Annotated in this window: 205 protein-coding genes and 1 tRNA gene; 91 read left to right on the top strand and 115 right to left on the bottom strand. The window is 68.3% G+C overall.

The window, feature by feature from the left end:
* Positions 1 to 21: 21 nt before the first annotated feature.
* The 4 genes from infB to rimP all read right to left on the bottom strand — a co-directional run bounded on the left by infB (position 22) and on the right by rimP (position 6,056).
* Entirely contained in the window at positions 22 to 2,922 is a 2,901-nt protein-coding gene (gene infB, locus ACI8U3_RS03495; RefSeq protein WP_415013473.1) for a translation initiation factor IF-2, read from the bottom strand.
* A gap of 78 nt (positions 2,923 to 3,000) precedes the next feature.
* A complete protein-coding gene (locus ACI8U3_RS03490) occupies positions 3,001 to 3,696 on the bottom strand; it encodes an RNA-binding protein (protein ID WP_415013472.1) in 696 nt (231 codons plus the stop codon).
* An 18-nt stretch (positions 3,697 to 3,714) separates the two neighbouring features.
* On the bottom strand, positions 3,715 to 5,490 hold the full coding sequence (gene nusA / locus ACI8U3_RS03485; protein WP_415013471.1) for a transcription termination factor NusA: 1,776 nt from the start codon (positions 5,488 to 5,490) through the stop codon (positions 3,715 to 3,717).
* On the bottom strand, positions 5,490 to 6,056 hold the full coding sequence (gene rimP / locus ACI8U3_RS03480) for a ribosome maturation factor RimP (RefSeq protein WP_415013470.1): 567 nt from the start codon (positions 6,054 to 6,056) through the stop codon (positions 5,490 to 5,492). The genes nusA and rimP overlap by 1 nt, the downstream gene beginning before the upstream one ends.
* 215 nt (positions 6,057 to 6,271) lie before the next feature.
* On the opposite strand from rimP, the gene ACI8U3_RS03475 reads away from it, so the two are divergent.
* Positions 6,272 to 7,027 (top strand): TonB family protein, encoded by a 756-nt coding sequence (locus tag ACI8U3_RS03475; protein ID WP_415013469.1) that lies wholly within the window; start codon positions 6,272 to 6,274, stop codon positions 7,025 to 7,027.
* 54 nt (positions 7,028 to 7,081) lie between these two features.
* Positions 7,082 to 7,166: transfer RNA gene (locus ACI8U3_RS03470), tRNA-Leu, on the top strand.
* Positions 7,167 to 7,176: 10 nt separating this feature from the next.
* Here ACI8U3_RS03470 and ACI8U3_RS03465 read toward each other — a convergent pair.
* The gene (locus ACI8U3_RS03465; RefSeq protein WP_415013468.1) at positions 7,177 to 8,073 is read right to left on the bottom strand and encodes a methyltransferase domain-containing protein; all 897 of its coding nucleotides are present in this window, start codon (positions 8,071 to 8,073) and stop codon (positions 7,177 to 7,179) included.
* On the opposite strand from ACI8U3_RS03465, the gene ACI8U3_RS03460 reads away from it, so the two are divergent.
* From ACI8U3_RS03460 to ACI8U3_RS03440, 5 genes are read left to right on the top strand one after another with little or no spacing between them, the layout of a single operon-like run.
* Positions 8,072 to 8,890 (top strand): ComF family protein, encoded by an 819-nt coding sequence (locus ACI8U3_RS03460; protein ID WP_415013467.1) that lies wholly within the window; start codon positions 8,072 to 8,074, stop codon positions 8,888 to 8,890. The two genes, ACI8U3_RS03465 and ACI8U3_RS03460, sit on opposite strands and share 2 nt — an antisense overlap.
* A gap of 60 nt (positions 8,891 to 8,950) precedes the next feature.
* A complete protein-coding gene (gene grxC / locus ACI8U3_RS03455) occupies positions 8,951 to 9,208 on the top strand; it encodes a glutaredoxin 3 (protein WP_415013466.1) in 258 nt (85 codons plus the stop codon).
* Positions 9,208 to 10,050, top strand: coding sequence for a carbon-nitrogen hydrolase family protein (locus ACI8U3_RS03450; RefSeq protein WP_415013465.1), 843 nt, complete (start codon positions 9,208 to 9,210; stop codon positions 10,048 to 10,050). The genes grxC and ACI8U3_RS03450 overlap by 1 nt, the downstream gene beginning before the upstream one ends.
* Positions 10,047 to 10,481, top strand: a complete 435-nt coding sequence (locus tag ACI8U3_RS03445) for a DUF1178 family protein (protein ID WP_415013464.1) — start codon at positions 10,047 to 10,049, stop codon at positions 10,479 to 10,481. Before ACI8U3_RS03450 ends, ACI8U3_RS03445 begins: the two co-directional genes overlap by 4 nt.
* Positions 10,433 to 10,981 carry a GNAT family N-acetyltransferase gene (locus ACI8U3_RS03440; RefSeq protein ID WP_415013463.1) on the top strand — a complete coding sequence of 183 codons (549 nt, stop codon included), beginning with the start codon at positions 10,433 to 10,435 and terminating at the stop codon, positions 10,979 to 10,981. The genes ACI8U3_RS03445 and ACI8U3_RS03440 overlap by 49 nt, the downstream gene beginning before the upstream one ends.
* 3 nt (positions 10,982 to 10,984) lie before the next feature.
* Here the strand turns inward: ACI8U3_RS03440 and ACI8U3_RS03435 are convergent, their stop codons facing one another.
* Entirely contained in the window at positions 10,985 to 11,323 is a 339-nt protein-coding gene (locus tag ACI8U3_RS03435) for a hypothetical protein (protein ID WP_415013462.1), read from the bottom strand.
* A gap of 50 nt (positions 11,324 to 11,373) precedes the next feature.
* Positions 11,374 to 12,180: a bifunctional 2-polyprenyl-6-hydroxyphenol methylase/3-demethylubiquinol 3-O-methyltransferase UbiG gene (ubiG, locus tag ACI8U3_RS03430; protein ID WP_415013461.1), complete on the bottom strand. Its 807-nt coding sequence runs from the start codon at positions 12,178 to 12,180 to the stop codon at positions 11,374 to 11,376.
* Between the two features lie 54 nt (positions 12,181 to 12,234).
* On the opposite strand from ubiG, the gene ACI8U3_RS03425 reads away from it, so the two are divergent.
* Complete coding sequence (locus ACI8U3_RS03425; protein ID WP_415013460.1) at positions 12,235 to 13,494, top strand: aspartate kinase; 1,260 nt, start codon at positions 12,235 to 12,237, stop codon at positions 13,492 to 13,494.
* A gap of 78 nt (positions 13,495 to 13,572) precedes the next feature.
* Complete coding sequence (gene thrS / locus ACI8U3_RS03420; protein WP_415013459.1) at positions 13,573 to 15,504, top strand: threonine--tRNA ligase; 1,932 nt, start codon at positions 13,573 to 13,575, stop codon at positions 15,502 to 15,504.
* 74 nt (positions 15,505 to 15,578) lie between these two features.
* Here the strand turns inward: thrS and ACI8U3_RS03415 are convergent, their stop codons facing one another.
* Positions 15,579 to 15,965, bottom strand: coding sequence for a hypothetical protein (locus tag ACI8U3_RS03415; protein ID WP_415013458.1), 387 nt, complete (start codon positions 15,963 to 15,965; stop codon positions 15,579 to 15,581).
* A gap of 255 nt (positions 15,966 to 16,220) precedes the next feature.
* Here ACI8U3_RS03415 and ACI8U3_RS03410 point away from each other — a divergent pair, with 255 nt between their 5' ends.
* Positions 16,221 to 17,156, top strand: coding sequence for a formylglycine-generating enzyme family protein (locus ACI8U3_RS03410; protein ID WP_415013457.1), 936 nt, complete (start codon positions 16,221 to 16,223; stop codon positions 17,154 to 17,156).
* A 72-nt stretch (positions 17,157 to 17,228) separates the two neighbouring features.
* On the opposite strand, the gene ACI8U3_RS03405 is transcribed toward ACI8U3_RS03410, so the two are convergent.
* Both ACI8U3_RS03405 and ACI8U3_RS03400 read right to left on the bottom strand, forming a co-directional pair.
* Positions 17,229 to 18,143 carry a hydroxymethylglutaryl-CoA lyase gene (locus ACI8U3_RS03405; protein ID WP_415013456.1) on the bottom strand — a complete coding sequence of 305 codons (915 nt, stop codon included), beginning with the start codon at positions 18,141 to 18,143 and terminating at the stop codon, positions 17,229 to 17,231.
* Positions 18,140 to 20,035: a glycosyltransferase family 39 protein gene (locus ACI8U3_RS03400; protein ID WP_415013455.1), complete on the bottom strand. Its 1,896-nt coding sequence runs from the start codon at positions 20,033 to 20,035 to the stop codon at positions 18,140 to 18,142. The genes ACI8U3_RS03405 and ACI8U3_RS03400 overlap by 4 nt, the downstream gene beginning before the upstream one ends.
* Positions 20,036 to 20,178: 143 nt before the next feature.
* On the opposite strand from ACI8U3_RS03400, the gene ACI8U3_RS03395 reads away from it, so the two are divergent.
* On the top strand, positions 20,179 to 20,610 hold the full coding sequence (locus ACI8U3_RS03395) for a hypothetical protein (protein ID WP_415013454.1): 432 nt from the start codon (positions 20,179 to 20,181) through the stop codon (positions 20,608 to 20,610).
* Between the two features lie 131 nt (positions 20,611 to 20,741).
* On the opposite strand, the gene ACI8U3_RS03390 is transcribed toward ACI8U3_RS03395, so the two are convergent.
* From ACI8U3_RS03390 to trhA, 3 genes are all read right to left on the bottom strand, one after another.
* Positions 20,742 to 21,113 (bottom strand): hypothetical protein, encoded by a 372-nt coding sequence (locus tag ACI8U3_RS03390; RefSeq protein ID WP_415013453.1) that lies wholly within the window; start codon positions 21,111 to 21,113, stop codon positions 20,742 to 20,744.
* Entirely contained in the window at positions 21,110 to 21,760 is a 651-nt protein-coding gene (gene phaR / locus ACI8U3_RS03385; RefSeq protein ID WP_415013452.1) for a polyhydroxyalkanoate synthesis repressor PhaR, read from the bottom strand. Before phaR ends, ACI8U3_RS03390 begins: the two co-directional genes overlap by 4 nt.
* 78 nt (positions 21,761 to 21,838) lie before the next feature.
* Entirely contained in the window at positions 21,839 to 22,543 is a 705-nt protein-coding gene (gene trhA / locus ACI8U3_RS03380) for a PAQR family membrane homeostasis protein TrhA (protein ID WP_415013451.1), read from the bottom strand.
* A gap of 149 nt (positions 22,544 to 22,692) precedes the next feature.
* On the opposite strand from trhA, the gene ACI8U3_RS03375 reads away from it, so the two are divergent.
* The gene (locus ACI8U3_RS03375) at positions 22,693 to 23,868 is read left to right on the top strand and encodes an acetyl-CoA C-acetyltransferase (RefSeq protein WP_415013450.1); all 1,176 of its coding nucleotides are present in this window, start codon (positions 22,693 to 22,695) and stop codon (positions 23,866 to 23,868) included.
* A gap of 133 nt (positions 23,869 to 24,001) precedes the next feature.
* Here the strand turns inward: ACI8U3_RS03375 and ACI8U3_RS03370 are convergent, their stop codons facing one another.
* Both ACI8U3_RS03370 and ACI8U3_RS03365 read right to left on the bottom strand, forming a co-directional pair.
* Entirely contained in the window at positions 24,002 to 24,181 is a 180-nt protein-coding gene (locus tag ACI8U3_RS03370) for a hypothetical protein (RefSeq protein ID WP_415013449.1), read from the bottom strand.
* Between the two features lie 138 nt (positions 24,182 to 24,319).
* Positions 24,320 to 24,991, bottom strand: coding sequence for an OmpA family protein (locus tag ACI8U3_RS03365; protein WP_415013448.1), 672 nt, complete (start codon positions 24,989 to 24,991; stop codon positions 24,320 to 24,322).
* 164 nt (positions 24,992 to 25,155) lie between these two features.
* On the opposite strand from ACI8U3_RS03365, the gene ACI8U3_RS03360 reads away from it, so the two are divergent.
* Positions 25,156 to 26,094 (top strand): isopenicillin N synthase family dioxygenase, encoded by a 939-nt coding sequence (locus tag ACI8U3_RS03360; RefSeq protein WP_415013447.1) that lies wholly within the window; start codon positions 25,156 to 25,158, stop codon positions 26,092 to 26,094.
* Here the strand turns inward: ACI8U3_RS03360 and ACI8U3_RS03355 are convergent.
* The 5 genes from ACI8U3_RS03355 to ACI8U3_RS03335 all read right to left on the bottom strand — a co-directional run bounded on the left by ACI8U3_RS03355 (position 26,091) and on the right by ACI8U3_RS03335 (position 32,455).
* On the bottom strand, positions 26,091 to 27,908 hold the full coding sequence (locus ACI8U3_RS03355; RefSeq protein ID WP_415013485.1) for a ubiquitin-activating E1 FCCH domain-containing protein: 1,818 nt from the start codon (positions 27,906 to 27,908) through the stop codon (positions 26,091 to 26,093). The two genes, ACI8U3_RS03360 and ACI8U3_RS03355, sit on opposite strands and share 4 nt — an antisense overlap.
* Positions 27,909 to 28,131: 223 nt before the next feature.
* The gene (locus ACI8U3_RS03350) at positions 28,132 to 30,000 is read right to left on the bottom strand and encodes a M2 family metallopeptidase (protein ID WP_415013446.1); all 1,869 of its coding nucleotides are present in this window, start codon (positions 29,998 to 30,000) and stop codon (positions 28,132 to 28,134) included.
* A 94-nt stretch (positions 30,001 to 30,094) separates the two neighbouring features.
* Entirely contained in the window at positions 30,095 to 30,790 is a 696-nt protein-coding gene (mtgA, locus tag ACI8U3_RS03345) for a monofunctional biosynthetic peptidoglycan transglycosylase (protein ID WP_415013445.1), read from the bottom strand.
* Positions 30,791 to 30,827: 37 nt separating this feature from the next.
* Positions 30,828 to 31,562: a 16S rRNA pseudouridine(516) synthase gene (locus ACI8U3_RS03340; RefSeq protein WP_415013444.1), complete on the bottom strand. Its 735-nt coding sequence runs from the start codon at positions 31,560 to 31,562 to the stop codon at positions 30,828 to 30,830.
* Positions 31,559 to 32,455 (bottom strand): class I SAM-dependent methyltransferase, encoded by an 897-nt coding sequence (locus ACI8U3_RS03335; RefSeq protein WP_415013443.1) that lies wholly within the window; start codon positions 32,453 to 32,455, stop codon positions 31,559 to 31,561. The genes ACI8U3_RS03340 and ACI8U3_RS03335 overlap by 4 nt, the downstream gene beginning before the upstream one ends.
* A 228-nt stretch (positions 32,456 to 32,683) precedes the next feature.
* Here ACI8U3_RS03335 and recQ point away from each other — a divergent pair, with 228 nt between their 5' ends.
* On the top strand, positions 32,684 to 34,564 hold the full coding sequence (recQ, locus tag ACI8U3_RS03330; RefSeq protein ID WP_415013442.1) for a DNA helicase RecQ: 1,881 nt from the start codon (positions 32,684 to 32,686) through the stop codon (positions 34,562 to 34,564).
* On the opposite strand, the gene ACI8U3_RS03325 is transcribed toward recQ, so the two are convergent.
* The 13 genes from ACI8U3_RS03325 to ACI8U3_RS03265 all read right to left on the bottom strand — a co-directional run bounded on the left by ACI8U3_RS03325 (position 34,525) and on the right by ACI8U3_RS03265 (position 49,369).
* Positions 34,525 to 35,427 carry an alpha/beta fold hydrolase gene (locus ACI8U3_RS03325; RefSeq protein WP_415013441.1) on the bottom strand — a complete coding sequence of 301 codons (903 nt, stop codon included), beginning with the start codon at positions 35,425 to 35,427 and terminating at the stop codon, positions 34,525 to 34,527. The two genes, recQ and ACI8U3_RS03325, sit on opposite strands and share 40 nt — an antisense overlap.
* A 46-nt stretch (positions 35,428 to 35,473) precedes the next feature.
* Complete coding sequence (locus ACI8U3_RS03320) at positions 35,474 to 35,908, bottom strand: putative signal transducing protein (protein ID WP_415013440.1); 435 nt, start codon at positions 35,906 to 35,908, stop codon at positions 35,474 to 35,476.
* A gap of 3 nt (positions 35,909 to 35,911) precedes the next feature.
* Positions 35,912 to 36,313, bottom strand: coding sequence for a hypothetical protein (locus ACI8U3_RS03315; protein WP_415013439.1), 402 nt, complete (start codon positions 36,311 to 36,313; stop codon positions 35,912 to 35,914).
* A 55-nt stretch (positions 36,314 to 36,368) separates the two neighbouring features.
* Positions 36,369 to 37,892 carry a 2-oxoglutarate dehydrogenase complex dihydrolipoyllysine-residue succinyltransferase gene (gene odhB / locus ACI8U3_RS03310; protein WP_415013438.1) on the bottom strand — a complete coding sequence of 508 codons (1,524 nt, stop codon included), beginning with the start codon at positions 37,890 to 37,892 and terminating at the stop codon, positions 36,369 to 36,371.
* 51 nt (positions 37,893 to 37,943) lie between these two features.
* Positions 37,944 to 40,964, bottom strand: coding sequence for a 2-oxoglutarate dehydrogenase E1 component (locus tag ACI8U3_RS03305; protein ID WP_415013437.1), 3,021 nt, complete (start codon positions 40,962 to 40,964; stop codon positions 37,944 to 37,946).
* Between the two features lie 206 nt (positions 40,965 to 41,170).
* On the bottom strand, positions 41,171 to 42,073 hold the full coding sequence (sucD, locus tag ACI8U3_RS03300; RefSeq protein ID WP_415013436.1) for a succinate--CoA ligase subunit alpha: 903 nt from the start codon (positions 42,071 to 42,073) through the stop codon (positions 41,171 to 41,173).
* A gap of 11 nt (positions 42,074 to 42,084) precedes the next feature.
* Positions 42,085 to 42,510 carry a PIN domain-containing protein gene (locus ACI8U3_RS03295; RefSeq protein WP_415013435.1) on the bottom strand — a complete coding sequence of 142 codons (426 nt, stop codon included), beginning with the start codon at positions 42,508 to 42,510 and terminating at the stop codon, positions 42,085 to 42,087.
* Entirely contained in the window at positions 42,494 to 42,751 is a 258-nt protein-coding gene (locus ACI8U3_RS03290; protein WP_292102531.1) for a DUF6364 family protein, read from the bottom strand. Before ACI8U3_RS03290 ends, ACI8U3_RS03295 begins: the two co-directional genes overlap by 17 nt.
* Positions 42,752 to 42,831: 80 nt before the next feature.
* Complete coding sequence (locus tag ACI8U3_RS03285) at positions 42,832 to 43,332, bottom strand: hypothetical protein (protein WP_415013434.1); 501 nt, start codon at positions 43,330 to 43,332, stop codon at positions 42,832 to 42,834.
* 195 nt (positions 43,333 to 43,527) lie between these two features.
* Positions 43,528 to 44,169 carry a hypothetical protein gene (locus tag ACI8U3_RS03280; protein WP_415013433.1) on the bottom strand — a complete coding sequence of 214 codons (642 nt, stop codon included), beginning with the start codon at positions 44,167 to 44,169 and terminating at the stop codon, positions 43,528 to 43,530.
* 58 nt (positions 44,170 to 44,227) lie between these two features.
* Positions 44,228 to 45,418 (bottom strand): ADP-forming succinate--CoA ligase subunit beta, encoded by a 1,191-nt coding sequence (gene sucC, locus ACI8U3_RS03275; RefSeq protein WP_415013432.1) that lies wholly within the window; start codon positions 45,416 to 45,418, stop codon positions 44,228 to 44,230.
* 85 nt (positions 45,419 to 45,503) lie between these two features.
* A complete protein-coding gene (locus tag ACI8U3_RS03270; RefSeq protein WP_415013431.1) occupies positions 45,504 to 47,042 on the bottom strand; it encodes a spinster family MFS transporter in 1,539 nt (512 codons plus the stop codon).
* 113 nt (positions 47,043 to 47,155) lie between these two features.
* The gene (locus tag ACI8U3_RS03265) at positions 47,156 to 49,369 is read right to left on the bottom strand and encodes a TonB-dependent receptor (RefSeq protein ID WP_415013430.1); all 2,214 of its coding nucleotides are present in this window, start codon (positions 49,367 to 49,369) and stop codon (positions 47,156 to 47,158) included.
* Positions 49,370 to 49,563: 194 nt separating this feature from the next.
* On the opposite strand from ACI8U3_RS03265, the gene ACI8U3_RS03260 reads away from it, so the two are divergent.
* The 4 genes from ACI8U3_RS03260 (at position 49,564) to ACI8U3_RS03245 (ending at position 53,842) form a co-directional block, all read left to right on the top strand.
* Positions 49,564 to 50,268 (top strand): TetR/AcrR family transcriptional regulator, encoded by a 705-nt coding sequence (locus tag ACI8U3_RS03260; protein WP_415013429.1) that lies wholly within the window; start codon positions 49,564 to 49,566, stop codon positions 50,266 to 50,268.
* A 20-nt stretch (positions 50,269 to 50,288) separates the two neighbouring features.
* A complete protein-coding gene (locus ACI8U3_RS03255; protein WP_415013428.1) occupies positions 50,289 to 51,035 on the top strand; it encodes a LytTR family DNA-binding domain-containing protein in 747 nt (248 codons plus the stop codon).
* A 137-nt stretch (positions 51,036 to 51,172) separates the two neighbouring features.
* On the top strand, positions 51,173 to 52,252 hold the full coding sequence (locus tag ACI8U3_RS03250) for a helix-turn-helix domain-containing protein (RefSeq protein ID WP_415013427.1): 1,080 nt from the start codon (positions 51,173 to 51,175) through the stop codon (positions 52,250 to 52,252).
* Between the two features lie 162 nt (positions 52,253 to 52,414).
* Positions 52,415 to 53,842 (top strand): amidohydrolase family protein, encoded by a 1,428-nt coding sequence (locus ACI8U3_RS03245; protein ID WP_415013484.1) that lies wholly within the window; start codon positions 52,415 to 52,417, stop codon positions 53,840 to 53,842.
* 126 nt (positions 53,843 to 53,968) lie between these two features.
* Here the strand turns inward: ACI8U3_RS03245 and ACI8U3_RS03240 are convergent, their stop codons facing one another.
* From ACI8U3_RS03240 to ACI8U3_RS03230, 3 genes are all read right to left on the bottom strand, one after another.
* Positions 53,969 to 55,426: a carotenoid oxygenase family protein gene (locus tag ACI8U3_RS03240; RefSeq protein ID WP_415013426.1), complete on the bottom strand. Its 1,458-nt coding sequence runs from the start codon at positions 55,424 to 55,426 to the stop codon at positions 53,969 to 53,971.
* Positions 55,427 to 55,450: 24 nt separating this feature from the next.
* Positions 55,451 to 55,864, bottom strand: coding sequence for a DUF2141 domain-containing protein (locus tag ACI8U3_RS03235; RefSeq protein ID WP_415013425.1), 414 nt, complete (start codon positions 55,862 to 55,864; stop codon positions 55,451 to 55,453).
* 153 nt (positions 55,865 to 56,017) lie between these two features.
* Positions 56,018 to 56,950 (bottom strand): fatty acid desaturase family protein, encoded by a 933-nt coding sequence (locus ACI8U3_RS03230; RefSeq protein WP_415013424.1) that lies wholly within the window; start codon positions 56,948 to 56,950, stop codon positions 56,018 to 56,020.
* Positions 56,951 to 57,048: 98 nt separating this feature from the next.
* On the opposite strand from ACI8U3_RS03230, the gene ACI8U3_RS03225 reads away from it, so the two are divergent.
* The 7 genes from ACI8U3_RS03225 to ACI8U3_RS03195 all read left to right on the top strand — a co-directional run bounded on the left by ACI8U3_RS03225 (position 57,049) and on the right by ACI8U3_RS03195 (position 61,499).
* Positions 57,049 to 57,981, top strand: a complete 933-nt coding sequence (locus tag ACI8U3_RS03225; protein ID WP_415013423.1) for an IS1595 family transposase — start codon at positions 57,049 to 57,051, stop codon at positions 57,979 to 57,981.
* A 289-nt stretch (positions 57,982 to 58,270) separates the two neighbouring features.
* On the top strand, positions 58,271 to 58,465 hold the full coding sequence (locus tag ACI8U3_RS03220) for a hypothetical protein (RefSeq protein ID WP_415013422.1): 195 nt from the start codon (positions 58,271 to 58,273) through the stop codon (positions 58,463 to 58,465).
* A gap of 3 nt (positions 58,466 to 58,468) precedes the next feature.
* Positions 58,469 to 59,062 carry a Fic family protein gene (locus ACI8U3_RS03215; RefSeq protein ID WP_415013421.1) on the top strand — a complete coding sequence of 198 codons (594 nt, stop codon included), beginning with the start codon at positions 58,469 to 58,471 and terminating at the stop codon, positions 59,060 to 59,062.
* 89 nt (positions 59,063 to 59,151) lie between these two features.
* The gene (locus tag ACI8U3_RS03210; protein ID WP_415013420.1) at positions 59,152 to 59,784 is read left to right on the top strand and encodes a hypothetical protein; all 633 of its coding nucleotides are present in this window, start codon (positions 59,152 to 59,154) and stop codon (positions 59,782 to 59,784) included.
* Between the two features lie 152 nt (positions 59,785 to 59,936).
* Positions 59,937 to 60,344 carry a hypothetical protein gene (locus tag ACI8U3_RS03205; RefSeq protein ID WP_415013419.1) on the top strand — a complete coding sequence of 136 codons (408 nt, stop codon included), beginning with the start codon at positions 59,937 to 59,939 and terminating at the stop codon, positions 60,342 to 60,344.
* On the top strand, positions 60,344 to 60,541 hold the full coding sequence (locus ACI8U3_RS03200) for a helix-turn-helix transcriptional regulator (protein WP_045319386.1): 198 nt from the start codon (positions 60,344 to 60,346) through the stop codon (positions 60,539 to 60,541). Before ACI8U3_RS03205 ends, ACI8U3_RS03200 begins: the two co-directional genes overlap by 1 nt.
* A gap of 31 nt (positions 60,542 to 60,572) precedes the next feature.
* Positions 60,573 to 61,499 (top strand): alpha/beta fold hydrolase, encoded by a 927-nt coding sequence (locus tag ACI8U3_RS03195; protein WP_415013418.1) that lies wholly within the window; start codon positions 60,573 to 60,575, stop codon positions 61,497 to 61,499.
* An 18-nt stretch (positions 61,500 to 61,517) separates the two neighbouring features.
* Here the strand turns inward: ACI8U3_RS03195 and ACI8U3_RS03190 are convergent, their stop codons facing one another.
* From ACI8U3_RS03190 to ACI8U3_RS03165, 6 genes are all read right to left on the bottom strand, one after another.
* Positions 61,518 to 62,450: a DUF1206 domain-containing protein gene (locus tag ACI8U3_RS03190; protein WP_415013417.1), complete on the bottom strand. Its 933-nt coding sequence runs from the start codon at positions 62,448 to 62,450 to the stop codon at positions 61,518 to 61,520.
* Positions 62,451 to 62,500: 50 nt separating this feature from the next.
* Positions 62,501 to 63,649 carry a flavodoxin-dependent (E)-4-hydroxy-3-methylbut-2-enyl-diphosphate synthase gene (gene ispG, locus ACI8U3_RS03185; protein WP_415013416.1) on the bottom strand — a complete coding sequence of 383 codons (1,149 nt, stop codon included), beginning with the start codon at positions 63,647 to 63,649 and terminating at the stop codon, positions 62,501 to 62,503.
* A 51-nt stretch (positions 63,650 to 63,700) separates the two neighbouring features.
* The gene (locus ACI8U3_RS03180) at positions 63,701 to 64,750 is read right to left on the bottom strand and encodes a helix-turn-helix domain-containing protein (RefSeq protein ID WP_415013415.1); all 1,050 of its coding nucleotides are present in this window, start codon (positions 64,748 to 64,750) and stop codon (positions 63,701 to 63,703) included.
* A 207-nt stretch (positions 64,751 to 64,957) separates the two neighbouring features.
* A complete protein-coding gene (gene ptsP / locus ACI8U3_RS03175) occupies positions 64,958 to 67,219 on the bottom strand; it encodes a phosphoenolpyruvate--protein phosphotransferase (protein WP_415013483.1) in 2,262 nt (753 codons plus the stop codon).
* Between the two features lie 74 nt (positions 67,220 to 67,293).
* Positions 67,294 to 67,539 (bottom strand): membrane protein insertion efficiency factor YidD, encoded by a 246-nt coding sequence (gene yidD, locus ACI8U3_RS03170; RefSeq protein ID WP_415013414.1) that lies wholly within the window; start codon positions 67,537 to 67,539, stop codon positions 67,294 to 67,296.
* A gap of 2 nt (positions 67,540 to 67,541) precedes the next feature.
* The gene (locus ACI8U3_RS03165) at positions 67,542 to 67,991 is read right to left on the bottom strand and encodes an iron-sulfur cluster assembly scaffold protein (RefSeq protein ID WP_415013482.1); all 450 of its coding nucleotides are present in this window, start codon (positions 67,989 to 67,991) and stop codon (positions 67,542 to 67,544) included.
* 97 nt (positions 67,992 to 68,088) lie between these two features.
* Between ACI8U3_RS03165 and ACI8U3_RS03160 the strand changes: the two genes are divergently transcribed.
* A complete protein-coding gene (locus ACI8U3_RS03160) occupies positions 68,089 to 69,513 on the top strand; it encodes an amidohydrolase family protein (protein WP_415013413.1) in 1,425 nt (474 codons plus the stop codon).
* Here the strand turns inward: ACI8U3_RS03160 and ACI8U3_RS03155 are convergent.
* Genes ACI8U3_RS03155 through ACI8U3_RS03145 form a run of 3 tightly spaced genes read right to left on the bottom strand, consistent with a single transcriptional unit; the run spans position 69,507 to position 72,140 of the window.
* Complete coding sequence (locus ACI8U3_RS03155; protein WP_415013412.1) at positions 69,507 to 70,874, bottom strand: M28 family metallopeptidase; 1,368 nt, start codon at positions 70,872 to 70,874, stop codon at positions 69,507 to 69,509. The genes ACI8U3_RS03160 and ACI8U3_RS03155 overlap by 7 nt on opposite strands.
* A complete protein-coding gene (locus ACI8U3_RS03150) occupies positions 70,874 to 71,347 on the bottom strand; it encodes a hypothetical protein (RefSeq protein WP_415013411.1) in 474 nt (157 codons plus the stop codon). The genes ACI8U3_RS03155 and ACI8U3_RS03150 overlap by 1 nt, the downstream gene beginning before the upstream one ends.
* Before the next feature lie 43 nt (positions 71,348 to 71,390).
* A complete protein-coding gene (locus tag ACI8U3_RS03145; RefSeq protein ID WP_415013410.1) occupies positions 71,391 to 72,140 on the bottom strand; it encodes a creatininase family protein in 750 nt (249 codons plus the stop codon).
* A gap of 110 nt (positions 72,141 to 72,250) precedes the next feature.
* Between ACI8U3_RS03145 and acs the strand changes: the two genes are divergently transcribed.
* Both acs and nth read left to right on the top strand, forming a co-directional pair.
* Positions 72,251 to 74,188 carry an acetate--CoA ligase gene (gene acs, locus ACI8U3_RS03140; RefSeq protein WP_415013409.1) on the top strand — a complete coding sequence of 646 codons (1,938 nt, stop codon included), beginning with the start codon at positions 72,251 to 72,253 and terminating at the stop codon, positions 74,186 to 74,188.
* A gap of 141 nt (positions 74,189 to 74,329) precedes the next feature.
* Positions 74,330 to 75,028: an endonuclease III gene (nth, locus tag ACI8U3_RS03135; protein ID WP_415013408.1), complete on the top strand. Its 699-nt coding sequence runs from the start codon at positions 74,330 to 74,332 to the stop codon at positions 75,026 to 75,028.
* A gap of 4 nt (positions 75,029 to 75,032) precedes the next feature.
* Here nth and gyrB read toward each other — a convergent pair whose 3' ends face one another.
* From gyrB to ACI8U3_RS03095, 8 genes are all read right to left on the bottom strand, one after another.
* Entirely contained in the window at positions 75,033 to 77,462 is a 2,430-nt protein-coding gene (gene gyrB / locus ACI8U3_RS03130; protein WP_415013407.1) for a DNA topoisomerase (ATP-hydrolyzing) subunit B, read from the bottom strand.
* The gene (gene recF, locus ACI8U3_RS03125) at positions 77,463 to 78,647 is read right to left on the bottom strand and encodes a DNA replication/repair protein RecF (protein ID WP_415013406.1); all 1,185 of its coding nucleotides are present in this window, start codon (positions 78,645 to 78,647) and stop codon (positions 77,463 to 77,465) included.
* A gap of 172 nt (positions 78,648 to 78,819) precedes the next feature.
* Positions 78,820 to 79,938 carry a DNA polymerase III subunit beta gene (dnaN, locus tag ACI8U3_RS03120; RefSeq protein ID WP_415013405.1) on the bottom strand — a complete coding sequence of 373 codons (1,119 nt, stop codon included), beginning with the start codon at positions 79,936 to 79,938 and terminating at the stop codon, positions 78,820 to 78,822.
* Positions 79,939 to 80,058: 120 nt separating this feature from the next.
* Complete coding sequence (gene dnaA, locus ACI8U3_RS03115; protein WP_415013404.1) at positions 80,059 to 81,519, bottom strand: chromosomal replication initiator protein DnaA; 1,461 nt, start codon at positions 81,517 to 81,519, stop codon at positions 80,059 to 80,061.
* 392 nt (positions 81,520 to 81,911) lie between these two features.
* Positions 81,912 to 82,181 carry a 30S ribosomal protein S20 gene (gene rpsT, locus ACI8U3_RS03110; RefSeq protein ID WP_415013403.1) on the bottom strand — a complete coding sequence of 90 codons (270 nt, stop codon included), beginning with the start codon at positions 82,179 to 82,181 and terminating at the stop codon, positions 81,912 to 81,914.
* Between the two features lie 93 nt (positions 82,182 to 82,274).
* Positions 82,275 to 83,786, bottom strand: a complete 1,512-nt coding sequence (locus ACI8U3_RS03105) for a type IV secretory system conjugative DNA transfer family protein (RefSeq protein ID WP_415013402.1) — start codon at positions 83,784 to 83,786, stop codon at positions 82,275 to 82,277.
* Entirely contained in the window at positions 83,783 to 84,478 is a 696-nt protein-coding gene (locus ACI8U3_RS03100) for a hypothetical protein (protein ID WP_415013401.1), read from the bottom strand. The genes ACI8U3_RS03105 and ACI8U3_RS03100 overlap by 4 nt, the downstream gene beginning before the upstream one ends.
* 68 nt (positions 84,479 to 84,546) lie before the next feature.
* Positions 84,547 to 85,329: an enoyl-CoA hydratase gene (locus ACI8U3_RS03095; protein ID WP_415013400.1), complete on the bottom strand. Its 783-nt coding sequence runs from the start codon at positions 85,327 to 85,329 to the stop codon at positions 84,547 to 84,549.
* A gap of 162 nt (positions 85,330 to 85,491) precedes the next feature.
* Between ACI8U3_RS03095 and ACI8U3_RS03090 the strand changes: the two genes are divergently transcribed.
* The 4 genes from ACI8U3_RS03090 to folP are packed head-to-tail and all read left to right on the top strand — an operon-like array spanning position 85,492 to position 88,507.
* Positions 85,492 to 86,706: an acyltransferase family protein gene (locus ACI8U3_RS03090; RefSeq protein ID WP_415013399.1), complete on the top strand. Its 1,215-nt coding sequence runs from the start codon at positions 85,492 to 85,494 to the stop codon at positions 86,704 to 86,706.
* 59 nt (positions 86,707 to 86,765) lie between these two features.
* Positions 86,766 to 87,404: a hypothetical protein gene (locus tag ACI8U3_RS03085; protein WP_415013398.1), complete on the top strand. Its 639-nt coding sequence runs from the start codon at positions 86,766 to 86,768 to the stop codon at positions 87,402 to 87,404.
* 3 nt (positions 87,405 to 87,407) lie between these two features.
* Positions 87,408 to 87,710 (top strand): winged helix-turn-helix domain-containing protein, encoded by a 303-nt coding sequence (locus tag ACI8U3_RS03080; RefSeq protein WP_415013397.1) that lies wholly within the window; start codon positions 87,408 to 87,410, stop codon positions 87,708 to 87,710.
* Positions 87,707 to 88,507, top strand: a complete 801-nt coding sequence (gene folP, locus ACI8U3_RS03075) for a dihydropteroate synthase (protein WP_415013396.1) — start codon at positions 87,707 to 87,709, stop codon at positions 88,505 to 88,507. Before ACI8U3_RS03080 ends, folP begins: the two co-directional genes overlap by 4 nt.
* A gap of 6 nt (positions 88,508 to 88,513) precedes the next feature.
* Here the strand turns inward: folP and ACI8U3_RS03070 are convergent, their stop codons facing one another.
* The 4 genes from ACI8U3_RS03070 to ACI8U3_RS03055 all read right to left on the bottom strand — a co-directional run bounded on the left by ACI8U3_RS03070 (position 88,514) and on the right by ACI8U3_RS03055 (position 92,817).
* The gene (locus ACI8U3_RS03070) at positions 88,514 to 89,593 is read right to left on the bottom strand and encodes a PA0069 family radical SAM protein (protein WP_415013395.1); all 1,080 of its coding nucleotides are present in this window, start codon (positions 89,591 to 89,593) and stop codon (positions 88,514 to 88,516) included.
* 95 nt (positions 89,594 to 89,688) lie between these two features.
* Complete coding sequence (locus ACI8U3_RS03065) at positions 89,689 to 90,150, bottom strand: peptidase S1 (protein WP_415013394.1); 462 nt, start codon at positions 90,148 to 90,150, stop codon at positions 89,689 to 89,691.
* A gap of 116 nt (positions 90,151 to 90,266) precedes the next feature.
* Positions 90,267 to 91,913, bottom strand: a complete 1,647-nt coding sequence (locus ACI8U3_RS03060; RefSeq protein WP_415013393.1) for a lytic transglycosylase domain-containing protein — start codon at positions 91,911 to 91,913, stop codon at positions 90,267 to 90,269.
* A gap of 115 nt (positions 91,914 to 92,028) precedes the next feature.
* Positions 92,029 to 92,817 (bottom strand): uracil-DNA glycosylase, encoded by a 789-nt coding sequence (locus ACI8U3_RS03055; protein ID WP_415013481.1) that lies wholly within the window; start codon positions 92,815 to 92,817, stop codon positions 92,029 to 92,031.
* A gap of 88 nt (positions 92,818 to 92,905) precedes the next feature.
* Here ACI8U3_RS03055 and ACI8U3_RS03050 point away from each other — a divergent pair, with 88 nt between their 5' ends.
* The 9 genes from ACI8U3_RS03050 to ACI8U3_RS03010 all read left to right on the top strand — a co-directional run bounded on the left by ACI8U3_RS03050 (position 92,906) and on the right by ACI8U3_RS03010 (position 103,668).
* The gene (locus ACI8U3_RS03050; RefSeq protein WP_415013392.1) at positions 92,906 to 94,654 is read left to right on the top strand and encodes an electron transfer flavoprotein-ubiquinone oxidoreductase; all 1,749 of its coding nucleotides are present in this window, start codon (positions 92,906 to 92,908) and stop codon (positions 94,652 to 94,654) included.
* 15 nt (positions 94,655 to 94,669) lie between these two features.
* Positions 94,670 to 96,436 (top strand): tetratricopeptide repeat protein, encoded by a 1,767-nt coding sequence (locus ACI8U3_RS03045; RefSeq protein ID WP_415013391.1) that lies wholly within the window; start codon positions 94,670 to 94,672, stop codon positions 96,434 to 96,436.
* The gene (locus ACI8U3_RS03040; protein WP_415013390.1) at positions 96,433 to 97,308 is read left to right on the top strand and encodes a 4-(cytidine 5'-diphospho)-2-C-methyl-D-erythritol kinase; all 876 of its coding nucleotides are present in this window, start codon (positions 96,433 to 96,435) and stop codon (positions 97,306 to 97,308) included. The genes ACI8U3_RS03045 and ACI8U3_RS03040 overlap by 4 nt, the downstream gene beginning before the upstream one ends.
* Positions 97,309 to 97,441: 133 nt before the next feature.
* Positions 97,442 to 97,897: a hypothetical protein gene (locus ACI8U3_RS03035; protein WP_415013389.1), complete on the top strand. Its 456-nt coding sequence runs from the start codon at positions 97,442 to 97,444 to the stop codon at positions 97,895 to 97,897.
* Between the two features lie 95 nt (positions 97,898 to 97,992).
* Positions 97,993 to 98,889 (top strand): glycine--tRNA ligase subunit alpha, encoded by an 897-nt coding sequence (locus tag ACI8U3_RS03030; protein WP_415013388.1) that lies wholly within the window; start codon positions 97,993 to 97,995, stop codon positions 98,887 to 98,889.
* A gap of 104 nt (positions 98,890 to 98,993) precedes the next feature.
* Positions 98,994 to 99,374, top strand: coding sequence for an endonuclease domain-containing protein (locus ACI8U3_RS03025; RefSeq protein WP_415013387.1), 381 nt, complete (start codon positions 98,994 to 98,996; stop codon positions 99,372 to 99,374).
* Between the two features lies 1 nt (position 99,375).
* Positions 99,376 to 101,583, top strand: a complete 2,208-nt coding sequence (glyS, locus tag ACI8U3_RS03020; protein WP_415013386.1) for a glycine--tRNA ligase subunit beta — start codon at positions 99,376 to 99,378, stop codon at positions 101,581 to 101,583.
* 110 nt (positions 101,584 to 101,693) lie between these two features.
* Positions 101,694 to 102,986: a polyhydroxyalkanoate depolymerase gene (locus ACI8U3_RS03015; protein WP_415013385.1), complete on the top strand. Its 1,293-nt coding sequence runs from the start codon at positions 101,694 to 101,696 to the stop codon at positions 102,984 to 102,986.
* A 10-nt stretch (positions 102,987 to 102,996) separates the two neighbouring features.
* The gene (locus ACI8U3_RS03010; protein WP_415013384.1) at positions 102,997 to 103,668 is read left to right on the top strand and encodes a M48 family metallopeptidase; all 672 of its coding nucleotides are present in this window, start codon (positions 102,997 to 102,999) and stop codon (positions 103,666 to 103,668) included.
* 11 nt (positions 103,669 to 103,679) lie between these two features.
* Here ACI8U3_RS03010 and ACI8U3_RS03005 read toward each other — a convergent pair whose 3' ends face one another.
* The 12 genes from ACI8U3_RS03005 to coxB all read right to left on the bottom strand — a co-directional run bounded on the left by ACI8U3_RS03005 (position 103,680) and on the right by coxB (position 115,909).
* Positions 103,680 to 105,794, bottom strand: coding sequence for a PBP1A family penicillin-binding protein (locus ACI8U3_RS03005; protein WP_415013383.1), 2,115 nt, complete (start codon positions 105,792 to 105,794; stop codon positions 103,680 to 103,682).
* 131 nt (positions 105,795 to 105,925) lie between these two features.
* Positions 105,926 to 107,593 carry a putative bifunctional diguanylate cyclase/phosphodiesterase gene (locus ACI8U3_RS03000; protein WP_415013382.1) on the bottom strand — a complete coding sequence of 556 codons (1,668 nt, stop codon included), beginning with the start codon at positions 107,591 to 107,593 and terminating at the stop codon, positions 105,926 to 105,928.
* A gap of 17 nt (positions 107,594 to 107,610) precedes the next feature.
* Positions 107,611 to 108,210, bottom strand: coding sequence for a GNAT family N-acetyltransferase (locus ACI8U3_RS02995; protein WP_415013381.1), 600 nt, complete (start codon positions 108,208 to 108,210; stop codon positions 107,611 to 107,613).
* 31 nt (positions 108,211 to 108,241) lie between these two features.
* Positions 108,242 to 109,453 (bottom strand): M16 family metallopeptidase, encoded by a 1,212-nt coding sequence (locus tag ACI8U3_RS02990; protein WP_415013480.1) that lies wholly within the window; start codon positions 109,451 to 109,453, stop codon positions 108,242 to 108,244.
* A 47-nt stretch (positions 109,454 to 109,500) separates the two neighbouring features.
* Complete coding sequence (locus ACI8U3_RS02985) at positions 109,501 to 110,250, bottom strand: SURF1 family protein (protein WP_415013380.1); 750 nt, start codon at positions 110,248 to 110,250, stop codon at positions 109,501 to 109,503.
* Positions 110,237 to 110,626: a DUF983 domain-containing protein gene (locus ACI8U3_RS02980; protein WP_415013379.1), complete on the bottom strand. Its 390-nt coding sequence runs from the start codon at positions 110,624 to 110,626 to the stop codon at positions 110,237 to 110,239. Before ACI8U3_RS02980 ends, ACI8U3_RS02985 begins: the two co-directional genes overlap by 14 nt.
* A gap of 2 nt (positions 110,627 to 110,628) precedes the next feature.
* Positions 110,629 to 111,501 (bottom strand): cytochrome c oxidase subunit 3, encoded by an 873-nt coding sequence (locus tag ACI8U3_RS02975; RefSeq protein WP_415013378.1) that lies wholly within the window; start codon positions 111,499 to 111,501, stop codon positions 110,629 to 110,631.
* 54 nt (positions 111,502 to 111,555) lie between these two features.
* Positions 111,556 to 112,107, bottom strand: coding sequence for a cytochrome c oxidase assembly protein (locus ACI8U3_RS02970; RefSeq protein ID WP_415013377.1), 552 nt, complete (start codon positions 112,105 to 112,107; stop codon positions 111,556 to 111,558).
* A gap of 4 nt (positions 112,108 to 112,111) precedes the next feature.
* Complete coding sequence (locus ACI8U3_RS02965; RefSeq protein ID WP_021696961.1) at positions 112,112 to 112,243, bottom strand: hypothetical protein; 132 nt, start codon at positions 112,241 to 112,243, stop codon at positions 112,112 to 112,114.
* Positions 112,234 to 113,223, bottom strand: a complete 990-nt coding sequence (locus tag ACI8U3_RS02960) for a heme o synthase (RefSeq protein ID WP_415013376.1) — start codon at positions 113,221 to 113,223, stop codon at positions 112,234 to 112,236. Before ACI8U3_RS02960 ends, ACI8U3_RS02965 begins: the two co-directional genes overlap by 10 nt.
* A 70-nt stretch (positions 113,224 to 113,293) precedes the next feature.
* Positions 113,294 to 114,946 (bottom strand): cytochrome c oxidase subunit I, encoded by a 1,653-nt coding sequence (gene ctaD / locus ACI8U3_RS02955; protein WP_415013375.1) that lies wholly within the window; start codon positions 114,944 to 114,946, stop codon positions 113,294 to 113,296.
* Positions 114,947 to 114,967: 21 nt separating this feature from the next.
* Entirely contained in the window at positions 114,968 to 115,909 is a 942-nt protein-coding gene (gene coxB / locus ACI8U3_RS02950) for a cytochrome c oxidase subunit II (protein ID WP_415013374.1), read from the bottom strand.
* Between the two features lie 255 nt (positions 115,910 to 116,164).
* Between coxB and ACI8U3_RS02945 the strand changes: the two genes are divergently transcribed.
* The 4 genes from ACI8U3_RS02945 to tldD are packed head-to-tail and all read left to right on the top strand — an operon-like array spanning position 116,165 to position 119,324.
* Positions 116,165 to 116,521, top strand: a complete 357-nt coding sequence (locus tag ACI8U3_RS02945) for a PadR family transcriptional regulator (protein WP_415013373.1) — start codon at positions 116,165 to 116,167, stop codon at positions 116,519 to 116,521.
* Positions 116,518 to 117,105: a DUF1700 domain-containing protein gene (locus tag ACI8U3_RS02940; RefSeq protein ID WP_415013372.1), complete on the top strand. Its 588-nt coding sequence runs from the start codon at positions 116,518 to 116,520 to the stop codon at positions 117,103 to 117,105. The genes ACI8U3_RS02945 and ACI8U3_RS02940 overlap by 4 nt, the downstream gene beginning before the upstream one ends.
* Positions 117,102 to 117,833, top strand: coding sequence for a GIN domain-containing protein (locus ACI8U3_RS02935; protein WP_415013371.1), 732 nt, complete (start codon positions 117,102 to 117,104; stop codon positions 117,831 to 117,833). Before ACI8U3_RS02940 ends, ACI8U3_RS02935 begins: the two co-directional genes overlap by 4 nt.
* Before the next feature lie 60 nt (positions 117,834 to 117,893).
* On the top strand, positions 117,894 to 119,324 hold the full coding sequence (tldD, locus tag ACI8U3_RS02930) for a metalloprotease TldD (protein ID WP_415013370.1): 1,431 nt from the start codon (positions 117,894 to 117,896) through the stop codon (positions 119,322 to 119,324).
* Here the strand turns inward: tldD and ACI8U3_RS02925 are convergent, their stop codons facing one another.
* Positions 119,325 to 120,239: a TraB/GumN family protein gene (locus ACI8U3_RS02925; RefSeq protein ID WP_415013369.1), complete on the bottom strand. Its 915-nt coding sequence runs from the start codon at positions 120,237 to 120,239 to the stop codon at positions 119,325 to 119,327.
* 160 nt (positions 120,240 to 120,399) lie between these two features.
* Between ACI8U3_RS02925 and ACI8U3_RS02920 the strand changes: the two genes are divergently transcribed.
* A complete protein-coding gene (locus ACI8U3_RS02920) occupies positions 120,400 to 122,454 on the top strand; it encodes a TonB-dependent receptor plug domain-containing protein (protein ID WP_415013368.1) in 2,055 nt (684 codons plus the stop codon).
* A 105-nt stretch (positions 122,455 to 122,559) separates the two neighbouring features.
* On the opposite strand, the gene ACI8U3_RS02915 is transcribed toward ACI8U3_RS02920, so the two are convergent.
* Both ACI8U3_RS02915 and ACI8U3_RS02910 read right to left on the bottom strand, forming a co-directional pair.
* Entirely contained in the window at positions 122,560 to 124,416 is a 1,857-nt protein-coding gene (locus ACI8U3_RS02915; protein ID WP_415013367.1) for a peptide MFS transporter, read from the bottom strand.
* A gap of 182 nt (positions 124,417 to 124,598) precedes the next feature.
* Positions 124,599 to 125,576 (bottom strand): ABC transporter ATP-binding protein, encoded by a 978-nt coding sequence (locus ACI8U3_RS02910; protein ID WP_415013366.1) that lies wholly within the window; start codon positions 125,574 to 125,576, stop codon positions 124,599 to 124,601.
* Between the two features lie 109 nt (positions 125,577 to 125,685).
* On the opposite strand from ACI8U3_RS02910, the gene ACI8U3_RS02905 reads away from it, so the two are divergent.
* Genes ACI8U3_RS02905 through ACI8U3_RS02895 form a run of 3 tightly spaced genes read left to right on the top strand, consistent with a single transcriptional unit; the run spans position 125,686 to position 127,018 of the window.
* On the top strand, positions 125,686 to 125,925 hold the full coding sequence (locus ACI8U3_RS02905; RefSeq protein ID WP_415013365.1) for a zinc-finger domain-containing protein: 240 nt from the start codon (positions 125,686 to 125,688) through the stop codon (positions 125,923 to 125,925).
* Between the two features lie 3 nt (positions 125,926 to 125,928).
* The gene (locus ACI8U3_RS02900) at positions 125,929 to 126,369 is read left to right on the top strand and encodes a VOC family protein (protein ID WP_415013364.1); all 441 of its coding nucleotides are present in this window, start codon (positions 125,929 to 125,931) and stop codon (positions 126,367 to 126,369) included.
* A 13-nt stretch (positions 126,370 to 126,382) separates the two neighbouring features.
* On the top strand, positions 126,383 to 127,018 hold the full coding sequence (locus tag ACI8U3_RS02895) for a DUF6655 family protein (RefSeq protein ID WP_415013363.1): 636 nt from the start codon (positions 126,383 to 126,385) through the stop codon (positions 127,016 to 127,018).
* 31 nt (positions 127,019 to 127,049) lie between these two features.
* Here the strand turns inward: ACI8U3_RS02895 and rarD are convergent, their stop codons facing one another.
* Both rarD and ACI8U3_RS02885 read right to left on the bottom strand, forming a co-directional pair.
* Entirely contained in the window at positions 127,050 to 127,985 is a 936-nt protein-coding gene (rarD, locus tag ACI8U3_RS02890) for an EamA family transporter RarD (RefSeq protein WP_415013362.1), read from the bottom strand.
* Between the two features lie 10 nt (positions 127,986 to 127,995).
* A complete protein-coding gene (locus ACI8U3_RS02885) occupies positions 127,996 to 129,045 on the bottom strand; it encodes an aspartate-semialdehyde dehydrogenase (protein WP_415013361.1) in 1,050 nt (349 codons plus the stop codon).
* Between the two features lie 121 nt (positions 129,046 to 129,166).
* On the opposite strand from ACI8U3_RS02885, the gene zapE reads away from it, so the two are divergent.
* Positions 129,167 to 130,273 carry a cell division protein ZapE gene (zapE, locus tag ACI8U3_RS02880; RefSeq protein WP_415013360.1) on the top strand — a complete coding sequence of 369 codons (1,107 nt, stop codon included), beginning with the start codon at positions 129,167 to 129,169 and terminating at the stop codon, positions 130,271 to 130,273.
* Between the two features lie 60 nt (positions 130,274 to 130,333).
* A complete protein-coding gene (locus ACI8U3_RS02875; protein ID WP_415013359.1) occupies positions 130,334 to 130,810 on the top strand; it encodes a YbjN domain-containing protein in 477 nt (158 codons plus the stop codon).
* A 52-nt stretch (positions 130,811 to 130,862) separates the two neighbouring features.
* Here ACI8U3_RS02875 and mdh read toward each other — a convergent pair whose 3' ends face one another.
* The 12 genes from mdh to ACI8U3_RS02815 all read right to left on the bottom strand — a co-directional run bounded on the left by mdh (position 130,863) and on the right by ACI8U3_RS02815 (position 143,325).
* Entirely contained in the window at positions 130,863 to 131,825 is a 963-nt protein-coding gene (gene mdh, locus ACI8U3_RS02870; protein WP_415013358.1) for a malate dehydrogenase, read from the bottom strand.
* A gap of 163 nt (positions 131,826 to 131,988) precedes the next feature.
* On the bottom strand, positions 131,989 to 132,474 hold the full coding sequence (locus tag ACI8U3_RS02865; protein ID WP_415013357.1) for an RNA pyrophosphohydrolase: 486 nt from the start codon (positions 132,472 to 132,474) through the stop codon (positions 131,989 to 131,991).
* Positions 132,474 to 133,679 carry a divergent polysaccharide deacetylase family protein gene (locus ACI8U3_RS02860; protein ID WP_415013356.1) on the bottom strand — a complete coding sequence of 402 codons (1,206 nt, stop codon included), beginning with the start codon at positions 133,677 to 133,679 and terminating at the stop codon, positions 132,474 to 132,476. Before ACI8U3_RS02860 ends, ACI8U3_RS02865 begins: the two co-directional genes overlap by 1 nt.
* 94 nt (positions 133,680 to 133,773) lie before the next feature.
* Positions 133,774 to 135,141 (bottom strand): S41 family peptidase, encoded by a 1,368-nt coding sequence (locus tag ACI8U3_RS02855; RefSeq protein WP_415013355.1) that lies wholly within the window; start codon positions 135,139 to 135,141, stop codon positions 133,774 to 133,776.
* 128 nt (positions 135,142 to 135,269) lie between these two features.
* On the bottom strand, positions 135,270 to 136,367 hold the full coding sequence (locus tag ACI8U3_RS02850; protein ID WP_415013354.1) for a murein hydrolase activator EnvC family protein: 1,098 nt from the start codon (positions 136,365 to 136,367) through the stop codon (positions 135,270 to 135,272).
* On the bottom strand, positions 136,367 to 136,831 hold the full coding sequence (gene rlmH, locus ACI8U3_RS02845; protein ID WP_415013353.1) for a 23S rRNA (pseudouridine(1915)-N(3))-methyltransferase RlmH: 465 nt from the start codon (positions 136,829 to 136,831) through the stop codon (positions 136,367 to 136,369). The genes ACI8U3_RS02850 and rlmH overlap by 1 nt, the downstream gene beginning before the upstream one ends.
* A 13-nt stretch (positions 136,832 to 136,844) precedes the next feature.
* Positions 136,845 to 137,240, bottom strand: coding sequence for a ribosome silencing factor (gene rsfS, locus ACI8U3_RS02840; RefSeq protein WP_415013352.1), 396 nt, complete (start codon positions 137,238 to 137,240; stop codon positions 136,845 to 136,847).
* A 117-nt stretch (positions 137,241 to 137,357) separates the two neighbouring features.
* Complete coding sequence (locus ACI8U3_RS02835) at positions 137,358 to 138,005, bottom strand: nicotinate-nucleotide adenylyltransferase (RefSeq protein ID WP_415013351.1); 648 nt, start codon at positions 138,003 to 138,005, stop codon at positions 137,358 to 137,360.
* Positions 138,006 to 138,083: 78 nt separating this feature from the next.
* Complete coding sequence (locus ACI8U3_RS02830; RefSeq protein ID WP_415013350.1) at positions 138,084 to 139,376, bottom strand: glutamate-5-semialdehyde dehydrogenase; 1,293 nt, start codon at positions 139,374 to 139,376, stop codon at positions 138,084 to 138,086.
* Positions 139,377 to 139,426: 50 nt separating this feature from the next.
* Positions 139,427 to 140,617 carry a glutamate 5-kinase gene (gene proB / locus ACI8U3_RS02825; protein ID WP_415013349.1) on the bottom strand — a complete coding sequence of 397 codons (1,191 nt, stop codon included), beginning with the start codon at positions 140,615 to 140,617 and terminating at the stop codon, positions 139,427 to 139,429.
* Positions 140,618 to 140,700: 83 nt separating this feature from the next.
* On the bottom strand, positions 140,701 to 141,753 hold the full coding sequence (obgE, locus tag ACI8U3_RS02820) for a GTPase ObgE (RefSeq protein WP_415013348.1): 1,053 nt from the start codon (positions 141,751 to 141,753) through the stop codon (positions 140,701 to 140,703).
* Between the two features lie 81 nt (positions 141,754 to 141,834).
* On the bottom strand, positions 141,835 to 143,325 hold the full coding sequence (locus tag ACI8U3_RS02815; protein WP_415013347.1) for a helicase HerA-like domain-containing protein: 1,491 nt from the start codon (positions 143,323 to 143,325) through the stop codon (positions 141,835 to 141,837).
* Positions 143,326 to 143,424: 99 nt separating this feature from the next.
* Here ACI8U3_RS02815 and ACI8U3_RS02810 point away from each other — a divergent pair, with 99 nt between their 5' ends.
* From ACI8U3_RS02810 to ACI8U3_RS02740, 15 genes are all read left to right on the top strand, one after another.
* Entirely contained in the window at positions 143,425 to 144,564 is a 1,140-nt protein-coding gene (locus tag ACI8U3_RS02810) for an AI-2E family transporter (protein WP_415013346.1), read from the top strand.
* A gap of 287 nt (positions 144,565 to 144,851) precedes the next feature.
* On the top strand, positions 144,852 to 145,685 hold the full coding sequence (locus ACI8U3_RS02805) for an outer membrane protein (protein ID WP_415013345.1): 834 nt from the start codon (positions 144,852 to 144,854) through the stop codon (positions 145,683 to 145,685).
* Between the two features lie 184 nt (positions 145,686 to 145,869).
* Complete coding sequence (locus ACI8U3_RS02800) at positions 145,870 to 150,801, top strand: NAD-glutamate dehydrogenase (RefSeq protein WP_415013344.1); 4,932 nt, start codon at positions 145,870 to 145,872, stop codon at positions 150,799 to 150,801.
* An 18-nt stretch (positions 150,802 to 150,819) separates the two neighbouring features.
* Positions 150,820 to 151,287 carry a universal stress protein gene (locus ACI8U3_RS02795; protein ID WP_415013343.1) on the top strand — a complete coding sequence of 156 codons (468 nt, stop codon included), beginning with the start codon at positions 150,820 to 150,822 and terminating at the stop codon, positions 151,285 to 151,287.
* A 46-nt stretch (positions 151,288 to 151,333) separates the two neighbouring features.
* Complete coding sequence (locus ACI8U3_RS02790; RefSeq protein WP_415013342.1) at positions 151,334 to 151,900, top strand: NifU family protein; 567 nt, start codon at positions 151,334 to 151,336, stop codon at positions 151,898 to 151,900.
* A gap of 34 nt (positions 151,901 to 151,934) precedes the next feature.
* The gene (locus ACI8U3_RS02785; RefSeq protein WP_415013341.1) at positions 151,935 to 152,546 is read left to right on the top strand and encodes a helix-turn-helix domain-containing protein; all 612 of its coding nucleotides are present in this window, start codon (positions 151,935 to 151,937) and stop codon (positions 152,544 to 152,546) included.
* Between the two features lie 66 nt (positions 152,547 to 152,612).
* Positions 152,613 to 152,990 (top strand): helix-turn-helix domain-containing protein, encoded by a 378-nt coding sequence (locus ACI8U3_RS02780; RefSeq protein WP_415013340.1) that lies wholly within the window; start codon positions 152,613 to 152,615, stop codon positions 152,988 to 152,990.
* Between the two features lie 22 nt (positions 152,991 to 153,012).
* A complete protein-coding gene (gene tsaB, locus ACI8U3_RS02775; protein ID WP_415013339.1) occupies positions 153,013 to 153,657 on the top strand; it encodes a tRNA (adenosine(37)-N6)-threonylcarbamoyltransferase complex dimerization subunit type 1 TsaB in 645 nt (214 codons plus the stop codon).
* Positions 153,654 to 154,064 (top strand): GNAT family N-acetyltransferase, encoded by a 411-nt coding sequence (locus ACI8U3_RS02770; protein WP_415013338.1) that lies wholly within the window; start codon positions 153,654 to 153,656, stop codon positions 154,062 to 154,064. The genes tsaB and ACI8U3_RS02770 overlap by 4 nt, the downstream gene beginning before the upstream one ends.
* A 40-nt stretch (positions 154,065 to 154,104) precedes the next feature.
* On the top strand, positions 154,105 to 154,575 hold the full coding sequence (locus tag ACI8U3_RS02765; protein WP_409749400.1) for a Fur family transcriptional regulator: 471 nt from the start codon (positions 154,105 to 154,107) through the stop codon (positions 154,573 to 154,575).
* A gap of 49 nt (positions 154,576 to 154,624) precedes the next feature.
* Positions 154,625 to 156,115: a tRNA (N6-isopentenyl adenosine(37)-C2)-methylthiotransferase MiaB gene (miaB, locus tag ACI8U3_RS02760; RefSeq protein ID WP_415013337.1), complete on the top strand. Its 1,491-nt coding sequence runs from the start codon at positions 154,625 to 154,627 to the stop codon at positions 156,113 to 156,115.
* A complete protein-coding gene (locus ACI8U3_RS02755) occupies positions 156,115 to 157,080 on the top strand; it encodes a PhoH family protein (RefSeq protein ID WP_415013336.1) in 966 nt (321 codons plus the stop codon). The genes miaB and ACI8U3_RS02755 overlap by 1 nt, the downstream gene beginning before the upstream one ends.
* Positions 157,077 to 157,520 (top strand): rRNA maturation RNase YbeY, encoded by a 444-nt coding sequence (gene ybeY / locus ACI8U3_RS02750; protein WP_415013335.1) that lies wholly within the window; start codon positions 157,077 to 157,079, stop codon positions 157,518 to 157,520. Before ACI8U3_RS02755 ends, ybeY begins: the two co-directional genes overlap by 4 nt.
* A gap of 64 nt (positions 157,521 to 157,584) precedes the next feature.
* Positions 157,585 to 159,171, top strand: a complete 1,587-nt coding sequence (gene lnt / locus ACI8U3_RS02745; protein WP_415013479.1) for an apolipoprotein N-acyltransferase — start codon at positions 157,585 to 157,587, stop codon at positions 159,169 to 159,171.
* Positions 159,172 to 159,289: 118 nt separating this feature from the next.
* Positions 159,290 to 159,652 carry a helix-turn-helix domain-containing protein gene (locus tag ACI8U3_RS02740; RefSeq protein ID WP_415013334.1) on the top strand — a complete coding sequence of 121 codons (363 nt, stop codon included), beginning with the start codon at positions 159,290 to 159,292 and terminating at the stop codon, positions 159,650 to 159,652.
* A 3-nt stretch (positions 159,653 to 159,655) separates the two neighbouring features.
* Here ACI8U3_RS02740 and ACI8U3_RS02735 read toward each other — a convergent pair whose 3' ends face one another.
* Positions 159,656 to 160,156, bottom strand: a complete 501-nt coding sequence (locus ACI8U3_RS02735; protein ID WP_415013333.1) for an S-type pyocin family protein — start codon at positions 160,154 to 160,156, stop codon at positions 159,656 to 159,658.
* A gap of 122 nt (positions 160,157 to 160,278) precedes the next feature.
* On the opposite strand from ACI8U3_RS02735, the gene coaBC reads away from it, so the two are divergent.
* Positions 160,279 to 161,493 (top strand): bifunctional phosphopantothenoylcysteine decarboxylase/phosphopantothenate--cysteine ligase CoaBC, encoded by a 1,215-nt coding sequence (gene coaBC, locus ACI8U3_RS02730; RefSeq protein ID WP_415013332.1) that lies wholly within the window; start codon positions 160,279 to 160,281, stop codon positions 161,491 to 161,493.
* 10 nt (positions 161,494 to 161,503) lie between these two features.
* Positions 161,504 to 161,962, top strand: coding sequence for a dUTP diphosphatase (gene dut, locus ACI8U3_RS02725; RefSeq protein ID WP_415013331.1), 459 nt, complete (start codon positions 161,504 to 161,506; stop codon positions 161,960 to 161,962).
* 4 nt (positions 161,963 to 161,966) lie between these two features.
* Here the strand turns inward: dut and ACI8U3_RS02720 are convergent, their stop codons facing one another.
* Positions 161,967 to 164,030, bottom strand: coding sequence for an NAD(+) synthase (locus tag ACI8U3_RS02720; RefSeq protein ID WP_415013330.1), 2,064 nt, complete (start codon positions 164,028 to 164,030; stop codon positions 161,967 to 161,969).
* Positions 164,031 to 164,257: 227 nt separating this feature from the next.
* Between ACI8U3_RS02720 and ftsY the strand changes: the two genes are divergently transcribed.
* The 3 genes from ftsY to ACI8U3_RS02705 all read left to right on the top strand — a co-directional run bounded on the left by ftsY (position 164,258) and on the right by ACI8U3_RS02705 (position 166,548).
* The gene (gene ftsY / locus ACI8U3_RS02715) at positions 164,258 to 165,193 is read left to right on the top strand and encodes a signal recognition particle-docking protein FtsY (protein ID WP_415013329.1); all 936 of its coding nucleotides are present in this window, start codon (positions 164,258 to 164,260) and stop codon (positions 165,191 to 165,193) included.
* Positions 165,193 to 165,846: an inner membrane-spanning protein YciB gene (locus tag ACI8U3_RS02710; RefSeq protein ID WP_415013328.1), complete on the top strand. Its 654-nt coding sequence runs from the start codon at positions 165,193 to 165,195 to the stop codon at positions 165,844 to 165,846. Before ftsY ends, ACI8U3_RS02710 begins: the two co-directional genes overlap by 1 nt.
* A gap of 105 nt (positions 165,847 to 165,951) precedes the next feature.
* Positions 165,952 to 166,548, top strand: a complete 597-nt coding sequence (locus tag ACI8U3_RS02705) for a MarR family winged helix-turn-helix transcriptional regulator (protein ID WP_415013327.1) — start codon at positions 165,952 to 165,954, stop codon at positions 166,546 to 166,548.
* Between the two features lie 4 nt (positions 166,549 to 166,552).
* On the opposite strand, the gene ACI8U3_RS02700 is transcribed toward ACI8U3_RS02705, so the two are convergent.
* The 7 genes from ACI8U3_RS02700 to ccmA all read right to left on the bottom strand — a co-directional run bounded on the left by ACI8U3_RS02700 (position 166,553) and on the right by ccmA (position 170,165).
* A complete protein-coding gene (locus tag ACI8U3_RS02700; RefSeq protein ID WP_415013326.1) occupies positions 166,553 to 167,041 on the bottom strand; it encodes a hypothetical protein in 489 nt (162 codons plus the stop codon).
* Between the two features lie 73 nt (positions 167,042 to 167,114).
* Positions 167,115 to 167,366: a hypothetical protein gene (locus tag ACI8U3_RS02695; RefSeq protein ID WP_415013325.1), complete on the bottom strand. Its 252-nt coding sequence runs from the start codon at positions 167,364 to 167,366 to the stop codon at positions 167,115 to 167,117.
* A gap of 34 nt (positions 167,367 to 167,400) precedes the next feature.
* Complete coding sequence (locus tag ACI8U3_RS02690) at positions 167,401 to 167,949, bottom strand: DsbE family thiol:disulfide interchange protein (RefSeq protein ID WP_415013324.1); 549 nt, start codon at positions 167,947 to 167,949, stop codon at positions 167,401 to 167,403.
* Entirely contained in the window at positions 167,946 to 168,095 is a 150-nt protein-coding gene (gene ccmD / locus ACI8U3_RS02685) for a heme exporter protein CcmD (RefSeq protein WP_415013323.1), read from the bottom strand. Before ccmD ends, ACI8U3_RS02690 begins: the two co-directional genes overlap by 4 nt.
* 3 nt (positions 168,096 to 168,098) lie before the next feature.
* A complete protein-coding gene (gene ccmC, locus ACI8U3_RS02680; RefSeq protein ID WP_415013322.1) occupies positions 168,099 to 168,821 on the bottom strand; it encodes a heme ABC transporter permease CcmC in 723 nt (240 codons plus the stop codon).
* Positions 168,822 to 168,885: 64 nt separating this feature from the next.
* A complete protein-coding gene (gene ccmB / locus ACI8U3_RS02675; protein WP_415013321.1) occupies positions 168,886 to 169,551 on the bottom strand; it encodes a heme exporter protein CcmB in 666 nt (221 codons plus the stop codon).
* A complete protein-coding gene (gene ccmA / locus ACI8U3_RS02670; protein ID WP_415013320.1) occupies positions 169,548 to 170,165 on the bottom strand; it encodes a heme ABC exporter ATP-binding protein CcmA in 618 nt (205 codons plus the stop codon). Before ccmA ends, ccmB begins: the two co-directional genes overlap by 4 nt.
* Before the next feature lie 188 nt (positions 170,166 to 170,353).
* Between ccmA and acnA the strand changes: the two genes are divergently transcribed.
* A complete protein-coding gene (gene acnA / locus ACI8U3_RS02665) occupies positions 170,354 to 173,050 on the top strand; it encodes an aconitate hydratase AcnA (RefSeq protein ID WP_415013319.1) in 2,697 nt (898 codons plus the stop codon).
* Between the two features lie 54 nt (positions 173,051 to 173,104).
* Here the strand turns inward: acnA and gluQRS are convergent, their stop codons facing one another.
* Together gluQRS and ACI8U3_RS02655 are read right to left on the bottom strand one after the other, a co-directional pair.
* Positions 173,105 to 173,962: a tRNA glutamyl-Q(34) synthetase GluQRS gene (gluQRS, locus tag ACI8U3_RS02660; RefSeq protein WP_415013318.1), complete on the bottom strand. Its 858-nt coding sequence runs from the start codon at positions 173,960 to 173,962 to the stop codon at positions 173,105 to 173,107.
* Positions 173,963 to 173,966: 4 nt separating this feature from the next.
* Positions 173,967 to 175,100, bottom strand: coding sequence for a JmjC domain-containing protein (locus ACI8U3_RS02655; protein WP_415013317.1), 1,134 nt, complete (start codon positions 175,098 to 175,100; stop codon positions 173,967 to 173,969).
* A gap of 54 nt (positions 175,101 to 175,154) precedes the next feature.
* Here ACI8U3_RS02655 and ACI8U3_RS02650 point away from each other — a divergent pair, with 54 nt between their 5' ends.
* The 4 genes from ACI8U3_RS02650 (at position 175,155) to ACI8U3_RS02635 (ending at position 177,769) form a co-directional block, all read left to right on the top strand.
* A complete protein-coding gene (locus tag ACI8U3_RS02650) occupies positions 175,155 to 175,808 on the top strand; it encodes a DNA-3-methyladenine glycosylase family protein (RefSeq protein WP_415013316.1) in 654 nt (217 codons plus the stop codon).
* Positions 175,805 to 176,461: a trimeric intracellular cation channel family protein gene (locus ACI8U3_RS02645; protein ID WP_415013315.1), complete on the top strand. Its 657-nt coding sequence runs from the start codon at positions 175,805 to 175,807 to the stop codon at positions 176,459 to 176,461. Before ACI8U3_RS02650 ends, ACI8U3_RS02645 begins: the two co-directional genes overlap by 4 nt.
* A 130-nt stretch (positions 176,462 to 176,591) precedes the next feature.
* Positions 176,592 to 177,152 carry an HNH endonuclease gene (locus ACI8U3_RS02640; RefSeq protein WP_415013314.1) on the top strand — a complete coding sequence of 187 codons (561 nt, stop codon included), beginning with the start codon at positions 176,592 to 176,594 and terminating at the stop codon, positions 177,150 to 177,152.
* Between the two features lie 47 nt (positions 177,153 to 177,199).
* Positions 177,200 to 177,769 (top strand): YqgE/AlgH family protein, encoded by a 570-nt coding sequence (locus tag ACI8U3_RS02635; RefSeq protein ID WP_415013313.1) that lies wholly within the window; start codon positions 177,200 to 177,202, stop codon positions 177,767 to 177,769.
* Between the two features lie 3 nt (positions 177,770 to 177,772).
* Here the strand turns inward: ACI8U3_RS02635 and ACI8U3_RS02630 are convergent, their stop codons facing one another.
* Positions 177,773 to 178,120: a hypothetical protein gene (locus ACI8U3_RS02630; protein ID WP_415013312.1), complete on the bottom strand. Its 348-nt coding sequence runs from the start codon at positions 178,118 to 178,120 to the stop codon at positions 177,773 to 177,775.
* 106 nt (positions 178,121 to 178,226) lie between these two features.
* Here ACI8U3_RS02630 and ACI8U3_RS02625 point away from each other — a divergent pair, with 106 nt between their 5' ends.
* Entirely contained in the window at positions 178,227 to 178,823 is a 597-nt protein-coding gene (locus ACI8U3_RS02625; RefSeq protein WP_415013311.1) for a type 1 glutamine amidotransferase domain-containing protein, read from the top strand.
* Positions 178,824 to 178,908: 85 nt separating this feature from the next.
* A complete protein-coding gene (metK, locus tag ACI8U3_RS02620; protein ID WP_415013310.1) occupies positions 178,909 to 180,099 on the top strand; it encodes a methionine adenosyltransferase in 1,191 nt (396 codons plus the stop codon).
* A gap of 2 nt (positions 180,100 to 180,101) precedes the next feature.
* Here the strand turns inward: metK and ACI8U3_RS02615 are convergent, their stop codons facing one another.
* The gene (locus tag ACI8U3_RS02615) at positions 180,102 to 180,935 is read right to left on the bottom strand and encodes a neutral zinc metallopeptidase (protein WP_415013309.1); all 834 of its coding nucleotides are present in this window, start codon (positions 180,933 to 180,935) and stop codon (positions 180,102 to 180,104) included.
* Between the two features lie 281 nt (positions 180,936 to 181,216).
* On the opposite strand from ACI8U3_RS02615, the gene ACI8U3_RS02610 reads away from it, so the two are divergent.
* The gene (locus ACI8U3_RS02610) at positions 181,217 to 182,260 is read left to right on the top strand and encodes a ribonucleotide-diphosphate reductase subunit beta (protein WP_415013308.1); all 1,044 of its coding nucleotides are present in this window, start codon (positions 181,217 to 181,219) and stop codon (positions 182,258 to 182,260) included.
* A 209-nt stretch (positions 182,261 to 182,469) separates the two neighbouring features.
* Here ACI8U3_RS02610 and ACI8U3_RS02605 read toward each other — a convergent pair whose 3' ends face one another.
* On the bottom strand, positions 182,470 to 183,756 hold the full coding sequence (locus tag ACI8U3_RS02605) for an RsmB/NOP family class I SAM-dependent RNA methyltransferase (RefSeq protein ID WP_415013307.1): 1,287 nt from the start codon (positions 183,754 to 183,756) through the stop codon (positions 182,470 to 182,472).
* Complete coding sequence (locus ACI8U3_RS02600; protein ID WP_415013306.1) at positions 183,753 to 185,726, bottom strand: potassium transporter Kup; 1,974 nt, start codon at positions 185,724 to 185,726, stop codon at positions 183,753 to 183,755. The genes ACI8U3_RS02605 and ACI8U3_RS02600 overlap by 4 nt, the downstream gene beginning before the upstream one ends.
* 166 nt (positions 185,727 to 185,892) lie before the next feature.
* Between ACI8U3_RS02600 and ACI8U3_RS02595 the strand changes: the two genes are divergently transcribed.
* Both ACI8U3_RS02595 and ACI8U3_RS02590 read left to right on the top strand, forming a co-directional pair.
* Entirely contained in the window at positions 185,893 to 186,348 is a 456-nt protein-coding gene (locus ACI8U3_RS02595; protein ID WP_415013305.1) for an Rrf2 family transcriptional regulator, read from the top strand.
* The gene (locus tag ACI8U3_RS02590; protein WP_415013304.1) at positions 186,345 to 187,193 is read left to right on the top strand and encodes an SDR family NAD(P)-dependent oxidoreductase; all 849 of its coding nucleotides are present in this window, start codon (positions 186,345 to 186,347) and stop codon (positions 187,191 to 187,193) included. The genes ACI8U3_RS02595 and ACI8U3_RS02590 overlap by 4 nt, the downstream gene beginning before the upstream one ends.
* Here the strand turns inward: ACI8U3_RS02590 and ACI8U3_RS02585 are convergent.
* From ACI8U3_RS02585 to glpK, 4 genes are all read right to left on the bottom strand, one after another.
* Complete coding sequence (locus ACI8U3_RS02585; RefSeq protein WP_415013303.1) at positions 187,157 to 188,029, bottom strand: pirin family protein; 873 nt, start codon at positions 188,027 to 188,029, stop codon at positions 187,157 to 187,159. The genes ACI8U3_RS02590 and ACI8U3_RS02585 overlap by 37 nt on opposite strands.
* Positions 188,030 to 188,076: 47 nt before the next feature.
* On the bottom strand, positions 188,077 to 188,436 hold the full coding sequence (locus tag ACI8U3_RS02580; RefSeq protein ID WP_415013302.1) for a DUF6481 family protein: 360 nt from the start codon (positions 188,434 to 188,436) through the stop codon (positions 188,077 to 188,079).
* A gap of 122 nt (positions 188,437 to 188,558) precedes the next feature.
* Positions 188,559 to 189,638, bottom strand: a complete 1,080-nt coding sequence (locus ACI8U3_RS02575) for a phosphotransferase family protein (RefSeq protein WP_415013301.1) — start codon at positions 189,636 to 189,638, stop codon at positions 188,559 to 188,561.
* 20 nt (positions 189,639 to 189,658) lie between these two features.
* A complete protein-coding gene (gene glpK / locus ACI8U3_RS02570) occupies positions 189,659 to 191,149 on the bottom strand; it encodes a glycerol kinase GlpK (protein WP_415013300.1) in 1,491 nt (496 codons plus the stop codon).
* A gap of 46 nt (positions 191,150 to 191,195) precedes the next feature.
* Between glpK and ACI8U3_RS02565 the strand changes: the two genes are divergently transcribed.
* Positions 191,196 to 192,200 carry a threonine ammonia-lyase gene (locus ACI8U3_RS02565; protein WP_415013299.1) on the top strand — a complete coding sequence of 335 codons (1,005 nt, stop codon included), beginning with the start codon at positions 191,196 to 191,198 and terminating at the stop codon, positions 192,198 to 192,200.
* Entirely contained in the window at positions 192,197 to 192,655 is a 459-nt protein-coding gene (locus tag ACI8U3_RS02560; protein ID WP_415013298.1) for a MaoC family dehydratase, read from the top strand. The genes ACI8U3_RS02565 and ACI8U3_RS02560 overlap by 4 nt, the downstream gene beginning before the upstream one ends.
* A 3-nt stretch (positions 192,656 to 192,658) precedes the next feature.
* Here the strand turns inward: ACI8U3_RS02560 and ACI8U3_RS02555 are convergent, their stop codons facing one another.
* Complete coding sequence (locus ACI8U3_RS02555; protein ID WP_415013297.1) at positions 192,659 to 193,597, bottom strand: Gfo/Idh/MocA family oxidoreductase; 939 nt, start codon at positions 193,595 to 193,597, stop codon at positions 192,659 to 192,661.
* Between the two features lie 148 nt (positions 193,598 to 193,745).
* On the opposite strand from ACI8U3_RS02555, the gene ACI8U3_RS02550 reads away from it, so the two are divergent.
* The 3 genes from ACI8U3_RS02550 (at position 193,746) to ACI8U3_RS02540 (ending at position 195,994) form a co-directional block, all read left to right on the top strand.
* Entirely contained in the window at positions 193,746 to 194,885 is a 1,140-nt protein-coding gene (locus tag ACI8U3_RS02550) for a mannose-1-phosphate guanylyltransferase (RefSeq protein ID WP_415013296.1), read from the top strand.
* Complete coding sequence (locus ACI8U3_RS02545; RefSeq protein WP_415013295.1) at positions 194,851 to 195,717, top strand: alpha/beta fold hydrolase; 867 nt, start codon at positions 194,851 to 194,853, stop codon at positions 195,715 to 195,717. Before ACI8U3_RS02550 ends, ACI8U3_RS02545 begins: the two co-directional genes overlap by 35 nt.
* 100 nt (positions 195,718 to 195,817) lie before the next feature.
* Positions 195,818 to 195,994, top strand: a complete 177-nt coding sequence (locus tag ACI8U3_RS02540; protein WP_415013294.1) for a YegP family protein — start codon at positions 195,818 to 195,820, stop codon at positions 195,992 to 195,994.
* Here the strand turns inward: ACI8U3_RS02540 and rimM are convergent.
* The 3 genes from rimM to ffh form a co-directional block, all read right to left on the bottom strand.
* Complete coding sequence (rimM, locus tag ACI8U3_RS02535; protein ID WP_415013293.1) at positions 195,991 to 196,515, bottom strand: ribosome maturation factor RimM; 525 nt, start codon at positions 196,513 to 196,515, stop codon at positions 195,991 to 195,993. The two genes, ACI8U3_RS02540 and rimM, sit on opposite strands and share 4 nt — an antisense overlap.
* A gap of 142 nt (positions 196,516 to 196,657) precedes the next feature.
* Entirely contained in the window at positions 196,658 to 197,203 is a 546-nt protein-coding gene (rpsP, locus tag ACI8U3_RS02530; protein WP_415013292.1) for a 30S ribosomal protein S16, read from the bottom strand.
* A gap of 25 nt (positions 197,204 to 197,228) precedes the next feature.
* The gene (gene ffh / locus ACI8U3_RS02525; protein ID WP_415013291.1) at positions 197,229 to 198,743 is read right to left on the bottom strand and encodes a signal recognition particle protein; all 1,515 of its coding nucleotides are present in this window, start codon (positions 198,741 to 198,743) and stop codon (positions 197,229 to 197,231) included.
* A gap of 300 nt (positions 198,744 to 199,043) precedes the next feature.
* Between ffh and ppc the strand changes: the two genes are divergently transcribed.
* Complete coding sequence (ppc, locus tag ACI8U3_RS02520) at positions 199,044 to 201,740, top strand: phosphoenolpyruvate carboxylase (protein WP_415013290.1); 2,697 nt, start codon at positions 199,044 to 199,046, stop codon at positions 201,738 to 201,740.
* Here the strand turns inward: ppc and ACI8U3_RS02515 are convergent.
* The 3 genes from ACI8U3_RS02515 to ACI8U3_RS02505 all read right to left on the bottom strand — a co-directional run bounded on the left by ACI8U3_RS02515 (position 201,737) and on the right by ACI8U3_RS02505 (position 204,954).
* On the bottom strand, positions 201,737 to 202,453 hold the full coding sequence (locus ACI8U3_RS02515; protein ID WP_415013289.1) for a Crp/Fnr family transcriptional regulator: 717 nt from the start codon (positions 202,451 to 202,453) through the stop codon (positions 201,737 to 201,739). The two genes, ppc and ACI8U3_RS02515, sit on opposite strands and share 4 nt — an antisense overlap.
* Positions 202,454 to 202,469: 16 nt before the next feature.
* Positions 202,470 to 202,673, bottom strand: coding sequence for a hypothetical protein (locus ACI8U3_RS02510; protein ID WP_415013288.1), 204 nt, complete (start codon positions 202,671 to 202,673; stop codon positions 202,470 to 202,472).
* A gap of 157 nt (positions 202,674 to 202,830) precedes the next feature.
* Positions 202,831 to 204,954: a M3 family metallopeptidase gene (locus ACI8U3_RS02505; RefSeq protein ID WP_415013287.1), complete on the bottom strand. Its 2,124-nt coding sequence runs from the start codon at positions 204,952 to 204,954 to the stop codon at positions 202,831 to 202,833.
* Positions 204,955 to 205,126: 172 nt separating this feature from the next.
* Between ACI8U3_RS02505 and ACI8U3_RS02500 the strand changes: the two genes are divergently transcribed.
* Positions 205,127 to 205,978, top strand: a complete 852-nt coding sequence (locus ACI8U3_RS02500; protein WP_415013286.1) for a glutamate racemase — start codon at positions 205,127 to 205,129, stop codon at positions 205,976 to 205,978.
* Positions 205,979 to 206,021: 43 nt separating this feature from the next.
* Positions 206,022 to 206,564 (top strand): SRPBCC family protein, encoded by a 543-nt coding sequence (locus ACI8U3_RS02495; RefSeq protein WP_415013285.1) that lies wholly within the window; start codon positions 206,022 to 206,024, stop codon positions 206,562 to 206,564.
* A 2-nt stretch (positions 206,565 to 206,566) separates the two neighbouring features.
* Here the strand turns inward: ACI8U3_RS02495 and ACI8U3_RS02490 are convergent, their stop codons facing one another.
* Together ACI8U3_RS02490 and ACI8U3_RS02485 are read right to left on the bottom strand one after the other, a co-directional pair.
* Entirely contained in the window at positions 206,567 to 207,097 is a 531-nt protein-coding gene (locus ACI8U3_RS02490; RefSeq protein ID WP_415013284.1) for a carboxymuconolactone decarboxylase family protein, read from the bottom strand.
* A gap of 226 nt (positions 207,098 to 207,323) precedes the next feature.
* A complete protein-coding gene (locus ACI8U3_RS02485) occupies positions 207,324 to 207,878 on the bottom strand; it encodes a peroxiredoxin (RefSeq protein ID WP_415013283.1) in 555 nt (184 codons plus the stop codon).
* A gap of 210 nt (positions 207,879 to 208,088) precedes the next feature.
* Here ACI8U3_RS02485 and ACI8U3_RS02480 point away from each other — a divergent pair, with 210 nt between their 5' ends.
* Both ACI8U3_RS02480 and ACI8U3_RS02475 read left to right on the top strand, forming a co-directional pair.
* Complete coding sequence (locus ACI8U3_RS02480; RefSeq protein ID WP_415013282.1) at positions 208,089 to 208,988, top strand: hydrogen peroxide-inducible genes activator; 900 nt, start codon at positions 208,089 to 208,091, stop codon at positions 208,986 to 208,988.
* Positions 208,989 to 209,028: 40 nt separating this feature from the next.
* Positions 209,029 to 209,994 (top strand): DMT family transporter, encoded by a 966-nt coding sequence (locus ACI8U3_RS02475; protein ID WP_415013281.1) that lies wholly within the window; start codon positions 209,029 to 209,031, stop codon positions 209,992 to 209,994.
* On the opposite strand, the gene ACI8U3_RS02470 is transcribed toward ACI8U3_RS02475, so the two are convergent.
* The gene (locus ACI8U3_RS02470; RefSeq protein WP_415013280.1) at positions 209,991 to 210,194 is read right to left on the bottom strand and encodes a cold-shock protein; all 204 of its coding nucleotides are present in this window, start codon (positions 210,192 to 210,194) and stop codon (positions 209,991 to 209,993) included. The two genes, ACI8U3_RS02475 and ACI8U3_RS02470, sit on opposite strands and share 4 nt — an antisense overlap.
* Positions 210,195 to 210,370 lie beyond the last annotated feature (176 nt).

The raw sequence follows: 210,370 nt of genomic DNA, 5'->3' as shown, positions 1-210,370 counted from the left end.
GCGTGGGGAGGAGACCCTGACCTAGTCCAGCGTGCGCTTGATCTCTTCGACGGTGAAGCACTCGATGTAGTCGCCGGCCTTGATGTCCTGGAAGCCCTGGAAATGCATGCCGCACTCCTGGCCCGAAGGCACCTCGTTGACCTCGTCCTTGAACCGCTTGAGCGTCGTGAGCGTGCCCAGTTCCAGCACCACCACGTCGTCGCGGATGATACGGACCTTGGCGCCCTTGCGGACCACGCCCTCGGACACCCGGCAGCCGGCGATCTTGCCGGTCTTGGAGATGTCGAACACCTGCAGCACCTTGGCGTTGCCCAGCCAGGTCTCGCGCTGGATCGGCGCCAGCATGCCGGACAGCACGCCCTTCAGATCGTCAAGCAGGTCGTAGATGATCGCATAGTAGCGAATCTCCACGCCTTCCTTGTCGGCCAGGTCGCGGGCCTGTTTCGAGGCGCGGACGTTGAAGCCGATGATCGGCGCGCCGGCCGACTTGGCCAGGGTCACGTCGCTCTCGGTGATACCGCCGGCGCCGGCGTGGACGATGCGCGCGCGCACCTCCTCGTTGCCCATCTTCTCCAGCGAGCCGACGATGGCCTCGGCCGAGCCCTGCACATCCGCCTTGATGAGGACGGGCAGTTCCGAGACCTTCTTGTCCTGAAGCTTGGACATCATGTCGGCCAGGGAGACCGCGGCCGGAACAGTGGCCTTCTCGCGCTTCTTGCGGGCGCGGAACTCGGTGATCTCGCGAGCGCGGGCCTCGCTCTCGACCACGGCGAAGGGCTCGCCGGGATCCGGCGCCTCGTCCAGACCCAGAATCTCGACCGGGGTGGAGGGGCCGGCCTCGGCCAGCTGTTCGTTGCGCTCGTTAAGCAGGGCGCGGACCTTGCCCCAGGCGGAGCCGGCCACGACGATGTCGCCGCGCTTCAGGGTGCCGCGCTTGACCAGAACCGTGCCGACCGGGCCGCGGCCCTTGTCCAGCTTGGCCTCGATAACCACGCCTTCGGAGCGGTGCTCGGGGTCCGCCTTCAGGTCCATCAGTTCGGCCTGAAGCAGGACGGCGTCCATCAGACCGTCCAGATTGGTGCGGTTCTTGGCGGAGATCTCGACCACCTGGGTGTCGCCGCCCAGGCTTTCGGCCACGATCTCGTGCTGCAGCAGCTCGTTGACCACCTTCTGCGCATTGGCGTCAGGCTTGTCGATCTTGTTGACCGCCACGATGATCGGCGAACCGGCCGCCTTGGCGTGGCTGATGGCCTCCGCCGTCTGGGGCATGACGCCGTCGTCGGCCGCCACCACAAGGATGACGATGTCGGTCACATTGGCGCCGCGCGCCCGCATGGCCGAAAAGGCCGCGTGGCCCGGCGTGTCCAGGAAGGTGACGCGCTGGTCGTCCTTCAGGCGGACCTGATAGGCGCCGATGTGCTGGGTGATGCCGCCGGCCTCGCCGCCCGCCACGTCGGTGGTGCGCAGGGCGTCCAGCAGGCTGGTCTTGCCGTGGTCCACGTGACCCATGATGGCGACGACCGGCGGACGCGGCGTCGTGGCGTCCTTGTCGGCCTCATCGGACAGGAAGCCCGTCTCAACGTCGGATTCCGAGACACGGCGCACGCTCATGCCGAACTCGTCGGCCACCAGTTCGGCGGTGTCGGAGTCGATCACGTCGGTGATCTTCATCATCAGGCCCTGACGCATCAGGAATTTGATGATGTCGACGCCGCGCACGGCCATCCGGTTGGACAGTTCCTGCACGGTGATGATGTCGGGAATGACCACTTCGCGCGGACGGTTCGGCGCATCGGTGGAGCCGCCCTTGCGCTTTTCCTTTTCGCGCTCGCGGGCCCGGCGGACCGAGGCCAGCGAACGGATGCGCTCGGCCGCGTCCTCATCGCCTCCAGCGAGGGCCTGGATGGTCAGGCGGCCTTCGCGGCGCTTGGGCTCGCCCTTGCCGCGCGACACGGGTTTGGCGTCGCGGCGATCGCGATCGTCCTCACGGGCGCGGCCGAACCCGGCGCCCGGGGCGCGGCTGGGCCGGGCCACCTCGGGCGTGGCGGGGGGCTGGTTCGGAGCGCCGCGCGCGGCGGGCGCGCCGCGTCCGCCCTCGGAGCGGCCGGCGCCGGGCGCCGGCTTGGGCGCCAGGGCGGAATAGCGGACGGTCTTTGTGGGGGCGGCCGAGGGGGCCGAATCCGGGCGGCCGCTCATGGCCGCCTCACGCGCGGACTGGCCGCCGAAGGCCGGCGGCTGAGGCCGCTCGCGGGGCGCATCCTTGCGGGGGACGCGCTGGCCGAAATTCACCTTCGGCGCGCGCTTGGGCGGCGCCGACAGATCGGGCTTGGGCGCAGCCGGCGCCGCTTCGGTCTTCGTTTCGGGCTCAGCCTTGGGCGCGACGGGCGCCTTGGCCTCGACAGGCGCGGGCTCAGCAGCCTTGGGCGCCTCGACCGGCTTGGCCGGCGCTTCGGCGGCGGCCTTGGCTGCGGCCTCCGCCTCCTTGCGGGCGGCAGAGTCGCGGGCGGCCTTTTCCTGCTCGGCGCGGGCCTGGGCCTCACGCTCGGCGCGTTCGCGATTGGCCAGTTCGATGGCGCGGCGACGGGCCTCCATCTCCTCGGCGGACAGACCGCCGGGGCCCTCGGCGCGCGGCGCGCGAGCCGGCGGGGCCGACGGCGCGGCGGGCGCGGGCCGGTTGCGGGCCACGTCGAAACCCTGCGGACGCTGAACGCCCGGCGTGGCGCCGACGCGGCGCTTGGTCTCGACGACCACGGTCTTGGACCGGCCATGGCTGAAGCTCTGCTTCACCGTGCCGGTGGACACCGAGCCCGCCTGGCGCGGCCGCAGGCTCAGCGGCGCGCGCGGTCCCGTCGTGGAAGGGGTTCCGCCCTGATTGCCGCCCTGGGGCTTGCCGTCGGTCTTGTTGTCGTTCTCGTCGCTCATCCGGTCGCTTTTACTCGCGGCGGTCGCCCGCCCATTGGTTCAAAAACACAAACAGCCGTGCGTGGCCTCGCTTCCCTTTCAGGAAACGGAGCCGCGCCCGTCGAAGGCTCCCGCTGGCCCGCTCTCAGTCGCGGCGGCGGGCCGGTCCGAAGACCCGGCCTGACGCCAGTCCTGGGGTCGGAGCGGTCGAAATCCCGCCAGTCGCCCGACCTCCTGGGTCCAGCGATCAGCCCGCCCGCCCGCAAGCAGGACGCCATGTATCGCATTTTCCAGCCCCAGGGCCAAACCCAAATCTTCGGCGGTGAAGGCGCCGCAGACTTCGGGGGGATTGGGCTGGTGAGCGGCCAGGGCCAGAATCTTGCCGCGGCCGTCCGCCGCGCCGTCCGAGGCCTCTACGATCCAGGCGGCCTGACCGCCGCGGATCGCCGCCATGCTTTTCTCGAAACCCGAGATAAGCGCGCCTTCGCGCCGCGCAAGACCCAGTTGCTCCAGACAGCGCCGCACCAGCAGTCGTTCGATCTGATCGGCCAGGTCGGGGGCGGCCTTGAGGGGGGCCTTGGCGGCGCGGGCGAACAGGCCCTTGGCGGCGGCCGTGGAGACGGACACGCGGTCCGCCGCCACCCACAGCCCCCGGCCCGGCAGCTTGCGCGCCAGATCCGGGACCACCGCGCCGTCCGGCCCGGCCACGAAGCGGATCAGGCGTGATTCCTCCATGACCTCGCGGGTGACGAGGTCGCGGCGTTCACGCTCTGATGTCGCTGCGGCGAGGCTCATGGACGGTTGCGGCTCCCATCACGCGTCGCGGGATTTTTCGAGGTCTTCGGCGAAGACCTCCGCGTCGCCCTCGGCCAGTTCGGCCTGTTCGACACCCTCGTCGCCTTCGCCGGCCTGGCCTTCGCCGCCGAACACGGCCTCGGCCTCGTCATAGACGCCCTCGCCCTCTTCCTCGGCGTATTCGGGCTCCGGCTCGGGCTGGGGCAGTTCGGACGCGTCAATCCAGCCGGCGGCCACGCGGGCCTGCAGGATCAGCATTTCGGCGTCTTCCTGGGGCAGATTGAAGCTTTCCAGAACGCCCGGCACACGCACGCGCTCGCCGTTCCTGACCTCGAAGCCGCCGCGGATTTCGTCGGTGGCCAGATCGGCCAGATCCTCGACCGTCTTGACGCCGCCTTCGCCCAGGGCGACGGCGATGGGCAGGGTCACGCCGGGGACTTCCAGCACGCCGTCCTCGACGCCCAGCTCCTTGCGCTTCGCATCCATCTCGGCGGCCTGACGGCTCAGGTAGTCATTGGCGCGGGCCTGCAGCTCCTCGGCGGTCTCCTCGTCGAAGCCTTCGATGTCGGAGATTTCGTAGGCTTCCACGAAGGCCACGTCCTCGACGGTGGCGAAGCCTTCGGTGACCAGCAGCTGGGCGATGACCTCGTCCACGTCCAGGGCGTCCTGGAACAGCTGGGTGCGCTCGGCGAACTCGCGCTGGCGACGCTCGGAGTCCTGGCTTTCGGTGATGATGTCGATCTGCCAGCCGGTCAGCTGGGAGGCCAGACGCACGTTCTGGCCGCGGCGGCCGATGGCGAGGCTCAGCTGCTCGTCCGGCACGACCACTTCCACGCGGCCGGCTTCCTCGTCCAGAACCACCTTGGCCACTTCAGCGGGGGCCAGGGCGTTGACGATGAAGGTGGGCTCGTCGGGGTTCCACTGGATGATGTCGATCTTCTCGCCCTGCAGCTCGGCGACCACGGCCTGGACGCGCGAACCGCGCATGCCGACGCAGGCGCCGACGGGGTCGATGGAGCTGTCGTTTGACAGCACGGCCATCTTGGCGCGCGAGCCGGAGTCGCGGGCGGCGGCGCGGATCTCGATGACGCCGTCGTAGACCTCGGGCACTTCCTGGGCGAACAGCTTGGCCATGAAGCCCGGGTGGGCGCGGCTCAGCATGATCTGCGGGCCCTTCACCTCGGGGCGCACGTCATAGATGTAGGTGCGGATGCGGTCGCCGATGTTGAACACCTCGCGCGGGATGGACTGGTCGCGGCGCATGACGCCCTCGCCCCGGCCCAGATCGACGATGGTGTTGCCGTATTCGACGCGCTTGACCGTGCCGTTGACGATCTCGCCGACGCGATCCTTGAACTCTTCGTACTGGTTGGCGCGCTCGGCCTCGCGGACCTTGCCCATGACCACCTGTCGAGCCATCTGGGTCTGCACACGGCCGAAGTCGAAGGGCGGCAGCTCCTCGACGTATTCCTTGCCCACCTCGGCTTCGGGGTCGCGCTTCTGGGCGTCCTTGAGGCGCACCATGGCGGAGTCGTTGAACTCCTCCAGTTCGTCCTCGGGCTGCCAGTCGTCCTCAACCACCGTCACGTGACGGGTCAGGGCCAGTTCACCGGTCTTGGGATCGATCTTGGCGCGGATGTCGTGGTGCGCGCCGTAGCGCGACTTGGCGCCCTTCTGGATCGCTTCCTCGATCGCCTCGATGACGATCTCCTTGTCGATGTTCTTCTCCATGGCCACGGCGTTGGCGATGGAGAGCAGCTCCATGCGGTTGGCGGAGATTCCGGTGACAGCCATCAGGCTTCGTCCTCTGTTTGGTCAGGGTCAGTGTCGCCGCGATTGCGGCGGATATCCTCGCCCCGCTTGAGCAGGGCGTCGGTGAGAATGAGCTTGGCTTCGGACAGCCAGGCGAAGGGCAGAAGGGCGGTGTCGTCCTCGCCCTCCAGATCCACGGCCACCATGGGATCGGCGCTGTCGGCGTCCTCGACCCCGGCCAGCAGGCCCCGGAACCGGCGCCGCCCCTCGACCATGCGGTCGGTCTCGAGGCGGGCCTCGTGGCCCTCGAGCAGCTGGAAATCGATCAGGCGGGTCAGCGGCCGGTCGATGCCCGGCGAGGAGACCTCCAGCAGATACTCGCCGGCGATGGGATCGGCGGCGTCCAGCACCTCGCTGATGGCCCGGCTGAGCCGCGCGCATTCCTCGACCGAGATGTCGTGGTCGCTGGGCCGTTCGGCCATAACCTGCAGGCGCCGGCGCTGGGTGCCGCCCATCAGGCGCACCCGCACGATGTCCAGCCCCAGCGTTTCCGCGATGGGGTCCAGAAGCTCGATCAGCATGCGGTCTTCGGCCGTCTTCGCCCGCAAGGCCATGCACTCCAACAAAAAAGCGGCGGACCTTGCGGCCGCCGCTCCGAAAAGCGTCGTCCGACGCCCGTCGATAACGATGTGAGCGGCCATATAGGCCAGCACGGGGGCCTTGTCATCCTTTTTGCGAATGAGACGATGCGCGATGGCGCCTGCGCCGTGGTATGATCGGGGTTCACCGGCGGGGGAGCGCCGGACAAGAGGGAGGGATAATTATGCGCGTGATGATGACGGCTGCGATCCTGCTGGCGTCCGCCGGTGCGGCGGTGTCTCAGGACTGGACCGCCTATAACGAACAGGGAATGGTGGGGGCCGTGGCGCGATGGCCGTCGGGCGCCATTCTGTTCGCCCGTTGCGACGCCGGCCAGCTGGCCCTTCTGACGCCCCTGGCGGCGCCGGTGGAAGGCGGCTTCGCTCGCGCGGAATACAGCTTCAACGATGGGGAAACCGCCGTGGAAACCTGGTCGGCGTCTGCGGACGGCCGTACGGTCTTCGCGCGCAACCCCGCCAGATTCTCTCGCGCCCTGATGAGCGCCTCCAGCCTGTCCCTGCGGGTGACGGGGGACGACGCCCCCAGCCAGAGGTTCGAACTGAATCTCCCGTCGGACACGCGCCCTCTGGCCGACACCCTGAACGCCTGCGGCGACACCCTGACCGACTCGCGCGACGCCCTGCCGCTCATCTCCGCCCCCCAGTGGGCCAGCAGGCCGAACGCCTCGGTCATTCAGAGGTTGTATCCTCTGGAGGCGGCCGCCTCCGAAACCAGCGGCGTGGCGCATGTGGCCTGCGTGGCCCGATGGGACGGCACGCTCGAAGACTGCCGCCTGTTGTCGGAGACACCCCCCGACATGGGTTTCGGAGAGGCCACGCTACGGGCCGCCCGGCGCCACCGGCTCGAGGCGGCTCCGCAGCAGGGTGCGGATCCCCGCCGGGGCATGGTCCATCTCACGATCCGCTGGGAATTGAGCTGACAATGCAGAAAGCGGATGCAAGCCCGGCGTTCATCCGCTAGACGCCCCTCTGTCGCGGGTGTGGTGGAATTGGTAGACGCGCCGGACTCAAAATCCGGTTCCGCAAGGAGTGTCGGTTCGAGTCCGACCACCCGCACCATTTCCGAAAACTAGCTGCCTTCCTCGCCCGTGATCTCGCGGGTGTTGAGGGCGTCGGCCAGACGCACGGTGGCGGAGCCCCGGCGGGCGGGTTTCGGCTGGCTGTCGTGGGGCGCCCAGCCGGTCAGGTGGATGATTTCGAAGGTGGCGCGGAGGCGGCCGTCCGGGTCGGCGTGGCGCTCGGCGTAGAGCGCGGCGGCGCGGGCCAGGACGTCGCGGCGGACGGGGCGCGCGGGTCCGGCCAGGGCGCTGGTCTCGCCCATGGCGCGCAGGTCGCGGACCAGGGCGGGCAGGTCCGGATAGCGCACGGTGATGCGATCCACGTCCACGGCGGGCAAGGCGAAGCCGGCGCGCTGAAGCAACGCCGCGCCGTCGAAGCCGTCGGCGAAGGGCGAGACGCGGGCCTGGGCGCCGCCGGTGATTTCAAGCTCGGCCTCGGTCAGCACCCCGCGCAGTTCGTTGAGGGTCGTCCCGCCGAACAGGGCGCCGAGGAACAGGCCGTCGGGCTTCAGGGCGCGGCGGATCTGGGCCAGGGCGCCGGGCAGGTCGTCGGACCAGTGCAGCGACAGCACCGACACGATCAGGTCCGCCGACCCGTCGGCGACGGGCAGGTGTGCGGCCGCGGGCTGGGCGCGCACGGCGGCGTCCTCGATGACCGACACGGCGCCGAGGCGGGCGGCCCCCTCCTCCCGCGCCACGGCCTCGAACAGGCCGGGGTGGGCCGAGACGTCGACGGCGGCGTCAAAGTCGCGCAAGATGAATTCCAGATCCTGGGCCATGTGCCCGGCGGCCCGGCGATGCAGGAAGTCGGCGTCCGGAAAACGGCGCGCGGCGCGGGCCAGCCGGGCGGCCCGGCGGCGGGGATCGAACAGGCGCGGGGGCGCCGAAGGGGAAGCGGGGGCGGACATGAGCCTTCTAGATGGCGGCTGGCGGCGGCGATGGGAAGACGCGCGTTTGCCTGAACTGGGTGCGGCGGCCCGGCGCATAGCCACGGCTATGGGCCGCACGGCGGCGGACGCGCTGTTTCCGCCCGTAGCCTGGGACGCCGCCGAGCCCGCCGGAAGCGCGGGCCTGACGGCGGATGGGTTCAGCCGGGCGACCTTTCTGGAAGCGCCCGTGTGCGACGGCTGCGGGGCGGGGTTCGAGTTCGACGGGGGCGCCTTTGCGGCGGACCGCTGCGCGGCGTGTCTGGCCAAGCCCTACGCCTTTCAGCGGGCGCGGGCGGCCTGCGTCTATGACGACGCCTCGCGCGACCTGATCCTGAAGTTCAAGCACGGGGACCGGCACGAGCATGCGCCCCTGTTCGCCCGATGGATCAGCCGGGCGGCGGCGGACCTGATTGAGGAGGCTGATGCGATCGCGCCGGTACCGCTGCACCCTTTCCGCCTGATGTCGCGCCGGTTCAACCAGGCCGCCGAGATCGCCCGGCCCCTGGCCCGCATGAGCCGGCTGGCCTATCTGCCCGACGCTCTGGTGCGGGCCCGGCCCACGGACAGCCAGGGCGGCAAGAGCGCTCGGGGGCGGCGGCTGAACGTACGCGCGGCCTTTTCGGTGACCGAGGCGGGACGAAAAGCGGTGAAGGGGCGGCGCATCCTGCTGATCGACGACGTGCTGACCACCGGGGCCACGGCGGAGGACTGTACTAGGGCCCTGATGGCGGCCGGAGCGCGGGCGGTGGACCTGGCGGTGGTGGCCCGTGTGCGCACGGCGCGAACCCTGGAGTGATCGAGACGCTTAACTCCGGGGCGCCGACACCCTAGATATGGCGCCAGAAGGAGTTGCGAATTGGCCAAGGTCGTCATCTACACCAAACCCTATTGCCCCTATTGCGTGCGCGCCCTGGCGCTGCTCGAGCGCAAGGGCGCGGACTTCGAGGAGATCGAGGCCGCCTTTGATCCCGAGAAGAAGGCTGAGATGATCCAGCGCGCGAACGGCGCCCGGACGTTCCCGCAGGTCTTCATCGGCGACACCCATGTGGGCGGCAGCGACGAACTGCATGCGCTGGACGCCCGCGGCGGGCTGGACGAACTTCTGGCCGCCTGATGACCCTGCGCGTCGCCCTGATCCAGACCCGCACGCCCGCAACGCAGCAGGCGGCGCTGGATCATGTGGCCCCCCTGATCCGTCAGGCGGCGGCGGACGGGGCGAAACTGATCCTGACACCCGAAGGGGTGAACCTGCTGGAGCAGCGCCGCGAGGGCCGCGAACAGGCGGTGACGAATCAGGACGCGGACGCGGCGGTGAGGGGTCTGCGCGACCTCGCCCGCGAGCTGGGCGTCTGGTTGCTGATCGGCTCGGCCATCGTCAGGTCGGACCGCGAGGGCGACGGGCGGGCGGCGAACCGGTCCCTGCTGGTCGACGACGGCGGCGAGATCGTCGCGTCCTACGACAAGCTGCACGTGTTCGACGTGACCCTGCCGGACGGAGAAAGCTGGAAGGAATCCTCGGTCATCCGGCCCGGCGACGGGGCGGTGGTGGCGGCCACGCCCTGGGGCGGGCTGGGGATGACGGTCTGCTACGACGTGCGGTTCCCCCACCTGTATCGGCAACTGGCGAAGGCGGGCGCGGCCATGATCGCGGTTCCGGCCGCCTTCACCCGCCCCACCGGCGAGGCGCACTGGGAGACCCTGTTACGCGCCCGGGCCATCGAGACCGGCTGCTTCATCCTGGCGCCGGCGCAGGGCGGCGAGCATGAGGACGGGCGCAAGACCTGGGGCCGGTCCATGATCGTGGGGCCGTGGGGCGAGGTGCTGGCTCGCGCGGAGGGCGACGAGCCTTGCGTGCTGATGGCCGATCTGGACATGGAGGCGGTGGACCGGGCCCGGCGCGCGGTGCCGCAGCTGACCCACGACCGCGATTTTGATCCGCCCGCATCCCTCCCATGATCCGCTACGCTCTTTCCTGCGAGAACGACCACGGCTTCGAGGCCTGGTTCGGCTCGTCTGCCGACTATGACGATCAGGCGGCGCGCGGGCTGGTGGAATGCCCGTTCTGCGGCTCGCATCAGGTGGCCAAGCAGATCATGGCCCCGGCCGTGGCGGGCACGAAGCGGTCCGCGCCTGATCCGGAAGCGGCGAAAAAGGTGCAGTCCATGATGTTGGAGGCCGCCGGTCAGGTGCGCGCCCATGTGGAGGCCAATTTCGACAATGTGGGCGACGCCTTCGCCAGCGAGGCGCGGGCTATTCACGAGGGCAAATCCGAGGAGCGCGGCATATACGGCCACGCCACGCCCGCCGAGGTGCGCGCCCTGAAGGAGGACGGGGTGCCGTGCGCGCCCCTGCCCCCGGCGCCCATCGACCCGAAGACGGCGAACTGATGCCGCCGCTAAGCTGGCGGCCCATGACGGAGGCCGATCTGGACGGGGTCGTGGCGGTGGCGGCCGAGGCCTTTCCCGATCACCCCGAGGACCGGGCCTGTTTCGCCAATCGTCTGGCGCTTTATCCGAAAGGATGCAGGGTGCTGGGCGATGCGGCGGAGGCGGTGGCGGGGTATCTGGTGGGTTATCCGTGGATGCTGGACGCGGCGCCGGCCCTCAACACCCTCCTGCCCGGCCTGCCCGAAGAGGCGAATGTCTATTATCTGCACGATCTGGCGCTGACGGCGCGGGTCAGGGGCACCGGCCACGCGGCGCAGGGGGCCGCGCTGGCGGTTCAGGCCGCACGGGCAGCCGGACTGGGCGCCGTCTCCCTGACGGCGGTCAACGGCGCGGCGCCCTTCTGGGCGCGCCAGGGGTTCGAGCCGCGTCCTTCACACGCCATGGCCGCAAAGCTGGTCAGCTATGGCGAGGACGCCGTCTACATGATCCGGCGCATTTGAGCCTTACGGCACGGCGGGCGGGTCCGGCAGCCGCGCCCGGCAGTCGTCCGCGCGGGCCGTAACCTGCTCCAGCGGTCGGGCGCGAAGGACCTCCGCCTCACGCGCCCGGATGGTTTCGGCCTGCTCCATGCGGGCGAAATCGAAGCGGTCGCCCATGCTGCTGAACAGCGCCATGGCCAGATCGTCATAGCGCGCGCCCGCATCCGCCTGCTGGGCCTGAAAACTCATGGAAGACGCCACCTCGAACGCGGCCAGACATCGAACGGCCTCCCGCCAATCGGTGATCGGCTCGGCAGGCTGAGCGGCGTTGAAGGAAAGGGCGGCGAACGCTGAAACAAGCACCAACATGGCTCCTCCCCGGAAGCTGTTGAACTCTTTTCCTTAGGCAGACGTCAGTCGCGGGTGGCGACCATCATGTAGTTTACATCCGCGTCCGCGCCTTGCGACCATCGGTCGGTAAGCGGACCATAGCCGATCCCGAACGGTCCCTCCACAGCGACCGGTTCTTCGGACAGCATCAGCCGGATTTCGTCCGGCTTGAGGAACTGGCGCCAGTCGTGGGTGCCGGCGGGCACCCAGCGCAGGACGTATTCCGCCGCCACCTTGCCCAGGGCCAGCGACTTCAGGGTGCGGTTCAGGGTGGCCACGATCATCAAACCGCCGGGCGCGACCAGCCGCGAGCAGGTGCGGATGAAGGCCTCCGGATCGCGCACGTGCTCGATCACCTCCATGGTCAGGACCACGTCGAAGGGACCGGCGCCTTCGGCCTCCAGTTGTTCGACCGTGGCGGCGCGGTAGGTGATGGGCAGCCCCTGCGGCTCCGCATGGGCCCGGGCGGTGCCGATGTTCTCGGCCGAGGCATCGATGGCGGTGACATCAAAGCCTAGACGACTCATGGGCTCGGCGATCAGCCCGCCGCCACAGCCCACGTCCAGCAGGGACAGGCCCTGGAACGGCTTGCGGGCGCGCACGTCGCGCCCGAACCGGGCGGCGGCCTGATCACGCACGAAGGCCAGGCGGGCCGGATTGAACTTGTGCAGGGGGGCGAAGGGGCCCCTGGCGTCCCACCATTCGGCCGCCTGGGCCGAGAAGCGCGCCACGTCGGCCGGGTCGATGGAAGCGCCGCTGGCGCCGCCCTCGAGGATTTCTTGCGGCGGCGGGGCTTCTCGCGCCGGGCGGGTGTGACTAGAAGCGGCCATGGCCCAAGGGATGAACGCCCGGGCCGTGGTTTGCAACGGGGGATTCGCGCCACGATGACGCGCCTGGTGATGAAGTTCGGCGGCACCTCCATGGGCGACCTGGAGCGCATCCGCCGCGCCGCGCGCATCGTCGCCGCGGAGGTGAAGGCCGGACGCAAGGTGGCGGTGGTGGTCTCGGCCATGGCGGGCAAGACCAATGAGCTGGTGGCCTGGACAGACGGCGCCGGCAAGCCGGGGGCGGGCGTGGCCCTGTCGGACGATGAATACGACGTGGTGGTGGCCTCAGGCGAACAGGTGACGGCGGGGCTGCTGGCCCTGACCCTGCGCAATCTGGGGCTGGACGCCCGCAGCTGGATGGGCTGGCAGATCCCCATCCTCACCGACGACGCCCACGGCCGGGCGCGCATCGAGGACATTCCCGGCGAGGTGCTGGGCGCCGCGGTGGATTCCGGGCAGGTGGCGGTGGTGCCGGGCTTTCAGGGCGTCACCCGCGACGGCCGCATCACGACCCTGGGCCGGGGCGGCTCGGACACCTCGGCGGTGGCGGTGGCCGCGGCGCTGGAATGCCCCTGCGACATCTACACCGACGTGGACGGGGTCTATACGACCGACCCCCGCATCGAGCAGAAGGCGCGCCGGCTGGAGCGGGTCTCCTACGAGGAGATGCTGGAGATGGCGTCGCTGGGCGCCAAGGTGCTGCAGACCCGCTCGGTGGAACTGGCCATGGCCAGGCAGGTGCCCGTGCGGGTGCTGTCCAGCTTCATCGAACCGGACGACAACGGAACCCTGCCCGAGAAGTCGGGCACCCTGATCTGTGAAGAGGACGAGATCGTGGAAAAGCGCATCGTGTCGGGCGTGACCATGAGCCGCGACGAGGCTCGCATCACCCTGCTGGGACTGCCGGACCGGATCGAGACCACCGCGCGGCTGTTCACCCTGCTGGCGGAAGCGAACGTGAACGTGGACATGATCGTCCAGTCGCGGGCCCGCACGCCCGAGACCGTGAACCTGACCTTCACCACCGGCCGCCGCGACGCCGCGCGCGCGGCCGACCTGACCCGCGCGTCCCAGGGCGAGCTGGGCTTCGAGGAAGTGGCGGTTGACGAGGACGTGGCCAAGGTCTCGGTCATCGGGGTGGGCATGCGCAGCCACGCGGGCGTGGCCCAGACCATGTTCCAGGCCCTCGCCGACAAGGGCGTGAAAATCCAGGCCATCTCCACATCGGAGATCAAGATCAGCGTGCTGATCGACGCCGCCTACGCCGAACTGGCGGTGCGTGCGCTTCACGGCGCCTATGGTCTGGAAGCCGCGTGAACTACAGCGGTCACGATTGAAGCTTGAGCGCCGCGGGGGCTATGCCGTGGGCGCGCCCCCTATTAAGACAGCGCCATCATGATCGAGCTGAAATTTCCCGACGGCGCCGCGCGCCAGTATCCCGAAGGCGTGACGGGCCGCGAGGTGGCCGCGTCCATTTCGCCGTCCCTGGCCAAGAAGGCCGCGCTGGTCGAGCTGAACGGCGCCCAGCTGGATCTGGACCGCACCCTTGAGACCGGCGGCGACTTCCGCCTGCTGATGCGCGAGGACCCGGCGGCCCTGGCCACCATCCGTCACGACGCGGCCCACGTCATGGCCGAGGCGGTGCAGAGCCTGTTCCCCGGAACCCAGGTCACCATCGGCCCGGCCATCGAGGACGGCTTCTACTACGACTTCGCCCGCGATGAGCCCTTCTCCACCGACGACTTCGCCGCCATCGAGAAGAAGATGGCCGAGATCATCGATCGTGGCGCGAAACTGGAGCGCGAGGTCTGGGACCGCGACGAGGCGATCAAATATTTCGAGGGCATCGGCGAGGCCTACAAGGCCGAGATCATCCGCGACCTGCCCGAGAGCGAGACCATCACCGTCTATCGTCAGGGCGAGTGGCTGGATCTGTGCCGGGGGCCCCACTTCCCCTCGACCAAATTCGTGGGCAAGGCCTTCAAGCTGACCAAGCTGGCCGGCGCCTACTGGCGCGGCGACCACCGCAACGCCCAGCTTCAGCGCATCTACGGCACGGCCTGGGCCACGAAAGAGGATCTGGACGCCCACCTGCAGCGCCTCGAGGAGGCCGAGAAGCGCGACCACCGCAAGGTCGGCCGCGCCATGGAGCTCTTCCACATGCAGGAAGAGGGCCGGGGCATGGTGTTCTGGCACCCCAAGGGCTGGGTGCTTTGGCGGGTGATCGAGGACTACATGCGCCGGCGCCTGGACGCGGCCGGCTATGTGGAGGTCAAGACGCCCCAGGTGCTGGACCGCAAATTCTGGGAGGCCTCGGGCCACTGGGAGAAATACCGACCCAACATGTTCGTGTGCGAGACGGTGGAGGGCGAGACCCTCAGCCTGAAGCCCATGAACTGCCCGGGCCACGTGCAGATCTTCGACCAGGGCCAGCGGTCGTACCGCGAACTGCCCCTGCGCATGGCGGAGTTCGGGGCCTGCCACCGCTATGAGCCGTCGGGCGCCCTGCACGGTCTGATGCGGGTGCGCGGCTTCACCCAGGACGACGCCCACATCTTCTGCCGCGAGGACCAGATCGTCGCCGAGACCTCGGCCTTCATCGAGCTGGCGCGCAGCGTCCATGCCGATCTGGGCATGGAGACCGCCTACATCAGCCTGGGCACGCGGCCCGAGGTGCGGGCCGGGTCCGACGAATTCTGGGACAAGGCCGAGGCCCTGATGGCCGAGTCCGCCCGCGCGGCGGGCACGGAGCCGGTGGTCACCGAGGGGGACGGCGCCTTCTACGCGCCCAAGCTGGACTTCATCGTCAAGGACGCCATCGGTCGGGAATGGACCTGCGGCACCATCCAGCTGGACTATGTTCTGCCCGAACGGCTGGACGCCTCCTACATCGCCGAGGACGGCCAGAAGCACCGGCCGGTCATGCTGCACCGGGCGATCCTGGGGTCGTTCGAGCGCTTCATCGGCATCATGATCGAGAACTACGCCGGGGCCTTCCCCCTGTGGCTGGCGCCGGTGCAGGCGGTGGTGGCCACCATCACCTCCGACGCCGACGGCTACGCCCATGAGGTGGCCGCGAAGTTCAAGGCCGCCGGCCTGCGGGTCGAGACGGACCTGAGGAACGAGAAGGTCGGCTACAAGGTGCGCGAACACTCGGTGGGCAAGGTGCCGGTCATCGCCGTGGTGGGCAGGAACGAGGCCGCCGAAGGCAAGGTCGCCCTGCGCCGCCTCGGCTCCCAGGCCCAGGAAATCCTGACGGTGGAGGAAGCCATCCGCGTCCTGACCGACGAGGCCACGCCGCCGGACCTGAAGCGGGCGAATTCATAAGGGTGCTGGGATCCTGCCGAACGGCGGGCGCCCGGATGGCTTGACACCTTGTCCCTCGACCTGTGCGGCCAGGGCTATTGCCAGACCCCGACGACGACGTAGCAGTAGGCCTCGCTGCAATCCAACGGTTGCGCATAGATCCAGTAGGTCTGACCCGCCTGCGGATAGAAGAGCAGGGTGCTGGCCCCCGCGTAGGGCTGTTCATAGGCGACCTGGCGGTTCTGGAAATCGACCACGCGGAGCTGCAGGCGACTGCAATCGGTGTCGCAGGCGGCGGACACCCGCACGGCGGCGCTCGTGGTGGGTACAGTGGAGCGCCGGAAATGCTGCCCCGCCGTAACGCGGCTGAGGTCAAAGCTGAGGCTGGAGCCGTATGACGCGCTATCGGCCACGGCATCCAGCCGGTCCAGGGCGCCGCGAACGTAGGCGCTCTGGGACTGGGCCTGCGCTATACCGGCCATGCCCGCGAGCACCAGGGCAAGGAGCCCTATAAATCCAGGTCGCCGCATCCCATGCTCCGTAGCTCGATATAACGTAGTTCTAATAGTCCACTGGAGTCTGGTGAAGTTGCGAAAGCCTGACAGGGTCTGACACATCCGCTGAACGTGGATTTTTCGGCTTTGGTTTTCGGCCTGAAGGCATACCATCGGTCGATCAGGCCGCCGAGGCGGTGCGATCCCCCTGACCATGGGGAATTTCCAGGGATATTGAACGCCATGGCCGTCGCGATCCGATTACCAGCGGGGTTGAAGTCGTGGGCCGCACTCCTGGGTGCGCTCGGCGCCCTCGCCCTGGCCGATACGGCCGCCAAGGCGCAGAGCCGAACAGGCGACGTTTTTCGCGACCCGTTCATCTCCGGTTCTGGCCAGGGTCCGGAGATGGTGGTTCTGCCCGCGGGGCGCTTCACAATGGGCTCGCCGGAGTCGGAGCACAGGGGATTTGGTGATGAAGGCCCCCAGCGCGTGGTTCAGATCGGATATCGCCTGGCCGTCGGCCGCTTTGAAGTGAGCGTGGATGAGTTCAGCGCCTTCGCGGAAGAGACGGGCTGGAGTCCGGACGATCTTTGCCTGCGCTGGTTCAGCGGTCAGGTGCGCGCAATGGCTGATACGAGCTGGCTGTCACCCGGATTCGATCAGTCGGGGGACCACCCGGTGACATGCGTCTCATGGCATGATGCGCAAGCCTATGTGGACTGGCTGAACCACAAGACGGGGCTCACGGACCGTACGGACCGCTACCGCCTGCTGAGCGAGGCTGAGTGGGAATACGCAGCAAGGGCCGGATCGGACACCGATTACAGCTTTGGTGATGATGCCAGCCGGCTGGGTGACCACGCGTGGTACAGCCCCAACCGCTTCCGCCCCTACGGCAACACGCATCCTGTCGGCCGCAAGCTACCCAACGCCTTTGGCCTTCATGACATGCACGGCAATGTGTGGGAGCTCGTGGAGGATTGTTACGCCGACAGCTATGAAGGCGCGCCCACCGACGGCTCAGCCCGCACGGAAGAAGAGTGTCCAGACCGTGTCGCCCGAGGTGGCGCCTGGGACAGTGACCCGGACCAACTGCGCTCCGCCCAGCGCTCCGACAGCAGGCCGAACACCCGGTTAAACTCGACAGGCTTGCGTGTGGCGAGGACGCTTCCCGATTAATGAGGCGGGGGTCCGCCGGCAGCCCACCCTTGCGACTTGTGACCGGGCACGCGGCGCCGGGAACGCCCTCGATCAGGGTTTCGGAAACGGCCCGGCGCGGCTGAGGCTGGAGGGGGGCGGCTTGCCGAGGCGCTGGCCAACCCAGTGGGCCGTCTGGATCAGGGCGTCCAGATCATAGCCGGTCTCGAACCCGCCCCGGTGCAGCATATAGACCAGATCCTCGGTGCCGATGTTGCCGGTGGCGCCGGGCGCAAAGGGACAGCCGCCGATGCCGCCCACCGAGGCGTCCAGAATGTCCACCCCCGCCTCCACGCCCGCATAGGCGTTGGCCAGGCCGGTGTTGCGCGTGTCGTGGAAGTGCAGCCGCAGTTTCGCGTCCGGCGCGGCCTTACGCGCGGCCTCCACCTTCTTCGTCACGGCCCAGGGATCACCGGCGCCGATGGTGTCGGCCAGGGCGATCTCGTCCACGCCCAGTTCGCCGATGCGGCCCACCAGATCGGCCACCTGATCCACCGACACCTCTCCGTCAAAGGGACAGCCCCACACGCAACTGATGGTCACCGACAGGGACGGCGCCGCATCGCCGGGCGCGGCGTTGTGACGGCGAGCTGTGATGTCGGCCAGCATGGCGGCCTGCCCTTTCAGGTCCAGACCCTGGTTCTTGAGGCCGAAGCCGTCGGTGGCGGCCACCGAGACATTGACCTCGTCCACGCCGGTCGTGAGAGCGCGGTCATAACCCTTGGCGTTCAGCACCAGACCGATGCGACTGCGCTCCGCCTCGGGGGCCAGGTCGGCCATGACCTCTTCGGCGCCGGCCATCTGGGGCACATATTTCGGGTGGACGAAGCTGACCGCCTCGATGCGGCGCGCGCCGGCCGCCTCAAGGCGCCGCACGAATCCGGCGCGCACGGCGGGCTCCAGCACGGCGGCCTCATTCTGGAGGCCGTCTCGGGGACCGACCTCCACGATCTGGATGAAGCGGCTCATTGGTCGGGCTCGTCCGGCGCGGGGGTTTCAACGGGGGGCGACTGGACGGGCGTGTCCGGCCCGTCCGGCTGTTCCGGGGGCCGGACCGGCGCTTCGGCGTCCACGTCCTGGGTCTCCGCACCCGGCTCCGCCAGAAGCGGCGCTTCCTCGTCCGTGGGCAGGGCCGGTTCCGACGCCGGGCGAGCGGCTTCGCGCCGGGGCGACGGCGCCCGGACGATCGGTCGATACAGCGTCAGGCTGACCCGATCGCCGTTGGCGTAGTTCACACCCTCCACCTGACCCTCGGCCCGAACCTCGGCGCCCAGGCGTGACAGAGCCGCGCGGAAGTCGGCGTCCTCCCGATCCTCGATCACCGCGGGGCGGCGCTCGAGGATGGCGCGGGCGGCCTCCTCGGGGGTGACGGACCGGGCCGCGCCGGCGAACAGGAACATGACGCTGGGCTGGTCATAGCCGACCACGGCCACCGGCCCCCGATAGCGTCCCTCCACCGGATGCAGTCCGGCCTCGACCATGGCCGCGTCCAGGCGCGGCGAGACCCACAGGGGCTCCAGATTGCGCATCAAGCCGGCCAGGCTGGCATGGGCCAGAACGCCGAGCGCGATGGAGACCAGCGCCGCCGTCACGGCCATGCGGTGATACAGCAGGAAGCCCCCGATGGCCGCAGCGGCGAGGGTCAGGCCGATGGTCGGGGTGGCCCAGGCCTGGGACGCCTCGCCCCCGAATTCCGACAGGGCGTAGAGCGACGCGCCCAGCATGTAGAGGCCGCCCAGACCCGCCAGAGCCGCGCCGCCCCAGCGGGCGAAACGGCCCATGGGCCGCACCAGGGCGGCGGACGCCAGCCAGGCGGCGGCGGCGTACAGCGGCAGGGGCTGATGCCACATCAGGTCCGGCGCCAGTTCGAACAGGATCCACGACGGGACAAGCCAGGCCACGGCGAATCGCACCCCTGGCTCGACGCGCCGCGTCAGGCCCGTGGCCAGGGCGGCGGGCACCAGCAGGGTGGCGGGAAACAGCAACAGAGGCGCCAGCAGCAGATGCCGTCCGGGCAGGCCCCAGTCGGCGCGGCCCTGCACCATGCGGGTCAGGATGTTGTCTTCCAGCAGATCATTCCACATGCGCCCGTCGGTGGAGACGGTGGCGGCGATGATCCACGGCCCGATGACGACGGCCAAAAGGCATAGGCCGCCGAGCCAGCCGATTCGGCCCATCCAGCGCCAGCGCCGGTCCATGACGCCCAGGGCGATCAGGGTCAGGCCGATCACCACCAGACCGCCCAGGCCGCCGACCAGAATCGATCCCGCCAGTCCGCCCCAGGCCATCAGCTTCAGACGCCGGGGCAGGCGCGGCGGCGCGCCCCCGCTGGCCGAGGCCTCGGCTTCGCCCTCGCGGGCCAGAACATAGAGCCGGCCGAGCGCCGCCAGGGACAGGACGATGAAGCCGGCCGCCAGGGCGCTGGGCTGGGCGACACCGGCCAAGGTGGACATGAGGAAGCTTGAGCCCAGCAGGGCGCCCGCCAGAAACCCTGCCCGCGCGCCGAACAGGGCGCCGGCGCCCCAGGCGCAGGCCCAGGCCGCCAGCATGGCGCCCAGCAGCGACGGCAGGCGATAGGGCCGGATGTCCCGATCCTCAACGTCTGTGAACACGGCGGCCGACGCTGCCTGCAGCCAGTGCAGTCCGGCCGCGGTGCGCAGCCGGTCCTCCTCGTCATAGCGGGTGTCGACCCAGTCGCCCTGGTCCAGCATGCGGGCGCTGACCTGAACGGTGCGCGCCTCGGTGCGGTCCAGCACAGGCGTCATCAACAGGCCGGGCAGCCCGGCCAGCAAGGCCACCAGGGCGGCCAGCAGCGGGCCGCGCCAGCCCTGGATCAGGCGATCAAGATCGGGTCGCTCCATCGCGCCTCTGTAACACGCCGTAACGGGCCGTCTCCACAAATGCGTGCTCATCCTTCAAGCCAGACCGTAGCGATCGGGAGCGAACGGCGGTATTAACCAATATGAACCGGCGGCCCATGCCGCGAGACACCGAAGGAACGACCATGCTGATCGCCCTGCCGCTTCTGGCCATTCCGGTGCTGCTCTACACCCTGGTGGTGATCTTCGGCATGGACGGAGGCTTCACCGCCGCCGGCGCGGACGCGGCGCTGCGGGACGCGCTGTTCACCATCCCCATGACCTCGGGGGCCAGCTGGACCGTGGGGCCGGGGGATCTGCTGATTCTGTTTTCGTTGATCCTGCTGTTCTTCGAGCTGCTGAAGTCCACATCCAGCCAGAAAATCGCGATCATCAATCACGCCCTGTCGATGATCCTGTTCGTGGTCTGCCTGATCGCGTTCCTGCTGCTGCGCGGGTTCGCGACCTCGACCTTCTTCCTGATCACGGTGATGGTGCTGCTGGACGTGCTGGCCGGGTTCATCGTGACCATCATCAGCGCGCGCAAGGACTTTGATATCGGCACGGCGGCCGGCTGATCCGCCTCAGCCGAAGGCCAGAAATACCAGGGCGACGGCCAGAATGTCGAAGGCGCGGGCGGCGAAGGCGGTCATGGTGTGCGGTCCTGAAGGCGAATGACGCCATCAGGGACTGCAAGGACCGGGCCAGATCAGATGTCGGTTCTGGTGGTCTTGCCGGGTTTCGGACGCCGATCGCCGGCGCCGGAATATTCGGTTCCCAGATAGCTGCCCCGCGCGGCGCCCAGCACCGGCGGGCCGCCCTTCAAACCCTTCCGCGCGCCTGTCTGGCCGATCATCTGGGCCGCGAAGACCGCAGGCTGGACGGGGTTCGGCGGCGTGGGCGCGGGCGCAGGCGCAGGCGCGGGCTCGCCAGCAGGCGCGGGCGGTTCATCGGAAGGCACAAGGGCGCGCGACGGGCGCGGCTCGCCCTCGCGCCGCTCATCACCCTGGCGCCGGTCGCCGGTGCGGCGCTGGGGGCCGCGCGGCTCGACCGGACCGACCGGGCGAACGGGGCCGGTCATTTCCTGCCGGGCTCGTCGGACCGGGCGCCGGCCAGACGATCCAGCTGGGCGCGCATCTGCTCCATCTGGCGACGCATTTCATCCAGGGCGGCGTCCCCTGCGGCGGGGGCGGCCTCCGGCGCCTTCTCCGGCTCTGCCTTGGGTGCGAAGGCCATGGGCGTGAACATCTTCATGGCCCGCTCGAACATGGCGATGTTCTGCTTCACCTGCTCGTCGAACATGCCAACGCCCGGCGTCGCTCCGAAGGCGCGCGAGAACTGGGAGCGGAACTGCTCCTGCTGGCGCACGAAATTGTCGAGGGACAGCTCCAGATAACTGGGCAGGACCGACTGCATCTGGCCGCCGTAGAAGCCGATCAACTGGCGCAGGAACTGGACCGGTAGCAGCGCCTCGCCCCGGCTTTCCTCCTCGAAGATGATCTGGGTCAGCACCTGACGGGTCAGGTCGTCGTTTGTCTTGGCGTCAAAGACGACGAAATCGACACCTTCGCGGACCATGGTCGCCAGGTCCTCTAGGGTCACATAGGCGCTGGTGGATGTGTTGTAGAGCCGCCGGTTCGCATATTTCTTGATGACGACCGTGCCGCCGGTCTTGTCGCCCTGGGCCTTGCTGGATTTCTTGCCGGCTTCCGGTTGGGTATCCGCCACGCTGTCACCGTCCGTTGTTGTCATACCCCGGCATTATTCCGCAGCGCGGCGCCGGACGCCAGTGCATTGCGAAAGGGCTTAGGCGGGGGCCAGAACGACCCCGACCAGAACTGCCGCCCAGTGAACGCCCGCCCCGGTCACGACGAAGCCATGCCAGATGGCGCGGCGGAACTTCACGCGCTGGTTGATGAACACAAACACCCCGGCGGTATAGATCAGCCCGCCCGCCACCAGCAGGCCGAGGGCGATCGGGTGAACCGTCTCGATCATGGGTTTGAGGGCGAACACCGCCAGCCAGCCGAACAGCACATAGACCCCGCTCCAGAAGGCGTCGGAAATGCGCGGCGCCAGCATCTTGGCGAACACCCCGGCCAGGGCGAAACCCCAGACGAGAAGGGTGAAGCCGATGGACCAGGCGCCCTCGAACCGCAGCACGGTGAAGGGCGTGTAGCTGCCCGCGATCATCAGGAAGATGGCCGCCTCGTCCATGCGGCGCAGCACCGGCCGCGCTGCGCAGGGATGGGTCAGGTTGTAGATGGTCGAGCAGGTCAGCATGGCGATCAGGCACAGGGCGTAGATCGCGGTGGCCATGGCCGTTCCGGCGCCGCCGTAGATGGCGGACAGAACCGCCAGGATCACGCCGCCGACCGCCGCAAGGCTGAGGCCGACGATATGCACCCACTTGTCCGCCAGACGCTCGGCGCGCGTGCGGTAGTGCTCGGCCATGTCCTGCTCGTCGGGCGTGCAGACATGATTGGCGAGGCGGCGGAACAACACGAGCATGACCTTTCAAGCGGCGGAGACAGCCCAAGGTTCCCGCTCATCATGGCCCCGACATGGTGACGCTCCGCTGAATCGGCGGCTTTCAGGTGACGAAACGCCTTCGTTGAGGCAGAACCGCCACACCAAATTCCTCCCGGAGTGAAATCGCCATGTCCGACATCGTCATCGTCTCGGCCGCCCGCACCCCCGTCGGTTCGTTCCTCGGCGCCCTGTCTTCCCTGCCGGCCCATGAGCTGGGCGCCGTGGCCATCAAGGCGGCGCTGGAGCGCGCGGGCGTCAAGCCCGACGAGGTGGACGAGGTCATCATGGGCCAGGTGCTGCAGGCCGGCGCCGGTCAGGGCCCCGCCCGTCAGGCGGCGGTGGCGGCGGGCGTGCCGGTGGAGTCCCCAGCCTGGAGCCTGAACCAGCTGTGCGGCTCGGGCCTGCGCGCCGTGGCCCTGGGCCTGCAACAGATCACCGCCGGCGACGCGAAGATCGTGGTGGCCGGCGGTCAGGAGAGCATGAGCCAGGCGCCCCACGCCGCGAACCTGCGCAATGGCCAGAAGATGGGCGACTTGTCGTTCACCGACACCATGATCAAGGACGGCCTGTGGGACGCCTTCAACGGCTATCACATGGGTCAGACGGCCGAGAACATCGCCGACAAATGGTCCATCGCCCGCGCCGATCAGGACGCCTTCGCCGTGGCCAGCCAGAACAAGGCCGAGGCCGCCCAGAAGGCCGGCAAGTTCGATGACGAGATCGCCCCGGTGACCATCAAGACCCGCAAGGGCGACGTGGTAGTCGACAAGGACGAATACATTCGCCACGGCGCCACCATCGAGGCCATGGAGAAGCTGCGCCCGGCTTTCACAAAGGACGGCTCGGTCACCGCCGCCAACGCCTCGGGCCTGAACGACGGCGCCGCCGCGGTGGTGCTGATGACGGCGGACGAGGCGCAAAAGCGCGGCCTGAAGCCGCTGGCCCGCATCGCCTCATGGGCCACGGCGGGCGTGGATCCGGCCATCATGGGCACGGGCCCGATCCCGGCGTCGAAAAAGGCGCTTCAGAACGCCGGCTGGTCCGTAGGCGACCTGGACCTGATCGAATCCAATGAGGCCTTCGCCGCCCAGTCCCTGTGCGTGGTCAAGGAGCTGGGCCTGGATACGGCGAAGGTGAACGTGAACGGCGGCGCCATCGCCATCGGCCACCCCATCGGCGCGTCGGGCGCGCGGGTGCTGACCACCCTCCTGCACGAGATGAAGCGCTCGGGCGGCAAGAAAGGCCTGGCCACCCTGTGCATCGGCGGCGGCATGGGCGTCGCCATGTGCGTGGAGGCAGTCTGATTCCGCTCTAGACCGAAATCACTTCAGTTGGACGTCGTCCAACTGGGCTCAGATTTCGGTCCAGTTTAAAGCGAGAGCCTGATTCACGGCATCGATGGAATCGCGAGGCGATTCCATCTCAACCGATCAGGCTCTAGCGGTCGATCGAGGCCCGCACCACGGGGGCGGCGTCCGACTCGTCCAGCAGGGCGGGAAGGACGGCGCCCCCTGCCCCGATGACGGCCGCAGCGACGATGAAGGCGGAGACCACAGCCACGCCGGTCAGGCGCAGGCTTTCCCAGACATCCTCATCGTCCGATCGACCGTTTCTCATGCTGAATCCCTGTCGGCGAAGCGCGCCGAACGCGGAATTCAGAACAGCATGAGGTGAAACTGCTTCGCAAGCGGCGCCCACGCAAAAAGGCGGCGGAAACCCGCCGCCTTTCCGCGATTTCACGCAACTGTGTTGAGATCAGTCGGCGGTCAGCGGCCGGATCAGAATCTCGACGCGGCGGTTCTGGGCCCGGCCCTCGACCGTGTCGTTGGACGCGATCGGGTTGCGCGAGCTGGCGCCGGCCACATAGAGCCGCTCGCGCATCACGCCCTCATTGATCAGGAAGGCGGCCACCGAGGCGGCGCGGCGTTCCGACAGGGGCTGGTTGATGGCGTCTGTGCCGGTGGAGTCGGTGTGCCCCACGATGTCGACGATGGAGCGGTCATACTCGTTCATGACCCCCGCCACGTCCGCCAGCACCGGATAGAAGCGCGCATTGATCTCGGCGCTGTTGGTGGGGAAGGTCACGTCGCCCGGCATACGCAGAACCAGGTTGTCGCCCTGACGCGCCACGCCGACGCCCGAGCCCGAAAGCTCGGCTTCCATGGCGCGCTGCTGGCGGTCCATGTACTGGCCGATGCCGGCGCCGGCCAGGGCGCCCACGCCCGCGCCGATCAGGGCGTTCTGGCGGCCTTCCTCGGAGTTGTTGGTGTTGGTCAGGTAGCCCAGCAGGGCGCCGCCCACGGCTCCGGCGATGGCGCCCGTGGCGGTGTTGTTGCGCGGCGCGTCGGTGCGGTAGGGGTCGGTGGTGGTGCAGGCGGCGGCCACGAGGGCCAGGGCGCTGACTCCAGCGATAATCTTGATGTTCATGACGGATGTCCTTCCAGGGTTTCTTGAGTGACCCAGCCGCCGGAACGTCTCACTAACGGTCAAGGTTCCGGTGCGGCCGCTTGAAGCGCAGCCATAACGACCTTTTGCCATCGGGCGGATGAACGTCGTAAGACGGCCTCCGTTCACCTCCGAGAGCCATCCCCGTGACCGACAGCGCCATCATCCCCGTCTCCATGACCCGCTTTGACGCGGACTTTCAGGGCTTTTCCGACGATCTGGGCGCCTCCTTCGCCCGCTACGGCTTCGCCGTGGTGGCGGACCATGGCCTCGATGAGGCGGTGATCGGGGCGGCGCTGGATGACGCCAAGGCCTTCTTCGCCCTGCCGGACGCGGTCAAGCGCGCCTATCACCAGCCCGGCACCGGCGGCGCCCGGGGCTACACCCCCTTCGGGATCGAGGCGGCCAAGGACGCCAAGGCCGTGGACCTGAAGGAATTCTGGCACGCGGGGCGCGAGCTGCCCGAGGAGCATCCCTATCGCAAATACATGCGCGACAACGTCTGGCCGTCGGAGGTTCCGACCTTCCACAACCACGTCTACGGCATGTTCCAGGCGCTGGACGCCCTGGGCGCGAAGCTGCTGCAGGCCATCGCCCGCTACCTGAAGCTTCCGGACGATTTCTTCGCCGACAAGGTGGCGCTGGGCAACAGCGTCCTGCGCCTGCTGCACTATCCCCCCGTGCCCGCCGACGCGCCGGGCGTGCGGGCCGGGGCGCACGAGGACATCAACGTCATCACCCTGCTGCTGGGCGCCGAGGAAGCCGGGCTGCAACTGCTGGACCGGGACGGCCAGTGGCTGTCCATCGCGCCGCCGCCGGGCGCCCTGGTGGTGAACATCGGCGACATGCTGCAGCGCCTGACCAACCATGTGCTGCCGTCCACCACCCACCGGGTGGTCAATCCGGCGCCCGAGCGGCGCGGCTTCTCGCGCTATTCGACCCCGTTCTTCCTGCATTTCGAGCCGGAATACGAAATCCGCACCCTGGATAGCTGCGTCTCGGCCGACAATCCGGATCGCTATCCCGAAGGCATCACGGCCGAGGACTATCTGCTGCAGCGTCTGCGCGAAATTCGCCTGCTCTAGCGGGCGATACGCAGGTCGGAGATGCTGCGGGCGATGGCGCGGAACGCCTCGCGCAGGTCAGTGTCGCCGCTGGGCAGATAGATGTGATCCGCGCTGGTGGCGCAGGACTCGATGACCTCGCGGGCGGTGTCCACCACATTGGAGGTGTTGTCGTTCGCGTTGGCGACGTCCAGGCCCACCGTATAGATGATGATGTCCTCATCCTTCATGGCGTCGCACAGGTCCACCGCCTGCTGGAACGGACTGCCGTTCGTCGCGTCGCAGCGGTTGTGCCAGTTGGTGTCGCCGCTGCCGGCGCCCGCATCCTGGGCGATGACGCCCTCGCAATAGGGCGTATTGAACTCCCCGTCAGTCATCATGACCACGACCTTCAGCAGGTCGTCAGCGCCGTAGGGCGCGGCGTGGTTCGTGCTGCTGGGCCACAGGCTGTTGAAATTGGGAGACACCGCGTACCAGCCCCAGGCCAGACCGATCTGTCCGGCGGTGGAACCGCCGTCCCTGAGCTGGCCGATTTGCTGGGTCAGGAGGGTCCGGTCACTGGTCAGGGGGGTCAGAACGTTCGACGGGCAACCATTGCCGGGGATCGGATAATTGGCCCCCACCCGCGCACCCGCGGGGGACCGGTCCGTATAGGCGTCGTCCCCAGTGCGCTCACTGACGCAGGTGCTGATCTGGCTGGTGCGCTCGGCGCCCCAGCGGCCCGTGTAGGTGAAGTACTGGCAGCCATAGTCTGCGCAGAAGGCGGTTCCGTTGCGCGAATAGCTCTGGCCCCGGGGATCGGACCCGAGGAGCACGAAGGTGTCCCGCGTCCGATCGGCCACCCTGTATGTTCTGTCGTTCAGCGTACTCAGACCATCGATGTCGAAAATCCGGACCTGACCGCCGTTCTGGAGCTCATGGTTGTTCGCGGTGATCGTCACGGCGCAGTCGCTGCGCTCGCATTCCACGACACGGCCGTTGCGCCAGTAATTTCCGTAGTAGTACGGGTTGATGTCCTGACCGGAGGCCGTCTGAAGGCGGAAGGTGTTGTTGTTCACGCGCCGGACCCGGAAGGCCCGGTTGTTCACCTCACCCATGCCGTCCACATCCCAGACATAGACGAAGTCGCCTGTCTGGAACCCGTGACCGTTGGACGAAACGGTAAGGCGGCTGTTGCTCTTCGAGATGGAGGAAATGTTCCTGGTGGAACCGGTCGACCAGGTGGCGTTTGTGATGCTCCGGCTCGCCGGCGGCGTCCCTCTCGCGGCATTGGCCATGGAGCCGAGGTTCACGCCCATGGAATAGGGAATGATCGCGGCCTTTGAATAGTACGGCGTCTGCTGCGTCTGAATGACGAGTTCCACCAGTTCGGTGGCGGAGTCGCGCAGGGTTTCGATTCGGCTGCCCGCCATGGAACCGGTGATGTCCAGCACCAGCGCCACTTCAAGATTGGTGGAGGATCTCAGCACCTCGGACTCAACGCCCACCTGGACCTCGTCCTCCAGCAACTGGCCGTAGGGCGGCAGGAAGATATTGGCCACCAGGGTTTCCACATTCACCTTGGAGTCGGCGATCACAGCGCCCTCTTCCGTCAGGCGGAAGGTGGTCAGGTCCTCGCGCAGGCTGATCTGGGGATAGGCCTGAAGATTGGCGCGAAGGGCCGCCATGCCCACTGCGGTGATGTTGGCCTGATCCATGTGCGGCGAGCGGGCGGCGGCCAGGGCCGCGGCGTCCAGGGCGTCCTGAAGATTGGCGCGCACGGTGGAGATGCGGTGCACATCCACGCCAACCAGGCTGGTCATGGCCAGCACCGGCAGGGACAGCGCGAACATCATCGCCACATTGCCGCGTCGACAATGCGAGAAACGCTTCAGAAAGCTGCGCAAGCCGGCCAGCCGCCCCGCCATGGGCAATCGTCCCCGAATTCCTCAGCGGGCGGGCGCCCGCGTTCAGGACTGCAGAGTGCCCGGACGAGGTAAAGAAATGCCCCACCGGCGGAGTTAACGGGCGTCAAGGAAGACGCCCGAGGCTGAGCGCGTCAGCCCCGGGCGGCTTGCATCAGGCCTCCCAGCCGCAGTTCTGGCCCCGGTTCTGTTCGGTCAGCCAGGCGTCCAGCGGCGCGAAATACTGGGCCACCGCCGTGGCGTCGTTCTCGGGCGAGCCGGTGAAGGCTTCCATGGCCTGGGGCCACGGCTGGGACATGCCCATCTGCATCATGGCGTTGAAGCGCCGGCCCACTTCCTCGTTGCCGTAGACGGAGCAGCGGTGCAGCGGCCCGTCCCAGCCTGCGATCTCGCAGGCCGCACGGTGGAACTGGAACTGGTAGATGTGGGCCAGGAAGTAGCGGGTGTAGGGCGTGTTGCCCGGTACATGGTATTTGGCGCCGGGGTCGAACGCGTTCTCGGGACGCGGTCCCGGCGGAACCAGACCCTGATAACGCAGCATGTTTTCCGACCAGGCGTCGTTGTACTCGGCCGGGGTCGTCTCGCCCGAGAACACGTCCCAGCGCCAGCGGTCCACCATCAGGCCGAACGGCAGGAAGGCGATCTTGTCCAGCGCCATGCGCAGCAGGAAGGTGATGTCCTCATCCTCGCCCGGCACGGTGTCCAGAAGGCCGATCTGGTTCAGATAGGTGGGGGTGGCCGCCGACAGGGCGGCGAAATCGCCGATGGCCTCGTGGAAGCCGTCATTGGCGCCGTTTCGGAACAGGAACGGCTGCTGGTTGTAGGCGCGCTGGTAGAAATTGTGGCCCAGCTCGTGGTGCATGGTCTGGAAGTCTTCGGCGTTGACCCGCGTGCACATCTTGATGCGCAGGTCGTCCACATTGTCCACGTTCCAGGCCGAGGCGTGACACACCACCTCGCGCCCTTCCGGCCGTGTGATCTGGGACCGTTCCCAGAAGGTCTGGGGCAGCGGGTCCAGGCCGATGGAGGTGTAGAAGCGCTCTGACGTGCGGGCGATCTGCTCGGCGTCATAGTCCGCCGCCACCAGCAGCTCGGTCAGGTCGACCGTGGATTCCGGCAGGCTTTCGGGCGCCACCACGTCATAGATGTTGCCCCACTGCTGGGACCACATGTTGCCCAGAAGGTCGGCGCGGATCGGGCCGGTGGCGGGCTGGACCTCATCGCCGTAGCGTTCGTTCAGCCGGGCCCGCACATAGCAGTGCAGGTTCTCATAGAACGGCTCGACCTGGGCCCACAGGCGGTCGGTCTCGGCGGCGAAGGCGTCCGGGTCCATGTCATAGCCCGAGCGCCACATGGCGCCGGTGTCGGCGAAGCCCAGATCCCGGGCGCCCTCGTTGGCGATCTCCACCAGCCGGGCGTAGTCCTCGGTCATCACCGGCGAGATGGTGCGCCAGCCCTCATACATGGCCTCGGTCACGGCGGGATCGCGCGACTCGGCGATGATCTCCTCGGCGTCGTTGAGGGTCAGCTCCTCGCCGTTGTACGCGAACTTTCCGGTCGCATAGGTGGAGTCCAGCCGGGTGGCGATCTCGGACAGTTCGGTGGCCGCGCCCGGGCGGTTCGGCGCCGGCAGGGTCAGGCCCTGACGCAGGATGTTCAGCTTGCGGCGGGTCACGGGATCGGCGTCCACGTCGTTGTAGCGGGCCGCGTCGGTGGCCAGCTGCACGCCCAGTTCGGTGTACTCGGCGTTGGCGCGGGCCTCCAGCCACATGGTGTCGTGGATGATGTAGGTGTTGCGCACCCAGGCCACGCGCGCGGCGTATTCGCCCATCTCGGCCAGCCGCTCCTCGGCGTCCAGCACGAAGGCGCGGGCGCCCTCTGGGGTGGCCGGGAAAGCGTCAGTCTCAGCGGTCGCGGCGGGGGCGGGCGCCGGGCTTTGCGCCTGGGCCTCCATGGTCGCGCAGGCGGCGAGGCCCGTGGTGATCGCGCAGGCCGCCGTGGCGGCCATCAGCAGGCTTTTCATGGTGTTCTCCTCCAGCGGACCCTGAGCCGGCCCCATTGATGGCGCGCATGGGAAGCGCCGCCGTCCCTCCCGTCAAGCCTCGGCTGTCAGGGCTTCAATCCAGAACGCAGTTCGCCAGACCATCGTTGCGCACCGTGCCCATGGCGGCCTGCACCTGGCCGGCGCGACGACGCACATAGGGGCCGGGGTTGGCGGCCTGATAGCGACGCGGGCTGGGCAGGATGGCCGCCAGCCGCGCGGCCTGGGTCGCGCTGAGGTCCGCCGCCGAGACGCCGAACCAGTGCCGGGCCGCCGCCTCCGCCCCGTAGACTCCCGGCGCCCACTCAGCCACGTTCAGATAAACCTCGACGATGCGCCGCTTGGGCCAGATCGTCTCGATCAGCACGGTGTAGCCGGCCTCCAGCCCCTTGCGGACCCAGCTGCGCTGCGGCCACAGGAAGACGTTCTTGGCGGTCTGCTGGCTGATGGTCGATCCGCCGCGGACCCGCCCGCCCTGCCTGTTGCGCTCCAGCGCCTGTTCGATGGCCTCCATGTCGAAGCCGTGGTGCGAGCAGAAGCGCGAATCCTCCGCCGCGATCACCGCCCGCACCAGATGGGGCGAGATGTGGTTCAGCGACCGCCAGCGATAGTCGATCCTCTCCCCCTCCAGCACCCGCATGCCCATCAGCAAGGTGGTCGGAACCGGGGCCACGGCGTGGATCAGCACGCCGCCCAAGGGCAGCAGGGCGATGATTAGGATCAGGATCAGAAGAGGCCGCCCCCGCCGCCGCTCCGGTTGTTCGTCAGTCATGGGGCATTGATACGCGAGCCGCGCCGGGCGGCAAGCATCAGTCGAACACCGCCGCCGCTTCGTCCGGCGTCAGAAGCCGCCACTGGCCGGGCGCCAGATCATCCGGCAAGGCCAAGCCGCCCACCCGCTCGCGGTGCAGGGCCTCCACATGGTTGCCCACGGCGGCGAACATGCGCCGGACCTGATGGTATCGACCCTCGGTCACCGTCAGCAGGGCCTCGGTGGGGGAGATCACGGCCAGCTCGGCCGGCGCCAGCGGCTTCGCCTCGCCCTCCAGCATCAGTTCGCCCGAGGCGAATAGCGCGCCCTCGGTCCCGACCAGCGGCCGGGCCAGTTTCGCGCGATAGATTTTGGCCACGTGGCGCCGGGGCGAGATGACCCGGTGCAGGAAGTCCCCGTCGTCGGTCAGCAGCAGCAGGCCCGACGTGTCCTTGTCCAGCCGCCCGATGGTGGACAGGGCCGGGTCGCGCCGCCGCCACCGGTCCGGCAGCACGTCGTAGACCAGCGCCCCGTCCTCCTTGTGCGAACAGGTCATGCCCAGCGGCTTGTGTAGAATGAGCACCAGCCCCGGCGGCGGATCCAGCGGCGCGCCATCGATCTGCATGCGCTGCGACAGGTCCGGGGTCACGGGGATGCGTTTCGACACATCGGCCACGTCCACGCCGTCCAGAACGATGCCGCCCGCCTGGGCCAGCCGCCCGATCTCGGCGCGCGAGCCATAGCCCATGTTGGACAGTAATTTATCAATCCGCGACGTGGGGGTCTTGCTCACTTCAACGCCTCGAACACCTTGTAGCCGCCTTGGTCCGCCACGGGCCGCACCCGCGCGAAGGCGGCGTTCAGTTCGGCCTCATAGGGAAGGTGCCGGTTGGCCACCATCCACAGCACGCCGCCCTTTTTCAGCATGGCCGCCGCTTTGCGGATGAAGGCCTGACCCAGCGCCTTGTCCTCGGCGCCGCCGTCGTGGAACGGCGGGTTCATGACCACGAAATTCAGGTCTGTCAGGTCCACGGTCCGGGCGTCGGCCCAGTGCAGGCGGGCGCGGGGGTCCTCCACATTACGCCGCGCGCACTCAACCGCCCGCCGGTCCAGATCGATCATGTCCAGACTCGTCACGGCGGGCGAGGCCAGCGCCACGGTCGACAGCGCCCCGAAGCCGCACCCCAGATCCGCGCCAGCGCCCTTCAGCGGCGGCAGGTTCGCGGCCAGCAGGGCCGTGCCGCCGTCGACGCGGTCCCACCCGAACACGCCCGGCTGGGACCAGGCGTCCAGTCCCGGCACCAGGCGCGCCGTTCCGGCCTCGATGGCGTCATCCAGTCCCGTCACCGTCTCGGGCCGCACCAGCTCGCAGCGCCGGTGGTGGGCCTTGGCGCTCTCGACGGGCTCCAGCCCGAGCTCGCGCAGCTCCTTGCCCAGCCGCGAGCCGCCCTTGAGCTTTGGCGCCATGACGTCGAGCCGTCCGCCCGGCTTCAACGCCTTCAGGGCCAGCGCCAGCACGTACCGGCGCTCCAGCACGCCGGGCGGCGCGAGGATGGTCGCCGCGTCCAGCGATGCGGCCGCCATCTCGGCCAGATCGGCAGAGCCGGGGATCAGGGGCGAGGTCTGGGTCGCGTCGGCGGGGGGATCGAACACCGCCGGGGGGCGGCCGTAGAGAATGCTGGTCATGGCGGCGCCTATACGATGTCTCCTCCCCAAAGCGAAGCGCATGGGGAGGTGGCGCGGGCGCGACTCAGCGCCCGTGACGGAGGGGGCGGCGCGGGCGGTCGCCGATTGTCACCAGAGAGGTCAGCGCGAGGGAAACAACCCCTCCACCATGCTGCGCATGGTCCCCCTCCCCGCTCGGGCGGGGAGGAGACATTCGACACCCCCGCCCGCTTCGGGCACAAGCGCCCCATGCTCGCCGAATCCCCCCCGACCGCCGCCGCGCCCGACATGGCGCGCGCCCGCGAGACTCTGGAACGGGTCTGGGGCCACGCCGACTTTCGCGGCCTGCAGGCGTCCGTGGTGGAGGAGGTACTGGCCGGGCGCGACGTGCTGGCGGTGCTGCCCACCGGCGGCGGCAAGAGCGTCTGCTATCAGATCCCCGCCATTTTGCGCCCCGGCCTTGGCCTCGTGGTTTCGCCCCTGATCGCCCTGATGACCGATCAGGTGGAGGCGCTGAAACAGCAGGGCGTGCGCGCCGCGCGGCTGGATTCGGGCGTGTCGCTGACGGACCGCTCGGCTATCTGGGATGCGGCGCGGGCGGGCGAGCTGGACCTGCTCTATGTCTCGCCGGAAGGCCTCGCCCAGCCCCACATGATCGATCGGCTGGCCAGCCTGCCGCTGGCCTTGATCGCCATCGACGAGGCGCACTGCGTGTCTCAGTGGGGCCATGACTTCCGCCCCGACTACCGCGATCTGGGGCGGCTGGCCGGGGTGTTCCCCGGCGTGCCGCGCATCGCCGTCACCGCCACCGCCGACGCCCGCACCCGCGACGACATCCTGGCCTCCCTGCGCCTGCCGGACGCCGCCGTCTTCGTGGACAGTTTCGACCGGCCCAATCTGCAGCTGATCGCCGAGCGCAAGGTCAACGGCTCGCGCGCCCGCACCGACGCGCGGGTGGTGGAGCTGGTGGGCGAGCGGGGCGGCAAGTCCGGCGTGGTCTATTGCGGCTCGCGCGACGGCTGCGAGCGGCTGGCGGATCAGCTGAGACAGACCGGCGTGCACGCCATCGCCTATCACGCGGGCATGGCGCCGGCCGAGCGCGACAAGCGGCTGGAGCGGTTCCTGGCCGAGGACGGGGCGGTGATGGTGGCCACCATCGCCTTCGGCATGGGGGTGGACAAGCCGGACGTGCGCTTCGTCATCCATGCCGATCCGCCGGGCAGCCTCGAGGCCTACTGGCAGGAGATCGGCCGGGCGGGCCGCGACGGCGAGCCGGCCGAGGGTGTGACCCTCTACGGCCCCTCCGACATCGCCTGGGCCCTGCGCCGTCTGGACGGGCGGCCCATGGACGAGACGGTCAAGCAGGTGCAGGTGCGCAAGGTTCGCCAGCTGTTCGCCATGTTGGACGGCGCCGCCTGCCGGCCCCAGGCGGTGCGCCGCTATTTCGGCGAGAGCGACGCGAAGCCCTGCGGCCAGTGCGATGTCTGCCTCGACCCGCCCCAGACCCACGACGCCACCGTGCAGGCGCAAAAGGCCCTGGCGGCGGTCCAGCGGCTGGACCAGCGGTTCGGCCGGGGCCGCGTCATCGACCATCTGACCGGCCGCACCAAGGATGTGCAGAGCTGGGAGACCGCCCTGTCCACATGGAGCGTCGGGGCCGACATCTCGCCGACCGGCTGGCGCGAGGTGATCGACCATCTGCTGTTCGAGGGTCTGCTGGAGGAAGATCCCAACGAGGGTAAGCCGTTGCTGCGGCTGGGCGATCCCGAGGCGGTGCGCGCGGTCTATCGCGGCGAGCGCACCGTGGAGGTGGCCCGCGTCCCCATGCGGCACGACCCCACCACCCGTTCGGGAAATCCGCGTCAGAGGGGCCGCCAGAGCCGCACCGCGGTGCTGGAAACCCTGCCCGCCGACGTGCGCGAGCGGTTCGAGATGTTGCGCGCCTGGCGCCGCGACCGGGCCGCCGAACAGCACGTGCCGCCCTATGTCATCTTCCAGGACCGCACCCTGCTGGAGATCGCCATGACCGAGCCCGGCTCGCTGGACGCCCTGTCCCACGTCTCCGGCGTCGGTCAGGGCAAGCTGGATCGCTACGGCAAGGCGGTTCTGGAGGTGCTGGCGGCCGGCTGAGCCAGGAACCGGTTCACCGCCGCAAGGAACTCGCGCGGGCGGTCGATCATGACCATGTGCTGGGCGCCTTCGATGCGCTCGAAGCGGGCGGCATTGCGCAGGCGCAGGAATCCCTGACGAAAGCCCTGATCCACCTGATGGCGCGGGCTGTCGGTGGATTCGCTCCAGCCATAGACCACCGTCACCGGGGAGGTGATCCGCGCCAGGTCGGCGCGCAGGTCCGTGGTCATGACCTCATAGATGCCTTGCGCCAGCACGCGCCGGTCGCCGCCCTGCCAGCCCATGGCGCCCACCACCGCGTCGGCGGCACCGCCCAGCCTCTGGCCCGCCGCGCCCGCCTGTTGCTGCAGCACCTGATCGCCCAGGAACAGCACGGCGGTGCGCGCCACCTCGGCGATGGGCGCCACGTCGGCGGTGGTGGCCCGGCCGTTGATCAGGGACGGAAAGAAGGGCGAGGAATCCACCACCATGACCCGGCCGATGCGGCCCGGCGCGTCGGCGGCCATTTTCAGGGCGATCTGGCCGCCCATGGAATGGCCGATGACGGCGGGGCGCTCCAGTCCCTGTTCGGCCATATAGCGGCGCACCTCGTTGGCGATGGCGGCGGTCAGGGGGCCGCGCGCATTGGCGCCGGGCGCGGTGTCGCCGAAGCCGTTCACCGCGACCACATGCACCCGATAGCGGTCATCCAGCGCCTGGGCCGTGGCGTCCCAGACGGCGGGTGTCGAGGCCAGGCCGGGGATCAGGATCACGTCGGGACCCTCGCCCCGGGCGGTCACGGCGATACGATCGGATCGGAAGCTCTGGGCCGAGGCCGGCAGGGCGAAAGCGAGGATCAGCAAGGTCAGGGTGAGGCGGGCCATGACCGTCCCTAACGCCCGATCACGGCGAACGGTTGACGAAGCCGTGTCAGGCCATGATCCGCAGCAGGAGCGGCAGGCCCACGAGGACGGCGACCAGCAACAGGATGGCGAGCGGCGCATAGCGACGGCGCGGCGAGACGCTGCGCCGGGCGCCCAGCATGCCCGCCGCCGCCCAGGGCGCAGCCAGCACGCCCAGCGCCAGTCCTGCGTCGCGGGCGGGCGCATCCCCGGCGGCGGGAAGGTCGTCGGGCTCATCCGACACGAACTCTCCGGCCTGCACCCGGGCCAGGATGGCGCGGGCGTCGGCGGCCTGATCGGGCGGCGCCATGACGCGCAGGCCGCCCACCGCGCGCTGCATGAGGGGGTCGATGCCGATCAGGTGGTGATCGGCCACCTCGGCGCGGATGCCGGCGGAGCGCAGCAAGGCGGCGGCCAGCTCGGCCTCGTGCAGATCATGAAAGCGGCCGATTTCGACGGACATGCCTCAGGATAGCACGCCCATCCACCACAGGCCCACGGCCAGAACACCCAGGGCAGCGTAGAAGCCGATGACCACCAGGACCGCCTCGCGCGACTGAACGTCGGCGGCGTGGCGGGCCGGGTAGAACCGCTGGGCCCACAGGCAGAAGACGCCCTGTTCGATAACCACCAGCACGGCGGTCAGGGCGCCCCAGCGGCTGGACAGGGCCAGGCCCAGCGCCGCCGCCGCCAGCAGCAGGGCGTCCAGATGCAGCCAGGCGCCGACGACGCGCTCAACTTGCGGAACGGGCTTGAGGGTGATGCCCGCCAGGGCGCGGTCCATGAAGGCGTTCATGCGCGCGCGCCGCCAGCCGGCCAAACCGGCCAGCCCATAGACCGCCCCCAGCATCCACGCCGCCCACTGCATGGGGCGACGCTAGGCGGGCGGGCTCAAGCCTGCGACTGACGGAATCTGTCGGGGATCAGAGGTCCAGCAGGAAGCGCTGGGGATCCTCGAGGTTTTCCTTGATGCGCACCAGGAAGGTCACCGCTTCCTTGCCGTCCACGATGCGGTGATCGTAGCTGAGGGCCAGGTACATCATCGGGCGGATCTTCACCTCGCCGTTCACCGCCACCGGGCGCTGGACGATGTTGTGCATGCCCAGGATGCCCGACTGGGGCATGTTCAGGATCGGGGTGGACATCAGCGAGCCGTAGATGCCTCCGTTGGTGATGGTGAAGGTGCCGCCCTGCAGCTGGTCCAGGGTCAGGTCGCCGTCGCGGGCGGCCTTGCCCAGGGCGGCGATGCCCTTCTCGATCTCGGCCAGGGACAGCTGATCGGCGTCGCGCAGGACCGGCACCACAAGGCCCTTCTCGGTGCCCACGGCCACCCCGATGTCATAGTGGTTCTTGTAGATGATGTCCGTGCCGTCGATCTCGGCGTTGACCGCCGGGATTTCCTTCAGGGCCGCCACCACAGCCTTGGTGAACAGGCTCATGAAGCCCAGCTTCACCCCATGCCGCTTCTCGAAGCTGTCCTTGTAGGCGCTGCGCAGGGCCATGACCGCGCTCATGTCCACCTCATTGAAGGTGGTCAGCTGGGCGGCGGTATTCTGGGATTCCTTCAGGCGCCGGGCGATGGTCTGGCGCAGGCGGGTCATCTTGACCCGCTCCTCGCGCGGGCCCGTGGCGCGGGGCGCGGACGCGGCGGCGGGGGCTGACGCCGGGGCCGGAGCGGCTTTCGGCGCCTCGGCGGCGGCCAGGGCGTCGCCCTTGAGGATGCGGCCGTCCTTGCCCGATCCCTCGATGGCCTTGGGATCCAGATTGTTCTCGGCGACGATGCGCTGCACCGACGGCGACAGATGGGGGGCGTCGCCGCCCTTGTCGGCCACCTGGGCGCTGCCGGCGTTGGCCGGCGTCGCGGACGGCGCGGAGGCGGCGGCGCCTTCGCCCACGGCCACCTTGCCGATCACCTGGCCGGGCGTGACGCTGGCGCCCTGTTCGGCGGTGATCTCGGCCAGCACGCCGTCGGCAGGCGAGGACACCTCGACCGCCACCTTGTCAGTTTCGATCTCGACCAGAACCTCGTCCTTCTTGACCGCGTCGCCGGCCTTCTTGAGCCAGGCGCCCATGGACCCTTCGGCCACGCTCTCGCCCATGACGGGAGTGGTCAAGTCGATGGTTTCGGCCTTGCCGCCGGACTTGGCGGGCTTGTCAGCCTTGGCCTCGGCCTTCTCGGCCTTGGGCGCGTCCTTGGAAGGCGCAGCCGCGCCGCCCTCGGTGACCTTGCCCAGCACGGCGCCGGCGGTGACCGTGTCGCCTTCACCGGCGGTGATCTCGGCCAGCACGCCGTCGGCGGGCGCGACCACCTCCAGCGAGACCTTGTCGGTCTCAAGCTCAACCAGCAGTTCGTCCTTCTTCACCGCGTCGCCGGCCTTCTTTGTCCACTTGGCGACGGTCGCCTCCGAAACGGATTCGCCGAGGGCGGGGGTCAGGATGTCGGCCATGGGAAGGTCCAGTGTCTTTCGTGTTCGGTCAGGCGAGGTCGGGCGGTCGGGTCAGGCGAAGGCTTCGGTCAGGAAGGCGTCGAGCTCCTTCAGGTGCCGGCTCATGAGGCCGGCGGCCGTGGAGGCCGAGGCGGGGCGGCCCACATAACGGGCGCGTTTGGCCTTGATGTCCAGTTTCTCGAGGGTGAGCTCAAGCCACGGATCCACGAAGGTCCAGCCGCCCATGTTCTTGGGCTCTTCCTGACACCAGACCAGTTCCGCGTTCGGGAACCGGGTCAGTTCGGTCATCAGCGACTTCATGGGCCAGGGATAGAACTGCTCCAGACGCATCAGATAGACGTCGTCGCCGCCCTTGCCCTCCTGAACGTCCTTTTCGCGGCGCTCCAGCAGGTCGTAGTAGACCTTGCCCGAGCACAGGACGACGCGGCGGATGTCCTTGTCCGCCTTCAGCTTCACGCCCGCCACTTCGGGCCGGGTCTGGGCGTCGTCGTGCAGCACGCGGTGGAAGGTCGAGCCCTCCGCCAGTTCGTGCAGGGGCGAGACCGCCTTCTTGTGACGCAGCAGCGACTTGGGCGTCATGATGATCAGCGGCTTGCGGAACGGCCGGTGCATCTGGCGACGCAGGATGTGGAAATAGTTGGCCGGGGTGGTGCAGTTGGCCACCTGGATGTTGTCCTCGGCGCAGGCTTGCAGGAACCGCTCCAGACGGGCCGAGGAGTGCTCCGGCCCCTGGCCTTCGTAGCCATGGGGCAGCAGCATGGTCAGGCCGCACATGCGCAGCCATTTGCGCTCGCCCGAAGTGATGAACTGATCGATCACCACCTGGGCGCCGTTCACGAAGTCGCCGAACTGCGCCTCCCACAGCACCAGGGTGTTGGGGTCGCTGAGGGCGTAGCCGTACTCGAAGCCCAGCACCGCCTCCTCGGACAGGGCCGAGTCGATGACCTCGAACTGGGCCTGGCCCTCGCGCAGGTTGTTCAGGGGGACGTAGCGGTCCTCGGTGGTCTGGTCGATGACGCCCGAGTGGCGCTGGCTGAAGGTGCCGCGCACCGAGTCCTGACCGGACAGGCGTACCGGGAAGCCCTCGTCCAGCAGGCCGGCGAAGGCCAGGCTCTCGGCGGTGGACCAGTCGATGTTCTCACCGGATTCGATCATCTGGCGACGGCCGTCCATGACGCGCTTCAGCGTCTTGTGGATGTCGACCTTGTTTGGAACCGTGGTCAGGCGATGGCCCAGTTCGCGCAGCTTCTCGGCGGGAATGCCCGTCTCGCCGCGGCGCTCGTCGCCCTCGGGCAGGCCCAGGCCCTTCCACTGGCCGTCCAGCCAGTCGGCCTTGGAGGCCTTGTAGGTCTTGCCGGCCTCGAACTGCTCATCGAGGAATTTCTCGAAGGCCGCGATCTCGGCGTCCACGTCTTCTTGCGTCAGCACGCCCTCGTCGATCAGGCGCTGGGTGTAGATTTCCCGCGTGGACGGCTGGGCCCGGATCTTCGAATACATCAGGGGCTGGGTGAAGGTGGGATCGTCACCCTCGTTGTGGCCGAAGCGGCGGTAGCAGAACATGTCCACCACCACGTCCTTGTTGAAGGTCTGGCGGAACTCGGCGGCCACCTTGGCGGCGAAGACCACGGCCTCGGGATCGTCCCCGTTCACGTGGAAGATCGGCGCCTGGACCATCAGGGCCACGTCCGACGGATAGGGGCTGGACCGGCTGTTGCGGGGGCTGGTGGTGAAGCCGATCTGGTTGTTGATGATGAAGTGGATCGTGCCGCCGGTGCGGTAGCCCTTCAGCCCCATCAGGGCGAAGCACTCGGCCACCACGCCCTGGCCGGCGAAGGCCGCGTCGCCGTGGATCAGCAGGGGCAGCACCTTGGAGCGGTCCAGCGCCCATTCGGCCTCGGCCTTGCCGGCGTTGGCCTCGCGGATGTCGTGGGCCTGCTTGGCGCGCGCCTTGCCCAGGACGACCGGGTTCACGATCTCCAGGTGAGACGGGTTGGCGGTCAGCGACAGGTGCACGGTGTTGCCGTCGAACTCGCGGTCCGAAGAGGCGCCCATGTGGTATTTGACGTCGCCCGAGCCCTCGATGTCGGACGGCAGGGACGAGCCGCCCTGGAACTCGTGGAAGATGACCTCGTAGGGCTTGCCCATGACGGCGGCCAGAACGTTCAGGCGGCCCCGGTGAGCCATGCCCAGCACGATTTCGTCCACGCCCATAGCGCCGCCGCGCTTGATGACCTGCTCCAGCGCCGGGACCATGGCCTCGCCGCCGTCCAGGCCGAAGCGCTTGGTGCCGGGGAAGCGCTTGTGCAGGAAACGCTCGAAGGTCTCGGCCTCGATCAGCTTGGACAGGATGGCGCGCTTGCCGTTGGCGGTGAAGGTGATCTCGCGATCATTGCCTTCCTTGTCGCGGCCCTCGATGCGCTCCTGCAGCCAGGCTTTCTCTTCCGGCTCGGCGATGTGCATGTACTGGATGCCGAGATTGCCGCAGTAGGTCCGGCGCAGGATCTGGATGATCTCGCGCAGGGTGGACGTCTCCAGCCCCAGCACATTGTCGATGAAGATGGGCCGATCCATGTCGGCCTCGGTGAAGCCCCAGAACTCGGGCGTCAGCTCCGGGTTCTGGATCGGCGGCTCGATGCCCAGCGGGTCAAGGTTGGCCTGCAGGTGGCCGCGAATGCGGTAAGCCCGGATCAGCATCAGGGCGCGGATGGAATCGTGGGCCGCCGCGCGAATCTCGTCGCCGGTGACGGGCGGCGCGGTAGCCGGGGCGGGCGCAGCCTTGGCGCCGGGCTTCTTCGGGTCGGCCTTGGGCGCGGGCCAGCGGCCGTCCATGGCGCCCAGCTCTTCGGTGGGCTCGGTCACGGGCTTGCGGCCCCACGAGCCGGCCCCGGCGGCCTGCTTCACCTGATCGGCGCGGTCGCGCAGCTGATCGAAGAAGGCCCGCCATTCACCCGAAACCGACGCGGGGTTCTCGGCCCACTTCGCGTGCAGTTCCTCGATGAACCCGGCGTTGGCGCCGTAAAGGAAGGAGGTCTCGGCAAAGACCTGGTTCAGCCGACCCGCATCGTCCGCCATCGTATCGCTTCTCGTCCCTTCGGACGCATCCCATCAAGGCCCTGGCGCACGTCTGCGCATTGGGGAGGGGCGTCGCGGCTCATATAGACGCTGTTTCCTTACGGGTCATGACCGCAAGGTGGCGAGACGCGGATATTTTTCGATTTGCCGGACAAAAACGCCTCCGGCCTGGGGCCGGAGGCGTGATCGTTCCGATTTCGCCCGTATCAGCCCTTGAGGACGTCCATCAGGGTCGAACCCAGACGGGCCGGGGACGGAGACACGCGTATGCCCACCGCCTCCATCGCCGCGATCTTGGAGCCGGCGTCGCCCTTGCCGCCCGAGACGACCGCGCCGGCGTGGCCCATGGTGCGGCCTTCGGGGGCGGTGCGGCCGGCGATGAAGCCGACCATGGGCTTGGAGCGGCCCTTCTTCGCCTCGTCGATCAGGAACTGGGCGGCGTCTTCCTCGGCGCTCCCGCCGATCTCGCCGATCATGACGATGGACTTCGTTTCCTCGTCGGCCAGGAACATCTCCAGCACGTCGATGAACTCGGTGCCCTTGACCGGGTCTCCGCCGATGCCGACGGCCGTGGTCTGGCCCAGGCCCTCGTTGGTGGTCTGGAACACCGCCTCATAGGTCAGGGTGCCCGAGCGCGAGACGATGCCCACATTGCCCTTCTTGAAGATGGAGCCCGGCATGATGCCGATCTTGCACTCTTCGGGGGTCAGGACGCCGGGGCAGTTGGGGCCCAGCAGGCGCGAGTTCGAGCGGTCCAGCCGCGCCTTGACCCGCACCATGTCCATGACCGGGATGCCCTCGGTGATGCAGGTGATGAAGGGGATCTCGGCGTCGATGGCCTCGATGATGGCGTCGGCGGCGCCGGCCGGCGGCACATAGATGACCGAGGCGTCCGCGCCGGTGCGCTCCTTGCCCTCGGCCACGGAGGCGAAGATGGGCAGGCTTTCGCCATTGGCGCCGGTCCAGGTCTGGCCGCCCTTGGCCGGGTGGATGCCGCCGACCATCTGGGTGCCGTAATAGGCCAGGGCCTGTTCGGTGTGGAAGGTGCCGGTCTTGCCGGTCAGTCCCTGGACGAGGATCTTCGTATTCTTGTCGACGAGAATGGACATGGTGTGTGCTCTCAGGCGGTGGGAAGGAAAGGGTTTTCGACCCGGACCGAGCCGTAGATCTGGCCGTGGTTCAGGTCTTCGGAATAGATGATGCGGGCGCCGAGACGTTCAGCGGCGGCGATGATGGCGCCGTCCCAGTAGGAGATCTGGTAGCGGCGGGCGTTCTCGATGCCGCCGCGCACCACCTTGTAGTCGACGGCCTGGAAAGGCTTTTTCGACAGGCGAAACACCCATTCCTGGGCCTCTTCGGCCGTCAGCGGGCGCGCGCCCTTGCGCTGGGCGTTGACGAAGAACTCGGCCAGAACCTGTCCCGAGGTGCCGAACCGCAGGGTCAACAGCTCGACGGCGCGCTCGTACTTCGCCGGTTCGTCGGCGGAACCGAGCGCAGCGTAGATCAGAACATTGGTGTCGAGGAAAACGTCAGCGCCAGCGATCAAAACGAGGCTCGCCGCTGTAGGTTTCTTCCCGGCTGGGACGCCAGTCGCCCATGCGGCCTTCGCTCTCGCGGGCCAGCTTCAGCAAAGCTTCGGTGGCTTCGTCGTGTTCGGTTTCTTCCTCGACCAGCCGGGTCAGGAACTGGCGGACCATCTCGTTGACGCTGGTCCGCTTCATGGCGGCCAGCACCCGCACCTTGTCGAGCAGGGCGTCGTCGATGGCGAGGGTGAGGTTGCGGGTCACGGACTCAGTTTACACGGGTTATGTGGAGCACACAATCCGTGGGCTCATCACATCGCGCGAACTGCCCCATGGAAGAGGGATCAATCTTCCCCGACAAGCACCAGTTGCCGCGACAGGTTGACGACGACCCTGCCGCGCGCCCGGTCATAAATGGATGTCAGCGTATACTCGCCGAGGGTGGACCAAATGCGCATCTCGCCTTCGATCGGCAGATCCGGAATACGATCAGGTTGCAGCCCGAGGTCTGCTGCGAGTTCGGCGATCTCCGCACGCCAGTCGCCTCTGGGCCTTGCGGCATCAACGCTGCAGATCGAAGCAACTGACGGATCAACTCTTCCCAGTTCGGGCACGCTCATCAGCGCGACATGAGCGTCGCGCACACGATACCCCACGCTCCAGCCTTCAGTAGAACCGGAAGGCCTCATGCGCACAGATCGCCAGCCACGCTCATGGGCAAGGCGCTCGACCGCCTCACGGTTCATCTCCGTTTCGACACAGGCTTCGCGAACCAGTTGGCCCACGGTCGGAGGAGTTGAGGGCTGTGTCACGAGAACGGCGGCCAGGAGGATCGAGGAAACCATCATTTATCTCTTGCAGTTGATCGGGACCGAAGGCGCACACCATCTCGCTGACGCTGGTCCGCTTCATGCCGACCAGCCCCTGGGCCTTGTCGAGCAGGTCATCATCGACGGCGAGGTGAGACTACGGGTCAAAGCCGCGCTTTAAACGGGGCATGTAGAGCAAATATCCGTGTCCGGTCGACGGGCGCGACGGCGCTACCGGATGCCCAGTGACAGTTTTGGCTGGCGATCAAAGAACTCGCTGGTGTGCAGCCAGCGGATTGCGCCGATCCAGTTAGGGCGCCACGCGATGCCCTCGCGAGCGAAAGCCGAGTCCATCTCCTCGACAAGCGGGAGCAGCAGTCCCTCATTGACCCGCCACCACTGCCCGAACAGCCGCCGCAGCGTCGGGGTGTGGACGAGGCGCAGATGGATCAGCGCGTGCAGAGAATCCCAGAAATTGAGATAGGCGGTCAAAGTTTGAATTTCGGTAAGGCCCTCGCGCGTCGCGACCCTCCGCATATGGTCCTCGAATGCATCGGCTTGCGGTTCCGCTGCGCCGCCAAAGCGCGCGATATACTCATCCTGCCGGTTGCCTGACCCCAGCCAGCCCCGGACGATCGCCGCTCTGTAGTCAGCGTGGCGGGGTTCGGGCATCGCCACAAACCGCAGCAGGACTTCATAGGCGGGACCGCTGACGCAGCGATAGAACTCGGGCGAAACGAACTCGCGATAGAGGCTCAGAGCGTGAGCCTTGCGCTGGCGTGAATCGGCGCGCCATTGGACGTAGGTGGTCACCGCCGTGGCGAAGGCTGTGGCGAAGGCGATCACCCCGCTGAAGACCTGCCAGTCTGTCATCACCGCCTCTGCTCCCGGGCGTCCTCGCCAGCATCTGGCGAGGTTCCGCCCGTCCGCATCACGCCACTGCAGCGACGATCTTCTGCGCCGCGTCGTCCAGGTCGTCGGCGGCGGTGATGGCCAGGCCCGACTCGTTCAGGATCTTCTTGCCCTGTTCGACATTGGTGCCTTCCAGACGCACCACCAGCGGCACCTTGAGGCCCACTTCCTTCACGGCCGCGACCACGCCCTCGGCGATCACGTCGCACTTCATGATGCCGCCGAAGATGTTGACCAGAATGCCCTCGACCTTCGGGTCGGCGGTGATGATCTTGAAGGCCGCAGCGACCTTTTCCTTGGAGGCGCCGCCGCCCACGTCGCAGAAGTTGGCGGGCTCTTTGCCGTACAGCTTGATGATGTCCATGGTCGCCATGGCCAGGCCGGCGCCGTTGACCATGCAGCCGATGTTGCCGTCCAGGGCGACGTAGGCCAGATCCCACTTGGAGGCCTCGATCTCCTTGGCGTCCTCTTCGGTCTCGTCGCGCAGGGCCTTGATGTCGTCGTGGCGGAACAGGGCGTTGCCGTCGAAGCTGACCTTGGCGTCCAGAACCCGCAGGTGGCCGTCGGTCATGACGATCAGCGGGTTGATCTCCAGCATGGCCATGTCCTTCTCGACGAAGGCCTTGTAGAGCGCCGGGAACAGGCTCTTGGCGTCCTCGGCGGCGTCGCCGGTCAGGGCCAGCGCGCTGGAGATCTTCGTCACGTCATCGGCCGTGACGCCCGCTTCCGGGTTGATGGCGATGGTCTGGATCTTTTCCGGGGTGTCGTGGGCCACCGTCTCGATGTCCATGCCGCCCTCGGTGGAGACCACGAAGGCTACCTGACCCACGGTGCGGTCCACCAGCAGCGAGCAGTACAACTCGCGGTCGATGTCGGCGCCGTCCTCGATGTACAGGCGATTCACCTGCTTGCCGGCCTCGCCGGTCTGGGCGGTCACCAGGGTGTTGCCCAGCATTTCCTCGACGTGGGCGACCACTTCCTCGATGGATTTGGCCAGGCGCACGCCGCCCTTGGCGTCCGGGCCCAGTTCCTTGAACTTGCCCTTGCCGCGCCCGCCGGCGTGGATCTGGGACTTCACGACATACAGCGGGCCAGGCAGTTGCTTCGCGGCGGCCTCGGCCTCGTCCACCGAGGTGATGGCGACGCCCGACGCGACGGGAGCGCCGAAGCCCTTCAGAACCTGTTTGGCCTGGTATTCGTGAATGTTCATGGAGAGGGACCGCTGTCGTGGGAAGGAAGGTTGAGGCGCTTATAAAGGCCGCCCCTTCGCAGGCGCAACAGGCGATCCCCTCCGATCAGTCCACCCAGTCGCGCTTGAGGGTGCGCGAGGCCGCGATCAGCAACACCGAAGCCAGCAGGTAGAAGCCCATGCCGGTGTAGATGGCCCAGCGCAGGCTCTCCTCGCCGAAGCGGGGCGCCAGCAGGTCGCTCATCCAGCCGAAATAGTAGAAGCCCACGGCGATGCCGAGCAGGTTGTTGATCAGCAGGAACAGGGCCGAGGCGGTGGAGCGCATGGGGGCCGGAACCAGATTCTGCACCGCCGCCGTGATCGGGCCCAGCCAGGCCAGGTTCAGGCCCGTGGGGATCAGGAAGATCAGGAAGGCCAGGGTCAGCTGCTGCACCGCGCTGCCGCCGCCGGGCAGGACCAGGCCGATGATCCAGGGCGAGTTCATGGCCGCGATGAACAGGGGCGCGGAAATCAGGAAGGCGACGGCGGGCGTCAGGGGATAGGCGCCCTTGCCCCGCTTGGCCAGCTTGTCCGCGACGGCGCCGCCCATCCAGATGCCGAGGGTGCCGCCGATCAGGGCGATGCCGGCGTAGTACCAGCTGGTCTGCAGCAGGGTCAGGTCGAAGCTGCGCATGAAGAACAGGGGCAGCCAGCCGGCGATGCCGTAGCCGCACACCGACGACGACGCCGCGCCCAGGGCCAGTAGCCAGAAGCTCTTTTTCGGGAACACGTAGGAGGCGGTGACCTTGGCGATCCAGAAGGACACGCCGATGACCGTCGCCAGACCGCCGGCGAAGGCCAGCACCAGCGGATTGCCCACAGGGACGCCGCCGAACTGACCCAGCGCCGCAAGCGCGAAGGCCACCGCCCCGGCGACGAGCATCAGGCGCGAGGCGTTGAGGCCCACGCGGTTCGGGGCGGGGATGGCGGGCGCGGCGGCGGCCTGAACGGTCTGAGGCTGAACCGGGGCCGCATCCACCACCGCCGGGCGGGCGATGTCGGTGGCGCCGCGCTTGGGATCACGGATGGTCAGGCGCAGCACCGGGGCCAGCAGGAGGCCCAGCAGGCCCACCACGATGAAGGCGGTGCGCCAGCCGTACTGGGCCGCCAGCACGCCGCCCACCAGAGTACCCGCCGCGGTGCCCAGCGGAATGCCGAAGGCGAACACAGCCAGGGCGCGCGCCCGCTGATGGGGCGGGAAATAGTCGGCCACCAGCGAATAGGCCGGGGCCACCCCGCCGGACTCGCCCACGCCCACGCCCATGCGGAACAGGAACAACTGGCCGAACGAGCCGGCCATGCCGCACAGGGCGGTGAAGCCGGACCACACGGCCAGGGCGCCGGTCATGATCCAGACCCGGCTGAACCGGTCCGCCAGCCACGCCAGCGGAATGGCGAGGGTGGAATAGACCGAGGCGAAGGCGATGCCGCCCAAGAGGCCGAACTGGCTGTCGCTGAGACCGAACTCCGCCTTCAGCGGCGCAGCGAGGATGCCGATGATCTGCCGGTCCAGAAAGTTCAGCATGTAGACCAGCACCAGGATCGCCAGGACGTAGTAGCGATACCCGGGCTTCTCGACGCGCGGCGTCTCGGCTGTGGCGGTCATGCGTTTCCCCTCGACTTTGTTCGTTGGACCGGACGGTAGCCCGCCTGCCCTGCTCTGCAAAAGAAAAAGGCGGCGAGCCGTGGCCCGCCGCCTGTCAGTCTTCGCTCAGATGATCAGAACCGGACCTGGAAGCTGGCGGTCCAGGTGCGCGGCGGGCCGTAGAAGGCGCTGATCGAATCGCCGAACACCGGGCCCGGGAAGTTGTATCCGCCGGTGCGGTACTCCTCGTCCGTCAGGTTCTTTCCGTAGAGGCCGATCTGCCAGTTTCCGGCCGGGGCGACCCAGACGGCGGACAGGTCCACCAGGGCGTAGCCCTCCTGATCGAGGATCGGGTTGGGGAACTCGAACTGGCTGAAGTCATCGCGGTAAGCCACCGACGGGGTCACCGCCAGCTCGCCGCCCATGACGTCGCCGGTCCAGGTCAGACCCAGATAGCCGCTCCAGCGCGGGGAGTTCTGGACCACCACCTGATCCGAGATGTCCTCGTACTGCATGGTGGTCAGGTTGTAGCGGATGAACTCCTCGAACTCGGCTTCCAGGTACCCAACGGCGAAGTTGGCCGTGAGGAAGTCGGTCAGCCACAGGGAGCCTTCGATCTCGGCGCCGTAGATGGTCGAGGCGCCCACGTTGTCCACGAAGCTGGCGATGCCCGTCGCGGTCGGCACCTGGGTGGTGACCTGCTGGTCCTGATAGTCCGAATAGAACAGGGCCGAGCTGAAGGTCAGGCGACGGTCGAAGGCGTAGCCCTTCAGGCCGAGCTCGTAGCTGTCCACCGTTTCGGGATCATAGCCGTCCACCGTGTCCGGGGTCGCCAGGGCGTCGCCGCGCATGTCGAAGCCGCCGGACTTGAAGCCCTGGCTGTAGGCCGCATAGCCGGTCAGGTCGTCGTTCAGGTCGTAGGAGACCGAGACGCGCGGCGTGAACTGATCGAACGAGCGGGTGTTCGTGTACAGGGTGTTCTGAACCAGCGGCGTCGCCGCCGGGCCGCCCGTGAGCGGGGTCTGGCCCACGCCCAGATAGGTGGCGCGGTTCACGAAGCCGGTCTTCTCGTCCTCGGTGTAGCGGGCGCCGACGGCCAGACGGAGGCGGTCGGTCAGGTCGAAGTTGAAGTCGGCGAACACCGCATAGCTTTCGGTGTCCACATAGCCGCCGTTGCCGATGCTGACGCCCAGATTGCCGACGATGGTGTCGAAGGCGCCTTCGGCGTGGCCGTCCAGATAGAAGACGCCGGCCACACCCTGCCAGCGGCCGCCCTCGAACAGCAGCTGGAACTCCTGGGTGAACTGGTCGTCGGCGTAATAGGCCGGGATGTCCAGGATCGGCGACGGCGTGCCGTCGAAGTCGATGACCGTGTCGGTGTAACCTTCGCGGTAGGCCGTGATGGACTTGAAGGTCAGCATGTCGCTGATGGTCCATTCGCCGGTCAGGGACAGACCTTCGGTTTCCACATAGTTGTCGTCGCCCAGGCCCGAGCGGGTGTCGTAGATGTCAGGCAGGACATCGGCGCCCGGCGCCGTTCCGGCGACCTCGCGGTGGCCGTGGCGGGCGTTGGAATTGTCTTCCACCCGGTCCCAGGCGAAGCGGAAGAACAGGTCGGCGGTCGGCGCCCACTCCGCGCTGATGCGGGCCGCCAGAACGTCCTTGTCATAGTGCTCGGCGCCGGTGGTCAGGTTCTGACCGAAACCGTCGCGGTCATAGTTGGCGATGGCCGCGCCGATGCGGAAGGTGTCGCCCAGCGGCGCAGAGCCGGAGGCGATCAGGTCCACCTGGCCGTAAGAGCCGACCGCGCCGCGCAGCATCAGCTCGGGCTCGGGGTCCAGGCGCGAGGTCACGTACTTGATGGCGCCGCCGATGGTGTTACGGCCGTACAGGGTGCCCTGGGGTCCGCGCAGAACCTCGATGCGCTCGATGTCGAAGATGTCCAGCACCGCGCCCTGGGGACGGGCGATGTAGACGTCGTCCACATACAGGCCCACGCCCGGCTCGAAGCCCCACAGGGGATCCTGCTGGCCCACGCCGCGGATGAAGGAGATCAGGGTCGAGTTGGAACCGCGCGCCACCTGGACCGTGGCGTTGGGCGTCTGCTGCTGCAGCACGGTGACGTCGGCCGCGCCGGTGAGCTCCAGGCGCTCGCTGCTCAGGGCGGTGACGGCCACCGGCACCTCGCGCAGCGACTCCTCGCGGCGGCGAGCGGTGACGACGACTTCGCCCACCTCGGTGGCGGCGGGCTGTTCGGACATGTCCTGAGCCTGGGCCCAGGATGCCGAAGCGGTGAGCGCGCTGACCGCGGCCCCCGCCAGAAGAGCGGATTTGACGAGCTTGTTCATGGGATGCCCCAACCTGTGTTTCCGATGACGACGCGATTTATTCAGCGTTCAATGATTTTCCGGGAACCTGATCGCGTTTTTGCATTCTGTCAAATGGTCCAGGGGCGCTGACGTTGGGGAAGCTCGACCGTGTGGCGCCGGCGCCATGCTCGCGCCCGATTGCCCGGGGCCTCCGCGCGCACTAGCGTCCGCCCATGACCCGTTCGCCTGCTCCCGCTCCGAAACCCAAGGCCGCGCCCGCCCGCCGGGGGCGCCCGTCCAAGGACCAGAAGGCCGGGGAGACTCGCGACGCCATCCTCGACGCCGCAGAGGACCTGTTCTCCAAGCACGGCTTCTATGGCGTCACCATCCGCGAGGTGGCGCGGGAGGCCGGCGTGGATACGGCGCTGGTGCACTATTATTTCGGGGCCAAGCGGGGCCTGTTCGACGCGGTCTTCATCCGCCGGGCCGAGGTCTGGAACAACGAGCGCGTGGACGCCATCAATCGTTATGTGGCGGAGGCCGGCGACAGCGCGACCCTGGAAGGCATCCTTGAAGCGTTCCTGCGCCCGCCGTTCGAATGGTCGCTGAAAGGCGGGCCGGGGTGGAAGCACTATGCGGCGCTGGTGGCCCAGACCAACGCCAATCCGGCCTTCGGCGGCGAGACCATGGCGCGCTATTTCGACCCGGCCATCCACCGCCTGATCGAGGCGGTGCGGCTGGTCCTGCCCGACGCGCGGGACGTGGATCTCTACTGGGCCTGGCACAATCTGTCGGGCGCCCTGACCCTGACCCTGGGCGAGACCGGCCGCATCGACCGGCTGTCCGAGGGCCAGTGCCGGTCAGGCGATCTGGAGACCGCGTGCGACTACATGGTCCGCTTCGCCGCCGCTGGTTTCCGGGCGGTGTGCGGCCGCTGAAATCGATCGGGGGGAATCGCATGTCCGCAGGCCTGAAACGGTTGATCACCGCAGAGACAGTCCAGGGGGTCGGAATCGCCGCCGCCGCGGGGGTCTTTCTGGCCCTGACCAACGCCTTCGGCGCGACGACGGACCTGTGGTTGCGGCTGGTCTACTGGGTGGTGTTGATGATCGTGGCCGGGCTGTGGGCCGAGGTCTGCATGCGCATGGTCCGCCGCCTGCCGGGCATGGAGGCGTCCCTGCCCGCCCGGTTCGTGGTTTCGGTGCTGGCCATCGGCCTGCCTGTGACCCTCGTCGTGTGGAGCGTGACGGGCTGGGTCTTCTACGGCCAGGCGTACGGGCTCGACATGCTGCCCGGGCTGACCTGGCGGGTGCTGCTGATCACCGCCGGGATGACCGCCATCGGCATGGCGCTGGAGCGGAAGACGGTCACGACCGAGGCGGGCGAGACGCCACCCCGCTTTCTGGACCGCCTGCCGCCCCGGCTGCGCGGCGCCGTGATCCACGCGGTGCAGGCCGAGGACCATTATCTGCGCATCCACACCGACCGGGGCTCGGACCTGATCCTGATGCGCCTGTCCGACGCCGTCGCCGAGCTGGAGGGGCTGGAGGGCGCCCAGACCCATCGCAGCTGGTGGGTCGCCCGGGACGCTGTGCGAGACATCAAGCGCGGCGACGGACGCGCGACCCTCACGCTGGACGGCGGCCTCACCGTCCCGGTCAGCCGCCGCCACGCCCGCGCCCTTCGCGCGGCGGGGTGGTATTAAGGCGTGTCCTCTTCGATGCCGGTGCGCACAGAATGAAAGGCGATGCTTGGTCGTTAGAATAACGCATCCAGCACGGGCAAAACGAATTGAACTCCGCAAATGAATACATATCCTACATAGGGATTATTCAGGGCCTTTTGCTGTTCGGCCTGTTGGTAAGCGATACGCGGACGACGACAGCAAGTCGGCTTCTTGGGCTTATATGCCTTGTAATCGCGCTGATTTTTTCAGTTCCGATCATACTGGCCAACATTGATAGCCCCATCATCGGGTGGGCGATCGGTCCGATTTTTTTCTTGCCGGTGACTCTGGGGCCCCTGGGCTACCTTTACTGCCGCAGCGCTCTTCTCGGCGTTCCCCTGGCAGGGCGCGACGTCCTGCACCTGATTCCGGTTCTGCTTTGCTACGCATTGACGGCCGATATATCGCTGGCCGATCCGCACCAGATGGCGATGTGGATCGCGGGAGAAAGACCGCCTTCCATTCGTTTGCAGATCGCCGAGCATTTGCCCGCGATGATCGCCTACGGATACGCCGCCTGGACGGGGTTTTTCCTCTGGCGGTATCGCCGACAGGCCAATGACACCCTGTCCAATTTCAATCCGGACGTTTTCAACTGGTTGCTGGCTCTGCAGGCTCTCAACCTCGTCGTCTGGTCGTTGAACGTGATTCCCGGGCCGACATCGGCGCCGAGGCTCCTGCCCGATGTGGCAAATATAGTTCTGGCCGCATTCATCTACGTCATCGCCATCATTCAGTGGCGGCGTCCGCTGTTTTTCACGATCCCGGCGCTGTCCAGCGAGCCGTCCGGGGCCACGCTTGAGGACCCGGATGAAGGTTCGTCGCGGCGGGACGGTGAACTCGATCCGTCGACCCGGGCTGAACTCTTCGAAACGGTCAGAAGACGGCTTGAAGGCGACGAACTCTATCTCGACGGCGACCTGACCCTGGAGCGGCTTGCGGCTTCGACCGGTCTGAGCAAGCACCACCTGTCGGAGGTTCTGAACCGTCACGCCGGAAAGAACTTCTATGAGTTCATCAACGGCTATCGGATCGCGTTCGTGTGTGAGCGTCTCAGCCAAACCGACCAGAGCGTCCTCGATATCGCGCTGGAAGCCGGGTTTTCATCAAAGAGCACGTTCAACGCGATCTTCAGGCGGCACACCGGGCAGACGCCCACCCAGTTCCGGACAGCGCGCTCCGTACAGGGAGCCTGAAAAAGCGATCCCCGGACGTCCAGTTCGATAAGTCCGGACGCCTGGCCCCGTCCGATTTGCAAGATGCGCCCCACCACAGCAAGTCGCGGGAGGGTTCGGATGCAAATGAGAACACTGAGGAAATGGGGTTTCAGGGCCGGAGGCGTGATCGCGGGCTTGATCGTGCTGGCGGTCGCCGCGCTGTTCTTTCTGACCCTTCGCACCGTTGATCGAATCTACGGGGGGCACACCCAGGTCGTCGATCCTGACCAGTTTCAGGTCGAGAGCGGCCCGATGGCGATCACCCACGTCAGCGTATTGTCGCCGGATGGTTCACAGATGCTGCCGGACAGGACGGTGGCCGTGCGGGACGGACAGATCGTTTCGATCTCGACCGGCAGCGATATTCCTGAAGGCCTGACGCGGATTGACGGTCGCGGAAAGTTTCTGATCCCGGGCCTGATGGATTCCCATGTGCACCTCCAGCGCAGCCCCAACGACCTACTGCTTTATGTGGCCAACGGGGTGACGCAGATCCGCAGCATGGGCGGGTCGGACGCAGATCTGGCTCTGAGGGATGAAATCCGGAGCGGCCGCATCGGCCCGCGTTTCCATGTGTCCTCGCCGTCGATGAACTCGGCGGACGGCTTTTCGTCGGCTGGGTCTGCTCCGGGCTGGATCCCCGAACCGCTGGTCATCTGGTTCGTCGAGAATGTCTTCAACACGCACTCGACGCCGAATGCGCAGGAAGCCCGGGACGATGCGCGTGCGTTCATCGACCGGGGCTACGACGGCATCAAGCTGTACGGCTTCCTGACCATGGACAGCTATCGCGCCATTCTGGATGTAGCCGAAGAGCTGGATGTTCCGACGGTCGGCCACCTGCCCGAAGACATGCCGCTGAGCGACCTGCGCACCACCAGGCTTCGCGAAATCGCCCATATCGAGGAGTTGGTGAAGGCGCTGCTGGACGAGTTCGGGAGCGTCAACAGCCAGGGAAGCGAGGCGTTCATCGCCTTCGTGGAAAGCAGGAAAGATGAGATCGCAGCTGACCTGCTGGAAAACGACATCGCCGTTCACAGCACGCTGCGCTTCTCGGAAAACATCGACGATCAGGTGTTTGATCTGGACGGCGCCCTCGCGGACATCCCGCTCAAATACGCCAATCCCGGCATTGTCGAAGGTTACGGCCCGCTGGGCTTCGGGTGGCTTCCGGGCAGCAACAAGTTTCAGGCGTACGCAGGGGACACGCCCGAACAGATCGCCTCGAATAGGGCGTTCTGGGCCGCTCGCGAAGAAGCCCATCGCATCCTGCTGAGGGCCATGGTCGCTGCGGGAGTCCCCATTCTCGCCGGCACGGACGCCAACGGTTGGCTGAGCGTCCCGGGATTCTCCCTGCACGACGAGCTGCAGTCGCTCAACGCCGCCGGCATGACCCCGGCGCAGGCGCTCCATGCGGCGACCGCGGCGCCTGCACGGGCCATACGCAGCGATGCGGGGGTCATCGAGGTCGGTCGCCGTGCGGACCTCGTTCTGCTCAACGAGAACCCGCTGGTCGACATCGGAAACACATCGTCTATCGAAGCGTCATTCTGGGTGGGAGATATCTGAACCGAGGCCAGCTGAACGCCATGCTGCAGGCCGTTGAAGCGGCCAATGCTGCGAGCAGACGTTCCTCCATAAGCCCGTACCAATGAGGTCGCCGGGCGCCCGCTCCAGGGTCTCTCTTCCTCGGCGCTAGGCCGCCGCCCAGTTGCCGTGGAAGGCGGCGGGCATGGCCACGTCGGCGCGCCAGGTGCAGACGGGACCGTCCTCGATCCGCGCCATGTCCAGCACGTGCAGCTCGGTGACGCCTTCGCGCAGATTGATGGTGGGCCCCACCAGCCAGGCGTCCGCCTCGCCGCTCAGGCCCGGCTTGGGCACATGGACCATCTCGTCCACCACATGGCCGGTGCCGAAGTCATAGGCGTGGGTGCGGCCCTGATCCCAGTCGGTGACGCCCACCGCCGTGGCCAGCGGCCGGTCCGGCTCCTCGCCCAGGGTGTGCAGGCTGTAACGGCGCCGCTCGCCCGCCCGGCGCGCGTCGCCCCGGGGGAACTCGGCCGCGCGGCCTGCGTGCTCCAGCCGCCCCTGACCGTCCGGCGACAGGGTCATCATGGCCAGCCGCGCGGGTTCATTGCCCAGCGGCACGCCGTTCAGGATGTCCTGGGCGCCCTGTGAGGCGAAGGACATGTCCGCATGGGCGCAGACGTCGAAGCGGATGGTCCCGCCCGCCTCCTCCCAGGCGTCGCCCAGATGAAAGAAGCCGAAGGCCGGCGCCTCGTACACCCGCCGGGCGTCCAGATCGTCCTTGTCGATCACCAGCACCTGGGTTCCCTCGTCCGGCAGCCAGTCGTAGGCGGTGGAGACCGGCATGACGTTGCGCGCATGCACCCACGGCTGCAGCACGATCACCAGATGCCGCGCCGTGGCGGTGAAGTCGTGGATGTAGCTGGCGCGCGGCAGCGGGATGACCCGCGCGTCCTCCAGCGTCCCGTCCGCCGAGAGGCGCCAGACCACAGCCCTGTTTCCGTTGACGCCCAGATTCCAGATGCGGCCGTCGGGTTCGATGCGGGGGTGGGCCAGGAACGGCATGCCGCGCAGGTCCGGGCGCAGGGTGACGAAGCCGCGCGTCTCCAGGGTGTCGGGATCCATGGCCATGGGCGAGCCCGCTTCCCACAGGGCCCAGATGGCGTCGCCCACCTTGTGCACCGAGGTGTTGGCCGGGTTGGCGTCGTCCGCCGAACCGATCTCGGCGCGCGGGTCGGCGACGGTGCCGAAGCCCGGCATGACCATGGCGTCCAGCCGCGTCTCCTGACGCCGCTTGGGTGTGTCGGCGAAGCGGGCGGCCAGGGTGGCCTGACCGTCTTGGATGCCGAAGCGGCGGATCAGGCCGTCGCCATCGAACCAGTGCTGGGACGAACCGCCCGGCCGCCGGAACTTGGCGGGTCCGTTGCGGTACAGAGCCCCGGACAGGCCCTCGGGCGCCCGGCCGTGGACCCGCTGCAGGACGCGCGGGGCGATGTCGCCCTCAACATCGGCGGTGGCCAGGGACCAGTCGGACGCGACCCGCAGGGCGCGGGCGGCGAAGGCCGTGTCCGGCGTGATGGCCAGAGCGGCGGCGGCGGTCAGGAAGGTGCGGCGCGAGGTGTTCATGATGTCAGCTCCCCCAATCATTCTTCAGCGCAGGGTGATGGTCTGGCGGGTCTCGCCCGAGACGGTGAAGCGGGCGCGGTCCCAGGAGGCCGGGCCCATGTTGCCCACCGCATTGTTGGAGAAGGCGAACGGCTCGGTGGGCATGCCGAAGGGATTGGTGTTCATCTGGCCGTCGCCGTTCACATCGTGAAAGGCCCGCAGGGCGTAGTCGCCGGGGGGCAGGCCTTCGAACCGCGCAACCCGCTCGCCGCCGGCCACGTCGATCATGGCCGCGCCCACCGGAGCGCCGCCGCCGTCATAGGCCGCCTGGCTGTCGAACAGGGCGGCCATGACGGCGCCGTCCTCGGCGCCCACGTCGAAGGTAATCTCGACAACGCTGGTGTCGGCGGGCTGAAGCGTCAGGGCGGCGGCGAGGATGAAGGCGGGAACGGAAAACATGATCGGGCTCCTGAGATGAAGACCCGGTCGCCGGGCCGTCGATGGCCCATTGATTTCGCGCAGAGGCCGCCGTCGCCACCGTCGATGCGTTTGCGTCCGCGTGGTGTGCGTGAATGACCGCGCCCGTGCGTTCACGAAGCGCCGGTGACCGTCCTAGGCGGAGGCGGCTGTCCTCAGCACGCTCAGATACCCCGGCGCCGTCTCCATGCGCGCGGCCTCGGGGCGGGTGTGCAGCAGCCGGTGCAGGCGCGGCAGGCGCCAGCAGGGCACGTGCATGAACAGGTGGTGCTCGGCGTGATAGTTGACCCAGTAGGGCGCGATCAGGGCCCGCTCGATCCAGCTGGCCCGGGTGGTGCGGGCCGCGCGGAAGGCGTCGTCGGCCGACCCCTCGACACAGGCGTGCTCGGCGATGTTGCGCAGGCGCGTGACCAGCGGGAACCAGGTGGCCATGGGCAGCAGCCACAGCGCGAAATACGCCCACCAGACGCCGGCCAGCGTCAGGGCCGCCAGCATCCCGGCGTTGACGATCAGGAAGGGCGCCACCGACTTGCCGGTGACCACCGCGCCCTCGGCCATGTCGGCGTCGCGCTGATTACGAAACGCGCCGACCAGCAGCATGACCCGCTGCTTGAAGAAGGTCTGGCCGGTCAGGTCGCGGATGATCTTGCGCCGCAGGGACGCGCCGGTGACCGGGAACGGCTCGGACAGCACCAGATCCGGGTCCTCCGGCTGCTGGGCGAACCTGTGGTGCGACAGGTGATAGGGGCGGTAGGCGCCAAGGCTGGCCCCGACCGGCACGGCGCACAGCCAGTGGCCGAGCATGTCGTTCAGCGTCAGGTTCTTCGCCAGCGCCCCGTGGGCCGCCTCGTGCATCAGAATGGCCAGACCCAGCTGGCGGGCGCCCACGATCATGATGCAGACCGGGATCAGCACCGGCCACATCACCCCGACCGCCATGGCCAGGGCGATCACCCCCCAGGCGTGCAGCACCAGCAACGGCCCGCGCCAGTGACTGCGCGCCTGAAACGGCGCCCACTCCTCGGGCGTGAACAGACGGGTCGGGGAAATGCGCGGCGCGGCGGGCATGAGGTCATCATAGCGCGTTCTCCAAAAGGACGCGATAAAGTCGCAGAAGCCGGGGATTATGCACTTGACGTACCACGCCCATCATATAGGGTGTAGCTATGAACCTGACCGATCCCATCTTTCACGACGCCGACGCGGCCCGCGCTCATTTGGAAAAGCTCCAGTGGGCCAACGGTCGGGTCTGCCCGCATTGCGGCACGGTGGACAACTCGGTCGAGTTGAAGGGCAACAGCACCCGTCCCGGCGTCTATAAGTGCCGCGACTGCCGCAAGCCTTTCTCGGTCACGGTCGGCACCCTGTTTGAGCGCTCGCACGTCCCCCTGAACAAGTGGGTTCTGGCGGTTCACCTGCTGTCGTCCTCCAAGAAGGGAATGAGCAGCCACCAGCTGATGCGTTCGCTTGGCGTCACCTACAAAACCGCTTGGTTCATGGCCCATCGCATCCGTGAGGCCATGCGCGACGACACCGCCTATCCCATGGGCGGAAACGGCGGCGCGGTTGAGGTCGATGAGACCTTCATCGGCTCCGACCCTGACATCGAGAAGGGCCGCAACCCGTCCGCGCACAAGATGAAGGTCGTCTCTCTGGTGGACCGTGAGTCAGGCCGCGCCAAGTCTTATGTGGTGGACCGTATCGGCGCTGCCGAGATCGGCCCCATCGTCATGGCGAACGTCTCTCGCGAGGCCCGCCTGATGACTGATAGCGCCCGTCACTACCCCCAGATCGGTCGTCACTTCGCCTCGCACGGCGTCGTCAATCACAACATTGACGAATACGTCTCGCGCGTTGACGCCACCATCCACACGAACACGATTGAAGGCTTCTATTCGATCTTCAAGCGCGGGATGCGCGGCGTCTATCAGCATTGCGCCAAGCGCCACCTGCATCGCTATTTGGCAGAGTTCGACTTCCGCTATTCCAACCGCATCGCTTGCGGCCTTGATGACACGCAACGCGCCGCCAAGGCCCTGTCGATGATCGGTGGCAAGCGCCTGACTTATCGGCGGATTGACGGCCTGCAAGCCGTTTAAAAAGCCGAAGAAGAGACGCCGCAATCAACGCTGGCGAACGAAGGGGTGACGAACGACCATTAACAACAAGGCACACAACAGGTGGTGCAAAATGCCGCGATTCACCCTACATAATGCAGATTGTGGATGCCGCACTATGGACGTATAACCGTCAAATCCATGCTTTAGGATTTTTTAGGGTATCGCTGGCAGGATTCTGGCGGAACTCGGAGTCCGTCTGCTGGTTATCAAGGGTGGTCTTGTGCCACCCGTGGGGGGCACCGGCGGACGCCGGAGTAGGACAGAGATGATGGAAAACGAACTGCACACGCTTCTGGAGCGGGCGCGGAATGTAACGGTTTCTGAAGCCCAGCTTGAAGAGGGCCGCATCGCTATGGCTGCGGCTAATGCTGGCATTAACGACTCGCGGGTGACGGTCGAAACGATGCGCGCCACCCGCACGATTATGCTGGCCTCCGAGCAGGCCAAGGACGCGCTCGTTTAAGGCATGGATGCGCAGGATAAGTTCCTCCGCAAACAGGCCAACATACTGCGGCTACACCAGTTGGTGGACGCCACCGTATTAGGGGTTCCGCAAGGGACCCCTTTTGTGTTCTCTGAGGCCCTAATCAAGCGGCTCCATGGCGTGGCGATGGCGGGGTTGCTGCCTTCGCCGGGGGAGTACCGGCAGGGCGAGGTGCATATCCAGAACAGCGCTCATCGCTGCCCCAGCTGGATACAGGTGCCAGCCCTAATGGGAACGGCCGTCGAATGGGTGGCAACTAACTGGAACGAGCGCGACCTCATCCACCTTGCTTCGTTTGTTTTGTGGCGTCTGAACTGGGTCCACCCCTTCCAGAACGGAAACGGCCGCACCGCCCGCGCCAGCGCGTACATGGTCCTGTGCGCAAAGTACGGCGGCCTACTGCCGCCCAAAAATTCTGTCATCGAACAAATCCAGCGCGACAAGCCGACCTACTACGGCGCGCTCAGGGCCTGTGATCAGATTTTTGATACTAGTCAGAACGTGGACGCTGCGGTGCAGCCGATGGCTCAACTTTTGACGGCCCTTCTGACGCAGCAAATTCAGTCGAACCTCTAGGTGGGGCGAGATTAAGCGCGGTCTTGGGCTGCGGCTTGGTGCTCAGCATACGGCGAAGAACGTCGTCGGGTTTCGGGTCGGGGGTCTTAGTGTCCATAAAACCAGCCTATCACGTCTTCCTGTCGCCCACCCAGAAGCGGCTCATTGCCGAGATTTCGGCCATCCAGTCGCAGGTCGAATGGCTGATGAGGCTCGCGGTTCAGCACTGCTTGGGATGCGAGCCCGCCACCGCCAGGACGATAATGGGGTCCACCAGCATAGCCGCAAACGCGAAGATCTGGTTCGACGTTATTTGCGAGGCATACGCCGACAACGAGATCGCCCTCGATTGGGCCGATGCTGCTTACGCAGGGATCGCGAAGCTTGCGGAAGATCGAAACTCCTACCTGCATACGCTGTACGCCCACCGCGACGGCGATGACGAAAACGACTTCAACGTAGCCTTCTCGCACCAGCTATCGAAGGCTGATCGAGCCCGGTTGCCCGCCGCAGTGAAGGCGCGAACAGAGAAGGCGGTTTCACTCAACGACCTCAAGAAGGCGCGGGACCACGCCGCGCAACTCTCCATCATTTTCGCGTACTTTGAATGGGAGCTTCTGGACATGGGCGCGCCTTCGCCATTTGAGCGAAGACTCGCTGCACTACCTCCGATGCCTCCTCACACCCCAAGGGCCGAGCGGGCCAAAGCGCGTCAACGCCAGCAGAAATCATCTCCGGCGTAATCTCGATCTCAGTACCGGCCTGTCGCACTTCATCTACTCCTTGTGTTTGGTACGTCAAGTGCATAATCCCCCAGAAGCCTGACTAAATGTCGTGTTGACCTTACATTTCGATCGTGTCATGTTGACCTTACATTCAGTCAGGAGGGCGCGACATGCTCACACTCGGGAAACAGCAAACCACCGCGGCCGGCCGCCGCTATGTGATGCGGACCATGGCCTTCATGAGCGGCTATGTAGCGGTCAATGTGGCGGCCATCTTCGGCGCGTTCGACGAGATCATCGGTCGGCCGGTGGCCTGGGCTCTTGCGCTGGCGGTCGCGGCGCCCGTGGCCGGGCAGATCTGGGCCACCCTGATGCTGATGCGCGACTCCGACGAGTTCGTGCGCGGCGTCACGGCCAAGCAGTTCATCCTGTCAGCGGGCGTCGCCATGGCGCTGGCGACGGCGTGGGGTTTCGGCGAAAGCTACGCGGGCGCGCCCCATGTTCCGGCCTGGCTGATCTATCCCCTGTTCTGGGCCGTCTTCGGGGTGGTGGCGCCGTTCGTGCGGAGCTCTCACTGATGAAAAACCGCCTGCGCGTGCTGCGCGCCGAGAAGGGCTGGAGCCAGGCCGAGCTGGCGGACCGCATCGGGGTCTCGCGTCAGGCCATCAATGCGCTTGAGACCGAGAAGCACGATCCGTCCCTCGACCTCGCCTACCGCATCGCCGCCCAGTTCGGGGCCGCGGTGGAAGACATCTTCGATAATCCGCACGGCTGACGCCGGCGGCTCAAACCCAAGGAGAAGACTGATGTTCAACGTACGCTCATGGAGCGGGCGGCTGGCCGCCTGCGCGCTGTTCGCCCTGTCGGTCGGCGCCGTGGCCGCCCTGCCAGAACGCGCCGAGGCCCAGATCGCCGATCCGGCGCCGGGTTTCACATCTGATCGCATCAGCGTGGAAGTGATGGGCGAGGGCCCCGACGTGGTGCTGATCCCCGGAATGGCGTCGTCGCGCGAGGTGTGGCGCGCCACCGCCGAGGCGCTGGCCGGGAATTACCGGCTGCATCTGGTGCAACTGTCCGGGTTCGCCGGGCAGCCGTGGACCCACGGCGAGGGCGACTTCCTGCGCCCCGCCGTGGCGGAGATCGGGCGTTACATCGAGACGGCCGAGCTGGAGCGGCCCGCCATCATCGGCCACTCCATGGGCGGGGCTTCCGGCGTCATGCTGGCGCAGGAGCGACCGGACCTGATCGGCCGGGTGATGAGCGTGGACTCCCTGCCCTTCTTCAGCGTGCTGTACGGGCCGGAAATGACCGCCGAACGGGCCCGGCCCTATGCGGAACAGGCCGCCCGCGCCGGGCTGGACGTGGACGAGGCGATTTTCCGCGCCGGGCAGCAGGCTCTCGCCCAGGGCATGAGCCGGGACGAGGCGACCCGCGCGGCCATGGTGGACTGGTCCATGGCGTCGGACCGGCTGGCGATCGGGCTGGCCATGCGCGACGTGATGGTCACGGATCTGCGACCGGGTCTGGCGGCCATGACCACGCCGGTGTGGGCGGTCTATGCGGCCGATGCGGACGGGGGAGCGCCCGCCGCCATGGCGGATGCGATGTGGGCGCGGGAGTACGCCGATCTGCCCGGCGTGCGGCTGGAGCGGGTGGACGGCTCGCGCCACTTCATCATGGCCGACCAGCCGGAAGCCTTCATGGCGCTGGTGCGCGCGTTCCTGAATGAGTGAATCGGCGGGGCCTTCGCTCTATCTTGGCTTGATCTCGCGAGGCATCCGGATGCGCCGCCAGCGAGCTTCGACCAGGGCGAAGGCGCCGAAGGCCATGATGCCCAGGGCCGTGAAGCCCACGATCCACGAGCCGAAGGGCTGGGCCTCCAGCAGCTCCAGCGAGGCGCCGAAGCTGCGCGCCTCCTCGGCGCGGGTGCGCCAGCCGGCGAGGATGACGAACACCCCCATGGGCAGATAGGCGAACCCGCGCGCCGCATAGCCCGCCCGCGCCAGCGGCACGACCCGGCGGCAGGTCTTGCGGTCGCAGGCCAGACTGTCGGCGAACTCGCCGGTCACGCCCTTGATGATGTTGCCCACGCCCATGGCGAGGATGAACAGGCCCGCGCCGATCAGCAGCCAGTCGCCGTAGGGCATGTCCATGACCGTCCCAGCCTGTTGCTGCGCCTCGGCGCCGCCGTCGTCGGCGTCCACCTCGCCCACCTCGTCCATCAGCTCGAAGACCGAGGAGGCCAGAACGCCATAGAACACGCCGCTCAGCGCTTGACCGGCGCGCATGCCGATGGCCTTCAGGGACCAACCCTCGTGGTCCGCGTCGACCACCGACTGCAGGAACCGCCAAAGGACGAACATCCAAAGGCCGGCGCCCAGCAGGGTCAGCCACACCCGGCCAAAGGGCTGCTCGGCGGTCAGTTCGATGATCCCGCCCGCGCCCAGACTGTCGCCGGTTATGTCCACAGCGGCCAGCAGGGCCGCCAGCCCCACATTGAAATAGACGAAGCCGCGCGCGCCGTAGCCCAGGCGCGCGGCCCACTCCAGCAGGGTCTGGATGGAGGGCATGGAGCGGCCGGTCAGCCGCTCGAGGCGGCGGCCCAGACGTCGGCCCAGACGGCGGCCGGCGCGCGCGCCGAAACGGCGGCCTTCAGCGATCGCCTGGGTCAGGGTCATGGGCATTCATCCTCCGTGCGCGGAGGCCAACGCCTGAGCCCGGCAAACGGCTCCGCCTATTCGGCGGCCTGGAGGGCGCCGGCGCGCTCGGCTTCCAGCTCGGCGGCCTTCTTCTCCACCAGCTCGACGATGTGGTCGACCATGCCGGCGTTGTCCTGCTTGTGGGTCATCTTGCCGGCCAGATAGACCATGCCCGCGCCCTTGCCGCCGCCGGTGAAGCCCACGTCGGTGTAGAGCGCCTCGCCCGGTCCGTTCACGACGCAGCCGATGATGGACAGGCTCATGGGCGTGGTGATGTGGGCCAGCCGCTCCTCCAGCACGCCAACCGTCTCGATGACGTTGAAGCCCTGACGGGCGCAGGACGGGCAGGCGATGATGTTCACCCCCCGGTGGCGCAGGCCCAGCGACTTGAGGATGTCGAAGCCGACCTTGATCTCCTCCACCGGGTCGGCGGCCAGGCTGACCCGGATGGTGTCGCCGATGCCGGCCCACAGCATCGATCCCAGCCCGATGGCGGACTTGATGGTGCCGGTGCGCAGCGGGCCCGCCTCGGTCACGCCCAGATGCAGCGGGCAGTCGATGGCGTCGGCCAGTTGCTGGTAGGCGGCCACGGTCAGGAAGGGGTCGGAGGCCTTCACCGAAATCTTGAACTCGTGGAAGTCCTCGTCCTGCAGGATGCGGGCGTGGTTCAGGGCGCTTTCCACCATGGCGTCGGGGCAGGGCTCGCCGTATTTCTCGAGCAGTTCGCGCTCCAGCGATCCGGCGTTGACGCCGATGCGCATGGAACAGCCGTGGTCCCGCGCCGCCTGGATCACTTCGCGCACCCGGTCGCGCGAGCCGATGTTGCCGGGATTGATGCGCAGGCAGGCGGCGCCCGCCTCGGCCGCCTCGATGCCCCGGCGGTAGTGGAAATGGATGTCGGCCACCAGCGGCACGCGGGACTCTCGCGCAATGGTGCGGAAGGCGGCGGTGGATTCCTCATCGGGGCAGGACACCCGCACGATGTCGGCGCCCGCGTCCTCCAGCTGGCGGATCTGCTCCAGCGTGGCCGCCGCGTCGGCGGTGGGCGTATTGGTCATGGACTGGACGCTGATGGGCGCGTCTCCGCCCACGGCCACGGACCCCACCTGGATCTGGCGGCTCTTGCGGCGCTCGATATGGCGCCAGGGGCGGATGTGACCCAGCTGGTCGGCGGCGTTTGACATGATGCCCCCTAGATAGGGGATCAGGCGGCTCTATTCCACGACGGAAAGATGTCAGCCCTCGGGCGGTATCGTCGCGGCGGCGGCCGAGGCGGTGGCCTGCTGGGCCCGTTCGGCCGCCGCCTGCACCGCCCGCTCCGTTCGCGCGGCGGCTTCGGCGGCGGTGCGGCGGGCGGCGGCCTGGGCGCGGCTGTTCAGTTGGGACAGCGGGGTCAGCGCGGCGTTCAGGGCGCCGTCGTACTCCCCGTTCATATAGACCGCGAAGGCGTCCGGCTCGGACACGTCCACCGTTGCTGACACGTCAGAAGGTGCGCGCCAGGCCTCGCCGGCGGTCAGCTGGCGGGCGAACAGGACGCGGCCGTCGCCCATGCGCACCACCAGGCTGGCGGCGCGGCGGGCCTGAATGACCACGCTGGAAGCGGTGGGCGCCGCCCCATAGGTGGCGCCGCGCGGATTGAACGCGGCCTGAACCGGCGCATCGACGCGGGCGCCCTGCACGGCGGCCTCATCCTCGGGATCGATACCGGTCAGTTCGGCCTCGAGGCCGGGGGTGATGTAGAGGGCCGGCACGGTCTGGTCCGGCGGCGCGGGGCGCGGGGCGCCCAGACGAACAACGCCGGGCGCGGAGCCCAGGGACCAGGTTTCGGGCGTTTCGGAAATGGCGGGTGGGGTCGGATCCTGCATCAGATTGACCCGCTGGAACACGTTCCAGCCCACCACGGCCAGGACCAGCACGGCGGCGGCGGCGATCCAGCGGGGCGACCGGCGCCGGGCGTCGGTCACATCCGCGCCGGTGGGCGATTGCAGACCCTCGGCGGCGTGCGGCGTTTCCCGCTTGAAACGCTCGGCCGCCAGCTGTTCGTCAAGACCGAGGGCGCCGGCCACGGCGCGCACATAACCCAGCACGAAAACCTGGGATGGCAGGGCGCTGTGGTCGTTCTGCTCAAGCGCCCGCAGATAGCGGACATGGACGCGCGTGGCGGTGGACAGATCCTCGATGGATCGCGCGGAATGCTCCCGCGCCCTGCGCAAGGCGTCACCCAGCGTCGCCGACTCGGTCAGAACGCGATGCGGATCGGTCCACTCCGCTTCGTCTTGTCGCACGTCAGGGCCGAACCCTGCATCCAGCGGCATAGCGCCCGCCCCCATACTCGTACTGTTCGTCGATGGATGATCGAAACGCCACGTCCCCCGCGGCGCCCGATCCTGATCTCCCCCCGGAGACCCCTCGAACTCGTCCTGTGGATAACCCATTGACAGACCCGGATCAATGTCTGGTTAACCGATTCGCGCGGCGCGCGAGCGGCTTTCTCACAGAGCGACGTTCAATTTCCGGGCCAGAGCCTCAACCTCGTTGCGCACGGACGCGGACGTGGCCCCCAGCAGGCCCGTTACGCCCCGCCGCGCCGCCGCCAGATCCAGCGACAGGATCATGCGCTTGACCGGCCCGACGCCGCCCGCAGGGGCTGAAAGACGCGTGTAGCCAAGGGCCAGCAGGACCATGGCCTCAAGCGGCCGCCCGGCCAGTTCGCCGCAGACCGACACCGGCGTCTCGGTATCGGCGCACTGGCGCTGGATGTCCTGAAGCGCGCGCAGGGTCGGCGGCGAAAGGGGGTCGTACCGATCCGAGACGAGCGGATTGGTCCGGTCCGCTGCGTACATGTACTGAAACAGGTCATTGGTGCCGACAGAGACGAAGTCAGTCAGGGGCAGCAGGGCGTCCAGATGCCACAACAGGCTGGGCGCCTCGATCATGGCGCCGACCCGCAGCGATTCCGGCAGGATCTTGCCGCGCCGCTCGGCCCATTCGCATTCGGCGTCCATCAGGGCGCGGGCCGCGCGGAACTCGTCCACCGTGGCGATCATGGGAAACATGACCCGAAGCTCGCGACCTGCGGCGGCGCTGAGCAGGGCGCGAAGCTGCAATCGCAGCAAGCCGGGCCGGTCCAGTCCAAGGCGGATGGCGCGGCGGCCCAGCGCCGGGTTCTCCTCCCGCTCCACCTCCAGATAGGGCAGCACCTTGTCGCCGCCCACGTCCAGGGTGCGGAAGGTGACGGGACGGTCCCCGGCGGCGTCCAGCACCCGGCGATAGAGATCGGTCTGGGCCTGAAGGCGCGGCAATTCCTCGGACACCATGAACTGGAACTCGGTGCGGAACAGGCCGATGCCCTCCGCGCCCGTCTCGTCCAGGGTGTCCAGATCCACCACCAGACCGGCGTTGGCCAGGACCGTCACGCGCACCCCGTCACGAGTGACGGCGGGGGTATCGCGCAGGGCGGCGAACTCGGCGCGGCGCTGCGCCCGCACCTGCATGCGCGCCTGTACCGCGTCCAGCATTTCCGGACGGGGACGCAGGAAGGCCTCGCCCGTCTCGCCGTCGGCGATGACCAGATCGCCTTCCGACAGGCGGTCGCGCAGGCCCGCCAGACGGCCGACGCAGGGAATTTGCAGCGCACGGGCGACGATGCCCGCATGGCTGGCGGCTGAACCTTCCTCCAGCAACAACCCGCGCAGCTTGTCGCGGGGATATTCCAGCAGGTCCGCCGGGCCCAGATTGCGCGCCACCAGAATGGCGTCGTCAGGCAGTTCGCGCTGCCCCGGCTGGTCGCCCGCCAACACCCGCAGCAGGCGATTGGCCAGATCCTCCAGATCGTGCAGCCGTTCGCGGATATAGGGATCGCGCGCCTTTGCGAAGCGGGCGCGATGCTCGTTGCGGACCCGGTCCACCGCCGCCTCGGCGGTCAGACCGCCGCGCACCGCCTCCTCCAGCGACCGGTTCCAGCCCCGGTCGTCGGCGAACATGCGGTAGGTCTCCAGCACCTCATAGGACGGACCGGCCAGACCCTGACCGCCCTCCAGCATGGAATCGATGTTGGCCTTCAGCGCGGACAGGCCCAGCTTCAACCGGGCCTCCTCGGCCACCGGATCGTCGGCCAGCAGGCGCTCGGGCGCCAGGGGGGCCTCGTGCAGCACAGCATGGCCGATGGCCAGACCTTCAGCGAACCGCTGGCCCTTGATGCGTTCGGGCCGGTGGGGCGCCACCTCCACGTCGCGCAGTTCGTCCAGACCCAGCAGCTCGCCGGACGCCACGGTCTCGGCCAGAACCATGGCGATGGTCTGGATGTCCTCGACCTCGTCCTCGTCGTAGCGGCGGGCCGCCTGGTTCTGGACCACCAGCACGCCGATGGCGCGGCCGCCGCGCAGCAGGGGCGCGCCGAGGAAGGCGTGATAGGGATCTTCGCCCGTCTCTGGACGATACGAGAAGCTGGGGTGGAGCGGAGCGTCCGACAGGCTGATGGGTTCGTTGAGCCGCGCCACCTCGCCCACCAGACCCTCGCCCGGGCGCAGGCGGGTGTTGTGGACGGCCTCGGGGTTCAGACCCTCGGTGGCGAACAGCTCCAACTCGCCGGTGGAGCGCCGCAGATAGATGGAGCACACCTCGGCCACCATGGACGAGGCGATGGTCTTCACCACCTTGTCCAGACGCTCCTGGGCCGGGCCGCCGCCGGCCATGGCCTCGCGGATCTGGCGCAGGAGGTTTCTGGGCCCCCTCGTCGTCAATCCGCCGCCCATGGGCATCACACGCCTGCTCCCGCCATCCGATTCCGCCTTAGCATATACAGAAGGTTCCCCGGCGCGCACCCCGGCTAGTCACCGCGGGAAGGCTTCGGCGGAACCGGATCGTATCCCGAGCCGCCGAAAGGATGGCAGCGGCAGAACCTTTTTGCGGCCAGCCAGCCGCCGCGAGCGGGGCCGTGGGTGATCAGGGCCTCGGCCGCATAGTCCGAACAGGTGGGTGCGAAGCGGCACTGCTGGCCGATCAGGGGCGACAGGGTCACCTTGTAGCCCCGGTGCGCCAGACGAACGCCGCGCTCGTACAAACTGGCCGCCACCGTCAGGCCGCGCCCGACAGGCGGGTGCGCTCGGCCGCGCGCACGGCGTCCAGCGCCGCCTCCACCGCCACCAGGGTCGAGGCGTGGCGGGCGGGATAGTCAGCCACCTGTTTCAGCAGGCGTAGATCGGCAAAGCGGCCTTCGGGCCCTTCGCCGCCGGACTTCAGCATGGCCAGCAGGGCGTCGCGGGCCTGCTCGATCTCGTCTCCTGTCGCGCCGATCACATGCTCGCCCAGCACGCCCGCCGCCGCCTGTCCGAGGGCGCAGGCCTTCACGGTCTGGGCGTAGTCCGCCACGCGGCCGGCGTCATCCAGCACCACATCGACGGTCGCCGTCGATCCGCACAGCTTGGCGACCCGGTGGCCCGTGCCCTGTGGGGCGTCCAGGCGGCCCGTGCGCGGCATGTTGGCCGCCAGCGTCAGGATGCGCGCGCTGTAGAGGTCGTCGATCATGACCGACAGATAGGCGCTGAACGATCTTGCGAGAAGGGTGAAAGACTTTCCGCCCCGGGCGGACTTCATCGGCATCCCAGCCTTAGTGGAGCCTCTGATGATCCTTCGCCCCGCCCTTCCCGCCTGTCTTCTGGTCGCCGCCGCGCTCGCAATCGCGCCCGCCGCCCATGCCGAGCCCGACGTCTATCTGGGCCTGAACCTGGTCGATCCGCGGACCGAGACGATCCAGACGGGCGCCTATGTGGTGGTGGAGGATGGCCGCATCATCGAGATCGGGCAGGGGCGCCCCGAAAACAGCCGGGGCCGGATGCACGATTTCACCGGCGTGTTCGCCCTGCCCGGTCTGATCGACACCCATGCCCATATCAGCCTGGGCGCCGCCCGTCTGGGCGTGGACGACGACGGCGCGCCCTATCTGGCCGCGGATCATCGACCGGACATCGTGGCGCATCACGCCCGGCGCCTGCTGGCCCATGGGGTCACCACGGTGCGCAATCCCGGCGGCGACATGGCCCACAGCCGGGCCTACGACGAAGCGCGGGCGGCCGGTCTGCCGGGGCCGGAAGCGCTGCACGCCGGCGAAGTCATCGACCGCTCGCCGTTTCCCTTCACCGGTCTGGTGGACCGGCCGTCGGAGACGCGGACCATCGCCGAGATCGTCGCCGAACAGGCGCAAGGGGGCGCGCGCTACATCAAGCTGTATGAATCCCTGAGCGAAGAGGATCTGGCCGAGGGAATCGCCGAGGCCCGGCGTCACGGCCTGCCCGTCATCGGCCACCTGTCGGACGTCAGCTGGACCCGCGCCGCCGAACTGGGCGTGGACGCCCTGGTGCACATGATGCCGGTCAGCCCGGACTTGCTGCCTGCGGATCAGCGCGAGGCCTATGTGGCGAACCGCCGGCCGGGGGCGTTCGCCTTCTTCGAGTGGTTTGAGGCGGTGGATCTGGACTCACCTGAGATCGATGAGATGATCCGGACGCTGGCGCGGGAACAGGTGCACGTGGACGCCACCCTGGTCGCGTTCGAGGCGGCGTTCCGGGGCGATGATCCGGCCTTCCTCGCCCGCGACGCCGACCTGTTCCACCCGGACATGCTGGCCAGCTGGAATGAAGGTTTCCGCTTCGATCTGGGCTGGACCGCCGAGGACTATCCGCGCGCCCGGGCCATCTGGCCCAAGGTGCTGGAGCTGACCCGCCGCATGCACGAGGCGGGCGTGCCGCTGACCCTGGGCACCGACATGGCCAATCCCTTCATCGCGCCGGGACGGAGCATGGCGCGCGAGGCGGTCCTGCATCAGCAGGCCGGTATCCCGGTCTGGGACGTGCTGCGCATGGCCACGTCGGACGCGGCCCGCACGCTGGGGGTCGCGGAACGCACCGGCGCCCTGGCCGTGGGTCAGGAGGCGGACATGGTCTTCCTGACGGCTGACCCGACGGCTGATCTCAACGCCCTGACGCAGGTGCGGGCGGTGGTGTCGGACGGCGAGTTGTACGATCCGGAGGCGCTGCTGGCGGCTCAGTAACCGCCGAAGCTGCCCGCCGCGCCGGGGAACACAACCGGACTTTCCGCCCCGTTGTCGGCCACCGCCGCCACGCCGAAGAAGTAGTTGTCGATGACCACGTTCTCCAGCGTGAACGCGGTGACGTCGCCGACCCAGCGGCTGTGGGTCCACTGGGGTTCGGTGGTCAGGCGCCAGTAGATGCGGTAGCCCGCCAGCTCGGGGGCCTGGGCGTCGGTCGGACGGGTCCACCGCAGGGTGGTGTCCGGGCTGACGGCGCCCTCGATCTGGACGTCGGCGGGCGGCGGCGGGGCCCAGGCCATGCCCGCCAGCGCCACGGCGTTGAGCCCGGTCAGCTTGGCGGCGTAGTCGAAGTCCACATACTCGAGGGTGTCGCCGTAGTGGCGGCCGTCCTCATTCCTCAGGTCCTGATGCTGGCGGTCGTAATGCTCGTTGGTCTCCATGATCCGCACGCCGGGATAGCCCAGATCGTTGAACGGCCGGTGGTGGCCGCCGCGCCCGAACCGGTCCAGCCGGTAAACCATCATCACATCCAGATTGGGCACATACTGCTCGCCCACCCGCTCGATGTAGCGGGCCAGATTGCGCGAGGGGCTGTCCACCTCGCCGCCGGTGAAGCGGCGCTGGGTCGCTTCCTGATCGGTTTCGGTCATGCGGGTGCCCTCGGCGAAGACCCGGGCGGTGGTGTTGTTCACCACCCCGTTGATGCCCGCCGAATTGCCGATCATGTCGTTGTTCAGCACCGCCTCGATGCGCCAGCCCTCGCGCTGGGCCTGTGCCGCCAGAATCTGGCCGCCGAACAGGCCCTGCTCCTCGCCCGCCAGGGCCGCATAGACGATGGTGGCGGGGAACCGATGCTGGGTCAGCACCCGCGCGGCCTCCAGCGTTCCGGCCACGCCCGAGGCGTTGTCGTTGGCGCCGGGCGAGTCGTCGGCCGCGTTCAGCACGTCCGTGACGCGGCTGTCGATGTCGCCGCTCATCAGCACATAGCGGTTCGGATCGGCGGTTCCGCGCTGAATGGCGATGACGCTGACCACCTCGGCGGGCTCGGGGATCCGGGCGCCCGTGACGGTGTCCGACACATACATCACCTCGAGGCAGCCGCCGCAGGCCGCCGAGATGCGTTCGAACTCCGCATGGATCCAGCGCCGCGCCGCGCCGATACCGCGCGTTTCGGATTCCGTTTCCGACAGAGTGTGCCGGGTGCCGAAGCCCACCAGGGTCGCAATGTCCGCCTCGATGCGCTCCGGTGAGGGCGCGACGGCGATGTCATACAGGGCGGGAATTTCAGCCGGCGGCGGCGTCTGGGCCATGGCGGCGGCCGGCAGGGCCGCGACCGCCAGGGCGGTGAACAGTGCGCGCATCAGCGTTTCTCCTTCGTTTTCAGTCGGCTTGCGTTGGCGCTCACGGCGCTCTGAACCGGCGCCAGCACATACGCCTGCATCCGCGCCCAGTCCGCGTTCAGCGTCAGGGCTCTGTCGGCGGTTCGGGCCCAGCAGCCCATCGCCCACCGGGTCTGCATGACCGCCGCCTGCGCCGGATCTGGCGCTGTCATCGCCGCCTCCATGGCGTGAGAGGCGGCGTCGGCTTCGACAGCCAAGGCGTCGGCCAGCCGATCCGCAACAAGACCCGCACCCACCGCTGCGCGCTCGGACACCGCCTGAAAGGCGGCGACTTTCTCGTCGCTCATCAGGGCCAGTTCGGTCAGGTCGGCGCGAGCGGGATCGCAAACGGCCTCGGCCATGATCTCCAGCCGCCGCTGGATCACGGTCCCCGCATCCCGCATCAGGCGGTCGTTCATCTCGGCGGCGCTCAGGGCGCTGTCAGGCTTGTTCATGCCCGCAAGCCTAGGGCGCCGCCGTCGCCATGCAAGCGGTCGTTCAGGGCGCGACCTCGGATGAGAACGCCTTCACGTCCGCCAGCAGGGCCGGGACCGCCGCGTCGATGATGCGCTGGCCTTTCTCGGGCGAGGCCTGGGCCGGGTCCGAGCCGATGCGCCCGTCCGGGAACCGGGCCCGGTAGTCCAGGGCGTCGCGGATCGGCCCCACCGGAGCGATCTGCGGGGAATAGTCCGCCGTCTTGATGCGGTCGGGATAGGCCGCCTGGGTCACGGCGATCTCGGAGGGGGTGGCGTGCATGCCGTGCCCCTTGGGGAAGATTTCGGAACACAGCCGGTGCACCCCCGGCAGGTCCCACCAGTTGACCAGCTTCAGGGCGAAGGGCGGGCGCTCTTCCACGAACGACCATTCGGCGTAGATCTCCGCGAAGGTCGCCTCGATGGTGGCCACGTTGCCGCCGTGCCCATTCAGGAAATAGATGCGCTCAAAGCCGTGCCGGCTCAGCGACGAGACCCAGTCCGTGATGGCCGCCATGAAGGTCGAGGGCCGCAGGGAGATGGTGCCGGCGAAGGCCAGATGATGCTGGGCCATGCCGATGTTGAAGGTGGGCGCCACCACCAGGCCGTCGTCCTGCTTCTCCGCCGCGTGGGCGATGATCTCGGGGCACAGCCAGTCCGTGCCCAGCAGGCCCGTGGGGCCGTGCTGCTCGTTGGAGCCGATCGGCACGACCACGGTCTTCGTCGCCTTCAGGCGCGCGTCGATCTCTGGCCAGGACGACAGGTGGATCAGCATGGAAAACTCCGGAACTTGGGACAGTGGTCCGCTTGGCAAGCGACGGCCCAGCGCATACGCCTGTTCGACCGGCGCCGCAAAGACGCGACCTCCCCGATACGGAGCCCTCCATGACCGACCACACCCGCATCCCTGTTCCCGCTCAAGTGGCCGCTCACGCCCACATGGACGCCGGGGCCTTTGCCCGAACGGTCGAGAGCGCGGCGCGCGATCCGGAAGGGTTCTGGCGCGGGGTGGGCGAGCGGCTGGACTGGTCGAAGCCCTTCACCGAGGTCAAGGATGTCAGCTTCGACCGGCAGGACTTCCGCATCCGCTGGTTCGCCGACGGCGAGCTGAACGCCAGCGTCAACTGCATCGACCGTCACCTGCCCGAGCGCGCCGACCAGACCGCCATCCTGTTCGAGGGCGACGACCCGTCCATCGACGGCAAGATGAGCTATGCCGAGCTGCAAGCCGAGGTGTGCCGCATGGCCAATGTGCTCAAGGACATGGGCGCGAAGAAGGGCGACCGCATCACCCTCTATATGCCCATGATCCCGCTGGCGGCGGTGGCCATGCTGGCCTGCGCCCGCATCGGCGCGGTGCACTCGGTGGTGTTCGGCGGCTTTTCTCCCGACAGCCTGTGCGGCCGGATCGAGGATTGCGGCTCGACCATCGTCATCACCGCCGACGAGGGCAAACGCGGCGGCAAGCGCATCCCGCTCAAGGCCAATGTGGACAAGGCGCTGGAGAAAGTCTCCGTCGACAAGGTGCTGGTGATCCGCTGGACCGGCGCGGACGTGCCGCTCACCGAAGGCCGGGACGTGGTCTATGAGGACGTGCGTGAGGCGGCGTCGGCCGAGTGCGCGCCCGAGCCCATGAACGCGGAGGACCCGCTGTTCATCCTCTACACCTCCGGCTCCACCGGAAAGCCCAAGGGGGTGCTGCACACCACCGGCGGCTATCTGGCCTGGGCCGCGCACACCCACGAACTGGTGTTCGACTACAAACCCGGCGACATCTACTGGTGCACCGCCGATGTGGGCTGGGTCACGGGGCACAGCTACATCGTCTATGGCCCGCTGGCGAACGGGGCCACGACCCTGGTGTTCGAGGGCGTGCCCACCTGGCCCGACGCCGGGCGCTGCTGGCAGGTGGTGGACAAGCACAAGGTCAACATCTTCTACACCGCCCCCACCGCCATCCGCGCCCTGATGCGCGAGGGCGACGACTGGGTGACGAAGCACGACCGTTCGTCCCTGCGCCTGCTGGGGTCGGTGGGCGAGCCCATCAATCCCGAGGCCTGGCTGTGGTACCACCGCGTGGTCGGCGACGGCCGCTGCCCGGTGGTGGACACCTGGTGGCAGACCGAGACCGGCGGCATCCTGATCAGCCCCCTGCCCGGCGCCACGGAGCTCAAGCCCGGCTCGGCGACGAAGCCCCTGCCCGGCGTCATGCCCGCCATCGTCACCAATGAGGGCGACGTCCTTCAGGGCGCGGCCGAAGGGCCTCTGTGCATCACCGAGTCCTGGCCGGGTCAGATGCGCACCGTCTACGGCGACCACGACCGCTTCATCGAGACCTATTTCACCACCTTCCCCGGCAAGTATTTCACCGGCGACGGGGCCCGGCGCGACGCGGACGGCTACTACTGGATCACCGGACGCATCGACGACGTGCTGAACGTCTCGGGCCACCGTCTGGGCACCGCCGAGATCGAGAGTGCGCTGGTGTCGCACCCGGCCGTGTCGGAGGCTGCGGTTGTGGGCTATCCCCACGACATCAAGGGCCAGGGCGTCTGGGCCTATGTGACGCTGAAGGCGGATCAGGAACCGTCCGAGGACCTGCGCAAGACGCTGGTGGCCCACGTCCGCGCCGAGATCGGCCCCATCGCCAGCCCCGACGTGATCCAGTGGGCCCCCGGCCTGCCCAAGACCCGCTCGGGCAAGATCATGCGGAGAATTCTGAGAAAGATCGCCGAGAACGAGACCGGCGCCCTTGGCGACACCTCCACCCTCGCCGATCCTGCGGTGGTGGACGATCTGCTCAGGAACCGGCCGGAGAGCTGATCTCAAGGTCGCATTTTTTCGTTCCTCGTCATTCCCGCCCTTGTGGCGGGAATCCATAGTCACCAGACGCTGTGGATTCGCGCGGGCCGGTCCGAGCGTATGGATCGCCGGGACAAGCCCGGCGATGACGAGAGTGGGAAAATGCTGAAGCCGCCATCAAACAGGTCCCGTTCGGCCCGACGCCTGAAATGCCCCCCCGACCCCGACCGGGTGGAGGAAATCTTCACCCGCCTGGCGCGGGTGATGCCCGAGCCGAAGACCGAGCTGAACTTCACCAACCCATTCACCCTCGTCTCGGCCGTCGCCCTGTCGGCCCAGGCCACGGACGTGGGGGTGAACAAGGCGACGGCCGGCCTGTTCGCCGTGGCCGACACGCCGCAGAAGATGGCGGCGCTGGGGGTGGAGGGCCTGATCCCCTACATCGCCTCCATCGGCCTGTACCGGAACAAGGCGAAGAACCTGATCGCCATGTCACAGATCCTGATCGAGCGGCACGGCGGCGAGGTGCCGCTGAACCGCGCCGACCTTCAGGCCCTGCCGGGCGTGGGACGAAAGACCGCCTCGGTGGTGCTGAACGAATTGGGGATCGAGCCGGCCATCGCGGTGGACACCCACGTGTTCCGCGTCTCGCACCGCCTCGCCCTGGCCAACGCCGGCACGCCAGACAAGGTGGAGGCCCAGCTGCATCAGGTCGTGCCCGACCACTGGCTGCCCAAGGCCCACCACTGGCTGATCCTGCACGGCCGCTACACCTGCGTGGCGCGGCGGCCCAAATGCGAGGCCTGCGTCATCTCGGATTTGTGCCCGGCGCGGCCGGATCTGATGGCGGCCCGCGCCTGATCGATCAGACGTCCACCGCCGCGTCCAGGGCGTTGCTCTGGATGAATTCGCGGCGCGGTTCCACCACATCGCCCATCAGCTTGGCGAACAGGTCGTCGGCGTCGTCGGCGTGGTCCACCTGCACCTTCAGAAGGGTGCGGGCATTGTCGTCCAGGGTGGTTTCCCACAGCTGTTCCGGATTCATCTCGCCCAAGCCTTTGTAGCGCTGGATCGACAGGCCCTTCTTGCCCGCGTCCAGCACGGCGGTCAGCAGGTCGAGGGGCCCCCGGATGGTGGTGGACTTGTCCTTGCGCCGGAACGTGGCCGGCTCGCGGAACAGACCGTCAAAGGCCGCGGCTCGCTCGCCCAGGCGCCGCGCGTCCAGCGAACGTACCAGCGATTCCTCCAGCACGATCTGCTCGGCCACGGCGCGGCGCGTGCGGCTGAACACCAGGGCGCCCTGTTCCCCCTTCTCGCCGGACCAGGGGCCGTCGCCTTCCTCGGCGTAGAGATCCAGGTGGCGCGCCGCATAGGCCAGATCGCCGCCCTCCGCCGTGAACAGGCCCGAAAGGGCCGCCTGCTCGATGGCGAAGGCCGGAGCGCGGGTCGCCAGCCGGTCCACCAGTCCCTTGAAGGCCTTGGCCTCGCGCACCAGACCTTGCAGGTCCATGCCGGTGCGGCGCTCGCCGCCGGCGAAGTCCAGCTCTGCGCCGTCCGATCCTTCCTCGATCAGATAGGCGTCCATCTCGGGCTCGTCCTTGAGGTAGCGGGACTGCTTGCCCTTGGACACCTTGTAGAGGGGCGGCTGGGCGATGAAGATGTGGCCCCGCTCGATCAGCTCCGGCATCTGCCGGTAGAAGAAGGTCAGCAGCAGGGTCCGGATGTGGGCGCCGTCCACGTCGGCGTCGGTCATGATGATGATCTTGTGGTAGCGCAGCTTCTCGATGTTGAAGTCGTCGCGCCCGATGCCCGTACCCAGCGCCAGGATCAGGGTGCCGATCAGCTCGCTGGACAGCATCCGGTCGAACCGCGCCCGCTCCACGTTCAGGATCTTGCCCCGCAGCGGCAGAACGGCCTGGTTTTCGCGGTTACGCGCCTGCTTGGCCGAGCCGCCGGCGGAATCGCCCTCGACGATGAACAGTTCGGACTTGGCCGGGTCGCGCTCCTGACAGTCGGCCAGCTTGCCGGGCAGGGAGCTGATCTCCAGCGCCGACTTGCGCCGGGTCAGGTCGCGGGCCTTGCGGGCCGCCTCGCGCGCGGTGGCCGCCTCGACGATCTTGGCCACAACCATGCGGGCCTCGGCGGGATGCTCCTCGAACCACGTCGACAGCCCTTCCGAACACAGGGACTCCACCGCGGGCCGCACCTCGGACGAGACCAGCTTGTCCTTGGTCTGGGAGCTGAACTTCGGGTCCGGCACCTTGACGGACAGGACGCAGGTCAGGCCCTCGCGCGCGTCCTCGCCGGTGACGGAGACCTTCTCCTTCTTGGCCAGGCCCGAGCTTTCGATATAGGCGCCCATGACCCGGGTCAGGCTGGCGCGGAAGGCCGAAAGGTGGGTGCCTCCATCCCGCTGGGGGATGTTGTTGGTGAAGCACAGCATGGTCTCGTGGTAGCTGTCGTTCCACCACAGGGCCAGATCGATCTCGATGTTCTCCTTCTTGCCCCGGATGACGATGACGTCCTTCAGGATCGGAGACTTGGACTTGTCCAGGTGACGCACGAAGGCCTCGACCCCGCCCTCATAGTGCAGGATCTCCTCGAACGGTTCAGCGCCCCGGTGGTCGGCCAGCTTGATGACCACACCCGAGTTCAGAAACGCCAGCTCCCGCAGGCGGTGCTCCAGGGTCTTGAGGTCGAAATCGATGTGGCTGAACGTCGTCACCGACGGATAGAAGGTGACCTCGGTGCCGCTCAGGACCTTGCCGTTGTCGCGCATGGGCGCGTCACCCACCACTTCCAGCGACTTGACCGTGTCGCCCCGCTCGAAGCGCATGTGGTGCTTCTTGCCGTTGCGGTAGATCACCAGCTCCAGCCAGTCGGACAGGGCGTTGACCACCGACACGCCCACGCCGTGCAGGCCGCCGGAGACCTTGTAGGAATTCTGGTCGAATTTCCCGCCCGCGTGCAGCTGGGTCATGATGACCTCGGCGGCGGACACGCCCTCTTCCTCGTGGATGTCGGTAGGGATGCCGCGCCCGTTGTCGGTCACGGTGACCGAGCCGTCGGCGTTCAGGATCACCTGCACCAGATCGGCGTGACCGGCCAGGGCCTCGTCGATGGCGTTGTCCACCACCTCATAGACCATGTGGTGCAGGCCCGAGCCGTCGTCGGTGTCGCCGATGTACATGCCCGGCCGCTTGCGCACGGCGTCGAGCCCTTTCAGCACCTTGATGGATTCTGCGCCGTAGGCGGCTTCCTCGGCGGTGTCCGGGGTGCGGTTCTGGTCGGTCATTCAGTCATCCGATGGGGCGAGCGTCCCTGCGTCCACGCGCACGAACCGGCCTCGCCCGTGAAGGTCAGAGAAGAGCGTTTCGTCGGTGCCGGTCAGGAAAGCCTGAAGGTCCAGCGCCACGATCTCCTCGAACAGGGCGGCGCGCCGGCGGGCATCCAGATGGGCCGGCGCTTCATCCAGCAACAATACAGGGTTCGCACCTGAATTGGCCAGTGAATCCGGGTTTTCGGGGGCGCTTTTCAGCCGCCCGACCTGCGCCAGAATCAGGTTCAGAACCAGGGCCTTCTGCTCGCCGGACGAGCCTTCAGCCGCCGGGCGGTTCTTTTCCCGGTGGATGGCGGTCAGATCCGACCGGTGCGGCCCGAAAAGCGAGCGCCCGGAGGCCGAATCGCGGGCCCGCGACGCCTTCATCCCGGCGACGATTTCAGCTGCAATTTCATCGGGCCCCGAGCCTGCGGCGGCGCTCTGCTCGGCCGCGCCGGTCAGACCCAGATCGGCCTGGGGAAAGGGCCGGTCGCCGCGCGCGTCGATGCCCGCCTGAAGATCGCCCAGGGCGCGGGCGCGGGCCGTGGCGGCGGCGGCGCCCTGTTCGCCCAGTCTTGCTTCCAGCGCGTCCAGCCAGGCCGGGTCGGCGGGCCGCCTGCCCTCGGCCGCCTCGGTCAGCAGGCGCAGGCGCTCGCGCAGGGCTTTCTCATAGGCTGAGACGCTGGCCGCGTGGCCCGGGTCGGCGGCGAACACCAACCGGTCGAAGAATTTCAGCCGCTCGGCCCGGCTGTCCGAGAACAGCCGGTCATGCTCGGGCGTGGCCCAGACGGGCCGCAGATAATCCAGCATCCGCCCGGGCTGGGCGGTCTCCCCGTCGATGCGCACGATGCGGCGCGACGCCCCCGGCGCTTGCACCCCCGTGCCCAAGCGCGTTTCTTGGCGGATATCGCCCCCGTCCGCCCCCGTCAGAATCGCCGCCACGGCCCAGGCCCGTCCGCCGGCCTCGCCCGGCTCGCGCCGCCCCAGCTCGGCCACCGGCGCCCCGCGCAGACCCCGCCCCGGAGTCAGCAGGCTCACCGCCTCCAGCAGATTGGTCTTGCCCGCCCCGTTCGGCCCGTGAAGCACAATGGGGCCCGACCCCACGCGCAAGGTGGCGCTGGCGTACGAGCGGAAATCGGTGAGGGTGAGGGCGGTGATCAAGAGACCTTCTCCCATGGGGAGAAGGCGGAGCCCGCGCACTGGAGCGATAGCGGAAGTCCTCGCGCGGGGGATGAGGGGGTAAGGCGCCAAGGCGTTACGCACCGTAACCCCTCACCCTCCCATCGCATTGCGATGGGCCCCTCCCTCTCCCGCCGGGAGAGGGACAAGACGATCACACCCTCAGCGGCATCAGCACGTACTGGACGCCCGGATCGCCCGGATCGAGCACCAGGGTGGGCGACGCCGGGTCGGCGAACATGTAGGTGGCGGTCTCGCCCTCGATCTGGCCGGCCACGTCCAGCAGATAGCGGGCGTTGAAGCCGATCTCGAAGGGCTCGTCGGTGTAACCGATCTCCACCTCTTCCACGCCCTGTCCGGCCTCCATGTTGCGCACGGTCAGGGTGACCCGGTCGTTGTCCAGGCCCAGCTTCACCGAGCGGCTCTTCTCGGCCGAGATGGTGGAGACCCGGTCCACGGCCTGGGCGAACACGGCGTTGTCGATGTCGGCGCGCTTGTCGTTGCCCTTGGGGATCACCCGCAGATAATCCGGGAACGAGCCGTCGATGACCTTGGAGGTCAAGCTGGCCTGGCCGAACTCGAAGCGGATCTTCTGGGCGCTGACCTGCACCTCCACCGTGCCGGAGCCGTCGTCCAGCAGGCGGCGCACCTGATCGATGGTCTTGCGCGGCACGATCACGCCGGGGCCGCCCGCGGCGCCTTCCGGCGCCGGGGTCTCGGCCAGGGCCAGGCGGTGGCCGTCGGTGGCCACGGCGCGCAGCAGCGCCTGCCCGCCCTCGGACACGGTGTGCAGATAAAGGCCGTTCAGATAGTAGCGGGTCTCCTCGGTGGAGACGGCGAAACGGGTCTTGTCGATCAGCCGGACCAGGTCTTCCTTCAGCAGGCTGAACCGCGCGCCCGCGCTGTCGGCGGACATGACCGGGAAGTCCCCGGCCGGCAGCACCGGCAGGTTGAACTTGGACCGTCCCGCCTGGACCACCAGACGCGGGTCGTCGCCGGAATAGGTCAGGGAGACCTCGGCGCCTTCGGGCAGCTTGCGGACGATTTCGTACAGGGTGTGGGCCGGGGCCGTGATCTGGCCCTCGGTGTTCACCATGGCCTCGGCCTCGTCCACCATCTCCATGTCCAGGTCGGTGGCCGCGAAGCTCAGACGGTCACGCCCCGCCGAAAGCAGGACATTGGACAGGATGGGGATGGTGTTGCGGCGCTCGACGACGCTCTGAACGTGGCCAAGGGCCTTCAGGAGCGCCGCGCGTTCGATCGTCAGCTGCATGTGGTCTCGCCCGGATGACGACGACTCAGGCCGTCGCCGCTGCAATTGTGGGCCTTGGACATTAGCGGCTTCATCGCCCGCTTCAACAGGGGAAACGGGCGCTCCACAGACCGGCCGCGATTATCCCCGCAGCTTGCGGGTCAGCGTCTCCACATCGCGGGCGATCTGATCGTCCGCAGGCATCATCTCCTCGATGCGCCGAACCCCGTGCAGCACCGTGGTGTGATCCCGCCCGCCGAAGCGGCGGCCGATGTCCGGATAGCTGCGCGTGGTCAGCTGCTTGCACAGGTACATGGCGATCTGGCGGGGCCGGGCGATGATGCGGGTGCGACGCTCGCTCAGCAGGTCCGCCTGCTTCAGGTTGAAGTGCTCGGCCACCGTCTTCTGGATCTCGTCCACGGTGATGCGGCGCTCCGGCCCGCCGCGCAGGGCGGCCCCCAGCAGCACCGAGGCCTCGTCTGCCGTCAGTTCGGACAGGCGTCGCCCGGCGGAAGCGGCCAGGGTGTTCACCGCCCCTTCCAGTTCGCGCACCGATCCCGGGGTGCGGTCCACCAGTTGCTCCAGAACCTCGGTGCGGGCTTCCCCGGACACCAGACCCAGGCGGCCCAGAGCCTCGAACCGCTTGCGGGCCACCGCCAGCTTGACCATGCGGTCGGCGGGCTCCACCGGACAGGTCAGGCCCGCGGCCAGATGCGAACGCAGGCGCGGCTCGATGTCCGTCATGGCCGTGGGCGGCTTGTCACCGGCCATGACCACCCGCTTCCCGTCCTCGATCAGGGCGGTCAGGGTGTTCAGCAGTTCTTCCTGGGTGGAGCTCTTGCCGCCCACGAACTGGACGTCGTCCAGCAGCAGCATGTCAGCCGAGCGCAGGCTTTCCTTGAAGGCCGCCGTCTGGCGGTCCTGCACGGCGCGCACGAAGGTGGACAGGAACCGCTCGGCGGTCAGGTAGATCACCTTGGCGTTGGGGCGCAGGCGCTGCGCCTCCCAGGCGATGGCGTTCAGCAGGTGGGTCTTGCCGTGGCCGTAGGGCCCGCACAGGAACACCGGGTTGAAATGGCCCTCGGCCCAGCTGGCGGTCTGTCTGGCGATGGCCAGGGCGAAGGCGTTGCCAGGGCCTTCCACGAAGGCGTCAAAGGTCAGGCGGTCCTGCAGACCGGCGGCCCGAACGGCGCGCGGGCCGTCCGTTACCGGTCCCACCGTGGCGCGCGGCTGGATCGCCGGAGCGGCGGTGGAGGGTCCCGAGGCGGAGATGGCCGGGGCGGGCGAGCCGAACTCGGCCCGGCATCGCACGTCCAGGCGGCGCGACAGGCCGTCCAGGCCCAGCCACAGCTCGTTCATGCGGCGCAGGGCGTTGCGGCGAACCCAGTCCCGGGCATAGGCGGTAGGCGTCACCAGAACCAGCCGGCCGGACGCGTCGGCTCGAACCGCCGACGGCGCGATGTACGAGCTGAACGGACCCTCGCCGATCTCGGCGCGCAGACGCGTGGCCGCTTCGTCCCAGATCCGTTCCGGGTCCGTCAGTCTCAGTTCCGCCGCGCTGCCCGCCATTTCGTAAGCCACCTCTTTCAGTCCACCAGCCATAAAGTCCGCCTGATCTCCGGGACGACTTCTCCTGGCCTCCGGAACAGGGGTTCCGGCGGTGGGGTCGGCCTCGCAGACGGACTTCTCCCGCCGACGCGGAACAGGGTCCCGCGCCGTCTTCATCCGTGTTGGGATGGAAGTGCGTTAGACCCCAAAACTTACGCCCAGCAGGGGCGCCGTCAACGCTGATTCGCGGCTCCCCGTGCGGATAAATTGTTTGACTCCGCTAAGCGCCTCGCCCGCTTGGAGAAACCGCTCATCGGCGGTGACCCGAAGTGGGCAACTTTTTATTTCAACTTAGCCGCACACGGCAAAACGGCGAAGGAGCATATGCGCCTTCGCCGTTGAAAACATTCATAAATTGCTGTGACAGCCCTGTGACGGGCTGTGGGTCAGGCCGCGGCCAGCTTCTTCAGCTGGGCGTGCAGGCGGGACACCTTGCGGGCGCCGGTGTTCTTGTGAACCACGCCCTTTGACACCGCCCGCATCAGCTCGGACTGGGCGTCGTGGAAGGCGGTCTTGGCGGCCTCCACGTCGCCGCCGGCGACGGCGGTGTCGAACTTCTTCAGGAAGGTGCGCACGCGGCTGCGGCGAGCCGTGTTCACTTCAGTCCGGGCGGCGATCTTGCGGATCGCCTTCTTGGCGCCGGGGTTATTGGCCATCAGTCAAACCTTCGAACGGAAAACGCCGCGGAGCAGTCCCCACGGCGTGGAAATCTCAAGAGGGCGGGCCTATAGCCGATAGGGACGGGGGGGTCAACGCGAGTCTGACCCTGGATCGCTGCCGTTCTCCAGCCATTGCAGCAATCGGCCGGCCAGAGCGGCGTCTTCCGGCACAGGACTCTCGAACCGTGACCGCGGCGTCGGTCTCGCGGGCCGGATGTATTCGGTCAGGGGCGTGCGCGGCGGACCCACGGGATCGCGGCCGGGGTCATAGTAGGGGTTCTCGTCGAACGTCCCCTTGAAGGCCGGGTCGGTACGGTAGTTGGGCAGCTTGGCCACCACCGCCTCGTCCCCGGCGATCTGCAGCAGCATCTCGTCGGGCTCCAGGTCCAGCACGAAACCGCCGTCGCCCGCCCCCACGATAGCCGCCATGTCCGAGGCGGCCAGCATGGTGTTGGCGCCGAAGCACTGAACCACCCGGGAGTTATTGACCATGGTGCGCCAGTCATTGGGATAGAGCAGTTGCAGCTGCGACACGTCCTGCCAGAAGCTCCAGGTCTGCAGCCCATAGCCGCGCAGCAGGGTCACCGCCTTGCGTAGTTCGTCGAAGGGGCCAAGCTGCGCCGCCTCGTCGAGCATGAAGAGGGTCGAGTGCGCCGGCCGCGCCCGTCGGCGCATGATCGCCGTCATCAGGGCCCCGACCCACAGCCTCAACAGCCGCCCGTGCGAGATCAGCATGTGCGGCGGCAGGACGATGAAGATGGACAACGGATCGCCCCGGATCACCCCTTCCAGCGAGAAGGTGGACTCCCCGGTCGCCTCGGCGATCAGCGGCCCGCGGATGAAATCCACCCCCTCCTGCGCGAAGGCCACGATGCCGCCCAGGGTCTCGGCGGCGCCGATGGACATCAGATCGGCGGTGGCGCGCGCCTCCGGATGGCGGGACCCGGCCAGCGCCTGGGTCACGGCCTGGGGCGCGCCCGCCGCCTCGTTCACCAGCGTCCTGACCCGGGCCAGGGTATGTTCGGCCTTCGGCAGGTCGGTCAGTACGTAAAGGATCACGCCTACCAGCAGTTGCCTGGCGCGGCTTTCCCAGAAGATATCCTTGGACGAACCCGAGGCGCGCAACAACTGGTTGACCAGGGTGTGGGCGTCGTCCACCCCCGTGGCGCTGGCGGGATCGATCAGATCCAGCGGGTTGAACCGTGCGACCTCCAGACCCGTCAGCCCCATGGGGTCCAGCACCACCACCTCATGGCCCATCTCTCGCCGGCGCCGGGCGGTTATGGCCGCGTTCTCGCCCTTGGGGTCCACCACGATGACCGAGCCGGGATAGCGCAGCAGCGCCGGCACGATGCAGCCGACGCCCTTGCCGGCGCCGGTCGGCGCAACGGTGATCAGGTGGCCTTCGCCCTCCAGCAGGATCGGGTCGACGACATTGTTTGCGGCCCCGGCCTTCGGGTCTCCGAAGCTGAAGCCGATGGGCTGCCGGCGGTGCCGACGCTCCAGCGACCAGCCCACCAGAATACCCTGCCCCGGAACGCTGTCGGGCAGCTTCAGCGACGCCTGAGCGCCCGGAAAGGCCGCCGCGGCATGGCGCGTCATCGGGCGTCTCCTTTCGCAGGCGTGGGGCGGCGGAAAGCGCCGTCGAAGGTGAAGCCGGGGCCGGGGTGCTCATCGGTGACGATCTGGTCGTCCTCCATCATCACCATGCCGCCGGGCAGGATGGAGAAGGTCGAGCGGAACAGGGCTGCGCCGTACAGGACAACCGCCTCATGCAGGCTGCGATCATCCTCCGCCGGCCGGGAGCGGATGGGGTGGCCAAGACCGCGCGCCGCGCCGCGGGGCTTCTTGCCCGTCAGTTCGGCCAGGCGGGCGTCGCTCTCCACCAGAAAAAACGCCCCCTCATCGCCGCGCACCGCGCTGGTGAAGAAGCGAAGATAGGCCTGGCGCCGCGCATCGGTGTCCAGCTGGATTCCCCGACGCTCGTTGATATCGTGGATAAGGTCTGATCGTCCGTCCAGCAGTTCCGCACCGAAAGGGCCGTAAAGAAAGGCCATGACCCGGTCATCCTCGCCGGCGCCGGTTATCAGGGCTTCCCCAGCCGTCCACCCCGGCCAGAAGGGCAAGGCGGTCATGCGAATACGCGCCATGCGTCCGCCGAAAGCCAGGTGGGGCATCAGGGTTCGGCTCACCGCCAGACGCTGACTCAGGTCATCGCCAAGCCGGCCGGAGGGCTCTCGCCAGTCCGCCTCGAACAGGGGCGGGGCCGGCCAGGATTGATTTTTGTGTCCCAAGACGGCCCCCGAACCCTCATCCATCGCGAGTATCTAGGCATGAAGGCCGGGCTTGTGAACGGCGTTTTCTAACGCGCCTTGAAATCCGGCTTCCGCTTCTCGACGAAGGCGGCCATGCCTTCCTTCTGGTCCTCGAAGGCGAACAGGCTGTGGAACAGGCGCCGTTCGAAGCGCACGCCCTCGGTCAGGGTGCTCTCCAGCGCCACATTGACCATCTCCTTGTTGGCCATGACCGCCAGAGGGCTGTGCGCCGCGATCTTCGCCGCCGCCTCGCGCGCCTCGTCCAGCAGGCGCTCGCCCGGAACCACGCGGCTGACCAGCCCGGCGCGCTCCGCTTCGGCGGCGTCCATCATGCGGGCGGTCAGCATCATGTCCATGGCCTTGGACTTGCCCACCAGCCGGGTCAGGCGCTGGGACCCGCCGATGCCCGGCGCCACGCCCAGATTGATCTCCGGCTGGCCGAATTTCGCCGTCTCGGAGGCGATGATGAAGTCGCACAGCATGGCCAGCTCGCAGCCGCCGCCCAGGGCATAGCCGGACACCGCGGCGATGATCGGCTTTCTGAACCGGGTGATGCGGTCGTGGCCGGCGGCGAAGAAATTGTCGGTGAACATCTGGGCGTAGGACTGGTCAGCCATCTCCTTGATGTCGGCCCCGGCCGCGAAGGCCTTTTCCGAGCCGGTCAGGACGATGCAGCGCACCGCATCGTCGCGCTCGACGCTGTCCAGAAAGGCCGTCAGATCGGCGAAGACCTGGCTGTTCAGGGCGTTCAGCGCCTTGGGCCGGTTCAGGGTCACCACCGCATAGCCGTCCGCGTGCCGCTCGATCAGCAGGGTTTCGTATTCGGCCATCGTTTTCTCCCTTTGGTTTCGCCATCGGTCTAGCGCGCCGCCATGCCTGCTGAAAGCCCGGCGGGACTCGACCCAGGCCTGGTTTTTCAAGATGGTGACAGACTTGTTTGTAATTTAAACTAGTCTCGTGTATGTGGTGAGCCTTCCTTCGCGGAGAACGCAATGATCACCCCCTCATCCGAACCCGCCCGGCTCGATGGCCTGGACGCCCTCAGGGGCTTCGCCCTCCTGCTCGGCGTGGTCCTGCACGCAGCCATGGCCTACACGCCCTTTCCCATGTGGGTGGTGGCGGACGCCCAGACCTCGCCCGTCGCGGCGGCGCTGTTCTTCGCCATCCACCTGTTTCGCATGACGACCTTCTTCCTGATCGCGGGCCTGTTCGCCCACATGATGATCGGGCGCAGGGGTGTCGGCGGCTTCATCCGCGACCGACTGAGCCGCATCGCCGGGCCGCTGGCCGTGTTCTGGGGCCCGGTGCTCGCCGCCATCGTCGCCGTGCTGATCTGGGTCGCCGTCATCAACAACGGCGGGACCATGCCCGAGGGGCCGCCCCCGCCCCCGCTGACCGTCCAGACCTTTCCCCTGACCCACCTGTGGTTCCTGTGGGTGCTGTTGATCCTCTACGCCGCCCTGCTGATCCTGCGCGCGCCCTTCGCAGTGATGGATCGCAAAGGCGGGTGCGGCAGGGCGATGGACCGTCTGACCGGCGCCCTGATCGGGCCGTGGACCCCGGCCGTGCTCGCCGCGCCCCTGGCCGTCGCCCTCTATCTGACCCCGAACTGGATTCCCTTCTTCGGAATCCCCACGCCTGACACCGGGCTGGTCCCCAACCCCGCCGCCCTGACGGCGTTCGGCCTGGCCTTCGGCTTCGGCGCCCTGATCGACCGTCGCCGCGATCTGCTGAACCGCATCGGCAGCCTGTGGGCGCCCTTCACCGCCATGGCGCTGGGAACCGGAACCGCCGCCTTCATCCTCAGCGGCGGCGCGGCGCCGGACATGACGCCCGTGACCGCCCCCCAGACCAAGGCCGGCATGGCCGCTCTCTACGCCTTCGCCGTCTATGCGGGCGCCCTGGCCGCCACCGCCCTGGCCCTCAGGTTCGCCTCGGGCGTCAGCGGCGTGCGCCGCTACCTGGCCGACGCCTCCTACTGGATCTACATCGTTCACCTGCCGCTGGTGATGGTGGGGCAGGTTCTGATGCTGGGTCTGGACTGGCCGTGGTTCGCCAAGCTGGCTGCGGTCATCGCCGGAGTCATGATCGTGTCGTTGATCACCTACGAGCTTCTGATCCGTCACAGCTTCATGGGCCGCTGGCTGAACGGGCGCCGCGTGCCGTGGCGCCGGGCCCCCGTTATCGCAGCGGCGCCCGCCGAATGACTTGCCAAGCCATGCCTGCTCGTTCACCCCGGCATCAGGCCGCCAAAGGAATCGCCCCCATGACCGCGCCCCGCACCTCGTCGCCCGAAGACGATCTGGCCTATCTCCGCTCCGTCATCTCAGGCGGCGGGCCGCAAGGCCACATGACCATGGGGATCGCCTATCTGGCGGGCGGCCTGCTCTACGGCGTCCAGTGCCTGTTCCACATCGGCCAGTCCTGGGGCTGGATCATGTGGCCGCCCGGGCCGACCCTGGCCTTCATCATCGCCATCACGGTCGCCATGATCGCCATCCTGATCTGGGCCGCGCGCATGGACCGCAAGCAGCCGCGCCCCGGTCCCGTGGTGACCCGCACATTGAACGCGGCCTTCAGCGCAACGGGCATGGTCAATCTGGCGGTGGTTGCGGTGTTCGGCGCCGGAGCGATGCGAGATCAGGATTTCGCCGTCTGGCTCTATTATCCAGCCATGGTCTTCGCCCTTCAGGCGGCGGCCTGGTTCGTGGCCTGGAGCCTGCGCAAGAAGGTCTGGATGCTGGCTGTCTGTCTGGGCGGCTGGGTCGCGGCGATCGCCCTGGGCCTGCTGGTGCGCGAGCCGTTGATCTACCTTTATGTCTGCACCGCCGCCCTGTTCCTGCTGTTCGCCCTGCCGGGCTGGATCATGCTCAGCGGCGCCCGGCGCGCGCGGGCGGCGGCCTGACCCATGGGCCTGCACGATCTCGGCCGCATCGACGAGATCATCCACGGCCGCATCCGGCTGGGGATCATGGTCTATCTGGCGGACGCCGAGGTGGCCGACTTCACCGAGCTCAAGACCGCGCTGGAGGCCACCCAGGGCAACCTGTCCATTCATCTGAAAAAGCTTGAGGAGGCGGGCTACGTCTCTATCGACAAGAGTTTCGTGGACAAGAAGCCCCTCACCCGCGTGCGCATCACCGACGCCGGTCGCGAGGCTTTTCAGGCTTATGTGGAGGCCATCGGGGCCTTGATCGGGAAACCGGCATGATTCAGGTCATGGGCATCGTCAATGTGACGCCGGACAGCTTCTCCGACGGGGGGCGACTGGGCACAGTCGCGGCGGCGACGGCCCACGCCCTCGCCTTGCTGGATCAGGGCGCGGACGTGCTGGACATCGGCGGAGAAAGCACGCGTCCCGGGGCAGAGCCAGTCAATGCAGCTGAGGAAATCGCGCGCGTCGTACCGTTGATCGAGGCCATCCGCGCCGAGCGTCCCGGCGCCGTCATCAGCATCGACACCATGAAGCCCGAGGTGGCCCGCACCGCCGTCCACGCCGGCGCGTCCATCTGGAACGACGTCACCGCCCTGACCCATGCGCCCGACAGCGCCGCCGTCGCCGCCGAGCTGGGCTGCGACGTCATCCTCATGCACATGCAAGGGGAGCCGCGCACCATGCAGGCCGCGCCCCGGTACGATGACGTGGTGGCCGAGGTCCGCGACTGGCTCGCCGGCCGGGCAGATGCGGCCATAGCGGCGGGCGTGGTGAGGAATCGAATCTGGCTGGATCCAGGCATCGGCTTCGGCAAGACGGCGGCGCACAATCTGGCCCTGACGGCCCATCTGGACCAGCTCACGGCGCTGGGCTTTCCGGTGCTCTACGCCGCCAGCCGCAAGCGGACGATCCAGGCGCTCGACCCGAGCGCAACCGCCCCCATGGACCGGCTGGGCGGCTCGCTGGCCCTGGCGCTGGAAGGCGCCCGGCGCGGGGCGGCCATGGTGCGGGTCCACGACGTACGCGAGACGGTGCAGGCGTTTAAAATCCAGGCCGCGGTCGCGAGCGCCTGAGCGGTATCAACTCGCCAGGTCGAACAGGTCCAGCTGGCTGCGCGCCTCGGGCGGCACGCGGAACTGGCTGACGTCCAGCGGGGTGCGGGGTCTGTCCAGATGGTACCGCTTCACCGCCGTGCGGAACCGCGCGGCGATCAGCTCGGCAACCGGCCCGGTCCCCTTCATGCGCTGGTTCCAGTCAGGATCGTAGTCGCGGCCGCCGCGCGTCTGTCGCACAAGCGACATGACCCGCCTGGCCCGATCCGGCCGCGCCTCGGCCAGCCACTCGCGGAACAGGTCTTTTATCTCGAGCGGCAGGCGCAGGGTGACGTACATGGCGCCGTTCGCGCCCGCTTTCTTCGCCGCCTCCAGCACCGCTTCCAGTTCATGGTCATTGAGGCCGGGGATGACCGGCGCGAACCCCACCGTCACCGGCACGCCCGCGTCCGCCAGACGGGATATGGCCTCCAGCCGCTTGGCGGGCGTCGCGGCCCGGGGCTCCATGGCGCGGGCCAGCTTGCGGTCCAGGGTGGTGATGGACACCGCCGCGCTGACCAGACCCTTGGCCGCCATCGGCCCCATGATGTCGGCGTCGCGCGCGATCAGGGCCGATTTGGTGATGATGCTGAACGGGTGGTTGAACCGCGCCAGCACCTCGATCAGCCCGCGGGTGACGCGGTGCTCGCGTTCCACCGGCTGATAGGGGTCGGTGTTGCCGCCTATGTGGATGGGCTTGCAGACATACCGCCGGGCGCAGAGCTCCTGTTCCAGCAGACGCGGTCCTTCGGGCTTGAAGAAGAGCTTGCTCTCGAAATCCAGGCCCGGGGATAGGCCCATCCAGGCATGGGCCGGACGGGCGTAGCAGTAGATGCAGCCATGTTCGCAACCTCGATACGGATTGATGGATCGGTCGAAGCCCACGTCCGGGCTGTCGTTACGGGTGATGATCTTCCGGGCCCGTTCGGGCGTGAGGCTGGTGCGCAGGGGCGCGGCCTCTTCGTCCTCGGCGGTCCAGCCGTCCTCGAAGTTCTCGGCCGCAAGGCTTTCATACCGACCGGATGCATTGGACCGGGCCCCTCTGCCCCTGACAACGGAAGACGACATGCATCGAAGGTATCACCGCGCTCGAACAAAACAAGAACAAAATAGGCAAGAAAAAGCCCGGCGCGAGGGCCGGGCTCCTCCCGATCGTCAGGCGATCAGTTGCTGTACAGCTCCGAGATCGACAGGGTCGCGGAGACGTAGTCGCCGCCGTAGCTGCCGATCCAGATGTCGTACTGGCCGCTCATGGGGCTGCCGAAGCGCAGGGACGGGTTGGTGCCCTCGCCGCTGTCGTCGTCGCAGTACCAGCTGCCGTTCGGGCCGTTCACCACCAGGGTGGTGTCGCGCGAGGACGTGGCCGAGATGATCAGGGGCAGGTTGCCGCCGCCCGACCAGTGCAGGCGCACGTCCGGCGCATGGGAAATGTAGCCGTAGCAGCCCGAGAAGCGCTCGCTGGCGCGGATGGTGCCGCCGGCGGTGACGCTGACGTTGTAGGGGTCCGGCGTGAAGCCGGCCGACAGACGAACCGTGCCCGCATGCGGGTTGGCGGAAATATCCTGAGCCGCGACGGGCCCGGCGATGAGCAGCGCGGCCGCGGCCACGCCCAGAAGGTTTTTCATTTGGAACACCCCAAAAATTCAGCCCCACGCGCCCGATGCGCGCTCTCGAACAACGCTGATACTACACAGGCCGGCCGGTCTGGGAAGCTGATTGAACGTGACGGGCGAAAACGCGCTCAGCGTGTCGCGAGCGACGCCGCCTCCGCGGCCGTCGGCGGCGCTTCCGGAACATGGTCCAGCGCCATGGGCACATGCAGCGCGCCCGAGGCTACCGCGTCCAGGGTGTTCAGCGGACGCCCCATCATGCGCTGATAGATCCAGTAAGCCGCAACCACGTCCTCCACATAGGCGCGGGCCTGGGGCACATCGATGGTCTCGATCAACAGCAGGGGATCGGGATCAGGGCCCAACCGCCGCAGAGCGCCCAGCATGGGCCCGGGCCCGGCGTTGTAGGACGCCACGGCGCGCAGCAGATCGCCCTGGAACGCGCCCATGCCCAGCATGCGGGTGATATAGGCCTGGCCCAGGCGCAGGTTCACGGCCGGATCCCACAAGCGTTCCGGCTCGCTGACAAAGCCGGAATCGCCCGCCAGTTCTGCGGCGGTTGTCGGCATCACCTGCATCATGCCGTAGGCGCCGACGGAACTGCGGGCGCGGGCTTCGAAGCCGCTTTCCTTGCGTGCGATTGCGTAGACCAGGGCGCGCTCGATGACATACCCCCCGTCCGGCTCCAGATTGGGCATGGGATAGGCGTTGGCGTCGATGCGCGCGGCGCTTGAGGAGCCGCCCCCGATACGCGGACCCAGACCACGGGCCAGAGCCACCCACAAGCCGCGTTGCTCGTCGTCCGCCTGACGCAGACCGTTTCTCAGCTCAGTTTGAGCGTCCTCGGTCCGGCCCAGTTCGGCGAAGGCCACGGCGCGGCGGGCCTGATCATTGTCCTGCACAAAGGCCGCCAGGACGCCCGGCTCCACGCCCAGCGGTTCGGGCGTCCGATCCGCCGCGGCGACAACGGCGGTGTAGGGCTGAGGCCCCAGATTCTCGACCACCGGCTCCTCGCCCAGCTGCCGCTGGGCGATCTGGCCATAGAAGGTGGCGGGCCAGCGCCCGGCCAGACGCAGGAACTCCTGCACCCGGTCCTGGCGACCCGACGCCGCTGCGGCCCGGCTTGCCCAGAAAGCGGCGCCGGAGCGCACCCAGGGATCTTCCAGCGGGTCCACAGCCACCCGCTCGAAGGCGGCGAAGGAGTCGTCGAACCGGCTGAGGCGCCAGGCGGCCAGTCCCGCCGTCCAGTGATCGCCAAGCGCCACCCCCAGCTCATAGGCGCGCGGCAGGTCGTCGGCGTTCAGGGCGATGCGCGCCTCGCGGGGGCCGGGCGGGGTGAAGACGTCTTGGGCGACCGCTTCCCCGCCGGCCGACTGCACGCTGGCCCAGTTGCGCAGGGAGGCGACCACGCCGGGGCGCCGAGGCTCGGGCGCGCCGTCCGGGCGACGGCGCAGGGCCAGGGCGTAAACCCGCGGCGCCGGCGTCAGGTCGGCGTAGGAGTCCAGCCAGGCGGACAGTTCCTCATAGGTGGCGGAATGACTGGGGTGGAACAGCCGCTCGAATTCCAGCTGGCCCAGCAGCACCCGGTCCTGAATGCCTCGCGCCGTGTCCCGCGCCGCATCCAGCTGCCCGCGCCGCAAGGCGTCGAAGGCGGTGGTGTAGGACAGGCGGTCAGAATCGCTCAGGGCGCGGGGAACCTGCGCCAGGCCCGCGCCCGCGCTGAAAAGAATCGCGATGGTCGTCATCGCGCCCAGGACGCGACGGCTTGTCCGCTTCATGGCGGCCCCCTCCGGAATGGCTCGACCTGTCTCGATTCAGGTCGCCCCTTCGCATTCGGTCGGTCGTCAGGCCGCTTTCGTGCCAGCGCCGTGGGGCGGCTTCAAGGCGAAAGGGTTAATCCGCCGCGTCCAATTTCGCCGCCAGGTCCAGCACGTCGGCCCAGGCCAGGCGCTTGGCCATGGGCTGGCGCAGCAGGAAGGCGGGATGCAGGGTGGGCAGGACGGGGGCCGAGACGTCCCCCTCGTTCAGCCGCCATTCCCGCCACTGGCCGCGCATCTTCATGACGCCCTCGTCGGTCTTCAGCACCGATTTGGCGGCGGCGGCGCCCAGCAGCAGCACGGCTTTCGGCCGGAGCAGGGCGAAGGCGCGCTCCACGAAGGGGGCGCACACCATCTGTTCCTGCGGGGTCGGAGTGCGGTTGCCGGGCGGACGCCAGAACACGGTGTTGGTGATGAACACCTTGTCCAGCAGGCCGGCGGCGTCCAGCATCCTGTCCAGCAGCTTGCCGGCCCGCCCCACGAACGGGTCGCCCTGGGCGTCCTCGTCGGCGCCGGGGCCTTCGCCGATGACGAGGACCGGCGCCCTGGGATCGCCGCGCGCGAACACCGCCTGTTTTGCGCCCATCTCCCGCAGGGGGCAGCCGGTGAAGGCGGCGATGGCGTCCCTCAGGGCGTCCAGATCGCCGGCCTCGGCCGCCAGGCGGCGCGCCTCGGCGACTGCGCCGCTGAAATCCGTTGGGGCGGAGACCGAAGCGACGGCCTTCAGCGTCGCTTTCTGCTCGGGTGGCGCGGGGACGAAGGTGCGGTCCACCGGGGCGTCCTCGAAGCACGCATCGACGCCCGCATCCCGCCAGAAGGCGAGCAGACTTTCCGTTGCAGCGATTTGCGATGCGGGTGCGTTCATGGTGCGAGGACAGGGATAGTCCTTGACCACCGTCACGTCACCTTCGGATAGTGGTCCAAACCCATAAGAAACGAGGATTCAGGGGAACATGGCTGAGGATATCGTCGAAGGCGGCGCGAAAAACAAAGCTGAGGAAGCGGCCATCGGCGGCGGGCTGGGCGCGGACGCCGAGCGCGAGGTCATGGAATATGACGTGGTCATCGTCGGCGCGGGACCGGCCGGGCTGGCCTCGGCCATCCGCCTGAAACAGCGCGCGGAGAAGGAAGGCCGCGAGCTGAACGTGGCCGTTCTGGAGAAGGGGTCGGAAGTCGGCGCCCATATCCTGTCCGGCGCGGTGATCGATCCGTCGTGCCTGAGCCAGCTGTTCCCCGACTGGAAGGAACGCGGCGCGCCGCTGGATACGCCGGTTACGAAGGACAAGTTCCTGGTTCTGGGACCGCAGGGCGACGTGGACATCACCTGGCTGCCGCAGCCGAAATACATGAAGAACCACGGCTGCTACGTGGGCTCGCTGGCCAATCTGACCCGCTGGCTGGCTGAACAGGCCGAGGCGCTGGGCGTCGAGGTCTATCCCGGCATGGCCGCCAGCCATGTGGTCTGGGACGAGCCGTCAGGCCGGGTGAAAGGCGTGGTCGCGGGCGTGTTCGGCATCGACCGCGAGGGCAAGAAGACCGACGACTATCAGCCGGGCATCGAACTGCACGGCAAATACGTCTTTATCGGCGAGGGCGTGCGCGGCTCGCTGGCCAAGACCATCATGGCCCGCCACAACCTGTGCGACGAGGCCGAGCCCCAGAAATACGGCATCGGGCTGAAGGAGCTATGGCAGGTGCCGGCCGAAAAGCATCAGCCGGGTCTGGTGCAGCACACCCTGGGCTGGCCGCTGGACGACAAGACCGGCGGCGGCTCGTTCCTGTATCACTTCGGCGACCGCTATGTGTCCGTCGGCTTCGTGGTGCACCTGAACTATCGCAACCCGTTCCTGTCGCCCTTCGACGAGTTCCAGCGCTTCAAGACCCATCCGGCCATCGCCGAACATCTGGAGGGCGGCGAGCGCATCTCCTACGGCGCGCGGGCCATCACCGAGGGCGGATACCAGTCAGTGCCCAGGCTGGCCTTCCCCGGCGGGGTGCTGGTGGGCTGTTCGGCCGGCTTCGTGAACGTGCCGCGCATCAAGGGCAGCCATAACGCGGTGCGCTCGGGCATCCTGGCCGCCGACGCCGCCTTTGACGCCATCACGGCGGGACGTTCGGGCGACGAACTGGTGGAGTATCAGGCCGCCTATGAGGCTTCGGACATCGCCAAAGAGCTGAGGCTGGTCCGCAATGTGAAGCCGCTGCTGTCCAAATACGGCGCCTTCGTCGGCACCCTGCTGGGCGGCATCGACATGCAGATCACCTCCCTGTTCGGCGGCTGGTCGCCCTGGGGCACCGTCAAGCACGGCAAGACCGACGCGGAGTCCACCGGCAAGGCCAGGGATTACAAGCCGATCAAATATCCCAAGCCGGACGGGAAGCTGTCCTTCGACAAGCTGTCATCGGTGTTCCTGTCAAACACCAACCACGCCGAGGAGCAGCCCGCGCACCTGCGGCTGAAGGATCCGTCGGTCCCCATCGGGGTCAATCTGCCCGAGTACGGCGAACCCGCGCGGCTGTATTGCCCCGCCGGGGTCTATGAGGTGGTCTATGCGGACGAGGCGAACCAGAAGGATCCGCGCTTCGTCATCAACGCCCAGAACTGCGTCCACTGCAAAACCTGCGACATCAAGGATCCGTCGCAGAATATCGTCTGGACCACGCCCGAAGGCGGCGGCGGCCCCAATTACCCCAATATGTAAGGCGACTGTCGCTTCATGATGCGCACCCTGACCGCCGCGGCGCTCGCCGCCCTGATCGCCGCCGCCACGCCCGCCCTGGCCGAACCGCTGGAAGTGGCGGGGCCTGTGCGCTTCGCCGATTTCAGCGATGTGCCTGTCGATGAGCGGGGCCGCTCCAGCTACGGCCTGTTCCTGGCGGGCCGCAACGCCATGGCCCTGGGGGAAAGCAGCACGGGCGCCGACTATCTGGCCGCCGCCGCGAGCGCGGAGCCGGGGCAGGACCGGCTGAGAGATCAGGCCTTCACCTCCGCCCTTCTGGCCGGGGACCTGGACGTGGCGGCGCGCCTGTCGCCCAGCGGCGAAGGGGTCAGTTCGACGGTTTCGGAAGCCGGTCGTCTGGTTTCGGTGGTGCGCGACTTCGGAAGCGGCGAGTTGACCGAGGCCAACGCGGCCCTGGCGCAGCAGCCCATCGGCTTCCCCCACGCCCGGGCCGGCCTGTTCGTTCAGCCCTGGATCGCGGCGGCGGCGGGCGACTGGGATCGGGCGCTGGCGGAACCCCCGGCCCAGGCCGATCCGCTGGCCCGCCTGTTCGCCAACTACCACCGCGCCCTGCTGTTGGAGCGGCGGCGTGACTATGAGACCGCTGAGTCCATTCTCGCGGACCTCGCCGGCGGGCCGCAAACCGCGCCGCTTTTCCGCACCGCATACGGCGAGTTTCTGGAGCGGCGCGGACGCCGCGACGAGGCGCTGGCTGTGTTCGATGCCGCCATCGCGGCTGGCGCCGCGGACCTGACCACTCGACTGGCGCGGGAACGAGCGGCGTCGGGCGGTCGTGCGATCCCCGCGCCCAGCCTGACCGAAGGGGCGGCGCTGGGACTGGGCGCGGCCGCCGCAGCGGCTCTGGCCGAGGAAAACAATGAGTTCGCCGCCGTCTATCTGAGGCTTGCCCTGGGTCTGGACGAGAGTGATCAGACCCGGCTTCTGCTGGGCCAGACCCTGCAGGAAGCGGGCCTGACCAATGCGGCCCGTGAAGCCTTCGTGGGCGTCGGCATGGACGAACCGCTGCTTTACGCCGCCGCGCGTCAGCAGCTGGCGTGGAGCTATCAGGAAGACGACCGGGACGAGGAAGCCGTGGTCCATGCGCGCGAGGCGCTGAACGCGGCGCCGGAAGATCCGCAGGCGGTCTATGGCCTGGCGGGACTTCTGACCGCTCAGGAGCGCTATCAGGAGGCGCTGGAGCTGCTGAACGGCCCGGCCCTGAACACCGCCGACCAGAACTGGCAGGTGCGCTTCACGCGCGGCGCCGTCTATGAGTCCCTCGGCCGGTTCGAGGAAGCCGAGGCGGAACTCTGGGCCGCCCTGCAGGACCAGCCCGACAACGCCGAGGTGCTGAATTATCTGGGCTATATGTGGGTCGATAGCGGCCAGAGGGTTCATCAGGGCGCGGAGATGATCGCCCGCGCCGTGGCCGCCGATCCGGACTCCGGCCACATCCAGGACTCGCTGGGCTGGGCCCAGTATCGTCAGGGTCAGTACGAGGCGGCGGTCGAGACGCTGGAGCTGGCCGTGTCGCTGGAGCCGGGCGATCCCACCATCAACGACCATCTGGGCGACGCCTACTGGCAGGTCGGCCGCCGGCGCGAGGCGGGGTTCCAGTGGAGCCGGGCCCTGAGCCTGGATCCAGAGCCCGATCTGCGGGTGCAGATTCAGGCCAAGCTGGATGGCGGACTTGAGGGAGCCTCGCCTGTTCAGTCCGTCGCCCGCGCCGACAACGGTCAGGGCGCGGCGCCCATCAATCCGTGAGCCATGAGGACGCGGCCCGGGCGCTCGCCCCGGCCAAGGTGAACCTGTTCCTGCACGTGGGGCCGCCCGGCGCCGACGGCTATCACCCGCTGGTGAGCCTGGCGGTGTTCGCCGATGTGGGCGACCGGGTGGCGGTGGCGAGTGCCGACGCCTTTGGTCTGGAGGTCACCGGGCCGTTCGCAGGACGTATCGACGGCGGGCCGAATCTGATCGAGACGGCGCTGGACGCCATGGCCCGCGCCGTGGGGCTCGACCGCCTGCCGGTGCATGTGCGGCTGGACAAGCGCCTGCCGGTGGCGGCGGGCCTCGGCGGGGGATCGTCCGACGCAGCCACAGCCATGAAGGCCGCGCGCGACCTGCTGGGCCTCGATCTTGATGAGGTCGCCCTGACCCGCATCGCCGAGCCGCTGGGCGCCGACATGGCCATGTGCCTGGCCGCCCGGCCTGTGATAGCCCGAGGACGGGGAGAGGTGCTGAGCCCGGCGCCTATCTTGCCGGAGGTCCACGCCGTGCTGCTGAACCCGGGCGTACCGTCGCCCACGGGGGCCGTGTATCGCGCCTATGACGACGCGCCTCGGCAAACGGCGGACGCGCCGGACATGCCCGCCGGGTTCGCCTCTGCCGCCGATCTGGCCGGATGGTTGAACACCACGCGCAACGATCTGGAGGCGCCCGCCATTCGTCTCACGCCCCTGATCGGAACGGCGCTGGAGGCGGCGGCCTCAGCGCCCGGCGCCTTGGCGGCCCGGGTCACCGGATCGGGGGCCACGGTCTTCGCCCTGTTCGAGACGGCGCAGGCCGCGCGAACTGCGGCCGGCGCCCTGTCGGAGGCCCATTCGAACTGGTGGGCCGCGTCCTGTCGTCTGGCCTAAGGCCGCGCTTCGCCCTGAAATGGCCTCAGGCTTTTCGGGAACAGGGAGGCGCGGTCCCGGATTGTCTTTCCACGAAGTCGGGAACCGCGCCGTTCGGGCATCGCCCAGGCGGCCATACTGGAGAGGACGACCAATGTTTCGCATGCGCCTTATGACGGCCAGCGCGGCGGCGGCCCTGTTGATTGCCCCGGCTGCTATGGCTCAGGATCAGACCACCCCGCCCACTGGCGAGGACACAGAAGCGCCCGCCGAAAGCGCTGTGCCCTATGACGATGCTCAGGACGAGAACTGGAGCGAGCCCAACGCCGCACCTCCTGCGGGCGAGGACGCCATGGAGGCCGAGTCGGACGAGGCGGATCCCATGACCCCGCGCCCTGACCCGGCCATGCCCGCGGAGCCGATGGATCCGCCCACCGACATGGATGCGCCGACGCCCGATCCCATGAACCCGGCGCCCGCCGATCCCATGGACACGCCCACGGATCCGATGGAGACCCCGGCGGACACCACCCTTCCGACCCCGCCCATCGACCCGGCGCCGGACGCGGCCGAGGATGACCCGATGGACCCGGAGCCGCCGGGCGTCTGACCGGAGCCATATGACGTTGATGCAGAAGGCGGCGGGCCCTATGGTCCGCCGTCTTTTTCGCGCCCGCGAAATCCTCCTCGACCCCGGATACCGCCTTGTCTTCCAGGACGACTGAACCGCTGAGTTTCCAGGACCTGATCCTGACCCTTCACGCCTACTGGAGCGAGAAGGGCTGCGCGATCCTGCAGCCCTATGACATCGAGGTGGGGGCGGGCACCCTGCATCCGGCCACGGTGCTGCGCGCCCTGGGCCCGCGCCCGTGGAAGGCCGCCTATGTCCAGCCCAGCCGCCGCCCCGGCGACGGCCGCTATGGCGAAAATCCCAACCGTCTCCAGCATTATTACCAGTATCAAGTCATTCTGAAGCCGAATCCGGACGATCTGCAGGATCTGTATCTGAACAGCCTGAAGCGCATCGGCATCGATCCCAAGCTGCACGATATCCGCTTTGTGGAGGACGACTGGGAGAACCCCACGGTGGGGGCCTGGGGGCTGGGCTGGGAGGTCTGGTGCGACGGGATGGAGGTGACGCAGTTCACCTATTTCCAGGGCGTCGGCGGCATCGAGGTGGACGTGGTGTCCGGCGAGTTGACCTATGGTCTGGAGCGGCTGGCCATGTATGTGCAGGGCGTCGACAACGTCTATGACCTGCGCTTCAACAACGACGGCGTCACCTATGGCGAGGTGTTCCTCGAGAACGAGCGCCAGCAGTCGGAGGCCAATTTCCACGGCTATGACGTGGACGGGCTGAAGCGCCGCTTCGAGGACATGGTGGGCGAGGTGTCGCGCTTTCTTGCGATGACCGGGCCGCAGGGACAGGCGCTGGTGCTGCCTGCCTATGACCAGGTGCTGAAGGCCAGCCACCTGTTCAATCTGATGGACGCCCGCGGCGCCATCGCCGTGGCCGAACGGCAAAGCTACATCGGCCGCATCCGGGACCTGTGCAAGGCGTGTGCGGTCGCCTACGTCGAACAGGAGCGCGGTCGCGCATGACGGGGGGCGACACGCCTCCCTTCCCCCTGGATGGGGGAAGGGCCGGGGATGGGGGTGGAGGCCGTTCCGTCGCCACGCCGCGTCCACGTCACGCCGCCGGCGCCGTGCCGCGCGCCCGCCGCTTGCGCCGTGAGCAGACGGTCGCCGAAGCGATGCTGTGGGAAGCCCTGAGAAAGCGGAAGATGAACTTCCGGCGCCAGGCCCCTATCGGTCGGTTCGTCGTGGATTTCGTCCATTTCGCCTCAGGCCTCATCGTGGAGGTGGACGGCTATTTTCATGAACTGCCGGAACGCCGGATGAGCGACCTCGAACGCACCGGCTGGCTGCAATCACAGGGGTTTCGTGTCATTCGCTTCCCGGAGAAGCGCGTGCGGGACGACCTGAACGCAGTCGTAGACCAGATCGTGGCGGATACAGCGCCACCCCCATCCCCAACCCTTCCCCCATCCAGGGGGAAGGGAGAAGAGCGATACGTCGTCAGATAAAATGCCCCAGCTTCTTCTTGAAATCTTCTCCGAGGAAATACCTGCGCGGATGCAGGCGGGCGCGGCGCGGGATCTGGAGCGGCTGGCAGGCGACCGGCTGAAGGCCGAGGGTCTGACGTGGGAGGCGCTGACCACCTATGCGGGGCCGCGCCGCCTGACGCTGGTGATCGAGGGCCTGCCGGCGGCGACGCCGGATCGGGACGAGGAACTGAAGGGGCCCAAGGCCTCGGCGCCGCCGCAGGCGCTGGAGGGCTTTCTGAGGAAGACCGGCCTGACGCGCGAGCAGCTGGAGGAGCGCGACGGCGTTCTGTACGGCCGGGTTCAGGAGAAGGGCCGGGCCACGACGGGCGTGATCGCCGAGACGGTGGACGCGGTGGTGCGGGCCTTCCCTTGGCCCAAGTCTATGCGATGGGGCGACGGAACCCTGCGCTGGGTGCGGCCCATCAAGCGCATCCTGTGCCTGTTCGACGGCCATGTAGTCCCGTTCGCCATCGACGGCATCGAGAGCGGGGACGCCACCGAGGGGCACCGGTTCCTGGGGACCGGACGGCCGCTGAAGATCCGCGACTTCGCCGACTATCGCCGGCAGTTGCAGGACAATTTCGTCATGCTGGACGTGGCGGACCGCAAGCTGCGGATTCTGGAGCAGGCGAAGGCCGTGTGCGCCGACAAGGGTCTGGCGCTGGTGGACGACGACGGCCTGCTGGACGAGGTGGCGGGGCTGGCCGAGTGGCCGACGCCGATCCTGGGCGACATGGATCCGCAGTTCCTGGACCTGCCGCCCGAGGTGGTGCGCCTGTCCATGAAGGTGCACCAGAAGTATTTCGCGGTGCGCGATCCGGCGAAGCATGGGCTGGCGCCGCACTTCGTGGTGGTGGCCAATGTGGAGGCGACCGACGGGGGCAAGGCGCTGGCGGCGGGCAATTCCCGCGTGCTGTCGGCCCGCCTGAACGACGCCCGCTTCTTCTGGGACGAGGACCGCAAGGTCGGCTTCGACGCCTGGCTGGAGAAGCTGAAGGGCGTCACCTTCCATGCGAAGCTGGGGACGCTTGCCGAGCGGGTCGACCGCATCGCCGCCCTGGCCCGCGAGATCGCGCCGCTGGTGGGGGCTGACCCGGAAGAGGCGGCGCTGGCGGCCCGCTATGCGAAGGCCGATCTGGCCTCGGGCATGGTGGGGGAGTTCCCTGAGCTGCAGGGCGTGATGGGCGGGTATTATGCGCGTCTGATCGAGCCCTTCCCGTCGGCGGATGGGGGAAGGGTTGGGATGGGGGTGAAACCGTCGGCGGAAGCTGTCGCCGACGAGCCCGCTTCCGCAACCGCTGTCACCCCCAACCCCGGCCCTTCCCCCATCAAGGGGGAAGGGAGAAGGGACCGGATCGCCGACGCCATCCGCGATCACTACAAGCCGCAGGGGCCGGGGGACACGGTTCCGACGGCGCCGCTGACGGTGGCCGTGGCGCTGGCCGACAAGCTGGATACGCTCGTCGGCTTCTTCGAGATCGACGAGAAGCCGACGGGATCGAAGGACCCCTTTGCCCTCCGTCGAGCCGCATTGGGCGTGATCCGTATCCTCTTGGAGAATCAGGTCCGCGCCAGCCTGCGCCGCCTCATCGGCCAATCGTCGGCATTCGCCGAGACTGGCGACCCGTATGAGACCCACAGCTATCATGACGATCGCGACTATAAGATCGGCTTGACGCCGTTTTTCGCCGACCGCCTGAAAGTGCTCCTGCGCGATCAGGGCCAGCGCCATGATCTCGTCGATGCCGTCTTCGCGCTCGGCGACGACGATCTGGTGCGCATCGTTCGCCGGGTCGAGGCGCTGGGGGCGTTTCTGGAGACGGACGACGGGGCCAATCTGCTGGCGGGGTACAAGCGGGCGTCGAACATCCTGAAAGCCGAAGCCAAGAAGGGGGATGTGCCCACGGGCATGGTCCAGACCGGCCTGCCGAACCAGCCGGAGGAAGAGACGGCGCTGGCCTTCGCCGTCGGCGCGGCGGGGACGGCGGTGGATGCGGCGCTTCAGACCGAGGACTTCGCCGCCGCCATGACGGCGCTGAGCAAGCTGCGCGCGCCGGTGGACGCCTTCTTCGACAAGGTGATGGTGAACTCCGACGTGCCCGCCGAGCGGGACAACCGGCTCAAGCTGCTGGGCCAGGTGCGCGACGTCATGGGCCGGGTGGCCGATTTCGGGCAGGTGACGGGCTGATCCGCAGTCGATCACACTCATTCGTGAACGCTGATAATCTTTTTGCAGTGCAGCGCGTTTAATGCTCCGCTGCACCGTCTGGCCTGCCCGGCCGCCATCTGTCCGAGCCCATGCTCTACACGCTTCACGAACTCGCCTATCAGTCCGCTGCCCCCATGCGTCTGGGGGCCCAGATGATGCGGGAGTTCTGGTCCTCGCCCTTCAATCCGGCGTCCCAGACGGCCATGGGCCGCACAGCCTATGCCTCCGCCGAGCTGTTCGAGAGCCTGACGCGCCGCTACGGCAAGCCGGACTGGAATCTGGACGTGGTCAATGTGGACGGTCATCCCGTCCGCACGGTGCAGGAAGTGGTCTGGTCCTCGCCCTGGTGCCGGCTGATCCGCTTCACCCGCAACGAGGCCGACCTCAAGCGCGCGGGCAAGCCGGTCAAGGCGCCCGCCGTGATGATCGTGGCGCCCCTGTCGGGTCACTATGCCACCTTGCTGCGCGGCACGGTGGAGACCTTCCTGCAGGACTTCGACGTGCACGTCACCGACTGGACCAACGCCCGTCAGGTGCCGGTGCTGGAGGGCCGCTTCGACTTCTTCGACTACATGGATCACGTGCGCGCGATGCTGGGCCAGATCGGCCCGCGCGCCCACGTGGTGGCCGTGTGCCAGCCGGGTCCGCCCGTGCTCGCCGCCGCCGCCCTTATGGCCGAGGACGAGGATCCGGCCCGCCCGGCCTCCATGATCCACATGGGCTCGCCCATCGACGCGCGCCTGTCGCCCACGGTCACCAACCAGCTGGCCGAGGAAAAGCCCTTCGCCTGGTTCCGCTCCAACATGATCCACACCACGCCCCTGCCCTATCCGGGCGCCGGGCGGCGGGTCTATCCGGGCTTCGTGCAGCTGTACTCCTTCATGTCCATGAACGAGGAACGGCACATGGACGCCCATCGCCGCTACTTCGATCATCTGGTGCAGGACGACGGCGACAGCATCCAGAAGCACCAGGAGTTCTACGACGAATACCTGTCGGTGCTGGACCTGACCGAAGAGTTCTATCTCCAGACCATCGACATCGTGTTCCAGAGCCACCTGTTGCCGCGCGGCCTGCTCAAGCACGGCGACCGGCTGGTGCGGCCCGAGGCCATCACCGACATCGGCCTGATGACGGTGGAAGGCGAGAACGACGACATCTCCGGCGTCGGCCAGACCCAGGCCGCCCACGGCCTGTGCCGCAACATTCCCGAGGATCAGCGCCTGCTTTACGTCCAGCCGCAGGTGGGGCACTACGGGGTCTTCAACGGCCGCCGGTTCCGCGAAGAGATCTACACCCGCGCCCGCGACTTCATCACCGCCAATGAGGCCCGCGTTGTTCGCAAAACCGCGCCCAAGGCACGGCGAAAAGCTGGAGATTGACGGCCTTCGCTTGCGCCTGTCGGTGAACCGGCGGGCGCGGCGGGTCAGCGTCCGCATCGACGCCCGCGCCGGCGAGGCGGTGGTCACCGCCCCCAGCGAGCGGGCCATGCCCCAGGCCATCGACTTCGCCCTCAGCCGCCGCGACTGGATCGCCGAGCATCTGTCGAAACGGCCCGACAGCGCGCCCTTCGCCCCGGGCGCCGAGATCCTGCTGCACGGCCGCCCCGTCCGCCTGATCGCCTCGGGCAACGCCGCCGCCGCGCGGCTGGTCCCGGATCACCCGGGCGGCCCGGCCATCATCTCCGGCGGCGAGCACGAGGCCTTCCATCGCCGCATCGAGCGCCTGCTGCGCGCCGAGGCCAAGGCGGCCCTGACCGCCCGCACCCAGGTGCATCTGGATCGCCTGGGCCTGAAGCCGGTGCGCGTCAGCATCGGCGACCCGGCCTCGCGCTGGGGCTCATGCAGCCCGCACAATCGCTCGATCCGCTACTCCTGGCGCGTGATCATGGCCCCGCCCGAGGTGCTGGACTATCTGGCCGCCCACGAGGTGGCGCATCTGGTGCATGCGGACCACAGCCCGGCCTACTGGTCCGTGGTGCACGGTCTGGTGGGCGACCACCGCCCGTTCCGCAAATGGCTGCGTGACCACGGCCCGACCCTGCACGCGGCGGGCAAGGCCTAGCCCCGCACGCTCTAGAAGAACAGCGGGTCCGGTCGGCGCTCCGCCTCGCGGTCCGGCTCCGGATTCTGGGCCGGGGGGTCGGTCTGGATCGGCTCGGGCGGGCGCACGCTGGGCCGCTCCGGCGCGGGCTGGGCCGGGCGGGGGTTGGCGGGCGACCCGGCCAGGGGATCATCCCCCAGAGGCGGCAGCTCGTCCTCGCCGAACAGGTCGCCCAGACCGCCCAGAAGATCACCGGCCGGATCGGCGCCCGGCGGCGTCGGCGGAATCCAGCCTTCGGGCAGGGGCGGGCCGTTGGGGATGTCCCGCACATTCAGGCGCGGCAGGGCGGCCTGCATGAAGCCGCGCCAGATGGCCGCCGGCGAAGAGCCGCCGGTGACGCCGCGCATGGCGGTGTTGTCGTCCTTGCCGACCCACACCACGGTGACGAAGCCGCCGGTGTAGCCGGCGAACCAGGCGTCCTTGTAGTCCGAGGTGGTGCCGGTCTTGCCCGCAAGATCCCGGCCGGAGATGGCCACCGAGCGCGCCGTGCCCGAGGTGATGACCCCGCGCAGCATCTGGTTCAGGTAGTAGAGCGACGGGTTCTGGATCACCTGATCGGCGCGGCGGTCCTCCACCTGACGCTGATAGATCACCCGGCCCTGGGGCGTGCGGATGCGGGTGATGCCGTGGGTCTCGGCGCGGCGGCCCCCGTTGGAGAAGGCGGCGTAGGCGCCGGCCATTTCCAGCGGACTGACCTCCACGGCCCCCAGCGCCATGGCGGGCTCCAGTCCGACGCGCGAGGTGATGCCCAGCCGCCGCGCGGCGCGGGCCACGCTGTCGCGGCCGATCTGGTCGGCGATGCCCGCGGCGATGGTGTTGGTGGACTGGGCCACCGCATTGGCCAGGGTCGTCTGGCCAATGTGGTTGCCGGAATAGTTGCGCGGCGACCAGTTGCCGATGGTGATGGGCTGGTCGATGACCGGCGTGTCGGGGGTGTAGCCCGCCTCCAGCGCCGCCAGATAGACGAACGGCTTCCAGGCCGAGCCCGCCTGACGCCGGGCGTCCACGGCGCGGTTGAACTGGCTGTCGGCGTAGGACGCCCCGCCGATCATGGCCCGCACCCGGCCGTCGCCGTCCACCGCCACCAGAGCCGCCTGTTCCACGCCGCGCGAGGCGTCCCGATCAAGGATGGATCGCACCGAGCGCTCGGCCGCGGTCTGAAGCGTCAGGTCCAGGGTCGTCTCTACGATCAGGTCCTCGGTGGGTTCGCCCACCAGGCGGCGGATGTCCTGGTCCAGCCAGTCCACGAAGTACTGGGCATGCTGGGTCGCCAGGGTCCGCGACACGCGCACGGGCTCCAGCACGGCGGCGTTACGCTGCTCGGCGGTGATGACCCCGGATTCTTCCATCTCGTCCAGCACCACGGTGGCGCGGCCGGCGGCCCGTTCGCTTTCGCCCAGCGGGCTGTAGCGGGACGGCGCCTTCAGCAGGCCCGCCAGCAGGGCGGCCTCGCCCACGGTCAGTTCGTCGGCCGACTTGTCGAAATAGCGCTGGGACGCCGCCTCGATGCCGTAGGCGCCGGCGCCGAAATAGACCCGGTTCAGATACAGGGCGAGGATCTCGTCCTTGGAGAATTTCATCTCCAGCCAGACCGCGAGCATCAGCTCCTGCACCTTGCGGCGCATGTTCTGGTCGGGGGTCAGGAACAGGTTCTTGGCCAGCTGCTGGGTCAGGGTCGAGCCGCCCTGCACCACCCGCCCGGCGCGCATGTTGGCCATGATCGCGCGCATCATGCCGATGGGGTCGAAACCGGGGTGGTGATAGAAGCGCCGGTCCTCGATGGCGATGAAGGCGGCCGGCACATAATCCGGCAGCGCATCCAGCTCCACCGGCGGGGCGTGCTGGCTGCCGCGCACGGCGATCAGGGCGCCGGACCGGTCCAGATAGGTGATGGAGGGCTGCCGCTCCACGTCATAGAGCGCCGAGGTGTCCGGCAGGCCCCGCGCAAACACCAGGAAGAACACGGTCAGGAAGATCAGGCCCCAGACGGCCAGCACGGCCGCCCAGTAGATCAGCCGCTGCAAAAGGGTGCGTCCGCCGCCCTCGCCATTGCCGGACGCCCCGCGTCCGAAGGATCGACCCGCCATGGAATTCCTCTAGCCCGCTCAGATCTGGTCATAGCCCGCGAACGGGATCAGTGAAACGCCCCACGTCAATGACGCGAACCTGCGGGATGTTTCAGCCCAAAGCATGGCGACAGGCTTAACGCGCCGTAAGCTCAGGCCGAGCGGGCCTTGATGGGCGCCGAGCCGTCCGCCAGCGATTCGTTCAGATAGACCTCGGCCTCCTGGGCCGGCAGGGCCGGCGCATAGCCGAAGCCCTGACCGTAGTGGCAGCCTGCGGCCAGCAGCAGCCGCGCCAGCTCGGCGTTCTCGACGCCTTCGGCCACAACCTCCAGCGACAGGTCGCGGCCCAGATTGACCACCGATTTGACGATCTTGGACGAGCCCTCGTCCTGCCCCATGGTCAGAACGAAATAACGGTCGATCTTCAGGGTGTCGAACGGCAGGCGCGCCAGATAGGACAGGGACGAGAACCCCGTGCCGAAGTCGTCCAGCGCCAGGCTGGCTCCGGCTTCGCGCAGGGATTTCAGCACCTCAGCGGCCCGCTCCGGGTCGCGCATGATGTCGCTTTCGGTCACTTCCAGCTTCAGCGCGCCCACGGGCAGGCCGGTGTCGGCCCGGATGCGGCGCACGTCCTCCACCAGACCGTCGCGCTCCAGCTCATTGGTGGACAGATTGACGCTGCAGAACAGCTTGCCCGCCGAGGGATGCCGTTTCAGCCATTCGGCCAGCTGGGCGGCGGACTGACGCATCATCATCAGGCCCAGATCGTTCATCAGGCCCATCTCGTCGGCCAGGCCCAGGAACTCGTCCGGCGGCACCAGACCGCGCTTGGGGTGACGCCAGCGGGCCAGCGCCTCGAACCCGGCCACGGCGGCGGTCTCCAAATTCACGATGGGCTGGTAGAAGGGCTCGATCTCACCGCGCACGAAGGCGTTCCGGAGATCACTCTCCAGCGCCAGGCGCGACAGGCTGTCGGACTCCAGCGTGCGGCCATAGGCGGCCATGCCGCCACGGCCCGCGCCCTTGGCCGATTCCACCGCCAGCTCGGCCCGGCGCAGCAGTTCCGCCGGGTCGGGGGCGTCGGGACCGCCCTCGGCGCGCACGGCGCCGATGGAGACGGTCGGATAGATGTCGAAACCCGCCACGCGCAGCGGCTGCTCCAGCGCCTGACGCATGCGCGCGACCATGTCGGTGTCATCGGCGCGGGCGAAGATGGCGAACTCGTCCTCGCCAATGCGCGCGGGCGCCGCCTCGCCCGAGAAAGCCGCTGCCAGGCGCGAGCCCAGCGCCGACAGCACCAGATCCACCCGGTCGTGGCCCAGGGCCTCGTTCAGGCGTCTCAGCCGGTCCACATCGGCCACGACAAGCTCATGCTCGCCGGACTGGGTCATGGCCTCGCCCATGCGGGCCAGGAACCCTCGCCGGTCCAGCAGGCCGGTCAGGGTGTCGCCGGACGAACCCGCGAATTTGCTCTCCAGCGCCACGACCCCCGCCGCCCGCAGCCCATCCTCGAGCCACACCCCGCGCCAGATGCACAGATCGCCGCCGCGCATGCGCAGACGCACCGCGATCTCGGCGCCCTCGTCCTGCGGTTTCAGGATGCGCTCGGCCAGGGCCCGGTCCTGGGGCATGGCCAGGGCGGTGAAGGCCGCCGCCGTGCATTCCGGCGCCAGCGGACCCAGGCCGAGCGGCCGGGTCGAGCCTGTGAACTGAAGCTGGTCCAGGGCAGGCGTCCACACCCACAGCGCCACGTCGGCGGCGGCGAGCGCCTCGATCGCGGTGGTGGGGTCCCACGCCAGAGCTCTGGATCGGCTGTTCAAGGCTTCACGCCCTCCAGTCAGGACGTCGGGCGTCCGCCTGTATCGACCTCTTCGGAAAGGAGGCCGAACAGAAGATGGTCTGCCCAAACCCCGTTAATTTTCAAATAAGCCCGCGCCTGTCCTTCCAGCCGGAAGCCGGATTTCTCCAGAACGCGGCGGGAGCCGTGGTTGTGCGGCACGCAGGCCGCCTCAAGCCGATGCAGCTTCAGATCGGTGAAGGCGTAGCGGGCCAGGGCACAGACCGCTGCGGTCGCCAGGCCATTGCCTGCATGGGATTTACCGATCCAGTAGCCGACGGTTCCCGTCTCGGCGACGCCCCGGCGCACATTGGACAGGGTGATCCCGCCCACCAGACGATCCGAGCAGTCAAAGACGAAGAACGGCCAGGCGTTGCCCAGCTCCCGCTCCCGTTCATAGATCGACAGCCGGCGGCGATAGGCGGCGCGGCCCAGGTCATCCTCGGGCCAGGCCGGTTCCCAGGGCTGGAGGTAATCCCGGGACTGACCGCGTAGTTGGGACCAGGCGGCGTAATCAGAGGCGCGGGGTGTGCGCAGCAGCACGCCCCGTCCGGCCACCTGCGGCCCCGTCGGTTCAGCCATCCAGTCCAGAAGCGCCATGATGTGATTATACGCCGGGTTAGCGAAAGCGTCAGGCGTTCAGGGTCTCGGCGAAGACTTTTCCCGCCCTTGACGCCCCCTTGGGGCCCAGAACCGCCGTGGCGCTGAGGCCCGGCCCCAGCAGGCGCGCACCCAGACGGCGCATATCCTCAACCGTCACCGCTTCCATGCGCTGGACCAGAACGTCCGAAGCCGTCGGGGCGCCGAAGATCAGGGTCTGGGCGGCCATGCGGCCCGCGCGCGAGGCGGGACTCTCATCGGCCATCCACAGGCTGGCGGCCAGCACCGCCTTGGCGCGATTCAGCTCCTCAGGCGTCGGGCCGTCGACGGCCAGGGCGCGCAGTTGCTCGGCTGCGACCTGGGCCAGCTCCTCGGCCCGGCCCGGCGCGGCGCCGGCGTAGATCCCCAGAACGCCCGTGTCCTCATAGCCCTCGAACCAGGCGTCCACCGCATAGGCCAGACCCCGGTCCTCCCGCGCCGTCTGGAACAGGCGCGACGCCATGCCGCCGCCGAGAATCTCCACGAACAGGCGCAGGGCGGGGGTGTCAGGGTCGTGCACGGACAGGCCGGGGATCTCGAACACCAGATTCGCCTGTTCGATCCGGCGGGTCAGGGCGGCGTCGCCCCCGGTGAAGGTCGCGGCGGCGGGCTCCTCGGCGTCAGTCCGCGCCGCTGTTCCGAACCATTCCTCGGCGAGGTCCAGCAGCCGGCGCTCGTCCACCCCGCCGGAAACCGTCAGCACCATGCGCTCGGGCGCATAGAGGGTGCGGCGCCACGCTGCGATGCTGTTCCGGTCGGCGCGGCCGATGCTGGGGACCGAGCCCAGAATGGGCCGGCCCAGCGGCTGGCCGGAAAAGGCGCGCTCGCCCGCCATCTCGAACACATGGTCGTCCGGCGTATCGAACGCTTCGGCAATCTCCTGGGCCACCACGTCCTTTTCGCGGGTGATCTCCACCTCGCTCAGGACCGGCCGAAACACCAGATCCGACACCACCTGCATGGCCAGCGGCAGCGACCGCTCCATGGCCCGCACCTCGAAGCTGGTGCGCTCCTGTCCGGTGGCCGCGTTGATGGATCCGCCGTCCGCCTCGATGCGCTCGACGATCTGGCGCGCGCTCATGTCGCCGGCGCCCTTGAACACCAGATGCTCCAGCAGGTGCGACCAGCCCGATCGGTGCTCGTCCTCCCAGCGCGCGCCGCCGCGCACGGCCACGGTCAGGGCGAAAGTCTTCAGGCCGGGCATGGGGTCGGCCACGACGCGGACGCCGTTGGATAGGGTGTGAACCTGGGTCAATCGTGATCCTGGCCCGCATGCGGGCCCTGTGTCGGAGGCGGGCGCAGCCGCCGTTTCAGCATCAGTCCATAGAAGACCATCAGGGCCACGGCGAGGCCGAACCAGGTGATGGCGTAGCCCAGATGGTTGTTGGAGAAGGCGGCGGGCGGAACCGCCGGCCTCAGCGCCGCCCATTCGGGATTGGTCGCTGTCTCGGCGAAAAGCACGCGGGCGTCCACGGCGCCCTCGACCTCCAGCGCCTGGGCCATGGCCTGATGGTCCCGGGCGAAGAAGCGGCCGTCCCGGGGCGAGGGGCTCATCCAGTTCGGCGCCGGCGCCTCGCGCACCACGGCTGTAATGCGAACCGCATCAGCGGCCGCCGGATCAATGGGCGGCCGGGCGGAGATCTCATCGGCCACGAAGCCGCGATCAATCAGGAAGGTCGCCTCGACGCCTGCGGGCCGACAGGGCGAGATCAGGCGCACGCCGGCGTCGCCGTCCTGGATGGATTGAAGTTCGACATAGGGCGCGGCGTTGAGCCCTGGACAATCCAGGATAACGCGGCGGAACTCGCCGCCCGGCTGGTTCAGCACCTCGGCGGCGGGGACCGGCGCCATGGCGGCGGCGGCCTCGGCCTGATCGATCAGGCCTTCCTTCCACGCCAGCCGCTGGATCTGCCACACGCCCAGCCCGATCAGCACCGCCAGCAGCGCCGCCGACAGCACGGTCAGGACCCAGGGAAAGCCGCGTGGTTCAGAACTCGTCATTGCGCACCTCGCGCGCCTTGTTTCGCATGTGAAGGGCCGTCATCAGCCCCTTGCCCGGCCGCATCAAACCCAGCGACAGGGCCGCCACAAGCGGCAGCCAGACGACCAGATGCAGCCACATGGGCGGGCTGAAGGCGATTTCAACATACAGGGCGGAAAAGCCGACGATGGCCCCGGCGATCTGCATGATGAAACTGGCCGCCCCGTCGCCGGTGGCCACCGAGGCCAGATCGTAGCCGCACGTCTTGCAGACTGGCCGAACCTTCAGAAACCCCTCGAACAGGGGACCCGCGCCGCAGTTGGGACACCGGCAAAGCAAACCCGCCCGGATCGGGTTGATCCGGGCGGGCGCTGAAGGCTGGGGATGATCGATCAAGATCAGCCGAAGACGACGTAGACGAAGGCGAACAGGAACAGCCACACCACGTCCACGAAGTGCCAGTACCAGGCGGCAGCCTCGAAGCCGAAATGCTTCTCGGCCGACATCTGGCCCACCATCAGGCGGATCAGGCAGACCGCCAGGAAGATGGTGCCCACCAGCACGTGGAAGCCGTGGAAGCCCGTGGCCATGAAGAAGATCGAGCCATACAGGGTCGAGTTCAGGGCCTCCTCGTTGAAGAACAGGTTCTCGTGCAGAATGTGATAATATTCATAGGCTTGGACGGCCGTGAACAGGGCGCCCAGGGCGATGGTGATGGCCAGGCCGATCTTGGCGGCCTTGCGGTCCCCCACCTGCAGGGCGTGGTGCGCCCAGGTCACGGTGGTGCCCGACAGCAGCAGGATCACGGTGTTCAGCAGCGGCAGCTGCCAGGCGTCCAGCACCTCGATGCCGCGCGGCGGCCAGGTGGACCAGGCCGCGGCCGTATCCGTCCAGTTGCCGAACTCCGGGATCAGCGTCCTGGCCTCATTGAAGAGGGCCATTTCGAAGAACATCCAGAAGAAGCCGGCGAAGAACATGATCTCCGACGCGATGAACAGCACCATGCCGTAGCGCAGGCCCAGCGACACCACCGGGGTGTGGTCGCCCTGACGGCTTTCCTTGATCACGTCGGCCCACCAGCCGAACATGGAGAACAGCACGCCGGCCAGTCCCGCGAAGAACACCCAGTTGGTGCCGGCGGGCAGGCCGAACAGGCCCTTCATCCACATGACCGCGCCGATCATCATGATCGTGGCGGCGACGGACGCCACCAGCGGCCAGGGGCTGGGTGGAAGGATGTGATAGTCGTGGTGGACGGCGTGGTCGGCCATGGATGCGTCTCTTGAGTGGGTCAGCGCGTGGTCGTTGCAGGGGCTATAGCGTCGCTACCCCTGTCCGCCAATAGCCGCGCGCTGTTCGAAGCGGTCGGTGGGATAGAAGGTGTAGGAAAGGGTGATGTCCTGCACGCCCTGGGCCTCGCGGTCCGTGGCCATTTCCGGGGCGACGAAATACTGGATCGGGAATTCGACCGTCTCGCCCGGCTGGACCGTCTGGGCCTCGAAGCAGAAGCACTGCAGCTTCTGGAAGTAGGGCCCGGCGCGCTCGGGCACCACATTGTAGGCGGCGGTGCCGCTGATGGGCCGGTCGGAGGTGTTGGTGACGCGGAAATAGGCGATGCCGGTGTCGCCGATGCGCACCGTCTGGCGAGTTTCCTCGGCCTCGAACGCCCACGGCAGGCCGCGCACATTGGTGTCGAAGCGCACCCGCACCGTGTCCTCCAGGATCGTGTCCGGCGCGGCGTCGGCGCGCATCACCGTGCCGTTGAAGCCGGTGACCTGGCAGAACAGCTGGTACAGCGGGACCGCGGCGAAGGCGGCGCCGGTCATCAGCGACAGGGCGCCGACGCAGATCAGGGCGACTTTCGTGTTTCTGTTCATGCGATCAGCCCCCGACGTTGGCTTGAAGCCGCAGCAGGGTGGTGACGAACACCAGCACCATGAACGCCACCAGCCCAAGGGCGATGGCGATGTTGCGGCGCTTTCTGGCCTTCAGTTCTTCGGGCGTCAGGCGCATGAGGGGCAGGCTCCGATGACGGGCGCGTTCTCGACCAGCAGGACGGCGAACAGGGCCATCAGATACAGGATCGAGTAGGCGAACAGGTTCCGTGCTGGTTTGGCCTCGGCGCGCACATCATACAATGCGGCCTCTCGCCCCACCGCCTCGGCCTTGTCCGGCTGATCGCCGGCGCGCGAGCGCCACAAACGCACCGCCAGGGCGATGAAAAACAGGCCGCCCAGGGTCGAGACGATCAGATAGGCCGTCCCCGCCATGCCCAGCAGCGCCGGAGCGACGGCCACGGGCACGAAGATCAGGCTGTAGATAAGGATCTGCAGCCGGGTGGACTTCGCGCCGCGCGCCACGGGCATCATGGGAATGCCCGCCCGGGCGTAGTCCCCGGCCGAATAAAGCGCCAGGGCCCAGCTGTGCGGCGGGGTCCACAGGAAGATGATCAGGAACAGCAGCCACGCCTGCCACGGCGCGTCGCCGGTCACCGCCGCCCAGCCGATCACCGGGGGAAAGGCGCCCGCCGCCCCGCCGATGACGATGTTCTGGGGGGTCCGACGCTTCAGCAGCAGGGTGTAGAACCCGGCGTAATAGACGATGGTCAGAGCCAGCAGGCCGGCGGCGAACCAGTTCATGGCCATGCCCAGCAGCATCACCGAGAACAGGGACAGCACCACGCCGTATGTCATGGCGTCATTGGCGCTGACCCGGCCGGCTGCAACGGGACGTCCGCGCGTGCGCCGCATCAGGGCGTCGGTCTCGCCTTCCAGAGCCATGTTCAGAGCGCCTGCGGCGCCCGCCCCCATGGCGATGCACAGGATGGCGATAGCGGCCAGCAGGGGATTGATCTCGCCCGGCGCCGCCACCAGTCCGGTGATGGCGGTGAACACCACCAGCGACATGACGCGCGGCTTCAGCAGCTGGAAGTAGTCTTCCGGCTGGGCGGTGGTCAGGGCTGGAGCCGTCTTGGGCGCTACGGGTTCGGTCATGATGCGAAAAGGGGGCCGCGTGATCGGCGGCCCCCCATCCTAGTCTGTTTGAGGTCCGGTGTGGACCGGATCAGTGATGGTCGTCCGCCTTCACCACCGGCAACTCGTTGAACTGGTGATGCGGCGGCGGCGAGGACAGGGTCCACTCCAGGGTCGTGGCGCCTTCGCCCCAAGGGTTGGCCTCGGCCTTGCGGCGACGCACGGCGGCCTCGATCAGCACGATGAAGAACACCACCATGCCCACCAGGGTGATGGCGTAGCCGATCGAAGAGACGTGGTTCCAAAGGGTGTAGGCGTCCGGATAGTCGATGTAGCGACGCGGCATGCCCTGCAGGCCCAGGAAGTGCTGGGGGAAGAAGATCACGTTCACGCCCACGAACATGATCCAGAAGTGGGTCGCGCCGAGGAACTCGTTGTACTTCACGCCCCACATCTTCTCGAACCAGTAGTAGAAGCCCGCGAAGATGGCGAACACGGCGCCCAGCGACAGCACATAGTGGAAGTGCGCCACCACGTAATAGGTGTCGTGCAGGCTGTAATCGATGCCCGCGTTGGACAGGACCACGCCGGTCACGCCGCCCACGGTGAACAGGAAGATGAAGCCGATGGCCCACAGCATGGGCGTCTTGAAGTCCAGCGAACCGCCCCACATGGTGGCGATCCAGCTGAAGATCTTGATGCCCGTGGGCACCGCGATGATCATGGTGGCGGCCACGAAATAGGCGCGCAGGTTGATGGGCATGCCCACGGTGTACATGTGGTGCGCCCACACCACGAAGCCGATGAAGCCGATGGCCACCATGGCGTAGGCCATGGCCAGATAGCCGAAGATGGGCTTCTTCGAGAACGTCGACACGATGTGGCTGATGATGCCGAAGCCCGGCAGGATCAGGATGTACACCTCGGGGTGACCGAAGAACCAGAACAGGTGCTGGAACATCACCGGGTCGCCGCCGCCGGCCGGGTCGAAGAAGGCGGTGCCGAAGTTGCGGTCCGTCAGCAGCATGGTGATGGCCGCGGCCAGAACCGGCAGCGACAGCAGCAGCAGGAAGGCGGTGATCAGCACCGACCATGCGAACAGCGGCATGCGGTGCAGGGTCATGCCCGGCGCGCGCATGTTGAAGATGGTGGTGATGAAGTTGACGGCGCCCAGGATCGAGGAGGCGCCCGCCACGTGCAGCGAGAAGATGGCCAGGTCCATGGATGGGCCGGTGTGGCCCATGGTGGACAGGGGCGGATAGATGGTCCAGCCGCCGCCGAAGCCTTTGCCCGGCCCGCCGTCCACGAACATGGACAGGCACAGCAGCACCCAGGCCGCCACCAGCAGCCAGAACGAGATGTTGTTCATGCGCGGGAAGGCCATGTCCGGCGCGCCGATCATGATAGGCACGAACCAGTTGCCGAAGCCGCCGATCATGGCGGGCATGACCATGAAGAAGATCATGATCAGGGCGTGGGCCGTCACGGTGACGTTGTAGCCGTGCTTGGACGCCTCAATGATCCCCAGCTGATGGATGACCGAGCCCTCGGTGAACACCTGGATGCCCGGCGCGGCCAGCTCCCAGCGGATCAGGCCGGACAGGGCGCCGCCCACCACGCCCGCCATGATGGCGAAGATGATGTAGAGCGTGCCGATGTCCTTGTGATTGGTGGACAGGAACCAGCGGGCGAAGAAGCCCGGCTTGTGGTCGTGGTCGTCGTGATGGGCGGTTGCGGTGGCCATGATTGTCGGGCTCGCGTTCTCTTACTGGGCCGCCGGGGCCGCGTCAGCGGCCGGGGCGTCTTCGGTTTCAGTGGCGGCGTCGGCGGGGGCCGCTTCGCCTTCGGTCGCCGCGGCGTCGGTCGCGGCCTCTTCGGCGGGCTCGGCGCCGGGCATCCCGCCCCCGCGCTCGGCGACCCAGGCCTCGAACTCGGCCTGGCTGACCACATTGATCTGCAGGGGCATGAAGGCGTGGTCCACGCCGCACAGCTCCGAGCACTGGCCGTAGAAGATGCCTTCGCGGTCGGCGCGGAACCAGGTTTCGTTGACCCGGCCCGGAATGGCGTCGGTCTTCAGGCCGAAGGCCGGCAGGGCCACGGCGTGAATGACGTCGGAGGCCGTGACCAGCAGCTGGACCGTCTGGCCCACCGGCACCACCATCGGCTCGTCGGCCGCCAGACGGAACGGCACGCCGGCTGCGCTCGCCTCATCCTCGGGCAGCATGTTCGAGACATACTCGCCGATGCCGTGATCGGGGTACTCGTAGGTCCAGTTCCACTGGTTGCCCGTCACCTTCACGGTCACGTCCGGCTCGGGCATGTCGTGGTAGTTGAACAGCAGGCGGAACGAGAACAGGGCGATCACCATCAGGATCAGCACCGGCACGATGGTCCAGATGATCTCGATGGTGGTGTTGTGGCTCCACTTGGCCGGCACCGGATTGCGGCGCTTGTTGTAGCGGAACACGATCCACAGGATCAGGCCGAGCACCAGCAGACAGATGGCCGTGATGATCGGCATCAGGATCGCGTCGTGGAAAATGTGCGCTTCCACCTTCAGCGGCGACGCCGCCGGCTGAAGCCCGATCCCGCCCGGCGTCGGTTGACCCACCAGTTCCTGCGCCATGGTCGGCGCGGCGGCGAACAGCGCCGTGGAGGCGAGAACCGTTGAGGCGATCATCGCCCTGGCCCGCTTGCCCATCCCCATTCCAGAAATCCTCATAATCCGTTCTGCAGCAACCAGTTGCGAGACGTTCGCAAACAACAGTCGCGGGCCCGAAGGCGTCGCGGCGTCCAGGGCCGGTCCATATCGGCTCCCCTCGCGCTTGCCAAGCATGCGGAGCGCAACACGGGGTCGCAGGGGGCGCCGCGGCCGGGATTAAATCGATGTCATGTTTGGCAAGCTACCTTGCAATAACAGATACCTTGCGATAGACACATCTCATCACACGGAGGGCGAACAGTGCCTGAAGCCATCGAGATACAGTTGAAGAAGGGGGTGCTGGCGCTGTGCGTGCTGGCGCTTCTGGAGAGGGGAGATTCCTACGCCTACGAGATCGCCAGCCGCATGGCCGAGGCGGTCGATATGGGCGAGGGCACGGTCTACCCCCTCATGCGCCGGATGCAGTCCGACGGACTGGTGGAGACCTATATGGTCGAATCCGCCTCGGGCCCCTCGCGCAAATATTACCGCCTCACCGACGCCGGGCGCGCCAGCCTGGCCTCGCAGAAGACCGAGTGGGACGCCTTCGTGCGCGCCGTGAACGGGATTCTGGAGCGTGAGGACACACCACAAGCCGAAACGGGAGAGACGGCATGACGCGCGCCGAATTCATGGGCCGCCTGCGCCGCGGGCTGGCGGGACTGCCGCTGGCTGCGCAGGAAGAGATTCTGGCTGATTACGACACCCACTTCGCTGACGGCGCCGCCGAGGGCCGCAGTGAGGCGGAGGTGGCCGCCGCCCTGGGCGACCCGGGCCGGCTCGCCCGTGAGCTTCGGCTCGAGGCCGGACTGAAAAGATGGGAAGAGGAACGCAATCCGTCCTCCGCCGCCGGCGCCGTGATGGCCCTGGTGGGGCTGGGCGCGGTCGATATCCTCATCCTGCTGCCGCTGCTGACCGGCGTGGTCAGCGCCATCGCAGGACTTTATGTCGCGGCCATCGCCGTCTTCATCTCCGGCGGCGGGATCCTCGTCGCCGGGCCGTTCTTCGATCCGCCGGGCGGGCCGCTGTTCGCCGTGCTGCTGGGCCTCGGCCTGATGGGCGCCTCGGTGGTCGGCGCGGCGCTTCTCACCATCGTCACCATCTGGCTGGTCAACGGCCTGGTCTGGTTCGGGCGGCTGCACTACCGCCTGCTCAAGCCCGCCATCCAGTCTGAAACCTACAGCGAAAGGGGGCTGTCATGATCCGCTCACTGTTCATCATCGCCGCCGCCGCCCTCGTGCTGACCATCGTCTGCCTGGGCGGGGCCGCGGCCATCGGCGGGCGGGAAGTGGCCCGCAACGGATGGAACATCTCGGGCGACGGCTGGACCATCGTCCAGGGCGACTTAGAGTGGGACTCCGCCGACGAGGACATCGTCACCCGCGAGATCGCGTGGGAGGGCGGCGAGGCCCTGACCTTCGACCTGTCCGCCCGCGTCATTTACGCCCAGGGCGATGAGCCCTCGATCACCGTCGCCGGCCCGTCCGAGGTGGTGGATCGCGTCACCTTCGAGGGCGGCCGGTTCGACCTTGAGGAGGGCGCCCGCTCGGGCCGTCATTCCCGGCCTCGCATCACCATCGTCGCCCCGGCGGTCAGCACCTTCGCCCTGAACGGGTCGCAGGATCTGGAAATCCGCGACTACGACCAGCCCACCCTCGCGGTGGCCGTGTCCGGCAGCGGCGACGTTGAAGGCTATGGCCGCACAGAGACTCTGACCGTCACCATCGACGGCTCGGGCGATGTGGACCTGGAAGGTCTGCCCTCCACCGACGCGCTCATCGAGATCAATGGCTCCGGCGAGCTCAGAGCCGCGCCGACCGGACAGGCCGACGTGACCATCCGGGGCTCGGGCGACGTGGATCTGACCACCCGCCCGCAGCGGCTGACCAGCCAGGTCAGCGGTTCGGGCAGCGTCAGTCAGGCGGACTGACCGGTTTCATGCGGCGGACGGAGCGCCTATCTTGATCCTTCAGACCTGAAGGACCGCCGCATGACCATCGCCCCCGCCATCCCGTCCCTGCTTGACCAGTCTGGCGTCGGCGCCGAACGCGCAGGCGATATTCTGGGCGAGGCGCTGAACGGGGCCGATGACGGCGAGCTGTTCCTGGAGCGGACCGAGAGCGAAAGCCTGGTCTTCGACGACGGACGGCTGAAGGGCGCATCCTATGATGCGGGCGAAGGCTTCGGCCTCAGGGTCGTAGCGGGCGAGACCGCCGGCTACAGCCACGCCAACGAGATCAGCGAAGCCGCCCTGAAGCGCGCCGCCGACAGCGCCGCCCTGGCCAAGCGCGGCCATGCGGGCTTCACCGCCGAGGCGCCCCGCGCCACCAATCAAAAACTCTATGGCGAGGATGACCCCGTCGCCTCGCCCGCCTTCGCCGACAAGATCGCCCTGCTGCAGGAAATCGACGCCTACGCCCGCGCCGCCGATCCGCGCGTGGTGCAGGTCTCGGCCTCGCTCGCCGGCGAGCGCCGCGACATCGAGATCCTGCGCGCAGACGGCCGTCTGCTGCGCGACGTGCGGCCGCTGGTGCGCATGAACGTCTCGGTCACCGTCGAGCGGGACGGCAAGCGGGAGTCCGCCGGGGCCGGCGCAGGCGGACGCACGGGCTTTGAAACCTGGATCACGCCCGAGCGCTGGCGCGCCCAGACGGACGAGGCTCTGCGTCAGGCCCTGGTCAATCTGGACGCGGTGGACTGTCCGGCCGGCGAGATGGACGTGGTGCTCGGCCCCGGCTGGCCCGGCGTCCTGCTACACGAGGCGGTGGGCCATGGCTTCGAAGGTGATTTTCACCGCAAGGGCAGTTCGGTCTTCAACGGCATGATGGGCCAGCGCGTCGCCGCGCCCGGCGTGACCGTGGTGGATGACGGCGCCATCGCCGGACGTCGCGGATCGCTGTCAGTCGACGACGAGGGCACGCCCACGGGCCGCACCGTCCTGATCGAGGACGGGATCATGGTCGGGCTGATGCAGGACCGCCTGAGCGCCCGGCAGCTGGGCATGGCCGCCACCGGCAACGCGCGGCGCCAGTCCTACGCCCACATGCCCATGCCGCGCATGACCAATACCTTCATGGAAGGCGGCTCGGACACCCTAGAAGAGATGATCGCCTCCACGAAGCGGGGCCTCTATGCTGTGAACTTCGGCGGCGGTCAGGTGGACATCACCAACGGCAAGTTCGTGTTCCAGTGCACCGAGGCCTATCTGATCGAGGACGGCAAGGTCACCGCCCCGGTGCGCGGCGCCACCCTGATCGGTGACGGGGCGACGGTGATGCAGAACATCACCATGATCGGTAACGACTTCACCTTCGATCCCGGCGTCGGCACCTGCGGCAAGGCCGGTCAGGGCGTGCCCGTGGGCATCGGGCAACCCAGCCTGAAGATCAGCGGCCTGACCGTCGGCGGCACGGCGGTCTGATCACTCGGCCCGCCATCGGGGGCCGACGATGTCGAACCCCCGGGCCTCCAGCATGTCCAGAACGCCGCCCGGTTCCGCCAGCAGACGCAACTGGGCCACCGCCAGGGTGACCCCCGGCTCGTCCAGCGCGGCCTCGATAGCCTCGGCCCACTGGGTGCGCAGCAGCGGGGCCACGTCCGGGTCGCCGGAGGGCCAGCAAAGATTGAGCGCGTCGTCCAGCGGTTCGGCCAGCACCTCGGGCACACGCCGCGCCCGCCAGGCCTCGATCCGCCGCGCCGTACCCTCCGGTCCGGCCTCCGCCGCAGAGACGGCCGCATCCACACAGGCCAGATAGGCCTGTGGCGGCTGGCTGATCAGATTTTCCACCAGAGCGTCGCCGCGCACGACGCCCACCCGGCGCACCGGCACCTCAGCCTGACGCGCCGCCTCCTCGATGACATCGACCGCACCGCGCGTGCGGCGCCGCTGATGCCCCGCCTTGTCGGTGATCAGGTTCAGACCGAGCACGACGAGGCTTTCTCTCCTCCACCGGTCGCTGTCGCCCTCCATCACCATCTCCAGACGCTCCTGAAGCTCGGGCGGGAGATAGTCCGCCGTGGTGGTTTCGTCAGGCAGGCGCACGATGGTCCGGGACCGCCATATCAACCGGACGAGGTCCGCCGGAGACGCCCGCCCGACCTGCGGGAAAAGAACGCGATCCGCCCGCTGTGTGGCCCCCTCAAGCGCTTCAGGGCGCCAGGACAGGTCGCGCGGCACGCCGCTGATCGCGCCGACCAGGATCAGGGAGCCGTCGCCGACCGTGATCTCCCAGATGGGCGCGTCGGCGCGCCGGGCGGTGATCACGATCTCCTCAACGACCGACGCCTCGCCGGCCTGGGCCGCGGCCCTCGACGGGACGACCGAAATCGCCAGCATCAAAACAAGAAACGCCCTCATCATCACGTCGAACCCCTGCCCGGCTGATTACGCCGCCGTAATCATGTGTCGGTAATTTAATCTACATTTCAAGGATGTAACTGGCCCGCTCACGAGCGCGTCAGGCACACATCCTCCCAACAGTTCTCGGGAGGATATCATGCGTTCCACGCTTCTGGCGGCCACATCCGCCATCGCCCTGGCCGTCGCGGCCGTATCGCCGGCCCTGGCCCAGGAGGCGGAGACGGCGTCCGCTCCGGCGACGCCCCAAGCGGGCGCCGGCCGTCAGGTTCTGACCTTTACGCCGGACTTTTTCGCCGACCAGAATCCGAACTCGGCCCTGGACATGGTCAATCGCATTCCGGGCTTCAGCCTGGATGACGGCGACGGCAGCCGCGGCTTCGAGGGCGCTGTGGGCAACGTCCTGATCAACGGCTCACGCCCGGCATCCAAGAACGATACCGGCTCAGCGGTCCTGAGCCGCACGCTCGCGCCCCAGGTGGTGCGCATCGAACTGATCCGGGGCGGCGCGCCAGGCATCGACATGCAGGGCTACCCGGTGGTGGTGAACGTCATCACCTCCCGCGAAAGCAGCCGCGAACACATCCTGACCGCCAACGCGACCCTGTTCGACGGCGGTCAGGATGTGTTCGGCGGCAGCTATCAGTTCACGGCGCGCGAAGGAGAACGAACCTGGGGCGTGACCCTCTCTGACGGCATCGGCATGAGCGATTCCAACGGGATCGGCCCATCCGTGAGCCGGACGCCCGACGGGACGGTGCTGAGGGCCGAGGACTTCTACAACGACGGCTATGGCGGCGGCACATCCATCCGGGGCAACTACGGAACGCCGCTGCTGGGCGGCAAGATCGACCTGACCGCCCGCTACGGGGTCAATGACTGGCATCAGGTGACCCTGCTCACCGCAGCCGGATCCCGCCGCGAAAGCCGCTATGACGATGACGGCTCATCGGGCGAGTTCGGGGTGGTCTACACCCGTCCCCTAGGCGAGAACCTGAACGTCGAAAGCCGCTTCATCCATGAGTTCTCCGACTTCGACAGCGTCTCGACCTACAACGCCGACACAGGCGCCGGCCCCGCGCCCGAGCAGAGGTTCGAATCCCTGGGCGACGCCTCCGAGACCATTCTGCGCAGCCTGGTTCGCTGGGAGCGCAGCGAGACCCTGACCTTCGAGGGCGGCGGCGAGGTCGCCTTCAACCGGCTGGACGTGAACCAGGCCTATTCGGAGGGCGGCGTCGCCGTTCCCCTGCCGTCGGCCTCGGTCACCGTTGAGGAAACCCGCGGCGAGCTGTTCGGCAAGGCGACCTGGACCATCAATCAGGATCTGTCGCTGGAAAGCGGACTGCGTCTGGAAGCCTCGACCATCAGCCAGTCGGGCGATGCGGAACAGGAGAAGTCCTTCTACTTCGCCAAGCCGCGCCTGCTGCTGACCTGGACGCCCATGGAGAACAACCAGCTGCGCGTCCGGTTCGAGCGCGAGGTGGGCCAGCTGGACTTCGGCGACTTCGCCGCCAGCGCCGAGCTCAGCGACCAGAACGTGCTGGGCGGCAATGTGGATCTGGAGCCGGAGGAGCGCTGGATCGGCGAGATCACCTATGAGCGCCGCTTCTGGGGCGACGGCATTGTCAGCATCGGTTACCGCCACGACGAGATCGCCAACGTCATCGACCGCATCCCGCTGGACGGCGGCCTGTCGGCGGTGGGCAACATCGGCGACGCCACCCTGGACCAGCTGTCGGTCAATCTCACCATCCCCACGGACCGACTGGGGATTTCCGGCGGCCAGTTCGGTTTCCGCAACGACTGGAACGCGACCGAGGTCACCGACCCCACCACGGGCGAAACCCGTCCCATCTCGGGCGTGCGCGCCCGCCAGGCGGTGGTGTCCTTCGAGCAGGACATCCCCACGTGGAAGCTGAACTGGAGCGTGGCGTGGATTCCGCGCCTGGGTCAGTCCACCTATGACCCGGACCAGACATCCAGCTGGCGCGGCGAGGACTATTTCGAACTGGCCGCCGAGTACAAGCCGACCGCGACCCTGTCGATCCGGGCCCAGCTGAACATCTGGGACGACTTCCTGGTGGAGCGCACGGTCTATGCCGACCGCGCCCCGCCCCGGCCCATCGACTTCGTGGAGACCCGCGACATCGACCCGCGCACCTTCGTGTCGATCCGGCTGAGGAAGACGTTCTAGGCCGCACGAAGCTCTGGCGGGCGCGTTTCGTCCCTGCCGCCCGCCAGAGAAAAGGCCCCCGTGGAGCGATCCACGGGGGCCTGATCATTTCAGAGATGGCGGCGATCAGTGAACGCCGGCCATGCCCTTCTTCAGGATGGGCGAGATCAGCAGCAGGAACACGCCCACGCCGACGCCGACCCAGCCGATGGTGCCGAAGATGGAACCATAGGTGCTGAGCGCCTCGGCCCGGTTCGTGACCACGCCAGCGACCGTATCGGTCGCCGTGGCCTGGGCGATGATGCCGGCCACGATGTGCGCCACCGAACTGGACAGGAACCACACGCCCATCATCAACCCTACGACCCGATCAACCGAGAGCTTGGTGATCATGGACAGGCCCACGGGCGACAGACAGAGCTCGCCGAGGGTGTGGAGCAGATAGGTCAGGAAAAGGAACAGCAGGGGCACGCGGAAGTCCGCGTTGGCGGCGTTGCTGGCCGCCCACATCAGCACCAGGAAGCCCAGACCGACGAACATCAGGCCGAACGAGAACTTCACCGGCGTCGATGGCTCGCGGTTGCGCTTGCCCAGCCAGACCCAGAGAGCGGCCACTAGCGGTCCAGCCAGGACGATGATGCCCGGGTTGAACATCTGGGTGTAGCCGGCGTTGAACCAAGACGGCATCTGGGTGGACTGGTCCGCGAACAGGCTGAGCGAGGAACCGGCCTGTTCGAACAGCGCCCAGAACAGCACCGAGAAGAAGATCAGCACCTCGGCCACCAGCATGCGGGTCCGCTCGGCGCCCTTCAGCTTGAAGACCGTGTAGCCGACCACCAGCAGGAAGGTGACCGCCGCCACCGGGATCAGGATGGCTTCGACCAGTTCATGGCGCTGCATGAGCAGCCAGGTGGGGAACACGGCGATCAGGCCGGCGACCCAGAAGAACGGCGCCAGCGGCACGCCCAGAATCCGCCGTCCCTCGATCGGAACCGGCGGCTCTCCACGGCCTTCCAGCCAGCTTTGGCCCAGAAGGAAGGTGATCAGGCCAAACAGCATGCCGATGCCTGCGAGCCCGAAGCCATAGGCCCAGCCGTAGGTGAACCCGAGATAGGAACAGGCGCCGGTCGCCAGAAGCGAACCAAGGTTGATGCCCACGTAGAAGATGGTGAAGCCGCCGTCCCGCCGGGGATCGTTCTCTTCGTAAAGGGCGCCCACGACCGTGGAGATGTTGGCCTTCAGGAAGCCGACGCCGACGATGATGAACGACAGGGCCAGGAACAGGATCGGCTCGGCGCGCAGATCGCGCACGGTGCGGATGCTGTACTCGCCTTCAGGGACATTGGCCGGGAATCCAGCGGCTGCAGGCGTGGCGACCGCGGCTGCGCCGTCAGCCGTCGCGATGTCCGCGGCGGGATCGGCGGCGCCCACGGGCTCCTGGCCTGTGACGTCCTCGGCGACCGCGCCGCCAACAGTGTCAGACGCAATGGCGGCGGCCGGTTCGGCGCCGACGGTGGAGACGCCCTCTGCCGAGATGACGATAGGCACCCGTTCATCCCCGTTGACGGCGAAGATGCTGCGGTCCTGGCCGCGCCCCTCGACCTCCAGTGCGTATTCCGTCTCGCCGATCGTCAGATAGTCACGCGCGCCCGATCCTTCGAACGCCATGGTGAAGTGGCCGGCCACCAGCAGAACGGCCCCGATGATGACGGCCTTGCGCGACCCCAGATACTTGTCGGCGATCATGCCGCCGATCACAGGCATCAGATAAACCAGCGCGGCGTAAGCCGCGTAGATGCCCTGGGCGTCGGCCGGGCCGAACAGGAAGTGCTGGGTCAGATAGAAGACCAGCAGCGTCCGCATGCCGTAGTAGGAAAAGCGCTCCCACATTTCCGTGAAGAACAGGATCACCAGCCCCCGCGGGTGTCCCAGAAACGTCTTGCGGGGCGCTGAAAGAGCGCCTCCCCCATCCGTCGTGCTCAACGGCCTTACTCCCTAAGCAGCGCCCGAACCGGCGCATCCGGGCGCATAAGCAGCACGGTCGCGTTTCCGTCACAAGAGGCTGTGCGGAATCGGGACAGGGTGATCGCTGATCGGTCAGAGCCTGATCGGCGGAGGCGACCTCGTTTCGCGATTCCGCCAAGCCGTGAATCAGGCTCTCCAGCCTAGTCCCGAGTGGGGTCCGGCTGGTCGGCGTCGCCGTAGGTCAGGGCCAGGAAGACGTCCTCCAGATCAGGATCTTCGGTGGCGATGTCGCGGATAGCCACGCCCGCCTTGCGCACCGCCGCCAGCACCTGTTCGACGCTGGATTCCCCGGTGCGGTAGGTGACGGCGAAGGCGCCGTTGGGCCGCGCCTTGACCTCGAAACCCTTGAGCGCCGGCGCGGCGGCGGAGGGATCGACCGGCGTCACCACCACGTTTCGCGTGTCCAGCCGGGTCAGCAGCTGGTCGGTGGGCTCGCACGCCACCACCCGCCCGCGATTGACAATGGCGATGGTGTCACAGAGCTCCTGCGCCTCCTCCAGATAGTGGGTGGTCAAAAGGATGGTCACGCCCTCGGCGTTGATCTTGCGCACATATTCCCAGAGCTGGCGGCGCAGCTCCACGTCCACCCCGGCGGTGGGTTCGTCCAGAATCAGGATCGGCGGATTGTGCACCAGGGCCTTGGCCACCATCAGTCGCCGCTTCATACCGCCTGACAATGCCCGCACATAGGCGTTGGCCTTGTCCGAAAGCCCCAGCGCGGCCAGCAGTTCGTCCGAGCGCCGTTCGTTGGCCGGCACGCCGTAAAATCCGGCCTGGACCTCCAGCGCCTCACGGGGGGTGAAGAACACGTCCGCCACGATCTCCTGCGGCACCACGCCCAGGGCGGCGCGGGCGTCTCGAGGACGCTCGTCGATGTCCCGGCCCCAGATGGCGACGGTCCCGCCCGACTTCTTCACCACCCCCGCCAGAATGTTGATCAGGGTCGACTTGCCCGCCCCGTTCGGGCCCAGCAGGCCGAACATGGCGCCGCGCGGCACCACCAGATCGACCCCGTGCAGCGCCGTCTTGGGGGGCGACTTGCGGTTTCCGGCGTAGGTCTTCTCAAGCCCCCGGACCTCGATGGCGTTGTCGGGCAGGGCGGCGTCAGGCTGGGTCATGAAAACTTCGGTTCGGTCTGGCGTGAAGCAGGTCGTTAAAATTGACGGCCTAGGGTGCGGGTCGTAGGTATGCCGCCTTCCTCCCAACGCCAAGGTCATGAGCCCGATTATGCCGCCGCGCCACCCCGACATCCCCGTTCCGCCGCCCGAACAGATCGTGGTGAGCACCAAGCGCGTGGCCTGTGACGGCGGCGGCGGGGCGCTGGGCCACCCGCTGGTCTATATGGACATGGGCGACGAGGACTTCGTGGAGTGCGGCTACTGCGACCGCCGCTTTACGCTGGGCGCGCATCCGGTTCCGGAGAACGAGTATCTGGACCCCGCACCGCGCCACGACGAGGCGCACTGAACCATGCGCTATCTGCACACCATGGTCCGGGTGAAGGATCTGGACGCCTCCCTGCGCTTCTACTGCGACCTGCTGGGTCTGGAGGAAGTGCGGCGCATGGACAACGAGAAGGGTCGGTTCACGCTCGTCTTCCTGTCCGCGCCGAAGGACAAGGCCCGCTCGGCCGCCGAACGCTCGCCCGAGCTGGAGCTGACCGTCAACTGGGATCCCGAGGACTATACAGGCGGCCGCAATTTCGGCCATCTGGCCTACAAGGTCGACGACATCTATGCGGCCTGTCAGCGTCTGATGGACGGCGGCGTGGTCATCAATCGCCCGCCCCGGGACGGCCACATGGCCTTCGTACGGTCGCCGGACGGCATCTCCATCGAGCTGCTGCAGGAAGGCGAGCCGCTGGCGCCCGCCGAGCCCTGGGCCTCCATGTCCAACACCGGAAGCTGGTGATAGTCTCTTCCCGATGACGCGAACGGTCCTCCCCAACCGCACAGCGCCGATCCTCGCGCTCGCCTTTGGGGCGGCGCTGACGGCCGCCTGCGCCTCGACCACCGAGACCAATCCCTCGCGCACCGCGACGGAGCAGTTGCTGGTGGCCCGGGCGGCGGACCGGGCGGTGCAGGGGCTGACCCTGCCGGTGGAGGACGGCTCGGTCGTCTTTGTGGACGAAACCTATTTCCGCGCGGAGGCGGCGCCCTACGCCATCAGCGCCATTCGCGGCGCCCTCTCGGAAGCCGGATATCCGCTGGCCCGCAGCCGGGACCAGGCCGACGTGGTGTTCGAAATCCGGGCCGGCGCCCTGTCGCTGGAACAGATGCGCCGTTTGCTGGGCATCCCCGCGGTCAGTGTCCCCCTGTCCGATTACCGCGTGGTCTCGGTGCCCGAACTGTCCATCTACAGCCGCCGGGACCGCTCTGGCGTGGCGGAATTCTCGGGCTTCGTGTACCGGGCCGAGGACGGCGCTCCCATCGCCGCCGTCGCCCCCATGATCGGCGAGTACACCATCCGCAGCCACCGCCTGCTGATGATGATGACCTGGGGCCAGCAATACGCCGAGCCCGGCGAGGAAGACCCGGGCGAAAGCTGGTGGGAATTCTGACCGCAGGCCGCCGGGCAGGCAGCGACCGACTCTAGACGGGCCCCGCCGTTCGCCTGACAGCGAGCCTTGCCGCCCGGGCCCGGTGCATGGCCGCGGCCAGGAACACCGCGGCGCCGCCCCAGATGAAGGCGAAGCTGACCAGTCGGGTCAGGTTGAACGGCTCACCTTGCGACACCCCGATAATGAAGCTCAGGGTCGGGGCGATAAACTGGATGAAGCCGATGGTGGACAGGGGCATGCGCCGCGCGGCCCACGAGAACAGCACAAGCGGCGCCACCGTCATGGGTCCGGCCAGGAACAGCCAGAAGGCGGCCGACGGACTGTCGGTGAAATGCCCCAGCCCCTGATGGTTCAGCCAGATCAGCCACGCCAGGCCGAACGGCGCCATGATCAGGCACTCCACCAGAAGCCCCGTCTGGGCGTCCGCCTGCACCCGTTTGCGGATCACGCCGTAAGCCGCGAACGATACGGCCAGCGCCAGCGACACATAGGGCAGGCCGCCGATGGCCACCCCCTGAAGCACCACGCCCATGGCCGCCAGCGCGATGGCCACATAGCCCAGCCGGCTGATCCGCTCACGGAACAGCCAGGCCCCCAGCGCCATGTTGAACAGGGGGTTGAGGTAATACCCCAGGCTGGTTTCCAGCGTCCGCCCGCTGTTCACGGCCCAGACGAAAATGAACCAGTTGACCGCGATCAGGGCGGTGGAGGCGGTCAGCCACATCAGGGTGCGCGGATTGCGCAGCACCCGCCGCACCTGATCGGACTGCCCGGCCAGCCACACCAAAGCGGCGGCGAGCAGCACGCCCCACACGGCCCGGTGGCCCATGATCTCGCCCGCGTCCGCGCCGATGCGGCCCATGGGCTGGTACACCAGGGGCGAGAGGCCCCACAGCACATAGCAGGCGACCCCGGCGATCAGGGCCGCGCGGGCGGAGTCGTCCCCGCCCGCCGGTTGGCCGGTCATGGCGTAATCCTTATCCCACCGTCAGGGTGCGGTAGCCGCTTGCGGTCTTCAGCATGCCCTGCTCGTCCAGCAGCTGGGCGATCTGCACGGCGTTCAGGGCCGCGCCCTTGCGCAGATTGTCCGACACCACCCAAAGGCTCAGGCCGTGCTCCACCGTCGTGTCCTTGCGGATGCGCGAGACGAACACCGCGTGCTCGCCGGCGGCGTCCACCGGGGTGATATAGCCGTCGTCCTCGTGCTTATCGATCACCATGATCCCGGGCGCGTCGCGCAGGATGGCCCGGGCCTCCTCCACCTCGATGGGGCGCTCGAATTCCAGCGTCACGGCCTCGGAGTGGCCCACGAACACCGGCACCCGCACGCAGGTGACGGTCAGCTTGATGTCGGGGTCCAGCATCTTGTGGGTCTCGTCCCACATCTTGGCTTCCTCGTCGGTGTAACCGTCGTCGCGGAACTCGCCGATGAAGGGCAGGACGTTGAAGGCGATCTGCTTGGGAAACTTCTTCGGCGTGGCGTCACCCAGGCCGTAGATGGCCTTGGTCTGGTTCCACAGCTCGTCCATGCCTTCCTTGCCCGCGCCGGACACGGACTGATAGGTCGACACCACCGCGCGCTTGATCTTGGCCGCGTCATGCAGAGGCTTCAGCGCCACCACCAGCTGGGCGGTGGAGCAGTTGGGGTTGGCGACGATGTTCTTCTTCGTGGCCAGCTTGATGTGGTCCGGGTTCACCTCGGGCACCACCAGCGGCACGTCCGGGTCCTTGCGGAAGGCCGAGGAGTTGTCGATCACGATGGGACCGGCCTTGCCGATCTTCTCGGACCATTCCCGCGACACCGCGCCGCCGGCCGACATCAGCACCAGATCCACCTTCGAGAAGTCGAACTGCTCGATGTCCTGGCAGCGGATGGTCTTGTCGCCGAACGAGACCTCGATGCCCTTGGACTTGCGCGACGCCAGGGCGTGCATCTCATCCACCGGGAAGTTCAGCTCTTCCAGGATGGCCAGCATTTCCCGGCCCACATTGCCGGTGGCGCCAACGATGGCGACGCGATAGCCCATGATGTCAGTCCTGTTCGAAGGGGAAGTTTGCGCGCGGACGCGCATGCCCATTGCATTTAGTCCTTCGCACCCGCGAAGCAATCGCTTTGCAGCCCCGTTTGGAGCCTTTAAGCGCATTTCCATGCCTTCACTGACCCGCGCCGCCTATGACCGCCGCCTTGAATCCGGCGCGCTGACCGCCGACCCCGCCCAGGAAACCGCCATCGCCGCCCTGGGCCGGCTGGAGCGCGATCTGGCAAAGGGCGGAGGCCTGTTCCGCAAGCCGCCGCAGGTGAAGGGGCTGTACCTCTGGGGTCCGCCGGGCCGGGGCAAGTCCATGCTGATGGACCTGTTCTACGCCGAGGCGCCGGAACCCAGAAAGACCCGCGCCCACTTCCACGCCTTCATGGCCCGGGTCCACGATCTGATCCGCCAGTGGCGCGAGGGCGACGCGGCCCAGCGCAAGGCCGTGTTCGGTCAGTCCAAAGGCGACGATCCCATCGCCCCCACCGCCGAACTGATCGCCTCGGAGGCGCGCCTGCTGTGCTTTGATGAGCTGCAGGTCACCGACATCGCCGACGCCATGATCCTGGGTCGGCTGTTCGAAGCCCTGTTCGAGCATCGGGTGGTGCTGGCGATCACGTCCAACCGCGCCCCGGAGGACCTGTACGCCAACGGCATCAACCGCCCGCTGTTCGAGCCCTTCATCGACATCATCAAGGACCGCTGCGAAGTGGTGCAGATGTCCGGCGGGCGCGACTGGCGCCTGGCCCGTATGGCCAATTCCCGGCTGTGGTATTCGGGCCTGGACATGGGCCGCGCCCAGGCCTTCGAGCACCTGTGGGAGGACCTCAGGGGCGACGAGCCGGAAGAGCCCGCCCACCTGGCGGTCACGGGCCGTGACGTGGTGATTGAGCGCACGGTCGGCGGTATGGCCCGGGCGACCTTCGCCGAGCTGTGCGCGCGGCCGCTGGGCGCCTCCGACTATCTGGCCATGGCTGAGCGGTTTCACACCCTGTTCCTCGAGGGCGTGCCGGTGCTGGGCCCCGACAGCCAGCAGGAGGCCCGCCGCCTGGTCACCCTGATCGACGCCCTTTACGAAGCCCGCACCCGGCTGGTTGTCCTTGCCGAGGCGGCCCCGGAAGCCCTCTATCCCAAGGGCGTCGGCGCCTTCGAATTCGAACGCACAGTCTCCCGCCTGAACCAGATGTCCGCCGCCGACTGGCTCGATCAGGCTGACGCCGCCTGACGCCCCCTTTTCCATGATGCGGCGCCGGGGCTAGAGTGCCGCCAGCATCGGGAGGGTTTCATGCGCAAATTCCATCTGGCCGCCGCCGTGGCGGCCCTGTCCCTGTCCGCCGGCGCCGCCTCGGCCCAGGTGACGCCACAGGCCGTGTCCGACTGGCTGGCCGGCCGGGCGCTTTCGCCGGAGCTGGTCACCGAAGGCGAGGATCCCTTCATCCGCGTCCAGGACGAGGGCCTGACCTGGCTGCTGTTCTTCTATGGGTGCGAAACCGAAGGCTGTGACAGCCTGCAGTTCGGCGCCGGCTTCACCAATGAGGAAATCACCGCCGACACGGTGAACAGCTGGAACCGCGACCGCCGCTTCCTGAAGGCCTATTTCGAGCCGGGCGACGAGGGCTCGGCCATCGTCCAGTACGATGTGATCCCCATCGGGGGCGCGCCCCTGGACCACCTGTCCGACCATGTGGACCTGTGGCGCGGAACCCTGGCGGACTTCGCCGTCCACGTGGGCTATTTCGACCCGCCGCCCGAGGCGGAATAGAAAAAGGGCGGAGCCGAGGCTCCGCCCTCTCGCTTCGGCAGGCCGCCGTCTATCAGGCCAGCGACCCGTCGATGTCCTGGCAGGCCTTGATGAGGCCCTTCACCGAGTCCACCGACTTCTTGAACATGGCTTTCTCGTCGTCGTTGGTGTCGAACTGGATGATCTTCTCCACCCCGTTCGCGCCGATCAGGGCGGGCACGCCCACATACATGTCGGACACGCCGTATTCCCCCGACAGCCAGGCGGCGATCGGCAGGACGCGCTTCTGGTCCTTAAGATAGGACCGGGCCATGGCGATGGCGCTTTCCGCCGGGGCGTAGAAGGCCGAGCCGGTCTTCAGCAGGGCCACGATCTCGCCGCCGCCCTTGCGGGTGCGATCCACGATGCCGTCCAGATCCGCCTGGGTCATGAAGCCCTGCTTGACCGCGTCCGGCAGCGGCAGGCCGCCGATGGTGGAGTGGCGCACCATGGGCACCATGTCGTCGCCGTGGCCGCCCAGGGTCCAGGCGTTGATGTCCTTGATGGACACGCCGGTCTTCTCGGCCAGGAAGTACGCGAAGCGCGCCGAATCCAGCACGCCGGCCATGCCGACCACCTTCTCCTTGGGCAGACCCGAGAACTTCTGCAGGGCCCACACCATGGCGTCCAGCGGGTTGGTGATGCAGATGACGAAGGCGTTCGGCGCGTGGGCCTTGATGCCCTCGCCCACAGCCTTCATGACCTTCAGATTGATGCCGATCAGGTCGTCGCGGCTCATGCCCGGCTTGCGCGGCACGCCGGCGGTGACGATGCACACGTCCGCGCCGGCGATGTCGGCGTAGTCATTGGCGCCCTTCAGCGTCACGTCCGAGCCGAACACGGCGGTGGCTTCCACGATGTCCAGCGCCTTGCCCTGCGGCGTGCCCTCGGCGATGTCGAACAGGACCACGTCGCCCAGCTCCTCGCGGGCGGCGATGTGAGCCAGGGTGCCGCCGATCATTCCGGCGCCGATAAGGGCGATCTTGGCGCGAGCCATGGGCAAGTCTCCATATTGAGTGGCCTATCGCGCGGTCGCGCTGCTTGAGGCCGTTGGGTGTCTGGCCGGGTCCGTGCGGTTGTAAGGCCGCCGGAACCGTCGAGGCAGGGGGAGGTTGAAACCGTGGCGGCGGTCTAGACCTGCGCCGGGCGCACCGCAAGGGTCAGGCGGCGAAGCGGGCGAAGGCGGCGACCACCTGTTCATAGGCCGGGCGCTTGAACGGCACGATCAGGTCGCAGACTTCGTCCAGCCGGCCCCAGCGCCAGGTCTCGAACTCAATGGGCGGATGGGCGGTCAGGTCGATTTCAGCCTCTTCCCCCGTGAAGCGCAGGGCGAACCACTTCTGCTTCTGGCCTTTCCAGCCGCGCGCGATCTTTGCGCCGGAGGCTTCGGGCGGAAAGTCGTAGGTGATCCAGTCGTCTGTAGCGGCCAGCAGGTCGGCGGAGCGGACGCCCGTCTCTTCCAGCAGCTCGCGGCGGGCGGCGGCTTCCCAGTCACCGCGCTCGACCTCGTCGGGATCGACGCCGCCCTGGGGAAACTGCCAGCAATACGGCTCGGGCGTGTTGGCGCGCCGGCCCAGCCAGACGCGGCCGTCCGGGTGGAACAGCACCACGCCGACGTTGGGCCGGTACAGGGACAGGTCGGTCACTAGCGGCCCGGCCGCCGGGTCATGGCCGAGGCGGGCGCCAGCTGCAGGCCCCGGTCCGACAGGCCGTCGGCCCAGCGGGCGGCCGCCTCCACCGTCACCGGATAGGAGAAGCCGGTCCCCAGGGCGTCGCCGTTCTCGCGGGCGGCGGCCTCCAGGGCGTTCAGCTGGGCCACGATAGCGGCGGGGCTCTGCACCTCGTCGATGATGCGGTCGGCGCTGGCGCGGCTGTACGCTCCGGGACGGCGACGGGCGGAGCCGTCGTCCACGAAGGCCAGACCCCGGCTGCGCATCACGCCCAGGAAGGCGGCCATGCCGCCGTCCGAGGCCACGAAGCGATCGCCCAGATAGTTGGTGACGCCGAAATAGCCCGTGGCGCGGCCAAGCAGCCACTCCAGCCTTTGCCGGATGTCGTCGGGCCCCGCGTTGGACAGCAGGGTGTAGGGTCCGGGGTCGTTGTCGGGATAACCCTGGGGCTCCATGGGAATCTCGATCAGCACCTCGTGGCCGTGGGCGCGGGCCAGGTCGATCCAGCCTTGCAGGCCTTCGGCGTAGGGTACGAAGCTGAGGGTGACCTCGGCGGGCAGACGCTCGATGGCGGCCCGGGTGGTGACGGCGTTCAGGCCCAGACCACCGACGATCAGGGCCACCCGGGGCTGGCCATTGGGGCGGAACGGGCGAGCGTAGGCCTGGGCCGGGGTGCGGCCGTCAGCGTTGATGACGGGCAGCGGTCCATTGGGGCCGGGCTGGCTGAGCCCCGCGATGGGCGCGGCGGGCAGAGGGTCGGCGGGCGGCCGGCGAGGGGCGGTGATCGCCGCGCCCCCGGCGGCGGTGGCCCCGTCCGGCAGGGTGATGAGCGCCTCTCCCTGAATGGGCGCGCCCTCGTCATCCAGTTCGAAACCGGGCGCGGTCAGGTCCTGATAGAGGCCCAGGGTGTCGAGGGTGAAGGCTTCCATCCCCGTGGGGGGCTCGGCGGCGGCGGTTTCCGGGCGGTCGATCGACGCACGGGCCGACGGCGTGCCGGCCGTGGGGTCGCCCAGAACCGCTATGAACAGCGCCGCGGCCCCCAGCATGAGGAAGAGAGCCCCGCTCACCGCCACCACGGGGCGTCGCATGAAGGCCAGCACCGCAGCCACGCTCAGGCCGGGGCGACGGCGCGGAGCCGTTCCAGCGGTGGCGGCCAGGGCGGACTGACGTTTGGCGAACATGAGGATGAGCTTGGAGACTCGCGTGCCGGGCTTGGGCCCTCATGTTCGCAGGACGCCGGTTAAGAAAGCCTAACGGGCGTTCACCATGTGGCGATCAGTCCTCGCTCTCGGCCTCAGCCACGCGGATGGTCTCCTCCGGTTCCGGCAGGGTGACGACCACCGTCTCCGGCGCCGCGGCAAGACGGGTCAGGTCCCCGCCCGCGCGCAGGACGTCCAGGGCGCGCTGCAGCTGGTAATCCTCGTCCTCGGGGTGATCCTCACCCGGCGCTTCGCGCGGGGTGTGTGCCCCGCGCCGCTCGGCGCCGATGGAGGAGTCCAGGGCGTTGGAATAGGCCGCCTCGCTGTAGATGAAGGAGGAGCGGGACACGATGCGCGCCTCGGCGGCCGAGCGGGCCACCTCCAGATCCGGCTCGATGCCGATCTTCTGGATGGATTGGCCCGATGGGGTGTAATAGCGCGCCGTGGTGATGGACAGGGCGCCGTCGCGGCCCTCGCGCAGAGGCAGGACGGTCTGGACCGAGCCCTTGCCGAAGCTGGTGAGGCCCACCAGCGTCGCCCGCTCGTGATCCTGCAGGGCGCCCGCCACGATCTCGGAGGCCGAGGCGGAGCCGTAGTTGATCAGCACCGCGATGGGCAGGCCGTCGGCCAGATCCCCGGCCTGGGCCGCATAGCGCTCGATCTGTTCGGGGGTGCGGCCGCGCTGGCTGACGATCTCGCCGCGCTCCAGGAAGGCGTCCGACACCGCGATGGCGGCGGTCAGCAGGCCCCCGCCGTTGTTGCGCAGGTCCAGCACATAGCCCTGGATGTCCGGGTTCTCGGCCTTGAGGTTCGCCATGACCTCGTTCAGTTCACGGCCGGTGTTTTCGTTGAAGGTGGCCACGCGGATATAGCCGAACTCGCCTTCCATGCGGCCGGTGACCGAATCCACGCGGATGACCTCGCGGGTCAGCACCACGTCGCGCGGCTCCTCGCCGTCGCGCATGAAGGTGACGGTGACGTCGGTGCCGGCCGCACCGCGCAGGCGTTCGGACACCTGGCTGACCGTCAGGCCCGCCGCGCTCTGGCCCTCGATGGCCGAGATGACGTCGCCGGGATTGACGCCCGCGCGGGCGGCGGGGCCGCCGTCCATGGGGGAGATGACCTTCACCAGACCGTTCTCGGAGGTGATCTCGAGACCAACGCCGGAATAGGAGCCCTCGGTGCGCTCGCGCAGATCGTCGAAGTCCTCAGGCGCCATGTAGCTGGAGTGCGGGTCCAACGCCGTCATCATGCCGCGCAGGGCCGCCTGGATCAGGTCGGTGTTGTCCACCTCGACCACATAGGCCCGCTCCACGATGGCCAGGACGTCGCCGAACAACTCCAGCATGCGGAAGGTCTCGCCGCGAGGAGTCTGGCTGGCCACGGCCATGGCGCTGCCGCCCAGTGCAATGGAGGCGGCGCCGATCAGAAGCAGTTTGCGCATTCGGTCTCTCGATATCGGGAAGGATCGCAGGGTCATATCAGTCACCCTTACAGCGACGAAATCATGGCGTGGCGCCGTTCGTCCATAAAATCAGGCGCAAGGGCCCGCGTCGAGCCGTCTCGCCCTGATCATTCCAGCCACGGCGACGGGTCCACCGGGCGATTGTCCCGGCGCAGCTCGAAATAGACCTCGGCCTCGGCGCCCTCGGGCAGGCGGCCCAGCACCTCGCCGTCCTCGATCCGGTCGCCCGTGCCCACGGCCGGCTGTCCCAGCCCGGCGATGACGGCGCGCCAGCCGGGCGACAGGTCCAGAATCACCACCTCGCCCCAGCCGTCCAGCGGCCCGGCGTGCTCGACCACCGCGCTCATGGGCGCCCGGACCTCCGCTCCGCCGTCGGCGCGCCAGGTCCAGCCTCGCGAGGCGCGGCTGTAGCGGGCGCTGGGCTGGCCCTGCACGGGCGCGGTCAGGCGATCTCGCCCGCCCGGCGCCGCGGCGGTGGCGGAGCGGGCGGCGCCCGGCTCCAGCGGCGCCGGCGTTCCGCCCAGCGCCTCGATGCGCGCCTCCAGCGCTCGCGCCGCCCGTTCGGCCCGCTCGGCGTCGGCGCGCAGGATGACGGCCAGCTCGCGGCGGCGGCTTCGCAGGGTCTCGATCTCGGCCCGTCGGTCCATCTGGGCGCTTTCGGCGGTGAACAGGGCCTCGCTGGCCAGGGCGGCGCGGCGGCGGGTGCGCTGGATCTCGGCCTGCTGCTCCAGCAGGGCGTCGGCGCGTTCGCGCAAGTCGGGGGCCATGGCCTGCATCAGGATGGCGGCGCGCACCGTGTCCACGGCCCGGTCGGCGGGAATCAGCAGCGGCGGGGGCGGTTCGCGGCTCATCATCTGCAGGGAGGACAGCAGCCTGCCCTGACGCGCCCGCTCGCCGCTGAGCCGCGCCAGCAGGGCGGCCTCGCGCTCCCCCAGTTCGGCCAGCCGGGCGCGCTGGGCGTTGATGGCGGTGGTGTCGCCTTCGTCCACCTGGGCCAGGCGGCGCAGGTCCTGATCCAGCCGGGCCACCTCCTCGGCCGCATCCTCGGCGTCGGCGCGCAGGCGGCGGGCGCGCAGCTGCTCCTCGCGGTGCTCCACGCGCAGGCGGGACAGTTCCTCGGCGGGCGCGTCGGCGCGCTGGCCGGCGGCGGGCGGCGCGACCGTCAGGACGGCCAGAAACAGGACAAGGGCGCGGAAGGGCGACATCAGTCGCGATGATAGGGTGATCCGGCCATGATGGTCACGGCTCTGTACACCTGCTCGGCCAGCATCGCCCGCGCCAGGGCGTGGGGCCAGGTCTGGGGCCCGAAGGCCAGGGTGGAGCGCGCCGCGTCCAGCACAGAGCGGTCCAGCCCGTCGGCCCCGCCGATGGCGAACACCAGCCGCCGCTCGCCCTGATCCCTCAGGGCCGCGATGTGGTCGGAGAAGGCGCGCGATCCGTATGTGCGCCCCCGCTCGTCGCAGGCGATCAGGTGGGCGCCGTCAGCGGCGGCGAGGATCAGCTCAGCCTCCGGCGCCTTGCCGGGCTTTTTCGGATCCAGGTCGATCAGCTCGACGGGGCCAAGGCCCAGGGCGCGGCCGGCCGCAGTGGCCCGGCGCACATAGTCGTCCGCCAGCTGGGCCTCCGGGCCGCGGCCCGCTTTTCCTATGGCGATGAGGCCGATGCGCACCGGAGGCGGTGCGTCAGGCCGACTGGGTGCGGTGGCCCGAGTCCACCGACCAGATCTTCTCGATGTTGTAGAAGGTGCGCACTTCGGGGCGGAACAGGTGGACGATCACGTCGCCCGCATCGATCAGCACCCAGTCGCAGTGGGGCAGGCCCTCTACCTTGGCCTTGCCCAGGCCATGCTCCTTGAGCAGGCGCAGCAGGTGGTCGGCCAGGGCGCCCACGTGACGCTGGGACCGGCCCGAGGCCACGATCATGGTGTCGGCCATGGGGCTCTTGCCCTTCAGGTCGATCAGGACGACTTCCTGGGCTTTGTCGTCATCCAGGCGCGCGAGAATGGCCGCTTCCAGGGCGGCGGCGTCGATTTCGGGCGTCTGGGGATCTTCGGCGCGGATGGGCGCGATCGGCTCCATTTCACGCGCGGTGTTCGAAACGGCCGGGGCTTGCGTCTTGGACGCGGGCGAGGGGGACAGCGAAGTGCTCCACATTGACTGACTTGAACCGAACCCTAGCACAGATGCGCGCCATGGTCACCCAGCCGCCCGGATTGCTGTGGAGGAGGCCCGGTTCAGCGGCGCGGTCAGATAGGTCCAGGCCGGGGCGGGGGCGTCCGGCAGCAGTCGGGCCTGCTCCTGGGGCATGCGGAAGGCGGCGTAGCGACGGGCTGCGGGAGCGGTGCGGCTTTGCAGCTGGGAGCCCGGGCGGGCGATAACCGCCATGGGCATGGCGGCGGCGATGTCGGTCCAGCCGCGCCAGCGGTGGAAGGTGGCCAGATTGTCCGAGCCCATCAGCCAGACGAACTTCACGCCCGGATGGCGCGCCGTGATGGCGCGCAGGGTGTCCACAGTCCAGCGGCAGCCCACGCGGCTCTCGAAGTCCGACACCACCATGGCCGGGCCCCGCGCGAATTCCCGCGCCGAGGCCATGCGCCGGGAAAGCGGGGCGGTCTGGCTGGCGTCCTTTAGGGGGTTCTGGGGCGAAACCAGCCAGATGACCCGGTCCAGACCCAGCCGCTGCATGGCCGTCTCGGCCACATGGGCGTGGCCCTCGTGTGCGGGATTGAACGAGCCGCCCAGCAGCCCAACCCTCAGACCGGGCTCAAGCCGCAGGCCGTCGCGCAGCAGCCCCGGTCGGGGGCCGGCGGAACGGGGCGCGGGGCCGGCGTGAAAAAAGGCCAAGACGGGGGCTCGGAAAGGCGCAGGAGCGACTTATGCTCACCCGCGCCCTAACACGGTCGTCCGATATTGTCGCGCGGATTACGGACGAATCTGGCCCTTGCCGCGGATGACGTATTTGAAGCTGGTCAGCTGCTCGGCGCCGACCGGGCCGCGCGCGTGCAGGCGGTCGGTGGAGATGCCGATCTCGCCGCCGAAGCCGAACTCGCCGCCGTCGGCGAACTGGGTCGAGGCGTTGGCCAGCACGATGCCCGCGTCCACCTGGGCCAGAAAGCGCTCGACGGCCTTGTCGTCCGAGGCGACGATGCATTCGGTATGGCCCGAGCCATAGGCGTCCACATGCGCGATGGCCTCGTCGATGCCGTCCACCACCTTCACGGCGATGACGGCCTTGAGATATTCGGTGGCCCAATCCGCATCCGTGGCCGGCTTGGCGGCGGGGACCAGAGCCTGCGTGGCGGCGTCGCCGCGCAGCTCACAGCCCTTGTCGGCCAGATCGGCGGCGATCTTCGGCAACAGGTCGTCGGCCACGCTGCGGTCGATGACCAGGGTCTCGGCGGCGCCGCAGACGGAGACGCGGCGCATCTTGGCGTTCACCGCCACGGCGCGGGCGGTGTCCGGATCGGCGCTTTCGTGGACATAGACATGGTTGACGCCCTCCAGATGGCCGAGAACGGCCACGCGGGCGTCGCTCTTGACCCGCTCGACCAGAGACCGGCCGCCGCGCGGGATCAGCAGGTCGATGGAGCCGTCCAGCCCGGAAAGGATGTGGCCCACCGCCGCGCGGTCTCGGGTGGTGACCATCTGCACCGCGTCGGTCGGCAGACCGGCGGCGCTGAGGCCCTCCATCAGGGCGCCGTGGATGGCGAGGTTGGAGCGCAGGCACTCGGAGCCGCCGCGCAGGATCACCGCATTGCCCGCGCGCACGGCCAGGGCGGCGGCGTCTGCGGTCACATTGGGGCGGCTCTCATAGATGATGGCCAGCACGCCGATGGGGGTGCGGACCCGGGCGATGTCCAGTCCGTTCTCGGGCGTCCAGCGGGCGGTTTCGGCGCCCACGGGGTCGGGAATGGCGGCGATGGAGTCCAGCGCTTTCGCAACGCCCTCCAGCCGGTCGGCGTCCAGACCGAGGCGGTCCAGCATGGCGGGGTCCATGCCTTTTTCCCGGGCGGCGTCCTGATCGGCGGCGTTGGCCTTCAGCACGTCGGCGGCGCGGGCGCGCAGGGCCTTGGCCATGCCGCTGATGGCCTTGGTGCGGGCCTCGGGCGAGGCCAGCGCCAGTTGGCGGGCGGCGGCGCGGGCGCGGCGGCCCATGGCCAGCATGTCCTGTTCCAGATCGGCGGCGTCGACGGGCGGCGGGGCGGTCTTGGTCATAACAGTCATGCCTTTAACATCGTCACAAACCCTGAAATTTCAAGGCCCCGTCAGCGTTTAGGCTTCTTGGGGCGGACGTTGTGCGGACCGCGCGTCTCCACCACTGTGTCCCTCAGCGACAGGTCGTCGGCATGGATCACCACCGGCCCGCCCGCATATCCCAGCGCCTCCTTCAGGGCGCCGGAGCGCAGGCCCTTGATGGCTTGCAGGTCCTTGACGTCGTAGCGCACCAGGCCGCTGGCCAGGTCGGCGCCGTTCTCGTCCAGCAGCACCACGGTGTCGCCCTTGCCGAAGGCGCCCCGGACCTCCTTCACGCCCACCGCCAGCAGCGATTTGCCCGAAATCAGAGCGCGCCGGCATCCCGCGTCCACCACCAGCTCGCCGCGCGTGGCCAGCGAGCCGCCGATCCATTGCTTGTAGGCGTCCTTCACCGTGGTCGAGGCGGCGATGACCGTGCAACGCCGCCCCTGTTCCAGATGCTGGGCGCCGCGGGTCTTGGCCCGGCCCGCCGCGATCAGGGTGACGCAGCCCGCCTCCGAGGCGATGCGGGCGGCCATGACCTTGGTGGCCATGCCGCCGGTGCCCACGCCCGCTTCCGCATTGGCGCCGGTGGCCATGGCCTCGATCTCGGGCGTCAGGGTCTCGATGTAGGGAATGTGCTGCGCCTCGGGATCCACACGCGGGTCGGCGGTGTAGATTCCGTCCACGTCCGACAGCAGGATCAGCAGGTCGGCGCTGATCATCTGGGCCACGCGGGCGGCCAGGCGGTCATTGTCGCCATAGCGAATCTGCTCGGTGACGATGGTGTCGTTCTCGTTGATGATCGGCACCGCGCCCATGCTGAGCAAGGCGCCGACTGTGGCCCGCGCGTTCAGCCAGCGGCGGCGCGTCTCGGTGTCGTCGCGGGTCAGCAGGATCTGGGCGGTGATCACGTCATGGGGATCGAAGGCCTGCTCCCATCCGTGCATCAGCAGCGACTGACCGGCGGCGGCCGAGGCCTGCTTCTTCTCCAGACCCGGCCCGCGCGCCTTCGGGCCAAGGCGTCGGCGACCCAGGGCCACGGCGCCGGAGGAAACGATCAGCACCTCCTTGCCCTGTTTCCGCCAGGCCGAAATATCCTCCGCGAGGCTCTTCAGGCGCACATGGTCCACCTGGTTGGTCTTGCGGTCCACCAGCAGGGATGAGCCGATCTTGACCACGATGCGCTGGGATTCCGAGATCACCCTCGCGGCACGGGTCATCCGGCGAGGCTTGTCAGGGTGATCGGCGGTCGCGGCGTCTGTCTGGGCGTCGTCTTTCATGGCAATGGATATGGGGCGGTCCCTCACGGCGTCCAGCCGCCCTGCGTCTCCTCGGTTGATTCTTCCTCGGTGGGGATCTCGCCCCGGTTCTTTCGCACCTCGGCCCAGGCGGCGCGAAGCAGCTCGGGCACGCCCTCGCCCGACACGCCCGACACCAGCATGGGGCGTCGGCCCGCCACGGCTTCGAGCTCGGCGGCCTTCTCCTCGCGCAGTTCCGGCGTGAGAGCGTCGATCTTGTTCAGGGCGAGGATCTCGGTCTTGTCGCCCAGACCCTCGCCGTAGGCCTCCAGCTCTGTGCGGATGGTGCGCCAGGCGCCGACCACATCGTCCTGGGTGCCGTCGATCAGATGGATCAGGCTTGCGGTGCGCTCCACATGGCCGAGAAAGCGCGTGCCCAGCCCGGCGCCCTCGCTGGCGCCCTCGATCAGGCCGGGAATGTCGGCGATGACGAAACGCTCGGTGGGGCTCAGGTCCACCACGCCCAGATTGGGGGTCAGGGTGGTGAAGGGATAGTCCGCGATCTTGGGCCGGGCCGCCGAGGCCGCCGCCAGGAAAGTGGACTTGCCCGCATTGGGCAGGCCCGCCAGACCCACATCGGCGATCAGCTTCAGCCGCAGCCAGATCCACTTCTCCTGGCCTTCCTGACCCGGATTGGCGTGGCGCGGGGCCTGATTGACCGGGCCCTTGAAGTGAACGTTGCCCCAGCCGCCGTTGCCGCCGCTGAGCAGCTTCACCAGCTTGCCGGGCTCGTCCATGTCCAGCAGGACCGTTTCCTTATCCTCGTCCAGCACCTGGGTGCCCACGGGCACCTTCAGCACCACGTCCTCGCCCTTGGCGCCGTGCATCTGGCGGCCCTGGCCGTGGTGGCCGGTCTGGGCCTTGAAATGCTGCTGATAGCGATAGTCGATCAGGGTGTTCAGGCCTTCCACCGCCTCGATCCAGACGTGGCCGCCCCGGCCGCCGTCGCCGCCGTCCGGCCCGCCGTTGGGAATGTATTTCTCGCGCCGGAACGAGACGGAGCCCGCCCCGCCGTTGCCGGAACGGATATAGATCTTGGCCTGGTCGAGAAACTTCATGACAGGCTTATGCCGCAATGCGGCATGAAGCGGTAGGGCGCCGCCCATAAACGACTGATGGTGCGGCTTCCGGACCGTGCCCTAGCGCCGACGCAGCCCGCCCAGCACGCCGCGCAGGAGTTCGCGGGTGATGGTGGTTCCGGCGGTGCGCAGGACGGATTTGGTCAGGGCCTCCATGGGCGTCTGACGGTTCGAGCGGCGCGGGGCGGCGGGCTTGCGGATGGTGGTGCGGGATGGCGTCCTCGCGGGCGGCGGCGCATCCGCCTTTTCGGCCGCCTTTTCCTCGGCGGCTTCGGCCTCGGCGCGGGCCGAGAGAATCTCGTGGGCGGATTCGCGATCCACGGTCTGGTCATAGACGCCGCGAACGGGGCTTTGCGCCATGACCTGGGCGCGCTCCGCGTCGGTGGCGGGGCCCAGGCGGCTGGCGGGCGGGCGGATCAGGGTGCGGGCCACAACCGTCGGCGCGCCCTTTTCGTCCAGCACCGAGACCAGGGCCTCGCCTACCCCCAGAGACTGGATGGCCTCGGCGGTGTCGAAGGCGGGATTGGCGCGGAACGAGCCGGAGGCGGCCTTCAGCCCCTTCTGTTCGGCCGGGGTGTAGGCGCGCAGGGCGTGCTGGATGCGATTGCCCAGCTGGCCCAGCACGCTGTCGGGAATGTCGGCCGGGTTCTGGGTGACGAAATAGACGCCCACGCCCTTGGAGCGGATCAGGCGCACCACCTGCTCCACCTTCTCCACCAAAGCCCGGGGGGTGTCGTCGAACAAAAGGTGGGCCTCGTCGAAGAAGAACACCAGGCGCGGCTTGTCCGGGTCGCCCACCTCGGGCAGCTGCTCGAACAGCTCGGACAGCAGCCAGAGCAGGAAGGCGGCGTAAAGGCGCGGACTGGACATCAGCTTGTCCGCCGCCAGCACATTGACCTGACCGCGCCCGTCCAAACCGGTGCGGATCATGTCCTCAAGCCGCAGGGCCGGTTCGCCGAAGAAGGCGCCGGCGCCCTGACGCTCCAACGCCAGCAGCGACCGCTGGATGGCGGCGATGGAGGCGGGCGCCACATGGCCGTAGGTCTTGCCGATGTCAGACGCGTTCTCGGCCACATGGGTCAGAAGGGCGCGCAGATCGTCCAGATCCAGCAGCAGCAGCCCCTCCTTGTCCGCCACATGGAAGACGACGGACAGCACGTCGGTCTGGACGTCGGAGAGCTCCAGCATGCGGGCCAGCAGCAGGGGCCCCACCTCGCTGACCGTGGCGCGCACCGGGTGGCCCTTCTCGCCGAACAGGTCCCAGAAGACCGTCGGGGCGGCGGCGGACTGCAGGTCCAGGCCGATGGTCCGGGCGCGGGCCAGAAGTTTGTCGTTGGGGGTTCCGGCGACGCATATGCCCGACAGGTCGCCCTTCACATCGGCGCAGAAGACCGGGACGCCCGCGTCTGAGAAGCCCTGGGCCATGATCTGCAGGGTCACGGTCTTGCCCGTGCCGGTGGCGCCGGCGACGACCCCGTGGCGGTTGGCCCGGTCCAGCCGGAGAAACTGCGCCTCTTCGGCCTTGCCCAGGAACAGGTCGGTGTCGGCCATGAAGCGGTCTCCTGCGTATCGATGGCCGATTGTTAGCGCACCGGGGCGGCGGCGCCACCGGTGATTGACGCGCAACGCGCGGGCGCGGACAAGGGAGACATGAAAGCGCCCATCACCCTGACCGGCTCGTCCGTATCCCGAAACGCCCTGGTCATTCTGGCCGTGGTGGCGGCGGGGGCGGCCATCTACTGGCTCAGCGACATCCTGACGCCGCTGGCCATGGCGTTCTTCCTTTTGATCATGATCGACGGGGTGCGTCGCGCCATCGAGCGGCGGACGGGGCTGGGAACGGGCCTGTCCATGACCGCGGCGGTGACCCTGGTGCTGCTGGGTTTCATCGCCTCCATCTGGATCATCGTGGACGGGGCGGCCAGCTTCATCGCCCAGGCCACGGGCGTGGTGGAGCGGCTGGACGCCATCATCGCCGACATGGCCGGGCTGGTGGGTATCGAGGTGGCGCCCACGGCCCGGGAGCTGATCGGCGAGATCGATCTGCGCGGCCTGCTGGCCGACGTGGCCATGGATATCCAGAACATCGCCACCGGCGCCTTCTTCGTCCTGATCTATCTGGGCTTCCTGATCGCGTCCCAGGTGGGGTTCAAAAAGAAGATCGTGAACATGTTCCCCCGCCGCCACGATCGGCAGGAGGCCATGGAGGTGTTCGAGCGCGTGCGGGGCGGCGTCGAGGGCTATCTGTGGGTCCAGACCGTCACCGGGGCCATGATCTGCGCGGTGGCCTATGTGCTGATGCGCGCGGTGGGGCTGGAGAACGCGGGCTTCTGGACCTTCGTCATCTTCATCGTGGGCTATATTCCCATTCTGGGCGGCGCCATCGCGGGGCTGGCGCCCCCGCTGTTCGCCCTGGTGCAGTTCGAGACCTACTGGCAGGCGGTGGTGCTGCTGGCGGGGCTGCAGGCGCTGCTGTTCATCATGGGCAATGTGATCCAGCCGCGCATGCAGGGCGACAACCAGAACATCGATCCCGTGGTGGTGCTTTTGTCGCTGGCCTTCTGGGGCCAGATATGGGGCGTGGTGGGCATGTTCCTGTCCACGCCGCTGGCGGTGGCGGCCATGGCCATTCTGGCGGAGTTCAAGGGCTCGCGCTGGATCGCGATCCTGCTGTCCGGCGACGGGGAGCCCTACGCCGAGGATCACCGGGAGCATGACGAAAAGCCGGCGAAGACCTCGCTTCTGGACAGACTGCGGCGGAAAGACGCGGGCGGCGACACCGCCACTTGATCGCCGCTTTCGACCCCCCATCTGGGCATCAGCAGCCCGGCCTTCCCCTCCCCCTCCCGATGGCCGGGTCAGCGGGTCGATCCTCTCCCCCTCCCCGGATCGGCCTTAAAGACCGCCGGACGCCTCGCGTCCGGCGGTTCTCAATTCAGCCATCATTGAAATATCAGAACTTTTTCTGCATCCCGCCGCAGCGGGCGGCGTTATTGATGCTTGGGAGGGGCGCCCATGGCATCGGCTGTCGCCCTGAAAAGCGAAGGCCGGTCCCCAATGAAGGATCAGTCTCACTCATGAAAACCCTGATGATGATCGGCGCGTCCGCCGCCGCCCTCGCCCTGCCCGCCGTCAGCGCAATCGCCCAAGAGGCCCCGCGCGACTGGAGCGGCGCCTATGTGGGCGGCTCGTTCGACTATTCGGTCAATGACCACGATCAGGACGAGACCCTGACGTTCGACACCGACCTGGACGGCGAGTACAGCGACCGTGTGCCCACGGCGACGGGCGGCAACGCCTTCGCGCCCGGCTACTGCGTCAACGCCGGCAATGGGCCGACGCCCGCCGACGGATGCGACAAGGACGGCGAAGGCGCCGGATTCGGCGTGCGCGGCGGCTATGACTGGCAGTTCGGCAACTGGGTCGTGGGCGTGGTCGGCGAGGCCAGCCGCGTCAATGTGGAGGACAGCGTCACAGGCTTCAGCACCACGCCGACCCTGTACACCATGACCCGCACCCTGGACTGGACGGCCGCGGCCCGCCTGCGCGCCGGCTACGCCATGGGCGACACCCTGCCCTACGTCACCGGCGGCGCGGCTTACGGCAAGATCGAGAACAGCTTCTTCACCGGCAACGGCGCCAACACCTTCACGGTGCAGGAAGACGATGAGGACGCCTCGGGCTGGCAGCTGGGCGGCGGCGTGGAGCACCGCGTCACCGACAATCTGAGCGTCGGCGCGGAGTATCTGTACACCTCCCTGGACGCGGGCGACCATGTGGTCCGCGCGCGCGGACCGGCTCCGGCGGGCAATCCGTTCCTGATCACCAATCCGGACGGGACGGACATCGGCCGCACCGCCGATGAGTTCAACACCCACACCTTCCGCCTGACGGCCGCCTACCGGTTCTAGGAAGGTTGGATACATAAAGGGGGCCGGGCGTCGTACGACGCCCGGCCCTTCTCTTTGGGCCTTTCGCCCGAAGCGCGGCTGGACTAGCTAGCGCGAGACGGTTGATCGGGCGCACGAGACGGCTAGGGTCAGCCTCAATATCAGAACAAAGCGGCCGTCGGGCCGCGGCTCGGACGGAAACATCATGCGCGGCGAAAACCGGACCCCGGCGAAGGATTCCAAGGCGGGGGCGGACGAACCGATCACCCTTGAGGTGCTGAGCCGGCGCTTCATGAAGGCGCTGGACGCCAAGGGCGCGCCCGACGCCCTCCAGACGGCGTTCCTGCGCCAGGCCTTCGAGGATTACGAGGCGGACGAGACGCCCGAAGTGGGGCCGGACGATCTGGCCTGCGTGCTGGCGGCCTTCTGGCTGCTGGGCGACAAGCGCAAGACCGGCGAGGCGCCCCTCATCGACATTGCGCCCATGCTGGACTGCCAGGGCGAGGCCATCGGCTATGACGCCATCCAGGTGATCCAGGACGACGCGCCGTTCCTGGTGGACAGCGTCATGGGCGACCTGGCCGCAGCCGGCGTGTCGGTGCGCGCCATGTTCCACCCCCTGATCGAGGTGGGACGTGACAAGGCGGGCGCCCGCGTCGCCGCCGAGAGCCGCGAGTCCATGATTCTGGTCATGGTCGACACCCTGCCGCCCGAGCGGCGCACCGCCGTAGCCGCCAGCCTGGCGGAAACCCTGGCCGACGTGCGCGCGGCCGTGTCGGATCACGGGCGCATGGCCGCCCTGATGCAGCGCTGTCTGGACGACCTGGACCGTCACTCGCCCGAGATGGACGCCGAGGCGCTGGAAGAGAACATCGCCTTCCTGAAATGGCTGAACAACGACCATTTCGTCTTCCTGGGCGCCCGCGAATACGAGTTTCCGCGCACCAAGGACGGCGCCTATGAGGCCGAGGCGCCCCTGTCCCAGTCCGGCGAGGGGCTGGGCGTGCTGCGTGATCCGGAGCGCCGGGTCCTGCGCCGGGCCAGCGAGCCGGCCGTGCTGACCAAACAGATGAAGCGCCAGCTGAATCTGGGCGAGCCGGTCAGCGTGGCCAAGGCCAATCTGCGCAGCCGCGTCCATCGCCGCGCCTATATGGATTACGTGGGCGTCAAGCGATACGGCGCCGATAGCAAGGCGGCGGGCGAGACCCGCTTCGTGGGCCTGTTCACCGCCGAGGCCTATGACAAGGCCGCGTCCGAGGTGCCGCTGATCCGGCGCAAGGTTAAGAACGCCCTGGAGCGGGCCGGCAAGGCGCCGGGCAGCCACAACCACAAGCGCCTGAAGAACGTGCTGGAGAACTATCCCCGGGACGAGCTTTTCCAGATGAGCGAGGACGAGCTGCTGGAAATCGCCCTGGGCGTCCTGCACCTGATGGACCGACCCCGCGTCAAGATCTTCACCCGCAAGGATCCGTTCGACCGCTTCGTCTCTGTGCTGACCTATGTGCCGCGCGAACGCTATGACGCCAGCGTGCGCGAGCGCATCGGCCGCATTTTGGCGGCGGCCTGGGGCGGACGGCTGTCGGCCTGGTATCCCCAACTGAGCGACGCGCCGCTGGTGCGCATCCACTACATCATCGGCGTCGAACCGGGCGACCATCTGGAACCCGACGTGGCGGACGTGGAGTCCATGGTGGTGGACACCAGCCGCAGCTGGGCCGACCGCTTCGAGAGCGCCGCGCGCCGCGCCGGCGTGGCCGACGCCCAGATCGGGGCCCTGACGTCCAAGTGGTCCGACGCCTTCAGCCCCGGTTATCGCGACCGCTATGACGCGACCGAAGCGGTGACGGACCTGTTCGAGTTCGACGTCCTGGGCGAGGAGGGCGCGGGCGCGCCGGTGGCGGTGCGCGCGTTCCGCAGTCCCGAGGACACGCCCCTGCAGTTCCGGTTCAAACTGTACCGGCGCGGCGACCCGGCGCCTCTTTCCGACGTCTTGCCCATTCTGGCGGACATGGGGCTGAAGACCATCGAGGAACACGGCTTCTCGCTGAAGCCCGCCGGCGACACCCCGGTGCACGTGCATGAATTCCTGCTGGAAGACCCGCGCGGACAGGATCTGCATTTCAGCGACGTGAAGGGCCCGTTCGAGGAGGCCTTCTCGGCGGTGTGGACCGGCCGCACCGAAAGCGACGGCTTCAACCGGCTGGTCATCGAACTGGGCGTTCACTGGCGAGAGGCGGCCCTGATCCGCACTCTGGCGCGCTACCGCCAGCAGACCGGACTGGACCCCAGCCAGTCCGTGCAGGAAGAGGCCCTGCGTGAACATCCGGTGGTGGCGCGCGCCCTGCTGTCCCTGTTCCACGCCAAGTTCGACCCTGCGGTGGGCGGCGAGGCGGACAAGCGCGAGGCGGCGGTCAAGGAACTGGCCGACAAGATCGACCGGGCGCTGCAGGACGTGGCCAGTCTGGATCACGACCGGGCGCTGCGGCGGATGTCCCTGCTGATCCAGGCCATCAAGCGCACCAACTATTACCAGACCGGCGAAAACGGCGAGCCCAAGCCCTACATCTCCATCAAGATCGCCTCGCGCGAGCTGGCGGATGTGCCGGCGCCCAAGCCCTACCGCGAGATCTTCGTCTGGGCGCCCCATGTGGAAGGGGCGCACCTGCGCTTCGGGCCGGTGGCGCGGGGCGGCCTGCGCTGGTCGGATCGGCGCGACGATTTCCGCACCGAGGTGCTGGGTCTGGTCAAGGCGCAGCAGGTCAAGAACGCCGTCATCGTGCCGGTGGGCTCCAAGGGCGGATTCTACCCGAAACAACTGCCGCGCGGGGGAAGCCGGGACGAGATCCAGGCCGAGGCGATCCGGGCCTACAAGACCTTCCTGTCGGGCCTGCTGGACCTGACCGACAACATCATCGCCTCGGGCGCGGTGGTGCGCCCGCCCGCCGTGGTCGCCTGGGAGGAGGACGACCCCTATCTGGTGGTGGCCGCCGACAAGGGCACGGCCACCTTCTCGGACATCGCCAACGGCATCTCGGCGGACTACGGCTTCTGGCTGGGCGACGCCTTCGCCTCGGGCGGCTCGGCCGGCTACGACCACAAGGAAATGGGCATCACCGCGCGCGGCGCGTGGGAGGCGGTCAAGCGCCACTTCCGCGAGATGGGCAAGGACATCCAGTCCGAACCCTTCACCGTGGTGGGCGTGGGCGACATGTCCGGGGACGTGTTCGGCAACGGCATGCTGCTGTCGAAGCAGACCCGTCTGGTGGCCGCCTTCGATCACCGGGACATCTTCATCGACCCCGATCCGGACCCGGCGACCTCGTTCAAGGAGCGCAAGCGCCTGTTCGAACTGCCGCGCTCGTCCTGGCAGGACTATGACGCCGCGAAGATTTCAAAGGGCGGCGGCGTGTTCTCGCGCTCGGCCAAGTCCATAAAGCTGACGCCCGAGATCAAGGCGGCGCTGGAGATCGAGGCGGACGAGGTGGACCCCTTCACCCTGATGAAGGCCATCATCACCGCCCCGGCGGAGCTGCTCTATTTCGGCGGCATCGGCACCTATGTGAAGGCCGCGCACGAAAGCGACCTGCAGGTGGGCGACAAGGCCAATGACGCCATCCGCGTCAACGGTGTGGATCTGCGGGCCAAGGTGGTCGGCGAGGGCGCCAATCTGGGCCTGACCCAGGCCGGGCGCATTGGCTTCGCCCGCAACGGGGGCCGCATCAACACCGACGCCATCGACAATTCGGCGGGCGTGGATTCCTCGGACCACGAGGTGAACATCAAGATCCTGACCGGCTCGGCCATCGTGGGGGGCAAGCTGAAGGACAAGGACCGCAACGCCCTTCTGGCCTCCATGACCGAGGACGTGGCGCGCAAGGTGCTGGTGCACAACTACGACCAGACCCTGGCCATCAGCCTGCAGGAGCGCAACGCCCCCGCCGAACTGGAGGCCCAGATCCGGTTCATGAACAGGCTGGAGTCGCTCGGCAAGCTGGACCGGGTGGTCGAGGGCCTGCCGGGGGATTCCCGCCTGAGCGAGATGCAGGCGTCGGGCGTCGGCCTGAGCCGGCCCGAACTGGCGGTGATCACGGCCTATTCCAAGCTTGAGCTGGCCGAGGACATCGTGGCCTCCAAGGCGCCGGAGGACCCCTTCTTCGAGCGAGTACTGGAGGGCTATTTCCCCGAGGCTCTGGGCAAGTTCGACAAGGCCATGAACACGCACCGGCTGCGCCGGGAGATCGTGGCCACGGTGCTGTGCAACGACATCGTCAACATTTGCGGCCCCACCTTCCCCGAACGGCTGCGGGTCAGCGCCGAATGCGACACCACCGCCCTGGTGATCGGGTTCGAAGCGGCCCGGCGCATCTTCCGTCTGGACGAGGCGTGGGATGCGGTGTCGGCCCTGGACGGCAAGATCGACGCCGAGGCCCAGATGCGGCTGTACGAGGAGATCGCCGTGGTGTTGCGCCGCCAGACCTTCTGGCTGGCGCGGCGGGTGGCCCGTCAGGACATGGGCGGGGTGAACGAGCTGATAAAGGCTTACCGCCAGACGTCGGACGACCTGCGCGACGCGGGCGGTTCGGTGCTGTCACGGTTCGAACAGGCCCGGCTGAAGGACCGCAAGGACGCCTTCGCCGAGGCGGGCGCGCCGCGCGAACTGGCCAAGACCATCGCCATGCTGCGGCCCATGGTGGCGGCCAGCGACATCGCCGATCTGGCGCGGGAAGTGAAATGGCCGGCGCCGGCCATGGCGCGCCTGTATCACCAGGTGGGCGCCGCCTTCGATCTGGACCGGCTGCGGGCCGCAGCCGGCTCGCTGTCCTCGGCCGATCATTATGAGCGGCTGGCGGTGCGGCGGATCGTGGAGGACTTCATGGCCGAACAGGTGATCATCACCCGCGCGGTGGCCAAGGGCGAAAAGGCCGCCGTGGGCGAGAGCGAAAAGACCGCCGAAGCCGCCGTGGACGCCTGGGTCGGCGACCGTCTGGGCATCGCCGAGGGCGTGCGCCGGGCCGTGGACGAGATCGAGCAGTCGTCCCATGGCTGGAGCTTCGCCAAGCTGACCATCGCCAATGTGGCGGTGCGCGACTTCGCGGCGGCGGCGGCGCAGTCCATGGCCTCGCGCCGTTCGGCCTGATCGCGGAAAGGGAAACCCATGCCCCGCAAGTTCCTGGTGGTGGCGGACGATTCGCCGGAGTTCGACTCGGCCCTGAGGTTCGCCGCCCGGCGCGCCCGGTCCACCGGCGGGCGGGTCGTGCTGCTGCGCGCCATTCCGCCCTCGGCCTTCGAGCACTGGTCGGGGGTGCGCGAGGAGATCATGCGCCAGCAGCGGGAGGAGGCCGAGGCCCTGCTGAACCGTCTGGGGGAAAAGGCGTCCGAGCTGTCCGGCGCGGCGCCGGTGTTTCTGGTGGAGGAAGCCGAGACCCGCGACGCGATCCGCAAGGCGGTGGAAGAGGACGAGGAGATCAAGATCCTGGTGCTGGCCGCCGCCACGGGCGGGCGGGGGCCGGGGCCGCTGGTCTCGGCCATGGCCAAGGAGGGCGCGGGGGTCGGCGGCCGGCGTCTGCCCATCACGGTGGTGCCGGGCGATCTGAGCGACGAAGAGGTCGAGGACCTGGCCTGAGGTCGCCGACCTTGCGAAACGCGGTCCGGGCGCGCATCTGAGGTCCATGTTCATCCAGACCGAAGCCACGCCGAATCCCAACGTCGTCAAATTCCTTCCGGGCCGCGACGTGTCGCCGGACCGGGCGTTGGAGTTCCGCACCATCGACGAGGCGGAGGCCTCGCCCCTGGCCGAGGGCCTGTTCCAGCTGGAAGGCGTCGAGGGCGTCTTCTTCGGCCCGGACTATGTGGCGGTGACCCGGGCGACAGACGGCCCGGACTGGAGCGCCATGAAGGCGCCGGTTCTGACCGCCTTGATGGATCATTTCACCTCGGGCGCGCCGCTGACGCGGGGCGACGTGGCCAGCGCCGACAGCCACGCGGGCGGCGAGGGCGACAGCGAGGTCGTGACGGAGATCAAGGCCCTGCTGGACACCCGCATCCGCCCGGCGGTGGCCCAGGACGGCGGCGACATCCTGTTCGACCGGTTCGACGAGGCGGACGGGGTGCTGTGGCTGCGCATGCGCGGCGCCTGCGCCGGGTGCCCCTCGTCGGCCGCCACCCTCAAGGCGGGGGTGGAGAACATGATGCGCCACTATGTGCCCGAGGTGCAGCGGGTCGAACAGACCCTGTGAAACCGGATGGTCGCTCGTTTCAGGCGAGCGGCTGGTGCATTCTGTTTCCATGACGCGATTCCGCGATGATCCCGAAGCCGATGCGCTGGGCCAGGCCCTGGCCGCCCTGCGCAAGAGCCGGGGCCTGAGCCAGGCCGAGGCCGGCGCCCGCATGGGTGTGACCAGCCAGGCCTGGGGGCTGTACGAGGCCGGGCGCCGGCCCGGCATGTTCCGTCCCGATGTGCAGCGCCGCCTGACCGCCGCGCTGGACCTGACGCCGGAGGATCTGGCGCTGGAGATGGCGCGGGCCCCGGGCGCCGCATCCGTCCCCGTCGCCGAGCGCCTTGAGGAGGGCGGCCGAGCGTTCTCGCCCGGGGGGGCGCGGACGCCGGCCCGGCGAACCCTGCAACTGCGTGATGACGATCTGGCGCCCTGGGCGGTGTCGGGGGTGGTGCTGGTCTATGACCTGTCGGTCTGGCCCCGCCGGGATCAGGGCTGCGTCGTCGCGACCGACGACGGGCCGGTGATCGGCCTTTATCACCGGGGCGATCGCGACACGGTGGTGCTGCGCAATCCCGCCGGCGACAAGCGCGTGCTGGAGCGCAGCCGAATCGGCGACGTCGGGGCCGTGGTGGCCCGGCTGGAGGGTGTGGACTGGCCGCAATGAAACAAAATGGTTGTATTTCGGGCGGGATGATGAAACCTTGGGGCGTCGCCGCCGTCGGAGGTTTCCTTGCCGCGCCGCTCGCCCCATCCCTCGCCCGAGGCGGACCAACTGGACCGCGATCTGGGCGCGGCCATTCGCCGGTGCCGCACCGATCTGGGCCTGTCCCAACACGCGCTGGCCGCGCGGCTGTCGCTGAGCGGTCAGCAGCTTCAGAAATACGAGAGCGGGACCAACCGGGTATCGGCCTCGGCGCTGTACCGGATCGCCCGCGAGCTGGACCAGCCGGTCACAGCCTTCTTTCCGGCGCCCGGGAGACAGGACGGGCTGGAGATTCTGGAAACGCCGGAGGGGCGCGCCCTGTCGCGCGGGTTCGCGCGTATCCACGACATGGGACAGCGCCGGGCGCTGGGGGTGATCGTCGAGGGCTTGGCCCGCAGCGGATGACGCAACGCCTTTGGGTCGTCTCGTGAAGACCCTCATCATTGATACGGCGCTGGGCGCCTGCACCGCCGTGGCGGCAGACGGCGCGCGCGTGGTCGCCGCCGAAACCGAGGATATGGCGCGCGGGCATCAGGAGCGGCTGGGCGGCATGGTCCGCGCGGCCATGGCCAGGGCGGGATGGTCGTTCGAGGATCTGGACCGCATCGCGGTGACCACGGGGCCGGGGTCGTTCACAGGCCTGCGTGTCGGACTGGCGTTTGCGCAGGGTCTGGGACTGGCGCTGGACCGGCCGGTGACGGGCCTGTCCACGCTGGCCGCCCTGGCCCGGGACGCGCAGGCGGCGCCGGGCGACGCGGTCTGGGCCCTGATCGATGCGCGACGAGGGCAGGTCTATGGCCAGCGGTTCATGGATCACGGGCCGAAGGATGGCCCCGCCGCCCTGTCCATCGAGGATGCGGCGACGCGCATCGCCGGCGAGACGGGCGGCGTGACCCTCGTGGGTTCGGGGGCGGCGCTTGTGACGGCGGACGGCGCGTCCGTGATCGACCGCGCCGCGCCGTCGCCGGATGCCCTTGCGCGGCTGGCGGCGGATCAGCCGGAGGGCGAGGCGCGGCCGCTCTACCTGCGGGCGCCGGACGCCAAGCTGCCGGGCGGGCGTGACCCGTCGTGAGCGATCCAGCCGATCTGGCGTCGATCCACGCCTCGGCCTTCGATGCGCCCTGGGACGCGGCGGCGATCCGGGCGCTGCTGGACATGCCGGGCGCCGAGGTGGAGGCGGAGCCGGACGGATTTCTGCTGTGGCGGCGCGCTGCGGACGAGGCGGAGATCGTCACCCTGGCCGTGCGGCCCGGCGCCCGGCGGCGCGGGCTGGGCGGACAGTTGCTGGACCGGACCGTGAACCGGGCGCGGGATCAGAAGGTTGCGCGGCTGTTTCTGGAAGTGGCCCACGACAACGCCGCGGCCCTTGCGCTGTATGCTTCCAGAGGGTTTGAACAGGCGGGTCGGCGGCCTGCCTATTACGCCCGCCCGGACGGGACGAGGGCGGACGCACTGATACTGGCTCTCAACTTGTGCTGAGCGCTTTCCACACAGGCGACGGGTGACTATCTTGGCGACCATGGACCGGATCGAGAAACTCTGCGCCGAGCGCGGCATGCGCATGACCGAGCAACGGCGCGTCATCGCGCGGGTGCTGTCGGAAGCCGAAGACCATCCCGATGTGGAGGAGCTGTACCGCCGCGCCTCGGCCATCGATCCGCACATCTCCATCGCCACGGTGTACCGCACCGTGCGCCTGTTCGAAGAGGCGGGCGTGGTGGAGAAGCACGATTTCGGCGACGGGCGCAGCCGCTATGAAGAGGCCGGCGACGATCACCACGACCACCTGATAGACACCAAGTCCGGCGAGGTCATCGAGTTCTACGACGCCGAGATCGAGCGCCTGAAGACCGAGATCGCCGAGCGGCTGGGCTTCAAGCTGATCGGGCACAAGCTGGAGCTTTACGGCACGGCCATCGAGGGCGCATCGCCCACCAGCCGCGAAGGGCTGATCTTCACCCGGCACAACCGCCGCACCGAGGACGCCTGAATCCGCGCTTACGCTTGTGGGGGCCGTGCGAAATCCCCATAACCGCGCGATGATCGACGCCCAAGACAAGCCGACGTCCGAACGGGCCCAAAAGCGCCTGTTCATCAAGACCTACGGCTGCCAGATGAACGTCTATGACTCCGAGCGCATGGCCGATGTGCTGCGCCCGCTGGGCTATGCGCCGACGGACACGCCCGAGGACGCCGACTTCGTCATCCTGAACACCTGCCACATCCGCGAGAAGGCGGCCGAGAAGGTCTATTCCGAACTTGGCAAGTTGCGCATGCTCAAGGACGAGAAGGCCGCGGATGGCCGGGGCGCCATGACCATCGCGGTGGCCGGCTGCGTGGCCCAGGCCGAGGGCGAGGAGATCATGCGCCGCCAGCCCGCTGTGGATCTGGTGGTTGGACCCCAGGCCTATCACCAGCTGCCCGAGCTGCTGACCCGCACGGCGCGGGCGCGGGGCGAGCGCATCGGCGCCGACTTCGCCCCCAACGCCAAGTTCGACGCTCTGGCCAATGAGAAGATCGGCGCGCGGGGCGTGAAGGGTCCGACAGCGTTCCTGACCGTGCAGGAGGGCTGCGACAAGTTCTGCACCTTCTGCGTGGTGCCCTATACGCGCGGGGCCGAGTGGTCGCGGCCGGCCGCCGACATCCTGAGCGAGGCGCGGGAACTGGCGGCGCGGGGCGTGCGCGAGGTCACCCTGCTGGGCCAGAACGTCAACGCCTATGACGGCGCGGGGCCGGACGGCGCGGTCTGGACCCTGGCGCGGCTGGCTTACGGGTTGGCGGAGATCGAGGGGCTGGACCGCATCCGCTATACAACCAGCCACCCCAACGACATGGGCGACGACCTGATCGCGGCCCACGGCGAGCTGGACGCCCTGATGCCTTATCTGCACCTGCCGGTTCAGTCGGGATCGGACCGCATCCTGCGCCTGATGAATCGCAAGCACGGGCGTCAGAAGTATTTCGACCTGATCGACCGCATCCGCGAGGCCCGGCCGGACCTGGCTCTGTCGGGCGATTTCATCGTCGGCTTCCCCAGCGAGACCGATCGGGATTTCGAGGACACCCTGGATCTGGTGCGGCGCGTGAATTACGCCTCGGCCTTTTCGTTCATCTATTCGCCGCGCCCCGGCACCCCGGCGGCGACCATGGGCGCGCAGGTGGAGCCGAAATTGGCTTCTGAGAGGCTACAGGCGCTTCAGGCGCTGCTGTTTGAACAGCAGGTCGCCTTCAATCAGGCCCAGGCGGGCAAAGTCCTGCCGGTGCTGTTCGAGCGCAAGGGCCGCCATGGGCGTCAGGCCATCGGCCGCTCGCCCTATCTGCAGTCGGTCCATGTGGAGGACGCCGATCACCTGATGGGCCGCATCGTCCCCGTGCGCATCGAGCGCGGCCAGCAGAACAGCCTGACGGGGGCTTTGGCCGACGTCCCCCACCACGCCCTCAAGCAGGGAGACGCCGTGCCTTTTGCCGCAGAACTCCCAGCCAGCCCTCAAGCAGCGAGCGACCGCGTCGCGAGCGGTAGGGCCCAATAATGCCCCGCGAATCCGAGTTTCTTTCCCTGTCTGACGCGGCCCTGCGTTCGGTGATCGGGCCGGGCAGTCGTCACGTCGCCCTGATCGAGGACGCCTTCAAGGTGCTGGTGGAATCGCCCGGCGGCGGGGTGTCCATCAACGGCTCCGCCAAGGACCGGGCGGCGGCCAAGCGCGTGGTCGAGGTTCTGGCCAAGCGCGCGGACCTGGGCGCCGAGATCACCGAGGCGGACGTGCGCACGGCCCTGGGCGCCCAACGATCAGGCGGCAAGACGCCGGAGGGCGTGGCCCTGCCGGTGGGGCGACGCGGCGCCATCGCCCCCAAGACCCCGGCCCAGGCGCGATACCTTGAGGCCTTGGCCCGCTGCGAACTGACCTTCGGCGTCGGTCCGGCGGGCACAGGCAAGACCTTTCTGGCGGCGGCCTACGGCGCATCGCTGCTGCGGCGTGGGCAGGTGGACCGGCTGGTCATCACCCGCCCGGCGGTGGAGGCGGGCGAGAAGCTGGGCTTTCTGCCCGGCGACCTGAACGAGAAGGTGGACCCTTATCTGGCCCCCATCTGGGAGGCGCTGAACGAGATTCTCGGCGCCGACGACGTGCGGCGGCGGCGGGACAAGGGCGAGATCGAGGCCGCGCCCATCGCCTTCATGCGCGGCCGAACCCTGTCCCACGCCTTCATCATCGCCGACGAGGCCCAGAACCTGACCCGGCTTCAGATGAAGATGGTGCTGACTCGTCTGGGCGAGGGCGCGCGCATGGTGGTGACTGGCGACCCCAGCCAGGTGGATCTGGTCAACACCCGGGATTCCGGCCTGCCCCACGCCTTGCGTATCCTGGAAAAGGTCAAGGGCGTGGGGGTCATGCGTTTCGAGGCGGCCGACGTGGTGCGCCACGCCATGGTGGAGCGGATCGTGCGGGCCTATGACGCCGACGCGGCGGCCGCGCGGGGCGGCGACGCGACCCCATGATCGACATTGAGGTGGAGGCCGACGCCTGGTCCGCAGATCTGCCGGACGTGGAGGCGGTCGTGGCGCGCGCGGCGCAGCAGGCCGCCCCGCCCGGAGACGTGGTGATCCTGCTGACCGACGATGAGACGGTGCGGGACCTGAACGCCCGTTTCCGGGGCAAGGATCGGCCGACCAATGTGCTGTCGTTTCCCGCGCCCGAAAACGCCCGGCCCCACCTGGGGGACATCGTTCTGGCTTACGGCGTCTGTGCAGCAGAGGCGATGGCGCAGGGAAAACCGGCCGCCGATCATCTGAGCCATCTGGTGATTCACGGAATCCTGCACCTGATGGGGCATGACCATGAGGCGGACGACGAGGCCGAAGCCATGGAGGCGCATGAGCGCACGCTTCTTGCGGCGCTGGGGATTCCTGATCCGTATCTGTCCCGAAATGACACCTGAACCCGAAGCCGCCGATCCTGACCACGCCGAGCCTGAAACGGTTGGCGCGACCTCGCGCCGAAAGATGGGAGCGGGCCTCTGGCTGCGTCTGGGCGCAGGTCTTGCCGCGCTGGTTCTGGGCGCGGCGGCGGCGGCGGCCCATCCGCCGTTCGGATTCCTGATCGGAATCCTCGCCTATCCGGCCCTGATGCTGTTGACCGAGCGGACGCGCACCACGCGCGGCGCCTTCGGCGTCGGCTGGCTGGCCGGTTTCGCCTATTTCTTCATCAGCTGCTGGTGGGTGGCCGAGGCGTTTCTGGTCAACGCCGAGGCTCACGCCTGGATGGCGCCCTTCGCCGCCTCCCTGCTGCCGGCGGGACTGGCCCTGTTCTGGGGCGCCGCGTTTGCGATCTATCGCCGGTTCCATCTCACCGGTCATCCGCTGCGGCCGTTGCTGTTCGCCTTTGTGTTCTGCGCCTTCGAATGGTTACGGGGCACGGTTCTGACCGGTTTCCCGTGGAATCCGGCGGGCGCCGCCTGGGGCGCGGGCTCGGCGGCGTCGCAGTTCGCGGCGGTGGCCGGAATCTATGGGCTCAGCCTCGTCACCGTGGCGGGCGCGTCCCTGATCGGACCGCTGTTCGGGCCGGGACGCCTGAAGACGCGGATCGGCGCGGCGGTGCTGGGGGCTCTCATGATCGGCGCCATGGTGATCGGCGGGGCTTACCGGCTCAGCGCGGCGAGGATCGAGGCATCGGAGACCACGGTGCGCATCGTCCAGGCGGACGTGGAGCAGCAGGCCAAGTGGGACGCGGCGAATTTCGACGCCATCGTCCAGCGCTATGTGAACCTGAGCGCCCGACCCGGGGCCCAGACGCCGGACGTGATCGTGTGGCCAGAGGGCGCCCTGCCCACCACCGCCAACGAGGCCTTCGCGGCGGAATCGCCGGTGGCGTCCGCCATGGCCCGTGCGGTTCAGCCCGGTCAGACGCTGCTGGCCGGATTCAGCCGGGCGGAGCCGACCCCGGAGGGGGAATGGCGCTATTTCAACAGCCTGTACGCCCTGTCCGACGCCGGCGAGGCGGGCCTGCGGATCGAGGCGATCTATGACAAGCACCGGCTGGTGCCGTTCGGCGAGTATCTGCCGCTGGGCGATCTGATGAGCTGGACAGGCCTGCGCAGTTTGGTGCATGTGCCGGCCGACTTCAGCGCCGGTCCGACGCCCGCGCCCCTTAGCCTTTCCGGCCTGCCGAACGTGCAGCCGCTGATCTGTTACGAGAGCCTGTATCCGGGCTTCACGCCGGGCGGTGAGGCCAGGCCGGCCTGGATCGCCAATGTGTCCAATGACGCCTGGTTCGGGCGGACGTCCGGGCCGGTGCAGCACCTGAATCTGGCCAGCTTCCGCGCCATCGAGACCGGCCTGCCCATGGTGCGGTCCACGCCCACGGGAATCTCGGCCCTGATCGACCCGTGGGGCCGGGTTGTGCCGGGCAAGCGGCTGGAGCCGGGCGAGAGCGGCGTCATCGACGCACGCCTGCCCCGGCCTCTGGACCGGACCCCCTACGCCATAGGGGGTGACCTGATTTTTCTGGGCATGATGCTGGCGGCGCTGGGCGGCGGCCTTTGGCCGTTCCGGTCACGGATTTCGCGCGCCAGGAGTCTCTCCGCAAATTAAGATGACATCTTAGGTTTTGAGGCTCATTCAGGCTAAAACCCGGCCCACAGTTCACGGAAGGCGGCGTGACATGGCGCGAGCAAAGAACGAAGACGGCCCTCATCTGGTGGATCGCCACGTGGGCAAGCGGGTCGAAGCCCGCCGAAAATCCCTTGGCTACAGTCAGAGCCAGCTGGGCGCCGCCCTGGGCCTGACCTTTCAGCAGATTCAGAAATACGAGAAGGGCGCCAACCGCATCTCCTCGTCGAAGCTCTGGGAGATCGCCCAGTTCTTCAAGGTCGAGCCAAGCTTTTTCTTTGAAGGCCTGACGGCGGGCGCTCCGGGTATGGCCGAAAGCGACACCGTGTCCTTCGATCACGACTTTCCCGTAACCCGTCAGAGCCAGGAAATCGCGCGACTTGCGCCCCAGCTCTCCGTGCGCCAGCAGAAAATCGCGCTGGAAATGATCCGCGAAATGCTGGGGGAACGGGAAGAGCACTGAGGCTTATCCCGCACCGCGGGCCGCCTCCCGCGCCTTCTGCTGGTCCCAGTAGGCGGGGCCGTCGTCCGGTTTGAACATGGTGCGCGGCGTCCCGTCCGATGTCGCCACCAGGAAAGTGTTGGTGGACGCCTGATAGAACAGGGTGTCGCCGTTGGCCCGGCGCACGGTTTCGGTGCCCGGCGGCGGATCGGCGATGAAGGCGTGGGCCTTTTGCACATAGTCGTCGGCGGATGTGGCGCTGAAAGCCGCGCCGTTGCGCTCGAACAGCCGCTGGATGTTCTGTTCGGCGGTGTTGCGGCTGTTGGATGTCCAGCGCGCCGGTTCGCCGTCGTTGACAGCCGTGCTCGCGGACGGAGCAGCCGCCGCCGTCGGCTGGACGGCCTCCACCGCAGTCTCGTCCGACCGGTCCCGCGTCTCCACCGCGCTGGGCCCGTTGTCGCACGCCGTCAGGCTGATTGTCGCAAGGGCGACGCCGCCCGCCATCCAAAGATTGCGCAAGGTCATGAAACCCTCCCTCAAAAACCCCGCGGAACAAGGTTAGCCACAAAGTTAATGTTCTTGCAATGTTCTTGTTTGCGCGCGCCGCAGCCCTCGACGGGGGCGGCGGCGCCCGGTAAGGCGGAGGCATGAGCCAGACGCCCCCGAAAATCCTGCTGATCGTCGGCGGCGGCATCGCCGCCTACAAGGCGCTGGAGCTGGTGCGCCTGATGAAGAAGGCGGGCATGACGGTGCGCGCCGTGCTGACGAAGGCCGGCGCCGAGTTCGTGACGCCCCTGTCGCTGGCGTCCCTGACCGGCCATCCGGTGCACCAGGCGCTGTTTTCGCCCGAAGACGAGACGGCCATGGGCCATATCGAGCTGTCGCGCTGGGCCGATCTGGTCGTGGTGGCGCCCGCCACCGCCGGTCTGATGGCCAAGGCGGCCAATGGGCTGGCCGACGACCTGGCCTCCACCACCCTGCTGGCCACCGACAAGCGGGTGCTGCTGGCGCCGGCCATGAATGTGCGCATGTGGGAGCATCCGGCGGTCAAGGCCAACCTGGCGCGCCTGACCGGGTTCGACGGCCTGCACGGTATGGCGGTGGTCGGCCCCGACGAGGGCGAGATGGCCTGCGGCGAGTATGGGCCGGGCCGCATGGCCGAACCTGCCGCGATCCTCGAGGCGGTGCAGGGGCTTCTGGCGGGCGCCGCCGGACGACCTCTCAAGGGAAAGCGGGCGCTGGTGACGGCGGGCCCGACCTTCGAGCCCATCGACCCGGTGCGGGGCCTGACCAACCGGTCCAGCGGCAAGCAGGGCTACGCCATCGCGGCGGCCCTGGCCGATCTGGGCGCGGAGGTAACGCTGGTGTCGGGCCCCACGGCCCTGAGCGCGCCCCCGGGCGTAACGCGCCTGGACGTGGAGACGGCGGCCCAGATGCACGCGGCCTCCATGGCGGCCCTGCCCGTGGACGTGGCGGTGATGACGGCGGCGGTGGCGGACTGGCGCGTGGACGACGTGGCCACCGGCAAGATCAAGAAGGCGCCGGGTGGGCCGCCCATGCTGAGCCTGATCGAGAACCCGGACATTCTGGCGGCGGTCTCGTCGGCCAAGAGCAAGCGGCCCCGGCTGGTGATCGGCTTCGCCGCAGAGACCAGCGATCTGGAGACCCACGCGCGGGCCAAGCTGTCGCGCAAGGGCTGTGACTGGATCGTGGGCAATGACGTGTCCGACGAAGTGTTCGGATCCGACGGCAACGCGGTGACCCTCATTACCAAAAGCAACGCCGAGACCTGGCCGCGCCAGTCCAAGGCCGCCGTGGCCCGCGCCCTGGCCGCCCGCATCGCCGAAACCCTGAAAGACTGACGGACCCAGAATGACCGAGACCGTGACCGCTCGAATCCTGCGCCTGCCCCACGCCGAGGACCTGCTGCTGCCCGCCTATGAGACCGAGGGCTCGGCGGGCATGGACCTTCGGGCGGCCGTGCCCGAGGACCAGCCCATGACGCTGGCGGCGGGCGCGCGGGCGCTGGTCCCTACGGGCCTGAAGATCGCGCTGGAGCCGGGCTTCGAGGCGCAGGTGCGGCCCCGCTCGGGTCTGGCGCTGAAGCACGGGATCACCTGCCTGAACAGCCCCGGCACCATCGACAGCGATTATCGCGGAGAGGTGGGGGTGATCCTGGCCAACCTGGGGTCGGAGCCCTTCGTGATCCGGCGCGGCGAGCGCATCGCCCAGATGGTCATCGCCCGCCATGAGCGGGTGCAGTGGTCCGAGGTGAAGAGCCTGGACGACACCGCGCGCGGCGAGGGCGGTTTCGGCTCGACAGGGCGATAGACGCTCAGTCGGGGACGTTGGCGTCCAGCTCGTCCAGCCAGACCCGCGCCGTGGCGTCCGACGGCGCCCGCCAGTCGCCGCGCGGCGACAAGGAGCCGCCTGTGACCACCTTGGGCCCGTTGGGCAGGGCCGAACGCTTGAACTGGCTGGTCTGGAAGAACCGGATCAGGAATTTGCGCAGCCACGACTTGATGGTGGCCAGGTCGTACTCGACCTTCTCCGCCTCAGGCAGATTGGCGGGCCAGGCGCCGTGGGTGCGGTCGCCCCACGCCTGATGGGCCAGATAGGCCACCTTGGACGGCTTCAGGCCGAAGCGGGTGATGTAGAACAGGAAGAAGTCGTTCAGCGCATAGGGTCCCACCGTCGCCTGGGTCGACTGTATGGCTCCGCTCTCGTCGGCGGGCACCAGTTCGGGCGAGATTTCCGTGCCCAGAATGGCGTGCAGGGTCGGGGCGGCCTCGGACCCGACGACCTGCTTGTCGGCGACCCAGCGGATCAGGTGCTGGATCAGGGTCTTCGCCACCCCGCCGTTGACGTTGTAGTGGCTCATGTGGTCGCCCACGCCATAGGTGGCCCAGCCCAGCGCCAGCTCCGACAGGTCGCCGGTGCCCAGCACGAAGGCGCCGTGGTGGTTGGCCAGACGGAACAGATAGTCGGTGCGCAGACCCGCCTGAACGTTCTCGAAGGTGACGTCGTGGACCGGCTGTCCTGCCGCATAGGGATGGCCGATGTCCTTGAGCATCTGTTCGGCCGCGGGGCGGATGTCGATTTCCTCGCCCGTGACGCCAAGCGCCTTCATCAAAGCCCAGGCGTTGGACTTCGTGCCCTCCGACGTGGCGAAGCCGGGCAGGGTGAAGGCTAGGATATTCGAGCGGGGCAGCTCAAGCCGGTCGAAGGCGCGGCAGGCCACCAGCAGCGCCTGGGTCGAGTCCAGCCCGCCGGAGACGCCGATGACGATCCGCTCGCCGTTCGTCGCCTTCATGCGCCGCATCAGGCCCTGAACCTGAATGTTGAAGGCCTCGTAGCAGTCCTGATCCAGCCGGGCAGGGTCGTCGGGCACGAAGGGGAAGCGGTCCAGCGGGCGGATCAGGTCGGCGGGGTCGGCGGGTTCGGCGGTCTGTGTCGCGAAGAAAGCGACGGGGTGAAACTCATCCGCCGCCAACTCGCGACGGGCACAGTCCGCGAAGGTGCCGGTGCGCAGCCGCTCCAGACCGATCCGCTCCACATCCACGTCGGCGATGGTCAGGTGGCTTTCCATTGAAAACCGCTCGCCCGAGGCCAGACAGGCGCCCAGTTCGTGGATCGAGGCCTGCCCGTCCCAGGCCAGGTCGGTGGTGCTTTCGCCCCATCCCGAAGCGGTGAAGACATAAGCGCAGACCGCCCGTGACGACTGGCTGGCGCACAGCATCGCCCGCTCGTCCGCCTTGCCGATCACCACGTTTGAGGCGGACAGGTTCAGGATGATCCGCGCCCCGGCCAGGGCCGCCCGCGTCGACGGCGGCAAGGGGGCCCAGAAATCCTCGCAGATTTCGACGGCGAACGAGAAGCCGGGCCGATTCTCGGCCTGAAAGATCAGATCCGTTCCGAAGGCGTGGCGGGTGTCGCCGATGAGAATGCTGCTGTCGACGTCCTGCGGCCCGGCCGGCGAGAACCAGCGCTTCTCATAATATTCCCTGTAGTTCGGCAGATAGGTCTTGGGAATGACGCCCCAAACCTCGCCGTTGGTCATCACAACCGCGCAGTTGTAAAGCCGATCTCCCTGTCTGACGGGCGCGCCCATGACGGCGACGAGATTGGCCGCCTTTGTCGCCGACGCGACGCGGTCAATCTGCCGCTCCACCTCGTCCAGCAGCGCATCCTGCATCAGCAGGTCGTCAATGGCGTAGCCCGTCAGGCTCAGTTCCGGGAACACCAGCAGGTCCACGCCCTGTTCGCCCGCCTCGGCGATCAGGGCGATGTGCTCGTCGGCATTGGCGACCGGGTCGGCGGTATGGACCACCGGCGTGGCGGCGGCCACGCGCACGAAGCCGTGGGCGGCGGGGGTGAAGAAGGGGTGCGTTCTGCTCATTGATCTTTCGCGGGGCGGCGGCCCACCTGGTCCTATAGCAGCATAAAGCAGAACAATCCGTCATTCCCGGGCTTGTCCCGGGAATCCAGACACACGGAAGGTTCCGAACCTTGTCTTGATCCGTCGGCGGGTATGGACCCTCGGAACAAGCCCAAGGGTGACGGCCTGAATGTCCGAAAGGGCGGTATTTTGTGGCCCCGACCCGTATGGCCGGTTAAAGCGAACCCATGAACGACGCGCCGAAAAAGGGCTGGTTCCAGCGGCTCAGCCAGGGACTGTCCCGATCCTCCAAACAGATGACCGAGCAGGTCGTCTCCACCTTCGTCAAGGAGCCGCTGGACGAAGCGGCGCTGGAGCGGCTGGAGGAGCACCTGATCGAGAGCGATCTGGGCCCGGCCGCCGCCGCCCGGATCACCGAGCGCTTCCGCGCCCTGCGCTTCGGCAAGACCTCCGACGAACGCGAGATCAAGGAAGCGCTGGCCGAGGCGGTGACCGCCGAACTGGCGCCCCGCCAGGCCGTGTTCGATCCCCTGTCGGGCCCCAAGCCCTATGTGGTGCTGTTCGTGGGCGTCAACGGCTCGGGCAAGACCACGACCCTGGGCAAGATCGCCGCCGACCTGACGGGCAAGGGCGCCAAGGTGATGGTGGTGGCGGGCGACACCTTCCGCGCCGCCGCCCGGGATCAGCTGCGCATCTGGTCCGAACGGGCGGGCGCTGATTTCGAAAGCCGCCGCGACGGCGCCGACCCGGCGGGCCTGGCCTTCGACGCCTTCACCCGCGCGAAGAACGAGGGCCACGACGTGGTCCTGATCGACACGGCCGGCCGCCTGCAGAACAAACAGGCCCTGATGGACGAACTGCTCAAGGTGGTTCGGGTGCTGAAGAAGATTGATCCGGACGCCCCTCATGAGACCTTGCTGGTGCTGGACGCCACGGTGGGACGCAACGCCCTGGCCCAGGAACAGATCTTCGGCCGCACGGCCTATGTGTCCGGCATCGTCATGACCAAGCTGGACGGCACGGCCCGCGGCGGGGTGCTGGTGCCGGTGGCCCAGGCGTCCGACGCCCCGATCAAGCTAATCGGGGTGGGCGAGGGCATAGAGGATCTACAGCCGTTCGACGCGCGGGCGTTCTCCCGCCTTCTGGTGGGACTTGAGGACTGATGACGACCGAGACGCCGGCAACGGAAAAGAAGCGCCCCCAGTGGATCCGTCAGGCGGTGGATTTCGGCGCGCTGGTCGCCTTCATCGGCGCCTATTTCATCACCCGCGACCTGATCAAGGCCACCTGGGTTCTGGTGATCGCCTCGGCCATCGCGCTGGCGGTCGGCTATGCGGTGGAGCGTCGCTTCGCCCCCCTGCCCCTGATCACCGGCCTGTTCGCCCTGGTGTTCGGGGTGCTGACCATCTTTTTTGACGATGACCTGTTCATCAAGCTGAAGCTGACCATCCAGAACGTGATCCTGGGCGGCATCCTGCTGGGCTCGCTGCCGCTGAAGAAATATCCGTTCAAGTATCTGCTGGGCGACGCCATCAAGGTGACAGACCAGGGCTGGCGCATCCTGACGTTCCGCTATGGCGCCTATTTCCTGTGCGTGGCGGCGGCCAATGAGGTGTTCCGCAGCGAGGCGGCGGTTCTGGCCATCTGGGACGCCTTCGGCTGGGCCACGCCTGACCCCGATGCGGTCTGGACCAGCTTCCGGGGCGTCCTTTGGATCGCCGCCTCGGTGTTCGGCCTGTCCCAGATTCCGGTGATCCTGAAGCACATGATCAAGGACGAGGAGCCGGGGCCGGTCAGTCCGGACCCGGGCCTCTAGCCGGGGGCCAAGCCTTCACGGAGCTGTCGCCAAACCGAAACACGGCGCTGCTAACCCTGTCGTGAACCGTGCCTTGCACGGATTATCGGTCAGCGGGGTTTCGGCATGGTCAAGGATGGAAAGAAGGCGCGCTCCGGTCCGCTGGACACATCGCCCAGCCACCTGATGCACCGGGCCCTGCAGCTGGCTCTGGACATCTACGCCGAGGAAGTGGGACCGGACGGCCCCACCCAGCGTCAGTTCGCGGTGCTGGAGATCGCCTCACGGAACGAGGGCCTGACCCAGACCGATCTGGTCCGCGCCACGGGCATCGACCGCTCCACCCTGGCCGATCTGGTGGCCCGGATGACCGCCAAGGGCTTGCTCAACCGCGAACGGTCGGTGCTGGACGGCCGCGCCAAGGCGGTCAGCCTGTCGGACGAGGGCCGCGCCCTGCTGGAAAGCACCCGCGCCCGGGTCGAGGCCGCCGATCGCCGCATCCTGGCCCTGATGCCCAAGGCCAGGCGCGACAGCTTCATGAAGCTGCTGGCCGACCTGGCCGCCGTGGCCGACGCCGGACCGGACGAGGCCAAGGCCGCCAAGCGGGCCGAGAAGCTGGCCCGCAAGGCGGAAAAGGAAGCCCGCAAGGCGGCTGAAAAAGTCCAGAAGACCAAGGCCCGTCGCAAGACCGGCGGTCCCGGCCTGGACGTTCGCGCGGCCTGATCCGTCACCGGACCTTTCGCGACCGCTCCAGAACCGGCCGCTGGCCCTCGGCGTTCAGGGCGCCGGACGGGGCGATTCCGGCGTTCGGCGTGGGATTCAGCCCCTCATCCGCATTGCGGTAGGCAGGCCCGGACCACTGATTGGCCTTCTTGCGCTTCAGCGCCTTTTTCAGATTCGCGGTGGCCGCCTTGCCGCGATCGCCCGCCCGGCGGCGGTCCAGCTCGCGGTTCACCCGCTTCATGGCTGCGGACAGCAACGCCTTCTTGCGGTCCGATCCGGTCTCGCCCTCCGTGGGCTTGCCGCCCCGGCTGGCGCTGCGCCGCTGGTCCCGTGCCAGATCGCGGGCGCGGTTGCGCCGCTCGCGCAGCCGCTTGGCCAGATCGGTCAGCTCGTCCTTCTTCATCTCGCGCAGGGCCGGCTGGCGGGCCTTGTCGCTCAGCGCGCGTTCGTCCTTGTCGAGATAGCGTTCGTCAGCCTTGCGGGACTGGGCCATGCGGCGTCTCCGTTCCTGTTTTCTGTTCAGGAATGGAGCGTATGAACGTGGCAGGTCGTTCCCGGGGACCGGCTCAGACGGTGATGTCGAGGAACGAACCTGGACGGCGGGGCCCCTCGGCCTGATCCTGAGCGCGGATCGAGGATGCGGCCCGCGGCGCTTCGGCCTTGGGCGCGGCTTGCGCCGGCTGCGCCTCCTGCGCCGCCTTCACCCCCGCCAGAGCCTGCTGAAAGAACGCCGCTTGGGCCACGCGCGCGTTCGTGGTTGCCACCGGATGAGTGGCGGCGTGGCGCGGCGTCGGCAGATCGGGGCGAATCGGGCTCATGCCCTGATGGTTAACAGGGCGTCTGGAAAAAGGGTTAACGGGACCAGCGCTCGGGGGCGAGACCTTCGGTCAGCCGGTCCAGATCGGCCTGATCCACGATGGGGCCGGAGTGTTTGACGGTGATGGTTCCCCACGGATCCACCGCGAAGGTCTCGGGCACGCCCGAGGATCCCAGCTCCAGACCCAGCCGCCCGTCGGCGTCCACCAGCACCACGGCGAAGGGATCGCCCAGTTCCTCAAGGAAGGCGGCGGTGGCGGCCGGATCGTCCTTGTAGGCCACGCCGATGACCCGCACGCCCTGTTCACGCAGGGCCATCAGCTGTGGATGCTCGATGCGGCACGGCGCGCACCAGGAGGCGAAGATATTGACCACCGTCGGCTGACCGGCGGCGGCGGTGACCAGATCCGCCTGCCCCGGCCCGGCGGTTCCGTTGGTCAGCACCGGCAGGGTCATGGCCGGCACGGCCTGCCCCACCATGGCGTCCGGCTGATAGGCCGGATCGCGGCGCAGGGACCAGCCCACGAACAGCACCGCCAGGGCCACCAGAACGATCAGCGGAACGACGGCCAGCCAGCGCTTCATTCGCCGCCCCCCAGCCGGTCCAGCGCGCGCTTCCAGCGCCGCGCGGCGACGATGCTGCGCGCCACAAGCGCGGCCAGGGCCACGGCGCTGATCCCCCAGGCCGGCCACACGAAGGCGGCGTAGGCGCCCATGTCGAGGTCGAGCATCGCTTAAGCCTCCTGAACCGCGCGGGCGCGCAAGGTGAGGACACGGCGCCGGCGCACCTCGGTGCGGATGTCGGTCAGCCAGAGCGCCGTGAACAGGGCCATATAGGCCAGACCCATGACCAGCAGCGGCGTCAGATGGGCGGCGGTCATGGACGGCCCCTCGGCCCGCAGCAGAGAGGCAGGCTGGTGCAGGGTGTTCCACCAGTCCACCGAGAACTTGACGATCGGCAGGTTCACCAGCCCCACCAGTCCCAGCACCGCAGCGGCGCGGGCGGCCTTCGCCTCATCATCGATGGCCGCGCGCAGGGCCATGTAGGCCACATAGAACAGGAACAGCACCACCACGCTGGTCAGCCGCGCGTCCCACACCCACCAGGCGCCCCACATGGGCTTGCCCCACAGGGAGCCCGTGGCCAGCGCCAAGGCCGTAAACACCGCGCCCGGCAGGGCGGCGGCGCGGGCGGCGGCGTCGGCCAGCGGATGGCGGAACACCAGGGCGAAGAAGGACGAGACCCCCAGCGCCACATAGGCGAACAGCCCCAGCCAGGCGGCCGGCACATGGACGAACATGATCCGCACCGTGTCCAGCTGCTGATAATCCTCCGGCGCTGTGAAGCTCAGCCATATGCCGGCGAGCAGCAGCACCACGGCCAGCGCCCAGACCACGGGCATGAGGGGCCGCGTGAACCGCATGAAGCGATCAGGATTGGCGAGGCCGAAGACCATGGTCAGGGCGCATACGCGCGGGGGGCCGCGCGGGCAAGCGGGCGCGGCGCCGCACGGGGCGGTCTCATCCCTGGGCGTTCCGGATCGCCGCCGCCCCGGCGACCGGACTGAGCGCGACGGCGAACAAGGCGTAGGCCCCAAGAAGCGCCAGAGCGGGCCAGGGCGACAGACCGGTCAGGGCCTGCTCCAGCGCGCCGGCGCCGAAGATCACCGGCGGAATGAACAGCGGCAGCACCACCACGGCGATCAGCAGGCCGCCTCGCTTCGAGCCCAGCGCCAAAGCCGCCCCCAGCGCGCCGGTGAAGGCGAAGCCCAGCCCCCCCAGCAGCGCCGACAACAGGATCAGGGGGGCGTTGGCCGGGTCCGCGCCCAGCGCGATGGCGGCGACAGGGGCGAAGACAGCCAGCGGCAAGCCGGTCGCCATCCACTGGGCCAGCGCCTTGATCGCGAACACCGCCTCCAGCGGCAGAGGCCCCAGCGCCAGCAGATCCAGCGCCCCGTCCTCGAAATCCCGCTCGAACAGGCGCTCCAGCGACAGCAGGCTGGCCAGGGCCAGGGCGATCCAGGCGATGCCGCCCGCCACGGGCTGGAGCACGCGCGGGTCGCCCCCCGCCGCCAGCGGCACGATGGCGGTCAGGGCCAGAAAGAAACCGCAGGCCAACAGCGGCCCGCCGCCGCCGCCCCAGGCCAGCGCCAGTTCCCGCTTCAGCAGGACGCGCACCGCACTCACGACGCCGCCCCCACGTCCAGCGTGCGGCAAGGCAGGTCCAGCGGATCGTGAACGGCGGCGATCATCATGCCGCCGCCCGCCAGATGATCCCGCATCAACTGAGTGGCGGCGGCGCGCCAGCGGGCGTCCAGCGGGGCCAGCGGCTCGTCCAGCAGCCACAGGGCGCGCGGCGCGGCGATCAGCCGGGCCAGCGACAGACGCCGCCGCTGTCCCGCAGACAGCTTGCGGGTCTCCAGATCCAGCAGGGGACCAAGGCCGAGAGCTTCAACGGCCGGGGCGGTGTCCGCGCCGCCGCACCAGGCGGTCTGGAAAGCCAGCTCTTCACGTGCGGTGCGGGCGCCCTTCAGCCCCTCCAGATGACCCAGAAGATGAATGTGCCGCGACCGGGCGGTTTCCGGTTCGATTTCAGTTCCGGCCTCGCCCAAGAAACGAACCGCGCCCGCATCCGGGCGGATAAACCCCGCCACCGCCCGCAGAAGACTGGTCTTGCCCGCGCCGTTGGCCCCGGTCAGGGTCAGCGCCTCGCCGGCGTTCAGCTCGAACGACAAGCGCTGAAACAGCACTCGCTCGCCCCGGGACAGGCCCAGATCATCAATGCGGAGGCGACCGATCATGTGCGACCCGTTCGCAATGTCCACGTCGGCGTCGTGGATACATGGACGCCCGCGCCGCTTGGGCCTATATCCAGCCTCGCCGCAGCAGGCTTTCGCCGCGCGCGCCGGGGACCTGTGCGCCCAGGCGCCTGCAGCGCGAAGGCGCAACCGGATTGTCGGGCGGCGTAGACCAGAGGAACTCTCCTACCATGCCGTCGAACGACAGCCTCAAGACCCGTCAGGACCTTTCCGTCGGGCGCAAGAAATACGCCTATTACAGCCTTCCCGCCGCCGAGGAAGCCGGTCTGGCCGGGATTTCCCGCCTGCCGCGCTCCATGAAGGTGCTGCTGGAGAACCTTCTTCGCAATGAAGACGGCGTCTCGGTCACCGAGGACGACCTGAAGGCCGTGGCCGCCTGGATCGACAACAAGGGCTCGGTCGAGCACGAGATCGCCTTCCGCCCGGCCCGCGTCCTGATGCAGGACTTCACCGGCGTTCCGGCGGTGGTGGATCTGGCGGCCATGCGCGACGCCATGACGGCGCTGGGCGCCGATCCGGCCCGCATCAATCCGCTGAACCCGGTGGATCTGGTCATCGACCACTCGGTCATGGTGGACCACTTCGGCACCGCCAAGGCGTTCGACCAGAACGTGGATCGGGAATACGAGCGCAACATGGAGCGCTACAAGTTCCTGCGCTGGGGCTCGACCGCCTTCAACAATTTCCGCGTGGTGCCCCCCGGCACCGGCATCTGCCACCAGGTGAATCTGGAAAATCTGGCCCAGACCGTCTGGACCGCCGAAGAAGGCCGCAAGACCGTGGCTTATCCGGACACCGTGGTCGGCACCGACTCCCACACCACCATGATCAACGGTCTGGCCGTTCTGGGCTGGGGCGTGGGCGGCATCGAGGCCGAGGCGGCCATGCTGGGCCAGCCGATCCCGATGCTGATCCCCGAGGTCATCGGCTTCAAGCTGAACGGACGTCTGCCCGAAGGCGCGACGGCCACCGACCTGGTGCTGACCGTCACCCAGATGCTGCGCAAGCGGGGCGTGGTGGGCAAGTTCGTGGAGTTCTTCGGCCCGGGCGTCACCGCCCTGACCATCGAGGACCAGGCCACCATCGCCAACATGGCCCCGGAATACGGCGCCACCTGCGGCTTCTTCCCGGTGTCCCAGGCGACGCTGGACTATCTGACCGCCACCGGCCGCGAAAAGGCCCGCGTGGCGCTGGTGGAGGCCTACGCCAAGGCGCAAGGCCTGTGGATCGACGAGTCCAGCGAGGACCCGGTCTTCACCGACGTGCTGGAACTGGACATGGCGGAGGTCGTGCCCTCGCTGGCCGGTCCCAAGCGTCCGCAGGACAAGGTCGAGCTGACCATCGCCGCCTCGGCCTTCGAGACGGCGCTGGGCGAGGTGTTCAACCGCCCGGTCGACGCCCCGCGCGCGCCGGTCGAGGGTGAAAAGTTCGACATCGGCGACGGCGATGTGGTGATCGCCGCCATCACCTCCTGCACCAACACCTCCAACCCCTCGGTGCTGATCGCTGCGGGTCTGGTGGCGCGCAAGGCCCATGCCCTGGGCATGACGGTCAAGCCGTGGGTCAAGACCTCGCTGGCGCCCGGCTCGCAGGTTGTCACCGACTATCTGACGGCCGCAGGCCTGCAGGAGGATCTGGACGCCCTGGGCTTCAATCTGGTGGGCTACGGCTGCACCACCTGCATCGGCAACTCCGGCCCGCTGGACCCGGCGATCTCCAAGACCATCAACGACAACGATCTGGTCGCCACCTCGGTGCTTTCGGGCAACCGGAACTTCGAAGGCCGGGTGAACCCGGACGTGCGCGCCAACTACCTGGCCTCGCCGCCGCTGGTGGTGGCCTACGCCCTGGCCGGCTCCATGCGCATCGACCTGACCACCCAGCCGCTGGGCAAGGACAAGAAGGGCAAGGACGTCTTCCTGAAGGACATCTGGCCGACCACCGCCGAGATCGCCGAGCTGCAGCGCTCCTGCGTCACGCCCCAGATGTTCGCCAAGCGCTACAAGGACGTCTTCAAGGGCGACAAGCACTGGCAGAAGATCGACGTCGAAGGCGGCCAGACCTACGCCTGGGACGACACCTCCACCTATGTGCGCAACCCGCCCTATTTTGAGGGCCTGTCGATGGAGCCGACCCCGGTCGAGGACATCATCGAGGCGCGCGTGCTGGGCATCTTCGGCGACTCCATCACCACGGACCACATCAGCCCGGCCGGAGCCATCAAGAAGGCCTCGCCCGCCGGCGCCTATCTGACCGAGCACGGCGTCGATCCGCTGGACTTCAACAGCTACGGCGCGCGCCGGGGCAACCATGAAGTCATGATGCGCGGCACCTTCGCCAACATCCGCATCCGCAACAAGATCACCCCGGAGATCGAGGGCGGAGTGACCAAGCACTTCCCGTCGGGCGACACCATGTCGATCTATGACGCGGCCATGCGCTATCAGGCCGAGGGTCGTCCGCTGGTGGTGTTCGCCGGCAAGGAATACGGCACCGGCTCGTCGCGCGACTGGGCGGCCAAGGGCACCAACCTGCTGGGCGTGCGCGCGGTCATCGCCGAGAGCTATGAGCGCATCCACCGCTCCAACCTGATCGGCATGGGCGTGGTGCCGCTGCAGTTCAAGCAGGACGGCTGGACCCGTCTGGGCCTGACCGGCGAGGAGATCGTCACCATTCGCGGCCTGTCGGACGTCAACACCGGCAAGCTGAAGCCCCGCCAGGAGCTGTGGGTCGAGCTGTTCCGCCCGTCGGACGGCAAGATGGCCCGCTTCCCGGTGCGCTGCCGCATCGATAACCAGACCGAGATGGACTACTTCCGGGCGGGCGGCGTCATGCCGTTCGTGCTGCGGAATCTGGCCCGGGGCTGATCGCCTCCGGACTGAAATGAGCAAGGGCCGGAGCAGCGACGCTCCGGCCCTTTTTCATGCCGCGTCGGGAAAGCCGAGCTCCACTCTGAGCGCCTGTGGCGTCATCCCGCCCGTCCGCAGTTCGGCCAGGGTTTGCGACCGATCCCGCTTGGCGTAGCGCTTGCCGTCCGGCCCGGTCAGCAGGCGGTGGTGGCGATAGATGGGGGCGGGCCAGCCCATCAGCGCCTGGATCAGCCGCTGGATATGGACGGCCTCGAACAGGTCATGACCCCGGATCACATGGGTGACGCCCTGCAGCGCGTCATCGTGGGTCGCCGCCAGGTGGTAGGCCACGCCCGCGTCCTTGCGCGCCAGCACCACATCGCCCGCGGTCTCCGGCCGCGCCCGGATCAACCCGGTCTCGCCAGCCGGACCGGTTCCCTCCTCCACAAACGCCAGGTCCGTCCATGCGGCGCCCAGCGCCTCGCGCGCCCGGTCCAGCGACAGACGCCAGGCGAAGGGCCGACCCTCGTCCAGCAGCCGCGCCTCCTCAGCCGGACTATGCGGACCGGGCCGCACGGCTTCAGCCGGGCCGTGCGGCGCTTGGCCGATGCCCTCCATGATCTCGCGCCGGGTGCGGAAACAGCGATACAGCAGGCCTCGCCCGTTCAGGTCCTCAATGACCGCGGCGTAGTCGCCCAGATGGTCGGACTGTCGCCGCACCGGCGTCTCCCAGTCCAGTCCCAGCCAGGCCAGATCCTCGAAAATCGCCGCCTCATGTTCCGGGCGGCAACGGGTCTGGTCGATGTCTTCGATGCGCAGGATGAAGCGTCCGCCCGCCGCGCGCGCAGCGTCATGGACGGTCAGGGCCGAGAAGGCGTGACCCCGGTGCAGCAGGCCGGTGGGCGAAGGCGCGAAACGGGTGGTGAACACCGGCTCAGGCGCGCCGAAGGGCGCCCGCCTTTTCAGCGCCCTCCACCGCGGCGCGAAGGTCTGTTTCCGAGATGAAGTCGAACTGGGCGATCATGTCCTCCAGCGCGAACCGGGACTGGGCCATGGCCCAGTCAATGGCCACCCGCGCCGGCCCACGCGTCGCCGGCGCCGCCAGGCCAGTCGGAACGTAAAACGTCAGCGTCTGGCGGCGGGGCAGGTCATAGGCCGGCGCGCGGGGCCTCAGGCGCTGCTGGGCCATGGCGATCTCGTCCCGGAAGGCCGGACTGGCGGCCAGCTGCGACAGGCGGCGTCCCAGGTCGGCCAGCCGTTCGGACAAGGCCGCGCCGCCATCGCGGTCAGCGGGCGGCAACCAGTTACGAAACGCCGGATCCTGCATGGCCGCCGGCTCCAGCAGGCGGAACAGGATGCGCCCGTAAAGCGGGGTCACCGACAGGGTCACATGTAGCGATGGACCGTCCACCGCCAGGGCGTCGTGGTACCATCCGCGGGGCAGGTAGAGCACGTCGCCGGGGCGCATTCGCACCTCCGTCATGACCGGTCCGGCGTTGCGGGCCATCCAGTCCCGGATCGCCTCGCCCTCCCCCGGATAGTCGACCGGACACTCGGCGCGGTTCTGATACAGCCGCCAGATTTTCTCTCCCTCGGTCTGGATGGCGAAGACGTCGTGCAGGTCATAATGGGGGCCGAACCCCCGCACGCCCTGGAATGAGCAGTACAGGTTGGCCGCCACCGAGGCCGCGAAGCGTTCGCGCAGCATGTCGCAGACGGCTCTCAACTCCGGCGTGAGATCCCCGGCCTCGTTCGCGATCACCGTCGCGCCCATGGCCATCATGACCTGAACCTTGGCCGGTGACGGACGGACGATCGGACCGGTCAGGCTCTGAACCTCGGCGCAGTAGGCCTCCGGCGAGATATGGCTTCCGTTGTGGATCAGCTGGAGCGTCGTGTGCGTCCAGAGGGACGCCTGACCAAGAAGACTGTTGAAGGTGTCCCAGTTCAGCAGGGCCCGCTTGTCTTCACCGTCGGTCGCGGGAATGTGCAGCGGCTTTCGGCCGTCATGGTCCGAGAAGAATTGATCCGGCGTCATCGGCGCCAGAAGATCAGCAAGGGTGCGCATGGCCGGACGCTAGCGCCGGACCGCGCCCCTGTCGATCACGCCTTGGAGGCGCCCGTGCCCGTCATCGCTCCCGATCCCGACGCCGTCGCCGCCGCCCGCGCCGCCCTGGCCCAGGCCGACCCGGCGTTGGCGCGCGCCCATGCGACGACGCCGGTCTTCGAATGGCGCCTGCGTCCCGGCGGTTTCGAGGGGCTGTTCCGCATGATCGTGGAGCAGCAGGTCTCGGTGGCCGCCGCCGCATCCATCTGGCGCCGCGTGGGCGAGGGGCTGGGAGAGATCACGCCCGAGGCGGTTCTGGCCCGCGACATCGACACGCTTCGCACCTTCGGCCTGTCCGGTCAGAAGGCGAAGTACGGGCAGGAGATCGCCCGCGCCCAGGTCGAGGGCCGCATCGATCTGGAGCACATGCAGACGCTGGGCGACGACGAGGCCATCGCCGCCCTGACCGCCATCAAGGGCGTCGGCAAATGGACCGCTGAAACCTATCTGATGTTCTGCGAAGGACGGCAGGACGTTTTTCCGGGCGGCGACGTGGCCTTGCAGGAGGCCATGCGCTGGGCCGACGCCGCCGACGACCGGCCCAATGAGAAGACCGCCTATCTGCGCGCCGAAATCTGGCGGCCGCACCGAAGTGTGGCGGCGCATCTGCTCTGGGCATGGTATGGCGGGGTGAAGCGCGGTGAAATCGCCCTCGAGACGTCTCCATGATCGCCGGCCTGACACCGCCCGACCTTCCCGTCACCGACGTCGCCCTGCTGGCGGCGCTGGATTATGCGGGTGTGGCGGTTTTCGCCGCCACGGGCGCCCTGGCGGCCGCGCGGGACCGGCATGACCTGGTGACCATGAGCTTCTTCGCCGCCATCACCGGGGTCGGCGGCGGCACCCTGCGGGACATCCTGATCGGAGCGCCGGTCTTCTGGGTCGTGGACTGGCGCTACATCGCCATGTGCATCGTGGCCAGCGTGGTCGTCTGGCTTCTGGGACCGCGCCCGTGGCGGTTCCGGCTTTTGCTGTGGCTGGATGCGTTCGGCCTGGCCGCCTACGGCGTGATCGGGGCGGCGAAGGCCGAGGCCTGGGGCGCCGCGCCTCTGATCTGCATCGTCATGGGCGCGCTGACCGCCTGTTTCGGGGGCATTGTGCGCGACCTTCTTGCGGGCCAGCCCTCGGTTCTGCTGCGCCGCGAGATCGTGGTCTCCGCCGCCCTGGCCGGCGCCACGGCCTATGTGGTGCTGACGGCCGTCGGGGTCGCCGACTGGCCGGCGGCTGCGCTGGCCACCCTTGTCGCTTTCGGCCTGCGCGCCGGCGCCCTGAAGTGGGGCTGGAGCCTGCCGTCCTTCCCGGAAGCGTCTCTGAAACCCTGACTTACAGTTCGAGGGGTCATGGCGGCGTCATCGAATCAGGTCTAGTGTCAGACGCTTCCGAGCGTGAAGGAGGGCGTGTCTTCAGTCCCGTCGCCTCGATCCTTTCCAGCATTCGCGTGGGAGGGGCCTGATGCAGGTCCTGTCCCGTCCGCCGTCCGGCTTTCCCGCCCTGGTGCTGAACGCCGATTTCCGGCCGCTGTCCTATTACCCCCTGTCCGTCTGGCCGTGGCAGGAGGTGGTCAAGGCGGTGTTTCAGGAGCGCGTGGACGTGGTCTCCACCTATGACAAGGTGGTGCGGAGCCCGTCGCTGGAGTTCCGACTGCCCAGCGTCATTTCGCTGAAGAGCTATATCGATCAGGACCGCCAGCCGGCCTTCACACGATTCAACGTTTTCCTGCGCGACGGCTTCGCCTGCCAGTATTGCGGTTCGGGCGCCGACCTGACCTTCGACCATGTGCTGCCGCGCTCCCAGGGCGGCGTGACCAGCTGGGAGAACATCGTGGCGGCCTGCGCGCCCTGCAATCTGAGGAAGGGCGGCCGCACGCCGCGCCAGGCGGACATGCCGATCCGCCGCAGTCCTTTCCGCCCCAACAGCTGGCAGTTGCAGGACCTGGGACGCCGATTCCCGCCCAACTATCTGCACCAGAGCTGGCTGGACTACCTCTACTGGGACATCGAGCTGGCGCCGTGACCCCTGCGTCCCTTGCATCCATCGGACCCGGCCCCGATGATGACGGCATGTCGCAATTCCAGTCTCTCGCGGGCAAGCTTCTCGTGGCCATGCCGGGCATCGGCGATCCGCGTTTCGAGCATGCGGTGATCCTGATCTGCGCTCATCAGGCCGACCATGCCATGGGCCTGCGGCTGGACCGGCCCGCGCCGGGCGTCGATCTGCGGACCGTGCTGGACAAGCTGGAGATGCGGGACGCTGACAAGGCGCCGGATCAGGCCGTGCTGGTGGGCGGCCCGGTGGATCGTGAGCGGGGCTTCGTCCTGCACACCGATGACTGGACCGCGCCGGACGCGTCCCTGCCCGTTGGAGAGGGCCTGGCCATCACGGCGACCCGTGAAGCTCTCGCGGCGATGACGGACCCGGTGACCCGGCCGCGCAGGTCGGTGCTTGTGCTGGGCTATGCCGGCTGGGGCGAGGGCCAGCTCGAGGACGAGCTGACGGAAAACGTCTGGCTCACCGCCGCCCCCACGCCCGAATTGCTGTTCGACGCAGACCACGCCACCAAATGGACCCGGGCCCTGGCCGGCATAGGCGTGGACGCGGCCATGCTGTCGGCCCAGGGCGGCCGGGCCTGAGGATCAGTCCGGCGTCCGCTCCAGCCAGTCGTCGATCTGGGTCACGGCTTCGCGGGTCTGGCGATGGCGTTCGCTGGTGACGGCGGGATCGCTGGGCGGGGCGGCCTGTTCCACGTAAGGGATCGGCGGCTGGCGACGGTCCTCCAGCTCTCGCAAGGTGACGCGCGTCTCCCCTTGCAGACGACGGGCCGTTTCGGCCCGGGCGTCGGCCTGAAGGCGGAGGCTGTCCATCCGGGCCTGATGCCGCTGGACTTGATAGCGGTGGGGGTCCGCTCCGTACGGCGCGACCTGCGCCGCCGCGCCGGAGGCGGTCATGAGGCCGATCAGGATCAGTCCGGTCAGGGTGCGCATGATCACAAGATGCGGCGTATCCGCCAGTTCGCCAAGCGTGGCCGCAACCCATGACCGTCTGTGTTGTTGGTCTGGCTCATGCGAGCAACCACAGGAGGACCGCATCATGGCCCAGACACTGAACGGCAAGACCATCGCCATCCTGGCCGCCGACGGCTTTGAACAGGTCGAGCTGACCGAACCCATGAAGGCGCTGAAGGACGCGGGCGCGACCGTGGAGATCGTCTCGCCGAAACAGGGCGAAATCCAGGGCTTCAACCATTTCGACAAGGGCGACACGTTCAAGGTGGACCGCGCCGTCGGCGCGGCGGACGCCTCGGCCTATGCCGGACTGGTGCTGCCGGGCGGGGCCCATAACCCCGACACCCTGCGCGTGGACGACGACGCCCTGAAGTTCGTGCGCGCCTTCTTCGACGCCGGAAAGCCCGTGGCCGCCATCTGCCACGCGCCCTGGATCCTGATCGATGCGGGCGTGGTCGAGGGCCGCAAGCTGACCAGCTACAAGACCATCCGCACGGACCTGCGCAACGCGGGCGCCCAGGTGGTGGACGAGGAAGTGGTGGTGGACGAGGGTCTGGTCACCAGCCGCGACCCCGACGACCTACCGGCCTTCTGCGCCAAGATGATCGAGGAGTTCGCCGAAGGCCGCCACGAGGGCCAGGCCCAGGCGGCGCAGGATGCGGGCCGGCCCGTCGCGCACTGATGCCGCCGCTCACGGGCGAGATCGCTTGAACATATAAGCATATCTTTATATGGCTGGCGCTCCATCGAAATCCGGAGCCTCGCCCGTGAGCCGCACCTCCTACGTCTTCACCTCGGAAAGCGTGTCCGAAGGCCATCCCGACAAGGTGTCCGACCGCATCTCCGACACCATCGTCGATCTGTTCATGGCCAAGGATCCGCAGGCCCGGGTGGCCTGCGAGACCCTGACCACCACCAACCGCGTGGTGCTGGCCGGCGAGATCCGGGGCAAGGGCATCTGGGAGAACGGGGCCTGGGCCCCGGGAATCGAGGCCGAGATCGAGGAGGCTGTACGGGCCGCGGTCAAGGACATCGGCTATGAGCAGGATGGCTTCCACTGGAAGACGTTCGAATTCTCGAACCATCTGCACGGACAGTCCGCCGACATCGCCGTGGGCGTGGACGCCGCCGAGGGCAAGGACGAGGGCGCGGGCGATCAGGGCATCATGTTCGGCTATGCGTCGAACGAGACGCCGGAACTGATGCCGGCCACCCTGGCCTACAGCCACCGCATCCTGAAGCGTCTGGCCGAGCTGCGGCACGGGGGCGAGAAGCGTCTTGAGCCGGACGCCAAGAGCCAGGTTTCGCTGCAGTACGAGAACGGCGCCCCGGTGCGCGCCACCTCCATCGTGGTCTCCACCCAGCACGCCAAGGGCATGACCCAGGCCGACGTGGCCGCCCTGGTCAAGCCGGTGGTGGCCGAGGTGCTGCCCCAGGGCTTCATCACCAACGAGACCGTCTGGCACATCAATCCCACCGGCGTGTTCGAGATCGGCGGGCCGGACGGCGACGCCGGCCTGACCGGCCGCAAGATCATCGTGGACACCTACGGCGGCGCGGCGCCCCACGGCGGCGGCGCGTTCAGCGGCAAAGACTGCACCAAGGTGGACCGCTCGGCCGCCTATGCGGCCCGCTATCTGGCCAAGAACGTGGTGGCGTCCGGCCTGGCCGACCGCTGCACCATCCAGCTCAGCTACGCCATCGGCGTGGCCGAGCCCCAGTCGGTCCACGTGGATCTGCACGGCACCGGCAAGATCGCCGAGGAAGTGCTGGAGCGCGAACTGCCCGCCATGATCGGCGGCGCCACCCCCCGCGCCATCCGCGAGCACCTGGGCCTGAACAAGCCCATCTACGCCCGCACCGCCGCCTATGGCCACTTCGGCCGCGAGCCGGACGCGGACGGCGGCTTCAGCTGGGAACGCACCGATCTGGTCGACAAGCTGAAGACCCTGGCCTGATCCTATAAGGCCGAGAAGGTGTCGCAGGCGGCGGGGTCGCCGGAGTCATAGCCCCGCCGCAGCCACTCGACCCGCTGGGCCGAGGTGCCGTGTGTGAAGGTCTCGGGGCTGGCGCGGCCGCCGGTCAGGCGGTCGTCGCCGATGGCCGAGGCGGCGTTCATGCCTTCTTCCAGATCACCGGGCTCCAGCGCCACCCGGCCGTCCGAGACAGCCGAGGCGTTGGCGGCCCAGACCCCGGCGTAGCAATCCGCCTGAAGCTCCAGCGCCACGGAATACCGGTTGGCCTCGCCCTCTGATCTGGCGCTCTGTTGCGCTTGGCGCACCCGATCGGACGCGCCGGTCAGGGTCTGGACGTGGTGGCCCACCTCGTGGGCGATGACATAGGCGTTGGCGAAATCGCCGCCGGCGCCCAGCTGGTCATTCATCACCTGCCAGAAGCCCAGGTCCAGATAGACCGTCTGATCCGCCGGGCAATAGAAGGGACCCATGGCCGCCTGGCCATAGCCGCAGCCGGTGGACGTGCCCTGTTCATACAGCACCACATTGGGCGGGCGGTAGCCGTCCAGCCGCGTGGCCCAGACGTCGCTGACATTGGTGCTGATGACGTCGACGAACAGCCCGGCCTGATCCTCGGGCGTGCCCACCTCGCCCTGTTCGCCCTGACCGGCGCCGCCGAACTGGCTGGCCAGCTGGGTGGTCACCTGAGGGTCGATGCCGAACACCAGATAGCCGATGATCCCCAGCACGGCGACGCCGATGCCGCCGCCGGCCACGCCCGGACCCATGCCGCGCCGGTCCTCGATGCCGCCGCCCCGTCGTCCGCTTCCCCAACGCATGTGACGCCTCCCGCCTGTGTGATGCCGTTCAAGCTATGCCGGAACGCGGGACGGGGGGAAGGGATGCGTCATCGCCTGCACGCGAGCGAACCCGAGCGGGCCCGCGCCGTAGATGGTGAAACTCGTCCCCAGGTTCCTCCCCATCAAATCCCCACCGACACACCAGATATGGGGGCTGCGGAAAAAGTGATCGCAATATAGCCGCATTTTGGCTTGGCGCCGGGCGGAGAGACCATCATGGTGAAGGCCGTTCCGCCGCCCGAGTCGCATTCGAGATTACCATGAACGCCATCACGCCGATCCGCGCCGACCTGCCCGGTCTGCTGACCGCCTCGAACGCCTACAAGCCGTTCCGCTACCCGTGGGCGTTCGACATGTGGAAGAAGCAGCAGCAGGTCCACTGGATGCCCGAAGAGGTGCCGCTGGGCGAGGACTGCAAGGACTGGGCGACCAAGCTGGACGACGGCGAGCGCAACCTGCTGACCCAGATCTTCCGCTTCTTCACCCAGGCGGACATCGAGGTGCAGGACAACTACATGGAGCGCTACGGCCGGGTGTTCAAACCCACCGAAGTGAAGATGATGCTGGCCTCCTTCGCCAATATGGAGACCATCCACATCGCGGCCTACGCCCTGCTGCTCGAGACCATCGGCATGCCCGAGAGCGAGTTCGGCGCCTTCATGGAATACGAGGCCATGAAGGACAAACACGACTATATGGGCCAGTTCGGGGTCGAGACCGACGCCGACATCGCCCGCACCCTGGCCATGTTCGGGGGCTTTTCCGAAGGGCTGCAGCTGTTCGCCAGCTTCGCCATGCTGATGAACTTCCCGCGCTTCAACAAGATGAAGGGCATGGGCCAGATCGTCAGCTGGTCGGTGCGCGACGAGAGCCTGCACTGCGAAGGCATCATCAAGCTGTACCACGCCTTCAACCGCGAGACCGGCGCCGTCACCAAGGCCGTGGCCGACGACATCGTCGAGTGCTGCAAGACCGTGGTGGACATGGAGGACAAGTTCATCGACCTGGCCTTCGAAACCGGGCCGGTGCAGGGCATGACGCCGGACGACATCAAGCAGTACATCCGCTTCATCGCCGACTGGCGCCTGCGCCAGCTGAAGCTGCCCGAGGTCTACGGCGTGACCGAGAACCCCCTGCCGTGGCTGCAAAGCCTTCTGTCGGGCGTGGAGCACGCCAATTTCTTCGAGGCCCGGGCCACCGAATACTCCAAGGCCGCCACCAAGGGCGCCTGGCACGGCGCCGAAGGCGTCTGGGACAGCTTCGACGCCCTGATGAAGAAGCGCACGGAAGAGGCCGGGGCCTGACCTTCTCCCGATGGGAGAAGGGGGAACCCGCGCACCGGAGCGCGCAGCGCGGAGGTTCTTGCGCGGGGGTGGAGGAAGGAGTGGCGGAGCCGATCCGACGACGGGGTCGGCTCGCCATAGGTAGCCGCTGAACCCTCACCCTGCGCGCGAAGAAGCGAGTTGTTTCGCATCTCGCGGCGCGCAGCCCTCTCCCACCGGGAGAGGGAGAATTAGCTCCGCTCCAGCCGGGCCACGAAGAAGCCGTCGAGGCCGCCTTGTTCATTCCACATGGACGGCAGGATGCGCAGCCAGCCTTCCTTCGCCAGGGCGTCCGCCGGCGCGCCGAGGGCTTCCGGGTCAGCCGGGACCAACCGGAAATCGTCGTGGCGACGCAGGAAGGCGATGATCTGGCTATCGCCCTCCTCGCGCTCCAGCGAACAGACGCAATAGACCATCCGCCCGCCGGGCTTCACCCGCGCGGCGGCGGCGTCCAGCAGGCGATGCTGCACATCCGCCAGATCGGCCACATCGGCGGGCCGTGTGCGGCGCAGGGCCTCGGGATTGCGGCGATAGGTGCCTGTGGCGGTGCACGGTGCATCCAGCAGCACGGCGTCGAACGTCCGCGCGTCGTCCCAATCCTCGGCCGGCACAGCGACGGTCTCGGCGGTGAGCCCTGTGCGCTCAAGGTTCTGGGTCAGCCGGCGCAGGCGCGACTCCGACCGATCCAGCGCCGTGACCTCCGCGCCCGCCGCGGCCAGTTGCAGCGTCTTGCCCCCCGGCGCCGCGCACATGTCCAGCGCGCTCTCGCCCGGCTTCACGTCCAGCAGGCGGGCCGGCACGGCGGCGGCGGCGTCCTGGATCCACCAGCTTCCCTCGGCGAAGCCCGGCCATTCGGCGATGTCGCCGCGCCGGGTGGTGCGCACCGAGCCGCCGGGCAGGACCACGCCCTCCAGCGCCTGCGCCAGTGCGGGCGCATCTGCGCCGGGCTTGAGGCTCAGGTCCGTGGCCGGTTCGGCCCGTCCGGCCTCGGCCAGGGCGGTCAGGGTCTCTGCGCCGTAGGCCGCCCGCCAACGCGCGGCGATCCAGTCGGGCAGATTGGCCTCAGCGGCGATCTTGTCCGGCCCGTCACGGCCGATGCCGCGCAGCACCGCATTAACCAGGCCCTTGTAGGGCCGGGTCTTGACGTCCCGCTCGGCCAGCTTCACCGCGCTCGACACTGCTGCGAAATCCGGCGTGCCCAGCACCATGGTCTGGGCCAGGGCCACGCGCAGGATGGTGCGCACCGCCAGCGGCGGGCCCTTCTTGAGGCGGCGATCCAGAATGGCGTCGATCTCGCCCAGACGGCGCAGGGCCGCCATGGCCACGGCGCGAGCGAAGGCCCGGTCCTGGGGCGACAGGCCCTTCAGTTCGCGGAAGTTCAGCGCCTCGTCCATGCCGCCGCGTCGCTCCAGCGCCGCGTTCAGCAGCACCCCGGCGGCGATGCGGGCCTCGATCCCCGCCTCGTTGTCTTCACTCAAACCGTCACCTGCGTGCCCATCTCGACCACGCGGCCGGCGGGGATATGGAAGAAGTCCGTGGGATTGGCCGCGTTGCGCATCAGGAACACATACAGCTTGTCCTGCCAGTTGGGCATGTTCTTGCCCGGCGCGGGCGCCACGGAGCGGCGGCCCAGGAAGAAGCTGGTGGACATGATGTCGAACTTCAGCCCCTGCTTGCGGCACACCCCCAGCGCCTTGGGCACATTGGGGCTCTCCATGAAGCCGTAGTTGATGGTCAGGCGCTTGAAGTCGTCGTTGATGACCTCGATCTCGACGCGCTTGTCCTTGGCCACGCGCGGCCGGTCCAGAGTGCGCACGGTCAGGATGATGTTCTTCTCATGCAGCACCTTGTTGTGCTTGAGATTGTGCATCAGGGCCACCGGGGCGACGCTGGGGTCCGAAGTCAGGAAAATGGCTGTGCCCGGCGCGCGGTGGGGCGGACGGGCGCCGAGCATCTCGATCAGGTCCGCCATGGGCAGGCTGTCCTTGCGCGCCTTTTCGGTCAGCAGGCGCGTGCCGCGCGTCCAGGTCCACATGATCATGACGATGACCGCCCCGATCACCAGCGGCGCCCAGGCGCCCTGCGGGATCTTCAGCAGGTTCGAGCCGAAGAAGCTGATGTCGATGATCACGAACGGAATCAGCGCCAGCACGCTGACGATCAGGCTGCGCTTCCACATGAACCGCAGGATGAAGAAGGCCAGCAGGGTGTCCACCAGCATGGCCCCGGTGACCGCCACGCCGTAAGCGCCCGCCAGCTGGGACGAGGTTGGGAACAGGGCCAGCAGCAGCAGAACCCCAGCCAGCATCATCATGTTCACCGAGGGCACGAAGATCTGGCCCGCCTGGGTTTCGGACGTGCGGCGGATGTTCATGCGCGGCAGCAGGCCCAGCTGCACCGCCTGCTGGGTCAGGGAAAAGGCCCCGGTTATCACCGCCTGGCTGGCGATGATGGTGGCCAGGGTCGCCATGATCAGGATGGGCCAGTAGATGGCCTGGGGGGCCATTTCCCAGAACAGGTTCTCGATGGCCGCCGGCCGCGACAGGGCCAGGGCGCCCTGGCCCAGATAATTCAGCATCAGACACGGCAGGACGAAGGCCAGCCAGCCCAGACGGATGGGCGCCTTTCCGAAATGGCCCATGTCCGTATAGAGCGCCTCGGCACCGGTGACGGCCAGGAAGACGCTGCCCAGCACCACGAAGCCCAGGAAGCCGTTGTCGATCAGGAACAGGATGCCGTAGTGCGGCGACAGCCCCCTCAGGATCGAGGGGTCGTCGAAAATGTGAAAGATCCCCAGACCCGCCAGGATCAGGAACCAGACGGCCGTGATCGGGCCGAACGCCTTGGCCAGACCCGCGGTGCCCCGCGACTGGACCATGAACAGGGCGATCAGGATGCCGGCCGCGATCGGCAAAACGAAGGGCGTCATGGCTCGGCCCACGCCCGGCGCCTCACGCAAGCCCTCCACGGCCGACAATACCGAAACCGCGGGCGTCAGAATCCCGTCCGCATAGAACAGGGCCGCGCCGCAAAGGCCCAGGAAGAATACCAGTTGCAGCCGTCGCCCGATGGCGCGCTGGGCCAGGGCCATCAGGGCCAGCGTGCCGCCCTCGCCCTTGTTGTCCACCCGCATCAGGAAGACCACGTACTTGATGGTGACCACCAGGATCAGGGCCCAGAAAATCAGCGACAGCACCCCCAGTACGGCCAGCTCGGCGGTGCCGCCGCTGCGCGAATGGGTCAGGGCCTCGCGCATCGCATAAAGCGGGCTGGTGCCGATGTCGCCGAAGACCACCCCGATGGCGCCCACGGTCAGAGCGGCGAGCGAGCCGTGCCCATGGCCGCCGGCGGCATGGGAGTCGTGGGTCTGCGGGGTATTGGAAGCGCCGTCTGGCGTGGGCGAAGCGGCGGGGGAGGCGCCGTTTTCGCCGGGAGGGGTCCCAGCCATTCAATGATCCTCCGGCGTCGCGGCGGCGACGGCCATCAAAGCGGCGGGGCTTTACGCCCTTTCCGGCGGGGGTTCAATCGTGCGGGCTGATTTTGTGTTGCACCGCACAAACGCTAGGGTTTGTGAATTCCACCGCGCGGCCCTATCTCAGGGGTGGAGCCGGACCATGTCAGACAGCCAGAGATTCCCCGTCGCCGCCCACGCCCTGGCCTATCTGGCGCACAAGGGGGCCTTTGACGCGACCGCAGCGGCTCCGTCCTCGGTCCTGGCGGCATCGGTCCCCACAAACCCCGTCGTTATCCGGCGCGTCACGGCCATGCTGGCCCGCGCCGGTCTGATCGCCACGCGCCCCGGCGCCAATGGCGGAGCCTGGCTGACGCAGCGCCCCGAAAGCATAACCCTGGACATGGTGCTCAAGGCCGTGAACGGCTGCGCCCATCTGGGCTCCCCGCCCGCCGGCGCCAAGGGATGCCCGGTGGGAGAACATATTCCCCGTCAGGTGGCCAAAGCCCTGACGGCGGCCGAGGACGCGGCGGCCAAGGCCCTGTCACGCATCACCATCGCCGACCTGCTGGCAGACAACCCGCCGTCCCTGGCCGGCATCCGGCTGCCCGCCGCGTGACGACGCCGACGCCGCGCCCCCTGATGTTGATCACCGGCGCCTCCGCCGGTCTGGGCGAAGGGTTCGCCCGTCTTTACGCCGCCCACGGCTGGGACCTGGCCCTGACCGCGCGCCGGACCGACCGGCTAGAGGCCGTCGCCGCCGAGCTGCGCGCCCGCCACGGCGCCCAGGTCCTGACCATTCCCCTCGATCTGGCCGAACCTGGCGCCGCCGACCGGCTGGTGGATGCGGTGGAGGCCGAGGGCCGGCATGTGGACGGCCTCATCAACAATGCGGGCTACAGCCTGACCGGCGGCTTTCTGAGCCTGTCGCCGGAACAGCACGCCGGCATGCTGGCGGTGATGGCTGCGGCGCCGGTTGCCCTGTCGCGCCGCGTGGCCCCGGGAATGGTCAGTCGCGGGTTCGGCCGCATCCTGAACGTGGCGTCCCTGGCCGGTTTCCTGCCCGCCACCGGAGGGGACACCCTGTACGGCCCGCTCAAGAGCTTCCTGATCAAGGCGTCCCAGGGCCTGCATCTGGAGCTGAAGCGGACCGGGGTGCACGTCACCGTCCTGTGCCCCGGCTACACCCTGACCGAGTTCCACGACGCCAACGGCTCACGCGACGCGGTCAGCCGCGCCTATCCCAGCTGGATGTGGATGGAGGCCGAACCGGTCATCCGCGCCGGCTACGAGGCCTGTGAAGCCAATCGCCCGGTGGAGATTCCCGGCGCCTTCAACCGCTTCATGTCCATCGCCGTGCGCGTCACGCCCACGGGCTGGGCGCTGAAGATGGCGGACAAACACGCGCGGCGTCTGGCGCGCCTGCCTCAGACCGGCGGCGGAGGACCGAACTTGCCGGTCTGATAGTCCTGCACCGCCTGGATGATCTCCTCGCGGGTGTTCATGACGAACGGGCCGTGGGCGAAGACCGGCTCGCCGATTGGCGCGGCATGGCCCAGCAGCACCACGGCGTCGCCTGAAGCCTCGATGCGCACAGCGTCGCCATCCTCGTTCAGCGCGGCCAGGTTCCAGGCCGGAACGGGCGTGCCGCCCACCGTCACATCACCGCTGACGACATAGAGAAAGACGTTCTGGCTCTTCTCGACCGGCGCCTCGAACGTTCCGTCTGCCTTGAAGCGCACCACCGCCATTTGCACGTCGATCAGGGACTGGATCGGCGCCTCGGTCCCGGCCCAGCGGCCGGACACGGCCTCGACCGTGACGCGGCCGTCGTCCAGCGTCACCTTGGGAATGTCGGCAGACTGCAGGCCTACATAGTTGGGCGCCGTCATCTTCAGCCGGGACGGCAGGTTCACCCACAGCTGCAGGATCTCCATGGGCCCGCCGTCGCGCTTGAAGCCGGCGGGCGACAGCTCGGCGTGGATCAGGCCGGACCCGGCCGTCATCCACTGCACTCCGCCCGGGCCGATGATGCTCTCGCCGCCGCCGGAATCCGCGTGGGACAGCTCTCCGTCCAGAATGAAGGTGACGGTCTCGAAGCCCCGGTGCGGGTGCGGCCCGAACGGCAGGCCCCGATTGTTCGGCGGATAGGTCTGGGGCCCGTGGTGGTTCAGGAACAGGAACGGATCCACCTGCGGCAGGTCCGGTCCCGGCAGGGGGCGACGGGTGATCAGGTCGCCGATGTCATCCCGCTGGGCGGGGTGCAGACGGGCGACGGTGCGGGATGTGAGCGCGGTCATCCGCCACAGATAATGTGGCGGATGCCTTCTGACCAGATCGGCGAGGTTTAGCGGCCGGCCTTGCGGCGGGCGTAGCGGGCGTCGCGCGCCGCCTTCTGCTCGGCCTTGGTCAGGGCCTTGCGTTCCTTGCGGGCGCCCCGACGTTCGGCGTCGACGGCTTCCTGTGCTTCCTGCGCCTCGGCCTGGCGGGCGGCGGCCTTTTCGGCGGACAGGCGCTTCTTCTCGGCCTTTTCCGCCTCGTGCTGGGCGCGGATGGCTTCCTTCTCGGCGGCGCGCTTCTCGGCCAGCTTGTCGAACTCGGGGTCCGGCTGGGCGGGCTTGGGTTTGAAGCCTTCCAGAAGCGCCTTCTTGCGGGCCTGCTGGGCCGCGATGCGGTCGGTGAAGCCGGTTTGTTTCAGATCTCTCATGCGGAGGGAGAATGTCCAGTGCTGCGTGCGGCGCAGGTCGCCCAAATCCGGGGGGCGGCGCTCAGGGAGACGCGGGCTAACGCGGAATTGGGGCGATAATCAAGACAACGCGCGCGAAAGACTCAGGCGCCGGCCTTCTGCGCAAAGCTCCAGGCGGCCTCTGACAGGGGGTGAACCTGCGCCGCCGTGGCCACCGCCTGGGGGCTGGAGGCGGTGCCGTCGCGCACGCGCCCGGCGATGCCCTGACAGATGGCCGCCAGCCGGAACAGGTTATAGGCCATCAGCCAGTCCAGATTATCGGGCCGCATGCCGGTGGCCGCGGCGTAGCGGTCCACCGTCTGCTCCACCGTGGGAATGCCCAGCGCCTTCAGGTCCGCCCCGCCCACGCCGTTGCGCTGGCTGGCCGGAATGACCCAGCCGATCAGGTAGTAGGACAGGTCCGCCATGGGATCGCCCAGCGTCGACAGCTCCCAGTCCAGCACCGCCAGAACCTCGGGCCGGCCAATTTTCGTCTCCGGGGCCAGGATCATGTTGTCCAGCCGCCAGTCGCCGTGGACGATGCGCGTGGGCCCCTCGGGAGGCAGGCTTTCGGGCAGAAAGGCCATCAGCCGGTCCATGGCGGGAATGGCCTCGGTCTCCGACGCCGCATACTGCTTGGACCACCGCCCCACCTGCCGGGCGAAATAGTTGCCGGGCCGGCCGTAGTCGCCCAGACCCGCCGCCTCCGGATCGATGGCGTGCAGCCGGGCCAACGCGTCCGTCTGGGCCTCATAGATGGCCCGGCGCTGGTCCGGCTCCATGCCGGGCAGCTTCAGGTCCCACAGAATGCGGCCCTCCACCTTGTCCATCACATAGAACATGGAGCCGATGACATCTGCGTCCTCGCACAGGGCGTAAGGCCGGGCGACGGGAAAGCCCTGTTTCGCCAGAGCCGAGATGACCCGGAACTCCCGGTCCACGGCGTGGGCCGAGGGGAGAAGGTTTCCCGGCGGCTTGCGGCGCAGCACATAGGTGCGGCCCGGCGTGACCAGCTCATAGGTGGGGTTCGACTGCCCGCCCTTGAACTGGTTGACGCTGAGCGGCCCGGCGTAGTCCGCCACGTGCTCGGCCATCCAGCGCTCCAGGGCGGCCACATCGAAGGCGTGGCGGGGATCGACGGGGCGGGTGCCGGCGAAGGCGGCCTGGGGATCGGGCGTTTCCATGGTCTCTTCTTCTTTTTGGATCAGGCGGCGGCGATGGCGGCGCGAACCGCCTTGTTCCAGCCGCTTAGCAGGCGGTCGCGGTCTTCGGCTTTCATGCGGGGCGTCCAGCGGGCCGGGGCCTCGCCCGAGGCGCGGGGAAGGTCGGTGGTCAGGCCGCAGCCCAGCGCCGCCAGCCGCGCGGCGCCCAGGGCGGTCATCTCCTGAAAGGCGGGACGCTCCACCGTCACCTCGCAGATGTCGGCGACGAACTGCATGGCGAAGGCGTTGGCGGTGACCCCGCCGTCCACCTTCAGCACCGCCGGGCGGGGCGAGCCGTCGGCGGCGAGCGCGTCCAGCAGCTCGCGGGTCTGATAGGCCAGGGACTCCAGCCCCGCCCGCACCACATGGGCCGGACCGGTCCCGCGCGACAGGCCGGTGATGGCTCCGCGCGCTTCCGCGTTCCACCAGGGCGCGCCCAGCCCCGTGAATCCGGGGACCAGATAGACCCCGCCGTTGTCACTGAGCGACTGGGCCACGCCTTCGGAATCCCGAGACGCGCCGATCAGACCCATCTGGTCCCGCAGCCACTGGATCGTGGAGCCGGCCGAGAAGATCGCGCCCTCCAGCGCATAGGCGGTGCGGTCGCCAACCCGGTAGCCCAGGGTCGTCAACAGGCGATTGGCGGAGGCCACCGGCGTGTCGCCCGTGTTGACCACCAGAAAGGCGCCGGTGCCGTAGGTGATCTTGGCCTCGCCCGCCTCCAGCGCCCCGTGGCCCACCAGCGCAGCCTGCTGATCCCCCGCGCACCCGGCGATGGGCAGGGCGTGGCCGAACAGGCTGGGCTCGCTTTCGCCCAGCACCTCGGCGCAGCCGCGAATTTCCGGCAGGGCGGCGGCCGGAACCCGGAACAAGTCGCACAGATCATCGCGCCACTGCACCCTCTTCAGGTCCATCAGCAGGGTGCGTGACGCGTTGGAGGCGTCGGTGACGAAGCTGCGTCCGCCGGTCAGGTTCCAGATCAGCCAGGCGTCGATGGTCCCCAGACACAGCTCGCCCGCCTCGGCCCGGTCGCGGGCGCGAGGAACCGCATCCAGCAGCCAGGCGAACTTTGTCGCGGAAAAGTAGGGATCCAGCACCAGCCCTGTGGCGGCCTGGACCATGGCTTCATGGCCCGCCTCGCGCAGGCTCGCGGCCACGTCGGCGGTGCGCCGGTCCTGCCAGACCATGGCCCGGTGCAGCGGCTCGCCCGTCTTGCGGTCCCACAGCACGGCGGTTTCGCGCTGGTTTGTGATGCCGATGGCCGAGAACCGCGCCGCGCCGCCCGCCTTGCGGATGACCTCGCGGCAGGTCTGCAGGGTGGCGCGCCAGATCTCGGCGGCGTCGTGTTCGACCCAGCCGGATTGCGGGAAATGCTGCGCCAGCTCGATCTGGCTGACGGCCACCGGCCGCACCGCGTCCTCCACCGCCCCCTCGAAGGCGATGGCGCGGGTGGAGGTGGTGCCCTGGTCGATGGCGAGGATCAGTCCGCTCATGCGAACCACCTTAGCGATGATCCGCGCGTTACGCTAAGTGAGGTTCATGGCCGATTCCGCTCCCTCCTACGAAGGCGTCCTGGACGCCGCACGCCAGATCGCTCCCGCCGCCGTGCGCACGCCCCTGATCGAGCATCCCGCCCTGAACGAGCGGGTCGGCGGGCGGGTGCTGCTCAAGGCCGAGACCCTGCAGATGGCGGGCAGTTTCAAATTTCGCGGCGCCTACAATCGCATCAGCCGTCTGGACGACGACGAGAAGGCGAAGGGCGTCGTGGCCTATTCCTCGGGCAACCATGCCCAGGGGGTGGCGGCGGCCGCCCGCGCGGTGGGAACCCATGCGCTGATCGTCATGCCGTCGGATTCCCCCGCCGCGAAGGTGGACGGCGTTCGCGCCTTCGGCGGCGAGGTGCGCCTGTACGACCGCTGGACCGAAAGCCGTGAAGAGATCGGCGCCGAGATCGCCCGCGAGCGGGGCTGCGTGCTCGTGCCGCCCTTCGACGATCCCTTCATCATCGAGGGGCAGGGAACCACGGCGCTGGAGATTCTGGACCAGGCCGAGGCCATGGGCGCAGGCCCGCTGAATCAACTGTTGTGCGGCGTTTCCGGCGGCGGGCTGATGGCGGGAATCAACCTTGTGCTGGAGGCTCGCAGCCCCGACACCCGCGCGGTGGTGGTGGAGCCTGCCGGCTTCGACGACCACGGTCGCTCCCTGGCCCAGGGCGCACGCGCCACTCATGGGGAGGCGACCCCTTCCATCTGCGACGCCCTGATGGCGCCCATGCCCGGCGAACTGACCTTTCCCGTCAATCAGCGGCGGGTGCAGGACTCCCTGACCGTCACCGACGCCCAGGTGGCCGAGGCCATGCGCTTCGCCTTCCGGTGGTTGAAACTGGTGGTGGAGCCGGGCGGCGCGGTGTCTCTGGCGGCCCTTCTTGCGGGCAAGATCCCGGCCGAGGACCGCAACAGCGTCGTCATGCTGACCGGCGGCAATGTTGACCCGGCGCTCTACGCCGCCATCATCGAGAACCGTTTTCCCGGAGATCCGTCATGAGCCCCATCGCCCCGTCCGCCCTCGCCGGCCTGATCGGAACCGAGGTGGGTGTTTCCGACTGGATCACGGTTGATCAGGCCCGCATCGACGCCTTCGCCGAGATCACCGAGGACCGCCAGTTCATCCATGTGGACCCGGAGGCGGCGAAGGCCACGCCCTTCGGCGGAACCATCGCCCACGGCTTTCTGACCCTGTCGCTGCTGTCGCGCATGTCCTTCGACGGCATGGCCCCGCTGGAGGGCGTGGTGATGGGCGTCAACTATGGATTCGACAAGGTCCGCTTCCTCGCCCCCGTGCCGTCCGGCTCGCGGGTCCGCGCCCGGTTCAAACTGCTCGCCGCCGACGAAAAAGGGGGCGGGCGCTGGCTGCTGAAACACGAGGTCACCGTCGAGATCGAAGGCGGCGACAAGCCCGCCCTCATAGCCGAATGGCTGGGCATGCAGGTGGTGGGCTGAGGCTCATCCCTCGCCCAGACACCGCAGGGCCACTTCCAGATTCTTCAGCCCGTCCTGGCCGGTGACGGCGGGGGGCTCCCCGGTGCGTATGGCGTGGACGAAGGCCTCCAGCTCCTTCTTCAGGGGCTCGGCGGGCCAGCTGTTCAGCATGCGGGTGGAGTAGGAGCCGTCGGCCTGCTGGCCGAAATACTCGGTCACCTGGCGGGTGATCAGGTCGGCCACCACGAACTTGCCGCGGGTGGCCACCTGCAGGGTGCGGGTCTTGTAGGGGGTCAGCCAGTTGGTGGTGATGTGGGCGATCACCCCGTTCTCCAGCCGGAATTGCAGCAGGGCGGTGTCCTCACGCTCGGCGCGAGTGCGGGCCAGCTGGGGCTGGACCTCGGTGATCTCCGAGCCGGTCAGGTGACGGATGATGTCGATGTCGTGCACCGCCAGGTCGATGACCACGCCCACCTCGCCCATGCGCGGCGGGAAGGGGCCGACGCGGGTGACCTGGATGGAGATGACGTCCTCATCGGCGATGGCCCGGCGCACGGTCTCAACCGCCGGATTGAACCGCTCCACATGACCCACCATCAGGACGCGATCATTGGCCTTGGCCGCGTCGATCATGCGCTGGGCGTCCTTGACCGTGGGCGCGATGGGCTTTTCCACCAGCACATGGACGCCCTTTTCCAGCAGGGCCACGCCCAGATCGGCGTGAAAGCGGTTGGGCGTCGCCACCACGGCGCAGTCCAGCCCGGCGTCCACAAAGGCCTCGGCGGTGGTCACGGCCGCGGCGCCGTACAGGTCCGCCACGCCCTGCCCCGTCACGGAGTCGGGATCGAAGATGGTGGTCAGGTCCACGCCCTGGACCTCCGCCAGGACGCGGGCGTGATTGCGGCCCATGACGCCGGCGCCGGCGACGCCGGCCTTCAGGGGCTGGGGAACGGACTGGGGCATGGTCTGGCCTTGGCTGAAAACTCTGGGCGCCTCCTAACAAGCCAGAGCCCGCCGCGCCACGCCCGGTCGCTCAACTCCGGTTGCGGCTTGCTACGCGTTAACCTTTTTCTCTAGGGTGACTGCCGGGGATTTTGAGGAGGGCTGAAGGATGGACCAGGGCGTCCTGCCGGTGATCCTGTGCGGCGGATCGGGCTCGCGCCTGTGGCCCCTGTCCACCGCCGAGCGGCCAAAGCCGTTCCATCCCATCGCGGGCGACGAGACCCTATTGCAGGCCACCGTCCGCCGCCTCGCCCCATCGCCCGCTGCGCCGTTTCTGCCACCGATCATCGTTTGCGCCGCCGCCCATGAGGATCTGGTGCGGGCCCAGTTGCGCGCCATAGGCGTCCGTCCGGCCATGATCCTGACGGAGCTTGAGCCGGGCGGCACGGCCCTGGCTGTGGCCTGCGCCGTCCGGGCGGCCATGGAGATCGCGCCGGACGCGGCCGTCCTGATCGCGCCCGCCGACCACCGCATCGAGAAGCCGCAGGATTTCCGCGCCGCCGTCATGACCGCCGCAGGGGGCGCGAGCGACGACATCGTCCTGTTCTCCGCCCGGCCCGAAACGCCCGAGACCGGCTATGGCTACATCCGCGCGGGCGCAGCGCGCACTGGCGGCCTTCACCGCATCGACCGCTTCGTGGAGAAGCCCGAGCGGGAGACGGCCGAGGCCATGATCGCCCAGGGGGACTGGGGCTGGAACATGGGGTTGTTCCTGGGGCGCCCGGCCGTCTTTCAGGACCAGATCGCCCGCCATGCCCCCAGGGTCGCCGCCCGCGCCGAGGCGGCATGGTCCGGCGCCCGGCGACGCGGCTCGCGCGTGACCCTGGCCGCCGCGCCCGGGCCGTCCGTCTCGCTGGACCGGGCGGTGATCGAGCATAGCGACCGTCTGGCCATGGTCGCCTGCGACTTGGGCTGGCGCGATGTGGGCTGCTGGAACGCCCTGTGGTCGGCATCGGGCCGCGACCGGGCCGACAATCACCTGAAGGGGGCGGCCACGGCGGTGGAGTCCTCCGGCTGCCTGGTCTGGAGCGGCGGGCCGCCGGTGGCGGTCATCGGCATGACCGACGTGGTGGTGGTCTCCACCCCCAGCGGGGTTCTGGTCATGCCCCGGTCGCGGGCCCAGGAGGTGGGCGCCCTGTCCGGCGTCCTGCCGGTACGGGTCTTTAATTCCGCTGTCGATGAATTAGGGTCAGCGCCCCAACAGGATGCGCCCCATGATCTTCACCGACCGCCGCTGGACCTCCGATGAGCTGAGCCTCTACGCCCGCGACTATGCGGGGGCCGAGGGGCCGGCGCGGCTGCCGGTGATCGCCATCCACGGCCTGACCCGCAACAGCGCCGATTTCGGGACCATCGCGCCCCTGATCGCGGCGACGGGCCGCCGGGTGCTGGCGCTGGATGTGCGCGGGCGGGGCCGGTCGGACCGCGCGGCCGACCCCATGACCTATCAACCGCCCATCTATGCGAAGGACGTGCTGGCCCTGATGGATCAGGCGGGTATCGGGCGGGCGGTTTTTCTGGGCACCTCCATGGGCGGCTTGATCACCATGGCGCTGACCGCCTTGACGCCGGAACGGGTCGCCGCCGCCATTCTGAACGACATCGGGCCAGAGGTTGCGCCCGAGGGCCTGGCCCGCATCGCCGCCTACACCGGCCAGAAGGTGGATATCCGCAACTGGGACGACGCCGCCGACTATGCCCGGCGCACCAATGGCGCGGCCCTGCCGCACTACGGCCCGGACGACTGGATGGCCTTCGCCCGCCGCGTCTTCCGCGAGGGCCCGGACGGGGTTCCGGTGCTGGACTATGACCCGGACATCACCGCGCCCATGCGCGCGGCGGGCAAGGACGCCCTGGTCCCGGACCTGTGGCCCGCCTTCCGTAATCTGGCCGAGGGCCGCAAGCTGATGCTGGTGCGCGGCGCCACGTCGGACCTGCTCAGCCCGGACATAGCGGGGCGTATGCGTGAGGCCGCCCCGCACATGGTCTTCGTGGAGGTTCCCGGCGTCGGCCACGCCCCCATGCTGGACGAACCGGCGGCGCGCGGCGCCATTCTGGACTTCCTCTCGGACGCGGGGTGAGTTTCACACAACTGTGTCTGTGTCGCGCCCGGCTGCGGTTGACCTAAGGCCTCGCCGTGGCACGGTCGCCGGGTCGGGGATCAGATGAAGGGAGGCCGCCGTGGCCCACACGTTCGAGATCTACAAGGACAAGGCCGGAGAGTTCCGCGTCCGTTTCAAGTACAATTCCGAGGTGATGTTCTCCACCGAGGGCTATAGCTCCAAGGCCTCAGCCGAAAACGCCATCGAGTCCATCAAGAAGAACGGCCCGGGCGCGCCCGTCGAGGACAACAGCTAGTCCGGCTCGCGCTCGCCCACCTCGTTGGGGCGCACGGCCAGAATCCAGCCGTCGGCGATGTGCAGTTCGGGCGTCGCCTCGCGGGTGAAGGGCAGATACCAGGTCTGGCCGCCCTCGGCCGGGGCGATCTCAAGCATGTCCGAGGCGCCGAAATTCTGCACCGCCTTGACGCGTCCCAGCGCGTGCCCGTCGGGATCCCGCGCCTCCAGCCCGATCAGGTCGGTGACATAGACCTCGTCCTCGTCCGGCGCGGGAAAGCGCTCGCGCGGCACGAACAGCTTCAGGCCGCGCAGGGCGTCGGCCTGTTCCTTGGTCTCGATCTCTTTCGCCCGGCCGATCACCGCGCCCTTGGCGGCGCGGGCGGTGGTCAGGGTCAGGCCGGTGGAGCCGTCAGCGCGCAGCAGGGGGCCATAGGCCTTCAGCGCCAGAGGGTCGTCGGTGAAGGCGGTCACCCGCACCTCGCCCCGCACCCCGAAGCCTCCGGCCACCTGGCCCACGAGGATGAGTTTTGCCTCGGACATGGTTCACAACTCCGCTCATCCCGGCGAAGGCCGGGATCCAGATCGTAAGGCGCCGGCCGGAAACGAAAAGGAGCAGCGCTTCCAGGCGAAACGCTGCTCCTGACTTTTCCGGACCCCGGCCTGCGCCGGGGATGAGGGCCGATTAAGCCTCGGTCTTTTCCTCGGTCGCCTCTTCGGCGGCGGGGGCTTCTTCGGCGGCCGGAGCGGCTTCCTCAGCAGCAGGGGCCTCGGCGGCGGGCTCTTCGGCGGCCGGGGCTTCCTCTTCCTTGGGCGCGGCGGCGGCGGCTTCGGCAGCGGCCTTGGCCTCTTCCTTGGCGGCGGCTTCAGCCTCGGCGCGGTCGGCTTCGCGCTGAGCCCGCTCGGCGGCGCGCTCCTGGGCCTTCTTGCCCGGCTTGGCGCGGTTCGGGTTGTTGCCCTGGGTCCAGGTGACCTGACCGGCGAGGGCCTCGTCCTGGCTCAGGAAGCGGGCCACGCGGTCGGTGGGCTGGGCGCCCTTCTTGAGCCATTCCGAAATGCGGTCGGCCTTCAGCTTCACGCGGGGCTCGGCGTGGTCCTTGGGCAGCATGGGGTTATAGCTGCCCACGCGCTCGATGAACTTGCCGTCGCGCGGCGAGTGGGAGTCGGCCACCACGATGTGGTAGTAGGGACGCTTCTTGGCGCCGCCGCGGCTCAGGCGAATCTTCAGCATTTTCAGTCTCTTTCGTTAGAAGTCGTTATTTCTTCGGAGGGAATCCGGGAAGGCCGGGAAGCCCGCCGGGGGGAAGGTCGGGACCGCCCGGCGCACCCAGGCCCGGCAGCATCGATTTCAGTTTCTCGGGGTCGGGAGGGGGCAGTTTGCCGCCGCCCATGGCCTGCAGCCGCGCCATGTCCGCGCCGCCGCCGCCCATGCCCATCATGGCGGCCATTTTCTGCAGGTTCTTACCGCCCCCCTTGGACAGCGCCTTGACCGCATCGGCCATCTGGCGGTGCTGTTTCAGTAGGCGGTTGATCTCCTGCACCTCGACACCGGCGCCGGCGGCGATGCGGCGCTTGCGGCTGGCGTTCAGCCCGTCGGGCTTCTTGCGCTCGGCTTTGGTCATGGAGCTGATGATGGCTTCCTGACGCGAGATCATCTTGTCGTCGATGTTCGCATTGGCCATCTGGGCCTTCATCTTGGCGGCGCCCGGCAGCATGCCCATGATGCCCTGCAGCCCGCCCATGCGCTTCATCTGCGCCAGCTGGCCGGCCAGATCGTCCAGATCGAACTGACCCTTGGCCAGCTTCTTGGCCATCTTCTCGGCCTTGGCCTGGTCCAGCTCCTCGGAGGCCTTCTCCACCAGGGCCACGATGTCGCCCTGGCCCAGGATGCGTCCGGCAACGCGGCGGGCGTCGAACACCTCCAGCGCATCGACCTTCTCGCCGGCGCCCAGATATTTGATCGGCAGGCCGGTGACCGCCCGCATGGACAGCATGGCGCCGCCGCGCCCGTCGCCGTCCGCCCGGGTCAGGATCAGGCCGGTCAGGGGAAGGCGCTCGTGGAAGGCGCGGGCGGTGCGCACCGCGTCCTGACCGGTCAGGCTGTCGGCCACCAGAATGGTCTCGACAGGCTTCGAGATCGCCGCGACCTCGGCCGCCTCGGCCATCATGGCCTCGTCCAGGGTGGTGCGGCCCGCCGTATCCAGAATCAGGACGTCGAAGCCCTGCAGCTTCGCGGCCTGAAGGGCGCGCTTCGTGATCTGGACCGCGCTCTCGCCCTTGACGATGGGCAGGGTGGCCACATCGATCTGCTTGCCGAGAGTCTCCAGCTGCTCCATGGCCGCCGGACGCCGGGTGTCCAGCGAGGCCATCATGACCTTCTTGCGATCGGTCTTGGTCAGCCTCAGCGCCAGCTTTGCCGACGTCGTGGTCTTGCCCGAGCCCTGCAGGCCGCTCATCAGGATGACGGCGGGCGGCGTGGCGTTCAGGTTCAGCGGAACCGGCTCTTCGCCGCCCAGCATCTCGATCAGGCCGTCGTGGACGATCTTGATGACCTGGTCAGCCGGCTTGACCGAGCGGATCACGTCCTCGCCCTGGGCGCGCTCGCTGGCGAAGGCGATGAAGTCCTTGACCACCGGCAGGGCCACGTCGGCCTCGAGCAGGGCCACGCGCACCTCGCGCATGGCCTCGGCGATGTCCTTCTCGGACAGGGCGCCGCGACCGGTGATCCGGTCGAAGACGCCTGTCAGTCGCTCGTTCAGAGCCTCGAACATTCACAAACCTCGTTTGGCGATGAACCAGGCCCCATAGAGAAACGTCCTCTGGCGACGATCACGTCGGCAGAGGGTTCTCGCCGGGCTCATCCATCTGAAAGATGGGGTCGTCCCGGTGGAGACGCGAAGGTTCACTTGCGCCGGAAGCGGCGGCTTATGCGCGATTTCCCGGCATTTGTCGAATCGGGATCGATCCCGCGCACAAACCGTTTCAGGGAGGCAAAAATCTGTCTGGTTCTATCGCCATCGCGGGGTGTTTGGGGTCAGACTGTGCGCCTCCCCGAGCTTTCAGGATATGACATGACGCCCACTGCCGCCGACGAGACCTTGCGTGACGAAATCCGCCTGCTGGGCGCGATGCTCGGCGAGGTCATCAAGGATGAGGGCGGTCAGGCGCTGTTCGACCGCATCGAGGCGGTGCGTCAGGCCTCCGTCGCCTATCACCGCGACGACGACGGCGACGCCGAGGCGCTGGAGGCCCTGCTCAAGGACATCGATCTGGATCAGGCGGTCGGTCTGGCCCACGGCTTCGCGGCCTTCTCCCTGCTGGCCAATATCGCCGAGGACCGGGCCGGCAAGCGCCGCGCCCTGGACCAGGCTGAGGCCGGCGCCCGGCCCGACACGCCCGCCGGCGCGCTGAAACGTCTGGCGGATCAAGGCGTGGGCAAGGATGAAATCCGGGATCTGCTGGCGGAAGCCCTGATTTCGCCCGTCCTGACCGCCCACCCGTCCGAGGTGCGGCGCAAGAGCGTCATCGACCGCATCGCCGGGGTCAGCGATCTGCTGGACGCCTGCGACAAGGGCGGGCCTGCCTGCGACATCGAGCAGCGCAACGCGGGCCTGCGTCGCCAGATCGTCATCCTGTGGGCCACCCGACTGGTGCGCCAGAGCCGGCTGGTGGTGCAGGACGAGATCAACACCGTGGTGTCCTTCCTTGAACGGGTGTTCCTGAACGTGGCGCCCGAGCGCCTGCACGCCTGGCGGGACCTGCTGGAGGCCCCGGACCTCAAGCCTTTCCTGAAGATCGGCAGCTGGGTCGGCGGCGACCGGGACGGCAATCCCAACGTCAACGCCGAAGTGCTGACCGCCGCCTTCCGCACCCAGTCCCGCGCTGTGCTGGCCCACTACATGGATCAGGTGCACGCCCTGGGCGCCGAACTCAGCCTGTCCGGGGCCCTGGCCCGCATCAGCCCCGAGATGAAGGCCCTGGCCGAAGGGTCCGGCGACACCTCGGACCACCGCGCCGACGAGCCCTATCGCAAGGCGCTCAGCCATATCTACGCCCGCCTGTCGGCCACCTTCCCGCTGCTGACCCGCGTTCCCGCGCCCCGTCCGGCCCGGTTCGAGGCGCCGCCCTATGAAGGCCCGGCCGGGTTCCGCGCCGATCTTCAGGTGCTGCACGCCTCCCTGACCGAGAACCACGGAGCGGTCTTCGCCGACGACTCCCTGAACCGCCTGATCACCACCGTGGACGTGTTCGGCTTCCACATGGCCACGGTGGACCTGCGCCAGAACTCCGATGTGCACGAGCGCGTTGTCGCGGACCTGCTCAAGGTGGCCGGGGTGTGCGACGATTATCTGGCGCTGGATGAGGAGGCCCGTCTGGCCCTGCTGGCCGCCGAGCTGGAATCCTCGCGCCCGCTGTTCTCTCCGTATGCGGATTATGAAGACGAAACGCTGAAGGAGCGGGCCATTCTGGCGGCGGCGGGCGAGGCCCTGCGGCTGTACGGCCCGAACGCCGTGCGCACCCACATCGTGTCCAAGACCACCTCGGCGTCGGACATGCTGGAGGTCTATCTGCTGCTCAAGGAGGTCGGACTGTACCGGTCGGAGGCGCCGGAGCAATGCCCGATCCAGGCCGCGCCCCTGTTCGAGACCATCGAGGATTTGCGCGCCTCCCAGCCGACGCTGGAGCGCCTGCTGGCCGAACCGTCCGCCCGCGCCGTGGCCCAGGCGCGCGGCGTGCAGGAAGTGATGATCGGCTATTCGGACTCCAACAAGGACGGCTCCTACCTGACGTCCACCTGGGAACTGCACGAGGCGTCGCGCGCCCTGCTGGGGGTGACCCAGGCGGCGGGTCTGAAGCTGCAACTGTTCCACGGCCGGGGCGGCACCGTGGGCCGGGGCGGCGGGTCGTCCTTCGCGGGCGTTCTGGCCCAGCCCCAGGGGACCGTGGCCGGCCGCATCCGCATCACCGAACAGGGCGAGGTCATCGCCAACAAGTACGGCGAGCCCGAGGTGGCGGCCCGCAACCTGGACGCCCTGACCTGCGGGGTGCTGCTCAACTCCCTGCGCCCGCCCGCCGACGAGAGCCTGACCGAACGCCACGGCGCGACCATGCAGACCCTGTCCCGCGCCTCCATGGCCGCCTATCGGGCGGTGGTCTATGACACGCCGGGCTTCGTGGACTATTTCCGCGCCGCCACCCCCATCGCCGAGATCGCGGATCTGAAGATCGGCTCGCGCCCGGCCTCACGCTCCACCTCCACCGCCATCGAGGACCTGCGCGCCATTCCGTGGGTGTTCAGCTGGTCCCAGTCGCGGGTCATGCTGCCGGGCTGGTTCGGTTTCGGCTCGGCGATCAAGGACGCGGACATGGAGGAGCTGCGGGCCATGGCGGCGGACTGGCCCTTCTTCAGGACGCTGGTCCAGAACCTGGAGATGGTGCTGGCCAAGGCCGACATGTCCATCGCCCGTCGCTACGCCTCGCTGGTGCCGGACAAGGCGCTGGCCATGCGGGTGTTCGGCGCCATCCAGTCCGAGCATGATCGCACCCGCGACGCGGTGCTGGCCATCACCGGCCATGACGACCTGCTGGGCGGCCAGCCCGAGCTGGACCGCCTGATCAGCCTGCGCATGCCCTATGTGGAGCCGCTCAACCACGTACAGATCGAGCTGATCCGTCGCCGCCGCGCGGGCGACGACGACCCGCGCGTTCGCGAAGGCATTCTGCTCACCATCAACGGCGTGGCCGCCGGGCTGCGGAACAGCGGCTAGCTCTTATCCAGCGACAGCGGCCAGACGTCGTTCCAGCGCGAGCGATGCGCATGAAGGCACTCGCAGGCGCGGGCTTCCGTGCCCGGCCGGTCGAGGATGGCGATGCGGCCGCGCTTCTGCTGGATCAGGCCCAGGGCCTGCATTTCGCCCGCGATCTGGCTGACGGTGGTGCGCTGAACCGCCAGCATCTGGGCCAGGAATTCCTGGGTCAGGTCGATCTCGTCGCGCCCGGCCTGATCGCAGGCCGCCACCAGCCAGCGGCAGAAGCGCGCCTCGGCCCGGTGCCAGGCCCGGCACGCCACCGACTGCTGGGCCTGATTGGCGAGACCCTCCAGATACTGGAACAGGGCGTGCCGGAACGTGGGCCGTGTGGCGACCAGGCCCAGAAAGTCCTCCAGCCCCATCTTGAGGGTGGAGCCGGACACCTGACAGATGGCGCGGGTGTAAACTGGCAGACCCGCCAGCGCCGGTCCCGCGCCCAGCAATCCCTCGCGGCCCACCATGCCGCATTCCACCGCGTCGCCCTCGCGCAGCAGGGTCATCAGGGACACCACGCCGCTCTCGACGAAATGCAGGTGCTGGATGGTGTCGCCCGGTTCGTAGAACAGGTGGCCGCTGACCATGGCCTCGCGGGTCAGATAGGGCGACAAGGCCATGCGGTCGGCCTCGCTCAGCGAACCCAGCAGGCGGTTGGCCGTGAGCTTCTGGTTCATCAACATGACCCGAAGCCTAGCTGGACGCCGACAGATCGGTGGCGGTGACGCGCATGGGCTGGCCCCCCTCGACCCAGAATTCAACGCCCCCTCGATGCGGAGCCGAGGCCAGCAAGTCGAGGGCGCGCCGACGCGCCGCCTGATCGTCGGCGCAGTCGTCGAACTCCAGCATGGCCGAAACCCCGGCCGCGTCCATAAACATGAATGTGTAGATACTCACCGACGCCCCTGGCACAGCCCCCTGTGCATTGAGACTCACCCATAGGTGGTTCCTGCAAAGCTGTCTGTCTGGCGCCCGACAGAAGGGGGTATACGCAGGAAAAAGGCCCGCCGGATCGCTCCGGCGGGCCTCCAGTCCTTGCGATTGAGACGCGCGCTTAACTGGTGGGGAAGCCGCGCGTGCGCAGCAGGGCCGTCACATCCGGATCGCGGCCGCGGAACTGGCGATAGGCCTCGGCCCGGTCCGTGGTGTTGCCCGGGGCCAGGATGATCTCCTTGAACCGGCGCGCCGTCTCCGGATCGAACGGATCGCCCGTCTCCGTGAAGGCCGCCCAGGTGTCCGCGTCCATCACCTCGGACCACAGGTACGAGTAGTAGCCGGCCGAGTAGGCGTCGGACGTGAACAGGTGATTGAACTGGGGCAGGCGGTGCCGCATCACGATCTGACGCGGCATGCCGATGCGCTCGAGGCTCTCGCGCTCGAAGGCGTTCGGGTCGGTCACCGGCTGGGCCCGGTTATGCAGGTCCATGTCCACCAGGGCCGACGAGAGATAGCTGACGGTGTGATAGCCCTCTGCGAAGGTCGAAGACTCCTCGATCTTGTCCAGCAGGGCCTGCGGCATGGCCTGGCCCGTTTCGTGATGGCGCGCGAACTGGTCCAGGATCGGACGGGTCAGCACCCACTTCTCGTGCACCTGCGACGGATACTCCACGAAGTCGCGCGGCGTGCCGCCCAGGCTGGGATAGTTCACCGTGGACAGCAGATAGTGGATGGCGTGGCCGAACTCGTGGAACAGGGTCTGGGTGTCGTCCAGCGAGATCAGCAGCGGCTCGCCCGCCGGCGCCTTGATGAAGTTGTTGTTGTTGGACGCCAGCACATTGCGCTCGCCGTCGATGGTCGAGTGGCTGCGGTAGGTGGTCATCCAGGCGCCCGAACGCTTGCCCGAGCGGGCGAAGTCGTCCGAATAGAACAGGCCGATGTGCTCGCCGGAGTCCTTGTCGGTGACCTCGAACACCTTCACGTCCGGATGGAACACCGGGACCGTGCCGTCCGGCAGCGGCGTGAACACCATGCCGTACAGGCGTTCAGCCATGTAGAAGGCGCCCTGCTTCATCGAGTTGAGCTCGAAATAGGGCTTCAGGTCGTTCTGATCGAGGTCGTAGCGCTCCTTGCGGACCTTCTCGAGGTAGTAGAGGTAGTCCCAGGGCTCGATTTCGTGACCGGCCATGCGGGTCATCTCGGCCACTTCCTCGCCGACGCGGGCGACGGCGGGCGGCCAGACCCGCATCATCAGCTCCATGGCCGCCTCGGGCGTCTTGGCCATGGTGTCCTGCATGCGCCAATGGGCGTGGGTCTCGAAGCCCAGCAGGCGGGCGCGCTCGGCGCGCAGGCGCAGGATCTCGGCGATGGTCGCATTGGTGTCGTTGGCGTCGCCGTTGTCGCCGCGATTGACGAATTTGCGCCAAATCTGCTCGCGCATGCCGCGGTCGTCGCCGAAGGTCAGGAACGGATCCACGGCGGAACGGGTGTTGACGATCACATAGCCCGACAGGTCGCGGCTGCTGGCCGCCTCGGCGGCGGCGGACTTGTTGGAGTCCGGCAGGCCGGCCACGCCCGCCTCGGATTCGATGTGGGTGAACAGCTGCTCGTCGGCCACCACCTTCTGCTGGAAGTCGGTGAAGGCGGTGGACAGGGCCTGGTTGATGCGGCCCAGTTCTTCCTTGCCGGCGGCATCCAGGGCCGCGCCGTTGCGCACCAGACCCTCGTATTCCCGCTCGACCAGGCGACGCTGCTCGGCGGTCAGCCCGGCGGCCTCGGCGCCCTCATGCACGGCCTGGATGCGCTGGAACAGCACCTCGTTGAAGGTGATCTCGTCGCTGGCGGCCGACAGGATCGGCGACATCTCGCGGTTCAGGGCCTGATAGTCGGCCGAACCGATGTTGCCGATCATCACGCCGAAGATGGAACCGGCGCGCTGGATGTGCTGGCCGCCCCGCTCCATGGGCAGGATGGTGTTCTCGAAGGTGGCGGGCTCGGGGTTGTTCACCACCGCGGCCACCTCGGCGCGCATCTGCTCGATGCCCTTGTTCAGGGCGTCGCGCAGCAGGTCCGGCGTCACCTGATCCCACGGCGGCACGCCCTGGTAGGGGCCCGGCCACGGGTCGGCCAGCGGATTGCCGGTCATCACCGTCTCGGCCGCCCCCGGGGCGGCGGGCATGGTGGCGCAGGCGCTGACCGCGAGCACGCCGGCGCTGGTGAGGATCATCTGACGTCTGTTCATGGGGACTCCCGTTGTTTCCGGCCATCGGCGCGAAAACGCGCGCCCATTCCGGCCTTTTGTGACGCGCACAGTATCACCCTGCGCCTGACCGTCACCTGAACGTATGTAATGGAGCGACCCCCCGCCCGCCGCAAGCCTGTTCGGCACAACGAAATCCGGCTAAAGCCCGGCCATGGCCATTGGTGTTTTCGATTCCGGCGTGGGCGGTCTGACCGTTCACCGCGAGCTGGTGAACCGGTTTCCCGGCGCCGACTTCATCTATCTGGCCGATCAGGCCCACGCCCCCTACGGCGGGCGCGGCGGCGAGGAGATCGTCGAGCTGACGCGGGAGGGGTGCCGCCGCCTGTTCGACGCGGGCGCCGCCGTGGTGGTCCTGGCCTGCAATACCGCTTCGGCCATCGCCCTGCGCCGCCTGCAGCAGACCTGGATTCCCGGCGAGCGCGAGCGGCTGGGTCGTCCGGTCAATGTGCTGGGCATCATCGTGCCCACCATCGAGGCGGCCACCGGCCTGCCCTGGAGCTATGAGGCCGAGCCCCGCGACGAGAAGATCGAGGCCATCGCCGTCACCGGGGTGTTCTGCACCGCCGCCACGGCCATGAGCCGGGTCTACGAGATCGAGATCGACAAGCGCCGCGAGGACATCGCCGTCTTCACCGAGCCTTGCCCCGGACTGGCCGGGCTGATCGAGCTGGGCGCCCCGGCGGAAGAGCTGGAAGTGGTGGTCCGTGATCACGTGGACGCCCTGCGTCGGCGCGTCGGCCGCCACCCGGACAAGGCCGTGCTGGGCTGCACCCACTACGAGATCGTCGCCGATGTGTTCAAACGCGCCCTGCCCGAAGGGGTGGAGCTGATCCACCAGCCCACCGCTGTGGCGGACTCGCTGGAGCGCTATTTCAGCCGCCACCCGGACTACGACATCGGAACCTCTGGCCGCCGCACCTTCCTGACCACCGGGGCGCCCGGGCCCCAGTCCGCCATGGTCAGCCAGTTCTGGGGCGCGCCCCTGAGCTTCGACGCGGCTTGACGGCGGGACGCGGACGGCGCCCCCTTACAGCCGGAGGACCGCCATGTTCAGATTGCTCATCGCCGCCACGGCCCTGTTGACCCTCGCGAGCCCGGCCCGCACCGAAGTGCGCGAGACCGCCCCGCACGGATTTCAGGTGGGCGGGGAGATCGTCATCAACGCGCCTCGCGCCCTCGTGTGGCGGGCCATGATCCAGCCCGGCCAGTGGTGGCGCGACGACCACAGCTGGTTCGGCGACGCCTCGGCCATGACCCTGGAACTGACGCCCGGCGGCTGCTGGTGCGAACCGGGGCCGGACGGGGCCGGCGCCGTGCATATGACTGTCAGCCACGTGACGCCGGGCGAGACCCTGCGCATGACCGGCGCCTTGGGTCCGCTGCAAACCATCGGCGCCGCAGGCGGCATGGGCTGGACCCTTGCCGAAGAGGGCCAGGGAACCCGGCTGACGTGGAGCTATACAGTAGGCGGCTTTTCGCCCGGCGGCATGGAGGCCTGGGCCGGGCCGGTGGACGGCGTCCTGACCCTTCAGCTGAACCGCCTCAAGGCGCTGGCGGAGACGGGCGATCCCGCCCCCGCCGAAGACTGAAATCAGGCGCGGGCGGCTTCGGCCGCCGCGACCCGGGACGCCGCATTCATCACCGAGGCGATGCGCAGGGCGGCCTGGACCTGGGTGTTGGCCACGCCGTGCTTCTTCAGCTCGCCCTCGTGGGCGTCCAGGCAGGCGCCGCAGCCGTTGATGGCCGAAACGGCGGCGGACCACAGTTCGAAGTCCAGCTTCTCCACGCCCGGGTTGGCGATGATGTTCATGCGCAGGCGCGCCGGCAGGGTCTGGTACTCGCTGTTCTTCATCAGATGCAGCGAGCGGTAATAGATGTTGTTCATGCCCATGATGGCGGCGGCGGCGCGGGCCGCGTCGGCGGCCTCGGGGCTCAGCTTGTCGGCGACCAGCGCCTCGGTCGCCCGGATCACCGGCGCAGAACCGACGGCATGGGCGCAGGCCAGGAACGTGCCCCACTTCTGCTGGTCGTTCAGCAGGGTCTCGTTGGCCAGGGAGCTGAGGTTCAGCGAGATGTCCTTGGCGTAGGACGGCATCAGGTCGCGCAGGGCGTCGATGGACATAAAATTCTCCGTTGGGGGCGACCGCTCGCGGCGCGGCCGCTCGCTGCTTGAGCCCCATGGTTTGTGCGGCTACCGCGCGCGCCGCGGGCGCTCGCTACTTGAGCCGCAAGACATGAACGCGCTCAAGCAGAGAGACGCCGCGCGTCGAGCGATAGCGCCCTTAAAAACAAGCAGCGTAAAGGCGGCGACATCGCGCCGCCGCCTCCACATGCTCAGTTCGCCGTCTTTACGCGGCCAGCGTCTCACCGCCGACGGGGCGGTTGCAGGCGCACAGCTCGTCGGTCTGCAGGGCGTCCACCACGCGCAGGGTGTCGGCCGGGGCGCGGCCCACGTTCAGGTTTGTGACATAGACGTGCTGCACGACGTTGTGCGGATCCACCACGAAGGTAGCGCGCAGGGCCACGCCCTCTTCCTCGTTCAGCACGCCCAGATCGCGGGCGAACTTGCCGCCGTTGTCGGCGAAGGACCAGATCGGCAGCTTGTCCAGATCGGCGTGGTCGCGGCGCCAGGCCAGCTTGACGAACTCGTTGTCAGTGGAGCCGCCCAGGACGACGGTGTCACGGTCCTCGAAATCGCGGGCCAGCTTGGCGAATTCCGCGATCTCGGTGGGGCACACGAAGGTGAAATCCTTGGGATAGAAGAAGATCACCTTCCACTTGCCCTCGAAGCTGTCCTGGGTGATCGGCTCGAAGGCCGAGACACCGTTCTCTTCGTGATTGTTGAAGCCGGGCTTCACGCCGACCAGTTTGAATTCAGGCAGTTTTGCACCGACGCCGAGCATCAGGTTTCTCCGTTGCTTTTGTTTCGATTGATCGTCGGGGGAGGTGACGACCGCAGGTGCGAGATGGACTGTGCGCCGCACAAAGTCAAACTGTCACGAGGACGCATCCCCATAAGATTTGCTTATCCAAAGCATAGAGCGAACCTCCATGTCGGATAACGCCGAACGATAGATTTTGATCTCTGCATAGGAAAGGCCTATGCCGCCATCATGCTCCCCACCCTGCGTCAGCTCCAGTATCTCAAACTGCTCGCCGAGCACGGCTCGTTCAGCCGCGCGGCGGAGGCCGCCCACGTCAGCCAGCCGGCCCTGTCCGCCGGGGTGCAGGAACTTGAAAAGGTGCTGGGCTCCCCGGTGGTGGAGCGCACCCGCGGCGCGGTCCAGCTGACCGCCGTGGGCGCCGAGGCGGTCAAGCGCGCCGAGGATGTGCTGGCCCGCACCGAGGATCTGGTGGAGGCCGCGCGCAACGCCGGCAAGCCCCTGTCCGGCCGGTTCCGGCTGGGAGTCATCCCCACTATCGCCCCGTTCCTGCTGCCCGCCACCCTGCCGCGGCTGAAGGACCGGCACCCTGCCCTGCGCCTGTTCCTGCGCGAGGACCTGACCCCCCGCCTGGTGGCCCAGCTGAAGAGCGGCCAGCTGGACGCGGCGGTGATCGCCCTGCCCTACGAGGCGGCGGGCATCGACCACGCCCGCATCGGCTATGACGAAATCCTCGCCGCCGCCCCCGCCGGGCATCCCCTGGCCCTGGCCGAGACCCTCGGCGCCGACGATCTGGAGGCCTCGGACCTGATCCTGCTGGAGGACGGCCACTGCCTGCGCGACCAGGCCCTGGCCGCCATCGACATCGAGACGCCGCGCGGCGACGACGTCTTCGCCGCCAGCTCCCTGCACACCCTGGTGCAGATGATCGACGCCGGGCTGGGCGTCAGCTTCCTGCCGCGTATGGCCGTCACCGCAGGCCTGACCCAGGGCTCGGGCGTCGTCACCCGGCCCATTTCCATCTCCAGCGCGGGCCTGCCCCCGCGCCGCGAGATCGTGGTGGCCTGGCGCGCGGGGTCCAGCCGCGCCGCCGAGGCCCGCATGCTGGCCGAGGCCCTGAAACTGGGCTGATTGCGCTCCCCAAGCCCGGGCAGCGGCGCTATGAGCGCCCATGATCTCGCCCCGCCTCACGACCGTTCTTCCCCTGATCGTTCTCGTCTGCTCCGCGCTCGTGCTGAGCCTGGCGCCGATTCTGGTGCGGGTGACCGAGACGGGGCCGGCGGCGGCGGGGCTTTGGCGGTTCATTTTCGCCCTGCCGCTGCTGTTCCTGCTGACCCACAGGCCGGGCGGCGAGGGCGTGGGGCGGCCGTCGAAATGGATGGCGCTGGCGGGGTTGTTCTTCTTTCTGGACCTGTCGTTCTGGCACTACGGCATCGTCATGACCTCGGTGGCCAACGCCACGGTGCTGTGCAACCTCACGCCGGTCGTCGTGACCCTGTTCGCCTGGGTCGTCCTGAAGCAGAGGCCGCGCGCGGTGTTCCTGCTGGCTCTGGCTTTCGCCATGACCGGCGCCTTCGCCATGGCGGCGGGCGCGGACGGCGGGCAGGGGACGAACCCGCTGATGGGCGACCTGTTCAGCCTGTCGGTGGCGCTGTGGTACGCGGGCTATTTCCTGGCGGTGAAGGCCGCGCGAACCACCGCGGGGGCGGTGCGGGTCATGCTGTGGAGCACCGCCATCCCCATTCCCCTGATGCTGGGCGCCTGTCTGGTGCTGGGCGAGTCCATCATTCCCGCCACCCTGGCCGGCTGGGCCGCCTGCCTGGGTCTGGGCGTCATGCATGTGGCGGGACAGGGCGGGGTGGCCTGGGCGCTGGGCCGGGTGTCGGCCGCCATGACCGCCGTGGTCATCCTGATCCAGCCGGTGGCGGCCGCGATGCTGGGCTGGCTGATCTTCGGCGAGACCATGACAGCCGTGCAGATAGGCGGCGGCGTTCTGGTGCTGTCCGCCGTCATCCTGGCCCAGTGGTCGGCGCGGGAACGCCCGCCCGCAGCCCTGGAACGGCAAACGGGCGCGGAACCCATGGATCCCGCGCCCGTCCTGTCTTCGAATCCTGAGCCTTCCGGCCGGAAGGATTAGAGAAGCTTGAGGTTCACCGCGGCGGTCTTGCCGCGCTGTTCTTCAAGCTCGTACTCGATGCGGGCGTTCTCATCGAGACCCTGCAACCCCGCCTTCTGAACGGCGGTGACGTGGACGAACACGTCCTTGCCGCCGTTTTCCGGTTGAATGAAGCCAAAGCCCTTCGTGGGGTTGAACCACTTGACCGTGCCGGTCGCCATGTTGCGCACTCCGTAATGGCGCTTCTTCCAGTCGTACGCCCCGACGGAGCGCACGGCGGTCCAATCGTGAGAACCCGCTCGAAACGAACGGACGACCGCACGGGAAAAGTCCACGCGAGATCTCGCACCGCGACGACTTTCTCACCCGTCTGTCCACAACGGTCAACCGGGAAACG

This window comes from Brevundimonas sp. (assembly GCF_047617075.1).
Classification (GTDB): Bacteria; Pseudomonadota; Alphaproteobacteria; order Caulobacterales; family Caulobacteraceae; genus Brevundimonas.
This window is presented reverse-complemented; position numbering and strand designations above follow the sequence as displayed.

Excerpts from the sequence above, each read along its gene's own strand:
- ccmD (WP_415013323.1), bottom strand. The coding sequence starts at position 168,095 with ATGCTCGACCTCGACATGGGCGCCTACGCCGCCTTCGTGTGGCCGGCC.
- ACI8U3_RS03160 (WP_415013413.1), top strand. The coding sequence starts at position 68,089 with ATGATCCTTCGCCCCGCCCTTCCCGCCTGTCTTCTGGTCGCCGCCGCG.
- ACI8U3_RS03220 (WP_415013422.1), top strand. The coding sequence starts at position 58,271 with ATGGAAAACGAACTGCACACGCTTCTGGAGCGGGCGCGGAATGTAACG.
- ACI8U3_RS03315 (WP_415013439.1), bottom strand. The coding sequence starts at position 36,313 with ATGCAGTGGGCGGCGTGGATGCTGGGGGCGGTCTATGGGCTGGCCGGT.
- ACI8U3_RS02580 (WP_415013302.1), bottom strand. The coding sequence starts at position 188,436 with ATGAGAGATCTGAAACAAACCGGCTTCACCGACCGCATCGCGGCCCAG.
- ppc (WP_415013290.1), top strand. The coding sequence starts at position 199,044 with ATGACGCCCACTGCCGCCGACGAGACCTTGCGTGACGAAATCCGCCTG.
- ACI8U3_RS02860 (WP_415013356.1), bottom strand. The coding sequence starts at position 133,679 with ATGTTCGCCAAACGTCAGTCCGCCCTGGCCGCCACCGCTGGAACGGCT.
- ACI8U3_RS02895 (WP_415013363.1), top strand. The coding sequence starts at position 126,383 with ATGACGCGAACGGTCCTCCCCAACCGCACAGCGCCGATCCTCGCGCTC.
- lnt (WP_415013479.1), top strand. The coding sequence starts at position 157,585 with ATGGGAGCGGGCCTCTGGCTGCGTCTGGGCGCAGGTCTTGCCGCGCTG.
- miaB (WP_415013337.1), top strand. The coding sequence starts at position 154,625 with ATGATCGACGCCCAAGACAAGCCGACGTCCGAACGGGCCCAAAAGCGC.
- ACI8U3_RS02545 (WP_415013295.1), top strand. The coding sequence starts at position 194,851 with ATGATCTTCACCGACCGCCGCTGGACCTCCGATGAGCTGAGCCTCTAC.
- ACI8U3_RS02965 (WP_021696961.1), bottom strand. The coding sequence starts at position 112,243 with ATGCGCCTGACGCCCGAAGAACTGAAGGCCAGAAAGCGCCGCAACATC.
- ACI8U3_RS02640 (WP_415013314.1), top strand. The coding sequence starts at position 176,592 with ATGCAGGTCCTGTCCCGTCCGCCGTCCGGCTTTCCCGCCCTGGTGCTG.
- ACI8U3_RS03165 (WP_415013482.1), bottom strand. The coding sequence starts at position 67,991 with ATGATCGACGACCTCTACAGCGCGCGCATCCTGACGCTGGCGGCCAAC.
- ACI8U3_RS03375 (WP_415013450.1), top strand. The coding sequence starts at position 22,693 with ATGTCCGACATCGTCATCGTCTCGGCCGCCCGCACCCCCGTCGGTTCG.
- ACI8U3_RS02810 (WP_415013346.1), top strand. The coding sequence starts at position 143,425 with ATGAAAGCGCCCATCACCCTGACCGGCTCGTCCGTATCCCGAAACGCC.
- ACI8U3_RS03065 (WP_415013394.1), bottom strand. The coding sequence starts at position 90,150 with ATGAAAAACCTTCTGGGCGTGGCCGCGGCCGCGCTGCTCATCGCCGGG.
- ACI8U3_RS03285 (WP_415013434.1), bottom strand. The coding sequence starts at position 43,332 with ATGGTTTCCTCGATCCTCCTGGCCGCCGTTCTCGTGACACAGCCCTCA.
- ACI8U3_RS03155 (WP_415013412.1), bottom strand. The coding sequence starts at position 70,874 with ATGCGCGCACTGTTCACCGCCCTGGCGGTCGCGGCCCTGCCGGCCGCC.
- ACI8U3_RS02615 (WP_415013309.1), bottom strand. The coding sequence starts at position 180,935 with ATGCGTTGGGGAAGCGGACGACGGGGCGGCGGCATCGAGGACCGGCGC.
- ACI8U3_RS02995 (WP_415013381.1), bottom strand. The coding sequence starts at position 108,210 with ATGGCGCTTCTGGACTGGATGGCTGAACCGACGGGGCCGCAGGTGGCC.
- nth (WP_415013408.1), top strand. The coding sequence starts at position 74,330 with ATGCTGAAGCCGCCATCAAACAGGTCCCGTTCGGCCCGACGCCTGAAA.
- ACI8U3_RS03195 (WP_415013418.1), top strand. The coding sequence starts at position 60,573 with ATGTTCAACGTACGCTCATGGAGCGGGCGGCTGGCCGCCTGCGCGCTG.
- ACI8U3_RS02555 (WP_415013297.1), bottom strand. The coding sequence starts at position 193,597 with ATGCCCCAGTCCGTTCCCCAGCCCCTGAAGGCCGGCGTCGCCGGCGCC.
- ACI8U3_RS03015 (WP_415013385.1), top strand. The coding sequence starts at position 101,694 with ATGCTCTACACGCTTCACGAACTCGCCTATCAGTCCGCTGCCCCCATG.
- ACI8U3_RS03305 (WP_415013437.1), bottom strand. The coding sequence starts at position 40,964 with ATGGCGGACGATGCGGGTCGGCTGAACCAGGTCTTTGCCGAGACCTCC.
- ACI8U3_RS02565 (WP_415013299.1), top strand. The coding sequence starts at position 191,196 with ATGGCCGATTCCGCTCCCTCCTACGAAGGCGTCCTGGACGCCGCACGC.
- ACI8U3_RS03395 (WP_415013454.1), top strand. The coding sequence starts at position 20,179 with ATGCTGATCGCCCTGCCGCTTCTGGCCATTCCGGTGCTGCTCTACACC.
- ACI8U3_RS02630 (WP_415013312.1), bottom strand. The coding sequence starts at position 178,120 with ATGCGCACCCTGACCGGACTGATCCTGATCGGCCTCATGACCGCCTCC.
- ACI8U3_RS02900 (WP_415013364.1), top strand. The coding sequence starts at position 125,929 with ATGCGCTATCTGCACACCATGGTCCGGGTGAAGGATCTGGACGCCTCC.
- ACI8U3_RS02855 (WP_415013355.1), bottom strand. The coding sequence starts at position 135,141 with ATGCGCAAACTGCTTCTGATCGGCGCCGCCTCCATTGCACTGGGCGGC.
- ACI8U3_RS03225 (WP_415013423.1), top strand. The coding sequence starts at position 57,049 with ATGAACCTGACCGATCCCATCTTTCACGACGCCGACGCGGCCCGCGCT.
- sucD (WP_415013436.1), bottom strand. The coding sequence starts at position 42,073 with ATGTCCATTCTCGTCGACAAGAATACGAAGATCCTCGTCCAGGGACTG.
- ACI8U3_RS02970 (WP_415013377.1), bottom strand. The coding sequence starts at position 112,107 with ATGAACAGAAACACGAAAGTCGCCCTGATCTGCGTCGGCGCCCTGTCG.
- coxB (WP_415013374.1), bottom strand. The coding sequence starts at position 115,909 with ATGGGGATGGGCAAGCGGGCCAGGGCGATGATCGCCTCAACGGTTCTC.
- mdh (WP_415013358.1), bottom strand. The coding sequence starts at position 131,825 with ATGGCTCGCGCCAAGATCGCCCTTATCGGCGCCGGAATGATCGGCGGC.
- ACI8U3_RS02500 (WP_415013286.1), top strand. The coding sequence starts at position 205,127 with ATGGCCATTGGTGTTTTCGATTCCGGCGTGGGCGGTCTGACCGTTCAC.
- ACI8U3_RS02830 (WP_415013350.1), bottom strand. The coding sequence starts at position 139,376 with ATGACCAAGACCGCCCCGCCGCCCGTCGACGCCGCCGATCTGGAACAG.
- zapE (WP_415013360.1), top strand. The coding sequence starts at position 129,167 with ATGCCTTCACTGACCCGCGCCGCCTATGACCGCCGCCTTGAATCCGGC.
- thrS (WP_415013459.1), top strand. The coding sequence starts at position 13,573 with ATGATCGAGCTGAAATTTCCCGACGGCGCCGCGCGCCAGTATCCCGAA.
- ACI8U3_RS02705 (WP_415013327.1), top strand. The coding sequence starts at position 165,952 with ATGGTCAAGGATGGAAAGAAGGCGCGCTCCGGTCCGCTGGACACATCG.
- ACI8U3_RS03190 (WP_415013417.1), bottom strand. The coding sequence starts at position 62,450 with ATGCCCATGACCCTGACCCAGGCGATCGCTGAAGGCCGCCGTTTCGGC.
- ACI8U3_RS03005 (WP_415013383.1), bottom strand. The coding sequence starts at position 105,794 with ATGGCGGGTCGATCCTTCGGACGCGGGGCGTCCGGCAATGGCGAGGGC.
- ACI8U3_RS02475 (WP_415013281.1), top strand. The coding sequence starts at position 209,029 with ATGATCTCGCCCCGCCTCACGACCGTTCTTCCCCTGATCGTTCTCGTC.
- ACI8U3_RS03450 (WP_415013465.1), top strand. The coding sequence starts at position 9,208 with ATGACCCTGCGCGTCGCCCTGATCCAGACCCGCACGCCCGCAACGCAG.
- acnA (WP_415013319.1), top strand. The coding sequence starts at position 170,354 with ATGCCGTCGAACGACAGCCTCAAGACCCGTCAGGACCTTTCCGTCGGG.
- ACI8U3_RS02515 (WP_415013289.1), bottom strand. The coding sequence starts at position 202,453 with ATGAACCAGAAGCTCACGGCCAACCGCCTGCTGGGTTCGCTGAGCGAG.
- ACI8U3_RS02575 (WP_415013301.1), bottom strand. The coding sequence starts at position 189,638 with ATGGAAACGCCCGATCCCCAGGCCGCCTTCGCCGGCACCCGCCCCGTC.
- ACI8U3_RS03080 (WP_415013397.1), top strand. The coding sequence starts at position 87,408 with ATGGGCCTGCACGATCTCGGCCGCATCGACGAGATCATCCACGGCCGC.
- rimM (WP_415013293.1), bottom strand. The coding sequence starts at position 196,515 with ATGTCCGAGGCAAAACTCATCCTCGTGGGCCAGGTGGCCGGAGGCTTC.
- ACI8U3_RS02480 (WP_415013282.1), top strand. The coding sequence starts at position 208,089 with ATGCTCCCCACCCTGCGTCAGCTCCAGTATCTCAAACTGCTCGCCGAG.
- ACI8U3_RS02490 (WP_415013284.1), bottom strand. The coding sequence starts at position 207,097 with ATGTCCATCGACGCCCTGCGCGACCTGATGCCGTCCTACGCCAAGGAC.
- ACI8U3_RS03035 (WP_415013389.1), top strand. The coding sequence starts at position 97,442 with ATGTTTCGCATGCGCCTTATGACGGCCAGCGCGGCGGCGGCCCTGTTG.
- ACI8U3_RS03355 (WP_415013485.1), bottom strand. The coding sequence starts at position 27,908 with ATGATGTTCGCGCTGTCCCTGCCGGTGCTGGCCATGACCAGCCTGGTT.
- ACI8U3_RS03085 (WP_415013398.1), top strand. The coding sequence starts at position 86,766 with ATGACCGCGCCCCGCACCTCGTCGCCCGAAGACGATCTGGCCTATCTC.
- ACI8U3_RS02940 (WP_415013372.1), top strand. The coding sequence starts at position 116,518 with ATGACGCGCGCCGAATTCATGGGCCGCCTGCGCCGCGGGCTGGCGGGA.
- ACI8U3_RS02925 (WP_415013369.1), bottom strand. The coding sequence starts at position 120,239 with ATGCTGGCGATTTCGGTCGTCCCGTCGAGGGCCGCGGCCCAGGCCGGC.
- ACI8U3_RS03280 (WP_415013433.1), bottom strand. The coding sequence starts at position 44,169 with ATGACAGACTGGCAGGTCTTCAGCGGGGTGATCGCCTTCGCCACAGCC.
- ACI8U3_RS02805 (WP_415013345.1), top strand. The coding sequence starts at position 144,852 with ATGAAAACCCTGATGATGATCGGCGCGTCCGCCGCCGCCCTCGCCCTG.
- ACI8U3_RS02495 (WP_415013285.1), top strand. The coding sequence starts at position 206,022 with ATGTTCAGATTGCTCATCGCCGCCACGGCCCTGTTGACCCTCGCGAGC.
- ACI8U3_RS02505 (WP_415013287.1), bottom strand. The coding sequence starts at position 204,954 with ATGAACAGACGTCAGATGATCCTCACCAGCGCCGGCGTGCTCGCGGTC.
- ACI8U3_RS03070 (WP_415013395.1), bottom strand. The coding sequence starts at position 89,593 with ATGTCGTCTTCCGTTGTCAGGGGCAGAGGGGCCCGGTCCAATGCATCC.
- rpsT (WP_415013403.1), bottom strand. The coding sequence starts at position 82,181 with ATGGCCAATAACCCCGGCGCCAAGAAGGCGATCCGCAAGATCGCCGCC.
- ACI8U3_RS03095 (WP_415013400.1), bottom strand. The coding sequence starts at position 85,329 with ATGGCCGAATACGAAACCCTGCTGATCGAGCGGCACGCGGACGGCTAT.
- ACI8U3_RS03255 (WP_415013428.1), top strand. The coding sequence starts at position 50,289 with ATGTCCGCAGGCCTGAAACGGTTGATCACCGCAGAGACAGTCCAGGGG.
- ACI8U3_RS03215 (WP_415013421.1), top strand. The coding sequence starts at position 58,469 with ATGGATGCGCAGGATAAGTTCCTCCGCAAACAGGCCAACATACTGCGG.
- ACI8U3_RS03145 (WP_415013410.1), bottom strand. The coding sequence starts at position 72,140 with ATGCTGATCCACCTGTCGTCCTGGCCAGAGATCGACGCGCGCCTGAAG.
- ffh (WP_415013291.1), bottom strand. The coding sequence starts at position 198,743 with ATGTTCGAGGCTCTGAACGAGCGACTGACAGGCGTCTTCGACCGGATC.
- ACI8U3_RS02935 (WP_415013371.1), top strand. The coding sequence starts at position 117,102 with ATGATCCGCTCACTGTTCATCATCGCCGCCGCCGCCCTCGTGCTGACC.
- ACI8U3_RS03260 (WP_415013429.1), top strand. The coding sequence starts at position 49,564 with ATGACCCGTTCGCCTGCTCCCGCTCCGAAACCCAAGGCCGCGCCCGCC.
- ACI8U3_RS02990 (WP_415013480.1), bottom strand. The coding sequence starts at position 109,453 with ATGCCCGGCCTGAAGACTTTCGCCCTGACCGTGGCCGTGCGCGGCGGC.
- dut (WP_415013331.1), top strand. The coding sequence starts at position 161,504 with ATGACCGAGACCGTGACCGCTCGAATCCTGCGCCTGCCCCACGCCGAG.
- ACI8U3_RS03265 (WP_415013430.1), bottom strand. The coding sequence starts at position 49,369 with ATGAACAAGCTCGTCAAATCCGCTCTTCTGGCGGGGGCCGCGGTCAGC.
- nusA (WP_415013471.1), bottom strand. The coding sequence starts at position 5,490 with ATGGCTGTCACCGGAATCTCCGCCAACCGCATGGAGCTGCTCTCCATC.
- ubiG (WP_415013461.1), bottom strand. The coding sequence starts at position 12,180 with ATGGCCGCTTCTAGTCACACCCGCCCGGCGCGAGAAGCCCCGCCGCCG.
- ACI8U3_RS03365 (WP_415013448.1), bottom strand. The coding sequence starts at position 24,991 with ATGAACATCAAGATTATCGCTGGAGTCAGCGCCCTGGCCCTCGTGGCC.
- tldD (WP_415013370.1), top strand. The coding sequence starts at position 117,894 with ATGACCATCGCCCCCGCCATCCCGTCCCTGCTTGACCAGTCTGGCGTC.
- ACI8U3_RS02625 (WP_415013311.1), top strand. The coding sequence starts at position 178,227 with ATGGCCCAGACACTGAACGGCAAGACCATCGCCATCCTGGCCGCCGAC.
- ACI8U3_RS03200 (WP_045319386.1), top strand. The coding sequence starts at position 60,344 with ATGAAAAACCGCCTGCGCGTGCTGCGCGCCGAGAAGGGCTGGAGCCAG.
- ACI8U3_RS02595 (WP_415013305.1), top strand. The coding sequence starts at position 185,893 with ATGTCAGACAGCCAGAGATTCCCCGTCGCCGCCCACGCCCTGGCCTAT.
- ccmC (WP_415013322.1), bottom strand. The coding sequence starts at position 168,821 with ATGGTCTTCGGCCTCGCCAATCCTGATCGCTTCATGCGGTTCACGCGG.
- ACI8U3_RS02920 (WP_415013368.1), top strand. The coding sequence starts at position 120,400 with ATGCGTTCCACGCTTCTGGCGGCCACATCCGCCATCGCCCTGGCCGTC.
- ACI8U3_RS03475 (WP_415013469.1), top strand. The coding sequence starts at position 6,272 with ATGCGCGTGATGATGACGGCTGCGATCCTGCTGGCGTCCGCCGGTGCG.
- mtgA (WP_415013445.1), bottom strand. The coding sequence starts at position 30,790 with ATGACTGACGAACAACCGGAGCGGCGGCGGGGGCGGCCTCTTCTGATC.
- ACI8U3_RS02600 (WP_415013306.1), bottom strand. The coding sequence starts at position 185,726 with ATGGCTGGGACCCCTCCCGGCGAAAACGGCGCCTCCCCCGCCGCTTCG.
- ACI8U3_RS02550 (WP_415013296.1), top strand. The coding sequence starts at position 193,746 with ATGGACCAGGGCGTCCTGCCGGTGATCCTGTGCGGCGGATCGGGCTCG.
- ACI8U3_RS02800 (WP_415013344.1), top strand. The coding sequence starts at position 145,870 with ATGCGCGGCGAAAACCGGACCCCGGCGAAGGATTCCAAGGCGGGGGCG.
- sucC (WP_415013432.1), bottom strand. The coding sequence starts at position 45,418 with ATGAACATTCACGAATACCAGGCCAAACAGGTTCTGAAGGGCTTCGGC.
- ACI8U3_RS03465 (WP_415013468.1), bottom strand. The coding sequence starts at position 8,073 with ATGTCCGCCCCCGCTTCCCCTTCGGCGCCCCCGCGCCTGTTCGATCCC.
- ACI8U3_RS02720 (WP_415013330.1), bottom strand. The coding sequence starts at position 164,030 with ATGAGCAGAACGCACCCCTTCTTCACCCCCGCCGCCCACGGCTTCGTG.
- proB (WP_415013349.1), bottom strand. The coding sequence starts at position 140,617 with ATGACCCGTGCCGCGAGGGTGATCTCGGAATCCCAGCGCATCGTGGTC.
- rpsP (WP_415013292.1), bottom strand. The coding sequence starts at position 197,203 with ATGCTGAAGATTCGCCTGAGCCGCGGCGGCGCCAAGAAGCGTCCCTAC.
- ACI8U3_RS02635 (WP_415013313.1), top strand. The coding sequence starts at position 177,200 with ATGTCGCAATTCCAGTCTCTCGCGGGCAAGCTTCTCGTGGCCATGCCG.
- ptsP (WP_415013483.1), bottom strand. The coding sequence starts at position 67,219 with ATGGGCGGCGGATTGACGACGAGGGGGCCCAGAAACCTCCTGCGCCAG.
- ACI8U3_RS03045 (WP_415013391.1), top strand. The coding sequence starts at position 94,670 with ATGATGCGCACCCTGACCGCCGCGGCGCTCGCCGCCCTGATCGCCGCC.
- ACI8U3_RS03400 (WP_415013455.1), bottom strand. The coding sequence starts at position 20,035 with ATGGAGCGACCCGATCTTGATCGCCTGATCCAGGGCTGGCGCGGCCCG.
- ACI8U3_RS02975 (WP_415013378.1), bottom strand. The coding sequence starts at position 111,501 with ATGGCCGACCACGCCGTCCACCACGACTATCACATCCTTCCACCCAGC.
- ACI8U3_RS03445 (WP_415013464.1), top strand. The coding sequence starts at position 10,047 with ATGATCCGCTACGCTCTTTCCTGCGAGAACGACCACGGCTTCGAGGCC.
- ACI8U3_RS02885 (WP_415013361.1), bottom strand. The coding sequence starts at position 129,045 with ATGGGCTATCGCGTCGCCATCGTTGGCGCCACCGGCAATGTGGGCCGG.
- ACI8U3_RS03270 (WP_415013431.1), bottom strand. The coding sequence starts at position 47,042 with ATGACCGCCACAGCCGAGACGCCGCGCGTCGAGAAGCCCGGGTATCGC.
- rsfS (WP_415013352.1), bottom strand. The coding sequence starts at position 137,240 with ATGGAGCCGATCGCGCCCATCCGCGCCGAAGATCCCCAGACGCCCGAA.
- ACI8U3_RS03390 (WP_415013453.1), bottom strand. The coding sequence starts at position 21,113 with ATGACCGGCCCCGTTCGCCCGGTCGGTCCGGTCGAGCCGCGCGGCCCC.
- ACI8U3_RS02560 (WP_415013298.1), top strand. The coding sequence starts at position 192,197 with ATGAGCCCCATCGCCCCGTCCGCCCTCGCCGGCCTGATCGGAACCGAG.
- ACI8U3_RS02735 (WP_415013333.1), bottom strand. The coding sequence starts at position 160,156 with ATGACCTTGCGCAATCTTTGGATGGCGGGCGGCGTCGCCCTTGCGACA.
- ACI8U3_RS03205 (WP_415013419.1), top strand. The coding sequence starts at position 59,937 with ATGCTCACACTCGGGAAACAGCAAACCACCGCGGCCGGCCGCCGCTAT.
- ACI8U3_RS03060 (WP_415013393.1), bottom strand. The coding sequence starts at position 91,913 with ATGAAGCGGACAAGCCGTCGCGTCCTGGGCGCGATGACGACCATCGCG.
- dnaN (WP_415013405.1), bottom strand. The coding sequence starts at position 79,938 with ATGCAGCTGACGATCGAACGCGCGGCGCTCCTGAAGGCCCTTGGCCAC.
- ACI8U3_RS02795 (WP_415013343.1), top strand. The coding sequence starts at position 150,820 with ATGCCCCGCAAGTTCCTGGTGGTGGCGGACGATTCGCCGGAGTTCGAC.
- ACI8U3_RS03240 (WP_415013426.1), bottom strand. The coding sequence starts at position 55,426 with ATGAACACCTCGCGCCGCACCTTCCTGACCGCCGCCGCCGCTCTGGCC.
- ACI8U3_RS02910 (WP_415013366.1), bottom strand. The coding sequence starts at position 125,576 with ATGACCCAGCCTGACGCCGCCCTGCCCGACAACGCCATCGAGGTCCGG.
- dnaA (WP_415013404.1), bottom strand. The coding sequence starts at position 81,519 with ATGGCTGGTGGACTGAAAGAGGTGGCTTACGAAATGGCGGGCAGCGCG.
- ACI8U3_RS02985 (WP_415013380.1), bottom strand. The coding sequence starts at position 110,250 with ATGACGAGTTCTGAACCACGCGGCTTTCCCTGGGTCCTGACCGTGCTG.
- infB (WP_415013473.1), bottom strand. The coding sequence starts at position 2,922 with ATGAGCGACGAGAACGACAACAAGACCGACGGCAAGCCCCAGGGCGGC.
- ACI8U3_RS03460 (WP_415013467.1), top strand. The coding sequence starts at position 8,072 with ATGAGCCTTCTAGATGGCGGCTGGCGGCGGCGATGGGAAGACGCGCGT.
- folP (WP_415013396.1), top strand. The coding sequence starts at position 87,707 with ATGATTCAGGTCATGGGCATCGTCAATGTGACGCCGGACAGCTTCTCC.
- ACI8U3_RS03490 (WP_415013472.1), bottom strand. The coding sequence starts at position 3,696 with ATGAGCCTCGCCGCAGCGACATCAGAGCGTGAACGCCGCGACCTCGTC.
- ACI8U3_RS02610 (WP_415013308.1), top strand. The coding sequence starts at position 181,217 with ATGAACGCCATCACGCCGATCCGCGCCGACCTGCCCGGTCTGCTGACC.
- rarD (WP_415013362.1), bottom strand. The coding sequence starts at position 127,985 with ATGACCGGCCAACCGGCGGGCGGGGACGACTCCGCCCGCGCGGCCCTG.
- ACI8U3_RS03425 (WP_415013460.1), top strand. The coding sequence starts at position 12,235 with ATGACGCGCCTGGTGATGAAGTTCGGCGGCACCTCCATGGGCGACCTG.
- ACI8U3_RS02710 (WP_415013328.1), top strand. The coding sequence starts at position 165,193 with ATGACGACCGAGACGCCGGCAACGGAAAAGAAGCGCCCCCAGTGGATC.
- ACI8U3_RS03335 (WP_415013443.1), bottom strand. The coding sequence starts at position 32,455 with ATGACCAGCATTCTCTACGGCCGCCCCCCGGCGGTGTTCGATCCCCCC.
- ACI8U3_RS03410 (WP_415013457.1), top strand. The coding sequence starts at position 16,221 with ATGGCCGTCGCGATCCGATTACCAGCGGGGTTGAAGTCGTGGGCCGCA.
- ACI8U3_RS02815 (WP_415013347.1), bottom strand. The coding sequence starts at position 143,325 with ATGGCCGACACCGACCTGTTCCTGGGCAAGGCCGAAGAGGCGCAGTTT.
- ACI8U3_RS03235 (WP_415013425.1), bottom strand. The coding sequence starts at position 55,864 with ATGTTTTCCGTTCCCGCCTTCATCCTCGCCGCCGCCCTGACGCTTCAG.
- ACI8U3_RS03320 (WP_415013440.1), bottom strand. The coding sequence starts at position 35,908 with ATGTCCGTCGAAATCGGCCGCTTTCATGATCTGCACGAGGCCGAGCTG.
- recQ (WP_415013442.1), top strand. The coding sequence starts at position 32,684 with ATGCTCGCCGAATCCCCCCCGACCGCCGCCGCGCCCGACATGGCGCGC.
- ACI8U3_RS02850 (WP_415013354.1), bottom strand. The coding sequence starts at position 136,367 with ATGTCGCCCTTCCGCGCCCTTGTCCTGTTTCTGGCCGTCCTGACGGTC.
- trhA (WP_415013451.1), bottom strand. The coding sequence starts at position 22,543 with ATGCTCGTGTTGTTCCGCCGCCTCGCCAATCATGTCTGCACGCCCGAC.
- ACI8U3_RS03350 (WP_415013446.1), bottom strand. The coding sequence starts at position 30,000 with ATGAAAAGCCTGCTGATGGCCGCCACGGCGGCCTGCGCGATCACCACG.
- ACI8U3_RS03150 (WP_415013411.1), bottom strand. The coding sequence starts at position 71,347 with ATGAACAAGCCTGACAGCGCCCTGAGCGCCGCCGAGATGAACGACCGC.
- ACI8U3_RS02655 (WP_415013317.1), bottom strand. The coding sequence starts at position 175,100 with ATGCGCACCCTTGCTGATCTTCTGGCGCCGATGACGCCGGATCAATTC.
- glpK (WP_415013300.1), bottom strand. The coding sequence starts at position 191,149 with ATGAGCGGACTGATCCTCGCCATCGACCAGGGCACCACCTCCACCCGC.
- ACI8U3_RS03325 (WP_415013441.1), bottom strand. The coding sequence starts at position 35,427 with ATGGCCCGCCTCACCCTGACCTTGCTGATCCTCGCTTTCGCCCTGCCG.
- ACI8U3_RS02960 (WP_415013376.1), bottom strand. The coding sequence starts at position 113,223 with ATGACCGAACCCGTAGCGCCCAAGACGGCTCCAGCCCTGACCACCGCC.
- gyrB (WP_415013407.1), bottom strand. The coding sequence starts at position 77,462 with ATGACCGACCAGAACCGCACCCCGGACACCGCCGAGGAAGCCGCCTAC.
- ACI8U3_RS03230 (WP_415013424.1), bottom strand. The coding sequence starts at position 56,950 with ATGCCCGCCGCGCCGCGCATTTCCCCGACCCGTCTGTTCACGCCCGAG.
- glyS (WP_415013386.1), top strand. The coding sequence starts at position 99,376 with ATGCCCCAGCTTCTTCTTGAAATCTTCTCCGAGGAAATACCTGCGCGG.
- odhB (WP_415013438.1), bottom strand. The coding sequence starts at position 37,892 with ATGGCCGACATCCTGACCCCCGCCCTCGGCGAATCCGTTTCGGAGGCG.
- ACI8U3_RS02755 (WP_415013336.1), top strand. The coding sequence starts at position 156,115 with ATGCCCCGCGAATCCGAGTTTCTTTCCCTGTCTGACGCGGCCCTGCGT.
- ACI8U3_RS02695 (WP_415013325.1), bottom strand. The coding sequence starts at position 167,366 with ATGAGCCCGATTCGCCCCGATCTGCCGACGCCGCGCCACGCCGCCACT.
- ACI8U3_RS03405 (WP_415013456.1), bottom strand. The coding sequence starts at position 18,143 with ATGAGCCGCTTCATCCAGATCGTGGAGGTCGGTCCCCGAGACGGCCTC.
- ACI8U3_RS02485 (WP_415013283.1), bottom strand. The coding sequence starts at position 207,878 with ATGCTCGGCGTCGGTGCAAAACTGCCTGAATTCAAACTGGTCGGCGTG.
- ACI8U3_RS02765 (WP_409749400.1), top strand. The coding sequence starts at position 154,105 with ATGGACCGGATCGAGAAACTCTGCGCCGAGCGCGGCATGCGCATGACC.
- ACI8U3_RS02690 (WP_415013324.1), bottom strand. The coding sequence starts at position 167,949 with ATGAAGCGCTGGCTGGCCGTCGTTCCGCTGATCGTTCTGGTGGCCCTG.
- ybeY (WP_415013335.1), top strand. The coding sequence starts at position 157,077 with ATGATCGACATTGAGGTGGAGGCCGACGCCTGGTCCGCAGATCTGCCG.
- ispG (WP_415013416.1), bottom strand. The coding sequence starts at position 63,649 with ATGTCAAACGCCGCCGACCAGCTGGGTCACATCCGCCCCTGGCGCCAT.
- ACI8U3_RS03415 (WP_415013458.1), bottom strand. The coding sequence starts at position 15,965 with ATGGCCGGTATAGCGCAGGCCCAGTCCCAGAGCGCCTACGTTCGCGGC.
- coaBC (WP_415013332.1), top strand. The coding sequence starts at position 160,279 with ATGAGCCAGACGCCCCCGAAAATCCTGCTGATCGTCGGCGGCGGCATC.
- ACI8U3_RS03050 (WP_415013392.1), top strand. The coding sequence starts at position 92,906 with ATGGCTGAGGATATCGTCGAAGGCGGCGCGAAAAACAAAGCTGAGGAA.
- ACI8U3_RS02905 (WP_415013365.1), top strand. The coding sequence starts at position 125,686 with ATGCCGCCGCGCCACCCCGACATCCCCGTTCCGCCGCCCGAACAGATC.
- ACI8U3_RS03090 (WP_415013399.1), top strand. The coding sequence starts at position 85,492 with ATGATCACCCCCTCATCCGAACCCGCCCGGCTCGATGGCCTGGACGCC.
- ACI8U3_RS02645 (WP_415013315.1), top strand. The coding sequence starts at position 175,805 with ATGATCGCCGGCCTGACACCGCCCGACCTTCCCGTCACCGACGTCGCC.
- ACI8U3_RS03105 (WP_415013402.1), bottom strand. The coding sequence starts at position 83,786 with ATGACGCGCCATGCCGCGGCGGCCTTTCCGGGCGCTCAGGCGTCGCTG.
- ACI8U3_RS03055 (WP_415013481.1), bottom strand. The coding sequence starts at position 92,817 with ATGAACGCACCCGCATCGCAAATCGCTGCAACGGAAAGTCTGCTCGCC.
- ACI8U3_RS02470 (WP_415013280.1), bottom strand. The coding sequence starts at position 210,194 with ATGGCGACCGGCACGGTCAAGTGGTTCAACCCCACGAAGGGCTTTGGC.
- ACI8U3_RS02790 (WP_415013342.1), top strand. The coding sequence starts at position 151,334 with ATGTTCATCCAGACCGAAGCCACGCCGAATCCCAACGTCGTCAAATTC.
- ACI8U3_RS02875 (WP_415013359.1), top strand. The coding sequence starts at position 130,334 with ATGCGCAAATTCCATCTGGCCGCCGCCGTGGCGGCCCTGTCCCTGTCC.
- ftsY (WP_415013329.1), top strand. The coding sequence starts at position 164,258 with ATGAACGACGCGCCGAAAAAGGGCTGGTTCCAGCGGCTCAGCCAGGGA.
- obgE (WP_415013348.1), bottom strand. The coding sequence starts at position 141,753 with ATGAAGTTTCTCGACCAGGCCAAGATCTATATCCGTTCCGGCAACGGC.
- ACI8U3_RS02700 (WP_415013326.1), bottom strand. The coding sequence starts at position 167,041 with ATGGCCCAGTCCCGCAAGGCTGACGAACGCTATCTCGACAAGGACGAA.
- ctaD (WP_415013375.1), bottom strand. The coding sequence starts at position 114,946 with ATGGCCACCGCAACCGCCCATCACGACGACCACGACCACAAGCCGGGC.
- acs (WP_415013409.1), top strand. The coding sequence starts at position 72,251 with ATGACCGACCACACCCGCATCCCTGTTCCCGCTCAAGTGGCCGCTCAC.
- ACI8U3_RS03370 (WP_415013449.1), bottom strand. The coding sequence starts at position 24,181 with ATGAGAAACGGTCGATCGGACGATGAGGATGTCTGGGAAAGCCTGCGC.
- ccmA (WP_415013320.1), bottom strand. The coding sequence starts at position 170,165 with ATGATCGGTCGCCTCCGCATTGATGATCTGGGCCTGTCCCGGGGCGAG.
- ACI8U3_RS02585 (WP_415013303.1), bottom strand. The coding sequence starts at position 188,029 with ATGACCGCGCTCACATCCCGCACCGTCGCCCGTCTGCACCCCGCCCAG.